Genomic DNA, 230686 nt, shown 5'->3' with positions numbered 1-230686 from the left:
CGAAATGATAGGAATCCCAAATCCAATATCAGACGTCAGGAGCGCGTCGGTTGACTCGAGGCTCCAGCTGACCGAACGGCCAAAGGTCCGCGCGTGACTGAATATTCGGCGCTATCGTTTCGGACAGAAGTATCGCTCCAATCCGCTATCATATTGGGAACGAGAGCCATGCCATGAGGATACATTCCAACCCTAAGTCCAAAGCAGAAACCGATCGAGCGTTCAGATCTTGCCGCCTCCAGCGGCGCTGATGTCCAGAGGAACGACGCTCGTCACTTTCGGCAAGCACATCGCCGTCGGCCCATCAATTGGAGGCAGATCTGCTTGCGCAAGCGGACGATGCCCGTGTGGGCAAACCGGATCTCGTTCCTCAATTTCCCAACGATGAACTCTGCTCTCTTGTTGAAGCGTTTGCCCCGAGAGATCGCGTGCGAATCTTTGTCCATCCAAGCCCGTGTGCATCCTTTTCGCATCTTCGAACAGCGTTATGTACCAATAGGCCGCTCAAGCCGTTGCGGCAAACACGCGGCGCGTCCTGCGGCCTACTCGCCCTGCATCAAGAACATTATGGCCCCGCTGCGGGGCTGGGTATGAGGCAGACGCCCGGAGCCCTATACTGCTGCTGTTGCGCGATCTGCGGACGCCCGATTGCCTGACGGCCGAAATCGGGCATGTCGATATCCTGCCCCGCCTCGATGATCGAACTGCGGATGGCGCGCGTGCGGGTAAAGAGGCCGAACAGCTTGTCAGCTTCGCTCCAGCGAATCGCCCTCTGCAGGGATGCGAGATCCTCCGAAAAGCGCCCCAGCATTTCGAGGATCGCGTCGCGGTTGTGCAGGCATACGTCGCGCCACATTGTGGGGTCGGAAGCGGCGAGGCGAGTGAAATCGCGGAAACCCGAGGCCGAATATTTGATGACCTTGCTTTGTGCGACCGTCTCCACGTCATTTGCCGTGCCGACGATGCTGTAGGCGATGATGTGGGGCAGGTGCGAGACGATCGCCAGTGTCATGTCGTGGTGCTGCGGGTCCATCGTGTCGATGTTGGAGCCGCAGCGGCGCCAGAATTCGGAGAGCTTCTCCAGCGCGGCGGGGTCGGTGTCTTCCAGCGGCGTGAAGATGCACCAGCGGTTCTCGAACAGTTCGGCAAAACCCGCATCAGGGCCTGACTTCTCCGTGCCGGCCAGCGGATGGCCGGGAATGAAATGTACGCCCTCCGGCACGAAGGGCTGCATCTGAGCGATCACGGAGGTTTTAGTGGATCCGACATCGGTGAGGATAGCGCCCTTCTTAAGCGCTGGTGCGATCTCCTCAGCCACGGCGCCGGAAGCACCGACGGGCACTGAGACGATGACGAAGTCGGCCCCGCGCACCGCTCCCTTCGCGTCGGTCGTGTAGCCATCGCCGAGTTTCAACTCCTCGGCGCGCTTTAGGGTCTCGGCGCTACGAGTTGCAATGGCTATATGGCCGGCTAGCCCCTCGCGGCGTATGACGCGCGCCAGCGAAGAGCCGATCAAGCCGATGCCGACCAAGGCGATCTTTTCAAACAAGGGTTTCGACATGAGTAGCTCTTCAGGAAACTCGCTGAGTACGGCGATTAGCCGCGATTGGCTTCTTCGGCTTCGACCATCATCCGCAGCGCATTAGGACAATCGCAGCCTGCAACGCGCCAGAGAATATAGCCGCGCACCGGAGGATAATCGTCTACGGCCTGCGTGCCTGCGGCTTGGATCTTGCCCGAGCTGACGATCCCGTCAAAACACCCGCCCTTTACTGCTCTCGGTTGAACCGTTATTCGGCGATGTCATCCCCTACCAGGCGCCGCGTGCACTTGGTAAGGGCTCGTGGACCGGAGATTGTTCCTGTTCGCCTGGAGTCGGAAATGGCGTGATTGACCAATTGATCAAGTCGACGGCACGCTGAAGTATCGCCGCGGTCCGGGCACGGCTAGGTGAAGCGGCCATGACGTGTCCTATAGAGTCTCGGTAATCTCCTTTCCTGACGATCGGCATCTTGGGTTTAACAAACAGTTTGACCTCGGTGACACCTGGCACAGCAGCGGCCCGACCGTCGCCATCAATCCAATCGAGGACGCCATCGCGATCAGGGATTAGGGAGCGCCAAGCCGCAGTGTGCGAATGCTTTCGGCGCAAATCCGTTTCGTCGCCGATGACAAGCTTGATGTGCTCGGTGACGAGATCAATACCGTAAGCCGCCTGAATCGAGTGAGGACCTCCAGAAATACGCGGATTGACTTCAATGACGACTGGGCCACGCTTCGTCCACCGGAGTTCAATGTTCGTTGGCCCCCAACCAAGATCGAGAGCTCGCAAACAGTTCAGCGAAACATCGGCGATGCGCGCATGCTCGTCATCAGTCAGCGGGGCTGGGAAGATGCCCTCACGGAACACGAAATGCGGCGGGGGGCCGAAGCTGGCGGCGGCAATCGCAATTAACTCATCTCCCATTATATGGGCGCAATAATAGCGGCCTTGTGCGAATTCTTCGACCAGTATCCTTGGCGAGGACCGCCATGTATGCTTCCCGCCCAGCAGATAGGCCGTGTGTTGGGCTAACTCATCGATGTTGCGGCACAATCGGACACCGCTGCTGCCGCGGCCTACGGCTGGCTTAAGAATTACCGGTAGGCCGATATCTGCGGCAGCGCTTTCTACGTCCGTAGCATTCGCCGCCAAGTGATAAGCAGGTATTGGAACGCCTACCTCCGCGAGGATCTGACGTTGAGCGAATTTGTCGCAGCATCGCTCAATCGACGCGGGATTTGGTCCCGGTAGATCGAAATGCCGACAGAGCGCGCCAACTGTCGCATAGACTGTTTCCTCGGCGCTCGTAATACCGGCAACGTCACGGGTCGCACGTAGCCGGGCGCATTCGCGGATCAGCGCATCTTGATTGTCTGTATCGACATGGATTGCCTCGTTGCATTCTGCCGCAAGATAGTCGTACTGAGCTGGATCCGCAGACAGGGTAATTGGATGAAGACCAAGACGCTGGGCCGCTTGGACGTATCGGAGACCGTTGCTCCTTGTGCCTTCAAGCAGGATGAGCGTTCTTCTTGCCATTGGCTGTTAACTCCGATCTTGCATGGTTTACTGAGCCCGAGCGCACATCAGCATCAACTTTTCAGCCGTGCCTGACCTCAGACTCTGCGATTAGGTTGCCATCAAATTTTCCGGGGAGCGTACCAATATCAGCGACTCACTCGGGTTAGTAGTGGTTCTGTAGCTACGCTGAGAAAGTGCTGGTCGCCCGCTCTCGACTGGCGGCAGGACCACGCTTTTCGGCTATCGAATCGTATTCTACGAATTTGAACAGTCCGAACGCCAGTTGTGGGGTGGTGCCGTGAGTTAAGAAAATCTGCTGGCACTTCCGTGATACTCCTCAAAGGTGTTGCTGGAGACCGCACTTGCGTCCAATTTCATCTGCCGCCCGAAAGTAATTCGAGACCGTCAGCGTCGTTACGTTGCTCTGCATGCCGTTCGCTGAAAAAGACTTCTACAGCTCACGGGCAAGCAGCAATACTGCGGCATCTGGTAGGTGACGCATCCGCACATGGCCAAGGAAGCGCCCTGCATCGAATCCATGCGAGCGGCAGAACGAGAGCCTAACATGCTGCTAATTCGGAGCACTTGCGTCGCGAGTCGACGCGCGTTCCGACTGGGGGGCGCCGACCCCGAAATATCGCGTATGGGCCACATCGAGGATGCGATTGATCAAGCTCGAGAAGCTATATCCGGCGGCGCTCGCGGCCTGAACATAAATGCCGCGCAGCGCCGGTATCGAGTTGATCTCCAGTACAAATGGTTGGCCAGAGCGGTCGATCCGAATGTCGACGCGGGCATAGTCGCGACACTGGCACGCACGGAACGTCGCGACCGACATATCCCGCAGCATTGTCGCAAGCCTGCTATCGACTTGTGCCGGGCAAATAGGCGCGAGCGCCATGCGCTCTTTGTCGTCGTTAGTAAAGATGCGCATTTCGCGGTCGCCGAAATCCTGCTCTACCAGCGGCAGGGTTTCGGGCTCCCCGTTTCCCAACAGGCCAACATAAATTTCCCGCCCCTCGATGTATTCTTCGACAAGCGCATCCTGCGCATACTGCGTCACGATCGCTTCTACTGCCTGCCTCAGCTGAGCGGGCTCATGTGCGATCTGCAATCCGAAGCTGGTGGACTCGGAACGGGGCTTTACCACCACGGGGAATCGCAAATCGCAGGTTGTTTCGGTGCTGCGGCGCATGACACGAAAGTTCGGTGTCGGCACGCCGCGATCGCGCATCAGCGTCTTGGTGATCACCTTGTCGAGCGCCAGCGCGTTCCCAAGCGGTCCCGCACCAGTGTAGGGCACTCCCGCCAACTCGAGCATGGCCGGAACGTGGGACAACCGGCACTCCCCCTGAATTCCGTTCGCCAAATTGAAGACGATGCCGGCGGGCGGAGCTTGCGGATCAGGTGGCATAAACCGTTCGAGCGTGGCGAGTAGTCCCTTGTCGGCTTCACAGAGCAATGTTTCGTGGCCGCCTTCCTGCAGGGCCGCTACTATTCGGTCGACCGCGTTGCGATCGTACTCCTCACGACAAGATTGACCGAATCGGTTGATCACACCCATGTGATCATTATTCCGCGCGATGGCTACTCGCATGAGCGACTCCCTGGATGATTGCCCGCTATCACGTTCATGCGCTCGGATTTCGCCAATCAAGAGCAATAGCGTATCTAGACCCGAAGCGCTTCCATTCCCTGCAATCGGCGCGCCACCAAAGCGGTCGCGACGAGCAAAGACGGAAAGGATGTGGTTTGGGCCGCGCCGATGAAGTGCGTAGATCCAATTATGTCGGCTTGCGAACATAGGGGTCTTCAATCGGACACCGCGAGAACATGGAAGGTTGGATGCCGACGATCCCCGCTTATCCGACTTCGCCAATCTGCCGCGGGATATCCGTGCGTAGCGTGACGGCTTTAAGCTCCTCCCGAGTGCTGCCATCAGCCTTGTACCATTCGGAACTCCATCTTCGAATCGACTAAACCGCACTGCGGTCACGACCCCCTAAGATGCGCCTGGCCATGAGAGCAGCAGAGCGCTTCGCCTGGCGGTGCAGAGATGTAGCAGGATGCGTAGACATAGCCGGTCGTGCGCTCTAAGCGATCCTCTATGCCGCGTTTGGCCATGGCGTTCAGGATTGTCTCACGTTCCGCTGGCGTGGAGAAGCGTCGCTGGCGTTGTCTAAACCGGTCGATGAGGTTGGTTTCCAACCCGAAATCCCGAAGGACTGCGGCTATGCCGTCATAACTGAAGGGATGCATTGCAAAGGTGATGACCCAGGGGCGTGAAATCGCCGAAGCATGATACACACGTGCAAAGGTTAGCTCGGTGGCGTAGCCCACACAGCCTGTGCTGATGAGAATGTCCGCATCCGCGAGAGCGCCATATTCCTCGACGGTCAAGTCACGGGTTTCCAGATCAGCCGTGATGCCAGCTTCCAAAAGGCCCAGGTTCTGCGCATAACGAACAGCCCGGAACGATGGATCTACGCCGACGAACCGGATGTCGTTGCGGAGACCACGATTGCGAAAGAAATTGGCATGCTCGATCTCCTGTCGGCCAGAGAGAGAGCCGCTGGGTTCCAGATAGGCGGCATAAAGTTCATCGAGATCGAGATCGGTGCGCAGTAGAGCAGCGTTCACGCCATAGGAGCAACCGACATCGATAATCTTCAGCCTGGTTTTGCGTCGAACACGTCGATAATCGGCGAAGATCCTTTCGAAGATGGGCTTGGCCCGATCTGGAATCACATAGTCCAGGGCTAGATGGGCGCGAAAATAGGAGTGGGGCCAGCGACAATTATAGACAGATGTGAAATCGTGCTTCGTTCCTTGAAGGCTGCTGCGCACCGCACTTGCTCCTCACTGCCGCTTGGCCTTGAGTTCGGAGCCGTCGATCAGAATGGTTCTGGCTGAATTCGACAGGAGCGGCGAGGATGCCGTGGGAGTTTCGGAGTTGCCAAGATGTCCCTTTCCACGGAATGCGATCTGACACGGATCTGACATGCTCTTTTCTCTCCTTCGTTTTCTAGGTCGCGACGCGAACCACAACATGAATATCGGTCGAACTCATGCCACCTCGCAACGAGGGACTCTCAAAATGCGTGCCAACTACGCAGGAACAGCCAGATGTTAATACATCTGCGAGGTGCCCTCGGATTCGAGCGCCGACCTCAGATGCCCTTGACAAGGAGACATTCAACGCAAAAATCTGAGGTCGAGGTCAGACACGGCCGAAAATGGCGTATTAGCGATTTGGGCCTCGGACCAACGAAGCGCGCCTACAGTTGGGGGTTAATTGCGAATGGTAGGACGAGCACGCAACCTCCCTGAAGGTCCAAATGGAAAAGATCTACTGCACGCCCAATGCGCTGGGCATCTTCGTTTTGATCCGAGTCTATTCTCGCCTGGGTCGGCCGAGTACCGCTATCTCGCGACGCAAAGCATCCACACGATCTGTATCGATGCTGACGATCCGGAAGCGCTCATGTGGGAACATCTTCAGCCGCGTGCGACGACTGGCACTAGCAAGTTCACGGGCCTCGATGGCTCTGTCTATGCGACAGCTGGCACGGTCTACCAATATTTCGATTTAACGAAGCGTACCCGGCCCTTTGTTTGCCCGCAGAGATACAAAGATCTGCCGCGGGTATCCCATCTGCCGCGGATTGTACCCACATGCAACGGTAGCAGCGACTTTCGTTTGCAGAGGCTTGAGCCAAGTCGCGCCTGGTGCCGTAGCGCAAACATCAGACTCATTTTATGACTAATTTGACCTCAATCAAGGCTATCGCGGCCGCACTCGAGGACGGCAGCCTGTCCGCGGTCGAAATTGTTGAGAACTGCATTGCTGCGGCGGAGCGGACCAATCCCTCGCTGCGGAGCTTTATTACGGTGGCAACGGACCACGCGCTGCTCCAGGCGAGGAAAGCTGATGCGCGGCGAAGGGCAAGCCGCGCCCTGGGCCCGCTTGATGGAATTCCTTATGCCGTGAAGGACATGTTCGAAACCCGCGGCATCCGAACCACCGGTGGCAGCAAGGTGCTAGAGAACAATGTACCGAGCACGTCGGCGGCGGCGATTTGCATGCTCGACGCAGCCGGGGCCGTCCTCATCGGCAAGACCAATCTCCACGAATTCGCCTATGGCGCGACCGGCGAGAACGGCTGGGCCGGAACGGTCGTCAACCCGCATGACGGGACAAGGCTGGCCGGGGGCTCAAGCAGTGGCTCCGCAGCAGCGGTCGCGGCTGGCATCGTGCCATTCGCGCTTGGCACGGACACAGGCGGCTCGTGTCGCGTTCCGGCTGCGCTCTGCGGCATTGCCGGGTACAAGCCGAGCTATAGCCTGATCAGTCTCGACGGCGTTATCCCCTATTGCTGGTCGCTGGACCATGCCGGCGTACTGGCGACCTCAGTTGAGGACCTGGAGCTTGTCGTGAGGCAGATCACAAAACTCTCGCCAGCGACGTATTCCGCCGCGTCGCTGAGAGTTGCCTTAGTCGAGGGCTTCGAGCAGAAATGCGAGGCGCCGGTGCGCGACGCGCTCCTCTTAACCAAGGAGCAGATGCGGCGGTCGGGGGCCACTTTCGGTGCGATCGAAGTCCCAGACCAGTCGGAGGCACGTACAGTTTCATTGATAATTCAATTGGCCGAAGCCGTTGCCTACCACGGCGCCAATCTCGCCAGCGCGAGCGACCGATTCGGTGCCGATATGCGCGGCGCCATGATACTGGGGCAGTTGCTGCCTGCAGAAAAGTATATCCAGTGTATGCGCTTGGTAGGAACTTACAGGCGAGCCTTTGCGCAGAACATGCAGAATTTCGACGTCCTGCTGACACCTGCCTGCCCGATTACGGCGCCGCAAGTCGGGACTGTCGAGGTGAACATTGCCGGGGAGACTTTTCCGATTGGAAATGCGCTGACGCTGTTTACTTCATTTTTCAATCTGGTAGGCGCGCCTGCGCTAGTCCTGCCGGTCGGCTTGCCGAGCCGCGGCCTGCCCGTCGCTGTGCAGATTGTTGGCGCACCCGGATCCGATGCTCAGCTCTTCGAGACCGCCCGTATGATTGAAAACCTACTGACAACCACAAAGCAGTCCGCACCTACACTATGAGCCGGCCTAACGACCACTTTGTAGATTTTCGAATTTCTGTCCCTCGCGAATGGGGCGCCTGAGCTTACGACTCACAACGCTCGTTGTAAAAACCGTTTTTCCCTTCGTCGTATGCGGCCCCTTACAATCTATAAGCGCGCCGAATCCATGACGAAAGTCGACGAGATCCCGTGTTCTCAGATGCGACCAAGTGCAGACGCTGCTTCGCGATCGGAATGGAACTCAAGAACGGGGTCATCTGGATGTTTGGCATCGGAGAAGACGGCGTCAAGGCGTTTACAGACTTCGGTATCGAAAACCTAAATCAAGTTCATCAAGTTCTACAAAAACAACACTGCGCTGCTCAGGCCGTGACCGTGCTACCTGCGGCCCACGCCGAAATAGATACAGCACCCGACTTGTGTCGCGTCTTCGGCGCCGTCATCGAAATCATCTGGGCTTCGCTGCATTACTGCGTCAGCAGCTTCCGCATCGACCAGATCGACGGCCAAGTGGTCACGCCAACCCACTGGTTGATAACGGACGTCGCCCGCGCGTGCTGCTCTCTTGGCTCGTGCCCGAACTTAAGCCGATGGTTCAAGTTTGCGGGTTTGAGATGTCGAATATCGATTGTCCGGTGGCGACAGGGCAGCTAGAAGGGGCGGAAAACCTTTGGTGTCAAGGCTAGCGAGCGCCGAGAGGATCTCGTCCTGCCACCGCGGGTGAATGTTCGCTCTCGAGATGTTCTTGAATTTCGCCACGATCTGATCGGTAGACAATGGGTTTGCAACGTCTCCCAAGGGATGCAAGACGACCATCTCTTCCGGCCCTTTGCCCTGATCCATGACGACTCGGGCCGGCGTTCCCACTGGAAACGCGGTAGCAAAATCGGGCGACGGCTCAAGTTCGATACGCGCAGCCAAGTCGAGTACACGTGCGTCAGTAAGACGTTCAACTTGAACAGGCTGTAGCGCCTCCCAACCATATAAAGCGGCCAGTGCACAATTAAAGTAGAAGCTGTATTGCCCCCCTTCCAGGGTGCTCGGGGCGCGCTCGTTTGCGAGGCGCATCGATTGTTGGAACGTCTCAATCCGCAGCCTCCGGATCTTTTCCCCTTCCTGACGCATGGCAAGGATCGCATCGATAGCTGCATGCATATAGCGGCAACATGCATATGGCTTCAAATAGCAATTTTGAACTTCCCACGAAGAGCCAAGATTGCCTATTAGGACATCGCGAGTGAAACGATCATTGTCATCAAGAAGATTAAGGGGGCCGGTTGCGCCTGACCGCGCGCGATAAGCGGCGGTGACACCTGCAACCACAGCAGGAGGAATTCCCTCCTTGATCGTGCTGCCCTCGAACTTGGGGGTTGAGCCCAAGAATACGATCGGTGCTTCCGACCCAGCAATCGCCAACGCGTGAGCAGTTTGCGTTGCATTCAAGCCCAAGAGACGGCAGGTTGCGGCGGCACCTCCATAGCCGACCCAGCGTCCGCTCGCGAGCGTATCGATTGTCTTAGCAGGACGAGAGCTCGCGATTCGGAGGGCGATTTCGTATCCAAGCGCGATCGCTGCCATCGTTTCGGAAACTGAGGCGTCAATAGCCTGAGCCACTGCCAAGGCTGCCGGAATAACACCTGCACCGGCGTGGCCCCCCGCGGCGCGATGACCATCATCGATGTCCAGTGCGCTCGCCGCAGCGCTATTCGCCATCGCGGCTCCGACGACGCCAGACCGTTTGTCTGTCAACCAAATGTTTATGTGGCCTTCGCCGTAAGATTCCAGTGCCGAGTTTCTGGCCGCATCAGCTAGCGGCGATCGCAGACCCGCAGCGGCAGCACCGATGAGGTCTAGCGTGAGCAATGAGATTGTCCGCCGAGTACCCGTTGGCAATGCGTTCGCTGCGTAGCTGCTACTGAAATTAGCGAGTTCAGTTATGACTGGCACTAGAACGCTCCCAATAGATCACGTTGTTGGCAAATAAAACGGGGTACAGGCCGGCTGTCTGCTCCAATCGCAAACACTGATAATGAGATCGTCGCGATAGCCACGACCATTAGGAACGAACAAAGGTGCTGGTCCGACGAACACCGATACACCAAATTTGATAGCAAAGCTTGGCCGTCCGTTGCCTCCCTAAGATATTGGGTAGCCTGCCGCAGTGACACGGAACCTAGTCGAGCTATATGTCGAAGGCGCGTGCTACGCCTGCGCAGAGTACTTTTATGGCCATGTACGGATCCGTCACCTACCAAATGCCGTAGTATCGCTGCTTGCCCGTGAACTGTAGAAGCCATGTTGTTTCACCGAATTGGACCAGCGTGTTTCGACATGCAGACCAACGTAACTACCAGTCACGAACTACCATTCTTGCAGCATGAATTTGTGTTGGAGACGGCTTCGCGCTCGCTCGCCATCGCCCCCTTCTTGAACCATGGTGATGTTTGCTGCTTGATCAGCGCCGCGAGGGATTGCGCGTTCAAGATCGCGCACGCGAGGGTGGCGAAGGCCGTGCGGGCTCTCTTTGGATCCAGTCGCAAGCTTTGGCAAAGTTATCAATCAATCGACGACAAGCGGGCTCACTTTCGTACATACATTCTGGGTGCCACTGTACGCCGATTACAAAAGGTCGGTCGGGCCGCTCGATTGCTTCAATAATTCCGTCGGCGGCGCGTGCGGAAATCACGAAGTCTGGAGCAAGCCGCTTGATGGCTTGATGGTGTAGGCTGTTTACTCGGAAGGACGACGATTGCTCGCCACAGAGCCTCCATAACTGCGTGTCGCGCTCCAAGTGGACCTCGTGAACGGTTTGATCCAATGGTGTACCGTCGCGGTGATCGATTGCGTGTGTCAGCTCATCGAGGGTATGAGGATAAATGGTACCTCCAGCTACAACGTTCAAAATCTGCATTCCCCGGCAAATACCGAGAATAGGTATGCTCCGATCGAGCGCTGAACGGGCAAGCGCGAATTCGAAGTTGTCGCGCTCTGGAATGATTCGTTGAACTGCCGGGTGAGGAGATGCGCCATAGAATTCGGTCGGAAAATCTCCACCGCCAGTAAGCACGAGGCCGGTAATCTGGTCGAGTACCGCAGCCACTTCAGCTGCTTTGACATAAGGCAATATGATCGGAAGCGCGCCGGTTGCCTCGATTGCGCGCACATAATGGACAGGACAGAAGTAGCCATCCTTCTCCACGTCGAAATTACTGACGATACCTATTACCGAGCGCGCGAGCTTAGCCATCTGGGATGATCCTCAAAGACGCGAGAAGAGCTTGCGCTCCATTCCGGTTAGGCGTTCCGGTCCTTGATCCGTAACCAGCACCGTCTCACTGAAGCCCATGCCGGCTGCCATCATCAGCATGTGGAACACCATCCCAGGTTCTATTACCCATTCCACACCTGGAACAAACTCCCGGATGAACTCGCCGGCGGAGGGGCGATAATTCAGACCAAGCGAATAGCCAGCGCGGTTCGTGTATGTTTCGCGAAGGCCAGAGGCCAGGAGCGGCTTGCGGCAAGCTCTGTCGACTACGTCGGCCGATGTGCCGGGCCGCATTAGCGCTATTGCTTCATCTTGGATGCGGATGATTGTCTCAGCGATGCGCCGCTGCTCGCCGGTTGGCTCACCCACGACCGCCGTGCGCATTAAGCGAGCCCAATACTTTTGATAGATCCCCTGGAGCTCGAAATAGACTGTGTCGCCCTGTTCTAGGCGTCGATCGGAGTAGTCTCCGTGAAGCAGATCCGTTCGGTTGCCGGACGTGATGATGCCGCTCAGGGGCAATCCCGATCCGGCGCTCACGAGCGCATTGAAAACGGCTCCGGCGACCACTCGCTCCGTCACGCCGGGGCCGATTGCCTCGATCCCAGCGCGCATGCCGACTTCAACTTGGCGGGCGGCGCTGCGCAAGTAGTCTATCTCCCGCGGCGATTTGATCAGCCGAAGGTGATCGACAATTCGCGGCTCTCTGACGAGAGTTGCTTTAGGTAGGAACGCCTGCAACATCTTCCACCGTTCCACCGTCAAGAACCATGAGTGCTCATCCACCCCAACGTGTCCGCCTGCTAAGCCGAGACCGTCGACCGCTCTTCGCGCCGCTTCGAGCCAAACGGGGACCGGATCGGCGGCGTCTGCATAGATCGTGTGGCATTTTACCCATGACGTGCTGCGCGCGGCCGGGACTTCCATATCGCGCAAGATCAGCACCGGGTCGCCGCGGCTCGGGACGGCTAAAGCATGATAAGAGAAATAGCCAGTCGTGTAGAATCCTGTCAGATACAGGATGTTTTCTGGTTGATGCAGCAGTAGTACGGGAAGATTATGCTTGGCCATCTCTTCTTGCGTACGCTGCAGGCGTGCCCGATATTCTGCGTAAGGGAAATCCATCCTGCTGTTCTCAGGTCTACTCACCGACGTTGGCTCCTTCACTGTCAGCTCGCTTATTTGCCCCGCCGCTCACCCACTTGGCGCATTGCCTCAACGCCGGCGTATATGAGGACTGTGAACGCTATCAGTAGGCTTGAAACCGCTGCAATCGTGGGTGTGATCTCTTCGCGAATTCCCGACCACATTTGGACCGGCAAAGTTTTGGTATTCGGTCCGCTTACGAAGAGCGACAATACCACCTCGTCGAATGATGCCAGGAAAGCAAAGAACCCGGCGACTACTAGTGCAGGACGGATGGGTGGGAGCACGATTCGCCAGATTGTAACGATGCGCGAGGCCCCGAGACTCGCGGCAGCGTGCTCAAGCCGTACGTTCTGGGCCTGCAGGCTCGCGGCGACGATCAGCACCACCAACGGAACGGCACCGATGCTGTGCGCTATCACCAACGCGAGAGACGTATTGACGAGTTGCAGTCGCGCAAAGAGGAAGTAGAGCGCCACCGCACTGATGATCACCGGAACGATCAGGGGTGCGAGCAAGAGCTGGTACCCGATACGGCGCATTCGCGGACTGCCGCGCACGAGTGCTATCGCAGCTGCTGAACCGACGGCAAGACTTACAAGCGCGGTAGCGATCCCGACGACCAAGCTCTGAACGGTGGCGGAGACCCAAGCTTCGCTTTTGAAATAGGCCTCGTACCACTGTAGTGAGAGGCTAGGAGGCGGAAAATCAAGGAACCGTGAAGAGCTGAACGAGATCGGAATAATAATCAGGATGGGACTGACGAGGAACGCAATAAGAATCAAGCTCATCCCTCGCAATAGCTTACCACCAAGCGCGGCACGCTCCCAATTTCTGGTGACGCCAGTCGGAAAGCGGATGTGATTTCCGACGGTGCGCGCTAGAGCCGTAGCGAGATCAATGAGCCGCACATAACCGCTGGTTGAATGACGAACGGTAGAGATTGTTGATTGGGCAGCGCCCTGCCGAGAGCTCAACAGGCGTTCGCTATCGACGAAATAGTTAGAAACTGAATAGAACACGAGTGTGACTGCGAGGAGCACGGTAGCAGCGGTGGCGGCAAGCGGCCAATTAAGAGTTCCATTCACATAAGTGTCGATCTGCATCGGCAGTACGATCGTATTCGGACCGCCGAGCAGCGCCGGCGTGATATAGAACCCAAGCGCGAATACGAAAACGAGCAGCCCGGCCGCGATCACGCCCGGTGCGCTCAAAGGAAAGAATACGCGCCAGAAGTTCTGGACCGGAGAGGCTCCGAGCGAGGCAGCAGCGCGAGTCAGACCGAATGGAATCCCTCTCATTACGCTCGTGAGCACCAGCACCGTGTACGGCATGAGGATGTAGACCATCGCTACAAGCACGCTGAACTGATTGTAGATGAGGTCGAGGGGCCGTTCGGTAAGGCCGAGCGCCATCAATAACTGGTTGATAACGCCAAAGCGTCCGAGGAGCACCATCCATGCATATGTACGCACGAGGTAGCTCGTGAAGAACGACAACACAACCGCAAGCAATAGCGCGGCGGCAACCCAGGTGCGCGCCGAGACGATCCAGAAGGCGAGTGGATATCCCAATAGAAGGCAGATCAGCGTAACCTTCGTTGCCAGCGCGAAGGTGCGGGCAAGTATGATCCAGTTCGTTGGGTTACCCAAGAACTCTTGGTAATGCGCGAAGGTCGGACCGGGATCGAGTAGGCTGAGAGAGAGAAGACCAGCGAGTGGGATGAAGAAGAAGATCCCGAGCAGGAGCGCAGCCGGAGCAAGCAAGAGCGAGGGTTCGCGATTGTGGACCGACCACGCGATGGCCGATCTCAAGGCATGGAGTGAGGTGGCCATCAGCTGGCCACCCACTTAATCCAGCGCTCGACGAGCACTTCGATATTCGACTTGCCAGAGGACGATTGAGCACCCCAATATGCCAGATCACGGAAGAATTGTCTGTCAATATTCTCGGGTGCCGTGGGTAGCTTGGCTGTGATCTTGGGCTCTATGTATTTAAAGGCGGCGCGATTTAACGGACCATAAAAAATGAGATTGTTAAGTCGAGCTTGCGCTTGCGCGGTGGCTTGGTAGGCCACAAACCGCATGGCCGCATCCCGGTTTTTCGTGCCCTTCAGCACGACCCAGTGAAGCGCGCTAAGCTCCCCTTCGTCCCACTGGTAATCAACGGCGGCACCCTGGGCCTTAAGGTACTCTATATTGCCATTGAATGCTGAGGCCATCCCGACCTGACGATCCGACAGGAGCTGGTTCGCGGCGGCTCCATCGGTCCAGAATTTCGTAATGTGCGGCTTGATGCGATCGAGGGACGTAAATGCCTTGTCGAAGTCGATTGGATACAGCTTGTCCCTGGGAAACCCGGACGCCAGCAACGCAAATTCGACAGTGGTCGGATCTCCGTTCGCACATGACCTGAGGGAGCGTGGCCCCGGAAACTTGCTGGTGTCCCAAAACTCGGCCCATGAGTGTGGGCGTGGCTTGTCGGCCGGGTATTCGGCCGTTGAGAATCCCATGACTGTGCTGAAGACGTATGAGCCTACGGCGTATTTTGCCTTTGCTTCAGGCAGAAGGTTTTCCAGCGTTTCTTTATCGAACGCCCCATAGTCGATTTCCTCGAGGTATTTGGACGCATCCGGTCGAAAAGCGGGCCGGGATAACTCCACCACATCCCATTGCACATTGTTGCTATCGACCTGCGCCTTGATTTTCGCTTCTTCGGCCGGAGACACATAGGTCACCTTGATGCCCGTCTCACGCTGGAAAGGATCAATCACTGCTTTGCGGATCGCCTCCTCATACACTCCGCCGCCGGAGACCACGACAAGTGCCGATGCTTGCGCCCGGAGAATGCCCGGGGCGCCAATCGCGAGCGCCGCTCCGCTCGCCGCGGCACCGAACCCCTTTAACGCCTCACGTCGGGTCGGCCGCCCGGAGTTGATAATCTCGTACGACATGAACTCTCTCCTAACGGAAATCATGAAGGCAGGATTGCCATGCGATTTACATCCGTGGTGGAAAACAATGCCGACCAGGCCTCGTGATTCTCGACACCTTTGGTTGTGCGTTTCGCCTCCCCAGTAAGAAGTCGTGCATCCCGTGCATCCCAACCAATTCTCACCTGTTCGGAGATCTGGAATCGAGGGGAGCAGGCGTGGCGCGGAGCCGCCACAGTGACAAACACCGGAGGCGTAATGCGCAACTGGACGCGGTATTTAACGACATTTCCGCAGTAGACGACCTCTTGGATTACGCCTTCGAATTCGTTGTCGGCGCGCGAACCGGCAACAAGAGGAATGATCTTCTCGGGTCGAATCATGAGGGTCACGGGTCCCGTCTGGCGCTCGAACCCCTGCCAGGTCGATCGAACCTGCAAGCCACCAACATCGAGCAGGAGGCCCTGATCTGTTCTTTCGTTAAGATGAGCGTCGAGGAAATTAGATTCACCAATGAAGCTAGCAACAAAGCGCGTTCGCGGAGTCTCGTATATCTCTTCCGGCGTTCCGATCTGCTCGACTTTTCCCTCATTCATCACAACAATCCGATCAGACATTGTGAGTGCTTCACCCTGGTCGTGCGTGACGAAGACTACGGTTGTCTCCAGAGATCTCTGTAGACGCTTCAATTCGAGTTGCATGTGCTCTCGGAGCTGCTTGTCGAGCGCTCCGAGCGGTTCATCCATGAGGATTACGCTTGGGCGGAACACAAGCGCGCGCGCCAATGCAACTCGCTGCTGCTGACCACCGGACAGCTCGTGAGGCATACGCCCCTCGTAGCCACCGAGCTGAACAAGATTGAGCGTTTCGGCGACGCCCGCTCGAAGCTCAGAGCCCGATACTCCGCGCATCTTCAGTGCAAATGCCACGTTCTCGAAAACGGAGAGATGGGGAAACAGCGCGTAGTTCTGAAACACTACCCCAATGTTTCGCCTGTGCACTGGCAGCCCAGTAACCGGTCGAGCTCCAATGAAGATCTGGCCAGCGGTAGGTGTTTCGAATCCCGCAACCATCATCAACGTCGTTGTTTTACCGGATCCGCTTGGCCCGAGAAACGACACAAACTCGCCAGCCTTGATCTGGACCGAGACATCATGAACCGCTTGCACGCCGCCATACTGTTTACAAAGTCGCTCTAAGCGCAGCGGTTCACCGCCAGACATTCACACCTCCCTTTTGGTGTTGCAAATAATGCAATTATGTTGCACAAAGTGACAGGCCCATGACGAACTGTCAAGTGCAGCTGAGGTTATTTCGATGAGTTTTGGCAAACGTCTCCCAAGCGACCGAGCCGGCGGTGAGGTTACGACCGTGCAACGCGCATTAAATTTGCTGAGAGTTCTCGGCGCGAGTGAAAGGCCGATCGGTGTAAACGAGATTGCGCGACGGCTAGGAAAGCATGTAAGCGCAGTTTCGAGGACTCTGGCGACCCTCGAACACAACGGATTTGTCGAACGCGAGGCCGAAACTGGACGGTTTGTCCTCGGGGTTGAGCTTATCGCGCTGGCGAGCAGGCTTCTTGCTGATCTCGATGTAGTCAGTGTGGCGCGACCCTATCTCGAAGAACTTGCCCAGAGTTCGAGGGAAACGGCCTCGCTCAGCCTTTGGAACAAGACGGAGGCCATCAACATCGAGCATGTTCTTGGCCCTGGTTCGATTAAGCATGTCGCTGCACCGGGTCGCCGCAACCCAGCGCATTGCACTGCTACTGGAAAGGCCATGCTGTCGCAAATGCCCGTCCCGACCCTGGAAGAGGTTCTGGCACTCGGCCTCGTATCCTACACGGAACGGACGATCACTGATGCGAGCGTACTTGAACGTGAACTCTGCCGCATTCGGGAGCGAGGATATGCGCTAAATGTGGGAGAGTTCATTCCAGAGATCGCCTCTATCGCAGCCGTCATCCACGATCGAAGGGGGCGAGTTGCGGCCGCAATTGCCGTCACAATGCCGGTTTTTCATTTTACTCCGCAAAGCGAACTGCAATTGGCGCCTCTTGTGGTGAATGCGGCGACGACTATCTCTCGGCGTTTAGGATACGCAGCGCCCCACCCTCGACATCACGATCAAGACGTGCCCGGCTGACCTGCGATGCGCGGAAGGTTTGCTGTGGTGCTCGCCGAAGCGGCTCTCGTCCGATGGATCTTCAGAATACCTCGGGGGCGAGTCCTCACGCACAATCGCTTTCGAACTGAACAGCGAAGGTGTACCTGGACCGCAAGGCGCTGAATGGGGTCCATCGACCATTCACGGCAATCCAAAACGCGGCATTGGCATTCTCAACAACGAGCTCTATGTCGGCCGTCTCGTCTGGAACCGCCTCCGCTATCTCAAAGACCCGGATACCGGAAAGCGCGTTTCTCGCCTGAATCCTGAATCCGAATGGGTGATCCAAGAAGTCCCCGAGCTGCGTATTGTTGATCAGGAAACATGGGATGCGGTTAAGGCGCGTCAGCAGGCGCTCGCCTGCGAGCCGTCAGCGCCTGGCGAGAACAAACTTAATGAGCGCCGCCGGCCCAAATACCTTTTAGCCGGCCTCGCGAAGTGCGGATTCTGCGGCGGCGGGTACACGATGGTTTCGAAGGACTTGCTCGGCTGCGCAACGGCGCGCAACAAGGGAATTTGCAATAACCGATTGAACATCCGGCGCGACGCGCTGGAGGCGTCCGTGTTGAGGGGCCTCCAGACGCATCTCATGGAGCCCGAACTGTTCAAGGAATTCTGACAAGAATTTACCCGGGAGGTAAATCGGCTAATCGGCTGAGGATCGAGCGCGGAACAGATGTCGAGGCGCAGCGGCGCGAGTTCGAGCGGACTGAGCGCGAACCCGACAAAGCGATTCAAGCTATCCTTGAGGGCGTGCCGGGAGCGAAGTTGAAGGACAAGATTGGCGCTCTGGAAGCGCGAAAGGCCGAGTTGATCGACCTCCTCGCGAACGCGGAGGAGCCGCCGCCCTTCCTCCACCCGAATATGGCGGGGATCTACCATCAACGCGTGGCGGCCCTGTACGAGAGCCTGCAAAGCGAAGGCGAGACAGCCGAAGCGGCCGAGGTTTTCCGAACGTTGGTCGATCAGGTGACACTCGTCCGCAATGGCGAAGAGCTAGCTGTCGTATTGCGGGGTGACCTGGCCGCGATCCTGCGCTTTGCGGCGGGCAAGAAAAACCCCGACTTCCTTTCGCAAGCCGGGGCTCTGGATGGCTTGCTATCGCAAGCATCGGTGGTTGCGGGGAGGCGCAACATCCGATTATCGCGATTGATTGAACAAGATGCTCCAAGGTTTGTTGCATGAGAGAACGCTGACAGGGCCATTGATTAAGAGTGAGCCTCGACCTGAGTACATCAATAACTTACCGGTCACACTACAGGCTTACCCTACCCAAAGTGGCGCATTCGTCGGATCATCGGCGGACCAAAGCATCGAGAACAGACGTAGCGTCGCCATCAGCCTCGCCATCGATCCGGATGCGGTGCCCGGTACCAAGATCAATCTCAATGATGCCCTGTCCTTCGTCGACGCGCCGCCGTGGTCGTCAATGGCGCTTCGGGCACTTCCGGCGGCGGCACAGACGCCCCAATCTCGACCGCCACGAACGGCGCTATCTACTCGCTTCAGTGTGCTTGCAAAGCTCCTTGCGCGACCTACACAGCTGGCTCACATGAAGGCCGGCCATGCGAGCCGCCTCGGAAGCAATGGCGCCGAGCTCCAGCGATGCTGCAACAAGCCGCTCCTTCTCATCCAGCGACCACCGCGCCGCCGCTCTACCGATGTGATCACCTCCGCCCTCGAAAGTCATGGCGCTTCTCCTAGGATCACCCCTGGGGCCTGCAGCAATCGCGTTCGTCCAACAAGGCGGCCTCTCGCGGAGGTATACGATGTTCGGCGTACGGTCCCGCGTCCCCGCGCTGAGAGAGAAAGATGCCGTTGGCCAGCGCTCAGTCGCCGCCCTCGCGTTTCGTCCACAGCATGCCATCGCACCACACGTGGTCAACGCGGTCCCACTGGCAGGCAGATGCCGCATTCGGGAAAAACCCGCGTCCATTGTGATTGGCGCTGGTATTGCACAGTAGCGGAATCCCCGTCAGGCCTTCGTATTCGACGAGAAGTTCGGCGATTTTGTGCTGAGAGGTCCTGCAAATAGTCTGCAATCGCGCAGAGCCGTCCAGATGCACAACAGCGGGGATCTTATCCCGCCACTCCGCTCGTGTTAGGTGCTCGAAAAGCATGTAAGGGTCTGGCGTTCCAGGACTAAAAATATCAGGCGCACGATCCTCCAGGCATATTGGCGCTACAGGCCGGAAGCGCTCGCGAAGTTTGACGTCGTTGAGATGGTCCTTCATTCGCGGCGATGTCGCCGCGGCGAGTATGCTTCTGCTACCCAAAGCCCGAGGTCCAACCTCCGCGCGGCCGGCAAGGAAAATGACGGGCTTGTTGCTGGCGAGAATGGTTGCAAGTTCACGCATGCTACATGGTGAGCCGCCCCATCCGGGCGGCACGTCGCCTCGTTCCACGGCTGGACCACTATAGACGGACCATTCTAATGGTACAAAGCCTTGGTCCGCCGCCAATGCCGAGCAAGCGGCACCTATTGCCGAGCCACTGTCGTTCGGAAAGGGTGGCACCCAGATAGCATCGAACAAGCCGGCAGCTCGCAGTGCGCTATTCCATTTTATGTTGAGACCGCAGCCGCCGGCTATGCACAGATTGCGCGCGGGAAGCCTCGAATGTCTCTGTATAGCACTCGCGAGTTTGCTAACGAGCAGACGCTCTTGGAAGCAATGAAAGGATGCAAGCACATCTTCAGGGGCTTTGGCTTTGAACCGTAGCGCGCTGGCATCGAAGAACTCATGGACAGGCTCAAGCGCGGCGTCCTCGCTGCAACGACCGACTGGCTCCGTAAACGAGATAAAGTGCTTTTCGTAGAGCTCCTGGAACACCTCGACGATGCTTTCATCGACCGAACCGAGCGCGATATAGGCCATCAACTTGCCCGCAACACCGAGGTCCCACTTGGTCCGGTTCGACTGCTTGTATGGTCCGAAGTGATAGCCTGCGGCAGCATAGGCATGCCCGATCAGGGGGAAGAGGCACTCGAGGGACCTGGCTGCGCGGCGTTCTACATGGTAGAGACGTGGAAAGGAGGCGCCGTCCCACACCAGACAAAACGCGGGCTGCCCGGCCTTGGCGAAAGGGCTAGTACAAAAAGCGGAAGCCACATGGGCTGTGACATGCGGATAGCTTTGATAAGGGAAGGCGCTCCCGTTGAGCATCAGCCCAGAGCCGTCGTGCGCTGTGAGGAGGCCTTCGGCCTCGCCCTCAACATACGGTGCCCCTTTAAGGGTAATGGGTGCAGTCCCACTGAAAACCTCAAATTGTGACTCAACCTCGCCCCACCATCCGTCGATGACGAACCGATCAACGTCCCGCGGACCTAAACCGTGCTCTGCCAAGGCGACAACAACCGCATCGAGATTGTTGATTTTTTTATATCGCGGATTGTTGTCCAGCTTCTCCTGCTCGACACAAAAGACAAGCCGTCCGTCCTCGACAAGGGCGACTGCTCCGTCATGAGTCAGTTTGATACCGCAGATGCGCATACTGTCTCCGAACCTAATTTCGGTGATCCACTCGATTTGAAGGCGCCGCAACTGTTGCTCATGTCGCGAGGCTCCGATGGGGCTCCCGTCTGCCACGATGCACGCTCTGGGCCAGTTCCAATCAAAGGAAACGCTGGCGATTGTCTGATCAAAGTCGGAGTTGGAAGCGGCTTGACCGATTCGTGACACCGGACGCGTTCGGTTTCGGACCAAGCACTCCCGCCTACCGCGACAACTTGCGTGCGTGCGACTGCGCCCCTTGTGTCTTCTCCGACGTCGAGCGAACGAGTGCAGCAGAGCTTACCGGGTAGTGAGATCGTTAACCGATCCTTCTATTCCAGACCAGATCAGGAGACGTGACCTCCAGAGGCGGGGGACCCATCGCGGTCTTTGATGTCACTGTTCAACCGATGCTCGCCGTTAACGGACATAGGAGCTGCTTATATTGCGAAGTGCCAGTCATCAGCTTAAGCGCAGATATTCATAACCATGCCTTTCATCTGGGACCGGACCGGCGGCTATCTGATCCTAAGGCAATTTAGCGCCTGGACGATGCGTTTCAGTCCGATCGCCGATGCCGCCGGTGGGACGCCGAATGAGAGTCGCAGGCCGTTGACGTCGCCAAACGCGCCTCCCGCAACGCAAGCCACATTGGTTTGCTTCAGGAGCCAGCTTGCAACATCATCCGTCACTCCAACGCGACCTTCGTCCTGCAAAGCAGATGCAAGCCTGTTCAGATCAAGATAGAAGAAGAACGCCCCGTCGGCACGAGCTGGGGTTACATCACGTAGATTAGAAAGGATGTTAAGACCCATGTCGCGAGCGCCGAAAAGCCGTTGGTATGTCTCCCGCTCAATGTGGCCGCCGTCGAGCTGAAAGTGGCTCGAGGGTCCGGTGCCTATAAGTCCATTCGTTACTCTGTCGCGCAGACTGACGGGCGCACTTCGGCTGTCCAGGACCCGGCTCGCGGTATCAGCATCGCGCGATGAACTCGCTCTGCATCATCTGCCGACTCTTACTAGCAAAACACGAAAATACCAAAGCGCCGCTAACCAAGCCTGCTTAGAGCCTTTTCTAATGCTGATCGTCCGTAAGGACCCGCTTTGGTGCTTACCGCAGACTGGAAGGCATGAGTGGAAGATCAGCAGGCTTTCACCGACTTCAAGCGCTCGTACCTTCTCGCTCCGGTGTGGCGCTTTTCGCACACAGTCGTAGCATTTTGAACACCGTGTGAGAGCCTGAACGACGCACAGCACTCACTGAGTGGCTAGACGGCTCGTCTTCCAATTCTGCTCGCTCTAGAAGTGCCAGCCAGTATTTTCAAAGGAGTGGTACGACGCTTGCTTAAGGATGAAGCGAACTTCCGCCTTCATAGGCATATTAGCCATGCGAGGCGCCCCGCCAGATCGGCTCCTTAACAAGTGGGTGACTATATGTCCGGTGTCGCCGGTGCGTTTATCTGCGCTTCAAGCGAACCATCGTCGCGTGTTGTTGATCAGCTGAAGAAAATGATTCCGACACTTGCACTCCGTGGGCAAGCAGGTGTCGTCGTCTCTGCTTTCATGCAAGAGCGTGGGATCCGATACGGAACGGCGTTTCAATCGAACGATAACTCAGTGCGCATTGACTGCATCGAACAGGAGCCGCGCTTTCGGCCTCATGTTGCCATCGCGCAGATCCGTAGCGGATCCTGTGGAACTAGGGGTGACGGCGATGCGCACTCCATTCCTAGCCGCCATTTTGCAATTTCTCTGGACGGCGCCTTGGCGAACGCTCGTGAACTCAGGAGCGAATTACGCGCTCAGGGCCAACTGATAGGTACCAACACAGACACCGAGCTCTTGCTGAGGTGGATTGAACGATCTTGCGAACGAGAATATTGGCGTCACGGCTTGCCCGCAGACTACGAAGCTATCTTTCGCGAGCTTGATGACCGTATCGATGGTGCCATTACCGCGCTGTTGCTAGATAAGAACGGAGATCTTGTTGCATACCGCAATCGAAGCGGTTTGCGACCATTGGAGACTATGCGGACAGATGATGGATTGTTGCTCTTTGCTTCTGAAACTTGTGCCTTCGCTGGCTTGGAAGGTGAGATCCAGCAGCTCTTGCCTGGGAGCATACAGCGCGTGGACGCTAAGACGGGCGGCAGCGTTGACCATACTCTGAACCGCCGACGATATAAGGCCAAACTCTGCGCCTACGAAACTCTCTATTTGGGAAGTCCGAACACGTCGGTCGAGGGCCATTCACATCGCCAAACCCGTTACAACATCGGGCTCGCCTTGGGGAGAATTGTTGCGGAGCGAGTTCAAGCAGAGCCACTCTTGCTGCCGCCAATCGTGTCCTCCATGCCAAATACTGGGGGGCCGTACGCCGATGGTCTGTTTGACTCTCTCGCCGAACAGGGCGTGCCCGCCGAACGTACTGACGTAGTGGCAACGCAATTTCCTGAGCGAACGCTCCTGGGCAAATCCAGGGCCCGGCAATCTCGCATTGCTCAGAAGTATCGCGTGTCGGAACCTGCCGTCGCTAATCGGACTATAATAGTTGCCGACGAGGCCCTCATTCGAGGCGACACCAGCCAAGCCGTCACAGCGATGCTCCTTGCCGCTGGAGCCAAGGCCGTGCATTGGGCGATTGGTTCGCCGCCTATAGTTGCTCCAAACTACTACGGCATGGGCATTGATACGCTAGATGAGCTCGCATTCTGGCAGGCATTTAAGCGACTGCCGCCCGAACTGCGCGCCCAGTGCCTTCGCTTTCACAGGATGGACCCGCGAGCCCTTAGACTGCTTGAAAGCAACATTGCGACGGCGATCCAAGCAGCAACAATAACTTATCTGCCCTTCCGCGCCCTTTTATCCATATTGGCCAACAGGTTAGAGGGCATCGATTTGTCACCCTTCACGTTGGAGATGCCGACCCCCGCTGGACGGCAGCGCGCGGACAGAAACTTGGAAGTGTTGCTGGCCGCTCTTCCTGTCAATCCCCGTCTGAGGTCAGGATCATGAAACCCGCGCTCGTATTTGACTGGAACGGAACACTGCTCGATGACACGTACGCGCTGCTCGAAACGACCAACGTTATTTTGGACCGCTTTGGTCGTCCGCGCATCGATATAAACACCCTTCGAGAGCATTGTGATGTTCCTCTCTCTCGTTTCTACCACAGCCTCGGAATGTCGCAGCAGGAGGTTGAGGCACTGGAGCGTGACGATGGCGCACTATTTCACGACACATACGAGCCTCTTGCGGATAAAGCCGATTTACGTGAGGGGGCGCGCAGAGTGCTCGAGTTAGCGCGACGACAATCCGCTCTACTCATCATCCTCAGCAACCACATAGTCGCGCCTCTACAGTTCCAGCTGAGGAGACTTGGAGTGGATGACCACGTCACCGATGTGCTCGCCTTTGAAAGCCGCGCCACGCAATACAAATCGATGAGCAAAGGAGAGCGGCTTCGCCTTTATATGGACAGGCACAACCTGAAGCCCTCATCAACCTTCATCATCGGCGACATGCCCGTCGAGACTGATATTGCACGCAATCTCGGGCTGACAAGCATATCCATTACCGGAGGATTTGTTTCGACCTCGCGCCTGCAAGCCGCGCGTCCAGATTACACGATCAACAACCATCACGAGCTGTTGCCCATCCTACAAAGCCATGGCTTCTTTTCGGAATGCTAAGTCATGAGCAAGGGATCATCAGCGAACGCGGCTCCCAAACCGATCAAGCAGAGCATAGGGCTTATCGGAGCGGGACGCATGGGAACGGGTATAGGCATCAGCCTGCTGCGTCAGCAAAGCGAGCTCCACATCAAAGTCAACAAGAACCGGTTCGGTGCTGATCGCCTGACGGGTGCAGGGGCCCGCGAGCATACGTCGATCGCTGAGTTGGCGCGGCATGTAAGTGTGGTGGTGTTGTCCTTACCGTCCAGCCGCGAAGTTGAGACTGTGTGCCTCGACCAGGATGGACTGTTTGTTCACATGCGCCAAGGAGGTTTGATAATTGATTGCACGACCTCGTATCCTGCCTCGACCATTGCATTGGCGAAAACGGCGCAAAGTCGAGGTCTAAGCTTTATTGATGCTCCAGTAACACGAAGCCCCGAGCAAGCAGAGCTCGGCCTTCTCAATGCGATGGTTGGATCGGATCCAACACTCTTTCCCGTCGCTGAACGCATTCTTGCTGCGTTTTGCGAGACCGTTATGCATGTTGGAGATGTCGGACACGGCCACAAGCTCAAGCTTGTTTACAACAGCATGACTATGGGCATAGCTGCGGTCGCCGCTGAGGTCTGCCAATTCGCGGATAGTCTTCAGATAGATCTTGTAACACTACGCTCTTTGGTCAGTCGGGGCTCTACGAACAGTGGAATATTCCAAGCCTTCGCCGCCTTTTTGTTGGGAGAGAAACCAGATGCACTGGCAATCTCGATTGCAAATGCTGCAAAGGACATCGAGTGTGCTGTGCGCCTAGCGCGCGAGAGTGCCGTTTCCGTGCCGGTCCTGGATGCTGCCGCGCAGGAACTCAACCTCTCAGTTGTCGCTGGCAAAGGTGAACTGACCCTACCACATTTGGCCCGATCGTAAACGCTTGGTATGGCTCCAAGCGGGCCATTTTTCCACGAGTCCGTGGTGCCCCCTCGACTCCCTCGGCATCGAGAACGATGATTAGGACGAGATGGTCCGCATCTTCAAAGAAGTCAGCGGCGTTTCATATAACGATGGGGTGGAGTTCGATCCAAACAGCGTCAAGGTCAATCGCATTCGCGAGGAAACCGAGTTATGGCGGCCTGCGTATCACCGCCGACGCATTGGTCGATACCGCCAAGACCTGTATCGTTCTCGCCATCGCCTTCGGTGATGCGGTCGAACCGGGTCTACTGGAAATGGACCTGTCGGTTCTCCACGATCTTCCTGCTCCGCATCTGCGCGCTTATGCGCGTGAGATGGTCATCGCCGAGAAATTCCAGGCGATGGTCATGCTGGGCCGCGCCAATATTCGTGGTGCTCGCGGGCTATCATTGGCGCGGATATTTGAGGGCTTTGGCACACGCAGTGTTATCCGTCCGCGCTGATTTGCCGGACAAAGTATCTCATTTCTGCTCCCGCCTGGATGAACAAGAAGGTGTCAGTCCAGCAAAGAAAAGGACCGCTGCCGGATTTCTCCGACAGCGGCTCAAGTCTGGGGAGAAGGCAGACGTACCGGTCTGCCAGCGGAGAAGAGCGGAGCGCTTGAGGCGATCCGGCGGCACTGTCGAGCAAATCGTTCTGCTCCGGTTTGGCACCTGGTATTCCGGTTCTAGCTCGCCTGGCTCACAAATTTGGTGTCGAGATAGCCCTCGATTGCCTCAAGGCCACCTTCCGAACCGAAGCCGGACTCCTTCGTTCCTCCGAAAGGCACTTCGGGAAGCCCAAGCCCATGATGATTGATCGACACCATCCCGCATTGAAGATCGGCCCCGATCGCGGCCATCGTTGCGGCCGATCGCGTGTAGGCGTAGGCGGCGAGCCCGAAAGGCAGTCGATTGGCCTCGGCGACGACCTCGTCATAGGTTTTAAACCGCGCAATCGGCGCGACAGGGCCGAACGGCTCTTCATTCATGATGCGCGCTTGAGGTGGAACATCGGTCAGGACCGTCGGCTCGAAGAAGTACCCCGCATTGCCGATACGCTTGCCGCCGGTGCGCAACTGGGCGCCGCAATCGAGAGCGTCCGCGACAAAGCTCTCCATTGCATCGAGCCGCCGCGCATTGGCGAGCGGCCCCATGCGGCTATCTCTTTCAAGACCATTGCCAACCTTGATCGCGCTGGCCTCGGCAACAAACCTCTTGACGAAATCTTCATAGATACTCTCATGCACCAGAAACCGCGTCGGCGACACGCAGACTTGGCCCGCATTGCGGAACTTGTTCGCCGACAAGATTCTTGCGGCTTTCTCGACGTCGGCATCTGGGAAGACGATGGCAGGCGCGTGCCCGCCGAGCTCCATGGTGGCGCGCTTCATGTGGGCGCCGGCAAGGGCTGCGAGATGCTTTCCGACTACGGTCGAACCGGTGAAGGAGACTTTCCGGACGACAGGATGGCGTATGAGATGATCTGAAACTTCGGATGGCACCCCGAAGACGAGATTGATCACGCCCGCCGGCAAGCCCGCATCCGCGAAACTACGCACCAGCTCCATGCAGCTCGCTGGCGTTTCTTCAGGTCCCTTGACGATGATGGAACAGCCCGCTGCAAGGCTCGCCGAGATCTTCCGTACGGCCTGGTTGATCGGAAAATTCCAGGGCGTAAATGCCGCAACCGGCCCGACAGGCTCCTTGGTCACGAGCTGGGCGACATTGCCAAAGCGCGCCGGCACGATCCGGCCATAAGCGCGCCGCCCTTCCTCGGCGAGCCAGTCGATGATATCGGCAGCAAGGAGCGTTTCAGCACTCGACTCGCTCAGCGGCTTACCCTGTTCGAGGGTCATGATTGCTGCGATGTCGGCTGCGCGCGAGCGTATGAGATCGGCGGCCTTGCGCATCGTCCTGTACCGGTCAAAGGCCGGAACCTTTCGCCAAATCTCAAAGCCCTCCTTAGCGGCCATGATCGCACGATCGAGATCGCCGCGGGACGCATAAGGAGTTTCGCCAATTGGCTGTCCGGTCGCGGGGTTGAGGATCTTTTCCGAGCGATCCGACCCCCCTTCCGTCCATTGGCCCGCGATGAACATCCTAATTTCGGGGTACACAGGTTCTGCCTGCACCGCTTGTTCCGGATTGTTCATGCCTCAATGCCCCCAACGAAGAGCCAGCGGGTTGAGCTCGTGCGCAAGCTCGATCAATCCAGCTCTCGTCGCCGGATGGAGCCCATCGAGCGGATGCCGCACGGCTTCGCATTTGATCACGCCACCTTCAGCCATCACGCTCTTGGCAGCGCGCAGGCCGCACTGGCGGTTCTCGAAATTGATGAGCGGCAGCACCTTTGCATAGGCAAGAGCGGCTTCCTGCCTGCGTCCCGCTTTGTGGTGATCGAGCACGGGGCGGAGCAGATCGGGCAGCAGCGCGCTTGACATTGTTCCGATCGCACCGGCATCGAGGTCTGCCATCATGGTGATGGCTTCCTCCCCGTCAAAAGGACCAATGATGACCTCGCCGCCGAGCTCGATCAGACTGCGCAGCTTGGCAGCCGCAAACGGCACCTCGATCTTGAAATATCTGGCGAGCGGCACCTCGCAAGCGAGCCGGACGAGAAACGGGACCGTCAATGTCACGCCGGAGAGCGGCGCGTCCTGGACCATGATTGGAATCCCGGCTGCGTCTGCGACACGGCCGAAATGCCCGATCATGGCGCCTTCATCCGCCTTCAGGCTTGCACCATGATAAGGCGGCATCAGCATGAGGAGGCTTGCGCCACGTTCGGCCGCATAGCGGGCGCGCTGCACCGCAATCTGGGTGCTGAAATGGCTGCAGGTCACCATGACTGGCTTGCGGCCCGCGACATGCGAAAGACAGAGCTCGACCAGAATATCGCGTTCCTGATCAGACAGCAGGAACTGCTCGGAGTAGTTGGCCAGAATGCAGATTCCGTCCACGCCTTGATCAATCATGCAATCGAGAACGCGCCGCTGCCCCTCGAGATCGAGATCTCCAGAGTCCGTAAACGGCGTCGGAGCGACCGGGAACAAGCCTCGATAGATGGGAGTTTTCGCATTTCTCATGTAAGGGATTCCAGACAGGAGGCATTCAGTTGCTGTCGAACTCGATCATGCCATCGCAAACATCTAAGGAGTGGAGCCGATGCCGTCGAAGTTTTTGGACAGATTGACTGGCGTGGCGTCACAAACAAGATTGGTTTGAGGCTTTGCTCGCGTTGGAAGCCTTTCGCGCCTCCTCATTAGATCCAGCCAGGCGGCACCAGATCCGTCAGGATGGCAAGGCATTCAAACAGGAAGTAGCTTCCGAAGATCAGCTCGACGTTCTGGGCCGCATCGATATCGCGCACGATCGCCTTTCGGGTGAAGCAGCCGCCGGTGAGCATTCCAGGCGGGCGCGGGTCATCGGGAGCAGTCGGTGTCAGGTATTTCGAGCTCAGCTGAGTAACTGTGCGCTCCGCAAATGATCGATATTTGGCGCCCCGCTCAGGACCAAGTGCGGATGCGAGGCGCAGCGCCGCGGCAGCAGCGATAGCAGTGGCCGCAGTATCCCTGCTGGTGTTGGGGATCGCCGGATCGTCGAAATCCCAGAAGGCAATGAGATCCGCAGGGACATGGTCGATCCACCAGTCAAGAAGGCGCACGGCGTAGTCGCGCCATAGCGGTTCGTCCGGGCGGACCATGGCGGCGTGCGCGGTGTAGAGCATCGCCCATCCCTGCGCCCGGCCCCAGGTGCTGATATCGCTATATCCTTTGTGCGTGTGCGTTCTGAGCACCTTGCCGGTGTGTGGATCAAGGGTGGAAGACTGGATAACTGAATTGTCCTGCCGCACGTGGATCTCGAGGACCCGCCGCATATGTGCATTGGCGACCTCCTCGATCCGCGCATCGGAAAGCTCGTCCGCGGCCCAATAGAGCAGGCCTGTCGCCTGCAGCGAATCGATGCTGCTCTCGGAGGCTCCGACTGCGCTCGCCTCTTCGGCATCCCTGCCCAACGGTATCAGTCCGAGGTGTGGATCGAACATATCACGAAGCGAGCTTGCTGCTGTCAGAGCCACCGCGCGCGCGTTTTCTTCCTTGAACAGGATGCTGCCGAGGGCGCCAGCATGATAGAAGCCGAAGCCCTTGAAGGCCGTAAGCCGCTCGGCACGCGGCAACATTCGGCTTAGCGCAGCACGCGCGTCTTCGATCAGGAACTGCCTGGGATCAGCAAGATGCGCGAGCCAAAGCTCACCGACAAATGCCCCGCCGGTCCAATCACCATCGGGCGTAAACGTCCATTTTCCGTCGGCGGCACTCGCCCAATGTGGCAAGCCCGAGCGTGCAGTGTCCCGGGTCTCGGCAATGCGCTTCAGCATACGCTCGCGCGCGGGCAGATATTGGCTTTCCGACATGGCTTCTGGTCCAACATAAAACTCGCCGCGCGGCTTTGGCCTGGCGGCAACTTAAAGCTCTTTACCAACAGATCCTGGACTGGCGTGAACGGTTAATGTTCACGAGGCTTCCAAGCGTGCTTGGTTGCATCGCTGCCGAGGAGCAAACCTCGCCAGCAGCACCGGAAGGAAAGCCGCGCGCAAGTTTATGCCGATCACCATGCCCTCCTGACCTAAGCGTGCTACTTTCGAGAAGTCTCTTTTGTTCGTTTCGTGATGCTAGCCCGCAGTGCCGATGGCGCCCGTATCGTAAAGATGCTTCAATTTCCTGGCGTCATAGCCCAGCTCCTTCAGAATCTCTTCCGTTTGCGCACCGAGCTTTTGCGGCGGCAAACGCACGTCCGGCTGCTCGCCGTCATAGCGCACGGGATGGCTGACAAGGGTGATGGGAGTTCCGGTTGCGCCGGTCACGACCTGAAAATTCCTGTTGTGCGCGATCTGCGGATCCGCAACGACGTCGGCATAATCGTTCACCGCGGCGTGCCAAATTCCACGCGCCTCGAACAAGACGATGCATTCGGTGGTTGTGCGTTTGGCGACACTGGCCGCAATCATGGCTGAGGCCTCGTCCCGCCGGCGATACGCCTCCTCGTCAGGAATTCGCTGGTCGGCCGGAAGGCCAAGCGCGTCTGAGAGCGCCTCCAGCGATCCCAAAGAGATCGCAATGTGTCCATCGCGTGTCGCATAGATGCCGTAAGGCGCGCCGTAGTACCAGCCGGCCACCGGTCCCGGCTGACGGACGTCCTCAGGCCTTTGGCCGTTCAGGTAGCAGGTAAAGGATTCCATCTGCAGGTCGAGCGCAGCCGACAGTAGGCTAACATCGACGCGGCAGCCCTGCCCCGTGCGCGCTTTCCTCACCAGGGCAGCTAGGATCCCCGCCGCGAACAAGGCAGCGCCGTGATGATCGATGGCGGAAACGCCGACAGCCCGCGGCCCTTGCTCGCGACTTCCGGTGATCATCGCAAGTCCTGATAGCGCCTGGATCAAGAGATCCTGGCCTGGGCGATCGACGTAGGGCCCGTCAGGACCGTAGCCGGAGGCAGCGGCATAGATGATCTGCGGATTGATCTTCTTTGCATCCTCGTAGCCGAGACCAAGCTTGTCGAGCACACCCGGGCGGAAGTTCTCTGCGATCACATCCGATTTCGCGATCAGTTGCCTGGCGATGACCACGGCTTCGGGTTTTTTCAGATCGAGCGTGAGGCTGCGCTTGTTGCGGTTTCCCGTCAGAAGCAACATCGACTGGCCATCAACCCGCTTGTCCGCCCCGCCCCATTTCCTCTGAAAGGCCCCTCCGGGCGGTTCCACGGCGATCACGTCCGCACCGAGGTCGGCGAGAAACTGCACGCCGACCGGACCCATCAGAAAGTGATTGAGGCTGAGGACACGAATGCCTTTCAAGAGATCGACCATGCATCCTTGCTTTCGGTTTTACCTGAAATCGAGTTGCTTGGCTCCTCGATTTCTGAAATCGATTTCAGACTTAGGCTGTGCAAGAACCGGAGTCAAGCGAATCAACCACCTTTCGAATGAGATTCGCTTTGTCCCGCTCCATCTGCGCATGAGAGGGCCAGAAAATAGCGCCGATGGCCCGCATACAGGACTTGAGAAGGTGGCGGTCGTGATGGTTTAACTCTTTGAGCGGAGACCCTCTCCTTCTCCTGGTTGACCAACGCTAATGGACAAGAAACCTGTAATCGCGCCAAAAGGCCGCCAGCAGCCACGCGTGAAGATCGAGGACGTTGCCCGGAAGGCGAATGTGTCGCCGGCGACGGTGTCGCGGGTTCTCAATCACCCCGATATCGTACGGCCGGAGCTTCGCGACAGAGTCATGCGGCATATCAATGACCTCGCCTACACGCGCGATAGCGCAGCCAGAGCATTGAAATCGGGACGCATGCGGACCGTCGGCGTCATCGTTCCGACGCTGGCGCTCGGCATCTTTGCAGAAGGGGTGGAAGCACTCCAGAACCGCCTCAGCGAAAGCGGCTACACGCTGTTCATTGCGAATTCGCAATATGACCAGCGGCGTGAACTTCAGGAACTGCAAAGTCTCATTGAACGTGGCATCGATGGAATCGTGCTGGTCGGAGCTTCCCACGGACGGGAGCTGAGGAGCCTGATCGAACAGGCAGGCGTGCCCGTCATCACCACCTATGTTGCCAAGGCCGGCGGCGGCATCCCCGCGATCGGAATCGACAACGAAAGCGCCACCCGCGAGATGACGGAGTATCTGCTAAGGCTTGGACACGTCCGTTTCGGCGCGATTGCCAACGTTGTTGCCGCGTCCAATGACAGATCCCGCGCCAGGCTCGAGGGAATTCAGCGCGCGCTCTCGGACGCCGGCCTCCCGCTCAAGCCAACCCAGATCGTCAAGGCCGATTATTCGCTTGCCCAAGGCCGTAGTGCTCTTCGTCAACTCCTCACCGATCACCCGGACACGACAGCAGTCATCTGCACCACCGACACGCTTGCCATCGGTGCAATGGCAGAGGCTCGCAAGATGGGTCTGGCCGTACCGGCCACGCTTTCCATCACAGGATTTGACGATGTGGAGCTGGCGGCGCAAATGGACCCGCCGCTCACAACAGTCAGTGTGCCGGCGGCAGAAATCGGCCGGGGAGCCGCCGATTATCTCATCAATGCCATTGCGGGAAGTCCTGTCCCGAGAAGTGTCGTGTTGCCGTACCGGCTCGTCATGCGCTCATCGAGCGCCCCGCCGCGGTCCAGCGTCCGTCCCGCCCGTCGCGGGCGCAGTCGAGATCATTGATCGGGTCACGGTCCTGATAACTATTTCAGAACCGTAGCCTGGCCTTCGCGTCCCAACATCCAGTGACTCAAGCAGCTCGCCCCATTTCACTAATCGCCCGTAAGTAGAGGTGGCTGCGCTTGCGAGGCGCTGCCTGCGCGATCGTCAATGGCACAAAAGGTTTCTCAATGCTCGCGTTCAACGTGAACGGAGTGAACGGGCGCATGGTGGTGGCTGGCGCCCATTTCGTGCAATCTATGATGCAGGCGATGATGCGCAAGTTCCAGGGCAGCTCGCAACCGCGAGTGTCGCGCTTCGTCGGACTTGGGAGCGAGCGTGTCCATATAGGCGATCGATCCCTCGATTTGTGCAAGGACCGACACTGCATCCGCGGTGGCAAAGATGGGCATTCCGCCTACTTTGACATATACCGCACTGGTGTGCGCCGCAATGTCGGCCTCGCGTCCGGCGACACTGCCCCGAACGCGCAGCGCGATCCAACATGACTCGCTGATGGGCAGGGAGAGCTGCCCCTTGCACGACAAGCCCCCGCATCGAACCTCCTCGAGGACCGTGCCGTTACAGATGAGCTCCACCCGCGTCGGCGGAACGCTGACCGATTCGATCCGCCACTCGATCGTGAGGGTGCCGCCTGAACGGGGAAGGACCACCGTACCTCCAGGGCGACGCCCTTCAACGGTCATCTCAACCAGAGGCCCGACAGTGATGAACGTGTCCCCGCCGCGTACGGCATCCATCCAGTTGCGATACGTGAAGTCCCGTTCGCCCAGCCGCACATAGGTCCGCGAGCCCCCGAGGAGTGCGGCCGCGTCCATCTTGTCGGAGCCGGCTACCAGCGGTAGATGGTACCCGATGTTGAGGTAGCGATACCAGTCGGCGAGACCAAATGCGCTGATCTGCGCGGTCCGCGGGTTGAACGACATCATTTCGATGGCATCGACAAGGCCGAGCACAATGTCGGCCGCCCGCTCCGCCTGCGGGTTCGGCGCGTGCGGCATTACGACCAGCCCCCCTTGCTGACGGCAGCGCTCCGCCCAGTCGGCCATGGTCGCTTCCAGAACATGGCCGATCGCAGCTTCGTTGGACCCGCCGCAAGAGAGCGGATTGATCATCTCACCTTCGTAGCCGAGCAGCGATATGTGCCCCAGAACCTGCATCCGGTTCTCCGTGCCGACCCGAACCAGGAATTCTCCGTCCCCGCCGAAATCCTTTGCCCCGATCGTCGTGCGTCCGTCGAAATCGGCAACGTTGGTGAATAGCTCGCCCCACTGAGCGGCGAGCAGATTGACGACGTTGACCCCCTCCGCCTTGCCCTCGAGCAGCGCTGTCTGCGGGCTCAGGAAATGGACGTGCGTATCAGAGCTAACCCATCCCTGTTCGCGCCAGCGCAGTACACGATCGAGCTCAAAGGTGAGATTGTCCGTCGTTGCAGTGATTTCGACGATGGTGCGGAGCGGGCGGACCTCAAAACCTCTGCAGATCTCTACGAACACGGGCCCGAGCGGCAGGTCCGCCTCGCAACTGTCGTCCACGTAGGCGTATTGGTTCAGCCCATTGGCAAATTCGCCCGAGAAGTCCTCGAACCTGCCGGTATTGACCTTGCGGTGATGTCCCTTAGGTGGCAGATACTCTCCGTGCGCACCATGGACATGCAGCCGCGCGGCAACACGCACGCCACTGCCCTTCTCCACGATGCGGATCTTGACGGGCCTTGTGGCCGGTTCGACTGCCGCCACATTGAGCGAGGCGCCGCCTACGTTACCGCCACCTTCCAACGATCGAAGCTCGAACATGTGCAAGCGGCCATCGTCGGAGCGCAGATAGAGCCTTGCGTCCGGATGCGCGGAGTATTCGACGATCACTTCGTTGTCGGAGCGCACGGGCTGCACATCAACTTTGGCGCCCAGCCAATCCGCTCTGGAGTACTCGAGCACTGCGCGGGCCGAGATCACCGTGCCGAGGTCCATGCCGATCTGCTCGCCTCGATCGTCGACATCGAGCTCGCCAAGCTTGTTGAGATGGACCCCGGGCGGCAGCCTCACCTTCAGCTTGCGACGGCCCTGGAGGCGCAGCGGGTGCTGGGTGAGCGCTGTCGTGGTCACCGCGAAGACAAGCGAGATTTCCTGTTCCGCGCGCAAGCTTAGCGCCGAAATCTTCTTGTCCGGATAAGGATTCGGGAGCGCGTAAAGCCACAGGTTCTCACCTTGTCGATCCATGCGTCCCGATTGGGTGCGGGCCTCGCCCTGGAAGAAGCTCGCCCCCGGCTCCCTGCCGAGTACAAAGTCCTCGCCCGTGCTTGCATGCACGATGGGGCCGCGTAGCGGCAGGGCTGCGAACGCACTCGCACTCCAGGAGATGTGGTTCTGCTGGATCGCGAAGCGGCGCAGCACAGGCACGTCGGTCTCGCTGCCGTCGGCGAAGCGGAGCCCGTATGTCGCCACCCGGTCGCCGAGTGGATTGCCTTCGACAGGCAGCGTAGCCGGGCCGATCTCTCCGAAACCCGCGGGGCTTATACTGGGGCGGTCTGCCGCCACTTGCACGAACAGCACATAGCTCGCCATTGCCCTCGGCAACGCAATTACGGCAGGAGGGGCACCGGGGCGCAGCTCCAGCACATCCGGCCCTGTTTCGCTGCCGAAGAGAAAGGGCATGCCGCGATGGGTCTGGAGCCCGCGAAGCGAATCGATCCAGCCGGTGTCACCCGGGCGGTTGGCGAAACCTTCAGGCGCATTTGCGCGCCTGGCGTTGAAATATCGCTTCAAGTCGATAGGCGTGAAGTGCGGCGATGAAGGTGTTTTCATGCTTCGGACTCCAGTTTCAGCAACTCTGGTGCCGCGCAAGCAGTCTTTGTCTTGTGAATGACTGCTCGCGCAAGGACGCTTGCGCAATCCCATGCTCATGCTCAGCATGAAGGCATACGCGCGAGCCCTTATGTTTTGCACCTGACGCGAACGCTTTGCGCCTATCGCGGACACGGCCAAGCGCAGGGGCAGAGCGTGTTCATTCACCGATGTAGAGGCGGCCGCGCTTCTTGGCGATCTGGTAGACCAGCACGCTTAGGAGCGCGATCAACGATCCGTAGACGGGAAACATCCAGGCGATGTGCTCGCGTTGCAACCAGACCAGCAGATAGGGTGACGTCCCGCCAAACAGAGAGACGCCGAGCGCATAGCCGAGCGCCACTCCGGTGGTCCGCACGGCGCGCGGCATCAGCGTGGTGGCGATGAAGTTATAGAGGGCCATGTTGAAACCCACGATGGCGCCGCCGAACACCGTGACAAAGAAGAACGTGACGATGCCTTTTTCCGAATAGAGCAGTGTCAGGAAGAAGCATGGGACGAGCAACAGGCGCAGCAGCGTGAACGCGCGCGAGGGTCGCACCTTATCCGCGAAAGCGCCGACAAGCGGCGCCGTTGACATCCAGATCAGGACCATCAGGGTCATGATCCCGTATACATACGTGCTGTTCTCCTTGAAGACCGTGTTGGCCATGTTGGGCAGACCGGTGTTCCAGGCATAGTTGGCGATCTGCACCGACCCGATCACCAGGATGACGGCGAGCAGCGAAAGGCGGACGCTCCACAGCGTTTTCCACACACCGCCAGTCGTTTGCTGAATGCGCGAAGACTCGTCTTGCCGATGCATGGCTCGATTGATCAAGGTTTCCGGCACCGTCGTACGCAGATAGATGATCAAAAGGCCGAGCACGCCACCGACCGCAAAGGGTATGCGCCAGGCCCACTCGCGCATGGCTTCCGGTGCGACCGAGGCGCTCACCAGGAAGGCAACCAGGCTGGATCCAAGGTTTCCCAACTGGATGAATGTGCCACCAATCAGACCGAGGTAGTGCCCCTCCTTTCCAGGTGGCGCCAATTCAATTGCAATGGCGTTGGCGACACCAGCCTCAGCGCCTGTGGCAAGCCCCTGAACGAGCCGCATGATCAGCAGCGCTACGGCCGCCGCGACGCCGAGGTCCTTGTAGGTGGGCAACAAGGATATCAAAAGTGAGCAAACCGCCATGGCCGTGACCGAGATCAGCATCACGCGCTTGTGGCTGATGCGATCTGCGACCGGGCCCAGCAAAGCCGCGCCCAGCGGCCGAGCGCAAAAACCCGCCCCGTACACGGCCAGTCCCGCCAGCAGCGAGGTGGTGGGATCATCGGAAGGGAAGAAATGCGGCGAGAGAAACGCTGCCATTACGCCGTAGACATTCCAGTCGTACCACTCCAGCGCCACCCCTCCTCCAAGGCCAGCGGTCATCCGCTTGTTGGCGGTTTGCTTGTCAAGCTGGATGGGTACAGCGCTGGGCTGAGCAATGATGTTCATGGGTCCTCGGGCTCTATTAATGACGTTAATGATGTTGCGGGTCGCGCGAGAACGAGCAGCCGCTCGCCGGCTCAACTGCGCCCGCCGCGGCGGGTCTACGAGAGCGGCGGCCTTGAGCAGACCGGACCGCGGAAGCGCAGGCGCAAAAGGTGCCCGGGATGCCGGCGGAAAGCCCGCCTCGCTTCACGTATTTGCGGGCCTCGCCTCAGGAGCGGCCATTGCACGACCCTAATGGCGCAGGACGCCTCCATCGTTGCCTCCGACTTGCGCGGCGGCTCGCATAAAGCGCGCGCGACATTCCGTGCCATTCCCATGGCTAGCCTTCCTCCTGTTGCTCTAAGCGCGCCTCTGAAGAAGCCGATGTTCTTGTTGGACAGCGCGGCGTCAAAAGACGTCGCAGCGTCAATGAGATCCCTCAGATGCGGCCCTCTCTCGCCGGCCGCGTGCTTCCGGTTTCCCGCAGGATCGGGCAGTTTTACGTCGATTTCTGAAATCGATTTCAAGACCAATAAGAATTCGGAACTGTGGAGTCAAGCCATTTTTCAGGGGTAGGGCCGGCATCATGGGTCAGCGTCGCCCGCGTTGAGCGATGGGCGCCAGCGCTGCGGGGCTGATTCAGCCAAAAATAGGCTTCAACATGCTTCGTTGCTAAGAAATCGATTTCAGTCTAAGGGCTGGTTCTCATATTCCTTCAGGAGAACCGCTCCATGACCAAGACGTCCGATCTCATCCTGTCGACATCTGTCGCGCCCCACGTGCGCCTTTTGACGCTGAACAGGAAATCGAAACGAAACGCCTTGAGCAACGACATGATTGTGGATCTAGGCGCCACCTTGCGCGATGCCGCAATCGACGAAGATGTCCGCTGTGTCGTGCTTTGTGGCAGCGATGCGTTCTTCTCTGCCGGAGCCGACATCAAGGAGATGCGAGAGCGCGGCTTTGAGGCAATCGACAATTGCGCGCGACGTTCTGCCTGGAGGGATGTCGCCAATTTCCCCAAGCCTCTCATTGCCGCAGTCGAGGGCATTTGCTTCGGCGGCGGCCACGAATTGGCACTGCTCGCGGATATCGTGATAGCAGGCGAAGGGGCGGTATTTGGGCAGCCTGAGATTAACATCGGGATATTGCCGGGCGACGGCGCGACGCAAAGGCTGACGCGCGTGGCTGGCAAATCGCTGGCCATGCTGATGATCCTGAGCGGCCAATCCATCACGGCGCGGATTGCGATGCAGGCCGGCCTTGTGGCGGAAATTGTCGAAAGCGGCAGGGCGCAGATTCGTGCGCTCGAAGTAGCCGATCTGATTGCGCAAAAGCCTCCCCGTTCGGCTGAACTTGCCAAAGCTGCAGTTCTCGCCGCGTTTCAGACCACGCTGGACACAGGGCTCGAGTTTGAGCGCCAAGCGATCCGGTTTGCGTTCAGCACAGCTGACCAGCAGGAAGGCATGAACGCCTTCTTCGAGAAGAGGCCGCCGAACTATCGCGGGAGCTAGCTACCGCGATCTGCTCGCATGCGGCGCCAGCGAAGCTGGCCCGCGTAACATGGGGCATTCAACATTCCTTCGGGTCGACCAGGCCGGCGCTACGGGCGACGATCTCGTATTGGCCGGCCGTTGCCACACCAACGTACATGTTCATCCTACAGTGGCGCTTGCCCGGCACCATCTCCGCCGGCCCGCCAGGCCCTTCCGCAAGCTTTGCGTGGTCGAGCGCGGCGGCGACCGCGTCGCGGTCAATGGTACCGGCTTCCTTGACTGCGGCTTCCCACAGCTTCAATCCTCGATAAGTGCCGGTCGCGGCGCTGCCTGCTGAGAACCGGAACTTGCCAGGAAACTGCTTTTCGTAGGCCCACTGAATTTTGGCGCTCACCGGATCTTCCACCGCCAGTGCCTTGTAATAGTCGAGGCTGCTGGCGAGGCCCTCGATCTCGTGAGCCTGATTCATTTCGAGCGTGTTCTCGTCATAGTAGACGCAGCCCAGCTGTCCCCCATTCCTGGAAAAGCCCGCTTCATAAAGCTGTTTGAAGAAGGAGCCGACGCCCGGGGGGATGACGCTATTGAATACCACGTCTACTTTGTTGGCCGTGATGCGGCTCACAGTCGATGAAAAATCGATCTGGTCGAGCGGGTAGTACTCCTCGAACACCACCTCCCCGCCGCTGCTCTCGATCACCTTACGCGCATAGGCGTTGATTGCTTGTGGCCAGACGTAGTTGGAGCCAGGCAGCGCGAAGCGTCTGCCACCTTTCTTGACCAACCAGGGGATGAACCGATCGCAATTCTGTGCCGGTACCGGGCCGGTGCAGAACAGATAGGGCGTGCACTCCCTGCCTTCGTAGGCCTGCGGATAGATGTAGAGCGTCTTGCCACGAGAGATGATGATGTCCTTGATGGCGTTGCGCATCGAGCTCGCAATGCCGCCGAGCACCAGGTCGACCTTGTCTCGCTGAACAAGCTTGCGGACATTGCCAACAGCGACGGACTCGTTGGATGCGGTGTCCTCGATCAGGAGCTCGATGGGGCGCCCCAGCAGACCACCAGTCTCGTTGATCTCGTTGACCACCATGCGAGCGACATTGGCGTCCGTATTCCCGGCAAAGCCGAGTGCCCCCGTAAGGTCGGTGGCAATGCCTATCCTGATCGGACCTTCGGCGGCGTTGGCCCAGTCAGGACGGATCACCCAGCTGCCCGGGCCGGCCGCGATGGCCGCAGACGCAAAGGCGAAATTGCCGAGAAGGCGGCGGCGGCTGAGTTGTCGGTGATCATTCAACATCGAACTGACCTCCCCTTAGCTCATGGCCTTAAATTCACGTGCCCTGCTCTTTCCGGGGGCGCGGCAGCCTGCAAGCTATCCGTCATTTTGGGTTTCAAGCAGCCTCTTCCGCTCGCGTTTGGGTAAAATCGCGTAACAAAGTGCAGCGTTCAGGACAGTCTGAAAAACTCCTTCGCGTTCTCACCAAGGATTCTGATCGCCAAGCGCTCTGCGTCTTGCGACCGAAAGTAACCGTTCGCGACTTTTTCGTTCAGAACCTCGCCGATCAACCGGCGCGCGCCCTGTATCGCGGCAAACGTCTCCTCAAGGTGAAGACAATCTCCTCCAATCATCATTCGCGATTCATCCGGCAGGACTTCAATAGCCTCGTGCAGGGCGAGCTTGAAATGTGACGGGCTCAACAGAAAAGACCAGCACAAATCAAGCCAGACATTTCGATACACAAAGGCCATTCCCAACAAATCCCGGCTCCAGGGATAGGCCAAATGCATCAGCAGAAAGCGGGTCCGAGGATGACGCTCAATCAACCCGGTCATTCGTAGCGGGTGGGAGCCGCTTATGATTGCCGTTCCAAGGTGAGTTTGGACTGGCAGGTCGGCCTCGCCTGCGAGTTGGCAAAACAAGTCGACGGCATAGTCGCAGAACGCCTTGCGCGCCGCAGGGGATGGAGACCTTTGTCCCCAAGCCTGCCGAGCCAGTTCCTCATTCGGTTCGTCAAAGCTTAGGTCCCGGTCATAGGCGAGTGCGTTCTTGAGTGCAATGTGATTGCGCCGGGAGCAGCCGGCTACGAGCTCCCGGATTGCGTTGCAATAATCATCGAAGGTTTTCACCTCCATGCCGAGGCGCCGCAGCAACGTATGGCCGCAATTTCCATTATGATCGCGAGATTCGGGGTGCCAGCCGAGGGCGAATGCGTTAATCCGCAGGACCGCATCGTAACTTTGTCCAAGGACCGGCCGCGGATCCATCAACGGATCGAGAAAAGGGTCCGTTACGATCCTTCCGATGGCGGCCCGCCCAATCACTTCACTTGGCCATGTCGCCTCCTTGTGGCGCAAGCGCACTGACGCGTCTACCGCCTCCCAGTTGTCGCGAGTGATTCCAGTGTCGGCGACGCCGTAAAGCTCGGCGACTCCGCGGACGAGGTTACGGACGAATGCGTTCGATCCGCTCCTCTCGAGGAACGGAGCAAGGGCCTCCCAGGTGGTCGGCTCGGTAGGGCTAGATATCATTTCGGTCGTTGCCTTGGGCTCGGATGGCAGCACGTGGCTCGTCCAAGCCGCATAGCTCTGTTGGAACAGTTTCAACAGATTTACGTCCGGGCTGTGTGCGACCTCGGGCATGTGATGTTCATGGACATCGACGACTTGGCACGCATTCACAAAATCGCTCATAGTTTCGGACATAGCCCCTCTCTGTTCAGCCATCGCAAGGAACTCGAATGCGCCACCTGCGGCCAGGAGATGGCCGCAGGCGAACGCCTCTACGGCGCCAGATACGTCAACAGCCGCGGGTCGTTGCGCAGCTGCTGCGACAGGCCCGAAAGCGCGACCCGGCCGCGATCGAGCACATAAGCGTGCTCCGCAACACGCATTGCGAGGTCGAGATGTTGCTCGACGATGATGATGGCGATCTCTCGGGCTAGCTCGACCAAGCGCTCGGTGATCTCCTCGATGACGCCGATCCAGACACCCTCGGTCGGCTCATCCAGCAGGAGGAGTTTCGGGTTTCCGAGGATAGCGCGCGCGATTGCGAGCATCTTGCGCTCGCCACCGGAGAGCGTTCCGGCCGGCTGATCGAGGCGCTGGCCGAGTTTCGGAAACATCTTCATCACCCGGTCCACTGCCGATCCATCGGGGTGCAAAAGCGATCCGACGGCGAGATTGTCACGCACGGAGAGGCGCGCGAACACTGAATGCTCTTGCGGCACATATCCAATGCCGGCCCGCACCCGCACTTCGGTCCGCCGGCCATCGATGTCTTGGCCGTTGAACTGCACGCCGCCCTTCCATGCCGGCAGTTCGCCCACAATCGCTTTCATGAGCGTGCTCTTTCCGGCGCCGTTGCGGCCGAGGACGGCGACCCCGCCACGCGGCGGGATGGCCATATTGACGCCGAACAAGACCTGACTGCGTCCATAGCCGGCATCGAGATGCTTGATATTGAGGAATTCAGGCACGGCGCAGATAAATCTCCTGGACGCTTCTGTTGGCCTGGATCTCGGCAACCGTTCCTGACGCCAGCACCTTGCCCTGATCGAGCACGGTCAGGCGGTCGCAGATGTCGCGGATGAAATCCAGGTCGTGCTCCACGATGACGAGCGAGCAATGCTGTTTGATCGGCTGCAGCAATTCGCCGGTGACGCGGCGCTCCTCCAGGCTCATGCCGCCTGTGGGCTCGTCCAGCAGCAGCAGGCGCGGTCGACATGCGAGCGCCATCGCGATCTCCAACCATTGCTGCTGCCCGTGAGATAGGGTCGCCGCAGCATCAAAGGCGCGATCGGCGAGCCGGAACTGGAGCAGCATCGTCATGACCTCCTCGTGCAGTCGTCCTCGAGTGCGCGAGAACGCCAGGTCCAGCAGTGAGGACCGGGCCTGCAGCGCGAGCAGGATGTTGTCGTAAAGCGTGAGGGTCGGTAGCACGGCGGTGATCTGGAATTTCAGGCTCATGCCGGCTCGCGCGCGCTCTGGCGGCGTAAACGATGTGACGTCAGTATTGATGAACGTCACCTTGCCTCGGGTTGGCACGAGCGCACCTGCAAGACACTTCATCAGCGTGCTCTTGCCCGAGCCGTTCGGCCCGATGAGGCCATGAAACTCTCTCTCCCCGACCGTGAGCGCCGCTCCGTCCAGCGCGGTGAGCTTGCCAAAGACCTTGGAGATGCCGGCGGCTTCAAGGAGCGGCATTGCGCTTCTCCGTCAGGCTCGGGCCGAAACTACCGACACGTTCCCGCTCGCCCAGCACGAGGCTGATCAAGCCGAGGGGCCGGAACAAAATGACGAGCAACAGCAGAACGCCGAGAAGGATCGGCCAGATATCGCGATAGTTGTCGGAGAGCCAGAAGCTGAGTCCCTCGACAATCGCGGTGCCGACGACCGCACCGATCAATGTCCCGGAGCCGCCGAACAAGACGTAGAGCACGACCTGGGTCGACATGACCACGCCCAGCATGCTCGTCCAGACGAACCCCTCGTGAAACGCATAAAGGCTACCGGCAGTACCTGCAATCGCGCCGCTGATTGCGAATATGATCGCCTTCAAATGTTGCACTTTGTACCCGAAGAAGGCGATCCGCTGTTCGTTCTCTCGCAATCCCGCCAGCGCCAGGCCGAACTGGGATCGCAACAGAAACCGCGACAGAAGATAGATCAGAACTAGAATGGCGAGCACCAGGTAGTAAAAACCTGGTCCCTCGCTCAATTCGTGCGAGCCGATTGTCATCGGTTGGATCGAAGGGATACCGTTCTGACCGCCAAGATAATGTGAACCTCTCGCCAGCCGGTCAGCTGCGTAAGCTCCGGTCATAGTACCAAGCGAAACGAAGACCACACTGGAGGGGTGACGGCCGAGCAGCAGGAAGCCTGCCAGCAACAATGCCGCCACAAAGCCTATCAGGGTTCCGGCCGGAAGAACGGCAAAAATCGATCCGACACCGAAATCGCGTGAAAGCAGCGCCACACCGTAGCCAGCCATGCCGAAGAACAACGACTGCCCCAAGCTCAAGATGCCCGCATAGCCCCACACCAGGTCGAACGACAACGCGAAGAGGCACAGAATGAGCACTCGTGTCGCATAGACGGTGATGTAATCCCGCAGCACGAGAGGTGCGATCGAAGCGGCAATCAGCAATGCTAGCTCGAGAATCGGAAGCACCTTCTTTCGCCGTGCGAAGGCAGATGCCAGGACGGGCGAATGAGCAGCTTCAATGACCCGTGGCGGGGGCTGTATGCCAGTGCCGGTCGATGACATCAGCACTCCTTCGGATCGACCAGGCCGGCGCTACGCGAGACAATCTCGTACTGGCCGCCTTTCGCCACTCCAATGTACATGTTCATCCTGCAGTGGCGCTTGCCGGGCGCCATCTCGGCAGGCCCGCCCGGCCCTTCCGCAATCTTCGCGTGGTCGAGGGCGGCGGCTACCGCGTCGCGGTCAATTGTACCGGCCTCCTTTACTGCAGCCTCCCACAGTCTCAGTCCACGATAGGTGCCGGTCGCGGCGCTGCCTGCCGAGAACCGGAACTTGGCAGGGAATTGTTTGTCATAAGCCGATTGAATCCTGGCGCTCACTGGATCCTCCACCGCGAGCACCTTGTAGTAGTCGAGGCTGCTCGCAAGCCCTTCAATCTCGTGAGCCTCGTTCATTTCCAGGAAGTTTTCGTCGTAATAGACGCAGCCTAGCCGCCCGCCGTTTTTGGAGAAGCCGGCTTGGTAGAGCTGCTTGAAGAACGGGCTAACGCCGGGCGGGACAATGGCGTTGAAAACCACGTCTACTTTGTTGGATATGATGCGGTTTACCGTAGAGGAAAAGTCGATCTGATCGAGCGGGTAGTATTCTTCAAATATGACCTCACCACCGCTGCTCTCGATCACCTTGCGCGCATAGGCGTTGATTGTTTGCGGCCAAACATAATTGGAGCCAGGCAGCGCGAAGCGTTTGCCACCATTTTTGATCAACCAGGGAATGAACTGATCGCAATTCTGAGCCGGTACCGGCCCGGTGCAGAACAGATAAGGAGTGCACTCTTTACCTTCGTAACCTTCCGGATAGATATAGAGCGTCTTGCCGCGAGAGATAATGACGTCCTTGATCGCATTGCGCATCGAGCTCGAGATACCGCCGAGCACCAAGTCGACCTTGTCTCGCTGAATCAGCTTGCGCACATTTCCCACGGCGACGGATTCGTCTGAGGCAGTATCCTCAATCAGGAGTTCGATGGGGCGTCCCAACAGGCCGCCGGAATCGTTGATTTCCTTGACCAGCATGCGAGCGACATTGGCGTCGGTGTTGCCGGCGAAGCCGAGCGACCCCGTAAGATCGGTAGCAATGCCGAGCCTGATCGGGCCTTCTGCAGCATTTGCCCAGTCCGGGCGGATCAGCCAGCTGCCCGGGCCCGCCGCGATTGCTGCCGAAGCGAGGGCAAAATTACCAAGAAAGCGGCGGCGGCTTGGTTGACGGCTGGCGTTGATCATCGGTTGACCCCTCTTCCCGAAACTAGGCCTTCCGGCCGGAACTTGATAAAAATGATGGCGAGCACGAACACCAGAACGTCGGCGATGACCGGTGACATCAGCCAAGGCAGCGAGGCACTGAACGTGCCGATGACGCTGGCGCCAGCGACCGGGCCCGCAAAGGACCCGACGCCGCCGACCATCACGGCAACAAAACCCTGGATAAGAAAGCGGATGCCGAGATCGGCGAACAGTGAAAAGACTGGCACGATCAGCGCGCCCGCGAGGCCCGCGAGCGCCGCACCAAACGCAAAGGTGAGGCTGTAGATCATGCCCGTGGAGATGCCCGAGGCACGCGCCAGCGACGGGTTCTCCAGCGAGGCGCGGACTCGCAGCCCGAACGAGGTGTAGGCAAGCAGTACATGGCTCGCGGCCATCACCAGCAAAGTGACGATGACGATGACGCCGCGCCAGGTGGCGAAGTGCAGACTTCCGATCGTGATGGAGCCACCGATTGGCTCCGGCACCGAGAGATAGAGTCCGCCGATCAGGCCGCGCACGACTTCGCGAATGATCAGCCCGAGCGCATAGGTGCCAAGCATCGCGACGATTGGAGCGGCATAGAACCGTCGCACCACGAGCTTTTCCAGGATGAAACCAAGCGCGCCGACGACGACGGGCGCGGCAAGCATCCCGAGCGGGACCGGCAAACCGACGCTGTGCACGAGATAAGTGACGTAGGCGCCAAGCAGGACAAACTCGCCCTGGGCGAAGTTGAAGATACCCATCATGCTGGCAATGATCCCGAGGCCGAGCACGACCAGCACAACGATCGCGCCGAAGCTCAAGATTTCGAAGATGGCGATAGGTAGCGTGTCCATGCTGCTGCGTCACATTCCCGGCGATTGCGAGCACATCCTCTTCACGCCGACCGCTTGACGGCGTGGGCTACTCGTTGGAATGCGAAGGGCTTCTGCCACGAGAGCGCTCCTAGAAGGTCATCCCGGCAATGGGAGTTGCAGGCGAACGTGAGCTTCTTGGGCGGCTCGCCTGTCGACACTTCATTCACGACACCCAGCGCGAGATTTCCTAGAGAAACGCAGGGGAGATCTGAGTAATGTTGAGTAATGTTCGCTGGGCAACCGACATTGCACCCGCGGCCGAACACCTGCCTTGCCAATCAGCGGAAATGTAGATTCAATTCCCTTGCACACGTGTTTTACAAGGTTTGAAGCAACTCGTCGGACGCCGGAGGCGTGTCATTATACTCTTCTAGCCGCCTGATGACGGCGCATGACAACCCGCTTCGGTCGGCGAACTCCTTCACCGACCAGTTCAGCATCACCGGAGGCTCGCAACTGCCTCCCGGTGAGCTTTGATGCGGGCCGACGGTTGCGACGATCTTGGCGTTGCGTGAGCGGCGCATCGTGCCCCTCCAAATCATGAGATCATAGTTGCATGAAACCCGGCAGGGCTGTTCATAAGATGTTCAAAGCGGTGCTGGTTGGACCATCCACACCCTTGACTTTACCCCCGGTCCGTCGTCGCAGGGGAACAGGAGAGAACATTCGGCTTACGTTCCCGATGCCGCCGCGAGCTGCTCCTGTCGCGCCGACCGCACGATGCTGTCGACTGCGCGGTAGGCGAACACAATCGCCGGGCCGATCGTAATGCCTGCCCCTGGGTAGATTCCACGCATCGGCGAGGTCATGTCATTGCCGCAGGCATAAAGACCTGCGATCGGCGCGCCATTTCCATTCAGGACCTGTCCCTCTGCATCGGTTGAGAGGCCGGTGGCCGTTCCAAGGGTTGCCGGGACAATTGGGAGTGCGATGAATGGGCCGGTTTTGATAGCCCCAAGGTTCGGGTTTTTCTTTCCGACCGCCGGATCTCCCAGCGTACGGTTGAAAGCCGATTCACCGCGGTTGAAGAGCGGATCGCGTCCTTCAGCTGCGTGGGCATTGTGTTCTTCAACGGTTTTTTCGAGCTCGTTGGGGTCGAGGCCCAATTCCGCCGCAAGCTCCGCAATAGTCCGGCCAATCTCGACGTAGCCCAACCGAGCATACTTCTTGATGCTCAATGTCCATGGCCAGGGGAGCAGGTATCCCATGCCCCTGAGGCGGACGAATTCCTTGTCGCAGATGAAATAGAACCGCTTGTCCGCCGGATAACCGTTGTTGAACATGGCAAGGCAGATATCATGATACGAATTGGATTCATTGACGAAGCGCTTGGCATTTGGCCCCACCGCGATGACGCCTGGACGGCCACGATCAAGCCAGCCGTACGGGACCACTTGCAAGGAGCGGCCGTTCCTGAGGATCGAGACGGGCGTCCAGAAGCCGCTCGATGCCACGTCATTATCGATCGCAGCTCCGAGCTTGCCTGCGAGCGCAATGCCATCGCCAGTGACGTCGCTGTGGGCGAGCGTATCATTGTGCTGGTGGGCTCCGCTGAGCTGGGCTCGCAATTTTCCGTTGCGCGCAAAGCCGCCGGTTGCCAGGATCACTCCGTGCGAGGCGCGGACCGGGAGATCGGCGCCATCCCGCTTGACGATTGCGCCAGTAACTCTCCCGCCTTCCCTCGTGAGTTCGATCGCCGGGCAACGTGGCCAGATTTCAACGCCATATCTACGAAGGCTTACCAATAACCGCGCGATCAGCGCATTGCCGCCACTGAGTTCAGTGCCCCTCCTGTAGCGCAGCCGGTCGCCTGCGTAGCGGCTCACCCGGCCGAGGACGTGTTTGAACGAGGCAACCGACTGGAAGGGGTTGAGGAAGCTTCTGACCTCGCCGGACGAAATCATCATACCGCCGAGCACGACGCGAATCGGATCACCTATCAGGTCGAAATCCTTGCCAAGAAGCCGTCCGTCGTAAGGTACTGGGCTCAGCGCCCGGCCCTTGTCGACCCCGCCGATTTGGCTCGAATGATAATCCGGAGCGGAGGCCAGTGTGAACTTGACTTCACTCCCATTCTCCAAGCTGGCGAGCGCCGTTGGGCCGTCTTCAAGATAGGCGTTCACGAACTCCGGGCGATAGTAGTTGCCAAGTTCGTGTTGCAGATAGGTCTTCGCTTTCGTAATCGAATCATCGATTTTCGCGGCTCGGGCCTGCATTGAGCATGGAACCCAGATCATGCCGTTCGAGAGCGCGGTCGTGCCGCCAAGCCGGTTAGACTTCTCGCAAACCGTGACGCGAAGTCCGGCCTTTGCCGCATAGAGCGCTGCGGACAGTCCGGCGGCGCCGCTGCCGATCACGAGCACGTCGGTCTCCCAATCGGGCATTGGCTTGCTCGCTTTGGAGAAGGAAGCTGCATTGTTCAATTCGGTGATCGGGCTATTCATTCGTGCCTCGGTGCGGAGTCTGCAGTGAATGCTGACGCTCTCGCGGGAGCGGAACGGCTTTGAATTCTTCGGCTGCAGCCTTCACCGCCCGCTCGATCGGGATCCGTTCGATGGAGGAGGCGCCAACGAAGCCGACACATCCGGTCGATCGGTAGACTTCCGAGGTATCCTGGGGCTCAGCGATTGCGCCGCCGTGGCAGAGAAGGGTGACGTCCGGGCGGACGGCCTGAGCTGCAGCATTGATGTCGTTGATGCGCCTGATGGCCTCTTCAATCGACTGTCCCTCCTCATGCCCCACAAGCCCGCCGCGGGTTGCGCCGACATGTGGGACGATGCAGTCGGCTCCCGCCGTTACCATCGCTTTGGCGTCGTGCGGGCTTGCGACATAGGCGAGCGAGAAGATGTTCTTCTTGCGGGCCGCCGCGATCATCTCAACTTCACGCTCAAAGCCGAGCCCGACGCGGTCTCGACGCTCACGCCATTTCTCACCCATTGTTGAAATGGTCGGGTAGTTGATCACGCCGGAGAAGCCGGCAGCCCAGAACTTGTCCAGAAGGTCATCCAGGTCGAGCCGGAGGGGATCCCAGGCCTCGACACCGCCTATAACAGGAACGGAGGAGACGACATTGCGGATCTCCGCCGCTAGCTCAAGCGTCCGCGCATTGGAATCGCCGATCCGGCTCGTCGGCAGCCCCATCAGCCGCGATAACCCAGTACTGTAGACCACGAGCATATCAGCCCCGCCGAGAGCTGCGCATTTTGCGACGAGCCCGCAACTGCTCGCCGCGGCAAGCACTGCCTTTCCCGCCGCAACTTGAACCGTGATCTTTGCGAGTATTTCGGCCCGATCAAACATCCGCACGCGAGGACCCTCCTGGTGTCAATCGTTCGACGATCCACGATGCGGCCGCGTCTGCAAATTCCGGATCGTTGATGTGACAATCCAGCTCGCGGGCGATAATCGAGGGCGGTAGGTTTTGCCTGACAGCGTCGAACCAGGCTCTATCGGCTTCAGGGTTTCGAAAGATTCCACCGTCTCGGTCATAGTCAGACACCCCCTTGGCCGGCCACAACACGAGGGCAGGCGCCTTTGCTTGCGAAAGGCGCTCTGCTGTGAGCCTGCCTATGCGCTCGTTCTCCGAGACGGTCGTGCGCATGAGCGTCGTGAAGGGAGTATGCGAATAGAATTGGCGCCCCTTGAACTCGGCAGGCACGCTCGAGGGAGGGCCAAAATTCACCATGTCGACAGCTCCCGGCGCGATAAGCTGAGGTATCAACCGGTGAGAAGCTGCTTTGAGCCGATCGGGACCTGCACTGGCGGTGCCGCCGACGAGCTCGTCAGCGAGCTCGGTTGTGGTCAAATCGATCACCGCATCGAACTCACCGGCGGACACGAGCTGCTCCATCTTGCGGCCCCCGGCGCCATTGGCCGGAAAGACAATCGCGTCGACGCCTGCCTCTGCCAGCCGCGCTACACAGCGATTTGCCGCCGGGGTCGTCACGCCAAAGGCCGTGATCGCTACAGTCTTTGTCTTCCGCCGCTCTCGAGCAGGCACATAGCGCATCGCCGCAATGGCCCGCCCTGCGTTGTCGAGAACGCGCTCGGTGAACGCGTTGATTCCGAAGAGATCGACCAGGGTCGGATAGAGGATGATGTCATTGTGGAGGGCGAGTTCGGCCAGGAGGGCTGGCCTCGCGCTGCTCACCAGCAGCTTTGGGAATCCATATGGCAAATCCGATACAACTTCACCGAAGACTGCGCTGCCTTTGCCGCCCGCCACTCCGACGACTGCGTCGATCGCACCTGATCGCAGGAGCTCCTTGACTTCTTCACGCGCGCTTGCAGCTATTTCCCGTAAGAGCTCGGCGGGTGCAGCCACCCGTGCATCGCTGCTATCCGCCTCGCTTCTGCACCTTCTGTTTGATGTGCCTACATCGATCGTAAGAGTCTTGCGGCCCCACTGTTCGATGACGCGCGCGAGATAAGTGCTTTCGCGGCCCTTTGTGTCCAAGGTTGCGATAATCGCGACCTTGCCCGCAAGATCGGAGGCGTGACCATCCCGGACCGACCTCTGGTCGCCCGCGCAATGGTGAGACACGATCTTCCTCCTGGACGTTTCTGGACATTTGGAGGTCTAGATCGAAGTAAAATGGCTCATAAGGCCGGATACGAGCGCGACTGGGTAAAATTGGGTAGGTGCCAACCGGCGCGTTGCGGACGCGCGATCTCAAGCGGGTGACGGTGGACACTACCGTGCAGCCCAAGGCCATCACCTTCCCGACCGATGCCAAGCTGGTCCATGCGGCGATCAGGGGGTTCAACCGGCTGGCCCGCGCGCATGGCCTTGAGCTGCGGCAATCCTATCGGCGCATCGCCAAGCAGGCGGCGATGATGGCGGGTCGTTATGCCCATGCCAAACAGTTCAAGCGCCATCGTCGGCAATTGCGCCTGCTGCGGTCGCGGCTCGGCCGCCTGATCCGAGACATCCGCCGCAAGATCGCCGGCCAGCCAGAACTCGAAGCTGCGTTCGAGCAACCGCTTTCGCGCGCAGGCCAGATCCGCTCCCAGGAGCAGCGGCAGCGCGGATACAAGCTTTACTCCTTCCACGCACCCGAGGTCGAATGCATCGGTAAGGGCAAGGCCTCAGCGCCTTATGAGTTCGGCGTCAAGGCTTCGATCGTCATCAGCAATGCCCGCGCCCCGGGCGGCCAGTTCGTGCTGCACGCCAAGGCGCTGCCGGGTAACCCCTATGACGGGCACACGCTCGGCGAGGTCATCAACAGCACCGAGACGCTCACTGGCTGCGGAATCGAGCGCGCCTATGTCGACAAGGGCTATCGCGGTCACGAAACGGAAAACCCGCGCCGCGTCTTCATCTCCTGCCAGAAGCGTGGCGTCTTCGGGGTGATCAAACGCGAACTCAGGCGCCGCTCCGCCATCGAGCCCGTGATCTGTCATATGAAGACCGACGGACACCTCGGCCGCTGCCATCTCAAGGGCCGCGACGGCGATGCGGCCAATGTCGTCCTGACCGCCGTCGGCCACAATCTTCGCCTCGTCCTCGCCTGGCTGAAGCTTCTGCTGCACCTAATCTTGAACGCTTTGATGCAGCTGCTCCCTCTTACACCTGCGCTCAAACCAGATTCTTAACGGACGACTATGAGGCGTTTCGAACAGCCAGAAGCAAGCTACCGATCCTGGCGCAGTTAGTCCGACGCGTCGAAAAAGCTGGCCGCTATTCAGATATTATCGGGCATCTGCGGCGTTCCTCCGGCCACGCTCAGGACTAGCGACCTAGATGTCTTGTCCACCGTCGGTTGGCGCCTTGTGGCGGCCGCCTGTGAGCGCGCGATCATCGCGCTTCGGCAGATTTCCCGTTCGTTTTAACGCGGACGGGTCGTTGGCAGCTCTTCGGCGTCGTCGGTTGCGATCGTCGGATCCGCCAAATCGTAACCGAAGCCTTCGTAAACGAACGCGCTACGGATCAATTCGCAGTCACGCTCGCTGACGCCAACCTGTCGGCAGACCCTATACCAGGACTCCCCAATGGTCGCTTTCATGCCGTCTACGATTGCCGTTGCCTCTTCTTTTGATAAGAGGAAACGTTCGCTCTGCGAGAGCAAATTGAGCCGGTTGGCGTAACGCCCCCAGTTGCCAAACGCCATCGCCAGGTCCCGGCGCTCCAAGGCAATCATCGGGTTCGGGGTGAGGTCGTATGCCGGTGATAGAGACCACGCTTGGTCCTTTGCCAAGATGGCGTGGTTACGTGGATGATCGTCGGTATTGGAGATGAGAGCGTTAAAGCACACCCGCCGAAACAGCTCTGGCAGATCTTTCGACTGAGTTCCGGATGCGGCTCGCCGAATTTCGTCAGCCAGCAGGAGATATGACCATCTTCGACGCTTATCGACAGTATCAGGCGTGTCATCGGCATCGAGCAGCGTCAAGGCGCTCACCATCCTGCTGCGGTGGTAACCCTTCTCCGCCTTATTCCGATCGAACCGTTTAATCAGGACGACATCTTTATCGCCGATCGTGGTCATCTGGCTCTCTGCGCACGAGATCCCGCACCCGCGAGCAAGGGTCAGCATGGCGTGCTCGACCCGAGGGTTATTCCATCGATCGTCGCGGTGGGGGAATTTCGCGAGCCAAAGCGCACCCTCGTCCTCGACAGTAGCCTTCGGCCGCGCGCCCCCCATCGAAGTGCCCGCGCGCATCAACGCCTCTGCCTGTTCAGCGTCAGCACCTGCTGGTGCTGCTGCTGCTGGATCCTTCTCGGCGGCAACGATCTGGTCGGCTACTTCGATTAAACGCGCCAAGTCCAGCGTCTTGTTGAACGTACGAACAGGTGCCGGCGGTTGCACGTTGAGACCAAAACCCAAAGCGCCGGCGCGATCGTCGGGTGAATTGAGCAGATATTGAATTTCGCTCGGCGACGGATTGCCCAGACGAGTTTCGATCAGCTTGCGTCCCCAGGCGTCCGGAGAGCTGTCGCGCAACGCGCCAAAATTGCCCCGCAGCTTCGTTGTCCGGAATGGCGGAACTTGAATCTTGAGCTCGACCGGATCGAACTCGACGCGATCCTTTCGCTCGAGGTAGCTGCGGCCATAGACGAATTGTCCAACGGCGGCACCTTGGCGTGTCGTGTCGAGCTGATACCGCCCGGCCGTAACCGGTTCTGTCTGGCCTGGCAGCGTGATATAGACGAAACATTCCTCAGAAGGCATTGCTTGGTCCCCCCCCCTGTCGCGCACGCTCGCGCTCATCGAGGCCGCTTAGAGCGAGCCCCTCCTCATCGTTCTTCGGGTTGGCAACGTCGGCAAGAGACGGGAGAAGATTCATTGCCCACAGCATGCCGAGATACACGCCGGCACTGGTGCTCAATTTCCCGTTCTCAGCATCGGCGATGACGTGCCGATCTACGCCCAGCTTAGTTGCCAGCTCTGTATGGCTCAGGTTGCGGCGCAGGCGCGCGGTCCGGAGATTGTTGCCCAAGCGCTTGATCGCTTCCTGAACGGCAGAGGGTGGTGCGCTGATAAACTGACTGCGAGGAGGCATGGCGTCTTAAGGCTCCCTTAAAAGGCTTATTGGCGCCTTATGGCACCGAGAAATATAACACTCCTCTCGGCTATGTCAACTAGTTGGCGCCTTAAGCTACCGCAAAGTCGCATATTGGCGCCTTAACACGCCAAGACTTCCCTAAAAAGGCTGAGAATTACCCGTGTGCACCTTGCGCCTCAACATGGGCCCGCTCATCCGATCCCGACATGCATCAGATGGGAAACCAATTGACGGCGGCCTCGCGAGTACATAACAGGAACATCGAAGACTGCCCTTTCAACCTCGCTCAATGCGGCAAAGCCAGTTCTTTGCCAAAGAGCGGGCGATTTCTGCCCGGCTCAAAAGTGCGGATTGCGTGGAAAAGGGCGGCGACCGGCAAACAGCATGTAGACATCGCCGCCGCAGACGGCCCAATCGCACTTGGATGATTTTCAATCGGGACCGGTCGGAATGGGGAAGTTCATGAACTTTAAAGCAATCGCAGCCGGCGCTTCAACTGAACCGACCTTGCAATGCCCCAACTGCAATCACGAGATCCACCTGACGGAATCATTGGCTGCTCCGCTGCTCGCGGAAACGCGTCAGCGCTTTCAGGAACAGCTGGCGAGCAAGGACGCCGAGTTGGCTCGAAAAGTCGAGGCGCTGCGGCTGGAACGCGAGCAACTTACGAGGGAACGCGAGCAACTTGAAGACCGGGTCGCACAACGATTGGCGATAGAGAGGGCGCAACTTGCCTCTAGCGAGGGAAGGAAGGCGCGCGAGGCGGCTGCCGCTGAGCTACAAGCGAAGGAAGCGGAGGCTGCAGAGCTAAGGGCCAGCTTGGCCAACAACAACCTCAAGCTGGCCGAGGCCCAGAAGCAACAAGCCGAGTTGATGCGACAACAACGAGCGCTCGAAGAGGAAAAGCGGGAGCTCGACTTAACCATAGAAAAACGCGTGCACGCATCCATCGGGGAAATCCAGACTAAGGCAAGGCAGGATGCCGACGAAGCCGCGCGCTTGCGCGTTGCGGAAAAGGACCAAACAATCGAATCCATGGCCCGCACGATCGAAGAGTTGAAGCGCAAGGCCGAGCAAGGTTCGCAACAGTCGCAAGGTGAGGTTCTCGAACTTGAGCTGGAGGAGTTGCTCCGGGGAAGGTTTCCCACAGATCTGATTGAGCCTGTCGGCAAGGGTGAGCTCGGTGCCGACGTGATGCAGCAGGTGAACGGCTCGATCAGTCAACCCGCCGGCATCATCCTATGGGAGTCGAAGCGGACTAAGGCATGGAGCGACGGCTGGCTTGCAAAACTTCGCGATGATCAACGCCGCTGTGGCGCGGACGTGGCGCTTATCGTCTCACTGGCTCTACCAAAGCATGTAGAGCATTTCGATCTCATCGACGGCATCTGGGTTGCTCATCCGCGATGTGCGCTCCCGGTTGCAGTGGCTCTCCGCCAGGGACTTATCGACGTCAACAGTTCGCGCATGGTTCAACAGGGACAGCAGACCAAGATGGAGCAGGTCTACCAATACCTGACCGGCACAAAATTCCGCCAACGGGTGGATGCCGTGGTCGAGAAGTTTAACGAAATGCGCGAGGATTTGGATAAGGAGCGCAAATTTTTGGGAAGGCAGTGGGCCAAGCGCGAAACGCAAATATTGGCCGTGATCGAATCGACCGTCGGCATGGTTGGTGACCTGCAAGCGATTGCCGGCAAGGCGATGCCGGAGATTCCCAGTCTAGAGGTCCCAATGTTGGAAGCCGCAGGCGAACGTGACTGGAAAGTAGGATAAGCGCATATCGATTCCCGCCATTCGCCTTAGTCGAACGGAGAGTTGGGCGTGCCCCAAAACAACCGCATGAACAGGTACCACATTGCTTTAACACCCGAAGAACAAGAGCTTCTGAGTAAGATTGATCTTCGGGATGACTTGCCCGTTGCGATCGATCCACACGCAGTCTACCAAAGCAATCGCGCACCGATTTTGGCGCTGATGAAATCTCTCATCGATCGTGGGGCGATACCTCAGCATCGCGTCAGTTTTTTCACGGATCCCAAGTACAAGCCAGGCCACCTGAAGGGGTCTCGGCAAAGCCTTTTCGAAAGAAACGGCACCAGAGGTGAAGAGATCTTCGAGCACCCTCACTTCAAGCCGTATCTTAGATATTTTCTGCACGGATGCGAATTACCGACCGGGGTAATTTCCGAATTCGAACGGGAAGTCGACAACCCCGAGTGGGTCAGCGGGAGCGATGGGATCGATCTTGCGAAGAAGGCGATCGCAATTTGCCGACGGCACCGCATTCCCAAGCACGAAGCCGTCGAACAATTTTTCAAGCTCGCGCTGGATATGGGAATAAGTTTCTCTCATGCGAACACGATACAGGGCATAATCAGCCGATCCAGCTTGAAATGAAGCGGCTATTCGGATTTGCTTTTCAGCCTCAGAGGCCGATCGGCGCGGGCGTGGTGTTGAAACGAATTCGACCGTGAGCAGAAATCTACGTACGGCATAGCCGCCGGTCCAGGCCTCCGAAATCGAGAGAATGATCCACTTCAGACTGGCGAGGGGTGCCTCTTTGCGTTCGGCGAGATTCGGAAACATCTCTTGGAACGTCTCTTCAGAGCCGCCGGATCCAATCCGAGCATCCCGAACCGCTTCAGCCCAAACTGGGCCGCTGGCACCGACCTCCAGGTGCGGATCTTAGGCGAACACCCCCAGGCTATGGCTAGGATATCTGGTCTTGCCAGAAACAAGTTTGCTCATAGCCCCAGCCTACCTGCTCTTGCGTTAGCTTTCCACGATCTTCATGGCTTCGGCGTTCTTAAGGTCAAGAGAACCGGTCCAATCGGGAGCAGCCTCCAGGAAGAAAGCTTTACCGAACGGCATGAGTTCCGCTTCAAGCCGCGATGGAATGTGCTCGCTAGGGACCTCAATCTCAATTGAGGCCAGTACGCGCACCATCTCCGGTCCGCCCATGAATATTCGGGTCATCAACTCCCGTGTTAATGGTCGGCTCCAGGCGGGACTGATGTTTAACGACAAATTCCAGGGCGTCTTCCGATTCGCATCGTCGTTTGGATCAGACGCTCCGAGCGATGTCCGGAATCGCATCAATATCCGCGACATTCTGCCGAACCCACAGGCTTTTCGCCAATTCGCCCGGCACCTGATCTTTGAATTTCCCCGCGGCGATGTTTTGGACTGCCCCGGCTACGCGGGCAGCGTCCGAAGCGACGTCCGCCAAACTCGCGAGCGTGGATCGCGCCGTCTCAACGGTTGTTTCGGAAAGGGTCAGGCCCAAGTCATGCACATGGCCCGGAAGGCCCACCATGGCGGCTGCAGCTCCAAATACAGCCGTGACTTGCGATCCGCGCCACAGGAAGACGTGGACGTCCTTCTCCTCCTGAAGCACGTTCGTCTTCTCAAGCTCGAGGCTCCGAAAAGCCTCCCGTCCCTCTGCCAGTAGAACCCGCGCCCGTTCGTCAAGATAAGCCGGTTCGTCCGATGCGAGATAGACAGCCCTCATTTCCGCAGCCAAGCGATCGTGCAGTCGTTCTCCATCCGCTCGCTCAAACCGTGGCACGACGCCCCCGGGGTGAGGCGCGACGAAAAGCGTGTTGGTCTTTTCGTCCAGATCTTGAACGATCCATCGCTGCCCGGCAAAAACGACTAGGCTATCCTTATGGACCGGGAACGATATCGGCAATGTCCCCAGGGTTCTCCCCGAGACAGTAAGTCGCCACTCCTCCGCTGACTCGAATACGGCAAAGAAGTTGCGCGATTGAACGATTGCCTCTCCTTGCTCAGCTAGCATAATCGTGCCATCGGGGGCTTGCTCGACAAACCGGATTTCGTCGGACCCAAGGTGCTTCAGCAGAAGCGCGAATTCCGGAACAGAAATCATCGCGAAGGGACCAGGACCGCATAGCAACTCGTATAACGGGCGAGCCCGAATTCCGCCGCGCTCGGCGATCACCGAGAGTATCTGGTGGATCAGCGTGGAGGCGACTTCGGGTACATGTCCTGCCGGCTCGACGAATTTCTCCAGCAAAAGTCGGATGATGGCCACCGATCGAATCGTATTCGAACGCAGTCGGTCGATGACGCCCGTCTCCTGATCGATGTTTGGTTCACGAACGTAAATTCTTAGGACCGACGGAGTGCCCCTCCTGCGCCCCGTTCGTCCAAGTCGTTGACGTAGAGAGGACAGCGATCTTGGCGCGCCTATTTGGGCGACCGACTTCACCGATCCGATGTCGACGCCCAGTTCGAGGGTAGACGTACAAATGCCGGTCGTGGGTAGCTTTCCATCTTTGAGACGGTTCTCCAGCTCCTCGCGGATGGTCTTCGAAAGGCTCCCGTGATGGGGGTAAAATTCGTTGGGCACTTTCGCCTTTTCAGAGCGCCTCCTGAGCCGATCCGCGGTCGATTCCACTGTCCGACGCGAACCGCAGAAGACAAGATTGTTGGTTCCTCTGAGCGTCGAATAGAGATGGTCCGCAATGTCGTCCAGAGCGATGCGCCGAACTATCGCCTCTTCGGGGATGCCGCTCGCGCCTTCAGCGTGATCTGGGTCGTCTAGCTGCGGAGGCTCAACATAGCCCCTTACCTGAAGTCTAAGTTCAGGTGAATCGGACTTGGCTTCCAGGATTTCGACGAGCTGAGGCGTCGTGGGTCGTAGCCAAGCGGCGGCCTGACCAAGGTCGCCTATCGTTGCGGAAAGCCCGATACGTCGCGGCGGCCGGGACGATAGAGCATCGATGCGCCGTAAAAGACTAGCCACATGGAGACCGCGAGGCCCCTGAAGAAATGAATGCAACTCGTCCACGACGATAAAGTCCGCCGAGCATAACAACCGCTTCGCATCCCCCGGACGGCGTACGAACATCGCCTCTATGGATTCGGGAGTGATCAGCGAGATCCCTCGCGGGTCGGCCATTGCCCGTTTCTTCGCGGTCTGTGGGGCATCTCCGTGCCACTTCACGACCGGAATGGCCATGTTTTCGCAGAGTTCGTCCAGCCGCTTGAATTGATCGTTGATTAATGCCTTCAACGGGCTGATGTAGAGCACCGAGAACCCAGCGAGCGCCCGATCGGCAACGCTCGTGAGCACTGGCAGAAAAGCCGCTTCAGTCTTCCCTGCTGCGGTGGAGGCTGCGATCAGGATGTCGCGGTCGCCATCCAAGACCGAGATGATGGTACGCGCTTGAATTTCCCTGAGCTCGTCCCATCCCTGATCGCGAATCCACCGGCGGATCGTAGGGTGCAGCTTGTCGTAGGCCCCCTCAAGATTTGAGGCGGAGGCTGGTGAGCTCATCGTCGTCCCCGCTGTCAGTCGGTGCTTCCGCTACGTCGTCCGGAGCGTCCGGAGCGATCGGTACCTGTTCAAGAAGATCCTGCCATCTCGTGTCAGGGTTTTGCTCCAGTACCGACAGCATTTGAACAAACGACCTCACCGTCGAGCGCGGCGTACGGAAGTATGCGGCCCCGATCTTTCGATCACAGTATTCCATGAAAGCAGTAAGGGCATCGTCGGGAACCAGATACTTCGCTGGATCCCCGCCCGCAAATACCATCCTAATGTTTCCTAGGAGCACGAGCAGATCCTCAGGCGTCAGGCTCTGCAGCCTGATCACGGGTCCTGACATATCAACCAGACCGCCCGCAGCGAAAGAATTTTCGGCTAGCCGTGACTGAAGCGCTTCATAACTAAACATGCCCCTGCGCGTATCCAGGAGGAACTCTGGCGTACCACACATGACGAAGCCGATGCCTGATGTATTTCCCTGAAGCGCGTCATTTACAATGTTGAGCACCTGCTCGTAGTTCTGCTTTCGCCCTTGAGCGCTTTGGAGTTTGTAGATGTTGGCCATCTCATCGATCATGACGAACAGCCCCGCGTAGCCCGCGACTCTGACCAGGCATGCGAGCGATTTAAGACTATCGTAGAGATTCTCATCATCGATGATGGTCCGTACACCGAGATCTCTCTTCGCATCGGTCCGGGTCGAATACTCACCACGAAGCCACCGAATAGCGTTTTGCTTGAGGGGCTCGTTCGATTCGTCGCTGCCGCGCCAGAATGCCTTCAGCACAGTCGCGAAATCGTACCCGCCCGCGAACTGCGCAATCGCTCCGAGCTTTTCGTCGATCACCTTCTCGACAGATATGCCCGTCGCCGTGGCCTCCTTTGCGGCGTCAGTCACTAGGCGCTCGACGACACTCTGGAGAGCTCCCCCTTCAGGCTTGTTTCGCGTTGCCATATTATTGACGGCCTCAGAGTAGAGTGCCCGCGCCTGACCGCCGGTTGCCTGAATACGCCGATTGGGCGAGAGGTCGGCATGTATTGTCACGCATTTTCGCTCCAGCGCGATGAGCCTGACAACGCTGGCAAAGAAGGTCTTTCCTGCGCCGTATTCGCCGATCACGAACCTGATCGTAGCGCCCGCGTCGGCAATGCGATCGATGTCCCGAAGCATCGCGGCGATCTCTTTTGCCCGCCCGACCTGGATGTGCGGCAGTCCGACGCGCGGCACAACGCCAGCGGAGAGAGCTTGGATGATAGTATCTCGTTCGCGGGGGCGGATCGTCTTGGCTTGCTTGCTCATGCGGCCTTGGCCTTCATCTCGGCGATGCGTTCTCTCAGGTGCGCCGCTATTACAATTTCGTCTCCCTCTTCGATCAGCGGCTCGTCGAAGTGGTCGAAGGACCAGTCGTTGATGCGCTCAATTGCGCCATCCGGTAACAGGCGAACGTCCTTGGCGTGTCGTTCGAATTCCGCACGCGACATTGATCCACGAACCTCAAGCAACTCGACCAATTCGCCGTGAGGGCCGTCCAATCCTTCCAAGGATCGATCGGTTAGGAGGGGAGAGGCTTGGACAGGATCCTGGGCATCGTCGGTAAAAATGTCGGCGAGCAACGCGGACACGGCTTCCGTATCCTTTCGGGTCCTCTCTAAGCGGGCTGCATCAATCCTGATGCCCGCCGAGGGAGGAGCCGGTAGCGCCTGCTTTGGAATGGGAATGCCCGCGGCACGCGCCTCCTCCGTCATCGCTACTGGCACGTCCGCCTCAGCGGCAGCTCGGTGCAGACCGACATACACACGCTCCGACGGCAAACCTAACGACTTGTGCAGTCGCTCAAGGAACTTGACCTCTCCGGCGTCGATATTCTGATTCGCGCCGATAACCGCGACCGCAGCTTCGGCTATTGCTTGCCGCTCGCTTTCACTGGTTTCCGCAAGCTTGCGCATGACCCTGTCGCGCTTCGGCGGATTGTTGAATGTGATGACAGCGAACGCGATCAGTCGAGCTTGTTCGACCCCCGATAGGTTGCCTTCCGCTCTGATCCTGGCGATGGTGCGCTGCAGTTCCTCGTACGATGCATCCCCGTCAGCCGCGGCGGCCAGCACGGCGACTTCGATCTGCGCGCGCATCGCTCGAAACTGTGCGCGGCCTGGATCCACCGGGCCGCCATCAGCCGCCCGAAACACGAACACTTGGTCGTCCGCCCGAGGCGCGCCGCTCCCGTATCGGCGATCGGGCTCTATTGCGATCCCAACGACATCCAAGGCACCGCTCAGCGTATCCAGAGCGGCACTTGGTATTTTGCCTCCTTCCGGGATTTCGATCCCGGCCATCTCCAGGAGCACCTGTGCGGTCGTACTGCCACGACCTTGGCTTCCTACCAGAGAATCGATCTGCCGCCTGAACTCTTCCACGGCGCCCACCTCAGCCGCCCGTTGAAGATCGATAGGAAGAAGCGCCGCAGCCGCCATCGAATGCCTCGCGGCCGGTTTCCGACCGACCAGCCGGCTGAAGCTGTCGAGCTCGTTCATGCAATCGTCGAGCAAAGTCCTCAAAATCTCTATGTCCCGCACGAGGAGGCTCGCATCAGGCTGGCGCTGATGTTGTCCTGGAACGTCGATTTCGAACGCACCGCTCGCAGCACGATAAACCAGCGAGACGTTGCCCCTGGAATTCACGGCAAAACCCTTCGGGAAGCGTGTGCCGAAGCGAAGCTTCCACAATGCGACGAATTCTTCGAAGCACCTCACGGCCGGGGTTCTAAGATAGGTTTCCGGCATCGCCATAACCCAATAGAGCGCGTCCTCGGCCGAAACGCTTGGAGACGCTGCGAGCCGCTCGGCCAGATACAGACGCGTGGCGAGATCCATCTCCGAACCGACGTTCCGTTCGGCAGTAAGGGGTGGCAACGCCAGGCGGATGCCGCGCGATATCCGAGCAACGTTGAGGAATTTCGTGGCGTAGTTCTGGAAGGAATTGTTGGCGCCGTAGATCGAAAGCAATCTTTCGACCTCTTGAATAACCGCAGGGGCGTCTGCCCCTTGATCTATGAACACGCGGTGCTCAAGGCCATAGAAAAAGAGAAACACATATCCGATGCCGTAGTTCGAATCTCGCCGTCCAGTACGCATCCAGTCCAAAAAGGTGCGTCGCGCAGCCGGCGAGATTTGCTCGTACGATGGCCAATAAGGCATCGACTGACCATCGACATCGGGCTGACGCGAGTGCGCCGGAAGAGCAGGATTTATCGCATACTGCCTGGTTTCACCGTTCGGCCCAGCCATCCAGGCGCCGTAGTAGAACATGCCCCCAGAAATTTCTGCCTTGCCGAAGGCCGCCCCTTCGCCTGCCGCCAACCATACTGCTGGCGGCACACTCGAACGAAGCTTGCTTATCGCTGGTGGCGGGCTTTGACCGGAATTCGGAAGCTCGGAATGCCGCTCTGAAGGAGATACGTTCTGCGACCTGCCCCTCAAAGTGAGATAGAGGAGCCAAACAACCCCGGCTGCCAGAACACACGATCCTATCGCGGCTGCGTGTTCCACAACGAACCGATAGATGGCCATAATAGCCACCACCAATCCGCCAATCAGGACCAGAAAGATGGTCCCGGCGTCAGATGATTTACCCCGTCGTCGCCCCATGGATGGTAGTCTCTAGCCCGCGCTCTGTAGCCTTCCTTCGGGCGACTCTTGCACGACGCACAACTCGCGGCAACGGCGTGGCTAAAGTCAGTCACAATGAGGGAAAAGCACTATACAACAAGGCTCTGTACCCCCTTATTCGACCACCGACCTGGTTCCGTGCCGCTATAGGAAATCGGCGCGGCCGCATCAGCGCCCGTACACAGTAAGGATTTCCCTAGGTGCGGGCAGCCCACCATGGGATCGCAAAAGCCCTACCGGGCACCTAAGGCGATCTCACATCACCGGGCGAGAATCGGATAGATTGACCGAGCCGTCACCGGCGACTCCGTTGTCACAGTCGAAAGGCTGGCTCCAAGGCGCGGGCTTGCGAGTTAGCAAGCCGAGCGGCGGGCTCTATCCCGCCTGACAGCGGAGGCCTTCGCCATGGCAACTCGTGGCAAAGGACCCAAAGACGTGTTTGTGAAGCGATACTCGCGATGGAAGGCGGGCAAGCGCGAGCAGGTGCGCGATGCGCACCGTGCTGCGGCTTACCGTCTAAGCTTGCGAAGATCGAAAGATCAGCTGGTGTTTGGGTTCTACCAATCAGGCCCGGCCTGAGAGGGAGCCGGTGACGGTAGCTTTGGGCGGGACCAGGGGCAGGCGAACGACCTTCTTCGCTCCCGTGATGGCCTCTTCCGCCACGCGCCATCCAATGGACCCGTGCAGCTTCCACAACCGCGCCCACGTGCGAGGCAATTGACTGAGATTGTCGGAATCATCCTTGAAATCCGCTGCCGCGTCGGAAAAATCCGGGTTCACCGCGCCGAGGAACCCATCGAAATAGGGCACCAACGCTATTTCGAGCCCCCGCTCGATCAGGAGATCATAGTTGGTTGAGAAGATTTCGACTGGTTTTGCCCGCTGGACGGAGCTCAACCAAGCCGCGAACTCAGCATGAAGCTGAAACCCCTTGGTCGGATCAACACTTACTCTCTGATAGATTGCCTTGCAGATCGCTCGGTCCAACTCTGTCGCAGCAACGCCAGTGAAGCCACCGGCCGCCGCAGTTTTGCTGTCGCCGATCATCTCGCGACAGAGCCTTACGCGGTTTAATACGTGCTCAATGTGCGCCCCCGCCCCGACTTCGGACAAGACGCGATCATACTCAGGTTGCATCTTGGCGTCGAGTTGACTCCGAACGTTTGAGGTCAGCTGGACTACACCATCCAAACCAACTGCTTGCGATGTGCCCGCACCAAAGAAAAACAATTAGCCTCCGGCGGTCAGACGCCAGCTGTTCTCGGAGCTCCTCGCCCTCGCGCAAAGGATCGAACGTCGTCACGCCGGCGCCTCCACCTATCAATCTTTAACTGTGTTTCGTATCGGGCCAGACTGACACATTGATGCAAGTCGGATACCGAATTTCCCGATCGCGATGGTCCAATCGCCAAGGCGCTCTCGCCGTCGGTCCCGGCTTGGCTCGCCGGTCGGCATGTGAGGTCCGAGAATTTGAGCTAATCATTAGACCAACATCACAATCTGAATAGACATTCAATTGGGGAATTCCCTAGGGCGCGCGCGCCGCGGGTCAAATGAATCGTCACACGCCGACATGCCGCCGCCGATCCAGCGCGTCTGGTACTTCACGGCCATCTCTGCTTCACCATGCTCACCATCCTTGTCATAGACCTTCGAGACCATGACAATGGTCTCATCGTTGCCGTGGTTGGTCACAGGATCACCTACGCGCGTCATTTCTTTTTCGGCACCAGGTTGAGACTGACCGTGCCGCAGCTGCAGCGGAGCACCTCCTTGTCGCCCTTGATAGGTGAAACGCAGAGGAACTCACCGCAATCGGTGTTGGGGCATTGCATCAGTCGAAGCAATTCCTGAAACGAACTCGCGACCGCAACGAATTCCTTCGGTTGCAGATCCGCCCAGGCGTTGTAATGGACGGCCTTGTTGATCATCCATTCTTCCGACTTCGTTGCGGCGACACGTTTCTTGGATTCGACCTGGAGCGTTTCGGCCTCCTGGATATTCTTGCCCCATGAGGCCGCCGAATCGCGCGCCTCCTGGAGGCGGGCTTTCCAGGCGGCCAACACGTTGGGCCAGAGATCACCGAGATCGTATTGTCCGTTACCGTGATATTCGATGCGAGCACGCAGGTTGTCAGCCAGGATCGTCGAGGTGAATTCGAGGTAGCGGCGCAACGTTCCCGCCGCCTGCGGGACATTGCCCTTAGCCAGGTATTCGTCGATCTGCGTCCAGACGTCGCCTTCGGTCCAGACCTGTGGGCCGCCGTCAACCGTCCAGCCGCCAAAGCTGAGCGTGCTCTGGACCAGCTTTTCGCTCTGCATGAACTTGAGCCACACCCCGTCGTGGGTGGTCAGGATAAACTGCGTGTTGGGAAACTTCTGCTTCAGGAGCGCACAGACCTCACGCCGATGGCCGGCATCGACAGACATCAGCACATCGTCCAAGACGGCGAGCGTGAACCCGTCGCCGAGCGTATGCTTCACCAGTGCAAGATAGAGGCACAGACCCATACCATCTTGATGGCCCTCGCTATGGTAGGCGCCAGGCGGAAACTTGCCCCGGCCGTAGAAGTCAACATCGAAAGCGAGCCTGCCGAACGACGGCGAGAGCTTACCCTCGAACTTGTCTTCATCGTCACGGTTGATGAAGCTGTAATATTCGGTGAAATCCTTTTGCACCTTGTCGTAGATGCCCTCCAGGATGGCGGTGCTGACCGCGCCGTAGTGGCTCAGCACGGCCGACGCTGTCTCGGCCTGCTGCGCCGACACGCTCAGCGCGCGCTGGGTCACGCGGCATTGATCGTATTTTTCCTGCGCCACGATCAAGAATTCCTTCGCCACTTCCTCCGTTGAAGGATCTGGCAACGTGTCGATATGAGCCGCAAGACCGTCTGTGGCTTGAAGCAGCTCGGCCGCGATGGGCGAGCCCAATCGGCCGAGTGCTTGCAGGGCTTCAGCAATGACCGCCGGGTCGCCAACGACCTTATCGAGGATGACGCGGTCGCCGTCGAGCGCCTTGGCCTGAGCGCCGAGCGCCGAAGCATCTATCGGAGGGTTGGCCTTCTCGCACCATTGGGCCACCTTGCCGGCGTCCCGGACCACCGCCTGCAGGTGCGCCGTAAGAGGAGCAATTGCCGCTGCAAGCTGCTTCAGAACAGCAGACGCGGCATCGGCTTTTGCAATCTTCTCCTGAAGATGGGCAACCAGCGCTGCCATTTCCCAGGCGTTGTCACAGAGCGGGCAAGCATCTTCCTCAAGAAGGTCGAGCCCCCGCTCGAGCAGCGCGCGTTGCTTGACCACCTTCAACAATGCCGGGTCATCGGTGAGCTTGGTGAGCGCGGCAACAGCCGCAGCCCTGTCACCGGTTATTCCCGCCTGCTGCGAGGCAGCGAGACGATCCAGATAGGCTGCAAGGTCGCTCTTGGCACCAAGCTTGGAAAAGGGTTGCAGCGTCTTCTCTTTGACCTCTGTATTGACGCCTTCCTTCAGGGCATTTGCCGGTGCGAGGTCCGTGACCGGGTCGAGCTTCAGAACGGCACGCCGGGCATTTACCGCAGTAAGCAGCTCATTCTTTTTGGGAGCCGCGATGCCGAGGTGCCGGAAGAAATCGGATTTGGTACGCTGATCTTCCGCCTGAGCCCGGGTGTGGTCGCGCTTTGCCTCATTGGCAACGCGCTGGAACGAGGTCCGCAGCTTTTCGAGTTGATCGAGGCGCAGAAGCTCCTGGACGTATTGCGACCGCTTCCCCGCCGGGACGAGGATGTATTTGATGATCTCGCGACGAGACAGTGCAAACTCAGGATGGGTTTCGAGCTGTGCGAGAATGGACTTGGCCTCGGTGTCGTTCGGCTCCAGCGTCGCGGTCGTTGCGTTCTTGACGCTCCGTTCGATCGTGAAGCTTTTCTTCAGGGCAGGCGCATAGACCTTGAGGCGAACCAGCGCGTTCTCGGGCTTCTTGCTCGAATCTACGTGCGGGGCGTGCGCCTTGACGCTCAGTTCAGCCGTACCCGTGCCACCGAGCCGGGTGATGTTTCCGGTGAGGGCGAACTCGATGGCATCCACGATGCCGCTCTTGCCGGTACCGTTCGGTCCCGCGACGCCGAGGCTCCTGCGCCCGAGCGAACGCTTCAGATGACGGATGCCGCGGAATTCGACGATCTCGATTTCCTCAATCTGGATCATCGTTCTGCTCCGCAGGGGTGAAGATCGCCTCCCGCAGGCTGTCTGCGTCAAGCTTGTGTTCCGTGAGCGCCTGTCGCAACGCGGTGAGCGATGCCGACGGCAAAGTCTTATGGTCCTCAAGCCTTTTCATGAAAGCGTCGATCACGGACGAGACCGTCGACGAAAAGGGCGGGTCACTCTGAGCAGCCATCTATGTCCTTCCCGTCCGCCGTACCGTCGCGGCCGCTGCCGCTGCCGCTGCCGCTGCCGCGCGTCGCTCGCTGATTCGTGCTATCTAAGGGTGCGCCACGGAAAATCGAGCGCGGAGCTTGTAGCAGATTAGTATATGTGCCGTATAAATGATTGCGCTTGCGCAAGCTAGATGCGATGCGACGAATCCTATGGCGATGGTTTTTTGTCGGGTGCGCAAGGATTCGATTGCACGGCGAAGGTCGGTTAACCCATTGAACTAACACACATGGTAGGCTCATTGGGGGATATTAGCGTCCGAGGTCCTTAGCCAGCCAAGAGCGTGCCGGGGCCTGCCGCATCATCGAAAGGATCCCTCGCGATGGAGCGACCTGACGGGGCCCTCTGCGTTTCGATGAAGGCGCCCGATGAGGTACAGCAGTTCCGAAACGAGGTGATTGAGCGCCACCGTGTGGATTGGAAGCCGCCTCCCATGAACCGACCGGGGCAAGCGTAACTGGCGGATCTTTGATGGATTAAGCCGCCCGCATGATCGCAAGGACGTCCAATTCCGCGACACCAGTTCCCGAGCGCGCGGCGAGGCGCGCTCCGAGTCAAAAAGATGCCGCTGCCGGAGTTTCCAGCAGCGGCGCCAGTCAGGGAGGAAGCAGACGAGTCGGTCTGCTAGCGGATCCGTAGGGCGCAGATAGCTCGCCCGAATTTTTTTACCCGAGACGCTTTACGGGCCCTCTTTCTGAGCGAGCGGAGCTCGCTCAGTACCCTGCAGCAAATCGCATCCGACACTCAGGACGGCGAGAGCCCAGTTAAGCAGCCAGGAGGAAACGGCGCCGACGACCATCCCTGCCTAGCCGAACCTGGCTCCTGCGCCAAAGAAGGACAGGACGTTGCTCCGGTAACGATCGACGTCGTGGTCTAGACCTGGATGAAGCGGCGTGTAAGATCGGCGGAAGCATCAATTGGGTAGGGTTGGGTAGAAACCGTGAGAGCCAATGTCTTAGGTCGCCTTGCCGCAAGCCTCTCCTCGTCTCGCGGTGATCAGATGACGATCTATGCGCCGTCACTGCGGACCCTTCCACAGAACGCCATGCTGGTCATGGCCACGCTTCCCGTCATCGACTGGAACGACTGTCTCCTGCGGGACTTGCAAGCGGGCCCCAAAGTGCCCCCTTCCTGCTATGCGGCGATCGTCATGATCGACCCGTTTGCATGCTGGGAAGATCTTGGTGATTTGTTGGAAGATGCAAGGATGACCGGAGTGACGAACTTTCCGCCTGCCTCCATGATTGAACGGACACCGGCAGGAGTGCCGCTCGATCGCGGTCAGGAGCTCGAGCTTCGCCGTATGGAGTGGTTTGCAAGCCGAGGGTTCAAAGTCCTGTTTGTCGCGGCGGACGAGGCAAAGATGACAGCAGCGGAGCAACGGCTAGGTTCGCAGCTGGATGGGTCCGTCTATCTGCGACCCGAGGCGCTTGCGCTGCCGATTGGATCGGACATCGGGCTCGTAAGCCTTGGCTCTCATGGATCGTCGTCGGTACCGAAGTTCTCCCTGGAGCATGCCGCCACGGCCAAGCAGCCCCTCCGACGGGCATGAGGCCTTATTCGAGGATCCGCAGTTTCTTGATTTTGTTGTAGAGGGTTTTGCGCGAAAGCCCGAGAGAGCGAGCAGTCTTGCCGCGGTGAAGCCGGTTTCTCTTTAGGCCCTCGATAATCCAGTCTCGCTCGGACAGCGAGGCCGCGGGCCGTGCGCCTGAAGGTGGCTCCAACAACGGCTTTAGCACCTCACTGGTAATGTGACTTGATGGCAGGGTCACGAGCTGGTTCACGACCTGCCGCAACTCGCGCAAATTGCCTGGCCAATCGTGCCCGGCGAGCGCAAGGAATGCAGAGTTTTCTATCGTGAGCGTCTGGGCGCTGGAATCTCCTTTGGCTTCGACCGTGAAGTGTTGAACGAGTTGCGGCAGATCTTCAAGCCTGTCGGGTAGCGAAGGTAACTGGACATCCAGCCCGGTAAAAAGGTCGAGAAGCCGCGCGCACAGAACCGTTTCAAGGCCGGCGCCTCGGGCCACCGTCGCGGTCGCAATGATCCGGGCGTGGGAACGCATGACAGTTACCCCGTTCAGAGGGGTAAACCCGCCTGTCTCCAGGTAATCGGCGAGGCGCTCCTGGCCTTCGCGCGAAAGCTGGTCAACATGCAGCAGCAAGACGGCGCCGTCGCTCGACGCCTCCAGGAGCGACAATTGGCGTCTGCCACTCTCAAGGCGCTCGGCGCCGAACAACGGGCCGAGTGTATCCATCGCCGGGCCGGATCGGCAATGAAACAGCGTCGCCTTGGCGTGCCTGCGGTCGCTGAACGCGTGCACCAGGCTTGCTATTCTACGCTTGCCGGAGCCGACCTCTCCCCAGATGAGGACTGGGCTTGGGGTTGCCGCAACGCGTTTGGTCATCTCAAGGACGCGCTTCATTGCCGAGGACTGCGCGATCACGCCGTGCCTGAAGCCACTCAACTGCAGCTTCCTTTCGAGCAGATCCACCTTCTCTCGCAACAGGTGGATGGTCTTGAAGCCCGACGTCACCTCGAGGACCGACATCTCCAGAGGCACGCGGTCAAGCGAAGAGCCTCCGATGAACCCCTGGATTCCGGTTTCGCGGCAGATGTCCAGGAGCTCGTCCGGCTTTGTGATCGGGCCGCCCCCAAGCAAGCAGATGGTGCTCTTGTTGACGGATTGAGCAACGCGCGCAACGGCATTCGTACGCGCTGCAAGTTCAGACAGGCTGATCGACGGATCGGACCCGCTTTCAACCGCGCGGTTCAGATTGAAGTTGATGCAAATGGCCTCGACGCCGGCTTCGACCATTCGACGCGCTTCAGATTGAGTGCGAGTATAGGCAATCGTCATCAGGCCGCGTTTTGCCGCCTTCACAAGAAGCTCGATCTCCCGGGAATAGCCAAGGCCGGACTTCTCGAGCAACGACCTGCGGTCATCATCGATGTGTATGACCGAAGGGAAGTTGGTCACGCCAGCAAATCCCCATTTGATGATCCGGTCGAGCCATCGATCCAGATCAAGCTCGGGGTCGAATGTACAGGTGCCGAAGAAGACCGGCAGTTTCGTGTTTGGCAGGATCTCGGTCCGTCCGAACCCCGCTACGAACTCGTTACTATTGCGGATTGGAAGAATGGAGGCGGGCGAGGCCCCGCCCATGGCACGAAAACGGCCAGCATTGAGTGCGAGCACGAAATCGGCGCCCGCCCGCTCCGCGGCCCTGGCCGTCATGCCCGATCCGATCCCCGCACCAAGGACAAACGAACGGGAATTCCGGAAGAACTGCCTGATGCCGGCTCCCTTCACCTCAGTGGTCCGCGTGTCGATCGGGAGCCGGCATCATCGCGCGGCTCGACGTCAAGACTAGCTCCAAGTCGCAGGCGCTTGCAACCGCCGAACCGCCTTTCCATTGCTCATGAACAAGTGGCAATCGGCTGGAGCGGCGGTCAGGGTGAGCTTTCCGGCGCCTTTGCGCGAGCCGGATTTTGGCGCCCTGGCGACAACCGTTTCGTCTCCAGCGAAACCGTAGATGTACGTGACGCTACCGAGATGCTCAACGAAATCCACCTCGAGTCCAATGGAGATCTCCTGCTGGTTGGGTGCCGGCGAGGAGAAGTCATCCGGGCGGATTCCGACAGTGACCGGCTTGCCAACTAGCATTTGGTCCGGCTGGACCGGAACGGAGATTGTAGAACCGGCCTCCAGTCGGACGTCCAGGCCATGCTCGTGAGCTGCCTCGACCTTGCCGCCCAGGAAGTTCATCTTCGGCGAGCCGATGAATCCTGCCACAAAACGCGAGGCCGGATTGTGATATAGATCGTGGGGGCTGCCGACCTGTTCGATTTTGCCGTCCTTGAGGACGACGATCTTATCGGCCATGGTCATCGCCTCGACCTGGTCATGCGTCACATAGATCATGGTATTTCCGAGCTGCTTGTGGAGCTTGGCGATCTGAACCCGCATTTGCACGCGCAACTCGGTGTCCAGGTTGGACAGGGGCTCATCGAACAGGAACACTTTTGGTTCTCGCATGATGGCGCGCCCGATTGCGACGCGCTGGCGTTGCCCGCCTGACAGCTGTCGAGGCTTGCGATCCAATAGATGGTCGATCTGCAATAGCGACGCTATTGTGGCTATCTTGGCGGCGATCTCGGCTTTCGAGGCTTTGGCCATGCGCAGGGGAAAGGCCAAGTTCTCTCTCACCGTCATATGCGGATAGAGAGCGTAACTCTGAAAGACCATGCCGAGGTTGCGATCGGCCGCATCGATGTCGTTGACGAGCTCATTGTCGATGAGGAGCCGCCCACCGCTGATGGGCTCGAGCCCGCCAATCATGCGCAGAAGCGTGGATTTGCCTGACCCGGACGGACCAACGAAGACGACAAATTCGCCGTGATCGATGGTCAGGTCGAGATTTCGCAAGATCTCGATAGTCCCATAGGCCTTCTTTAGGCCCTCCAAGCGAACATTGGCCATTATGCCCTCCTCTGTCGCACCTCGGCCGCGCGAGCAGCACTTACCTCGATTTCGCGCAAGCTCGATACGATGAAGTCCGGGGCCATCAAGGACGGATCCTGGCGCGTCGGCACGCCGGTTGTAACAAGCACCGTGGCAAGACCCGCCCTCTTTCCGGCTTGAATATCCGTAGAAACTTGGTCTCCGATCATAATGGTCGAACCGCGGTTCGTACCAAGGCGTGAGAGCGCTGTCTCGATCATCGGCACTTGCGGCTTTCCGACGATCGAAGGCTGCACTTGCGTAGCGGCTGCCACAGCTGCAATCGTCGCACCAGCCCCAGGCTCGAAGCCGCTGGCCGTCGGCAGCAGAAGATCGGGATTGGTTCCGATGAAGACAGCGCCATTGAGGATCGCCTCAACGGCAATTCGCATCTTCTCGTGCGTGATATCCCGGTCAAGCCCCATCACAACGGCTTCGGGCGTTCGGTCAGTGACCTCCAGCCCAACATCGCGCATGGCTGTGACAAGCGAGGGAGCGCCGATGACATAGATTCGCGTCAACTGCGGATAATTCGCTCGAATGAGTTCTGCGGCGGTGATAGCACTTGTAACGACCTCTGACGGTGCGATCGGAAGACCAAATCCTCTCAGCTTGCGGACGACGTCCTCCGGGGTATGCGTGGAATTGTTCGTCACAAAACAGAACGGCACGCCGGCTTCCCGCCATCGCGTAAATGCTTCTATCGCATCCGCGATTGCGGTGCTGCCACGATAGACGACGCCATCCAGGTCCGAGATGATCCCTTCTATTGGCGGCCAGTTCACGTTTGAGCCGGTGCTAACCATTCATCAGCATCCCGCCATTCACATGGACGATCTGCCCGGTCATGTAGGAGGCCGCGGGGCTGGCCAGGAACACCGCGAGGCCTGCGATATCCTCCGGCAATCCGACCCTGCCCAGCGGAATTCGGCCACTGTGGCGCGCTTCGGTCTCCTCTCGCGGACGCCCGTGCATGGGTGTATCAATGATCCCGGGTGCAATCGCGTTGACGTTGATCTTGAGTGGAGCACATTCATAAGCGAGCAGCTTGGTCACGTCGTGCACGATGGCCTTTGACAAGCAATAGTCGGCGCCGCCAGCCTGGTAGTTGAAAACCGCGCCTTGAGAGGACAACGAGGACCCGACATTGACGATGCGGCCCCCCTTGCTCTTCATGAAGCGCTCGATCGCTAGCTTGGCACAGCGAAGCACAGCGACGGAGTTGATCTGTATGGTTTTTTCGATTCTATCGGCATTGCCGGTTAGAAGCGCCTGAGCCGATTTTATTCCGGCGTTGTTGATCAGGACATCGAGCCTGCCGAAGCGCTTGGCGATCTCATCAAGCACTCTGCCGACATCATCTTCTCGTGACACATCCATGCTCATAGGCAGGATGCCATTGCCGTGCGGCAAGCGCGTCAGAATGTCCCGGAGGTTTTCCACATTTACGTCGGTTGCCAGGACGTTCGCACCGCCTTGACGGAAAGCATTGGCGATGGCTGAGCCAATGCCCCCACCCGCACCGGTCACGAGCACGGTCCTGTCTGCAACTGAGAACTGTTCGGTCATTCCAACTCCAAGATCGTTTGAGAATTTAAGAATTCGTCGACGGCTCCACTGCTGGGCATCGAGCTTTGGGCGCCGCGTCGCGTCACACATAAGGCGGCAACCGCGAGCGCCTTTTTGATCGCTTCTCGTATCGGCAACCGGTGGGCGAGAGAGGCTGCGAAGGCTCCATTAAAGGCATCGCCCGCCGCGGTCGTATCAACGACCTTCACAGGAAATGCCCTGAGCGCAAAAGACGCGCTGGCATCGGCGTAGTAGGCCCCCTGCGCACCAAGCGTGATCAGGGCAGCTCTTGGCCCGAGATCGAGAAGCTTTCCGGCCGCATGAGCTGCGCTGTCGAAGTCGTGCACCTCGACACCGGTGAGCTCGAAAGCTTCCGTCTGGTTTGGAGTGACGAAATCGACACTCCTCCACGCCGCCGCGGACAGGCCCGCCCTCACGGGGGCCGGATTGAAAATGAGATCGAATCCCTTGACGCTCTTCATTGCAAAGAGATGATTGAGCGCGGGGACCGGCATGCCCATCTCGGCAACGACGATTGCATCCCGCTCAATGAATTCGGCCGCCTTTTCGACCATGCTTGGTGTGACATTTGCATTGGCTCCCGGGTCTATGACAATGATGTTGGAGCCGTCGTCGCCGACCAGGACGAGAGCAGAACCCGATATCTCCCCTGGGCACAGGGCAATGGCATCGAGACGGACACCTGCCTCACGCAGCGCTTGCAGCAACGATCGACCGGCGTCGTCATCGCCAAGCCGGGTGTAGAAGCTCGGCCGAAGGCCCAATCGAGCGGCGGCGACCGCCTGATTGGCGCCCTTACCTCCCGCATTCCGCTTCAAGCTTCCCATCAGGCTTTCACCCGGCGTTGGAAGCCGCTCGACGTTGAAGCAGAGGTCGAGATTGGTCGTTCCGAAGAACATCAATGGTCTGGGGCTCATTTCACGGCCCCGAAGGTAAGACCACGTTCGAGATGACGCTGGCCAAGGATGATCAGGACGACCGGCACAATCATGGTCACCACCAGACCCGCAGCCATGACCGGATAGAACTGAACGCCCGGATTGAGCAGCTTGAGCAAGGCGACGGTGACTGGTGCTTTCGTCGAACTGAGGATCAGGCCGAGCGCGAAGTTGTGCCACGCAAGCAGGAAGATAAGCAAAGAAGCGCCTATCAAGCCGGGCTTTAGAAGCGGAAGAACGATGTGCCAAACAACCCGGAATGGCTTTGCGCCATCCATAGCGGCCGCCTCCTCAATATCCTTTGGGATGTCCTCGATATATGAACGGCTCAGCCAAATGATCATTGGCAGCGTGACGACCTGATAGACCCAGATCATACCGAAATAGGTGTCATAAAGGCCGACTGTCTGGAACACGCTGAACAGCGGTATGACGACAAGGAGCGCCGGCGCGAAGCGGAACCCCAGAATGAAGAATGCGATGTCCTCCTTCATAGGGATATCACGCCTCGCCAGGACGTAGCCTGCCGGTACCCCTGCGACGAGCGATACGAGCACCGCACCAAGCGAGATCACGACGCTATTGGTGACCGGGGTCAGGAAATCAACCTTGATGGTGCCGTAACTTGTTGCCCCGGCGTGGGCGGCATCGAACAAAACGCGGAAGTTCTCAAATGTTGGAGTGAAGATAAAGCGAGGCGGCCAGGTCATGACCTCAGCTTGCTGCTTCAGCGACATCATCACGATCCAGACCAACGGAAATGTCAGGATCAGCGTACAAGCAACAATCAGCAGATTAAGGAACAAGCTTGCAGGCGTTGAGCGATTGAAACGCATGTCAGCCTCCTCTAGCTTACGCGGTGCCGGACCAACCGCCACAATCTCACCATGGCAAAGGCCCCGAGAAGCACGATCATCCAATTGACAACCATGAGCGCGGCACCACGCCCGAAAGCGAGATTTTGAAAGGCCGTGATGTAGGCCCGAACCGAGAGCACGGAAGTACTGCCGCCCGGGCCGCCCTGGGTCGTTCCGAAGATGATATCAAACTGGTTGAGCGATTCGATCAGCCGAAATACCGCGGCGATCAGAATGTACGGCGAGATGAGGGGAAGCTCGATATGGAGGAACGTTGCCCAACCACGCGCGCCATTGACCCGCGCGGCTTCTCTGACCTCATCGTTGATGCCCTGCAAGCCGGCGAAGATGATGAGCGCAAAAAATGGTGTGTAAGTCCATATGTCGATGAGAACCAGCGAGAACATCGCCGTACTGGCGTCCGAAATCCATGCGAACCGACCGATCCCAACGAGCGAAAGCAAATAGTTCAGGATCCCATTCTGCGGATCCATCATTGTGGTCCACATCAAGGCGACGCTCATTGGCGGCAGCACCAGGGGAAGGAGAATGACGGGCCGCATCAGCCGGGCCAGGAACACCCCACTTGCGAACAATTTGGCGAGCGCAAGCCCAAAGAACGCTTCGGCGAGCACGGCGGAGCAGGCATACGCCATAGTCGCCCGCACGCTATTCCAGAAATCTTGGGTCTTGATTGCCACTTCATAGTTGGTGAATCCAATGAAGCGAACCACGGGACGGCCAAACCTGAGATCGGTCAGTGATTGAAAGACCCCATAGAAAAACAGAAAAAGAAATCCAAGCAGGATGATGATTGCGGGAGCAATCGCAGCAAGGCTCCACCAATCAAGAGCATTCTGCTCGGCCTTTTGTACCTGCTCGTTTTTGGACGAGGCCAGCTGGTCTGCCGATGATTGTAGCGTCACGATTGCGTCGATGCCTTGAAGGTCCATCGCTCACTTCTCAAAAAATACTCGGGCGTGGTGGAGGCGGCAAACCCTTATGCCACCCCCAACCGCCTTACATGGAGGAGCGGATCTCGGAGGCGAGGTCGGTCAAAGTCGCCTTCACGTCCGCGCCGTTGACCATTTTCTGCATGGCGACTGCCCAGGCGTTCATTGCCTCGGCAAATCCTGCGCGCGGCGTAAAGGCCAATGCAGCCCTGTCCTGCACGCTTTTGAAGGTATCCACGAAATTCGTGAATTCCGGTTTCGCCGCATAGTCGAGCCACACCTTGTCGCTCCAGGTCGAGGCGCGCGGAGAATTGACGAGCTTCCCGGCGACGGCACCGTTGAGCTCGACCTGCTTTGACGTCGCCCACTGAATGAACAGCCAGGCTGCGCTCTTTTTCTGAGAAGCCGCATTCATGGCCAGGGACCAGATCCAGATGTTCGATTCGAAATTCTGACCGTTCGGAGCGCGCAGAGGAGGAGCGAATGCAATTTTGCCCGAAGCGGGTTTGCCGGCAACATCGTTCCAGAACCCAAACATGTTGGAATCGATCGCCATCGCTGTCCGACCCGAATTGATCCCATCGACCACCTGATACCAGTTGTCGTTGGCAAAGGATGGAGCAGCGCACTTCTTGATCATCTCCACATAGTCCTTGTGGAAGGCGACCGACTCGGGCGAATCGAGACCAGTCTCTAACTTGCCGTCCTTGACGACGAAGTCGTGCACACCGTAGGATTTGGCGATCGAGATTGCGGCCGTGTGGATGCTGCTCCAAAAGCGAACTCCCCGCACGCCCAGAGGTGTGATCGTCGGATCCGCAGATTTCAGCTTCTCGCAAGCCGCGGACATTTCCGGCGGGGTTGTCGGAACCTTGATACCGTGCTTGTCCAGAATGTCCTTCCGGTAGAACAATTGGATGTTTTCGAACCCGTGCGGGATAGCCCACACTTGACCCTGGCCTGCTTCGATTTGCCCGCCATTGACTTGCCAAGTCAGCGCGTCCCGCAATGCGGGGAAGAAGTCCTTGTAGTCATAGCTTGCCGAGGTGAGCTTGGGGTCGTTCAGATAGCCGTCGAGCGGCTCGAGCAGTTGACCGGGCGCGAGATCCCAGGCCGGCTGAATCCCCGTGCCGACGACGTCCCACGAGGGCGACTTTGTGCTCAGCTGGATAGTCAGCTTATTCCAGTAGGCGTCGTCCGGATAGAGCTCGGGCGTCACCTTGATGCCTGTCAACTTCTCGAACTCAGGCAGCTGTGCTGCAACGGCGTCAGCATACGGATGGATGTCGTAAGCCCATACGATCGAAGAGCCCTCGAACTGGCGCCAGTTGATATCCTCCGCTTTCGTCTGGACGGGAAATGCGGCCGCACTCGCCAAGAGAGTTGAGCAAGTCAGAGCGGTTTTGACAAAATGAGCCGAATGGCCGCGCAAAGCGGCTAGCGTCCTTGGCATTAGTCCCTCCTCTGGGCTCATTGGCCCGCAATTCACGTGCCCCTGCTCTTCCAGGGCCGCGAGTGTTAGGAACGCTAACCGCCATTTTCCGCCCATATGCACCCATTCAGATCGAAGTTGGGTAACATTGGGTAAGTCAAGAAAGCAGCATCACAGGAGCGCCGTCGTGGGAGATGATCAATGCAGGCGCATGTTCAGGCCCCGCGAAGCCAGCTCCGCAAAGAAGGGGCGACCTGGCCAACTGCTTGCGCTTTTGCATCAGTAGCTGGTTTAAATGCTCCATTGATCGCGCCGCTCGTCACAGACGCGGCGATCTTGTTCTTGAGTGGCTGCCTCAAGACAGACGACAACTCGCTCCAGAATAACGACACATTGTCGCAATCTTTCGCAATCTCTCATCGCGCCGAGGATCTGGTCTCTCAACTGGCCATACGGCGCTGCGATTAGCGTTGGACCCGCAGCTCGGGGAAGTGCCTGATCTGCTTGCCAACAGGTCAAGACCGCTCGGGCCTAGACATCAAGAATATCGAGGAGCTTGAGCAGGAGCCGTCTCCTCGTCTTCTGCCGGTTCGTCATCCACATCGTTCTTGATGTTCGAGAGTAGCCGCGCGCGAGCACAAGCTGATCTAGCAGAAATACGACGGATCATGCCCGTCAAACGCCGCGGAACGTCCTGGTTGCAATGTTAACATCCCTCGCGGATCGGCTGGAGGAACAAGCATGGTTAAAACATTTCGCAATACCGCCATGGGACTCACTTTTGTCGTCGTCGCCGGCAGTAACATAATTTGGAGTTTGCTGGATGACTACGTCGCCTGCGGCCTAGCGGTAGCCGCTTCAGTCACCGCCGGCTTTTGCGTCGAGCGCGCCTTCATCAAACGGTCCCATCGCGAAATGATCCGTCAACACGGCGCAGACTCGCGGGCTGGTCGCGAGCGCATAGCGTCTGGCGGACCAACTAGGACGGTAAAGGCAGAGAAATGACAATCAATCGGAATATCCTCGAGAGCGGCGCGAAGCGGGAGCCGCCCAAGCTGGAGGTGCTCGATTGCCAACCCCCGTCGCGACAGTTGCGAGCCCATGCATCGGCGATCGAGGCATTGCGCGCCTGGTACGCCATGCAGTCAACCGTCAATACCGTCGCGCTCTACGACGCCGCAGCAGCGCTGTTCGGCTCGGATTTCGACCGGGCCGAATACCACGAGATCGAGTGAACATATCTGATCTCGATGCGCTTGCAGTTGGGAAAGCGCGAGCCGAAGTCCAGATTATCTTAGGTCGACAGTACGGGTGAAAGTCTCTAATTCGGTTCCCTCCGTTACGTCGCGAGGCGGCCACCATAAGTCTCTGCCTCACAATAGGCATGGGTCCCAAGAGACAGGCGATCAGTCTGCAATCATTTTATGGCGCCCTTTATGGGACACCGCTCGATCGAGACAACACTCTGTCCGCTCGACAATCGGCGTTTCGATAAATAGTCACCAGGATCGCGCGGGCGCGTTCGTTCGGCCACGCAATCCGACATCTGCTGAATGCCGCCACCCAGTGCGGCATGTCGATGAGCGGTCCCAAGACCTTTATGCCTTTGATTGAAAGAGTCTTTTCGCGATCACATCCATCGCCGTGTTGTGGTCGTCCGATTTGAACAGATGGCAGTTGCGGTCCTTGACTGCTATGGCCGGCAAAGGTCTGAACTGCTTTTAGTTCAGGTCGGCCTCGATCCATCAGGACACCGCGAAATGCCGCAAGGGCGTGCCACTTGATGCGCAACCCGGCATCTTGCGCGTTTTTCGAGCGAAGTGTGGCGATCGGGCAGGCTCATTTGGCTCACCGAATTCTCTGAGTGCGTCAGCTTGTCGACAGCTGATCCTAATAGAGCGAGAGCGACACACTCGAACCGAGGGGGGGACATGGACCCTTTTAACAGCATCAACCCATTCGACCCAGAGTTCGCTGCTTACAACGCCGCGGCGCCGCAAGCACAACAGCAGCAAGCGGAGTTTGAACCGTACTTGGAAGAAGTGCCGCAAGTTGGCACCTCTGCGGTCGCAGAGGATCCTGTTTCTGCTAATCCCTACTATCCTCATCTGTCTGAAGAAGGCCTTAGACTCGCCGAGATCTTGGGACTTGAGCACCAGAGGGCCGACGGTTCTCACCCTGAACACGCAGTCACCGGACGCGAGGACGCCCCTGCCCTGATGGGTGAGGACTACACCGGCCAGTTGAGGCCTGCGAAGAGGCAGAGGACACTAAGCCAGACGCAAGCCGATGCCATTGAGCACCAGCCCAGCGAGCCTAGCAATTCAGCCGCTCACGAGCTGATTGAAGAGGCTGGCACACCGTTTCGGGCCAGCGGTCCGTTGATCCTTCCTGCCGAAGACTACGCTCAGGATCTGCTGTGGGCGATGCTGGAAAACGCCGGCTCATCGTCGTCTCTCGAGACCACCGAGCGTCATGACCACGCCGTGGATTCAGGAGCGGCCGTTCGTTCCTTCAACTCGCGGCAGGACGACCAGCGCACGTCAGGCGCGCATGAGGGTAGCAGCGTCCCGCCGAGCCAGGACACCCCACCCGCTCCTTTCATAGTTCACAACGACCGCTTCACGGCGCTGTTCGTGCCCGCGGCGGCGATGAGGGGCAGCTCTCCACTCAATCTGTCAGGCGCAACCATTCATTTCGGATCTCGACCGGAAAGCGTTTCGCAGCCGAGCGCACAGCCGGCGAATCGGCCCTCGCCAGCACTGCTTGCACAGACGATGGAGCAAGCCGCTCCGGCGTCCGCCAGAGCTGAGACGACGCCGCCCGCGGCCCGCGAGATTTACGCCGCATCATTCGCCGTTCCTGAGGGCTTTTCGCACGGGACCCAACCCGCCCCAATCACGATGATCTCGAAGCTCGGCCGCTGGGGCCTCTTGCCGGACGCGGCGCAGCCGGAAAAGAACTACGACATTCGCGGCGAGCGCTACACCGCCCTCTTGGGGCCGGGAGGGCCCAACGACGTTCGGCTCATCCATCATCCACGAATGTAGATGCCGAGAAACACTCCCGACGCTAAAGGATCACAGCTTGGCCGAGAAGCTGTCCAAGGAACGGGCCGGACAAGTAAGGCAGGCACTGGTGGATGGCTCGATTAACTGTTGGCTATGATCCCTTGAGGTGATCCTTCGATTCAGGGAAATGAACGTCTACCTTGCGTTCAGCTCCGCTCTGGGGTCTCGACGCGGAGAACATAGCCGTTTCGTTCATGCGCCGCCCCAGCCGAGCCTGGTGTGGCGTCAGACAAAACGCATAGGCCTGTCCTTGCTTACTGGGCAGCATCAGCCGTTTTGCAAAGCCCCTGTCCGTCGACCGCTAAGCACCACACGAGATGCTGGACCGTCGAGTCCAGCCGCGCCGTGCGCCGCGCGGATGACGCCAATATCCCGTCGGCGAAACGCTCAGTGAAGGTCTGGCGTCCGCACAGGACGGCGTCGCGGCGAAAAGCGGTGGACGATCACCAGGAGCTCTACGAGCCGCGCGGCCAGCGGCGGTCACGCGTCGCCGCATCGTTTTTGGATACCTGGGCAAATTGCCCCGGAACGTTACCGGGAAACCCACTTTCTTGCCGGCTCTTTCCAGCACCTCCAGGACGTCGGTGCCGCGGAAGGCGAACCGTGGTCAGTCCTGCAGCATCTCCTCATCGAGCGATAGCCGAGATCCTGATCCGTAGCAGCCGCTGCCGAAACGAATGCAGAGATCGAAGAAAAACCGAGATTGTGACGGCGATACGATTAAACAATCCTACCAATTTTTGCAGGAGATTGCACGGCTCACGTTAGTTAGCTTGCTGGTGTTAGTGACTTTGGGAGATATGTCAGTGTTGATTGTTGAAACTATTTTGAAGCCAGACCAGTTTGGCGGTATTGGACTTTTCGCTGCTACTCTTTTGCCTAAAGGTGCACTAATTTGGATTCACAACCCACTCGTTGACATTGCCGTGACACCTGAACAGTACGAAAGTTTACCTCGGACATTTCAAGCTTTACTCGACAAGCATGCCTATCCGAGAGACCTCGACGTTGATGATGGTGTTCTAGAGTACAATGCTGACAACGCCCGTTTCATGAATCACAGCAGTCAACCAAACACGTACCAAGACGATCATTGCCGAATTTTCACAGCCCGTGACGTTCAACCGGGTGAAGAACTGACTTGCGATTACTTGTCTTTCGATCCAAGGTGCGACTTATCGTGGGTTAAAGTGCTATCGCCGAATGTTGGTGCCGGAGCGGGCTAGGCGGCATGGATTCAAGATTGAGTTGGGTCTGCGACTTCGATTCCGTTGGCGAATTTACGCAGGGAGAGTTTTTCGGCAACTGGACCTGGAGGCGCGGGTGCGGCGTGATCATCCGCTGCGAGCGATCCGGACGATCGTGAACGAGGCGCTGTCGGCGCTGGAGCGCGAGTTTGCCGCGCTCTATTCGCCAATTGGGCGGCCGTCGATCCCGCCGGAGAAGCTGCTGCGGGCGATGCTGTTGCAGGCGTTTTACTCGATCCGCTCGGAGCGGCTTCTGATGGAGCGGCTGGAAGACGACCTGCTGTTCCGCTGGTCCGTAGGAATCGGCGTCGACGACGCGGCCTGGGACCATTCGGTGTTCTCGAAGAACCGCGACCGACTGCTGGAAGGCGACATCGCGGCCAAGTTCCTGGCGGCGGTGCTGGCGCAGCCCAAGGTGACGAAGCTTCTGTCGAGCGATCACTTCTCGGTCGATGGCACGCTGATCGAGGCCGGGCCTCGATGAAGAGTGTCAAGCCGAAGGACGGCTCTGGCGAGCCGCCGGCGCGAGGCGGTGGGCGCAATGCCGAAGCGGACTTCCATGGCCAGAAGCGCTCGAACGACACCCATGCTTCGACCACCGATCCCGATGCCAGGCTCTACCGCAAGAGTAAGGGCAAGGAAACGAAGCTGTGCTTCATCGGGCATGGGCTGATGGAGAACCGCCACGGCCTGTTGGTCGACGCCTGCCTGACGCAGGCCGACGGGCATGCCGAGCGGGTGGCCGCGCTGCACATGATCGTGTCTCGTGCCGACCGGCCGGGTTCGGCGCGGCGTCGATGGCCCTGCTTCGTTCCGGCCCGGCCATAGAGCTTCTCCTCCAGGATCGTATCAGTCGCATTATCCGGCAGCGGCCAGGAGAAGCCGGCAGCGCCGACGCGCTCCAATGTCAGCCGCACGGTCGAAGGTGCGATCCCCCGGCTCCGGGCGATCGCCTTGTGCGACAACCCCACGCCGAGCTTGAGCCGCAAAATCTCCCGCACCTTCCGCATCGCTACCTCTGCGCCGGCATGAAGCCCCCTTGCTTTCAGGCAAAAGGAGGCACTCTACGCGCTACCAGCGGCCCCGCCGGATCCTTCACCAAAGGGGCGACATCATCTCGGAACGGGGGCGACTTCCCTCGGAATCACCAGGTTGCCCTGAAGACAATCGCGGCCGAGCGGGTGTGCATGTCGCTCGGATCAAGCCCGGCGTAACCAAGTTGCGGCGGACCACACAGTCCGACCTAAGCGCTTCGTTCACGGCATCAAAGCTGCGGATCGGTATCTTGAACACAATCGGCGCAAGTATTGACGCAGCCGGACTACGGGCCAGTACGTTTAGGCTCACCCCAGGCGGGAGCACGAAGCTCACTGTCCGGAACGCTTTCTTGGTGCACGCAAACCGGGGCACCTTCGTGGCTATCCGTCGCAGCAAGGATCGATACTCAGGCATGGGCTATATTCCGAAATGCCGAACACAGCCATTTCGCAACCAGATGCTGCCGCACGCAAGGCATGGCAGACCGAGGCGGAGAAGCAACTCGCCGAGCGCATGCCGCAAGAAATCCAGAAGCAGCTATCGGTTGAGAGGCTGCCCTACACGGCGCCGCCAGATAACGGGGACTGAGGACCAAATGACTGACAAGCAATACACGCGGGTGAATCTAGAAGCCGTCGCGATATGGCATGATGAGCGTGCCGCTGCGGCCCACCACAAGCGCGCGTTCTCAGTATCGCGTAGGCACGCATCTATCACAGCAAAGCTCCGACGCGATCACCTCCTACCCGCTCGGCAATTGCCAAGTAAAACGCCAAGCGAATTCAACTGAATTAGTCCTGCACTAGGAATGACGCACGCTACGCGGTCGGACATGTCGCGTTGTGGTGAGGGATGTGCGTCAACCGGAGTGCAGGCAGCACGGAAGCGCAGAAGGCAGGCTCTCGCGCACGCGCTTATGTGCACCAATCATGAGGCGGCAAGCGGCCCACACGGGCTGCTTTTCGTTTGTGAATTGCCGCGCAGTTTCGTCAGCTTTCGGTAAGCTAGCTCCGATACCCAATCGTTGGGTTTAACGGGGGCGTGGCAGTGACAGCGCATGTGCTGAAGGACCACCATGCGCCGAGTCACGCTTCCGCTAAGCTCATCGGCAGTGCGGATGCGGCAGGATAATGCCTCATCATGCCCCCCTAGGCCGTCAGGCGCCAAGCCGCGTCCGCACTGCTTCCAGCTCACGGGCTAAGCCCCGTTATGATGGTTATGCTCGTTCTGCGAGCGATACGCTCCCGGTCAGCTTCTTTCGCTACTTTGAGGCTGGCTGGTGGGGAGTTAGCGGTGCGTGGCAGGGACAGCGCTTCCCAAGGGTAAGCGCGGGGGCTTCCAAGCGCCGAGTCACGTTGCCGCTAACTTCAATGGCAGTGCGGGCGGGGCAGGGACAGCGTCCGCTCCAGCGCAACCGAACGGCGCCGAGTCGCGCCCGCACTGCTTCCGACACGGGATTGGTAATTATCACGGACACTCAGGAGGGAAAGGAGATTGTCCGGTTGAATTCCGTCCGCTGTTGTCTTGATGTACTTGTGTCCGCCGTGCGTGGCGACGATGACGCTGACGGAGTGGCCCGATGCTTCGACGTAGTACTCCCATTCGCGGCGTTCGAGGTCTCGGATGGTCTTTCAACGGATAGCTTCCATCGCGTTCCGTCTGAATTTACCCCGCCAACATTCTTGATTCTCTCATGTGCGTTCGACCTGTCGATCTTGTTTATGCAACGAATGCGCCCGTGGTTGGGCATGCTGGTGTCTCCAAATTCTTCAGGGCAGAGAACCAGCTTAGACCACAGCCGTGGATTAGGCGGCCACCAAACCGGGTAGGTGGCCTCCGGTACTTTTCGAAGATACTACTTAGTGGCACCTCGAGAAGTTGAGCCTCTCGGGAGCAAAGGTGGTCAGCTTTGCTTTCATGCAGGGGTAAGGCTGGCCACCGAAGTTTGCGGCGCCCGCACTACCTGCGATCCGAGGCTGATCGCCGAGCCACGTGAGGCAGCAATCAGTGCTGGTAGTTCTGCCGCGGCTTTTTCCGATGGATGGTAAGGGTAGCTCTGCCGCCCTTTTGATTGACGCTTGACGTCTATTTGAGCCGCGTAGCGCGACGCCGCGGCTTCCAAATTCCGGACAATGCGTTGACGGCGGCCTCGAGCGTCTTCCGGTCGACGACGTTGGGATCGAACTGTTCGGGCCCCCAGAGGCGCATATTTTCATGTTCTGGATGAGTAGGGTCGCCGATGGCATCGAGGTAGTCGGCATAGCCTGGCGCACCGCCGACGTCCTCCGGATGACAACGACCGGTGGCCTCGAGCAGGAGGGGAAGTCTTTCTATCGTCGTGTTGTCGAACCATTTTTCGAGCTTGATCACATGGTCCCAGCTGTCGCCGAAGTCATAGAGATAATGGATCGTCTTGGCGCCTGCCTCTTGAACGATATCGGAGAGCCGCGCCTTGCGGGCATCGATCGGCTGGGGGGCAAAATCACCGTCGGGATCAGGGATGCCCCAACGCCCTTCGCCAGCTAGGAACTCGAAGAGGTGGCTGTTCGTCCAGCCAATCGCCGCCTGAAGCGTCAGATGCAGTCGATCAAGGCGCAGGGTGACGGGTACGACAAGGCAACGCATCACCTCCGGCTTCACGTCCTTGAGCGTTACCCTGATCCGGACGGCGGTCGTGTTCAGGCTCATGCTGCCAGCCTCGGACCAACTCTTCCATGGCATAGCCTTCATCGCCGAAGCGCTTGCGGCCGAACTCGCGATTCAGGCGGCTCTCGTGGCGGTATGTAGTGTCCAACGCCACTCATTGCGCGCGTCGCGGCAGAAATGGAAGCACGTGGCCCTCAGCTTTTCAGGTGGTGTACCGACCTTCGCCAGAGTACCTGCGAAGCTTGTCGAGATAGCCACCGCGATCGGTCGGAGCGAGATGTAAAACAGTGCGGGTGCGGCTCGGTCCTAACCCACCCGGGGCTGAAGCCAGGCCAACTAGTCCCTACCACATCCGCACTGCCGTTGAGACTAGCGGAAAGGTGACTCGGCGCTGATCGATCTGGAGCAATAGCGCTGTCCCTGCCACATCCCGCTAACCCCAAAGGGCTCTGTATCTGTGATAGCTTACCGCAAGCTGACAGGTCTTTGCGCAGTCGGTCAATGGTGCGTGTGGGTTATCAATATCCGCTCAATCTGCCACGGAAATTCCTGCAACCACTCAGACATGCTCTCAGTCAAGGCGCTATCCCTATCCGCATCCGCACTGCCAATGAAGTTAGCCTCGGAATCAAGAGGCTAACGCACCGGCTTTGCCCCTGAGGGCTGTTCACACGGAAGGCCTCGTGGGTATTAACGAGAAATCGGCCTTGAGTGACCTACCCGGACTGATAGGCGAGAGTGAGGGCGTAGCTGATCGCTCGGATTCATCCCCAGGGCGATACCATAGTCTGCGGAGAATGAGCAAAGACGGGCTTGCTGACGCCGCTGCCGATAACGTCGTCCGCCAATCGTCATCATTGAAGTAGATCTTAGTCCTCGACCTCACTCATCGACAAGCCGCCGGGATGCATAAGTATATTCTAAAGAGATCCGGCGTGCCTGTTCAATGAGGTTGGCGGCGGCGCTATGCCCCCCGTCGGTATTCTCATAGTAGAGGTACGGTTGGCCCAACGCAGCGAGCCTCGCCGCTGCCTTGCGGCCATGCGCTGGATGCACGCGGTCGTCCTTTGTGGACGTGAGAATGAAGGGGGCCGGGTAGGTCTTGCCTGGCACCAACCTCTGATAGGGCGAGTAGGCCTCGAGCCACTTGCGCTGTTCGGGAATGGTGGGATCGCCATACTCGCCGATCCAGGAGGCTCCGGCGCCCAGCTTGGTGAACCGAACCATGTCGAACAGCGGAACCTGTAAGATGGCCGCATTGAAGAGCTCGGGTCGTTGGGTGATTGCGGTCCCTACCAGGAGGCCTCCTTGGCTACCGCCGACTACGCCCAGCCGGCGGGGAGAAGTGATTTTGCGCCGGATCAAGTCCTCCGCGACGGCGATAAAATCATCCCATGTGCGCTGCTTCGTTGCTCCTTGGGCAGTCTGGTGCCATTGGGGCCCGAACTCACCCCCGCCGCGCAGGTTCGCCACAACATACGCGTTGCCCTGCTCGAGCCAGAGTCGTCCGGTGAGGCCCACGTAAGAGGGGACGAGCGGAGTCTGAAACCCACCATAGCCATAGAGAAGCGTTGGAGTTGATCCGTCAAACCTTGCGCTCTTGGGTCGTAGCAGAAAGTAAGGAATGCGGGTGCCATCGCGCGAGATTGCCTCGAATTGTTCGACGACAAGTCTCGAGGCGTCGAACCTAGGAGGTGTCGCCTTCAGTGTCTCAAGGCGTTCGGTTGCAGCGTCGAAGTACCAGAGCATCGTCGGGCTAAGAAAGCTGGAGACCGTGAACATCGCCTCGTCCGTTTCATGCGATGCTGCAGCCAGACCGACACTCGCATTCTCTGGAAGCGGGATCGGCGTGGCCCGCCAAGCGCCCTGATGGTACTTGTAGACGAACGCCTTACTCTGAACATTGTCGAGAATCGTCAGGATCAACAAGTTTCTTGTGGCGGTGAATCTGCTGAGCGCTTGTCGAGGCCCAGGCTTGAAAACGAGCGTGGGTCTGGCGCGCAGCGGATCCTGCTTCCATTCGGCCAGGTCATACGAGATGATCGAGCCGGCTGAGAAGGGGGTGTCTCCGGACGGTGGCATCCAGTCTTCGTTGAGCGTCACCAGCAGGCGACCACTGGCGATGCCGCCGATGGCTGCCTTCTTTGGCAGATTGAGCTTAATCGGCTCGGGCCCAAAGAGCACATACTCATGCTCGAACGAACTGATGTCGCGCACGGCGCCGGTCGCATGGATCCTGCCTTCACTGTCGCGCAGCACGAATGGAGTGGCCCCGACATCGGTCGCCTCGCCACGGAAGACCTCGCGCGCTTCCGCGAGCGACTGAGCGCGCTTGAGCTCCTTCACAACGAAAGGGTAACCGGCTTGTGTCATGGTCCCTTCGCCCCAATCTCGTGCAATTAGGACCGTGTCGCTGTTTACCCAAGTGACCTCCTGTTTTCCTTCGGGAAGTTCGAAGCCGTTCGTGACGAAGGTTTTGGCAACTGCGTCGAACTCACGGACGAACACAGCGTCTTTTCCGCCCTCGGACAGGTTGAGCAAGCATAGGCGCTCTTCGGGCGGAAGGCAGCTCACCCCTTTAAGGACCCAGTTCTTCTTGTCCGCGTCAGCGAGAGCATCCACGTCGAGGATGGTCTCCCATCGCGGGCTCTGGGTGCGATAGCTTTCAAGCGTCGTGCGCCGCAAGACGCCGCGCACCTGGTTCTCGTCCTGCCAGAAATTATCGAGACCGCGCCGTCCCAATGAGACGTACGGAATCCGGTCCTTGGCCTGAAGAACGTGGAGCGCCTCCCCGTAAAAGCGCTGGTAACGTGGATCGGATTGGAGCGCGCTGAGTGTCTTGTCGTTCTCGGTGTGAGCCCAAGCCAATGCGCGCGGCCCTTCGATCTCCTCAAGCCAAAGAAAAGGATCCTCAGCGCCTGTCGCAGGCGCTAGCGTCTGGGACAGTCCCGCGGCCATCAAACAGCTCATGGATAGTGACGCGGCGAGAAAAAGCGAATTTTTCATGGGAGTGTCCTGAAGTTAGCCAGCCGGACTTGAGCGTCTTGCTAGGTGAGTGGAAGCATTCGGAAGATGCATACTCGGCTTCAAAGCGCGGGCATGCGGGAATTGCGTCCGCTGGCTTTCGATGGAGCAAGCAGCGTGCCGCTTGAAAATTGAAGGTTCTCCAGGCGTTTCCGACCCATGTAAGTGTCGACTTTTGGACGTCCGGCTCAAACCTGACAATCTCAAACCTGACAATCGGTTCTTAGTAAGGACGGCATGTTGCGCAGCGGCCGCCTTGCTCATCGTCGCAGTACGTAGATCCTCGACGATCGCTTGCGCCACCGTTCGGCCACTCACAACTCGGCTGTGGGCAGGATCATCCGTCGACCGGTTTCAAGTTGTGGTGTGAAGTGCGAGCACAGGTTCGAACTTCGCAGCCTGCTGGTCGCGTTTGCCGGCACCATCAGCGCCCCTGCGCAGGCCGCCGGTACTCGATGTGATTTGCCGCTTTGTTGGCTGGGGAGAGACTCGAGGCGATTAGCGTTGAGCAACGCTTTTGTCCGCCAGCCAAACGCGTAACCTGCGGTAGGTTCGGTGGCCGAGCCTTATGGAAGGCGCTCGACGCCACGATTCCTAAATTCCGCAGCGGGATCTCTTCTGAGCAACCGTGACCGCGACGAGCCCCAACATCACGTCGCGGGTGAACCCGAAATGGAGACGATAGAGCCACCAGATTGCGCAGCACCGGTCGAGATCGTACATGGCGAGCGCGCGCCTTCTTGCTACAGCCATCCGCGCCATCGGCTTCATTCCTCGTATCATCTGGAAACCTCGATGTCTCGGGGCCAGCGCTCTCCATTTAAGGACTATTTGGTCGGTGATGGCTCGCTGTCCGCCGCGTGCACCTGCAATAGACGGGGAGCTGAGATTGATGTTAGTCATAGCGCTCTTTTCCGCGGTTCGAAGCTGTTTGCACACGCCTATGTGCATGCGATTTTGCTGTGATCCTACGGAGGAGGCAGTGCTTGCAAAACGCCCAGATCTGGTAGTGCCATTTGACAGGATTCCCATCCGATACGCTCGCGCAATCTCACTGCTACGCAAAGCGACTGCGCCACTCGCGACGATCGTTGCAGCTACGTGACCTTTGCTGCGACCTCCTTGAGAATACCTCCGCGCCCGCCAAGACCATGTAGGCTCGCACCGGCACCGCCTACGCCGCTCCCGCGTATGCCTTGCACGGTCACCGGTTTCGCTGCCCAATTTGCGCGAGCCCAGCCGACATCGAGCGCTGGTTGGTGGCCGAGTAGCCCCGTCTGAGCGCGCTGGCAAGTCTCCGCCTCGCTGAGCAACACCGGACAGCTCGGCCCACCGCAAGCACACCATCGTGCAGCGCTTGTTGAGATCGCTCAGAGGCAAAGCAGCCGAGAGGATCATCCGGCGCGCGGCTAAATGTGCGGCGCTGGCCGCGTGTAATAGGCATTCCGCGGCGTCTCCAGTCCTCCGATCCTGCGTGCTATGGTGCAACCTCGGACTGGCCGACAGCCGGAGCTACATCGGTCAAGCGAAAGTAACATCCTCAGGTGAGGCAATACGGGGGGCAATATTGCAGCCCGGATGACGGGTCCCGCACCACCCAGACGAAATGGCCAGGATGACCGTGCATCTCGTGCGCTGCCAGCGGGTCCGATGATGCGTACCCACTGGCGGCGCGAGCAATCCACTGCTAAGCGGTGAATTGTCTATCCGGGTAAGGCCAACCAAAGTGACCGCAGCGGCGCGATCGCTTCACCGTCGGATTTCGTCTCATACCCGCGTAAGCTTAACGAACCCTCCTTCGGCTAATTCGGCTTTGTAGGCCCGTCCGTTAAGCTGGATTGTTGTCGGGTTATTTTCGGTCGGCATGAAACCTTCTTCGCGCAGCTTGTCCATCAGGGCAGGTGTGGCCCATTGCTGTGGTAGCGGCGTTCCGAAGCGCCGGTGCTCCGTCCAGAAAGCTCCGAATTCCGGTAGCCCCGCCCGGCCGGCCCCAACCACTTGGTCCTCCGCAGGGTTATGAAAAAGAAGAACGCGATTGGACCCATCCAAACCGGCCGTGTAGCGGTGACCTCGGATTTCATAGGTCATCGTCGGCTGGTCCGAGTCCGGCAAGAGACCCTGGTGGAACAGCCTTTCGACCATGAAGTCAGGCGCGATTTGCGAACCGTGTGAAAATCTCTGGGGAGCGGCGAATGAGACATCTACCGCTTCCTCAGGTGCAGCAGATGATGATGGTCCAGCTTCATTCATGATCTGACTGAACAAATCATGATCTTCCTGTGTCCAGACGTGCGCCGTTGGTGATTCTGGTGAACGGGCATTGTTGATCGGGTTCGGATCCATAAAGCTCTCCTTTCTATTATGAGAACAAAGGCCTCTTGAAGATCTCCCCAGGGAGTGAGCTGAAGTTCGTTACGAATTCAGACATGGGCGGCTTCGTCATCGAGAGGCCAAGTTCGAATGTTAAAGAGGCTGGCTTTCGAGAAGCTGACAAAGGTCGAAGAAGGGAGACAAACCCGCGGCCGCATCTGCCACGTCTGTTGCGATCATCTCCGAGCCAAATCTCGTTCCGCCTGAACCGTAGCCGCGCCAGCGCGAAAACAGACGAGAGCGCGACCTACGTGAGGGTCCGGCAACCGCGGAGCGAACTGCTCGCCTGATTGGATGAAGAACGATCGCTCAGACGCAAAGCAGCCGAGACGATCATTCAGGCGCGGCGGTGCCGCTGATCCCGGAGCTGCGGCTGCCACTGCGTGTAATGGCCACTCCGCGACGTCTCCAGTGCCTCCGATCCTGCGCGCCATGATGCAACCTCCGACTGACAGCCGGAGCTACATCGGTCAAGCGGAATGTTACATCCTCAGGTGAGGCAATACGAACGGCCAACCTTGTCCCGGCTGCTATTGACGCTCAGCGTCATGCAGATGGCGGCCGTGTCAGGGCGCGCTTAGACGAAGCGGACATTTCAGCGGCGACTTCAACACCGCGTGTACGAATTACGATAATTTCCTTATTCAGGACACGAGTGAATTCTCATTCCAACGGTCCGTTGGCGAAGAAACGTAGACCGCATTCGTGCTCGCCCGTCCGGGCACACGAACGGTAGCTCCTACGTGAGGCGTCACTGATTTGCGTTAACAGCTCCCCAAGTGGCTGACCAAGATGTACGACCTTGAAACTTTGCAGCGCTCACCGAACAACATGAGATCGGCATCGTCGGCACGGGGCCGAATACGCCGCGCCTTGTCCCCGTCGCGGGGTCCCCCTCGCGCCGGAGATAGCCGAGATGCACGGCGAGCGGCGCCGAACGCACGGATGACGGACGGTCTGGGTCTTTATTGTCGCCAGATGCGAGCGACCCGTGAGCGGCCGTAAGTGAAGCACCTATAAATGGTGATGTTGCACGCGCGCGAGAAACCGCCGCAGGCGCCCTGAGTGGGGGCAAGCGCCTGGCGGTGAAGGGCGTGGCCCACTGCTCCTTAAGGTGTGGACGCAACCAGGCGACGCTGAAATGGCTCGAGTCGTGGAGACTCGTGTTCGGCGCCCGCCAATTTGTCGCAAACTCGCCACAGCCGCTCAATGTCTGCGGCGCCCGACAACTGCAGCAAGTCCGCATATTTGTCCTGCCGGCCAGGCCCACCATCAGATCAAGGGCTAAATGGTGGCGCGGAGACAGGCATTTTTATTGCAGACGTTACGGTGAGCTTCGTCGTAACACGCTTCAGCCCACATGTTGACTGGCGCAATGGCCGTGAGGGACGAGTTCGGCGAGTGGAATGCAACAGTACGACCTCCCTAGCCAAAATGTTTGGGTGAGGGAGCGCGCTTCAGATTAGGTCGAGGATGTCGAGGCAATCTACTCGAGAGAGGCTGGAGCCGGTCCTCGATCCCGCAGACGAACGCTTGACGAGCCGCGCCGTGTTGGGCGCAACCATCGGCAATATTCTCGAATTCTACGACTTCGGGACCTACAGCTTTTTCGCGATACAGATCGGTCAGGCGTTCTTCCCGGCAACCGACTCGTTCGCTAGCCTGATGCTGTCACTCGCAACCTTCGGCGCAGGTTTTGTGACCAGACCGCTCGGGGCCATCGTGCTCGGCTCGTATTCGGATCGGGCCGGCCGACGCCCCGCGATGACCGCCAGCTTCACCATGATGAGTGCCGCGGTCCTATTGTTAGCTATCACGCCATCGTATGAGACAATAGGACTTGCCGCTCCGTCGCTGGTCGTGTTCGCACGCTTGCTGCAAGGCTTTGCTCTCGGAGGTGAAGTGGGTCCGACGACCGCCTACTTGATGGAAGCGGCCCCCGCTGACGCGCGCGGTCTTGCTGTCTCTTTTCAGCCCGCGAGCCAACAGATAGCTGCGACGGCCGGAGCGTTGGTTGGAGAAATACTGTCGCTCACCATGACAAGCGAAGCTCTAAATGCGTACGGATGGCGGATCGCGCTGTTGCTCGGCGCCGCTACGTTGCCGTTTGGACTTTGGTTGCGGAGCGTCCTGCCCGAAACGTTGCACCGGCCCGAGGCGCCTGTTCTGGTCTCCGAGCCTGGAGGCCAATCGCGTGCCGATCGCCGCATCATGTGCTTGGGATTTGTCATCTTGGCCAGCTGCACGATCACTACTTATGTTACCGGATATATGACCACCTACGCGATGAACACTCTCCACGTTTCCGCGCCGGTCGCCTTTGGTACCACGCTCATCAGCAATGCGGTCGGAATTGCTGCAGCACCGCTGGGCGGCCTGCTCGCCGACCGCGCAGGCCGTCGTCGCATCATGATATGGCCGCAGGTTACTGCATTGCTGATGACCTATCCGGTATTCTTGTGGATTGCAGAGAGCCGCAGTGCCTTCGCACTTCTAGGAGGTCTCGGCGCCCTCACCCTGATCGGAACGATTCCGTATAGCGCCTTCTACGTGAGCATGGCCGAAGGTTTGCCCAGAAACATTCGTGGTGGCGCCTTCGCGACGATTTACGCTTTTGCGATAGCGATTTTCGGAGGCACAGCTCAACCAATCGTCACCTGGCTGATCCACCTTACCGGGAGCGCACTCGTGCCCGCATGGTACATGCTTTTCGCGAGCGCGGCCGGGCTCTTTGCCATGCTCATGATGCCGGAGACGGCGCCACTGAATTTTAGACCCAACCAAAAACGATCCTTCCTGACGCCACGACGGCTACCCTAGGCATAGCGGGAAGAATGGACATCCATGACGTCCGAAATGCGAACCATCGAACCGAAGAGCCATGTGCGCGGCATGGAAAAGCAATAGATGCTTATGATTTGATCAGTTTTGGATCGAGCACGGGCTCGCAGCGGAACACAGCGTGGCGCTCTAAGCCGGCTTTTCCCGTCTACCCAACCTTCGCCGATGCGGCGGTTGCGCGGTAGCCACCGACTGGCTGAAAGTGAGCGATCACTTTGAATAAGATGGCGCTGCCTGCACCATCTGCCATTGTAACTGTACGGCATGAGGGCGCGGCCGCTGTTGGAGCAAGCGGCCGCACGAGGCTCGATCCTCATTCTCTGCTTGAGTTGTTTTCCGTTCTCAGTGTCGCACGCACGAGGGATCGGTCAAACAAAAAAACAGGTCGCAGATACCATCCAACGGGTCGTCCGCGCACTGAGGATACGAAGTATCGGCCAAATGCACCCTGGCGGCGACCGGTTGCGCGGCAACTGTTGCGGCAAAAGGAGGCACCGCCGCCGTTGCAAGCGCGAGGGCGCTCGCTGTCACTAACACAGACTTTTTCATCCGAGAAATCGCTTCCCTAGGTTGGCCCCAACCCTCCTCGCGTCTATATGAGGACGCTGTAAGCGGTAAAATTGATTTTCTTGATCAGATCTATCTAGGGAATGGATAAGTCCGGACATCACCGTACGGCTCGATGTTAGCCCGCTCGGAACCTGCAATCTGCTTGATCGAACGCTGGAGGAGCCTCGGAGTGGTCGATGCATGTCTGGGAGCACTCGAGTTAAGCGTTTCTTGAATCCGACTGTATCGTCCGAGCAAGGCGACAGTCGGCTTGCATGGTCCCGCACATGCGGCGCCGCGAGGGGAGAGCCGGGTTGACCCGCGAGCGTGTTCCCGAAGATCATGCAGCAATTGAGGAGCAGCTCGTCGACGCGATGGAGGACGAGTTTCACGCTCGGCTGAACCAACGGCTCGCCGAAGCAGGCCTAACGGGCGATGCCGATGCCGAGCGAACGGTCGGACCTCAAATTGTCAACGAGATCGCTCGCGAGATCAAAGGCGCGGCGATGCACCGGGTGCTTAGGGCGCATGGCATCGAGCTAAAAAAGACGGTCAGACCTATGTACGGGTTGCTATCGTGAGCTCGGGCCTTAACTCAATGGACCGCCTCCGCCAAGCTGATCGGGCGGTGGAAGCTGCTGTTCGGGCGATGCCGCCGTCGGTCGCTCGTGACGGCGACTGAACAAGCAGCGACATGACAGACCATACGCCCATATATTGGGATCGTCGGGGCGGCTCGGCGCGCCATTGCAGTTGAAGCGAAGCAGCTCCGACGCCACTTGGCTAGAGACGCTCGAGGAAGAACGACAGCCCCAGCATCTTTGGGGGCCAAGGAGGCTTGATGCTGGGGCCGTCGTAGCCTTATGCAAGAGTAGCAAACAGGCCGCGTTGTTGTGCACCGCCCGATCCGATTCGTCAAAGCGGCCGTGATGCTCAGCTCCCGTGCCACCGAACCGTCCGCGATCCGTTGAAGCTCCGCCGAGGGTTTGCGCGCCAGCTTGCAGCGGGCAAACAGGCGAAAGCACTGTTACATCCGAGCGGATCGCCGCCGGCATCAGGTACATGTTTTCGGTCTGCAATGCTCAGCGGCCTAGCTTCTCGCCCGAGCGCCGATGTTTGCCACACCTCGGAATGGCAGCTTGCTTGTGGACAATCCTCCGGGATCGCCGTCTGCTACCCCTCGCGTGAGGTGCATTCTCTCCCAGTTCCATCTTTTTGTAAGATGGGCCCAAGAGGGCTCGGCGCTGCTCAGGCAATCCACCGAGCCGATCCGAAGGCATGAAGGCTGCCACCGAACGGCTCACCGCAAGACAGCCCACTCACTAGATCCCCAGTCGAGCCATGTGCGCTGAAACGTGCCCGGGATCGGGAAGGGGCTGCCACGGCTGGCCAGCGGCGGTGCTCAACAAGGACCTACAGAACGCAGGCGTCAGCTTGCCGCGGTGGATCACGACGTTCTCGTGGCCCTCGGCGGCTCGAGCGTTCTGCCAATGCTGATTGTATCCGCGCTGTTCGTCGGACTTCACGTGGCATGCGGCGAATGCGCGATCGCCCAACGTTGCCAATTGCCAAGCATAAACCGGCCGCTCGGTATGGATGTGCACCCACATCGGCCTTGGCATTGCGCCGCCGCCAAGCGCCTTGGGCTGCAGCTTGATCTCGAATAGCTTACCTGGCTCTCCCTTCAACGCTTGCGGTGGACCCACTGACTCCAGTTCCCCCGCCGCGCGCAACTGCTCGAGATACTCTTGCGAAGGAAACGGGTAGGTCTTCATGCAATCGCTCGTGATCGCTGCCTTCCGCGCTTTCAATGATTTTGCCTGCCCCTGCAGCTCGGACCCCATCCCGTTGAGCCGGACTATTTTATCGTGCACTTCGGGAAGTTGCGAAGGCGTGAGCAAGCCACGTCGGCGAGGCTCCTGCAGCGCGGCCACACAGGCCTCAATCTCGGCGGCCTGCGTCTGCAAGTGCGTGATAACCCGATCCAAGACGTGTTCGGCGTCCTCGGGCTTCATCTGGCGCGTCTGCGAGACCGCCCTCTGCTGAGCCGGCAGATCGAACTGCAGCAGCTTGTCCAATCGCTCAAGTAATCCCGCCAAAGCTTCCTTGGACGGCGGCGCCTGCCACATCTGGAGGTGATCGGTTGCAGCGGATGAGGCACGTGCTTCCTCGGTGGTAGCGAGCTTCTTGGTACCGAGATCTGAGCGCACGATAACCTTGCGCGCCGGGGCCGTAGCGCCATCGGGCCGTTGCGACTCGGATGAGCTGGCCGTTGAACTCCCCTCGCCGGCAGCCGCTGCGCGCCTTCCTTTCTCTTTTCCTTTTCCTTTTCTGCGACCTGGAGTGCCTTGGCTCACCCCGGCAGTATTTTCCGGCAGCACGGCCCAAGCGGGCGGTTCGATTGTAGCTGGCGTACTTGGCTGCAATGCCAGCAGCCGCATAACCTCGTTCGCGGTCACCCACGCCCCTTCCACGATCTCGTCTAGCAACTGCAGGGGAACTTCAGCTCCCGTTCCGATCTGCCTCAGGCTGGCAACGATGCCGCTCAGCCCGGATGCAAATTCCGAAAGCCGCTCCATGACTCCTTCCAGAACGGCGCGATGCTCCGCGTCAAGCACTGCTCCATCGCGGTACAGAACGGCGTCGCACGTGGAGACGAATGCCGGAAAAACATCCTCGACGAAGGTCCCGAGCAGACGCGCCCGCCCGCTCTCCTCCATCAAGGCATCGCGCACGTCTGGGTCGAGCGTGCTCGCTCGCGAGTCAATCAAGAGCTCCGCGAGAGCGATCCGCGCTTGCAGATACATGCACTTCGTATTGAGAGCCCAGCCGGTATGCAGTCTTAGTGCGGCCTCTTCGGCCTTGCGCATCTCGGGCGTGCTGCTTGGCAAGTTGGCAGTAGCCGCGCAGACAGACTGCATCCGCTCCGAGCGCAACACCTTCTTCCCCCACCATTCCATGCAGGCTGCATAGCGTTTCGCCACGCTTTTAAACGCGCCGGCCACCTGGGCGGGCGTACCGGTGTCTTGGATCTTCGGGAGCCAGCCTAATGCTTCCTTTCTTTTGTCCTCCAGCTCGTAAATAATCCGGGTGGCCACTGCGTTACATTCTTCGGCCGCGTTCAGCGTGTCATCGCGGAGCCGGCGAGCCCGATCGTCGGGCAGAATGCGACGCGCCAAATTGGCAGGCAAATCCGCGTAGTACTCCAGAACTGTTGAGCCTGCTTTGACGACTTGATCGATCAGCTCTTGCGCCTCTTGGAAGGTCTGGGCGTGCGGGGCCGCTCGACGGCTAGCTTCAAGCTCCTCAAACAGGCCGCCCATTTTTCGCCTTGCTGCCTTTATCTCGTCTCGGGTGGGCGCTGCCACCTCCGAACTTGAGTTGTCAAGCGCCGCGGTCCTGTCTTGAGGCCCAGAGCGCATCCGCTCGATGATGACATCGAAAGATTGACTGCGTCCTCCCGGGAACAGGCTGGGCTCCACGCTCGAACCGCTCACATCTCCGGTATTGCCAGCTCCTGCGGCCCCAACTTCCGATGCGCCGGCTCGGCCAATGCCTGTCATGCTTCGTCTCCGATAAAAGTCGCGAATGTGCAGCCCGTCTGGATAGACCATGTGACTGACGACTAGCTGACCAAAACGCGTTCTTTCGAATGCACAAGAAAGCCAATGTCACCTGAAGTTCCATTCCATCGGACCTCCAATGTCGCTGAAGAGAGCGATGCGGGTAAGTGCGTCCGTGTAAGCAGCCGCGACGTAATCGCGGCTGAGGTGCCCTGGCCTCGACGCGCTCCGCTACGCGCGTCGCCCTCTGCCGTTAGCTCCGTCCACACCGACTGAGTCAAGTCGTCCCCAAACGTTGGTAGCCGGGAGAACAGTCGAGGCTAATCGGCGAATTTTGGTCAAGCAGAAATGGCCAGCTTATAGATTGGCAGACCTACGCTCGCCACACGCGTCCTGCTAACGGTAAGTGGACTTTGACATAAGAGCTTAACAATCTAGCGGCCACACACCGATGACGACGAGAAGCTGAAGGTCGATCAGCATCGATATTTTTCCTCGTACCAACCGGCTGAATCGACCTTCCGCAGATCCTCAGGCTGCATTTCGCAAAAGTGCGGCGCTCATCCGGGCCTGGTGAAATCACCTTCACAGAACTATGGCAGCGAGCACACCAAACGCACCGAGAACCAGCCCAATCAGCGAACCGGCGGTCGGCACGTCTCTGAAGAGCAGAACCGCGAGTATCGGCTCTACGACCAGGATAGCTCCCACCGATATCGCGACAATGATCCAGATATTCTTCAGATGCATGTAGCCCAGTGCGTATCCGAAAACGAGGAGGATGCCACCCGAGCATACCAGGAGAAACATCGGCCAAAGCATCGCCAGATCGCCACCGGTCTTTGCGAATTGCCTTGAGGCAATCAACTCGGCGCATATCGAAAGCGCTTCTCCAAGGAAAATGGCTGCCATAGCTGCAATTTTCAACATCAAGGTCATCGACCTCTATGGTTCCGGCTATTCAAGGCAGCCCAGAGACCTGCATCGGAGTAGCAGTTGAGCTTCAATTTTCGGCATGCCAAGCGCGAGTCGAGACGCGCGCCTCACCTATCGCTTCTCGCAGGTCCTTCCAAGCGTCTGCCGGGCCGGCAATTGGCTTCCTACATGCAGCATTGTTTCCCGTCGATCACCCCAGCTGCGCTGCTTGCAGAAACCAAAGATGGTTCAGGACAAGCCCGCTCCGCCGCCTGCGTGAGCCGAACAATTTGGGCCTAGGCTGCAATCCGCACGGGGAGAGCGGAATAGCCGTGCACGAAGTTAGATGCAATCCGCTCGGGTTCGCCGACAATCTCGAACCACAATTCCGCAGACAAAATCTCTTCCCAGAGGACTCTCAACTGCAGCTGCGCAAGATGTCGACCAAGACAGCGATGGATGCCGAATCCAAACGAGAGATGCTGCCTCACATTCTTGCGATCTATCACGAAATTGTTGGCATTCTCAATGATCTCTTCGTCCCTGTTACCGGAGATGTACCACATGACGACCTTGTCGCCTTTCCTGATCTGTTTTCCGCCTACGATGCTGTCGATCGCGGCGGTACGGCGCATATGTGCAATTGGCGTCTGGTACCGAATGATCTCGTGCACGGCGCTTGAGATCAGCTTGGGATTGTCAATTAGCTTTCGCAGCTCGGAGGGGTACTGACTCATGAACAGGAGGCCGCCGGTAATTGAGTTGCGCGTGGTGTCGTTTCCCCCAACGATCAGCAGAATCAGATTTCCGAGAAACTCGCTCGGCTCCATCTGCCGTGTGGCGGGCGAATGCGCCATCAGGGAAATCAGGTCGAGGCGCGGCTCGGCTTTGATGCGCTCGTTCCAAAGCCGGGTGAAATAGTCCAGGCACTCGGACAAGATGGTGCTTCGCTTGTCCCAGCTGTCGATTGCATGGCCTGCTTTCGGAGCTGTAACAGCGACGTCTGACCAATAGGTCAGCAGTCGCCGATCCTCAAATGGGAAGTCGAACAGCGTGGCGAGCATTTGCGTCGTCAACTCTATGGACACCATGTCCACCCAGTTGAAGGCCTCATTGCGCGGCAAGCCCGCGAGAATCGCCCTGACCCGAGACCGGATCAAGCTTTCGAGCTTCGTCAAGCTTTCCGGTCCGACGATCGGGCTCACGGTATTGCGCTGCTCGGCGTGCTTTGGAGGCCCCATCTTGATGAAACTCGGGGTCCAGTGCTCGCCAGGCACGTCGACAATAGTGACACCTTCTTCTGACGAGAACGCTTTGTGGTTTGTGTCTACGGCTACGATATCCCGGTATTTCGTTACGGACCAATATGGACCATGAGCGCTGTCTTGACAGTAGTGAACGGGATCTTCCTTTCGCAACCGCTCAAAGCAAGCCCAGATGCTGTCGTCTTGAAAGCGCTTGCCCTCGCTTACATCCAGCTTGCTCAGCGGGATAACACACGAATCCTCAGCCCTATAATCTTCCGATCGCCTTGTCATGATCATCTCTGCAGATTCTGCTCTCGCGAGTTTACGGTGTGGCGCGATTCATCGCTTCAAGCTGCCGCAGCGCTTGGCTGCGACGGGCCGCTCGACCAGGCTACCTCACAGTGCAGCTAGCCTCGCCCTACCATGTCGGGCAGTAAGGATCGCATTGACTTTCCAAGTCGATCTACTCAGGGATCAGTGAGAGCTCTCAGCGCTGGTTAGAGATGGCTATGCGCTGGAGGCAACATCAAGCCGAGTACACCTTCATACGGTAACCCTCGCCTTGGGATACGGCCGGAACGGATAGCTTTCTCAAGGTCATGGATGATTAATCGTCTGGCTAGGACTGTTCAGGCAGATCGATCCAGATATCCGAAGGACCCTTCACGAGAGTATCCTGATCTGGAACGTAGATATTATCGAAGATCCTGAGACCATGAGCCGTTGCCGCTCCAAAAATGATGAAAGGGAGCTTGACTTGCTCCAGGTCTTCGAAGTTGTCAGCGCCGACGATTCGAACAAAATCGAGCTTAAAGTGTCGGAACTTGATCTGAGATGTAGCCGACGCGACCAGATCCTTGACGGTAGATAACCCTTGGGCGATCTCTTTCCTCGAATGGTTGAGTGCTGTGAAAAGACACGACAGCTCATCAAGCTCGGAACGGCTAAATCGCCTCAAGCGCGACGAAATGGGCACTCCATTCTTGTATCTCACCGTCGGCACAAACCTTATCTCGCAATCCAGAAGGAGGTCTGCGACGGCGCGCTTCACCAGGATCGCCTGACCGATATCTTTCAGGCCGAAGTAGCTGCGAGTTGGCCTAGCATAGCAGATCCAGCGGACTGCCCCGGTAACGGCTTCCTTCAAATACGCATCACGGCCCCCTAAACGCAAATCACAGTCGCCTTGCGATACAAAGGTTCGATAGCCAGGCGGGAACATTTCGGTGTCGTTGGAGGAAATTACGGCAGTTGCTCCCGAACGCAATGCAAGTCCAATGTCCTCGTCCAAATTGAAATCGTAGCTCCCACCTGGTCTAAGCTGGATCTTGTTCGGGTAGACTGTGACGATCGCGACGTCATTCTCCGATGCCGCCCTTCTGATCAGTTCTGCATGCCCAAGATGCAGGGCGCCGAGAGTATGTACCGTCCCGATCGTCTGCCCTGTTCTCGCCACCTCCGGATGAACGCTTTACCTGCGGAAAGACATGCCAGATGCATTTTCCTACTCCAGTCTCTTTGAACGCCAAAAGAGCGATCTGATCGGTCGTATCGCGCAGAAGGTCTGCCCTGCCTCTCGTATCCGCCGGCAATGCCAACGAGCCCCATAGCGCTTTAGCGCTCGCTCACAGCTCGGACGACCGCCCAGACCTGTCCTAAGCTCACCGACACTGCATTCCCTTCTATTTTGCAGTCTCCGAAGCAGTCAGGTGGACCCTTCTCGCCCCCGTCTGATCAACGATGAGAATTCAGTTAGATAGCTTGATGGCTCGCGTGGCTCATCCCCCTTCAGAGCGGCCTGTAGGCCCGGGCATCGGTCTGCAAAGAACGGTGGCTCGAATGTGGTTATCTTAGCGCCCGAAAAGTCCGCCTTTACGAAGCTGGCCTGGAACGGCGACATCCCACTCAGGTTCGCCTCGCGCAAGGACGATTGGTTCATGCGAACGTACGCGGCCCGCGTTGCCTCCAGATTGGTTCTCGTCATTCCTGCGGCGAGATATGCCTGAACGAGATTCGATCCTTCGAGATTTGCCTCATGCAGTGCCATTGATTGCGGGGGATCACCGGTGATCATCGACCTGTAGAGGTAAGCCTGGGATAAGTCCGCATGCTCGAGGTCGCAGTCGCGCACAAAGGCACAGCGGCCACGAAAGCCCGATAATTTGGCTGCTCGCATGGTGCTCTCTGTTATCGAAATGCATTCGCCTGATGCCAGAGACAGGTTCGCTCCATCGAGCTGGCAGGAATGAATGGATGCACCGTTGAGCACGGCACCGACGAGGTTTGCGTTGGACAAGCTTACGGACAAAAGCCGCGCCTCGGTCAGGTCTACCTGCTCAAGCTCCGCATTTGGAAGATTTGACAAGTGAATATCAGCATATGGTGCGCTCATGGCTCTCGCTGCAATGCGGCCGCTTACCTTTGAGAGTCTCAGATACGGAAGATGAGCGCCTTCCAGGACAAGACCATCGACCGAGGTGGGACGCACAATCGATAAACAGTTCCCCTTTGACTGGAAGAACGAGCAAGACGCCAGATGTGCTTTCGTGATCGTGAGTTGGCTCAGCTTGGCAAAGCGGAAGGAAGCGGAAGGAAGGAAACATTCATTGATGGTCGAACCCTGTAGCTCCGCGCCATCGAATACAGCACCACTCGCGTCGCATTGGTAAGCGAGAAGCCCGCTGAGCATGGCGTTATCAAAGCGTGTCCTTTTCATGCTGCAACCGTGAAACAGGCTGCCTGTTGCATCAATTACATTGCGCAGACTGGCATCATCGAAGTTGCAGACCTGCGCTGCAATCGCATGCATATACGCAAAATCGAGCTTGGCCCCGCGGAAACTTGCCCTTTCTAGCCCCGGACAGATAAGATTCGCCCCAGAAAGGTCTGCCCGATCCAACTTTGCTCCGTAGAGCTGCGCACGATTGAGAGTACAGCGTCGCAACGGGAAATCTGACAGGTCGTGACCGTTAAAGTTCTCGGAGGATAGCTGCAAGCCAATCCCGGTCCTTCTGATCGCCTCTTCGGTTCGCCTCCCGACGGCGGCCACCGCGCGCAGCCGATCGGCAGCTCGGCTCCAGTACCGAACAAAGTCGCCATCTGATAAAAGATTGTGTTTCGGATCTGACCAGTGCTCTGCCCCTTCATTCGCGGTGCACTTGCTATCAGCGCCGATCGTTTGCGACATGACGACGATTCCGTATTGCCCGGATTACGGGGGGCCTGTTATTGACCTCTTTTTGCTCCGCCTTGGAGGTACGCTATGCGACCTGTGGCGAACTCGTCGGCGAAATGGCGACACGATGCGTCGATGAGGCGCCTATTGAGTCGGTGACCTTCGCAGCTGGCACAGTTGAGCACGTCAGCCGAATTCTAGTCATGCGCCCCCCAGTGCCGCTCGCTGAGATTGTTCACCGAGCCCCGCAACTCTGACAACGCAACGGTCGTTTGACAGTACCGATATGTCCAGAAGTTGCGGTTTGTCTCGTCGGCTCTTATAGGCAAATCCAAATCGCTCTCCATCAAACCGAGCGCGAAAATTTCAAGGTCTTGCTCCTTTTTCAGAATGGACCCACGGCTTCCGGGCGGAAAAGTGATCGTTCACAGGGCTGAAGTCAGCCCCTACTCGGCGTTACCTCATTTCCGATAGCAATGACCGTGCCAGCCGCATCAGTCGCAATTAAGGGCTGAATAGGCGTCATGAAATCGATATTGACGCCGAATGTTTTGAACCTGACAAACACGCTCTCGTTGTCAGGGACCGCACCATGATCGCAAGGCTATCGTGAAAGCGAAGATTGCGAGCTCGTTTGCAGGAGCGCAAGAGCCGCCCCTCCTTGCGGGCACGCAATCGATGGCAATCCGACATTTGCGGATCGCCGACCTCAGGGTTAGCGAGTGTTCGAACTCGGCTAAAGCATGATCCGGAAAAGTGCGAAGCGGTTTTCCGAAAAGATCATGCTTAAACAACAACCTAAAGCGCGATGACGATTCATTCCAATCTCATCGCGCTTTAGCCCTGCTCCGCGCGCCGACCGGTCCATCTAGTGGGAACCCGTGCCAGAGACTGTCCAGGCTCGAGCGATGAACGAGCCCGCAATCGTGACCAACTCGGTGCGCAAAGGCGAATGCCCCCGCGATCGGAGATAGACAATTTTATGATAAAGCATCGAATTCGAAGGCATTCATGCGATGCCTTCTTCGAGGATCGTAGCTGAATGATCTATCTGGTGGTCGCGCACAAGACGCGGCATGGCGGCGATAAGGCTCTTGGTATATTCAGACTGTGGATTGCGAAATATCTCTTCAGTGGCGCCACTATCGACGATTCTCCCCCGGCGCATAACTATGACGCGATCGCTGATGTGACGAACAACACTGAGATCATGCGAGATGAAGAGATAACTTACGCCGAGGTGGTCCTTCAGATAGCAGAGCAGGTCCAAGACCTGGGCCTGGATCGATACGTCGAGCGCCGAAACCGGCTCATCGCAGACGATTACCGCAGGATTTGGTGCGATCGCGCGGGCGATCGCAACGCGCTGGCGCTGGCCGCCGGAGAGCTCGAGCGGTCGTCGGTCGAGCAAGGCCTGGGATAGCCCAACCAGATCGAGCAGCTCAATTACACGCTCCTGCCGCTTGCGCCGTGTCTCAACGTCGCTCGAAAGGCTGTCCGATATGATGCGTCCGACCGTCCAACGTGGATCAAACGAGCCAAGAGGATCCTGGTAAATGATCGATAGCGACCGCCGCCGAGCTCGCCGTTCGCGCTCGGCGAGCGTGGTCCAAGGCCGGCCTGCAAACTGAACGGCTCCCTCATCAGGCTCCTCGAGCGCCAGGACCATGCGCGCCATCGTTGACTTTCCTGATCCGGACTCACCTACGATGCCCAAAGTCTCGCCGGATCGCAGTTCGAAGGAGACGCCGTCCACAGCCGCCCGTAAAGTGCCATCCGGGCCCTTGAAGCGCTTCACCAGACTTGTCGCTTCGAGCAGGATGGGACAAGATTTCGGCGGCGATTGCACGGCTGGCTGCGTTTGCCGGGCAGGCGAACGCACAATAGTCGATGGTGAGAGGCGTGAGCCGCGCGGCCGGCCTGATGGCACGGCGTCCAGCAGCTGCTTAGTATAGGGGTGCCCCGGATCTTTGAATATCTGGACGGCGTTACCGCGTTCGACGACCTCGCCTCCTCGCATGACGAGGATCTCATCCGCTACGCGGGAGACCACCGCCAGATCGTGACTGATCAGGATCAGAGCCTTGCCCCTCGTTTTGGTCTCCTCAAGGAGTGACAGCACATGAGCTTGCACCGTCACATCGAGAGCGGTCGTCGGCTCGTCGGCGATCAGGATGCGGGGATCGAGCGCAAGTGCCGACGCGATGAGAGCCCGTTGACGCTGGCCGCCGGATAATTGATGCGGCAGCTGCTCGGCCTTGGTCTCGGGGTCAGGGACACCGACGAGCTTAAGGAGAGCAATGACGCGCTGCGCGAGCTCCTCGCGTGATGATACCGCGCCGTGGAGGAGCAAGCCTTCACCAATCTCTTTGCCGATCCGGCGAAGCGGGTCAAGTGAGACGAGTGCATCCTGAAATACAAAGCCAATCTCGTTGCCGCGGATGCGCCGCCAGGCACGATCGTTAAGACCCATCAGGTCCGTCCCGTCGAAGCTTAGCTGGCGTGCATGAACATTGGCGTAGCGACCAGCGAGGCCTATGAGAGCCCGCGCAGTCACGCTCTTGCCCGAGCCGGATTCACCGACAATCGCAAGACACCGTCCCGGTTGGAGGGAGAAGGATATACTGCGCACAACCGCTTTCTCGTCGATGCCGCGACCGAAGGAAACACGCAGCGAATCGACCGTGAGGAGGTCCGGCTGCTGCGGGACAGGCTGGAGGCGACCCTGCGACATTCACGTTTTTCCTTCCAGATGGTCCTGTAGATGGCGCCCGATGATGGTGAGGCTGAGGGCAAACGCCGTAACTGCCAGACCGGGGATGATCTCCAGCCACCAGGCGTAGATTACATAATTGCGCCCGGCATTGAGCAGCGCGCCCCATTCAGGCGCCGGGGGAGCGACGCCGAGTCCCAGAAAAGCAAGACCGGAGGCCCATATAATCGCCTGACCTACGCCGATCGTCACCATTGCCGTCAGCGGGTTCATGGCGTTGGGAAGAATATGCCTCCAGACAATACGGGGAAATGGATGGCCCAGCACCTTAGCGGCCTCCACATACCCTGTCCCCTTGATGGCAAGCATCTGGCCCCTGATCATGCGCGCATAGCCTGGCGCTGTGCCGATTCCGACAGCTATGACCTCAGTCAGTACCGACGGCCCAAAAACGGTCACGAACACAAGGGCGAGCAGGAGCGTGGGAATTGCGAAGAGCACGTCGACAACCCGGCTCAGGATGCTGTCGCATACGCCACCATAAAGTGCGGCGGTGACGCCGAAAACGATCGCAATGGACATGCTCAGCGCCGTTGCGCCTAGTCCAATAGCCAGGGATTGGCCTGCCCCCTCGACTACTCGAGAGTAAAGATCTCGACCCAATTGATCAGTTCCCAACCAATGGGCGATCGACGGAGACTGCAATGACGATCTCAAATCAATAGCGAGCGGATCGTGCGTCTGCAGCACCTTTGGCGCCACAGCCGCGAGGGCAAAGAGGCCAATGATGATAAGACAGGCGGCAACTCGGAACGGAACATGGCGGACGATTGCCAGGACTTCTTTGAGCGGCCGAGACACGGTGGCTTCGGCGAACATGCTCATATCAACTTGATCCTGGGATCGACGACCCGGTAAGTCAGATCGACAATCAAACTGACAAGAACGAACAGGCCCGCAGAAATCAAAACAGCTCCCGAGACAATCGGAACGTCTCGCGAGGACGTCGCAGCAACAAGGACTCCACCTAGGCCTTGACGGGCGAAAACCACCTCGATCAAAATCGCGCCCGAAAGAAGTTTGCCGAGCGCCCAACCTGATAAAGTAATGCCAGGCAATGCGGCATGGCGGAGGACATGGCGAAGCCTGACGCCGAAATCACTCATGCCTCGGGCGCGCGCGGACGTAACGAAGGGCTGCTCGAGCACGCGCGTGAACTCGTTCTGAACGACTTGTCCGAAAAAGCCCGATAATTCAAGAGCCAACGCAAGTGTCGGCAGAATGAGCCCGGTCGGAGAACTTCCACCGATGACCGGGAAAATGCGCAGCTTTACCGCAAAAACGACCAGCAGAATTGTGGCCAGCCAATAGGGCGGTGCGGTTGCAAAAAAGACCTGCGTGTCATTGAGCAACTTCGCCCATATGTTGTCTCTGCCGGCGATGAACAAGGTCGTCAGGATTGCGATAATCCATGCGAACAGCAGCGCGGTGACCGCCAGAATAATGGTAGGGCCAATCTGTTCCGCGATGATCCCTGCGACAGGCCGATGCTGCTGGTATGACTCGCCAAGGTCTCCATGAAGGATTCGCAGTATGTATTTTCCGTATTGAATCGCGAGCGGTTGGTCAAATCCGTATTTCGCATTGATCGCCGCAAGTTCTGCCGAGGACGCGAGTCCGACGTTGCCACTTGTCGCATTGATGATGATCTGGGCGCGGTCGCCAGGGAGCACACATTGAATCAAGAACGCAAAGGTTGCGGCCGCCCACACCACGACCACGCCGGAGAATATCCGGCGCGCGAACCAAACAATAGGATGATGGGCTACTATCTTCACGGCGTCACTTCCCATCATCGAAATGAGCGTCATAGAAAACGGGTTCGCCAACCGAGCCGCGGTCAAGCCAAACGTCTTTGAGGTTCGGCTTGGTCGCCAACGTTACGTCTAGCACCGTGAGGCCAATCACAGGGGCCTCATCCACGATCTTCCGTTCCGCCTGCTGATAGAGGGCGGTACGTTGCGCCCCATTGAGTTCCTGCTCCGCCTTTTGAATGACGTCCCAAAGCGTCAGATCTTGATAGCGTGAGGGATTGAAGCGATTGGTCTCGCCCTTCTGATCGGGCTTCCACGAGATCCGGAATATCTCCGCGCCGGGGGCAACCCAATAGAGGAGAACAATCTCATAATCATCGGGTCCGAGGTTTCTTCCGGCGAAGAAATCAGCTGGATTGGTAGGCTGAAGACGTACGTCAAAACCGGCCGCTCTTGCCTGCTGCTGGATAACTTGCAAGGCTTGCTCGCCATCTGGCTTCAGAAAAGCGTTCGAATAGGACACGCGCACGATGAGCGGGTTGCCATTCTTAACACGAACGCCGCTAGGATTACGCTCGGTCCAACCCGCCTGATCAAGCAATTGATTGGCTTTCCGAATATCGTACGTATACGACTGCCCGAGCTCGCGCAGGTATTCCGGCGAGCTCTGACTCAGCGCACCGTTGCCTTCAAATGGCAAAGAGCCAAGGAATGATGTGTCGACTGCGGCCTTTCGGTCAGTAGAATAGGCAAACGCCTTGCGGACGAGCACATCGTCAAATGGGGGCCGGGCCGTATACAACGCCAGGCGCAGAGGGGTACCGCCGGTAATGTGCCGCAATACTGGAAAACGGGAATTGGCCTCCTTCCATGCGATAGCTGGGATATCGTATATGGCATCGGTCTCGCCCGCGATGAATGAGCCGTACCGGACGGTCTGATCTGGCAGGAACTTCCAGCTGATTCCGTCAATGTAAGCCGGCCCTTGATGTTTGGCGGTGGCCGGCGCCGAGTTGTAGTCGGGATTACGGCGGAAGGTGACCTCCCGTCCATGACGCCATTTGTCGACAATGAATGGACCTGAGCCGACTGGGTTCTCGCAGTTCACCGCAAGTCCGCGTTTGAGCGCGGATGGTGAGAGAATGCCTTGTGAGGATTGAGCAAACACATTCAGCAAGGGTTGAAATGGCACCTTCAAGGTTACCTGTAACCTCAAAGGAGCGATTGCGCTTGCCGATTCGAAGCTATCGCTAAGATACGGAGCAGCAGTCGGATTACGCAGATCAGGGTCGTTGCTGAGCCATCCGTTGATATTGTCCGCGATGGCCTGCGCATCCAGAGAAGTGCCGTCCGTGAACTTCACATTCGGCTTTATCTCGAATGTGTATATCTTCTTGTCATCGGAAATTGTCCATGACTCGGCCAGCCATGGCACAATCTTGCCATCCTCGCTGCGGGCGACCAGATTATCGCTGTACTGGCGTTGCAGATACCATTGCTGCACCCATCCTCCGAAGAGGCACGCCGGCTCTTGAAAATGCCCGTAACGAATAATGCCTCCTCGCTTTACGCTACCGGCTGACCCTTCTTGAGCATGAATGCTTGACGGCAGTTGCGACAGGCCCAAGAGCACGAGGAGGGTAGCCTTCACGGTTCTTGCTGGATAGTTCGGCTTTCCAGTGAAGCGCCTCGTCGACCTCGCATTTGATGAATGCATATCCCGTCTCCAAATCATTTGATGTTGAGGAAGCGTCATAACGGTGAGCTAGCTGTGGCTCGTGCCGGCTCGAAAGGAATGGAAAGCCCGAAATGCTCTCGCAGCGTCTGCCCCCGATATTCTTTGCGAAAGAGCCCGCGCTTCTGCAGGATGGGCACCACATTGTCGACAAACGCTGAAGTGCCATCTTTCAGCACGTCCGGAATGATGTTGAAACCATCAACCGCGCCAGCGCGGAACCATGCTTCAATCGAGTCCGCGATCTGCTCGGGTGCACCCACGAGCAAGCGGTGGCCAAACGCTTGAACGCTGCTAATGATTTCGCGAACCGTCCGACCTTGACGCGCCAGAGTCTCAATCGTGCGATGGTGACCGACAGAAAACGGAACATCATCTGCAGTAGGCAAAATCTCCTCCGGGATTGGCCTTTCGAGGCTGAGCTTCTCGACCGCCACGCCCATGCTTCGTGCAAGAGCGACGATGGCGCGCTCCAGATCGAGCAGTCCGTCAAGGTTTTCCTTGCGACGAGCCGCTTCCTCCTCGGTGCCCCCGATACAGGTGACAAGGCCTGGCAGGATGAGCGGAGCCGCAGGGCGGCCGAATTGCCGAGAGAGCGCGCGCAAGCGCTCTGCCTCCTGCAGAGCCGTTGACAAGTCCCCGGCTGCCGCAAACACGACATCTGCACTGCGGGCGCCAAGCCGTAGTCCGGGATCCGAACCGCCCGCCTGAACAATGACTGGGTGGCCTTGGAGCGAGGCGGGATGCGTAAGTGGGCCTCGGATGCCGAAACTATTGGTAGCGGGATCGAGCAGGCGGAACTGACTCTGATCTGCGTAAACACCCGCAGCCTGATCGGCGATGACCATCTCGGCGCTCCAGCTCAGCCAGAGAGCACGGACCGTTTCAACGAAGTCCTCCGCACGTCTGTAGCGATCCGCTCGCCCGATCTCTCGACCGCCAAAGTTTGCAACCGTCGCCGGACTCGACGTCGTGACCGCGTTCCACGCAACGCGGCCGCGGCTGATGACGTCGAGCGATTGGAAGCGCCGGGCAAGATTGTATGGCTCGTTGTAGGTAGTTGACGCCGTCGCAATCAGGCCAATTCGCTCCGTTTCTCGTGCAATCACAGCGAGAACCAGCGTCGGTTCGAGCCCATTAAGCGGCGGCTGGTGCGTAATATCGGAACTTATCGCGGGGGTATCGGCGAGGAATACAGCATCCAGCAAACCATGCTCCGCGATCTTCGCAGCGCGGACGTAGTGCTCGATGTCGAAAAAGGCGCTTGGATTTGTGCCCGGCCAGCGCCACGCGGCGGAATGACCACCAGCACCATGAAGATTTAAGCCAAGATGAAGCATGGAGTTAACCGAAGACATCACAGCCCCTCATGCGGCGGCCTCTGAGCCGCTTGGCGGGCCTTGCACGCAGGTTGCCGACGTGACCGCTGTTTCCAGCGGCCGGTTGATTCCACACGAGTACACTCACATCGGTTCTCCAGAATTCATCAAGAAGCCAGCTCTTTTTCAGGAACATGTTTTGGATGGCATTCGCGATCGGAACGTTTGGACTCCCGACCGGGCGAGCAATGGATGATCAAGGTAGAGGATCTTTAGAGGTCCAGACCATGCAAACGCAATAGTTGAGTATTTCAATCTACTATCGTCCGCTGGCATCCTCTTCTATTGCGATGTCTAAGTTTCCATCGCTTAACCCAAACGTTCTCTGATCAGGCTCACCGAACACGCGTTGCGAAATTGCAGCGACTACAATTGGCAGCGCCGGCGCGGAGCGAAAGAGATGACTCGATGGGTTCGAGAACACACGACAGTTTTGGCGCGACATTATTGGTCAACCGCTTGCTGCCCCGCTGCAAAGCGACATCCGATCAATAAGGCGTCGCCAAGCCCACCATCTAATAATGCGATGAAACATTTTAGATTGTAGATGCCTCGTTACGGCAACGCTTGGAAGCTGCACTTTCTTCTGCACCACGCCCGCGGCCTTGCTGCATTCGAGGATGCTGGAGCGTCGGTTAGTTATCGCGCGGGCGGCGCATGTCCTCGCCCTCCATGGGTATGATGACGGACCGCCAATTTGCAAGAACGCCCGTCTTCACGGCCCCTTTTCGGAGCGCGAGCTTCTCATCCTTATCTGAACACGCGTTACTCTGACAACGGCACTGAGGCCCTCGCGCCTGCTGTTTGGATAACCGATGAACGCTGGCCTTGGCGCGTCCCGATCATCACGCGCCAGAGTCGCTGGCTACATATGCTCGTGCGTCGATATCGTCATCAAACGCAAGTTGTGCTGCGGGAACGTTCGACCGAGGCCGCGCCCTCGCACCGAGTTGCCGGTCGATCGAATCCTAGCGGAGACAGGTGGCGCTTCACTTAGATTGACGGACGCCCCAGCGAGCCTGCCGATGTGAGAGCCACCGTAATCGCGATTGCGAACGTCCAAATTGTCCAAGTCGCGCCGTCGCGGCGGCGGTACAATTATGGCGCCCAAGGGAAACGGACGCCCACGCCCTTTATCGAGCGGCTCGTTGGTGTGGCACGGGAAGGCAAGACACTTGAAATCTCGATGATGCCCTGGCGTCTTCCGCCGACGCGCCGACGCCGTCGTCAATGGCGCTTCGGCCGCATCCCGCGGCGGCACAGACGGCCCAATCTCGACCGGCACTAACGGCGCCATACTGGTATTGCCTTGCTTGCAAAGCTCTTTGCGCCACCTGAACAGCTGGCTCACATGAAGGCCGGCCATGCGAGCCACCTCGGAAGCGGTGGCTCCGGGCTCTAGCGATGCTGCAACCAGCCGTTCCTTCTCATCCTGCGACCACCGCCGCCGCCGCTCGACCGATGTGATCACTTCTGCCCGCGAAATCGTCATAGCGCTTCTCCTAGGATTACCCCTAGGACCCGCAGCGCTCGCGTCCGTCAAACAATTCGTGCAGACGCGATGCGGGAAGATCGGCGATACGGGCGAGGACGTCAGCGAGCCAGGCTTTGGGATCGACCTCGTTGACCTGTCCACGACCGGGTTTCTCGTCGACGATATAGCGTCGCAACTCCCCTCATTGGAGGGATACACCATACACAACATTCTCGCCAGCGAACTCTGCGTGGGACGGATGACCTACAATGTCACGACGAAGAGATTGCAGGGCCGCGCGATAAAGAATCCGGAATCGGCTTGGGCGCGTTTTCAGGCATTCGAACCGATTGTGCCGCCGGCACAAATCCGCAAGGCACAGGAGCGTCTGGCTGTCGGCAATCGCCCTTGGGACAAAGAGAAGATTGTCGCCTCACTGAAGAGACTGCTTGATAGAAACGAGCACCTATACCAACGGCTACTCAACAGCACAAAGGGTGCTCCGTCTGCGGACACCGTCGATCGCCACTTTGGCTCGCTTTGTGCTGCCTACGCCGCTGCGGGCTACGATCCCACGACCAGGATGTTTTTTGGAAACAACGGACTGGACGGAGGCTGCGGTCATCATGGGGCTGCAGCAGCTTCATGCTGCGAAGGCCGGATCTCGAACCGGCTTATCGAACGCTGCCCGGACCTGCCATGTCCCAGACATATCCGCCATCGCTTCGGATCTCTCGCGAATGCACTGCGCAAGGCGTGCCTGCCCCGCACCAAACCATTGCGAGATACAGCGCGACGGATGGAAACGCAGGGAAGACGGCGGCGGCGACGAATATATCCTTGGCGTCCGCTGGAGCGACGCGGAGTGACTTTCGGTGACCCGGTCAGCCGCGTCGTAATCCTGTTTGACCGCCATGTGCAGCTTATGCTCTAGCCATTCCGAAAATCCGGTCGCCCACGGACACGAGGTTATCGATCTCCCCAGCGGGGGTCCGGATCATCCGCGGTATGGCCAACTCCATGTCGATGCGCGCTGCCGTACAGTCAGCTTTGAGTCGGATCGTTTCCGATGCACTGACGATGCTGTTCCCCCGGCGACCACCAGAGCTGGGCATCTCAACCGTAGCCCTCACGCGCCGGGATTTCATCGTCTGCGCCGCGCAATCTCGTCAGCGACTGTGCTTGTGGCACGTACGAGCCCTTCATGCAGGGTCTCGAACATGTCGATAATCTCTTCATTTGGTACATTCCTGCCCTCTTCGAGAGTTTCGGTAACCAGTTCGTCGAGAGGCGTTTCCTTCAATTGACCCTTCTCGAGAAGGTGTTCAAATAGCCCGTCGCTAATGGGCTGCGGTTGGATGCGGCCGTCGGAGTTGCACCAAACCCCGAATGTCTGATGCCCCATAACGGCTTGCTCGACCGTCTCCGCCTCCGGCGGGATCAGCTGCGAGCCGGCGATGGACTGGAACACAACGTCGACAGACGCGTTCGCCGCGATGGCGTTCAAGGCCATCGTCACATGGCCCAGACAGCAGGTTTGCGTCGGGATCGACAGGGGGCTGCGCAATTCGTCCAGCAGAGAAACCATCCGGATATAGTCATCCACCGTATCGGTAGCTGGATTGACCCCGATCACCGCGTCGCCGATCCCATCAAGAGCCCATCGATGGCCGACGCGGCGATGCCATAGGCATCATCGGTCGGGTGGTTCGGCTGATTGCGCGTCGAAAGCCGTCCCTTGAGCCCGATCGTCGAGCGGAATGTCGTGACCACTTCCCGCTTCGACGCCACCGAGATCAGATCCTGTAACCGTATGATCTTCGAGACCGCAGCGACCATTTCAGGTGTCAGGCCGGGCGCCACCTCCTCAAGCTACCGTTGGCCGGTTTCCGGCTTCAACAGCCATTTGCGGAGATGTAGCAATCGCCGCCGAATCGGCGCATCCGCGCAACTCGCGACAGCCGCTCGAATGGCTCCATCTCGCCTTTGCGGAACATGTCAGGCGATGTGGTGTAGAAGCGCGCGTCGGCGACGCTCTCGCATGCGCTGGTCCGAGCCAATCCATCGCCAAACCGCGCCACGCTGGGCTTCGCCATCCACCGCTCGCCCGTAAAGGGGATGTCGATCAGGCCGCAGAACGGCTGCTGCTGATAGGTCAACGCGATCAGCGTGCCGAACAAGGGAAAGCCGCTGATAAAGCTCTTGGTGCCGTCGATCGGGTCAACGATCCAGGTGAACGCTCCGCCGGGCTTGGCTCCGATCTCCTCGCCGATGATGCCGTGCTCCGGAAAGCGCGCCTCGATCCTTTCCCTAAGACGCAACTCGACGGCTCGATCGGCGATCGTCACCGGGCTGGCATCGGACTTGGCAACGACATCCAGCGGCGTGCGGAAATAGGACAGCGCGATGGGCCTGACCGAATCCGCGAGCTCGGCGGCGAATGACAGATAGACATCGGCATCGTCTGCCGTGACGGCGTATTGGGCCATTACAGCGCTTTCAGGGAACAGCGGCCATCGCGGATGATGGAGCGCGTCCGCATGTGTTTCCAGATGCCGTATTTGTGACGCACCAATATAGGCTCAAGTAATCCGCTTAGGCGGCTCCAAGCTCCTGCAAACGTCCTGCGTCTGCCACCAGGATTTTAAGTGTCGTTTCGCGACAGCGATGGGATCATCGTCGTTGCCAAGGGCGGCCTGATACGCAACACCACTATCTTTGAACTTGTTAAGCAGTACGTATCCATCCTCGACCTTGTGTTGTCCTTCCGCTATCTCGCCGGTATCGTCCTTCGCGCCCGACGGGGACCGAACGATAACACTAAGGCTGCGATATTCATGCCGCATTTGGACACCTAGATATGTGATTTGTCATTAACGCGTTGCCGACCAAACGTCGCGCGCGAGGTGCAATACGTGTTCGTCAAACGCTACGACATTGCCCCTCCCTCCACCTGATCGAGCATGACCGGTGAAGGAACTTCGTGGGGCTGCCCAGGCACCTTTCGGGCAGCGACTGACTAACCCCGTGCCCTGACCAAAAGCTGACGGTCGCGATCAATTCCTCGAATTCGGGAACTTGCGGGGCGCGACGCACCCCAGTCAACTTAGAACAGCGATGCTACAAGCCTCAAACTTGTCAGAGTTCTCCAGCCGCGTAGGCAGTCTTCGTCTTTGTCAAGGTCCCCACCAATCGTGGCGACTTGATGAAACTTGCCGCCATCAGGCCACGTCAGCGACTGCGGGTTCAAGGCTGCTGAAGTGCTGACCGTCAAAAACAAAGGCAACTTCGTCATCCTCGATTCGCTTTGACGATCTCAGCCTCGGAGGTTGATTGCGTGGTCGGCCCCTACGGCATCGGCGTGCCAGAATGAGGTCGTGCGCAAAGCGGTGATAGCAGAAGCCTGCAGATCCACGCTGAAGGTCCAGTGAACGTCGAGCGTGTCGGTGTGGGAATCATCGATAAACGGATCTGTGAAACGAGCATCGACGCAAATTTCGGCGCGGCGGCGATGCATCAAGAGAGTGAGAAAGTCCCTGCCCCATCTCACCCCGACGCGGCCGCTTGCGGTAATCGAAGCGAAGAACAGAGCCAGATTGCCGGTCTGGAAACCGAGCTTCGTCCAGCCCAATTCTGCCCAGCTGGCGGTCGGAACCGGAAGCTCGGGGAGCTCGATGAAGAGTGCTTCGATCTGAGCGGTGTCATAGGCGAAGCGCCGCCCTTCCTTCTTGCGCCACGCGATTAGTACCTGGTTCGTCCCAGACTCCAGAGCGAGCGCCGCTCGTTCAGCCGGATCGATCGGTATGAGGCGGCAACCGGAGTACAATTGGGATCGAATGTTTCCGACGGCATTCCATGGCAGATTCATGAGCGGCTGACCCTTTCAGCGAACCGGCCGTAGCTATCGGCGTTGGTTATGTGTTGGGTTGTCGATAGCTGACCGAATCTCGGTTCGTGCTCGTAGGCATGGTCGTCGGTGCCCAACAACAGATGTGTTGCCTCGTGCACGACGGTTGAGGATCGGAAGCGATCGGAGTAGGCGAAGTGCCCTTCATGCAGATTGATCCCGCTCTCGGAAGTCAAGCGCCTGAGTTTATTTACCCCATAAGACCCGCCGATCAATGACGTGGCAAATCCGCCGAACAACACCGCACCTAGCGCCGCAGCACGCTCTACGTACCGTTCCTCAACTGACCTGCCGCCACGGAGCGTCGCAACACCGCGTTGGTAGGCACTCACTCCCGCCAGAAACAGCCCCAAACCCGACCATCCCGAGCTAACCGAACGGGACCGCAGTGACCGCGGAACGATACGCCAATCCGGCCAGTGGATGGGGCCGCCCCTGACGTAAGCCAACGTGCCATTGGATTTCGGCCGGATCCGATAAAGAGGAAAATCGACAAACCACGCCTTAAGACGCTGCGCTCGCGTTAGTGGCTCGTCGCGATTGAGATAGCTGTGCACCTTCCTGTAGTTCGCGAGGATTTCTCGGATGTCGGCGACGTCCTGTTTGCTCGTGCCCGCGATACCAAAATATCGGCCCAGTGCCGCTCTCACGTCTTGCTCCACGTCTTCACGCGTGACGGGATCCAGGTAGGCTTCCAGCTTCTGGATGGTGAAGCGAACAAAGCCCTTCGCCCGTTCATGGTCTCTCGCAACAATGTCTTCGTAGTTGTGCAATTGTTGAGGCGTTCCGCGTATCTCGACCCCATTGAGGCCTGAAGAATTGATCAGCGACGACAAGTTATAATTGATATAGCTGTCGATGTTGATGATCCGGGCGTCGTCGAGATAAGTATCCATTCTTCGGCGCCCCATCATGAGGGGCCTGGGCCCAACCGATTGGAGTTCCTGCCCGTCAGACGTGAGGCTCCTGAGGTGAGGCAGCGCCGGCTTGAGAGAGTGACGAACGTCCCCATCGACTGTCATGTACTCCATATCGTAGGCCGGCGACCTTGGGGGGCGGTCAGTCCGTCGAGTAGCTATCGAATCCTTGTCTTCTGTTGGAAGCAAATGATCACGTCCCCTAACACCGCCCAAAATGGTGTCATGTACGCGGGGCAATAACGTGTCGGCTTGGCGGACGATGATCTCGTCTGGTCTGCCTATTAGGCGGAACATGGCCGTGTAGTTCACGTGGCCGATCGTGAAATTTGTTTCCGGCCGAGACGCGCTCGGCAGTACTCCATTGGAGAGCATTGCGGCCCTGAGCTCGGGTGACGCGGGTTTGTCGCCGTGCTGCCAAGCTCGTACGTACATTGCTAAATTTGGAGCCGCAGGCGCGCGTACACTTTGCTCAGCCATATAGGTGGGCCACGGCGCCCTCTGGAGAGGGCTAGGTGTATTCCAATTGCGGCCTGGCAACTGGTTAACTAAGTCCACTCCCAACCGAAACTCCGTCGAAAGCGGCAACCGCGTGGGTTCATCAGCCACTCCCAAATCTCCCCTTCGTGTCGCTGACTTGAAGACCCTGAAGGGTCCCACATCCTATGAATACATCTGCAAATGCTGAACTTCCCAGCCCGAACGATTCTAACTCAATCCACCCCAGCAAATGCCGGGCCTAAACATCGGGGAGTGTTCAGAGGATCGCGATTGTTGACGAAAAGCTCCTGCGAACTGAAAATCAGAGAAGTCAATTAGCTTGCGCTCTGGCTCCCAAGGATCGTTGTAGTACAATGTGTTTGCTTCCAGACCAGTCAGTACGAATACATGCGGATCCACTGACGGCAGATGCAGCGCAGCCCAGATCGACCCTCGTGTCTCCAATGTCTCAACGACAAAATCGCGCGTAAATCCGTCAGGTGGCTCTACGAGCCTCTCTAATCCTTCGCAGAGAGCCACCAGTCAAACTCGCGAACGTTGAGGCCTAAGTCGGGCCGCCGAAGCGTAGGCAAACCCCAGGCGAGGGCTCTGGGCGAAAGTAGTATGACACCATACGAGCGGAGGCATACCAACAAGCGTTAATCCCGTGCGGCCGGATGTTTGCGCAATAATCTGGTCGCATGTTCAATTGACCATCATAGCCATGCTGTTGGCCGGCAAGCGGAGCATTCACGTATATCTCGCACTTTACAGCATTCGCTAAATTGACGGGCTCAAAGCTACGCAAATAGCGTGCCGTCCGGCTAAGCGCAGCCGCAGACGATCCGGGACTGGTGGTGCCTCGAGGAGCGGTTCGGCGCGATCTACGAGGACAGGCCGGCCGGCCGCCGCTGCCGATGGCGGGATTAGCGATCCTCAAGCACAGCGACGACCTTTCCGGTGAGCTGTTTGTGAGCGCTGGATGGAGACCCCCTGTTACGATTGACTAAGCACCGACGCAGGTTAACCCCAGACGGCCGGGAAATATTCGCGCTATTCGCGCACCCACCTTCGCTCGCGGGAGTTTCGTTTTCACTCGCGCCGGCAAACTGGACAAGCAATAGCCTCACCCGATGTTACCATCAGATGAAGCTTTCCAAGCAAGGGCATGCTGGCGCCGTGCTGAGAACCAGCGCACAGCAACGTTACTGGACCAACTGACACAGACCTGACGGCGGGAGCTCAATCATAGTAATCAGCGAAGAAATTAACCGACCCGACGTTCAAAGTGATCGCGGGCCACCGCGAGGTGTCAAAGGACTACGATGACGCTGGCGCCATATAAGCGAAATTTATCCTAGGGCCCGAAAATGAGACCGTCGGGTGATCCTCACTTCTCAGGAACGCGTCGCAGCCCGTTCGCCGTTTCCCATGCAGTCGGCCATGGTCCTCGATTTCAGCCACTAGGGTGGTACGTGAGATAATAGCGATCACCTTTCAACTCGGCCGCGTAGAGGTGACGGTGAATTTGGAAAATCGTAACTTCTTCGCCGCGCGCGGTCGGCAGCCGCCCTCGTTCACGTAGTGCATCCTCCAGGTGCGCCGGAACCTGTTTCTTACCGTCGTGCCAGTCGCTGTGGGTCCAGTTATCGCCGACCACATCTCCGAAATCCGGCAGTTGCTCCTCCTCCCCGGGCCCTGCCATGGCAGACGACGATGCCCCTCGCGCGGATGCCAGTGAGGCTGTGACGCCTGTGCTTGACGACCAGTAGGGCTCCGCTCCAACTGGAACGGTAAGAGCAATGGTAGTGCCCGACGGATTGGTCAAAGTTGCCTCCCTTCTCGTTGCCGGCGACACCGCCGCATAGGCCCGGCCATGGACGTAAAGATGTGACGGCTGCGAACTCCTCGGCGGGCTACCGGGGGTGACCAATTCGTCTCTCACGGAATCCGGTACCGAAACCGATCGCACGCCGTGATCGAAGCCCAAGGGAACCCAAGGGCTAAGATCTATCGCCGACATCCGAGGTTGGGGGCCCTGCTGTCCACCTAAGCCGACGAGTGGTTCGAAATCCTCATCTAATATTCTAGCCCGCACACCGAATGCGGGGAATGTCCATTGCCGCGGCAGGTCAAAATGGCTTCCGCCTCCGGCCAATCTCCCCTCGACCTTTCGTTTCGAACTGCTGGACTCCCCCACATCCCGCGGGCTCTGCCTTGCGAGTTTCTCGGTCCGAATTTTCTCCAGCTCGCAGATAAAGTGCGCCGACCATTTCTGGATGGGATACGCTCGAAGCTTCGCCATCATCTTCTCCCAGCGGCAGATGCGCTCGGGCAGTGACATTGAAAGTGCGATCGAAATCTTCTCTGCTATGTCTTCGATGTCGTTGGGATCGATGAGCAGCGCGCCGTCGAGTTCCTTGGCCGCGCCGACAAATTTCGACAAAACGAGCACGCCGGGTTTGCTGGGGTCTTGCGCGGCAACATATTCTTTCGCTACGAGATTCATCCCGTCACGCAACGATGTTACCACGCCGACACGTGCGGCGCGGTACAGACCCGCGAGCACCGGCTGACTCTGAGGCTTCGTTTCGTGACGGATCGGCACCCAGCCATCCGCGCCGTGGCGAACATTGACATCGTCGACAAGACGCGCGACATCCTGCTGATAGTCATCGTAGCTTTTGATGCCGGATCGTGAGAAGGTCGCGATCTGCAAAAGGGAGATGCTGCGCGGGTCTTTGTTCAAAGCGTGATTGATAGCCCGAACGCGATTGTCGAGACCCTTGGTGTAGTCGAGCCGGTCGACGCCGACGGCAAGCTTCTCACGATCGAGACCTTCCAGTAGCGACGAGACATCGGCATTCGAACTCGCGTCTGCAGCATATTTTGCAAATTTTTCTGTATCTATGCCGATCGGAAATACTTGGCATCTTGTGATGCCACCACGGTGTGAAATCACAACACTGTCTTCGCTGGGTGTGAGGTCGAGATCGGCACGGACGCAGGCAAGGAAATTCTGCCGGTCCTCGTCGGTCTGAAAGCCTACCAAATCATACGCAAGCATCGATTCGATCAGTTCGCGGTGATGCGGTACCAACTGCACGTCGGGCGCCGGCCATGGCGTATGCAGGAAGAAGCCGATCGGTCGCTCGACGCCCCGATTACGCAACTCAGCGCCGAGCGTGAAGAAATGATAATCATGCACCCAGAACGCGTCCCGGTCTCTGTACTCGAGCAGCGCGTCCGCCATGAGGGCGTTGATTTTGCGATAGCTATTATAACCACCTGCCGAGGAGGAGACCCGTTCCGTCAGCGAATGTAACGCCGGCCATAGTTCCGAATTCGAAAAGCCCTCATAATAGTTGCGATAATCCTCGGCAGGCAGATCCACCCTCACGAGCTTACCTACGCCGAGCGGCATTACTGGCGGTTCAGCCTCCGACGGGCGCCTCGGCCCCACCCAAATCGCTCCGGATTGTTGCACCACGGGAACCAGCGCGGCCTCAAGCCCGCCTGTCCTTGGTTCAAGGGCGTTGCTGCCGGCAACCCGGTTCGAGACGACGACGAGATTCACAAGTCATCCTTTCCCGTCTGGATCTGCGTTTGCCGGGCGTTCGATCAATTTGCCACGCCTGATCGCTGGTTTTTACGGTCTGACACCCGCCCTCCTTCGACGATTTCATGCGGGCTCGTCGGCTGCTAATGAATATAGCGCGCGGCTTCGAATAACGGGCGTACCACGTAGGCCCTCCCCGCAAGGCGAACGTGATCATTCCGGCGCCGAATGCGCCAACGGCTTCGTCGCGCGGAGGCAGCTTTCGCAAGCCAACGAAGCATCGGTTTTCTGCAGACAGAACGGCCTGTACTTTTCGGCGAGGCGCACTCTCGTCTCTATCTGGCCGTTCGAGCGGCCTTGACGGGCCGATGATTCCGCAGGAGCAAATCGCGGCTACCTCGACCATCAAACCGTCGCGGTGCGGAGCGACCATTTATGCAACACGGTGCTGAATGGCCGCCTACCTAACTTGGTATGTGGCACAAAGACGCGGTTGGATGTTGGGGCCGAAAGTCCGTCACGATCGAGAAATATTGGTAAAAAAACCAAAATCGTCTCGGCCGGCTTCATGCCCATTCTTGTAAAGCCCCGCACGCTAGGTCTGTTGACCAAATGCGAGCCTTGTCGTCCAGGGGCGAGCCTCATCATTTCGGTCTTCGCGATGTTCGACCTCGCGAACCCGGGCGCCGATCGTCTGCAGAGCGAGCAGGAGCTTTGGGTGATGGCCGCGAAGGAGCTTCCGCTCGGCACCCCTCTCGACATCGGCATGCCCAAGCCGCAAGCCGAGCTGCTCATCGGCGGACATGCGGCGGCGCCTGAGGAACGGACGACCGAGCGGATGATGTTGGGCTGGACACTCGGACCGATCCAGAAGCACGTTCTGGTGACGGGCGACCGTTATTGGCAGATGACCACCTCCGGCTGGCGACCGACAGCCGTGCAACCGTTCCAGCAAATGCCGCTCACGCGCCAACGCGCGTTTGGCGGGCCCGGCTACGCGGCGAACCGGGTCGGCGCGGGCCATGAGGCTCTCCGCCGCAGCATGGCCGGCGAACTGGTGGCCCTGCCCAACGTCGAAAGCCCCGAGCATGCGATTCAGTTCATTGACACGATCGCACCGCCGGCAACCTTCGGACCAATCGCGATTGATGATCAGGAGCGCCTACAATACGCGGGAACCTATGACGCCACGTGGCTGCAATCAGTTGCCCCCGCTCTGGCGAGCGATGCCGATCCGCGCCTTTTTCTGTTCGCGCCACCAGACCAGCGCTTGAGCGGCTTCATCTGCGGCGGAGAACCCTACGCGCTGCAGAACTTCTCCGCCGAGCATCCGTTGATCGAAGGCCGCCTGCCGACCTTTCGCGTGCGCTGCTTCATCGGCTGGCGCGATGCGATGCGTGGCGTCACGGAACTGCAGACGCACATCGATACCCTGTGGCTGTTCGCGGGAGCCCGCCGCGGCGTCATGATCTATCGCACCGCGATTGCGGTGCAGGAATTGGACGGCAGCGACGTTGGCGACGTTATCGTCGCTTACGAGCAACAAAGCGAGCCGCCGCGGCCGTTCGATCATTATCTGAATGTCCGGCGGCTGCGGCTCGACCCGGCGAGTGCCTCACGCTATGCATTTTCGGAACATCAACTTGCCCCTGAGATTTCGGCTGTCGAACGCGCACGCCGCGTCGCGCGGCGTCGCCATTTGGCCGAAGAGCGCTCAGCGCGGCAGCTGGCCTCCATGCGCTTGGCGCTCGATCAGGAGTTCGCGCGTATAGAGCTTCCGCCTTCGCTGCGTCCGACGATCGAGATACCGTCGATCGAACCGTCAAGCATTCCGGAATTGTTGCCGGAGGAACTCGAGAGTGGCGAGATAGAATTGGACGAGATCCTCGACGCCTTGGACACGGTCCAGGCCAAGGCAGAATCTGATGTCGACAAGCTTGACGCTCAATATGAACCAATCCGAGCGGCGTATGAAAAGATTGCCAGTGGCAATGCCGAATCGAGCGATATCGACGCGTTGCTTGCCGCAATCTCGTCCACGGACGCCGCGCAGTCGATCGACGCAAGCTTTGCGCAAGCTCCGCCGTTCGCTGAGCTTCCGGACGCTGATCCGGGCTTCATGGGCGATATTAAAGACAAGCTCGCGCGAGCGAAAAACTGGCGTGACGAAATCCTTGATACGGCAAGGCCATCGCTCGACGAGCAAAAGCAATTCGAACTCGCGCATGCTCGGTTTTTTAACTTGGCAGCTGGACGACCGCTCGAGCCGATACGCAGCGCCGTATCGGACGATACTTTTTCTCTTCCCGATGTTCCCGCACTGGTCCTGCCGGAAGAAGCGCGGAGCGTTAAACCCGAGGCGCCGACGCGCCTGACCATTGACGAGATACTGGCGCAGATCGAAGCCTCCGATCCACCGCCTGACGCCGCCCAACGCGCGCGTACGGCACTCACCGATGCTGAAGCGGCGCTCAGAAGGGGCCTTCCTGCGTTACCGTCCGATGATGGCGCGCCGTTTGGCGCCTTGAGTGCTCCGCATCGAACCGCAAGCGCTGACGAGCCCGCAGCTGGGATCGCCGCAGCGAAGACGCAATCTACGAAAGCGTTGACTGACCTACGGACCGAGATCGACAAAGCGGAAGGGCAGTTGGCAGCTGGCATAGCCGCGGCAAGGCTTGCCTCACCCAAGCCGCTCAAGCCTGACACGATGCTGGCACCGGCTGTCGCACGCGCGCTGGGTGATCTGGTGGAAGAGGAGTTCCGACGCGGCGGCCCGGTTGCTGGTCGGGATCTCGCCGCCGCCGACCTCTCCGGGCGAAGGTTCGCGAACGCGGACTTCTCCGGCGCCTTCCTTGAACGCGCGAAGCTGAACGGGACCAACCTGGCCGGTGCGAAACTGATGAAAGCCGCGCTGACCGGCGCAACGCTCATCAACGCTGATTTAAGCGCCACCGATCTCACCGAAGCCAATCTCGGTGAAGCCGACTGCCGCGGAACGCGTTTCGCGGGCAGCCAGCTTGTCCGCACCAATCTTCTCGGTGCGCGCATGGTGGGCGCATGCTTTGACCAAGCGCATCTTGGCGAGCTCCAAGTTTTGCGAGTGCCGATGATCGGGGCAACCCTCCGCTCTGCGCAAATACGTCAATGCTCCTTCATCAAAGCCGTCCTCGATAACACGGATTGGGGGGACGCCGTCCTCGAGCGCGGACAATTCATAGATTTATCGCTGTCTGGTGCGAGCTTTGCTGGCGCGCGACTTGAGCAAACCTGCTTTCTCAAGGTGGCAGCGGCCCAACTCGATCTCTCGAACGCGCAATTTGACCAAGTCAGCTTCGTCGGCGACATCGATCTGCGCGATGCCCGGTTCGGCCGTAGCAGCGCCGAGGCGCTCTCCTTTCAGACGGCCAACCTCAGTGGCGCAGACTTCACCATGGCTCGACTGAACGGTGCCTATTTCGGCAAGTCGACGCTGGCGTGCGCCACCTTCCGAATGACCTCGCTGAAACGCGCGGTCTTCACCGCCAACGATCTGCGCGGCAGCGACTTCTATGCGGCCAACCTGCTCGAGGCGCATCTCAACCAGGCCAACCTAGCCGGCGCCAGCCTGCGCCATGCAAATCTCTATGGCGCAGACCTGATGGATGCTTCCTTGGTCGCGACGGATTTGAGTAACGCAAATATCGACCGCACGGTCCTGATGGTCACGCGCCATGTCAATTGATCTCTTATTGCAGTCGATCGACCATCAGTTCCCCGTACGCAAAGCTAACCTCGATGGCGAGACACTATCTGGACTACGCCTGAACGATGGCGTTGTGCTGAGTTCCTCTTTTCGCGGCAGCCAGTTCACGCGTGCCCGCCTGACCGGCATGACGTTTCAGGACTGCGATTTCAGGGGCGCTTCCTTCGCCGATGCTTACCTTGACAAGTGCACATTTGTGGATTGCCACGCTGGCGGATCCGACTGGCGGCGGGCGCGCTTGACCCAGTCGACGTTCATGACATCAGATTTCGGCCAGAGCGACTTCGGCGAAACGCGGCTCAGCCAGACGACAGCGATGCGTTGCGTGTTGGCCCGGACGATCCTGAGCAAGGCCACCCTATCTCAAAGCGCTCTCATGGATTGTGACCTCGCCAATGTCGTGCTCGACAACGCCACGCTGACGAACGCCGCCATAACGCAGGCTGATTTGCGTAGTGCGCAGCTCACGGGACTGCGCTGCGACACGGTCCATTTCTCCGAATGCGATCTGTCGGAGCGGAATCTCTCCGGGCTGATGCTCGCGCGAGCGAATCTGAGCGGTGCCAAGCTGAGAGGCGCAAACCTGTCCGGAACAGACCTGTCCGGCTCCGTGTTGACGGGCGCGAGCCTCGTGGGCGCCGATCTCTCCGGCGCGACCGCCCCGAACACACTGTTCGTCAGGGCTGACCTGCAAGCCGCCAGGCTGCGCAATGCCGATTTGACGTATTGCATCTTCGTAGAAGCGCGCCTCGACGGCTGCGATCTTTCCGGCACTCAATTGGGAACAGCCGTTTTCACACGTGCATCGGCCAGGCGCGCCTCGTTTGCCTGCGCCGACATGTCGTATGCGCTGATGCACCACGCCATGGTCGACGGCAGCGATTTTTCCGGCTCGCGATTTCTGCGAACTGACTTTCACTGCGCGTCGACCGAAGGCAGTCGGTTCGCGACCCAGCATGGGAGTGTCTTAAACACTGTGCCGGAACGCGCCGTCGCCGAACTCTATGATGCAAGCCGCGTCATCCCTCTCTATGGAGTGAGCTAAACAAATGACTTTTGTCAATTCAAGTGGCCCGATGTCGGCGCAGGATCAAGCGTTTCCCGACGTCTGCAACACACCAGCCGGACTCGCCGTTGTGCCTACCCCCTATCCAAACGTCGCTATGAACACGACGGCTATTCCTACGCAGTCTCGGTGCCTGATCATGTGTATGCCTGCACACAACATGACGACCGAGCGCGCGACATCGACGGGTGATAGCGCAGGTGTGGCCCTCGGCGTCATCTCTGGCCTTGTCATGGGTCCAGGCCGCGCCAAAGCGGGATCGGACAATTTGTCAATCGGCGGGTCACCGGCAAGCAAAACGGGGATGCCGACGAAGCAGAACGGCGCCAACCCGAACGCGTTCGGACTTTCGATATCACCCTCTCAGACCCGTTTGACGGCGCAGCGCTAATGTGCCGACAGCCATCCGATTAGGATATCCGCCATGCCAAATGCTTATACGCGACTGGTCGTTCCAGACAGCCTGACCTCTCCCCTGACGAAGTCAACTTATCTGCGCCTGGGCTCTTATTCGGGCGAAGAAGAAAAACTTGTCACTGGTCTCACAACGACTATTGGCGAAGGTCCAGCTACGATCGGCAAACATGAAAGCGACAATGCCGGCTTACTTGCCTTCACCAATAAGGACTTCCAGGCCAACATTGAAGGCGCTGCGCTGCTCAAAATCGGTCGCGGTCAGACCACGGAGGTCACGAACGGCAACTCCCAACATCAGGTCTCGAAAGGCACTTATGAGATCTCCGCCGAGAATGGCGTGTCAATCAGTGCTGGCGCTAATGGGACGCCCGCGGACATCATCCTGACGGCCTCGAACCGAGTCAAGCTCATCAACAACGGCCATAAGCTGGAAACGACCGTTGGCAACTCGGAAAAGCAGACGATGGGCGACACCAAGGAATTGTTTCAAGGCACTAAATTCACCTGCATGAGAGGCGCAGCTACCACGCTGACGATGGCCAAGAACGTCAGCATGTTCTTTGGAGAAGCGTTCACCTTCAAGATCTCGCGAGAATGTTCGGTCAATCTCAGTGATATGAACTCTATGACGACCGGCAACAAACTTGACATCGTCGAGGGACACGACGTCAAGCAAGTGATTGGAAATTCGACCAAGTGTGTTTTTGGACCCGATTTCAAGTCGGCTGACAGCGACACCAAGATTCTCAGGACAAGCGATTTCAAACTCGCTCCTGTCGAAGACTTCAAGTCGGTCGGTCGCGACATCAAATTCTGCAAGACCAGCGTATCCAAATCAGAAGAAGAATTGAGAAAGGGACAGTCGAACACGGAAGAGTACAAGCTTGTGAGCCGAAAAGCTGAGATCACGTCCAGTTCCGGTAATGAGGAAGTCATACAAAAGAAGTCGATAAATTTCATGTAGCGAGCTGGAGAACAAGGATGACGATGCCGATCCGTGCCACAAGCAACGACATATTGGCGATGGCCGAGCGCTTGCTTGAGCCTGGGCATCACACCGCCCGTGTCGTGTCGGTCAGCGAGGATGGCTCTGCGGTCGTAGTCGAGGTCGCTGGCGCCCGTCACACGGCGACGGTCGCCCTTGGCTGCCTGGTTCGGCCCATGCCACAAGACGCGGTGCTGCTCTTCACCAACGTGGAGCAAGTCTTTATCGTCACTGTGCTGGAGCGGACGGCTCCCAATGGTGGGATGGTCTCCCTGCCCGGGGAGCGCAGTATGTCGATTGAGGGCGAGACCATCACGATCGCCGCACGCCAGCGCCTGTCCTTGCGTGCCGGCAGTATCGATTTGCAGACTAAGCTGCTCGCTGTGCTCGCGGACAAAGGCACCTGGATCGGCAAGCTCTACACGTTGATCGCGGACCGTTTCCGATGCTCAGCCCGGATCCAGGAAGCGAGCGCCGAGCAATTTACGGTAAAAGCGGTCGAGCGTGTCGCGGTGATCGAGCGTATCGACACATTGCAGACCGAAACCCAGGCCATTAGGGTCACCGGCATTGCCTCCGAGATGGCGCACAGCAAGGTCATCGCGGTGAGCGAGGATCTCCGCCTCGATGGCAAGCGCGTCACGGTTGCATAGCGCAGATGCTATCCACTGGCATGTCGGCTCCGACCTGGCAGGAGAGGGTTAGAACCGCCCAGGAGTTTATCTCCGCCGGCCGTCTGGAGGAGGCGGAGGTGCTGCTGGAGGAGGTCACCACCACAAGTGATCCCGATACGCTCAATGCGAGGGCCACACTGGCGCTTGCGCGCCGGCGGATCGAGTTTGCCTTCGACATGCTGTCTGAAGCTGCGACCATCTACCCCGAACACGCCGGTCTCACCACCAATCTCGGCATCGCCCACGGATTGCTCGGCCGCGCTGAGGCGGCGGTGATTTGCCTCGAACGCGCGGCGGCTCTCGCACCGCGCAACGAGGAAATCAAGCTGGCGCTCGCTCAGGCCTTGCTGAGCCGCGGCGAGGTTGCGGAAGCCCGTGCGGTGACGGAGACCGTCGTCCACCACGAGCCCAGGAATGCGCGTGCGCTGCTTCAACTTGGCGCCATCGAGTTCGCCTTGGGCCACAGCTCGGCGGCTGAAGCCGCCCTGGTTCGTGCGCTTGAGATTGCTCCGGACGATCCCGATGCGCTGGGCAATTTATCGGTGCTCAAGCTTGAACGCGGGCGCCTCGACGAGGCGCTCAGCCTTGCCGCGCGCGCGCATCTGCGCGCCCCGCTCGATACAGCTGGGCTCTTGCACCTGGCTTATTGCCGCGCCGCAACTGGACTCTGGTCGCAAGCTGAGGCCACCTGCAAGAAACTGCTCGCCTATGCGCCCGCGAATGTTGGTGCGCGCGAAATCTTGGCCCGCGTTACGATTGCCAAGGGTGAGGTGGACCGCGGCATTGCGCAACTGACGGAATTCGTGCGCTCTCGCAAATCGGATCCTGTCGCCGCGCTTGCTCTGGCGCGTGTCCTACAGCTCGTTGGCCGGCTCGACGAATCCCTCACACTTGTCGCTCACGTCATGCACATGCGACCTGAGAACGACGCAGCGAAGTCTTTGCAGACGACGCTTGAACTGACGCTCGGCCGCTTCCCGACGCCCGAGCCGTCCGCCTTGGCACCTGTGAGGCGGATAGTCGTGCCGCCGACGATGGGCGCCCTTGAGTTGATCGCACTCGCTCGTCTCTTGCGTCGGCTGCCAAGCCCGCAAGACGTGCATGTGGTCGCGCAGCCACGTCATCAGGCTCTTCTTACCAACCTCGCCGAGCAGGTGATTTTGGACGAACCGAGCCCCGCGATCTCGGCTATGCCGCTGCAATCATTATTACGCGTTCTGCCGACCGACGCCCGCAACATTGCCGATGGCATTCCCTACCTGCGCCCCGAGGCCGCACTGCTCACCAAATGGCGGGATGCATTGGCTGCGTTCGCAAGGCCTTTGGTGGGCATCGTGTGGGAGGGTGGCGCGCTCGGCCTATCGATGGAGCAAGTCGCAGCTGCGACTCCAAACTCCGTCACGCCTGTCAGTTTGACGAGTGGCGCGCAACGGCATGACATGAAGCGATGGAGTCGTCCGATCGATGCTGGCGTGCACATCGAGAGCCCTGCGGAAATGATCGCAGCGATTGCCAATCTCGACGCAGTGGTCGGGCCCGACAGCTTCGCTGTCCATATCGCCGGAGCGCTCGGCGTTTCCGGCGTGGTTTTCGTGCCGCGCGGTTATCCGTGGTATTGGGCTCAGGCTGGCGGAAAGCCACTGTGGTATCCTTCATTCGAAGTTGTCATGCAGGAACGGTTCGGGCATTGGTCCGGCGCGATCGACGAAGGTCGGCGCCACCTCGAGACCCTGCTACGCAAACAACCGATTGACCAAGCGGCGCGCGCCCACAGCATCGCGGTGAGCGCAAGTCGCTGATTGCTGAAGCTGCGATTGGTGCTTCCTCGCGGACGAGTCCGATCGGCGGGAGGACGGCAATAGCCAAGAGGCTCGAACCCATCGTGCACGTGATCAAGCGGCTTGAACGCAATGAAAGTGTCACGTTCAAGGCAATAATGTTGCTCGTCCGCTTTTGGATGCGCATAATGCGGTGTGGCTGTTCATGCGCCGCGAGGGGCTGCGGTTCAAAAAAAACGCTGTTCGCTCTTGAACAAGGCCGCGTTGATGTGGCCCGCCGACGGCGACGCTGGCGATCGTGGCAGGCTGGCCTTGATCCTCAGCGCCTCGTCTTCATCGACGAAACCTGGATCAAGACCAACATGGCTCCGTTGCGCGGATGGGCACCGAAAGGAGCTCGCCTTCGCGGCTTCGCGCCACATGGCCACTGGCGCACGATGACCTTCCTGGGCGCGCTGCGTTACGACCGCCTCGCGGCTCCCTGCCTATTCGACGGGCCGATCAACGGGGAATGCCTCCGCGCCTATGTCGAGCAGATCCTGCTGCCATCGTTGAAGCCTGGTGACGTCGTCATCATGGACAATCTCGGCAGCCACAAATCGACTGCGCTCCGCCGCATCCTCAGGGCAGCCGGAGCCAGACTTTGGTATCTGCCGCCGTACTCACCTGACCTCAATCCGATCGAGCAGGCCTTCGCCAAGGTCAAGCACTGGATGCGCGCCGCCCAAAAACGCACCATCGACGAGATCAGCCGACACCTTGGCGAACTCATCCAAACCATCCAGCCAGACGAATGCAAAAACTACTTCGCAAACGCTAGGTACGCTTCAATTAAAACGTGAAACGCTCTAGGAGTCACCGTTTGACCTGGTCGGATCTAGAACGAGGAGCGTGACGAAACCCGTTCACAACATCAACCACGGCGACGGCCGCAGATGTTGTGCGGACGTACGACGTCTCACTAACTGCTCGGCCGCGGTCCTTGATCGCCTGCTTCATCAATCGTCGGTGATCACCAATTCGTGGTGATAGCGATCGAGTTGGAGACGAGTCGTCGCGCATTTGCTTGCTTGAGAAGGCATTGATGAACACAGAACAAGCCCAGCGGGGCGCTGGCAGGGCTTGCGAAACTCCCGAACAAGGGGATCAGAGAGGTTGGAGCGCGCGGAGCAGAAGGGCAAGGCCTTGACAGAGCCGCGGGCGTCAGCCGCCGACGATCCGATGAACTACTTCGAGGCTCCGGCTCCAGGCGAATCGTCGCAAGACCAGATCCTTGAGGCCTGGGCGGCCGAAGCGGTGCAGGGCGACCATGAGAATCGGCAAGAGGCGGTAAGACGAACGAAAGCTTGGCAGGAAGCAGCGCCCCATGAGCCGCCGTGGCCGGATCTTTCCTTGCTGTCCCTGACCACCTTGCCTGCGGCCCTCCCGGCGGGGCTCCAACACCTGAATATCGACGGCAATCAGCTGACGAGCGTGCCCGATATCCTTCCGAGCGGTCTGCAAACCCTCCACGCCAGAAACAATTGGCTCGCCAACCTGCCCACCAATCTCCCGGCCAGCGTCGAATGCCTTCGCGCCAGCGGCAACCGGCTGACCAGGCTGCCCGCAACCCCTTCCCGTCGGGCTCCAGCGCCTGTATGTCCCAAACAATCAGCTGACCAGCCTCCCCGAAACGCTTCCAGCGGGCCTCACGCTGCTCAGCGCCAGCGGGAACCGACTGACCAGCCTGCCCGCGACTCTCCCGGCAGGACCCCGTCAACTGCACGTCGATAACAATCGGTTGACCAGCCTACCCAAGCCCCTGCTAACGCAGCTCGGCTCTGGCTGCCTCGTTGATCTGAATGATAACCCGCTGCCTGCGCGGGTGCGGACCAACCTGATGGCGGCCACGAAGGCTGAGAGTTATGCTGGCCCGAACGTGTTCTTCTCGGATCCCGACGAAACAGCACAAGATCGGGAGCGGCTCCTGGCCGAGGCAGTCGCGGATTGGGTCGACGAGCCGGACGCGGCGGCATCTGGCGGAGCTTCGCCGACGAGCCGGGAGCCGAGGAATATTCACGCTTCCTCGACAGGCTGCGGGACACCGTGAACTATGACGCATTCCGGCAGGCGGTGGCCGAAGACCTGCGGCAGGCAGCGGGAAGCCCGACATTGCGCGAGCAGTTCCTCCAGGCGGCCGTCGCAGCTAGCGAGAGCTGCGAGGATCGCATCAAGTTGAACTGGAATGGCATGCAAAACGCACGCGTGAACGCTGATGTTCTGGACGGAGCTTATAATGAGCATCTCGACAAGCTCCTTCAGCAGGGCCACATTATATATTCCGCTTGGTCGCGCTCGAGGGGATCGCGCGCGAAAAGGTCACCTCGCCTTCGTGGACGACGCATCGCGCCGGACATGCGCTTCGTGGGGTCTTCTAGGTCACCGAGGGCGATCTTGCCGCGGCTAAGACGTCCGTGCGCAACCAGGAGGCGGCGGAGTTCGCCGATTTCCTGGCAACCCTCCGGCAGCCCAGGGACACGCTGGTGAACCGCATCGCACCCGACGCTTATGCTGCGATGGAAGACCGGATGGGCGAGGAGTTTGAGAGCCGATTGGCGCAATGGCTGGCTGATCATCAGCGGACCAGCGACGCCGAGCCGCCCCTCCGAGCCCGAATCCGCGACGAAATTTTCCGCGAGATCAAGGGTGAGCTCATGCAGAAGGTGCTCGCAGAGCACGGCCTGCAAAGGCTATTGTTACCGGACAACGACGTCACGGGGTGAGTCCTCTAGTCTGCTATCCCGCCTAACGCGCGATCGGCGATCCGCTGAACTGCCGAACTGGGGCGTCGTCTGAGCTCCCTATTGCAGATCGCGCGCGGCGGCATTGAAGCCCGTCGCGATCTGCAGAAAGATGTCGCCCGCCTCGCTGAGCGCGGTCACCGAACTCGGAGTCTCGGCCTGTCCGCGACGACTGGCCAAACCTGGGAGCGAAGCGCAGCAAGTGAATGGTCCGCTTGATGAGGCGCACTGAGGATACCTGCCCTTGGCCAACGATCCGGCAAACGTGGGAACGTAGAGAAGCAATGGAATTGCCCATTTCGTGGAGCGCGGTCATCGAGCTAAGCTGTCAGGCGGTCCACGAACGATCCGCCGGTTGAGTGCCGACTCCCAAGTCACATCTCATGCTCGTCAATCACGGCCATGATGCAGGATCAACAGCGCGATTGCGGCCCCTCGTGCCGTGCGCGACATTTCGGTCCGAAGACGATCGACTTCATGCACCGCGATATCCTAAAGCCACCAAATGAATTGATGGATTTTTGCCGCGTGTCTACGTTGTGCGTCGGACAATTCGTTCGAGCTGCAAGCATGTGAGCCCGGCTTGCTCAAACCACCTGGTCTCACCGCACCCATTGGCAATAGGAGCCAATGCTGCAAGGCTTATCCAACATTCTGTTAAGCAAGGCTGGACCGATCTACCCACTCTTCGTTGTGTCTAAACACTGCGATGAGGCAGACCCGGCATGACCACTTCGAAGGCCCGGACGCGTCGATGTGTGCAATATATCCACCATTGCCCTCTCGGCGCCTCGGACCAAGTCATCGTCGTTGGCTTTGCAGACCTGGCGGGGTTGTCACCATTTATCCTCGCCGCTGGTGCTGCCGGGAACGTGCTCCCATTTCACTTCTTTGTAGGTGAACAACCAGTCTTCCATGTTTTGAAAGAAATTGTTCTTCGGATTGATTGTCAGCGGTACATAAGCCTTGCCTTTGACTAACGTCGCGTTCTTCCAGCTTATTTTGAAGAAGTTCTGCGGCTGCGGCATGCCCCCGGGGTCGGTGCGATAGAACTCGCAAACCACATCTTCGAGCACCTCGTTCGTTGCCAGCGCCTGCCATAGCAACGGCGAGGCACGATCGAAGAACTTGGTGAAGAGCACCGGCCGGTGGTTGCGAGCGCCCGTGGCTACACCGCTCGTCGCGTCGCGTGGAACGATGATGCCGCTGGTGAAGGCGACGACGGTGATCTTCCCTTGCTTACCCGAGTCACCCTTGGCCACCTGCCCGATGCTGTCCGGCTTGGAAGCATCCTTGGAGATGTCACCCTGCTTCTTTCCCTTTATCTTCAAGTAGGCTTCAAGCGACACTTTCCTCTCCTGTTTTCTGACCTACGCCGGCACGCACCGGCGCGATGGAATATCGCAAAATCCATGCCAAGAGCGCCGCGTATCCGCTACTAACTCTCGCGAGCCTTCTCGATCTGACGGCACAGCGCTGCGCGGTCGTCCAGATACCGGCACCATCAAGCGACGACATCGTTTCGCGATCGTGACAACGAGCTGTCAGGGCGTAACGTGGCCAACCTGCTTCAATTGACACGAGACATCGAGAAATGCACGCGTGGCAACGTCGAGGATGGCCCGCCCGGCCACACCGTAGCCCATGCTGTTATCGATAATGACATTGCCCTTCAGGGCGTAGACGAGCACCGCGCGAGGTCCGCGTTGCTCCTGCCCGAGGCAGTGCGTAGATAATTTGAGGCGCAGTTCTCGTCCATCACGAAGCCGTTGCGACCGAATGCCATCGGCCGATGGCGGCGGTATGTTGATCCACGCTGTCGGCAAGATGGTTGCGCGTGCCGTATTGGCGACCGCTTCCAATAGCGGGTCGATCTCACGAGCCGCTGGACGCCAGGCGGTCATAGGGCGAAGGTGATGCAGGTCCGTCGAAGATTTCGATTCTGGAACCAGATTGCGATTTGAGGCGATTGAACAAGTGCGTGTCCGAAGTCACGCCTCCCTTCATATCTGGGTTGTGGACCGCGCCGATCACAACGGGTCGGTCAATGTCACCGTTCAAGTAGCCGACCAGAACTTCCGTTCCAGGTACCAACGGGCAATGCAAGCCGGTTTGATTCGGACCTACATAAGGTTCGAGCTTGCGCACATAGTCGCTGCCAGCGCCTTTTGCCAGTTCCTCGGCGAATGTAAACTGCAGCCGGTAGCGTCCCTGGTCGTCAATCTCGGCCCGCCCATTCCAGGCTTCTCCATCGACCGTGGCGCTGTGGAGGCCAACGCCCAGAGGCACGGGCGTCATCGCAACCGGTCGATAAGGTACGTCCGAGCGGATGCAATGGACCATGTTTTGGTAGGCTCGCCCATTTTGCGTGGATGCATGGAATCCAATCGGGGCCGGGCAATAGGCCGAGTGATCCGCGGCGATAACGAGATACTTGCCATCGAAGCGGGGATGGCCCTCGAGTTCGAAGATGACGCCCGCTCGTAGCTCCGGCGCGTCGCTGTGAGCGATGTACATTGTCTGGCCGGCGCAGATCTGTTCGGCCCGGATCCGGGCCAGCGCGGTCGCTTCGGCTTCGTCCGCAAAATGCCCGCCGAAGCGTGAGGCCTTGCCCACGAAACCGCTGCCTTGCCCGACCTGCTGATCGACGGAGACGACGGAAGGCACCGTTTCATTGTAATCGCGGAGCGCGATCGTCTTTGTCGAGAGAACCCGGCGCTGCCGGAACGAACGAACGGCGCTTTCGTCGACGCTTCGCGGTGCCCGCCGTTCGTGCGGGCGCGCGTAAAGAATCCTCGACTTATCGCCGAACTTGACGTTGGGAAAGGCCAGATTCTTGTCGCCAAAAACGACGGTTTCACCGTCGTCTTCTTGCTTGAAGAAGTAGAAAATTCCATTCCGTTCGCAAAGACGCGAGATGAACGTCAGATCACTTTCGTTGTATTGCACATTAAAATTTCGCTTCGGATAGCGATCAAGATTGTATTCGCTGGGAATTGCGATGCTCAACTTGCCCAACTGCAATTTGATGATGTCGTCGACACCCATGGGTTGGTCAGGGCCATAAATGCGGCTCGCAACGGAGAGTTCGGCGACCGCAAAGCGCGGTCGCAGGACAAATTGGAGCACCCGCAGGTCGGTCACCGTAGGATCGAGTTCCTCGATTTGGGCGCACAGGCCCGAGGCAAGCCATCGCCCACATGCGGTTTTGACAACCAGCGTGGCGCGCTCGCCAATCAAAGAGCTGGTATCGACATCGCTCGATGTCGTGGCGTAAATCACGTAGCTAAACGGCAAGGAAATACACTCTGTGCCCTCGAACCCTTGGACGTTGAGCTCAATGCTGCGCTTGCTGCGAATGTTTAGGTCAATGCTGAGATTGGATTTGTTGGACATCGGCGCACCAAATCAACTGCGGCAGAGCTAACAACGTTTGTCACGGTGCCGCGGATAAGGAGCAAGCACCTAGCGTAAACGATATTTCGCGTTCCGACCCGTTTTACGACGACAGCAAACGCCGACAGCAGAGGCAGACCCGGGATGATCGAGGCGCGAGGCGAACTCGCCGATAGGCTCGATACGGTCGCGTCGGTGCCCGAAGGAGCCCGCCGTTCCACTGGCGAAATGGTAGGCGACCAGCCAGCCCAACGTCAGTTTCTCGTTGCCGTGAATGTTGCCATGAATAGAAAATTGCAAATAGCTGGCGCCGCATGGTGCACGCCCCAACCGTGCATCTGGCGCCCTTGATTGTGAAGAGTTCATCGCCTCTCCAATGCTCCGAGTGCAAGACGCATCTTGCGATGAGCCTTGTCCCTCAGCAAGGGACCGACAGCCGGGTGGTGATGCATTTCGAATTGGCTGAGGCACTAGCATTGGCCACCTCTGTTGCGCCATTGTTGTGAGCCCAATCGACTGGCCCATGCACCTGTTGCGTGTGGTCTCAGGTACGCTAGGGATATGTCGGGTTTCCTTCTCGAAACGACGCGCGTGGGTTCAAGGGAAAGCGCTCGTCATTCGTCCAGCGGTTCGTGTACTCTGCGCATCGGTGTTTCTGCATCTCAATAGCAACAGTTGTGCCAATGGCATTTCCTCTTTGAGCTGCTGATCAGGTTTTGAAAAGCTGCGGTTTGCCAGTTAGTGTTCTCAAGCTGACAGAGGCGGCGCGACTGTCAGATACCCCACAAGGCGTCAAGCTGGCCCGAACCCTGAGGTCCTTTTGCCGGATCACATGATTTGTCGATCGAGAAGGATCGATACTTTTAAATGGCCGACATCCAGATGGACGGCCCGAGATGATCGGCGAACGAAGTACGGCGCTGGAAGATAAGTCTTCGACGGGTGCTGAGATACCAGATTGGAAATCGCACTTCGGGTCTAAGAATTGCCCGGCAGAAGGGTCTGTCGATAATTTGTAACCGAACAGACGGTGCAGGCTGATCTGTTTCACTTCCCGGCATCGCGCTCGGATTGGATATCTTCTCCTAGCCTAAGCATCTCAGAAAGGCGCGAGCGCCTTACGCTCGCAAGAGGGGAGCGTTATGATCAGTTCAGGCGCGGCCGAAGATTGCGGCTTCTATCTTCGAACCGCTTTGGATGCAAGGCCGAGATAACTCCGGAGCTACCGAGGGCGCGGACATTACGACGCGAGAGGACGGCCACGGACTCCAAGCCGCAGAGCGTGGGCGGCAGATGAGCCGCCCGCGTGAGCTTCTCGTCTCTCAGGCTTGACTGCCGCCGATCGATTCGCTGTTGCTCCCATGAAATTGCTTTCTATGAGAGAACGGGAGAACGAGTATCAAGGAGCCAAGATGATTGTGGTCGTCAGAGTTCTCGTGGTCATCGCGGCATATATGGCGCTGCCTAACGAGCAAGTATGGGCTGCGGGAAGATTGATCGCGAAGAAGCGACGGTAAATCGCGCTGCTTCTCAATTTTAAGGCATCGGGCCCAACCGAACTCACGTAACATCGCCCATCGGATCGAGCGAGCATGCCTCGACGCTGCAATTGCATCTTTCGCCGGAGGTTCGCGTGAGTGACAGCAGCACCGGCTCCAGTCAGTGGCCGCGCCCCTATCGGGTGGATACACAGCTTTATGACTATTTCTGGAACTGGCTTGCGGCGAAGCTTCCGCGCCGCCGCTCCTACGGTGCCGCGGTTGCTGCAGGCGATGTATATGACTTCCTTGCATGGATCCGCGAGACCAACAGACCCCCAATGGCCAACCGGATTGCACAGTCGTCGTTAGACGCCGACGTGCAAGCCTATGCAGCTGAGTATATAGGGCGCGATCTACCGCTGATTGGTGGGTTTCGTGACCGCTTGCTGAACTTGCGAGATATGCTTCGGGACCTTCAATTTGAGAACTGGGCTCGTCAAAGGCATTTGATGTTTGAGGGCTTTGAAGGAGCCAGGCCGTCGTTATCGGGCAGCAGTAGCAGCCATACCACCAATAGCGGTAGCACCCATACCACAGACAGTAGCGTCTCCAATCGGGGACCCGGCGCTTATGACGTGGACTTGCGCCTCTATGAGGAGTTTTGGAATTGGCTTACTGAGAAGCTCCCGAGCAGCCGCTCCCGCGGCGCCAATCATGCCGCAGACGATATGAGCGATTTCCTCGAGTGGATCCGCGAAACCAACAGACCCCCAATGGCTGATCGGATTGCGCTGCCGTCGCTGGATACGGACATACAAGCCTATGTACGCGACTATATAGGGCGCGACGCACCCACGATTGGCGGATTTCGCAACCGTCTGCTCAATTTGCGAGATATGCTTCGGGATTTCCACCGCGCCCAGTTCGAGAACTGGGCACATGCGAGGGGGGCGATGTTTCAAGCCTTCGAAATTGCCGGGCCATCGTCAGCACCAGTGGCACCCACAATGCCTTCGGATGGACCGATGCTTGCAGCCGGCGCAGAGGCTAACTCGGCACGGCGTGACTTCGGAGCTTATGTCCTCCCCGGTTGGAGGGGCGGCGTTGCCCCGGACCCGCTGATCGCCGAATTGCGAGAAAGCGGCCTCCTTCCAGCGTCGTTGCGGCCACAAAGTGTGCTGATCAACGGTATGCGCTATGCTGCGGTATTGTGGCCAGGCCGGGCACCCGTGACCCCAAATAATCCGCAAGGCGAAAATTTTATTCTCACGCCTGGATACAGCGAATTGGGGCTGCCGCCTCACCCTCGAGTTGACCCGATAAACCAAATCGGGCCATTGCCCGATATCGGAGAGAGGGTCGGGCGTGACTGGATCCACGGCCCGCGCGTGGCCGACCGCTTCCTGACCAGCGTACTGAGAGAGTTCGGACTTCTGCCGACCCATCAGGTCCCAATGACGCTGTTCCACATCCACCGCGAGCGATACACAGCCGAATCAGGACCAGACGGCCGCATCCTTGTCATCCATCGCCCCTAAGCTTGCTAAGGCAACCGCGATTGCTAACCGCACCATCGATAGAACCAGCGCGGGCGGGCAAGACGCTGGACGAACTCACCGACGGTGTCGATCCGGTCACGGCGGTTGAGGGCAAGGCCCGAAGCGAGCACCCGCCACTGCGCCGACGAAATAGTCGGCGGCGGCGCCGGTGTGAGATTTGCGTTAAGTGCCTCGTCGGCTGGCCGCTCGGCATACGGGTGGTTGCCGGTCAGGGTCAGATAGGCGACCACCGCGAGAGAATAGACATCGTCGCTTTCTGCCCGTGACTTACCCATCAGCATCTCTGGCGACGCATAAGCCGGCGTCAATAGTCCAATGTCGTCGAGCAGAGCGGTGGCCCTGTCGCCTTGCGGCGGAAGGTCAAGCATGAGGGCTGTCCCAAAGTCCACAATTTTGATCTCGCCGGTCGAGGTCATGTATATGTTTCCCGGTTTGAGGTCACCATGGACGATCCCTAGACTATGCATGTGAACGAGGCCCTGCCCGGCGGCGCGTACGATCTGAAGGGACACGGAGGGCGAAAGCGCCCGTCCCTGACGATCCGCCAGGACCTGCGCCAGCGAGCGGCCCTTTAAGAACTCCATGACCAGGTAATGGTACTTGCCATCGTAGTCGGAATCGTAGATCCGCACCAAATTCCGGTGTACGCAATCGCGCAAAAGACGCGCCTCGCGGTGCAATAACTCGACTAATTTCTGGCGCATCTTCGCATGTGGTTGGATGACCTTCACTGCGACTTCTGGATTTTGCTCACGCGCCCACAGGCCGATCCGATCAATCGCACGATAGACGGTGCTGGTGCCGCCCTCGCTAATAATCTCTGCCAGGTCGAAGCGGCCGCCGAGCACGTATCCCAAGGGAGCCTCACTCACAGCACAGCCTCAAGTAGGCATTCTATGATCGCATTCATGTCGCTGGTCGCATGTTGCGCAAAAGCGCAAGGAAGGCCCCTGCCCGTCGGAACGTCCGACCGCCAATAATCCGTTGGACTCATGATACGGTGTTGCCGTTACGATCTAATCGGGGTCTGCCTGGAACGTGTCGCGTCGCTTACTCATCGCCACCAGGGGCGGCTACCAGCGTTGCGGCCGACCCCACCGCTCGCGCCAAGGTGCCGTCAGCGGCAAGTGCCCTCCTCCTCCCTAAAAGCCAAGAAGAACTCTCACGGCGCTCCTATCATAGGTGATCCGGACATCGGAACGAACGAAGGACACCCGAGCTGAACGGATTGCTTACACTTTCTGCCCGCAGTTCATAGGTCACGTCGGGCCGGTCAGGTCGACCGATCGTGATCGTGAAACGGTCGGGAGCGCCACGCGAGGTGGGCCGCGAAGCATCGATGAGACGGAACAGAGCCCAAGGGCCTGAGCGCTCAATCCTCTCCTCGGTTCCGTCCAGGGAAACAAGGGCGACGGAAGCCATGCTTGCATCGGTTCGACTCGGCCATTCAAGGTCGTAGGCTCGGGGCGCCTCGTGACGATAGACGATCTCCTTGCCATCCATGACAAAAGTCGCGCGCAGAAGTTTAGAGGCGAGATAGGCCGGTCTGATGCTGAACTTCACGGCTGGAGTGGAGCCCGAGCCGCTAAAAAAGGACTTGCGAATCTCTCGCGCGCGTTGAAATTGAGTCAGGGCATCGGCATGGATCGGCGCCGCCGCGCCGTCGATAGTTGCCGGCCCAAGGCCGGTTCTGACCTCGGTGACGAATGGCGACAGGTACTTCTGAAAAAAATCATCGAGAATGCCGCCGGGGCGAAAGAGATCGCTGAAGTCCTTTAAAGTTACGTCCTCGGTCGCGGTCGCAAACAATGGATAACGCTGGTAGATGCCAGCTTGGCAGATCGGCGCCACCTCCCGTGTCCAAACGGCATTGACATGACCGTGTGCCTGTCGAAGCAAGACGCTCCATGTCGAGAGCGCGATGTCGTTCATGATGGTACGGACCAGTTCGGGCCGTAGCGCCGAGTCAGCGCGCAAGGCGCCAAAGGCATCGTTGCTCGGATCCCTGACGCGTCGCTGAAAGAGCTGAAATGCAGCCTGGCCGGGATCGGGCGAGGTCGCGATATTGGCCATCGTTGCATACAGGCCGCCGAAAAGATCGCGGATGTGGTCCATGCTGGCCGCCTGTCCGGAGGCTCCGCCTATGCCCAGTTGAACCAGAGGCCGGAAGGCTTCGGTGATCCGTGTTCCCGGCCAGGGGGCGTCGCCGAATGCCGCCGAGAATACGGCGGCCGCTGTCTCCCTGGCCTTGACCGCGGTCTGCTCTCCGGGCGGCGGCAGGTTCGTATTGTCGCGTACGAGGGAAATGATCTGCTGCAGTGCGCTTTCCGGGCCGGCCAGCCCGCGCAGGATCGCCGAGGCACGCTGCATATCGTCGAATTTGACGACGCGAACGCTGCTCAGCGCGCTTGTCCAAATGCGAATGTAATCGGCAACATAGCGATCGACGACCTTGCGCACGAGCTGTTGTGTGTCCGCCACATCGAACGAGCTGCCAGCAAGCACCCAGTCGCCGCTTTGCTCGTCCTGGACGATGAGTGGAAGGTGCGGCAGCAGGAAATCGATCAAACCATCCCGTGTGAAGATGCCCGGGATGATCGCAGTGCCGCCCGAAGAAGGGAGCTCCTGCTGGCCAATTGTGGGGAAAACAGCCTGGGGCTTTATCTCCAGCTGGCCGGCTCCCAGCAGACTAACGAGGTCGATTGGCCGGAGCTGCGTGTTCTCAGCGGCTTCGCGCAAAAGCCGGGCGTAGACCTGCTCGACGAGAGGACGTTCCATCAGCCGCAAGCCTACCGCAATCACGAACTTCCGGTCGCTCGTGATGGGTCTCGGCAGCAACTCAATAAGACGTGAAAAATGCTCCTGCAGTTCGCCAGCTGATGTCGTCTCGAGCGCAAACGTAAGCGCCACTTCACTTCGCATAGCCTGTTCGATTTTGCCGCGATCGAAATGCCTCGGATCGCCCAGCATCAAATAGATGCGGAACATTTCCTTGGCCTGGTCCAGCAGAGTATCGTTGCCCGACCGCAATACCGTATCAATCCGAACGGCAAGCCTTCCAGCAAAAACCGGCAGCAGGCGGTCGACCAGAATCTGGTCATAGGTTCGTTGCGCAGCCGGCGCGAGCACCGGGGTCGCCGAAATCCCGAGGCCACCGAGCCATGCAACCCAAGTGTTCTCGCCGGCTGCCAGACGCAGCCGGCGCGCGGCGTTGAGGGTCGGCAGGAGCCTAGTCAGATCCAGCGGCTCGCGTGGTTCGTTCAGGCGCGCTTGCATTGTCTGTGCGGCCATTTTGGTTTCAGCGATGCGTGCTTCGCTGCGGGCGAAGGCGCCATACCACTGCGTCAGTGCGGCGACCGCCAGTATGACTGCCACGAGATAGCCGCCACAGTGCACCATCGCGAGCTTACGTTCGAGTTTGAGATTGCGGCCGACCAGTCCCTGCTCAGCGAAGATCACGTCGGTCAGCAACTTCTTGATGAAGAATGTTTTTCCTGGTCCGATGGACGGCGTGGGTGGGCTTGCGTGCAGACCGAAATTCCTCCTGATCGCACCGCTCATCCTCTCGATCGGCCCTCCTTCCTGGGCAGCGCTAGTCAAGTAGACCCCGCGCAGCATCGGTTGCACTTCGAATCGGCTCGGCCGGAAGACCTCGCTAACGAAGGCGCTGACCGCGGTCCCGATGCTCCACAATTCTTTCGGGAACATATACATCATTGCACGACGGTCATGATTGCGTTCGTCATGCATGCGGAACGCCAAGTTGCCCTCGAGCCGCTCGGCAAGTTGCTGAATCTCGAGGGTTACGGCGCCGTCGATCTGATCGCCTGGTCCCTCTAGAGGAAAGGTCCTGCCCCAGACCTGGGCACGACCATCAAGGTCGAGATCGTCGAAATACTCGGTGAAGCCAACTACCAGATCGCATTTGGTTACCAGAACATAGACCGGAATACGCATACTAAAGGTCTTGGCGAGCTCCTGTATCCGCGAACGAATCGACTGGACGAGCCTGCGCCGGTTGTCATCGCCCGATAAGAGATCGCGCAGGCTGATCGCAACCAAGATCCCGTTGATCGGTCGCCGGCGCCGATGCACGGTAAGAAGATCGAGAAAGCCATGCCAGGCCGCGCGATCGACCTCGGCATCCGTATCCTGTGTCGTATAACGGCTTGCCGTGTCGATAAACACTGCCTCTTCGGTAAACCACCAGTCGCAGTTTCGCGTGCCGCCGACACCGGCCACCGGATCGACGCCGAGCCGTTCGGCCAACGGAAACTCGAGCCCCGAGTTGCGCAGGATCGTTGTCTTTCCGGCCCCTGATGGTCCAATGATGATGTACCAGGGCAACTCGAACAGATAGCTCGGTCCGCGCTTGCCGGCGAACACCGTATCGCGCAGGACCTTCAGCGCGCCCTCGAAGCGTCCTCGGATGAGATCGATCTCCTCCTCGCCACGATTTTTGGAGGTCGTGACGAGGCCCTCGCTCGCCATCAATGACTTGATAACACGTCGGTTAGCACGGCGCGCCAGCCAGTAACGGACAAGGATGGTGACGACGACCGTCAGGGAGAGGCAGCCGATTGTGGCCGCGCGAACCGTCATCGAAACCAGCGGATGCTGATCGAACAGGTCAAGGTGGGGGCCGCCGAACCAGATCAACGCGTCGACCAGCAACAAGGTGACCAGCGTGATGATGCCTCGAACCGAAAAGAGGGCCGCGAATCGAGCGCCAAACACCTGCACCTCCCTTTTATCGTGGTCCAGACTGGCCGATCATGACGAGCAGTTGCTCAACGGGCGCGAGTTCGTCCGATAGGCGCCAATGAAAGACACCATAGCCGATCAGCCCAATGACGGCCGCAGCGGCGAAGATGATCCATAACGGTACGTAGCGACGCATCCGTGTACGTACTTTAACGCCGCGCCATCGGATCGATAGTTCGGCCGGTGGTTCGCTCGTATAGTCCCGCAACAGACGCCGAACGTCGGAACGCAGGTCTTCAAGCCGCTCGCGGCCTCCTTCCACCACGCGATATTTGCCCTCAAACCCCATCAACAAGCAGATGTTGATGAGCTTGAGCAAGGCGAGGTATTTAGCCGGCTTTGCCTGCACGCGTTCGAGTATCTGGAAAACCCTCTCGCCACCCCACGTCTCGTTATGGAACTGGTTAAGCAGGCTGTTGTCACTCCAGGCGCTCTCACTGCCCCAGCGCGTGGTCATCACCGCTTCGTCCAGCAACGCGCATATCACGTAACGGGCGGCTGTGACATCGCTGCCGCTCGCCTGATCTTTGGCCGCACGCACCTCGAAGCGGTGGATTTCCTCGACCATCTCACGTCGCAGCACGCTGATATCGGCGTTGTTGACGACGCGAAGCTGTGCGACGACCAAAAGGATCGGCGTCGCGGCCGCGACCAAGGCGTCCTCCATTGCCTTTGGCTCGAACAGGCCTTGCATGACCATCTCGGCATGGTTAGCTGGCCACACCTCGTCGGATTCAGATACAGGCGACGGCAGAGCGCCCGTCGGAAAGGTGATCTTCGGCGCAACGCAAGCGGAGGATTGCCCGACTTGAGTGTTACGGGTCGGACCGACTGGCCTGCGTCCGATGACTGTCGGTTCATCCATGTGTTTCGGGCCCGTCACGTACGTTGCCCACGGATGGCCCAGAACTCGAGATGGAGATCCGAGTAGTCACCGCTGACGTGGAACGCAAAGGCCGCCGAGCGCGGCAGGATCCGCCACAGCTCCACCGACTGGTCCAGCTCGAAATAGACGGCATTCTGGATGTAGGGCAACTCGCGCGGCGCCACGGCGAGCGCGTGAATCGGAACACCCGGGAGCTGAAGATTGACGAGATTGCGAATCTGCTCGACCGAGCCGACCTTCATCTGCGCCGGAAGCTGGTTGCGCAACGCCTCGCCCGGTACGCTTGCCACGGCGATGAGAACGAACCGAGAGTTCTGGAACAAGGTGCGATCGGTGATCAGGCCGGTTAGAATGCCGTAGCCTCGGTCCTGCAACGGAAGCGATATTGCGGCGCTTTCGATCACAACAGCCAGCAGCCCACGCAGAATATCAGCCAACGGCGTGAAGCAGCTTTCGAGGTCCTCATGCCGATAGGAAGGCACCTCTTGCGGCTTCCGGCGGTCGCCAACGAAGCTCGATAGCTGTCCGGTAAGGCTCAGCAATGCGCGGAAGAGGGTTTCAGGATGATGCCCACGTGTTGCTGCGAAGTGGTCGAATACGGCTTCTGCGCCATTAACGATCGATAAAGTGACAAGATCAATCAGTCCGGCTCCGTCCGCCGTCGCGCGCGAGGGATCCGCGCGCGCAGCAAGCGCCTCTGCGCGTGTCCGCAGCAGCGACCTGACCTCGTTCAACAGCGCGACCAGCGACTTGGCTGCGTGGATGTCGATGGCAGGCGGAACGTAGGTGTCGGATAACGTAATCGCGCGAGCCGGATCGATATCACGGATGCGACAGATAGGCAGCGCGATCAGATCACCCTGCTCCTCGCCGTCAAAGATAAGATGTGTTGATAGCGACGCAACCTTGATATCGACCGGAGCCTTTTCAGGCGCGCTCGCTTTGCGGATCTGCAAGACTTCCTGATCGTAGCGGTGCGCGAGTGCATTCCCGGAACAGACGTCGCTGCCGGCCTGCCGGCGCGTACCCACCGCGATCTTGACCAGCAGATCTTTCGCAGCCGGTGGAGGGATTCGTCCGGTCGGAAGGCGGACATGCTCCGGCGCATGAAGGGCCGTGCCGTCGGGCATAATGGCTTCAAGTTCGGTAAGTGCGACTTGGCCAAGCGCCAGAAGATTACGATCAAAGGCAATTTTTCGAATGCCCCAGCCGTAGCCGAGCAGACCAGCAACGCGGTTTTCGACTAGTTGTTCGACCCAGCGGTCATATTGCTGAAAGTGCTGCGGCCGCACCAACATGCCTTCGGACCAGATCGGTTTGCTTGTCGCAGACACCAGTTCAGTCGCCTCTTCGCTGACTTTCCAAAAGGTGCATGTGCCCCCGGCGGCTGCTAGTGGTCACGACGAACCGGTCATAGGATTTTCCACCAGTTTCGGCTGGCTTCGTGCTCAATGCTGACAGCTTCAGCAGTCAATTTTACCGAGATTCTGTTGTCACGATCGGGCTTGATTTCGGCAGTTGAGCGCCATTGGGCATCGTTGCCCGTGCGGAAGCCCGCGATCACGCCGATATTTCGGGTCTCGATCGGCGTATCGCGCTCGAAGTCCATCTTATCGCCAGGCGCCAGCTCGACTTCGCGCTTGGCCACCAGATCCGGCCCAAGTCGTTTGGTGTCATCGTCGAACAGCTCGAAAAACTGCGCCTGGGTGAAGGTGGTCGTCGACTTCAGTTCATAAATGCGGACGACGACCGGCGACGGCTTGCCGTGCGCGTTCGGATTGACGAATTCATCGGCCTCGATCACGAACTTTATCGGCGTCGTCTTGGCGGTCTTGTCAGTCGAACAATTGGTGGCTGCAGCGGCCATCAGCAACGCACCGCCAACCACGGACAACCGATGGGCTGTATTCGGCGGCGCCATTAGGCCGTCTTCCCTTCATTGCGGCCAGATTCTGAGCGTCGCGTTTCGTAGCTTCGAGCAAACTCTTCTGCGACAAAGGAGCGAGCGGTTCGATCAATGTCATTGACCATCGATGCGTGCAGTTCCACAAATCTGTCCCACAACTTGGCCTTATTGATGCGAGCGCCGAAAAGCCCGCTGATTGCACCGTCGCTCTCGATACGCTGGGGGCTCATGTGCGTGAGCACATTGCTGACCGCGCCTCTCATTGCCGCCATTGCCGCGACCTCATGGGCCTTGATGTCATCGAAGCCTGCGCGCACCGACCGGGAGAGCAACCGGAATCCGTGATCCTTTGCGAGCGCCTCGCGGAGGACGTGACTGCTGTTGGTGAACTGTACTGCGTTGTCATTCCCGGCGCGTGTCTGCGTGGGCCTGATTTGGCACTCATTCTTGAGCATAGCCCACGCCGCCAGTATCGAATGCAGCCCGTTCGTCATCTCGGCGACCGCATGGCCGAGTTCGGCAAAAAACTCTCGACGCTGTGCTGGCGGCACAAGATCCGGATTGAAACCAAGCGCATCCCAGAACGCCTGCAATTCGTCTGTGTCGGAAGGAGGGTTCGTAGGCAACAGCGGAGCACCGCTCCTTGTCGAGCTTCTTGTCTCAGGAGTGCCGACCACGCGCGGCGGAGCAGTTTCCTTTAGTCTCAGCAGCAGCCGATCGAGCTCCCGCTCATCGGGCGGCGGCGTCCTTGAACCAGAATTCGGCAATTTCCCGAAGTGATTCGTCGGAGAAGAGGCGGTCGGCTTAGGCGCGATCCGGAGCTCGTTCCGCTCATTGAGGCGCGCTTTTGTTCGCTGCGATGACACCGACGGCGTGCAGCACGAGACCGGCCCCGGCAATAGATCGCCAAGATCGAGATCCTCAGGGATGATTGGCGCAGGGTGGCCATTCGGCAGTACATTCCTGCCATTGAAAGGGGCAGAGGGCAGCGGTTGGGATGGCTTGACAAATGGCGTGTCGACCGATGACAACAGAATTGATCCGACATTTCCCGATTGCGCGTGCGAGGATGGCCTCTGGGTCGTGGTAGCGCTCGACGGTCGCCGAGGAAGATCCGCCAGTGTCGGATCCACAGCCTCGATGTCGCTGCTGAGCGGCTTGCCTCCAGGCAAGGATGGCGGATGAGGTGCCTGCGGCTCGCATTGTGCCGCTGAATAGAAGATCTGGCGCGGGCCGGTCACTCTTGAGGGTTCGGGCGGAAGATACGCATCGTTTACCGACGGTCCGGCAGTCGGAACGGCTGCAGTTGCGGACTTTTGGGTGAATGCAGGAGACGGCAACGTCGGCGTTGTACGGCCGACACGCACCGCTTTCGACCCCGTCAAGCCTAGCAGTTGACGTTCCTCGACAGGATCGTCCTCGATCATTACCGAGAGGATGTAATGCGCCAAGTATAGCGTATCGCCATCAGCTAGCGGCGTGGTATTGCCGCGTCCCAGCGGTGCGTCCACCGTGTTGATGTACACACCATTGGTGCTTGTATCGGTAATCGTGAAACCGATGCCATTGAATGCGATCAACGCGTGGTGTCCTGACAGCGTGTTGGTTGGATCTGGAAGCCGCCAGTAGCAACCGCGCCCGCGACCGATGGAGCCCCCTTCCGGTCCAAACGCCTGCCTTGCGTTGCGGCCCAAGGGCTCGGCGTTCTCCCCGAGGACTCCGAGTGTGAGATGCATCCTGCACCTTCAGGCTTGCTCGCCGGCGCACGTGGTCATCCGAGACCCCCCATTGGAATTGCCGTGGCGGCAGCATGCTTTCTACTGACCAGCATTGTTGCTGGGCCGATCGATTGTCTCATGCGCCGGTTGCGCAAGGCGAAAAGGAAGGTCTCTTCGTGCGCTTAGCTGCACCGGACGTCGCGCGGGGCTTTCTCTCTCAGAAACAAGGCATGCGAACGCAAGCAAAGAAGCGCGGTAGTCTTACGCATCTACGTGCACTCCGCCAATTAATGTTGCCAGATTTCGGTAGCAACGGTCGTGCCAATGGCGCCCCAATCTAAGCCACTGATTGGACGTAAGATTCTTTGGTCCGGCGAATGACGCCGCTGTTCTCAAACTGACAGAGGCTCGTGCAGCCGTCAGACACCGGACAAGGTGACCCCCTCAGGCAACTTTTTTGACTACAACCGGCCCAATGTCATCTCGCTATCCTTGACCAAACGGACAGCGGCAGCTTGTCGAGCCAATATGGCGTCGACTTGGGACCCCGGAGATGCGTCGCTGCTTACGGCAGGCAGTGTATTCGACGACCCGGCAGTGCTTGCGTCTTGAAACGAGCGGGCAGAAGTCCGTTATCCCGGCAAGTTATTGCGGACGCGATGCCGCACCGAATTCTACCCCGGACCTCGCATATTGGAGTTCGATATTGACGGCATCGACATAGGCGACTTTTTTTACCGCGGGCAGATTTAGTTTGTTGCTATCCAGAAAGAATGCAGATGCGGTGCGAGTGTAGAGCCCGGTCGGCTTCTGCTTCACGAGGTTCGCATTCTCGTCCTCTTTCACGGCGAGGCAAAGCCGCTTTAGGACGGCAAGGTCTAGGCGTCGCGGAGTGCACGACGCCGCGATATAGGGAACGGCGCCGAACGCAGAAAAGTGGCGCGGAGGGCTGAAAAGATCGCGCGCACGTGTTGAGCGAGGCCTTGGCTGTCTCGCCGGGCGTCACGGCCAAGCAACCAAGCCATCACACGCACAGCAACCGGCTTGCCGACAATCCTATGCGATGAAGGGAGGCAAAAGCAGCGCGCTTTCACGCCATGCCCGGCCAACCACTCGCGCCCTCGGCGGCGGCTTCTGGCCTTACATGTCGCCGATCGGATACGAAAGCAGGAGGAGGTGTCTTCGCTCGGGCGTTCGCAGTCGGAAGGCCTTGCGGTCCAGAAGGGGGATTTCACAGCCAGTCGCGATTCTTGACAAAAAGGTCGTCGAACAAGAGACCATCGAAGTAGATCACTCCACGCGCTGGATAAGACGGATCATTGTAGCACAACATGTCTTCTATCAGACCAGTCAGCACTATTATATGCCCGTCCCATGGTGGTTCGTTCCCAGAGATTGACGGCAGACGCAGCGCAGCCCAGATTGGCCCTCGTGCGATCAACGTTTCTTCAATAAAATCACGCGTTAATCCGTCATCTGGCTGCTTGAGCCTCTCTAATCCTTCGGTGCGCGCCAACCAGTCAAACTGGTAGCCGTTGATGCCTATGTCGGCCCGCCAAACAGAAGGTAGACCCAACCGAGGGCCTGGGCGAAAGTAGTACGACAGCATACAAGCGCAAGCATACCAACAATTGTGGTTCCCATGCGGTCGTACATTTCCGGCATAGTCTCGTCGCATGTTTAATTGGCCGTCATAGCCATGTTGTTGGCCGACAAGCGGGACATCCAGCTTTACGTTTAGCACCCTACTGCTCCCCCAATTTTACCAGCGAGCTGGGCAAATAGCGTGCCGAACGGCATTAGCGCCAACCGCCGGTGGCCATGCCTACTCACATACTTGGCGCGAACGAGATGGCTCTCATGTGCCCGGCGGGCGCGCACCGGCTCGTGGCTCGGATCGATGCGCAACATGATCTTCGCGACCTCGCGCCAGTCCGCGCTCTCTGCATCCGCATCCAAGGGGCGCATGCAAGTGACGGCGTGCTACCGGTCGTAAGGACTCGACTCGGTGCACTGGCATAGCAGTCTCTCGGTCATGGAAGCCATTGGACCGCAGCCAGCACGCTATGGCAACGTCTAGCCACGTTGACTGCGACTCCGGCCCGTGATCCGTGACGGCGATGATGGTCCAGTATCCCGTCATCGCGAGTGATCTTCACCCGAACAACTCGAAAACGTTCACAATAGAACAAGGCTTCCGGTTCCATTGGGCGGGTCGATCCATGTCGTCCAGCCTAATTCTCCTTCGCCCAGAGTCCATTCTGGCGTCTGCCCGAGCGCTAATTCTAGCTGGAGATCCCATGCCAAGGGCTCGCGCAGAATAACGTTGACGAGACGGCAAACGATGGCATGGCTCTCGCAACCAGGCAGCAGCGACCGAAACTGCTGCTGGTTGAGCGGGCCGAGGCAAAGCCGGAATTTGCCTACGATGTCCGGCATGGTTTCACCGGCAAGGGTATCGACACCGAGCTCAAGACCAGCCCGGCCAAGGTGCCACTGCGCCTGCCGTGGAATGTCGATCTCGCGCCAGATGAATTCCTCGACCCGCGCTGAAATGTTCAGATGGCTGGAAATCAAGCCGGCCACAAGCTTGGCGGACCGGCTGCACAACGCAAGGACGCCGGCATGCGGCAGCAGCCGCGCCCGCCATTCCCGTTCGTCTGCGGTGCCTTCCCGGGGCACGAGTCCAAAGAGCGTGCCAATCAGCACCGAGATCGCGTCGGTTGCGCCCTCCTCGAACCGCAAATGGTGACGGTAATACCGCCAGATCCGCAACAGCAGGCTGATCAGACGGTGATTGAAAAAATCAAAAAAATCGCGGAGCGATCCCATGCGCTCTGCATGCATGACCCGTTCGGCGTAGAAGGGCGGCAGCGGCGAGGAGGGACCATGCAGCCCGAGGAAATTGACGTTGACCTCCACGCGCTCGGTGCCGGCCTTGACCTGTCTGACTTCCGCAATCTCTTCGGCAGGAAAGCCAAGCGTCGGCGCCGCGCGGAAGCGCACTGCCTCCCGCGCGGGATCATCGGTGGAGCCGATCGGGGGAGCGGCGCTGAAGCGCCGCTCGAGATGCGCAACGAGCGAGAAGAACCCGAATGCCGAAAGCTCATCGCGTTCGTCGGGCGCGGTCAGAGTGCCGTGATCGATCCGCTTCTCGCTGGCCATAGGTAGTGTGCGTTGCTTTCCGTGCCACGAACCGAAAACCGGTGCAGCATATTGATGCCGGCAAACGTCGCGAAAAAGGCGTCGAGTACCGCTCCCAACAGGAACAATTCGCTCTCGCCACCGATCTTGCTGTCGATCACGGCTAGTTCGATATTTCGCATTCGGACCGGAGCGCCGCGCACCACGTGATCGGTGTCCGTGGTCGCGAACTGATCTAGGCCTTCGAGCAACAACTCCAGGCGGCGACGCGCCTGAACGTCATAGACTGCACGGAACTCGTAGCTGGCAAGCACGGTCCGCAACGTACCTATGTTGGCCACCACGCCGTAGTTGCGCGCCAGATTGGCCGTCAACCGCCGCAATAAGCCATCACTGACCGGTGGGGGCACCTCTGCAACGACCGCTGTGATATTGGAGAAGGTCACGGAGCGAGGCGTGTCAGAGGTCGGCAGATCCACGCTACCGACAGGCAACCGGTCGGCAATGGGTCCGTTCGAGCAGGTCAATTGCAGGGATGCGACGTCGATCGGCGGATGTTGGCCGATGTCGAGCCGGTCAACGAAAGTCACGTAGTGATCGACGCTCCGGCCGACCACCGCAGGCTGGATACGCTCGCGAAAGTAGGCGCGGTTGCGCTCGGCGCCCGGCAGATCGTGGCGCAACAGGTCGAATGGCTCGAACTCGATGCGTTCGGGACGGCCTTGCAAATAGCCGGTCACACCATCGACGGACCGGATCGAAAAGTTCGGCCCTCCCGAGGCAAGTACGCGGTATTCGGTCTTGGTCCGATTTAGCCGAATTGGCGAGGCCTCATGGCTGAAGACATTGATTGCCGGCGTGCAGTTCAAGCAAATCTGGCCTTTGCCGACGCGCAACCGGGCCGGGAACGGGCGCCGAAACTCGAAGGTGAGGCTGCACTCAGTCTCCGTGTGGGCTGCGAGCGGCTCGAGGCCAGACAATTCGACGTAGAGAAATTTCGAAGGATAACAGAGATACTCCTGAATGATCCGGAATCCTGAGAAGGCGTTGCGCGGCCAGGGCAAAACCGCCTCGTCATCACGGAAGCCGACTGGCGCGATCTGTGCTGAGCCGATTGCGGCCACCTGTCGATCGGCCACCGTAACAGTCCCCGCCGAGGCGTGACGGCACAGCCAAGCCAACAGGCAGCGCCCCACTTGCGGCTCCCGCTCGGTCGAGAAGAAGAGGCGAAGCCGACCATTCTTAAGACATGACAGGTTTTGCTGACCGGTTGCTTTGATACGCAGGATTAGCCGGGCCGCGCTCGTCCGGTTCTCCAGCTGAACGTCATTGATCTTCAGCGGCAGCACCTCGATTGCGTAGCAGGTGACGAACGTGCAGTTCGTTCCGTCGATCGGCCGCGAGCGAACGCTGGTCCCGGCCGGCAGGTTCAGGCTCGCGGCGCTCGCCGATGATTTCAAGGCAAAAGACAGGGTCGTGATGGGCGGCAGAGCTTGAAGATATTGCGGCCACACCATCCGCAACAGGCCGTGGACGAATTCGGGAAATTCGTCGTCGAGCTTTTGGCGCAGCCGCGCGACAAGGAAGGCGAATCCTTCGAGCAACCGCTCGACGTCGGGATCGGTGGCATCCTGCCCGAGAAATGGCGCAAGCTTCGGATTGGCCAACGCGAAGTCGGCGCCGAGCTCGCGCAAATAGGAGAGTTCGTCTTCGTAATAGGGATTAAGGGCCACCGCCGCCTCAGCCCCTTATCCGAACGTGCTTATCGCAGATCGCATCGAAGGAAATTGGCTCCATCTGGTCGTCATAATCGAGCGTCGCGTTGACGTGAAAGCTCAGCTGCAGCGGGTTGTCGGGATCGGCATGAAAGCGGATCGAAACATTCTTCAAGCGGGGCTCAAATGTCTCGATCTGCTGCTTGAGCGAACGGGCGAGCGAGCGTACTGCGTCGGCTCCCTGCCCGACCGTCTCGTTAAGGTCGGGCATGCCGAGGTCCGGCCGTGTTTCGCAGCAGCCCTGGCGTGAGTTTAGAACCCGACGTAGGTTGTCCAGAACGCTTGCCCGGAAGCGTTCGAATGACACCCGATGGGTCGCCGACCCGTCCTCCAAGCGCTCCATAAGGCTGCGGTCGAACATCGCCTGTCACCTTCAGTGCTTGTCGAGCCTACCCTTGAGCGTCAAAGCAAAGTCTGCACCCATGTACTTCAAATGTGGAACGACAGCGATGCCGACGCGATACCAGCCCGGCTCACCTTCGACGTCCTCGACGATGATCTCCGCCTTTCGCAAAGGCCGCCGCGAGCGCACCTCTGCCGACGGATTCTCTTGATCGGCGACATACTGATGAATCCAGTTGTTCAGCTCGCCTTGCAGCTCTTGGCTGCTCTTCCAGGAGCCGATGTTCTCGCGTTGCAGCACTTTGATGTAGTGGGCGAAACGATTGATGATGAACATATAGGGCAGCTGGCTGCCGAGCTTGTAGTTGAGCTCGGCCACCTTACCTTCCTGGCTGTTCCCGAAATATTTCGGTTTCTGCGCGGAATTGGCCGAGAAGAAAGCGGCATTGTCAGCTCCCTTGCGCATGGTCAGCGCGATGAAGCCCTGCTCGGCTAGTTCGAACTCGCGCCGGTCCGAGATGAGCACCTCAGTCGGGACCTTGGTCTGCAATTGTCCCATTGCCTCATAGGTATGCAGATTGAGATCCTCAACCGCGCCGCCAGACTGGGGGCCGATGATGTTCGGGCACCAGCGATACTTGGCGAAGCTTTCGGCTAAGCGCGTCGCAAAGGCAAAGGCAGCGTTGCCCCAGAGGTAGTTGTCGGTTTCGCCGTCCGAGGCCTCCTGGTAATTAAAGTCCTTCACGGGAACCGTCTCTGGACCATAGGGCAAGCGCAGCAGGAAGCGCGGCAGCGTCAGGCCGAAATAACGAGCGTCATCGCTTTCGCGGAACGAGTTCCACTTGGCATATTTTGGTCCCTCGAACACCGATTGCAGGTCCTTCAGACCCGCGATCTCCTCGTAACGTTCGACGCCGAACATGTCCGGTGCAGCAGAAGCTATGACTGGTGCATGCGACATGGCGGCCACCGCGCTCATGTACCGCATCAGCTTAACATCCTGGCTGCCACTGCCAAACTCGTAGGCCGATATCATGGCCGCGACGGGCTGGCCGCCGAACTGGCCATATTCTGCGGTGTAGACGTGCTTGTACAGGCCCGACTTGACGATCTCCGGGCTGTCCTCGAAGTCGGTGAGCAATTCGTCCTTGCTGACGCTAAGGATTTCTATCTTGATGTTCTGACGGAAATCGGTGCGGTCGACCATGAACTTAAGCCCGCGCCAAGCCGACTCGAGCCGTTGGAACTGGTCTGTGTGCAGCACGTCGTCGAGCTGAGTCGAGATTTTGCGATCGATCTCCGCGATCATCTGATCGACGAGCGCATTGTTGACCTGCTCGTCGGCCCGGTTCGGTTTGATGAGCTCGGCGACGAAAGCTGCGACGCCCCGGCGGGCGAGGTCGTAACCCTCGTCGCGCGGGGTCATCCTGGTTTGGACGAGGACCTGATCCAGCAACGAAAGGTCAGTGGTCGGGGTGGCGACTTCGGCCGGCTGCTGCGCACTTGTGTCGGTCATAGCGCTCGCCCCTCAAGGAATCTCGCTGATCTGCTCACTCGCTCTTGCCGGTGAGCTCGCTCAGGAGCCGCGGCCGCGCGCCGTGGTCTTCGAGCAGATTCTGGATGGCCTTGCGGAAACCCGGCACGTTGCCGAGCGGGCTCTTCAGAGCGATCAGGGCCGCGCGTAGTTCGGTCAAAGCGCGCAGTTCGGGGATTTGCTGCACGATACGCTCGGGTTCGAAGTCCTTGAGGCTCTGAAACTGCAGCGACACCGACAGCTTGCCAGCCTCAGGCTGATCGTCGAGCTTATTCTCGGCGGAGATATGAAGAGTCAGTTCCTGGCTTTTGACAACCTCGTTAAAATTGTCCTTGTCGATATTGACGAGCTCGCGCTGTTCAATCGGTCGGTCATCGGCCTGTCCGGTGAAGTCGCCCAGAACCAGCAATTTGAGCGGCAGCTCAACATCCTCCTTGAGGTTGCCGGCTGCCGGCCTGAAGCGGATATTGATGCGCTCCTTTGGAGCAACCGAGCTTTCCTGTGCCATATCAGCTCCTGTTTAAGACTCTGCCCTGATAAAGTCAGCTAGCGGCCAAGCTGGCTCTCCCGTGCGATATCGATGCCAGCGACCCTCTTTCGGATTTGCTCGAGCACGGCGCAACGGCGCGGCTCATCAATCAATTGCTGAGAGTCGGAATGAGTCATCGCGCGAAAGCGCAATTCGGCGACGTCGAGCGCAAGCCGAGGCTCCCAGCGTTCGAGATTGCGCTCGGCGATCACCTCTTCCATGTGCTCGAGCAGCGGGACGGCGGTCGTCACGAAGCCGGTTTCGATGCAGAAACGTGCTTGCGCAAGCTGGCCCACGAACCGCGCTCGTTCTCCGCTCGCGCCATCCAGCGCACGTGACAGCTTCTCGAGGGCAGCCTGAGGGTGCCCATCGCCAATCAGCTTATGTGCCTCAACAACCGCTTCGTCGGCAGGATCACGGCCCGGCGACACGTCCGCACCACCGACGGCGGCCCACGCGCGCGTTTCCTCATCCGCGAACGCCCGTCCGTCATTGAACTGAAACGTCAAGATCCGCGGATAGCGTGTGACCAGCAGGGCTAGGCTTGCGCGCACTGCCGCGGCCGCCGGCTCAAAGAGCGGCCCCATTTGCTCCAATGCTTTCGCAGCATGCCGGTGAACGTCGAGCCAGAACGGTGACATCCAGACGATCTCTTCGGCCAAATTCAAGACATCGGCGTGCTGACCGGCCGTTATTTTGGTTTCCAACGCTGCGATATTGTCCGCAGGCGCAAATATCGTTGTGCGGCCGCCCGTATCCGGCGGCAGGGCGTCAAAGCGCATCCAGGAGCCGACACGATTGAGCAGATAGACCGTCGGGTCTGTGGGGGACGTAACGCGCCGGGCGGCCGAAGCTAGACGCAGCATATCAGGCAAGCCGGCCCAGTCGCCATCGGCGCCAGCCGGTCGTGCCACCTCAACCGGCGGAGGGGATTCCGCCGGGGCGACGCCGGCCTCCTCGACAGCTCGGGCCGCCTCCGCCGCACGTTCCGGGGGCACGGCGCTTGCGCGCTTGGCTTTTTCGTAGTGCGGCCGCAGAGCCCTCAACAACTCGCCCAAAGAGGCTTGCTCATTGACCAGCTTGTCGCGCAGCTGGCGGTCGAGATCGTCAAGCGCCTCATAGGCGGCGAGCACTGCCGGATATTCAGTTTCGATCGGCACATTCTCGGCCACCTCCGGCCCAACGCGACCAACGAGCCAATCGATTGCTCCGACCCGCGCCCGTTCCCGCTTGATCGGCGGAAAGAGCCCCTCCCAATGCGCATCCACCGTGCCGCGCAAAATGCCTAGGCCGACCGCAAGGCCCTGGTATCCTCCGGTCCGGAACAGACCATAGGTGGCCCAACAGACAACCAAAAGGTCCTTTGACTGGTTCGACAGGATATGGAGCGACAGCGTGCTGACTTTGCTCCAATCAACCGCGGTCGGTCCGTCGGCGTCCATGCGCCGGACCTCGGTTTCGAGCTGTTCAAATTCGGCCGCACCACGGACATCGATGCCGGCGGGCACGGGGCCCGGCACAGGCGCGGCACCGTGCTGCGCACGCGCATCGATGTCGTCTCGAACCGCCGCCCAGTGATCAATCACCGTGATAAAACCATACGCGAACACGCATTGCGACGGATCGCGGAAAGTCAACGTCGTACCCGCCGCATACAATAAGCCGAGAGGCGACACCCTTGTAAGCCATCACTACCGTCCTTGCGCAAGCGCTACTGGATGACGTCCGCCTTCCGCCTTCACCTCCTTCAAGCCCTATGCCAATTGCAATGGCTTGATTAGTAAAAGCGATTTTCTCAATCGGCGTCACGGCCCCGACAGCATGTTGCAAACCCGACATCAGAGGTGGTGGCTGTCGGCTCAGTCATTGGCCCGAAGGAGCCTTTGGCTCAGGCAAACTGCGCCGCGCGCGCCCGCGTCGGGACACTTTGACAGAAGATGAGGCGAGGATTTTCAACTCGGTACGTCGATGGATCGTCGTTGGAACATCTCATGTCGTACACGACTTTGAGATCACAACAACATCGGCTTGCGCATCACCGACAGGAGGACCCGTAGACGGCGGCGCTGGCGGCTCCCACAAACCGTGCGATCTCGGATTGCCGTGCATCGGACGAACTCGTCATCAATGACATCGACCTACACATGATTGAGCTGTCACAGAATCAACTGCAAGATTGTACGCGCGGTCTTACGCGTTATTGGGTCGCTGGACGCAATAAAGCCATTGGCCAACCTCCGGGCTCTCATAAATTCACTTAATCCGGTCGGCGGCATCCTTTGAGCAATTTGAGACAATCAAGCGATCATACATATGTTTGGCAAGAACACTCCGATTTGGCGAGCCGGCGGCTGTCGCGTCCAACCCTGTCGCGGATGCTCGCCTATGCCCCGTCGGCAGATCGCACAACGGGCACCCGAGCAGTCGGCCCATTCCTTCAATTCACCCGAGCTTGAGGCGATAGCAAGGGGTTTGACCAGAAGTCGGGGTTGGGAGGGCTTCGCCGCCCGAAGAGCCTTCACCGAGCCGTGAGTTCCCAGATGATACGGATATGTCCTCCTTCGATCGATGGCCGGAAGACATGCATGTTTCTAACACGCAGCTTACTCTCATCGATCAAGTTCACGACGCGCCCAACATCTCCCTGATCGGAAAAGACGACATACATCAGGCCATTGGCAGTGAGCCAGTTATGAGCTCTCCCCAGAGCTGAGGCCATGGTGCTGTGATCTTCGTCAAAGCAGGAGCGCTCCAGGTCGTCGTTTGCCTTTCGGTTCCAGTACGGGGCGGCAAACAGAATAAGGTCGAACCTTTCTTGAGGCTGCAGCGCAGAATAAACGTCACTGAGGCGCACTTCTGCCTGATCGGCATAACCTAACCGCTCGATGTTCGTCTTTGTGGTAAGAACGGCTTGTGGATTAATGTCGAGAGCCACCAGGCGTTCTGCCCCAGCGCGGAGTGCCGCCAGGCCCAGCACGCCTGATCCGCATCCCAGATCCAATACTGTCGCTCCAGATTGGATGCGCCACTTCGATACCAAGGCATCGGGAGCGTGACTTAGGCGTGGCGATAGAACACCAGGCAAAATGTGCAAGAGCATACCGCATACCTCTACATCATGCGGGTGTTCGCACGACCGGAGATCAGCGATCATTGCGTCTACATCGGTCGTTTGGCGTCGCGCCGATATGGCTTTGGGGACTGTCATTTTAACTTTCCAATTCACTCGCGAGCGCGCTGCCTCATCGCCGTCCCATCCGATCAACGGATCGCCTGTTGAGCGAGTACGGTAGATGTCGCACGCTCGGTGCTCTGTACGGGGTCCGTTTTAAGGAAGTTGCGAGCAAGTTTGTCCCATCGTGTCTGAATGCGCTTCGCGCCGTCACTGACTCGTCGCCTCCAAAGCAACGGCCGTGCCATCAGCATTTAGAGCGCGCTCGGCTTCTGATGTTCCCTAGAGAACGGCTGCCGGCAGGCGCTCGGATGTTCTGTCGCCCCAGCGAGCGTGTCGGCGCCAGTGTCGCAAACCCAACACCTTTAACCGGGTTGGTGTATGAATTGACTTCGTGTCGCTATTCTCACGGCGGGATTGACCAGTCGTCAGAAGTTGCGACCTCTATCGAAAACTGACGTGCCGACGAAAGCTCGTCGGGAAACGCACAAGACTTCGTGCAATTCACGATTTTGATGCCGCCCCAAATACCTATCTACTAGCTGATCTAAGGAAGCGATATTTTACCTACGCTGGCCTGCAACGATCAAAAACTCGTCGATCATACCGGTCGCCCCAGTCATAGCGCCGATCGCCGCAACTGAGATCTGAAAAGACGATCATTAATGGAGCGGCATACTCCTCTTGCAACTCAACTCCTCAACCGTCCCCCTTTTTTCACAAATCTTTCTTTGCGCCTCGACTCACGCTGCAACGCCTTAGAGCAGGCACTTTCAGGACCTCGTTCATTTTTACCTGACCGGCGGTCACGTCGGGTTTTGGAAAGCTAACATGAGTAGCGAGGAGCCAGAGAGCTATGCTGGCGGACGAGATCATGGACCGATTGAACACTATCAACCAGGCCGATCATGATTCGGCCGCATCCAATCGGTTTAAAGGAGGCTAAAGTCCGCGGCCGGAAGCTGGGCGCGATTCTTCCATCCTACCACCTGCGGCACCCACGCTGGGTCCACATCAGAACGATGTTCTTGATGGGTTTGCAGGCACGTGTCGATCCACCGCTCAGACAGACCGGCCGCGCGGAGAGGTTCGCTTTTAAGTCGGTCGCTCGGTGTCGAAGCGTCCGATGGGCGGTCGATCACAGACCGACTACCACGATCCGATGCAGGGCGGGGTCGTGTGCAAGCCGCCCAGTCGTTCACGCGCCTGGTACCCGGCCAAGGTTCTGGTGCCGGCAAGAGGCGCGCCAGCCAGCTCCATCAGCCCAAACGCATCAGCGAGTTGGGCGTCGCGAATCCACACGACCGCTCAGTCGATCCTGGAGTGCCCGCCGATCGGCGACGAGGTTGTCGAGGTGAAGCGGCTCGTCATCAGGCCGCTCTCCTTGCGCCAATCGCCTCGCCAGCGCCCGTGTGCCGTCCACGACAAAGACGCCGCAATCATGACTGTTCCGCTGCTGGGTCATGCGGGCGGTCTCGAGGCGAGCGCCCAGCCTGACTGCGAGCTGTCTTGCCCCGTCGGTGTGAGAACGTTTTCGCAAGGAGTCGTAGTGATAGGCAACGATCGCTTTCGGTTCGCGGCGATCAATGAGCAGCAGCGACCAATGCGTGCCGTCGCTGCTACTGGCACCGCCAGTGTTCATAGGCACGAACAGGAAGTTGGCGGTATCGTTACCATGTCCACCATTGTTGATCTCCTGCAAGGTCTCCTGCCGGGCTTTCGCGTCGTCGGTCAAGCGCAGCAGATGAGCCTGCACCGGCTGCACAAACCGGGTGCGGGCGGCTAGATCCGGATTGTTCCTCCGCAACTCCCGCTCCAGGAGTGTGTAATCCGCCGTGATATGCTCGTCACCCAGCCACTGCGTGCGGTGGAGCGCCAGCGGAGGCTGCACTGGGATGCCGGATCCGGAGGCCTGTTCATCGGGCTCATCCAGACGGCCGGACGAGTTTTCGCGACCGCTCCCTCGGAACGCTTTGCATAGCCCGGACTTAAAACACCACCACAGTCCACAGCCTTTGCCATCCTTCACCGGCATCGCGGACGTCGTAGCCTTGGTCGATGATGATTCTTCGCCATGTCCCGGGACGCTATCGATGCCCGCCGCTACTGGCTGGTGAGATTCAAGCCCATGCCCCGGGACGAGCGTTACGCTAAGCCCACTCGGATTGTTTGGGGTCGGCTCTCTTGTTTCTTGCCCCAACTTAGGTGTGTAAGGCCGACCATGTATGTAAAAATGTGTTCGCGAATGGAGCGATGTCGCCGGTAGAAGTCCTTTTCTGCTCAGTGAACCGACCAAGGCATCGGGGGCTGATTGGCAACCATGTTCCCATCCCAAGCTGACGATATGTGTGAAGTCTCTCGTGCATGGGAAGTTCTCCGCGGGCACGCTGGCCTGCATATCAACGGCGAGGGCGGGCAACTTGGGTAGCGAATCCAAATGGGTCCAAGCTGCGCTGGATTCAGGAGGCGCTGGTCGCTCAAGGTGACCGCACGTCGGTGATGGCTCGGCCCTAGCAGTCCGCGATGGCAACATTGACGGCGTCCTCCCAAGTGTCCCATCCTGATTGGTCGGAAAATTGAAGTCATTATAGTCTCTGCGGTAAATAACCTCGAACATCTGACGCTGCACCGGCAGATCGGAGACCACACCATGCCGAGCACTATCCGCGTCATTGACCTCGATCAAATGGCGGGCATCGGGCTTGGCAAGTCGTTCGAATTCATTTCCACAAAAGGGACCATGACTACTCGCCCATCTCGCACAACTTCCCTCTGCTCATGAGGTATGAGCGTGGCAGCGCGAATGCCGCGACTTCCGCCGCTCAGGCGCGAAGCATCAGTTCAGCGGCGGATTGCGCGGGTGTACCCGCCCGACTTGTCACTTGATGAAGATCTCCGCCACATACGAATGCCGGATCGGTTCGCCGACTCGTCGGGCAAGAGAATTCTGCTCGGACACATAGGCGACGTCCTCCCAATGTCCAAGCGACTCCGGCACTTGCTCGAGAGGGTCGGCGACCGCTTGGCAAAAAACTGACAGGTCGGCCTAGTGCGAGTCGCAGTCTTGATCCGCTTGGTTTACATTCGTCAGTGACCTTCATGATGACAACGGCGGTTTCCAGGAGCATCACTTCGGAGGCGCCTACCTAAATTGACGACTGAAAAGACGGCATTGATGGTCCGAGGAGAGTGCCAGCCGAGTGTTGGTAATACGTCTCACTTTTCCGAACGAGATCGACGGCAAGACTGCCTATGCGGTCTCACCGGGTTGGTGATCAGGTTCGTCGAGTTAAACTGGGGCGCGGGAGGCCGCCGACGATGAACCGTGAGACTCCGGCTGATGGCGAAGCGCCGCAGGACCAGGCTCTTGCGGCCTGGGCTGCCGAAGAGGTGCTGAGCCGACGCGAAAATCGGCTAGACGCGGCAAGAAGAATAAGAGCTTGGGAGATGGCCGCAACCACTGTGCAGCTAAACCTTGCATCGCTGTCCCTGACGGTCTTGCCACCCGGCTTCCCGGCGTTGCTCCAGCGCCTAGACGTCTCCGACAATCAGCTGACCTATCTGCCGGAATCTCTTCCGACTAGTCTTCAGGAACTCTACGCCAGGTCGAATCGGCTGACTAGCCTGCCCGTTCTCCCGCCCGGGCTCCGGCGCATGGATGTTGCCGACAATCGGCTGACCAGCCTGTCCGGCCTCCCCCCTGGACTCCAACGCCTGGATGTTCCCGACAATCGGCTGACCAGCCTGTCCGGCCTTCCCTCTGGACTCCAACGCCTGGATGTTCCCGCCAATCAGCTGACCAGCCTGCCCGACACTCTCCCGCCCAGGCTCCAGATTCTGCATGTGAACGAGAACCAGCTGACCCACCTGCCCGCCGCACTTCCGGACAATCTCTGGCGGCTCGACGTTTCCCGTAATCGACTGACTCACTTGCCCGACTCCCTCCCTGCCAGCCTCAGAACGCTCCACGCTGGTTGGAACCGACTGACGAGCTTACCCGAGACCCTGCTGACGCAGCTGAGACATGCTTCCATAGTTAGTTTAGCCTGGAAGCGAATCCTGTCGGAGCGGGTGCGGACGAACCTTGCGACAGCCCTGCATGCCGAGGGCTATGAAGGGCCTCGAGTCTCCTTCTCGATGGGAGGGAGGAACGGCGCAAGGGCCGGGACGGCCTCTGGCTGAGGCGGTCGCGGACTGGCTCATGGGCGAGCCGGAGACGCTGGCCCTCTGGCAGAGCTTCGGCGAAGAGCACGGTGCTCAGGACTACGCACGCTTTCTCGACAAGTTGCAGGAGACCGTGAACTACGGCGATGAGGCGTTCCAGCAGGCGGTGCGCGATGACCTGCGGCAGGCGGCAAGAAGGCACCGATTGCGCGAACAGTACTTCCAGTTGGCTTTCGACGCGAGCGCAACCTGCGAGGATCGCATCACGTTGACCTGGAACGGCATGCAGACCGCGCGCCTAAATGCTCAGGTCGAGGACGGGGACTTTGACGGGAATCTCAAAGGCATCTTGGAGAGAGGGCCGTATCCTGTTCCGCTTGGATGTGCTGGAGCGCATCGCTCGCGAGAAGGTCCGCTCACTGCGTTTCGTCGACGAGATCGAGGTCTATTTGGCCTATCAAGTGAAGCTGCGCGATGCACCGGAGCTGCAGCCCGTGGCCTCAAAGATGCGCTTCGAGCGCGTTTCCTTCGTTACGGAGGCCGACATCGCCCTTGCCAGACATCGGTTCGGGAGCAGGAGGCGGCAGGCTTTGCCGACTACCTGGCCACACGCTGGCAAACTTGGCAGGCGGTGTTGAAGCGTTTCGCTCGCAAAGACCATGCAGCCATGCAGGCGCGCCTTGGCGAGGCGATGGGAGAGGAGTTTTCGGCACGCCTGAATCAACGTCTCGCGGAATTTGGTTTGACGGGCAATGCCGATGCCAAGCTGCAGCTCGGCTGCCCAGGTCAAAGACGAAATCGCTCGGGAGATCATGCGACCGGTTACGGACCACTTTCTTGCGCAGCGTGGCCTCACGCTGTAAGCACAGACCTTCGGTGGGCATGGGCTCTCAATGCCTGGTTCCACGGGACCGTCGCGCCGGACCGAAGAGCGTTCGCCGATCACGTTGCAGCGTATCCCGCGGCGGTGAAGTAGTGGCTGCATTCGGTCGATGTTTGCGTCGGATTTTCACACAGCAAATCAATTGTGTCTAGCTTTTCCCAGAGCAGCGGCGAGGCACGCAGCCGTGATCAGGGAATCCTCATCATAACATGGATTGTTCGAAGTCCGTTGAGCTGATGACCCGCAACATGCAGAACTCGTTTGCCCTGCGTCGGAATCCAGTGCGAAGCGCATACTTTGAAGCGCATACTTTAATGGCTGTGAGCGGATCCCGGTGATTTCGCCTAGGCATTCCCGATTTCAAGTCGTCCAGGATTCCGATTTGATCCATTCCGACTTGATCTCACCCGGAGGAGAGAGACGTTATTCTGGCGAACCTTCCCTGGCACCATTTGCAGGGCCTGGTCAATCCCGAACCAAATCGTCTTGAGGCTCGTCAGCTTGCCCCTCTTAGACAACCTCAGACGGTGAGCTGCCCGTCACCGAGCACTCGTGGCGGTTCAGCCGCTCGTGGACTGCCCTGCTGGCCTTGAAGATCGGAAAACGCTTTTGCTCAATTTGCATGTACTCGCCCGTTTTTGGATTACGGCCTGTGCGAGCCTGCCGATGCTTGATCGAAAATACTCCGAAGCGCCGCAATTCAACCCGGTCGCCGCGCGCGAGCCCCTCGGCGATCTCATCGAGGATTGCGCTCACAATATTGTCGACGATGCCCTGATAGAGATGCGGACGCATGCCGGCGATACGTTGAACGAGTGTGGACCTGATCATCGTTGCCGCTTTCGCAAATTGGGAAGTGGCGCTTACTCGAAAGCGTTGGCCACTGTCAAGCATGACCGATGTCATGCCTGGACCGGTGAAGGAATGTCATCGCGAGATGAAGAGCCAACGCCGCTAGCGGCTTCGCAAGGGGAACGTGACGCGGTCTCGAACTACCTAACACGATGCTCCTGCAATCACCGGTTGCCTCGCTCTGTATGGACCGAACTCGATCCGCGCGATGAACCGCCTCCACGTGCGTTATCTCAATCGTCATTACCGACAATCGCACGTCCTTCGGTCATCCTAGCTTAACCACTGTTGCTGCACATCTGCAGCGAAACGCAACAATTGCGAGGCCCGGTCAACTACCAATTCTCGCAATTGATCTAGATGACATAAATATGTCACCTTCCATAGATGATCGTTGCTCGATCAACCGCACGCAGGCATCAGCATGCAGAACCAATCGCAAGCTGCTCTCGCCAAAGGGCCTAATGAGGCGGTTGATTTCTCACCTTCGCAAATGCTGCGGGCCGACGTCTGCTCTAGCAGCGCACTCTCCTTCCTCATGTAAGCGCATGACGGACTCTCGGCCGCTCTGGCTGAGGGCGCAGGTTTCAAAGCTCTCTGGGCATCGGGCCTGTCGATTGCCTGCTCTCTGGGCTACCGAGATGCCAACGAAGCGTCTTGGAGCCAGCTTGTCGACGCAGTCGAGCGGATCGTAGACTCAACGCAGCTGCCTGTGCTCGTTGACGGCGATGGCAGCTTCGGCAATTTCAACAATGCCCGTCTGCTCGCACGCAAACTCCGCCAACGTGGCGGTGCCGGCGTCGCGCTGGAGGACAGCGGTTTTCCGAAGACAAACTCGTTTGTTGGTGATCGGCATCCCCTCGCCGATGTCAACGAATTTTCAGGCCGTCTGCGCGCAGTGAAGGATACAGCTGCGGAAGACCTCGTTCTTGTTGCCCGGATCGAAGCACTGATTCGCGGCTATGGATGGACGAGGCAATTTTGCGCGCTCACGCTTATGCCGACGCCGGAGCTGATGCGATCCTCATTCACTCGCGAAAGAGCGCCGCGACGAGATTTTTGAATTTGCACGCGCCTGGCAGAACAGACTGCCGGTGGTGATCGTTCCAACGAAGTACTATCGAACACCAGTCTCTGCTTACCCCAAAGCTCGCATCTCGACGGTGATCTGGGCTAACCATGCCCTGCACGCTGCAATAAGGGCAACGCGGCAGGTCTATCATCGTATCCTCACTGAGGAGAACACAACTAGCATTGAACCGAGTATTGCGACACTCGACGAGGTGTTCGAACTCTTCAGGTACAATGAACTCGCCAGTACGGAAGCACGCTATCTTCGGCCCTCCTGACCGAGGGCGATAAGGTCTCATTTACGTTGCAACACACTCATTCTCGAAGGACCACCGCGATGCAACCGGACGCCTTTCTCTCACACTCAACCCCACTCATCAGCGCCCTCACCGGCGTCCGCGCCCCGTTGGCGGCCGATGCTCTTGACGTAAACAGGCTTGAACCATCCCGTTCTCACTACCTGCGCGATCCCACAGGCGTCGTTCCGATCGGTCTTCACCGGCATGGCTGAAAGTGCCGCCTTAACCTGGCGGGCTTCCAAACTGACGGCCGGCAGTCCCAGTTCGATTAGATTTGCGGTCAGCCATTCTGATGTCGGTCCTGCCTCGAGGCCTACCCGTTCAACTTGACCTGCCCATGGTTCGAGGTACTGCACAATCGATGGCGCGTCCGCCCTCGTCGTTCTTTCCGATCTCGTCCACCGCACATATCGCAACCGAATTCAGCGAAACATCCGGGCCGACGTAGATCATGACTTTTCCTCCTTGATGGAATGGGTCCAGATCGTCAGTCAAAACGTGCCGCGCGGCAAATAGGTCAGGCGATCGGGACCGAATACCCCATCTCTTCCGTGAACCTTGCTCGCTTCATCTGTCCATCCTTCTTCAGGCCGGACTCTAACTCCATCTGGAGATACGCAGTGGCAGGTCACAGCTATGTTCGTATGCAGGTGTCGATGCGCTTCAAGGGACTTGCCTTGAACCACGAGACGTTCCTTCGTCTCTATCGCGAAGTCCGTCCGCGTCGGATGAATACAGCCTCATTCATGTAGCCATCCGGTAAGGGCGAGTCGGGCGCCGTGCGCATAGGGAGGCACATATAGTACGGAATGTGGCCGCGGCACCGCGAACAACAAGAGGGTATTGTAAGTCGGTGGAACACATATGGGTGGATCATGATCGCTCCAGAAGCAAGTCTGTCCACCCCAGTCATTGCTCCATCGAGTTGTGAGGTTGAGAGAGTAGGCGACCTTTCGAACTCCCGGTGTTCCAGGTGGTTGCTTATCGGTATGAGTTGTTAGAAAATGTCCGGCTTCGAAGCGCGAAGCAAACCCGTCGATATGGATAAACTCGCGATGCCCGGTCGCATCCGCAACGATTCGTCGGAATTTCGCGCTAGTTAGGTATTCAGCAATTGTGCGAAGAACACCGGTGGCGCAATCGTCCCGCAGTCGTTCCACGAGCGGATAGCTCTTGAACAGATACTGGAATGATCCATTGGAACTGTACGGCTGGCGCCCGTCAGGACGAGGGCGCTCCCAATCCTTGCGGTCGAGACAGACCGGCGTTCCATCCGGGGCGATAGATACAACCGACCATGCGTCGAACAATTGGAGAGCTTCCGACACAGCCGCGGCTGCGTCAGGCGGCAGAAAATCCATTATCCTCGCGAAACCGGATGCTTGGAATGCCGCTCGAATTTCAGCTCGACGCTCTATCGTCAGATCGCAATCAGAAAGGCGCAGCACTGAGCTACTCCTCAGCTGCTACCGCCGCAAAATTGTGGCGGTAGCAGGCGGCAATGAGACATGGATACTTACGACGCATTGCTCTTCAGCGAAACGACCTTACCAAGCTTGCGATCCTCTGTCTTGTCGATCCATTCCGATACGAGAGAGCGAAGTTGGGGCCTTGAATTTCCGACATAGTCCTTCAGCGCCTTCCAATTATTCTCTGCGAGGAACTGCCGGATTCTGCCTGTCTCCTCGGAAGAAAGGGGAATGTCCATGTGGAGTTCCAAAACCGTTTCTTCTGCTGGTGTGGCGTAGTCGGTTTTGAGGATCAGGTTTGGTACTGATGAGCCCATTTGCTAGCTCCTATCTTTTCTGCGGGCCTCGTTTTGGCCATTTCGGCCATGATGAATTGTAGATGGTCTGAGCCTCGCGAGAACCTCCAAGAATGGGTAGAGCCCCATCAGTTGGGAAGGGACGGCCCAATGAAGTCAAGTCAGTTTCACGGGCCAGCAGATCATCGGGATTCTATGGGAACAGGAGGCGGTCAGACCCAAGCAGCTTAAGGCGTTGGAGGACGAGAAGACCAAGCTGAAGAAGCGCGTGACCGGGGCGATGCTCTACAACGCCATGCTCGAGGATGTTGAACGGGAATAGTGGTGGTGCCCAACGCAAGGCGAGAGGCCGTCACACTCCTGCGGACCACCTTCGATGTGAGCGAAGGCGGGCGTGCAAAGTCCGAAATCAGAGCGCCATCGCGGCGGGCGAGTTGATGAGGCAGTCGTACATACTCTCGCGCGAACTGGCGGGCGGTCCGACTACCATCGTCTTTTCTGAGATCGAACTAAGATGTGACAAGCACCAACGAGGTCACCTCAAGAACTCAAAATCATTTGATTTCGATTAACTACGAGATCTTACCCTACATTTATGATCTAAGGTCAGGTGCATGTTTGCATCCGCCACGTTTGGCGACACTAAGGGTAGAGGAATGAATATCCGCGAAGTAAGACAACTGTATGCCCGGCAGGTACTGGCGCTGGCCGGAGCAGATAGCGACAAGAGATTAGAAAAGGCATTTGCGACTGTTCCGCGAGAACACTTTCTTGGGGGCCGTCGGTGGCACGCGGTGACTCCATGGGCGCCTCATTTGCGTTTGCATGCGAACGACCCCTCACTCCTCTACCAAGATGTTGTCATCTCCCTTGATCCAAAGCGTGGCGTCAACAACGGTAGTCCGTCGCTGCACGCGTGGATGATGCACAAAGTCGGACCGCTAACGGGGGCAACCGTTGTCCACGCAGGTGCGGGAGCGGGCTATTTCAGCGCCATTCTTGCCGAACTTGTCGGCAAAAAGGGGCGAGTGTTGGCTATCGAATACGACAAGTCATTGGCAAAATTCGCAAAGGAGAACCTGAGACCTTGGAGGAACGTTGAGGTTTTGAATGCCGATGGCAAGAACTGCGCACTTCCATTGGCCGATCTCATTTACGTCAATTTTGCTGTAATCCGACCAGCCGTCACCTGGGTCGACAATCTGAAAGAGGGCGGACGCCTTTTATTTCCTCTTGGAACTCCCGAACGGGAAGCGCGGTTTGTAGGGCGACATGCGATGCATGCGGTTGCATTGCTCGTCAGACGTCGGAGAAAAGAGTTTGAAGCGCAGGCATTACGCGAAGTGTCATTTGTTTTCGCTGAGGGCAGCGATACTGCTGTCGAATCGTCCGAGGAAAGACGGTTGAGGAGGGCTCTTGCCTCCAGGGGATGGCAAAACGTTTCGACGCTCTATTGGAAGCAACGGGCAAAGGGACGATGTTGGTATGCTGCCAAGGATTGGGCGCTAGGCGTCAAGACCTGAAACCCGCGGGAGGATCTGAACACCCCTCCCCGATTTTGGCACCGCGGACGCTTTGCGCCCCCGGGCCAATTAGATGTTTGCAATTGATTGATTATCTGAAGTCAGATGGCACCTGGAAACGGTCCATGTACAGGTGCTCGACGAACTAGGATTCGTTGTGGGGCCAGCGCGTAATCGGCTCGGCATCGTTTGTCTTGTACTCTCGCCTTAAACGCGAAGGTCCGAGACATGATCGCAGAGGGAGGCACGAACCTCGGTTTAAGACCATGGCCTTGAAGAGTTGACCGCGATAGATCCAGCTCAGGATATCGGCTGCAGACTGCCGGTTTTCTCGCAGAAACTGCTTGCGATGCACTGTGTAGAATCGTCCACCAGTACTGGATTATTCGTGAGCGTCACGGGAAGCTCACCGTGCCGGGCCTTGACTCGCGCGGAATGCTCTGGATAGCGCTGTCGGGATGATTGACGCCGCAGGCACGCGGTGATGGGGTGATCCCGGTTCGGAGCGGGCAACTGGGATCAGAATGACCAGCGAGTCGCAGCTGCGCGAGAAGCTTCGGAAGATCGAGGCGTTGTTCGCGGGTACCGGAACTGCTGGTGAGCGCCTTGCGGCGGAAGCTGCGCTACAGCGGGTGCGTGCCCGGGTCGAGGAGCTCGCTCGCCACGATCCGCCGATCGAACAGCAATTCTCACTTTCCGACCAATGGTCGCGGCACCTGTTCTTGGCGCTTTGCCGCCGCTGCGGGCTGCGGCCGTTTCGTTATCACCACCAGCGACGCAACACGGTGATGATCCGTGCGTCAGGAGGCTTCGTCGGCAAAGTGCTGCTGCCGGAGTTCACCGAGGAGAGGGCGCTGCAAGATCGCCCTCGGAATTTACTTGAAGCAATGAGCCTGGTCAGCTGTTCGACAGCTAGGCCCTCTAGCATAGCAACATCTCTATCCGGACAGCGGCCCACTTGATGGCTCAAGTTCTGGAAGAGAAGGACCTGGATCCTGGGTCAGCCCCATCCGTACGCCCTCAACATACCGACCCGTTCGAGAACCATATCCGCTGCAATTTTATCGAGATTTGCGCCCGCCTCGGTTTCTGATCCTTATCGGACCAACTTTGTTCGAACGACATTGACAAGGCCACCAATGGGAGAAGGGAATGGACCCATTTGACAACGTCAACCCGTCCGCCGCTCGCATGAGTTACGTCGAGCCGCAACAGGAAGAGACCGCGCAAGCAGACTTTGAGCTGCGGCTTGGAGAGCATCGGCCAGTCCTCCCAGCACCAGCTTCAGCCGGGGCTGGATCGACCCGAACTGCAACGGATGGCAATAGGAGAGCGGACCTTATCCCGAAGAACGAACGGTGCACAGCCGCATCCTTTGTAAAAGCGCGCGCTCAGCTCGCCGCAACGCTGACCTGCGCGAACATTGCGGAACTCAGAAGAGAAATCGAACTCGCTGCGCAGACATCAACACCATGGTCAGGAGCGACTGGACCGTCGGCTGGCGGCGTGGATAGTAGCCGCGTTTACGACGACGTGGTGGCATCCTCATACTTGGAGCTGCAGCGCTTTCAAAACCACGCCAGCCATTGCAAGCCGCGCGGGTTGGCCAATCAAAGTGCGATGGCCCATTTGCGTTCCATGGCGGCTTCGCGTTTCGACGCCGCCCCCTGGAATATCTGGGGAGGCCAACGACTTGATCTGGGTCGCGCAGCGGCAGAACACATGAGGGGCGACACCAGTTCTTCGCCCTTTGTGTCACTGTCCGAGGAGGCCTCACGACTGCTCCTCTCGCCGGACGACGACAACGAGTATGGCGCCAAAGTGATCGCGGAAAATGCCAATGAGTTGCACACGTACACGGTGCCGAGGATCACCGCTTGGACGGCCGAGGAGATCGTCAGTATTCTTGAGGACGGGACTGAGGATGATGAACCCGACCTGGCCTGGGTGAGCGATACCCCAACTGAGGAGCGCGAGGTACTGTTTCTGGGCGGGAATCTGGATGACTATCGGACCGCTAGCGCATCGAATCCATACAGAAAGTCAGGGAAAGAAGATTGAGGGTGGAGGCTTAGCAAGGTAATTTGGCTGTTTCCGATGCTCGGAAAATCGAAAGCAGCCTTCGCTCCGCCTATAATGCTCCGGCCGAGCTGGCCATCGGGGGAGCTGGCCGCGTACTGCACCTGGAAAACCAGAATTTCAGCCGAAGCCTGTACCGTCTTTACGTTCGCCGCACTCGTCGTCGGGTTCGAAAAGGCACTTGCCGACCAATATTCATTCTAACTTTCCGCCCGGCCAGGTCAGGTTTTGGAAAGCTAACGTGAGTAGCGAAAGAACGAGGAAGGAAGCCAGCGGACTGCAGCATGGATCGATACAACGCGATCAACCCAGCGTATAAAGATTCCGCTGCATCAGATACCACGGTTGAACAGCCCAAAGAACCGCAAGCGGTATTCGAGCAACACTTGCGAGAGGTGCGGCAGCTCGGCCCGGTATATTCCCATAGTGGGCTTTATGACATCACCGAAGAAGACGATCGCCTCATCCGAGCAGCGTCTGGTGCTGCCCTTGACCGAGGCCCACCGCCAAAGGCGATTACCATTGAAATCTATGACCGTCGGCTTCGCAAATTGGCAGATCTGCTGAAGCAGTCTGGTCACTCGATTGCTGAGCTCGATGACGACACATTGCTCGAGCGCTCCAAGAAGCTACTGCCAGAAGACAAGGTCATCTTCTCTGCATTGTCAATGGTGAGTAGGTACCGGGAGCCAAGCGATACCGCTCCGCCCCCCACAACACATTATCGTCCGTCCAAGGAAGACGCCAACCTCATCAGAGAGGCGACCGAGGCGGGCTTTGGTCGAGCAATGGACGCAAAAACCGCCGGAAATTACGCTAGCAGTCTTCGCAAGCTAGCGACAGCACTGCGCCCCTTGTCGATTGCTAAGCTCAGCCACAAAGCGTTGCTTGGCCATGCCGATGCTTTGTTTCCGAAGGACAAGAAACTCATCTATGCGTTGAACAGGCTGAATGACTACCGCCGACTCGCGGGGCGGGACAACTCGCCGACTTACGGGAGCGCCTCGCGCCAGTCAATGCAGCCGGCCGCCGATTTGCCCGTCCAGCTTCTCGAACGTGATGAGCCTTTAGGAAACGCGGACGGCTCATTGCCGACGGGCGGTTTCAATGCTCAGCAGTTTTGGGAGGCAATGGGTTTAACCGCTCGTTCTCCGGCGCAGCTTGTCGCCCAGGATATGCTTTTCGACGCTGTGCACCAAAACGATGTGCCTCCACCTGCCAGCTTCGATGCGCCGGTACTTTGGCAGGGAATGCGTGCCGCCGCCCCCTCGCCCCTGCAGAGCTTTGCTCAGGAAGCGCTTTTCGATGCCGCGGATCGCGAGGGCCTGGCAGCGGCGTCCTTCGATGAACTCTTGCTTTGGCCAACCACGAGTTCGGTCACCCGCTCGCAGGTGCAAAGTGTCGCCCAGGAAGAGCTTTTAGATGCCGCCGATCGCGAGGGCCTGCCGCCAGTCAATGTACCGGTGCTTTGGCCGAGCATGAGTTCGGCCGCCTACTCGCCCGTGCAAGATGTCGCCCGAGAACAGCTTCTAGGTGCTGGCGATCGCGAGGGCTTGCCGACGACATCCCACGATGCACCGGTGCGTTGGCCAACCGCCGGCTCAGTCACCCATTCGCACGTGCAAAGTGTCGCCCAGCAAGAGCTTTTCGATGCTGCGGATCGAGGCCGGTTTGCGCCTGCTTTCGGTCTGGAGGCATCCAAGTTATGGACGGCAATGGAGGCGACAACCCATAGCGCCGGCGGAGCGGATCCTTTCGATGCCGTGATTTGGCAGCCCAGCTCACGGCCGCAGGGTCTCGCCTCTGAAAAAGACTTTGGACGGATGATGAATCAAGATGCGGAGACCGCCGGCGAGAACTTCGACGCCTCTTTGGCCGTTACCGAAGATTTTTCCCATGGCACCCAGCCCGCGCCGGACATGATGCGTTCCAAGCTCAGCCGCTGGGGTCAGATGCCGGATGCAGCAAAGTGGGTAAAGACTTACGACATTCACGGTGAACGCTATACGGGCGTGTTAGGACCGCGTGGGCGTAGCGATCTTCAGCTCATCCATCTGCGCTCTCCGGCTGTTGGCGATACATTTGACGTTTCATTCGCAGTGCCCAACGATTTTTCCCATCGCACCCAGCTGGCTCCCGACATGATGCTTTCCGAGCTGGGCAAGTGGGACTTCTTGCCTAATGCGGAATATCCGTTCATCAACTATGAGATTGGCGGCGAACGATATACGGCCGTGCTGGGGCCGAGAGGATCCAATGACGTTCAACTCATCCATCACCCAAGGTTCGCTTCGAGGAGTGACGCTGCGCTCGTGACGCCGACGGCTCCCCCGCATACCTACGGCCTCGCATCTGGGTTTGATCGGCCCTCCTGGTTCGAATTGCAGGCCCCAAACCTCCAACTGCCGCCCGCCGCGCCCGTCTCGGGCCATCACCCGCTCCCGCAAGTGCCTGAACTCGGAGAGTTGTTCGGCCACGACTGGAGGCACGGCCCGCAAGAAGCTTCGCCTCTCGTGATTGACATGCTCCAAAACCTGGGCCTTCTGCCGAGCCAGGGCGTCCCCATGACCTGCTTTTTGATCCACGGCGAGCCCTACACGGCTGAAAGTCTACCCGGTGGCCGCGTTCTTCTCTTCCATCGGCCGCAATTTGGCTGAACGATATGCTGTCAGCACCTCGGGCAGCCGCTCAAGCTCCCGAATCCACGTCGGATCGCTTATTTTCGTCAGAACCGCGTCGGCGGTGAGCAAACCCCTAGCGGCCATTCACAGCATGATCTTAGGCGGGATGGTTCAATCACCTTGCCGGCTGCATTCGGCAGCACGGAAGTTTCAAGTGAAAGACCCCCAAAAGACGCGGGATGAAAGATACGAGCTCATCCGAAATCACCACTTGATCGTTTGGAAATACACTCCCCAAAAGGACCGCGGACGGCGTGGGGACGTACCTTGCCCAGCTCATCTGGAGCGTTCAACTGAGAAGCCTTGGCTCGAACCCATATGATGACAGCCCGAACCGTCGATCCTCCAATCGCTGAGATCGAATGGAGATCGACGGCCCTCATGACTTACCTTGGTCGAACAGTAGCAAGTTGGCGCAACCCGATCCTTCCCAGACGAAAAGGGCGGCCAGAAAACCTCTGAGCTTCCCTGAGATCGAAAGGATCCGTGTCATACTGCGAAGGTCTCTACACGATTAAAGGATCAACTCTTCGGAGCGCCCCCTCTTCTCTGTGCTCTTCGTTACCAGATGAACTTTGCGCCATCCGGCAGTTCGCAGATGAATTCGCCCTGGTTCACGAGTTCGGTGGTTCCGACCACAAGCTTCGAGGCTCGCACCGTCAGCTTGCCTTCGCGGCTGAGGCTATGGCGGATGTACTCGGTCACGGCATGTCCAGAGCTGTCGACCGTTTGGTGAGCATTGGCGAAGCTGATTCCGTTCTGGACCGTCACCCTGAATGCATTGATAACCAGACCGGCTTGCGTCGCCGATGCAGGCTTGCCACCCTCCGCGGGGTTACAGCGGCTCATGTCCAGTATGAGCTTCACATTCTTTCCCGCCTGCAGGGCATTGAGCACCTCGGTGTATTTCGGCGAGGGCTCATCGGCTCTCGCCAGCGCGCTAACGCTCGCGACCGAAAGCAAGGACAACAGGATCGTCAGTCCTTTGCCGGTAATCTTCATATGCTCTTCTCCCTCGATAAGTACCACAGCTTACGTTTTTCAAGATGTCGTGCTCGCAAGTTGTTTGGCTTTCTTTCAGCAAACGCGCTCACGCCTGTACAAAAGCAGCCTGCCGCAATCAGGCGCAAGTGGTTGTGACGGCTATTCCGACATCACAACCTCGTAGGTCAGGTTTTCTGGGGGGCTTCGGCTCGCGGGCGTCGACTAGAACGATTCGTTTGATGGTCGGCCGTTTGGAACACAAAACGACGAGCGGTCGCGCTGGTCCACAGCAGGCCTAACGAGCGAGAAGATGCAGCCGTCACATCTGCACACGATCTACGAAAGAATCACTCGATCAGGCGCATCCGCTCGCTTGTCCTTCTTAGTCTCAAGGACTGTCTGCTCGAGGCGAGGCGTCCGCAATGAGGTGGTGGAGCGAACGCTTCGCGGCGGTCGACGCCCCCCGATCTCAACCTAATCGAATCAGCAGTGCCAGAAGCCACAAGGCAGCGCTTAAGCTAAATGGCCTCTTTCCGGTCCGTCAGCTTCTCGAAAGCTGCACCTGCAACAATCCATGCCGACAGCCGGCACTTCGAAGGGAGAGAGAGGGATGAATGTTGATCAGCGGAATGCCCCAGACGATTCCTTTGAGGTTCAGCAGCCGCACCACGTCGGTAGACAGCAGGACGAGCTTAGCGCCCAAAACAGCGCACCGACAAGTTCAGAAGCTCAAGCAAACTTTGAGCAGCAGCTGAATGACTTGGCTCGAGACGACTTGGATGCGCTTTACCCAACCTCGGAGTCAGTCTCCTTAGCAGCAGGTTCCGCGAGCACCGCGCCCTCATCTGCGCCAAACGAGGCGGCCTCGGGACCCAGTCGCTATCTAGCCGCATCATTCGTCAGTGCGCGCGCTCAACTTGCCGCAACACTGACAGGTGCAACTCTTGAAGCACTTCGGAACGAGATCGAACTTGCCGAGCAGCAAGCAGCACGTTGGTCATCGGCGACCGAAGGTGCCATTGATCGAGATCGCGTATTCGACGACGTAGCGGGGTCGTCATATGTCACACTGCGGCGCTTTCAAAATCAGGACACTGATTGCAAGCCTCACACGGAAGAGAACACGAGTGCAATATCTCATGTCCGCAACACGGCTCGGGATCATTCTTCCGTTGGAGATCCTCTGGAGCGGTATCCGATGGACCGGGCCCGCCAAGCTGGTTGGCATATGCGGGGGAAGACAACAGCCTCACCCTTCGTATCGTTAGTCGAAGATCCGTCAAAGCTCGTCGTCTCTCGCGATCCGTGGGCGCGAGCGATTGCCAACAATGCGGAAATGCTACACACCTATACTGTGCCGAAGACCGCTGTCTGGACGCCCGACGACGTGCTGAGTAGCATTGGGCTTGGAATGAACGTCGAGGATCAGGACAACATCGATAGGGATGTCGATCTGATGTGCTCGCTGGGCAGAACGCCGACCCGGGAAACCGAGCGCCTGTTCCTTGGAGGCAATTTGGAAAGCTACCGCACCAGTAGCGAAGCAAATCCCTACAAGCGCGAGAGTAATGACTAGACGGTCGATCGCGCCATTTGGCAGGTTTGTTGGCGATCAAGCATCAAAATGACCTCCGACGAAGAACTGAAAAGCGGCGCATCAGCTCCGCCTCATGCACAACAGATGAATCGTAATCGGGGGCGACCGACGGGCCGTTCAAGGCGCTGATCGAGCCGTACCGCGGTAGACGCCTACGAATGAAGGTCGGGAGGACACCGACCTTGTCCCCTCTTCCCTTTTCGCTCGTTGGGACATCGCGGCATCTTGGATGCATGTGATATTCGGCGGCAGGAATTGTTTAGCCGCCCTCAGGGGGCTGGCAGGCGGATTTGGTGAGGTAAGCTGCTGAAAGCGCAGCATCCCTCGCGTTAGCTCACTCCTTCTGAAATGATAGCGCCGTCAACCAACAGTGTTTCGGCTCTGATCGCATCATTCATTCACTCACCCGTAGCAAGCAGCGCTATTAACCTACAGCCGATCCGCAACCTGGATGCGTTCCATCAAAACAATCGATTTTGCCGAACATACCCAAAGGCCTCATAGTCGATCGCAATGTATGGAGACCGCATTCAAGATGACGTCTGGCAATCGATTCTCTCCTCAGCCCCTTGCCGAACAACTTGGCTCGCGCGATCGGCAGTCTGCATCTCGGACGTTAGGTCCTGCGCGTCACATCGACGTCCTGCCCCCGCCACGGTTTTCCCACTAAATTGCCGAGTATGAGGCGGATCGGATTGGCCGACCTTGGCGTCATAGCCGAACGACTGCCTCTTCGCGCGCTTCAAGGCGTTCTGGCGCTACGCTTGATTGGACGGACAAATGCTGACGACCTTGGACGGAGCGAGATTGACCCTCGCACAGCCCGACGGCATGGCCGCACTGTGTCATCATTGCCTCACAAGGATTCCGATGTTGATGGCACCGATACAAAGAGTCCTTAAAGACACTTGAATCTGACCCAGCGTCAGATTGTAGGATTTCCGACAGTCTCGCGACAGACTCCACTCGCGTGAACTCTTCGTGACAGGTAGCAACAAATTGCGAACGTTTCAGAACCTCAATGCTCGGCCGATGCGCCTTGTGACACTACTCGACTGCTCCGATTCAGAGCTTGCATCGTTAATCGGCTCTGTGAGCGCAGGACGAAGCGTGTTCTTCGCAGCCAGACCAGCATCCAGCGCACAAGAACAACGCGAGCGATCGCGCTACCGATCACAGGCTGAGTCCAAGCTCGAGACTAGATCGTTCTCGCGCTGTTCAGGCCGTCTGACGAAATGGAGTCGGCGTCACCAGCCCAGACAATGCGCGACAGCAATGCCAGGCTCGATTTGTCCTTCCTTGGCAGCCCTCGCTCGGCTGGCGCGGAGAAGATCTCGGAAGCGACCGAGCTTGAGGACGGTTGACGCCTTGTTTGGCCATCACCGGCTAGCGAGACAATGTCTAACCGCCGATGGGCGTGTTGATCGTTGCGTCGTATCTCGGCCTTTTACAGCCCATTGTCCGACGCATAGCGCGTGAACTATCTTCAACGCGGAAAACTTGTATCGTGGTGACTTGACGACACTACAGGCTCAACGGCCTTGCAGGACTGACCGCGGATCAAGACGATTTGGGAGTTCCAATGTCGGTTTCGCAAGTCCGTTCGGTGGCAAATACAACCGCTCTCGCCTGCGTTTTCCTTTTGCTCCGCCGATGTGGCGCGACTGCCGCTGCAGGCGTTCGCGCAATGCATGCGGCCACCGCTATGCTCGGCCCGCAGACGAATCAGCACATCGCCAGGGCCCTCAGCCTCGTGAGAGATTGCAGATCTCTTGCCGGCGTAAGGGAGATTTTGAGCCGCGCCGCGGGCTCGAACCATCCGCCGCAGGCCGCCGCCTATTCGCTGACGATGGACGTGCAGACATTGGCTGCCTGCCAACAAGCTCTTGCGTATCGCGCATGGCTTTTCGAATTCACGCCAAAGGGGCATCCTCTGGGTTCCGCCGAACCTTCTGGTCAAGCGTGACACGCTCAAGTCCTGCCGAGGATGGACGAGAGGCGGTGAATGCGAATTCTCCTGGTTGATCATCATGCGGACTTTGGCCGCGTCGTAAAGGAGGCGCTGCTGAATTGCGGGTTCGCCGTCGACGTGACGCGGACGCTGGATGAGGCGTCGGCCGCGTTGGATTGCGCGAACTACCACATGATACTGCTCGAATCCGTCTTGCCCGATGGAGATGGTTTGGACTGGTTGAAGCAGTTGCGGCGCGAAGGACGATCAATGCCGGCAATGATGATGAGCAGTCTCAATGATCTCAGCCGGCGAATCGCGACCTTCAATGCTGGCGCGGATGATTTCTTACCCAAGCCTGTGTCGATCGACGAACTCATTGCTCGCATGCGGGCCATCTTGCGACGGTCAACGCAAATGACCGCGCCGGTCGTCACATTCGGGAATCTGCATTTCGATCCGATCGCGAGACAAGTCTCTGTCGGTGGTCGAATACTGAGAATTGCGCGCCGCGAAGTGTGCATTCTTGAACATTTGCTCAACCGCGCGGGCCGTACCGTGCCCCGCACAGCGCTCGAAGAAAGCTTGTATGCATTTGACGACGAGGTCTCGACCAATGCGCTGGAAGTCGGGATTTACCGCTTACGAGCTCATTTGAACCAGGCGGGAGCAACGCTCAGGATCAAGACCGCGCGCGGTGTCGGCTACACCCTTGAACTCATCGGCGCAGCATCGGCTGCCTAGCGAACTTGAAAGCAGCACTTCCTTGAACTTCGTTAACAATGACGCCGGCGCTGATGGGCCGTCGATGGTCGCCAGCGGCTCGCATTATGCCGCTTTTCCCCGCCTCTGCTACGCCCTGTGCGCAGTCGCTCTGCTACTTCCGCTTGCTGCCGCAGCTCAGGCAAAGCGAGATGGCAAAGGAGAACCGCCACGTGCGGCGCCTGGCAGCACCACCGGCACGCTCAACCTTACCTCCTCACAGGGCAAGACAGTTCATCTGACCGGACCGGCTGCGAGCATTTTTATCGCCGACCCGGCCATTGCGGATTATCAGGCGCCGTCGAACACCACGATTTTCGTGTTTGGCAAAAAATCGGGACGGACTAGCCTGTTCGCCCTAAACGACAACGGAGAGGCTCTCGCCGAGCTGCGTGTTGTCGTCACCCAACCGATCGAGGATCTGCGGGCCGCGCTGAAGGCCGAGGTCGGCGACTATCCGATTCAGGTCAGCTATACCCCGCGCGGCGCGATCCTTAGCGGTACGGCGCCTAATGCCGAGGTCGTCGAGACCGCCAGGAAGGTCACTGAGCAGTTTCTTGGGGCTGGCGCGCTGGTTGTCAACAAGATCCAGGTCGCCGGCTCATTACAGGTGAATCTCAGCGTACGGGTGGCAGAGGTCTCCCGCACCGCCGTCAAGGATCTCAACATCAACTTCACCGCCTCGAGCCCAAACGGCGCTTTCCTTGTCACCGGCAAAGGGGGAGGGTCCGGCGCAGCCGGCGGCGGCGGCACGATCGGGATTGGGTTTAGCGCCGGCAACACCAACTTGAGCGCTGTTCTGGACGCTCTCGCAAGCGAGCACCTCGCCTCAATCCTGGCTGAGCCGAATCTGACGGCGATGTCCGGCGAAGCCGCAAGCTTCCTCGCCGGCGGCGAATTCCCCATTCCGGTGATGCAGGACAACCGGCAGGTTTCGGTCCAATTTCGTCAGTTCGGCGTGAGCCTCGAGTTCGTTCCGACGGTTCTCAACAATAATCAGATCAATGTCCGTGTGAAGCCCGAAGTCAGCGAACTGTCGAGCGAAGGCGAAGTCAAAATCAATGGCATGGCGGTCCCTGCCCTCTCGACTCGGCGGGCGAGCACCGTGGTCGAGCTCGCCAGCGGTCAGAGCTTTGCAATCGGCGGCCTCATCAGGCGCAACTTCAACACTGATATCGGCGAGTTTCCCTGGCTCGGCGATGTGCCGATCCTGGGCGCACTTTTTCGCTCCTCATCGTTTCAAAAACGTGAAACCGAGCTGGTCATTATTGTCACGCCCTACATCGTGCGGCCCGGACCGAATCCGAACCGGATGAGTGCGCCGAGCGACCGCATCTCACCGCCCTCAGACGCGGGGCGGATTTTGACGAACACGGTGGCCCGGCCGCCGCGAGAGCGCGATGCGCCTCGCGCCAGCGCACCAGGATTGACCGGCAGCGCCGGCTTTATTATCGAATGAGGATCGCCAAATGACTTTGCGACATCTGTGCTACCCGATCGTTATTGGAGCAACATTGGGGGGCTGCGCAAATACTGCCTCGATCCAGCCCGCGCCGGCCGACCAAGAGATCCAGGTCGAGCAGAAGAGTAGCGTGCTGTTCCTGCAGAGCCTTCGTGGCCCCGAACGGCATCGGCTGCGAAGCTTTATTGCAGCGACCAGTCGCGGCCGGCGGGACGCCCTCCATGTGGGTGTCATCGGCCCACCCAGACTCATTGCACAGGTGGCCCACGAGGCTCGCGCCATGGGCGTTGCCACCTACAACATCCGCCTGTCCGCTTCTCGTGTGGATTTGCCGGCTCGTTCCGGGGTGAGGATCGAAGCGATCACTTTCGAAGCTCATCCTCCGGTCTGCCCCTTGCTCTCCATCGTCGGTCCTACGGTGAACGACAATTCGTTCAATCCAACCCTTGGCTGCTCAGTCCGGAATAACCTCGCGGTCATGATCAATGATCCTGGCGACTTGTTAGGCAATCACGCTGTCATGCCGACCAGTGGTGATCGTGCAGTGCTTCCCATCACCGCACGTGGGGCAACGACGGTGGGCAATAGGAGCAATTTGGAGGATGAAACCCATAACAGGGTTGCGCCAGAAACCCAATAAGCGGCTCGTAAGACCCGAGCAGCATGAACGTCGGTTGGCATTCTGGTCCATATCAGTTTTGGAATCGGCCGACGAGCCTCCTGGAATCCAATCTTTGCTCGGTCCTTTTCTTGGGATCGTGCTGCTTGCAGATCAGGTTCTGGGACAGTTGGGTCGTTGACCACAGATTTGAGCGCATCGCTGTTTTGCGCGACGCTAAACGAGGCCGGCGGCAAAGACTGCCTTTGCAACCCTCTCGAAACACTCCATCGGAACGGCCTTGCCCATCGCACCTTTTCGGATCAACTGATGCGCCAACACATGATCCTCGACAATGCTCAGACGTTGGGCGCGGGCCTCCGCCAGTAACTGTGAAGCCGTTTCGCCCTCACCGCGGCACACCAATACCGGGACGCCGGTCTCGCCCCGAACGTAGCGCAGCCCAATCAACGTCGCTCGCCCCGTCAGTATCACTGTCGCCCGATGGACGCCAAGCGGAGACTCGTTCGCCGACTCCCGGCGGAGCCTGCGGTGTTCACCCCTGATCTGCGGATTACCATCCTGTTCCTTGGACTCGCGCTTGGCTTCGCTCTGCGTCATGCGCATGTCGCGCAAGAACAACCAACGCTGAATGAGCAGATCAGCCAAGCCGCCAATCAGAAGAGCGCCGGCAGCGATCGCGATCAGCACTTTGAGCTCTTTAAAGACAAAACCAAAGCAGCTCAAATCGCAAACGGGCAAGTATACCAGTGCCCTCCAACTTGCGAGCACAGTGAAAACGAACGTAGCGCCAAGAACCAAAACTTTGACGATAGACTTTCCAAGCTCGACAACCGACCGCTGGGAGACAATCCGCTTCAGCCCTTTGACGGGATCCAATTTCTCAAAGCTGGGTTTAAGCGGCTCAACCGAAATCGTCAGCCCGCCGCCGGCCAAGACACCGGCCAGAATCGCCGCAACCACCGCCGCACCTAGGATGGGGGCCGCGGCTGCTATAGAAAGGTCCATCAATCCGAGCAACGCCTGCCGGACCGCACTGTTGAAGGGCTGTTCCTGCAGCTTGTCGATGAGCCGCACGGCTTCGCGCCATCCGTCTTCGATCGGGCCGGCCCTGAAGCACAGGCAGCCGAAACCAGCGCAAAGGCTTGCGGCGGTCACAAAGTCGGCGCTGCGCGGGCTCTGCCCTTTCTTACGCGCGTCCCTCAGCTTCTTGTGACTTGGTGGAAGGTTTTTCTCTTCGCCCGTGTCGTTCATTTCAAGAACTTCTCGAGCCACTCCAGCACGCCGTTGAACCGAATGATCTCTGCTCCCATATATTCGATCAGGAAAACGGCGTAGCTGACCATGATGATGCCAAAGGCGGCATTCTTGATGGTCGGAGAGAGATCGTTCAGCTTGATTTGCGGCGCAAAGCGTCCGAGCAGCATGAGGGATACGTCAATCAGAAGCAGCAGAGCCAGCACGGGCCCGGCGACCACGAGGGTCGTATGCATGATATGGTCGAGGAGCCCGATAAACTCCATGGCCCCTTGCTGGGTCAGGGGCGGTAGCAGCCGATACACGGGCCAGATCAGATAGCTTCCATAGAGGCATTTGACCATGGTCTGCAGACCTCCTGATACAACGAAGATCGTAACCGCGGCAGTCCCGAGAAAGAGCCCCATCGGGGCGGTTTGACTGCGTGTCGCAGGATCGTCCACCTGGCTGGAGATGCCGCGCTGGGTATCAATGATGTCACCAACGGCCTGGATGCTCCAAAGCGGTATACTAAGCAGAAAACCGAACAGCAGGCCGATAAATATCTCCTTCAAACCGAGGAGCGAGACCGCAATCATACGGGTGCCCGGATCTAGTGTCTGCAAGCCGTTCCTGATCTGCATCAAGCAAGGCAATCCAATCACAACCGTCGCGCTTGCGCGGATAATCCCGCTAATGTGCGGTCGCGTGAATACCGGAAGAACCAGCATAATGCCGAGGGCCCGGGCCGCGCCAAGTCCGGCCGCAACGACGAACTCGACAGCAGTCTGAACCAGAGTTTGCGTCTCGGTGGGTGACAAGACATCCATTTGCGCTCAGCTCGTCGTTCGCTTCAGCCAATGCAACCGTCGCACTCGCGTCGACATGATGTGAGACGTCAAGAACTCTGCAGATCAGCGACCCTCGTGTCCCAGCGGTTGCAGAGCGACACGCATCCCACAAGCTAGATGACTTCGGCTTCAACCATCCATATAGCTAGAGCCATCCGGCGCAGAGGTATAACCATTCGATGAGAGCACCGGCCAAATCGCGCCGCTGCGCGGCCTACAAGCCAAGCTTTTTCGGCTCTCACCGGCCGCAGCGCGGTTTGGTGATCTGAGGGCCTCGAAGCTTCCATCAATTTCTCAGTCTATGGAGATCGGTCTCGAGCGGCACCTTCATTCGCAGGCTCATTCACCAGAACGCCAGAATCGTGGGGCCGCTTGCAATCAAAGCGGTTCGCCCGTTCACTTGCGTCGACAACTCGCCAGGCTGTGCATCGAGGACCGGGTCTCAGCAGGTAATTCCATCACATCGTAAGAAAAACCTGAATCGAACGGATAGAAATTCCAAATGGGGTCATTCTTCCTCCGAATACGGCAGGCTCATAGAGCCGAACAGGACAGTTCGGATGTCTATCCGTCTCATAATAGTGAGGCGAGCTTTCGATAAGCTGACGAACTCGCCCTTTTGTGGTTCACAATCAAGGCCAACAAACGCGACGCTATAGCTGAAACTTAGACAGGCTTGCGTTCCGCGCGCACTAATACCTCGCTGTGAGCGCGGGGAACTCAGTGAAGATATGCTGGGCTTGCTCGATCAGCGGCGCGCTCAGGACCGGGGCAAACAGAACGAGCACGGCGACGACGACGAGGAGCTTCACGGTAAGCGGCAAGGTTTGATCCTGGAGCTGGGTTGCTGCCTGCACGATGCCAATACCCAATCCGGCCACGAGGGCTGCCAGGAGCGGCGGTAGAACCCAGATCATGAACAGGACTAATGATCGGCTCAGGTGGGTAAGGATGCTGGCCTCGTCCATCTCACCCCCCCGGGGATGCGTAGCTTAAGACCAATCCGTGCATGAGCCGCGACCAGCCGTCGATTGTGACGAACAGAAAGAGCTTGAAAGGAACGGATATCATTGTTGGTGATACCATTGACATGCCCATGGCCATCAGAATTGTCGTCACAATCAGGTCGATCGTGATGAACGGAAGATAGAGAAGGAAACCGATTTCAAACGCACGCTTAAGCTCCGAGATCAAAAAAGACGGCACGAGGATCGCAAAATCATCGGCTGTTGCGTTGGCGCGCATCTCCTCCGACCAGATATGTTCAGTCGACGACAGGAAGAACGTGCGCTGCTCCTCAGTGGTGAACTTTTTGAGATGGGCGCGCAGCGGCTCGCTGCCCTCCTTGGCGGCGGTCAACCAGTCATCGGCGGTTTGGTAACGAAGTTGCGTATCGGTCAGGCGGTTGTAGGTTTGCTCGAATACTGGGGCGCCTATGAACACGGTAAGGATCAATGCAGCACCATACAGAACGATGTTAGGTGGTATGGACTGAGTGCCGAGCGCGTTGCGGATCAGGAAGAGAACGACGGAAACCTTGATGAACGCCGTTGTTGTGACAACTGCGAACGCCAGCAGGCCAAGGCCGGCGGTCGCCGCAACAAGCGCAAGGATGCTCGGTTGAATGTCAACCATTGACCGCCAACTTGCCACGTAACCGGATGCCCAACGCTTCACCGACACGTACGATGTCGCCGCGGCCGATCAATTGACCATTGGCAACAATATCGACCGGACCGTCCACCGGCCGGCCAAGCTCGAACACATGCCCCTCGTTGATGCTTCTCAACGTACCCAGCGGGATGGGCCAGCGGCCGCATTCGAACACAAGCGTGATCTCAACACTGTCGATGTCGGCTTCCGAGGGCGGGATTGCTTGTTCAGCTTGGGGGCGTATCGTCATATTTGCATACCTTAGAGGATGGGACTGCAGGCGGAATGGTCCCCGAAGGATAAGTCTGTCGCCCGCGACCTGCGCCGGCGCCCACAACTTGTCCGCAGCGAGGATGAGCTGGCCATGGGCAAAGGGAATGACGTCGGGCAGCAGTGCGTCGCCGGGCTGTGCTTGGCGAAGACGCTTGATGGGCGCGCGCAGCGAGCCGATCTCTGTCGCAATTACGACCGGCAATTCCGAAGAAATCTTGCCTAAATCTCGCGGTAATTGGCCGATCAACTCGCCTAAGACACGAAACGCAGACGGAACCAGACCGTCAAGAGGCGCGAACAAGAACAGGCGGGCCTTGGCCGCCAGCGGCCCGAAAGTAACGTCGAACTCCAAATAGGGGTCTTTGGCCGTTGCGTCTTCGACGCAGATCAGCTGCAAATTCCGCGCGAGCACGATCTCTAATGGAGCGAGCCAAGGTTCCAGTGCAAGTTCGAGAAGAAGCGAGCGGGTTGGGTCGGAAGGTAAAGTAAGGCCATCCTGGACCGTTGAAATCAGTGCCTCGACGAGAAGGCGGGGCAAGGACAACACAGCGGTCTCGCCTCCGGCGCAAAATACGCAGTCGAGCATCGATATGGCATATGGCTCGGCCTGCCAAACAAGCCGGCTCATACGGATCGATAGCGGCTTATCGCCAATGCGGCTCTGCAGAACCGTGCGCGGTGCGGCGATCTCGTTGAGCCAGGAGACCACTTTATGCGACAGCTTTGCCGCTGGCTGAAATAGTGCGGGTTCACCCATGGCATTTATCGACAGGTTCCGCGGGCGCAGCTCGCGACGTGATAAGAGAACCAGCCATTAGTTTGAGCCACCGACCGCCTGGCTGCGCGAACCAGCCTGATATCGGAGCAAAACCTCATCGTCGGCATCGATTTCGGCTGCAAACTCCGAACGGACAGCGCTAGTGCGCTGGACATCGCCCTCAATCTCCTGCCATTTCTGGCTCGCCGCCGAACGCTTGGCCCATATGGTCCGCGCTTCATTCACTGCCCGCTGGGCCTGCTCATGCGCGATGCGCGCCTGCTCACGCGCCTGGCGTGCCGATTCGATCTCTGCCGCCAGCCGCCCAAGGACGAGTTGACAGCGACGATCGAGCTCGGTCACGGACACCATCTCGAGCGACGCCAGCTCCTGATAAAGTTCAGCTTCGGCCTTGGCGCGACGATTCTCCGCGCCTTTGAGATTCTCAGACGCTCGCTGCAGCGCTGCGACCGCAATTTGGCGCCTGTCTTCCATGTTCGACAACTCACGAAGCGCGCTTCGCTCTCTCATGTCTTTCACCAGCCGCAATTTTGACGCTTGCACGAGATTCAGGCCGTCAGACGCGACATCCATGAAACGGTCTCCTCAAAGCTACACGGCTCGTCCTGTCCCTGGCGCAAGAATGCGCGCAGTTCCTCGATTGACTCGATTGCCCGATCAGTCAGTGGATCGCTGCCCGCCTTGTATTCACCGACCTTGATCAGGAACTCAGCCTCATTGTAGCGCGAGAGCAGATCGCGGAAGGCGGATGCCGCCTTGCGATGTGGACCAGAGGCGACCGCATCCATGACACGACTTCGGCTCGACAGCACGTCGATGGCGGGAAAATGCTCTCGCGAGGCCAGCGCGCGCGAAAGAATGATATGACCATCGAGAATGCCGCGCGACTCTTCGGCGATCGGATCGCCCGTGCCGTCACCTTCGACAAGCACGGTATAGAATGCCGTGATCGAGCCCCGCTCGCCCATACCGGCTCGCTCCAACAGACCAGGAAGCAGCGCAAAGACGGAAGGAGGAAAGCCGCGCCGGGTGGGAGGTTCTCCGGCGGCCAGGCCGATTTCGCGCATCGCACGGCTAAAGCGCGTCAGCGAATCCATCATCAGAACGACCTGCAGCCCTTGATCACGAAAATACTCGGCGAGTGCGGTCGCCATATGAGCGCATTGCGCCCGCTCCATTGCCGATCGATCGGATGTCTCAACGACAACGATCGTGCGAGCGAGGGCATCTCCAATATGACGTTCGATGAATTCACGCACCTCGCGTCCACGCTCCCCTATGAGCGCAACCACGGTGACATCGGCAGCCGCGCCTTTTACAATTTGCGACATCAGCGTCGACTTACCGCAACCGGCATCTCCATAGATTCCGATTCGCTGACCTTCGCCACACGTCAGAAGTCCGTCCAGCACGCGAACGCCGAGCGGAAACGGCTGCTCGATGCCACGCCGCCTCATCGGGTTGGGCGCCTTGCCGCGGAGCGGACAAGTGTGGACCGTCTTTATCGGCCCCTTGCCATCGAGTGGACGGCCGAAGCTATCGATCACGCGGCCGAGCAGGTCGGGCCCGACTGACACTTCCTGCATGCGCCCGGTCGGGAGCACTTCCGCGCGGTGGGACAAGCCTATCATATCGCCAATGGGCGTCAGCAACACCCCGTCCGGCAGCAAACCGATGACTTCCGCCTCAAGTGACCATCCGGAAGCGTGATCCTGCAACAGGCAAAGTTCTCCAACACGGGCCCCTGGCAACACGGCATGGAGCAAGGTGCCGATCGCACGCGTGATCCGTCCCCGCACGGCACGCGTATCGACATCCTTTGCTGCGAATCTCAGAGATGCTATCGCCGCATGCACATCTCCTTCTCCGCCCGCTTGATCATGGCCTGATCGTTGCGTCGTCACGGATAGCTTTCCTGAGAAGATGGATTAAGGCCGAGACGCAATGTGCGGAGCTGCGCGGCAAGTCCTAAATCGACACTGCCGAACTCACTCCACAGAACGCACTGGTCCGGCCCCACGGCAGGGTCCGGATCAATTCTGACTTTCGGCCGACCATTCGTTCCATCGAACGCCAGGAATTCATGTCTTAGTGCATCAGCGTTCACGGGAGACACGTGAAGGCATACTTCTGCGCTGCCATATCTTTTCTCGACGGCGTGACGAACGGTCCTTACCAACATCTCACCCGGATCAAAGGAGCCCAACAAATCGGTCAATATCTCAATGACGAGCTGTGGTAACTCCTGTTGCAGAACGGCTTTTCGCCGGGCCACATCGGAAGCAGCTCGGGCAATCAGCTGTGCCATTTCGTCCGAGCCTGACCTTAGACCCTCGCAGTGCCCGCGCTCCCGCTCCTGCTGATAGGCCTTCCTTGCCCAACTGCGAACCTGCCGCAGGTATCGCTCGGCTAGCGCGCGCGTCTGCACCGCATCGTACCAGATGCCAAGTTCCGCGGCTGGTATGAGCGGACCAAGCGGCCGTATCCGCGGGCTATCTGGCAAGACTGTTTCGTTGGCCGTCATGCCGCTGGCTCCTCCGTGGCCAAGTGGGCCACCACCAAAGACAGTAACTGACCCGCTGAGTTGTGGTGTTCGGCTGCTGGGGATTCGGCGGTGGTCCCCACAGGTAAGCGGAAAAGAACGCGCACACGGTCAAGCTCTGATGCGTCCTTGAGCCAAGCGCCAAGGCAGGCACATCCGTCATGTTCAATCTGGCTCGCCAGCTTCTGCGGATCGTCAATCGATGTGGTTGCGACGGCGCTGGATAAGTGCCGGATTGCGAAAGCATGTGCTTCGGCACCAATATTTTCGATCAGAATCGCTACATCATGCCTTGACACAAGCTTCAGCACCGAACGGGCATGCCAGATACTGCCAGCGAGCAGCGCCGCCCGACGCGGATCATGCCCGAGCAGAACGTCCCTGCCCCAGTCGGTTCCGTTCGAAACCAGCTCACTACCTAGCAGCAATTCGACCAGTCTTTGCTGCAGTCTCGGAGACTTCTGCAACTGCAGCACTGTGGCGGCCGACAGGAGCCCATCAAGATGGCCGGCAAACCGGCTGGGATGGATCAAAGCGGCAAGCTCGCGCAGGCGATCGGAAGGCGGGTTGAGTGAATAACTTGGGTTAGTGGATGCCATCGATACGGGCCTGCTGCCGCTATTTCGGATCGGAGGAGAGCTTTTTGCCGGCGGACTGGACCGCTGGCTTGCTGGCATCTCTGCCGAAACTTGTCACTTTGCGCCAGGATTGACGAAGCTGTCGCCCACGTGTGCTCAGCAGCACGTAAGATAGAATGCCCAACGCGGCGAGCCCACCTCCTGCACCGATCGCAATGTGGGTTGCAATGAACTTGGTTGGTTCGGCGGAAGCTGCCGCTGGCCCAACGGAGACCTCATGCTGAGCCCGCTCAACCGGCACGAACACGACCGCCACCTTGTCGTATGATAGACCTTCGATGCTGTTGGCGACGAGCATCTTGATCTGCGGCAGCAAGGCTGAGAGCTTCGCGTTCGAGGCGTATCGAATGAACACCGACGCCGAAGACGGGGTTGCATCCTGTCGCAAAAGATCATTCTTCGGCAGAACGACATGAACACGGGCGGAGAGAACCCCATCGATATCGTTGATCGTGCGCGACAATTCTTCACTGAGAGCATAGACGTAGCGGGCTCGCTCCTCAACCGGAGAGGCAACGAGGCCCGCCCCCTTGAACACCTCACCAAGGCTCTTGAAGGGTTGGCGCGGCAAGCCCTGGTCATTCAGAAGCTCGATTGAGTAGGCTAGCTGCTTTTCTTCCACCTGAATTGTGCTGGTCCCATCCTTACCGACAACACGGATGGCATCGACACCCTTGCTCAGGAGCAGCCCAAGCATCTCGTTGGCTTCGCGCTCTTGAACTTTGGTATACAGATCAGCTTTGCAACCGGCGAGGGTCAGCAAAAGCGGCAACAGGACGAGAGCATGAAGCCGCTTTCTTGCGGGACAGCCGTTACAGATCTTGTCTTTCGTCAAGACAGCCAACGGCCCGCTCAGCCCGCCGATAGAAGCTTGTTCAGAGATGAACTGACAGCACCTGTCCCCTTGGAAAGGAGCGAAACCTGGATGACGCCGTTGTAAACATCCCGCAGATTCGCCAGCGCCGAGTCGAAATGATCCGCACCTTCCGGTTTGCCCGCTGGATGTACCTCGACTTGCTGTACACGCAAGACTGGTTGCGCTGCCGGCCCAAGCTGGAGACTCTTGGTAGGATCAGGCTCGCCGACGAGCGTCGGCGAAACTGCACCCGACGGAATTGGTTTGCCCTGATGGATAGCAGAAATGCTCTGAAGGACGCGATCGCCGAGCGGGCTCGCCGACATGACTGCGCGCTGTACTTCCGGCAGCAATGGAGCTGGCGCGCGCTCGGTCACAGAAGAGGCGGCATCTTGGTTCGAGGCCGCCTGCGCAAGACTCTCATCAAACTGGGCGTGTGCCGGCGAACAGCCGTTGGAGGCACACTCGACGGAGTTGGCAGGGATCGACGTAATGCCAAACAACATGGAGGAAATCATTTCTGTCACGTAGTGAGGTGAGCCCGTCAGTTCACACGAACGGGCTGGCACCTTAGAGAAGCAAGCTGACCAAAAACTGACGAGCAGCTGCCATCTAATGATCACGGTCAGCTTCCAATTTACGACGAAGCAGCGGCTTCCAAATTTTGGGACGAATTCCGGTGCTTGTTCTCAAGCGTAAAAATAGCAGGAATGCTCATTCCATCCACAAGGCGGCACATCTTGAAGAAACTTCTCTATGTTGGTGTTTTCATTTGCTTGGGCGTCGTCGAGGCGCTCGGCGCTCCGCTGGCGCTGCCATCGACGCCTTATAGTTACACAGTTCTGGATCAGGACCTCGCGGCCGCACTGCAGGAATTCGGCAACAACCTAAATATCAGAATCAATGTCAGCACCGGGGTGAAGGGGCGGATTCGCGGGCGAATGCCCGATCTCCCACCGCGAGAGTTCCTCGAACGGTTGATCAATCTCTACAATCTTCAATGGTACTACGATGGGCTGGTGCTCTATGTATCCGACGCGCATGAGGCGCAAAGCCGCCTTTTGGTCTTGAGTCCAATCAGCTTTGATGCGCTCAAGGCGGCACTCGATGCGCTCAACATCTCCGACGAGCGTTACATCGTGAGAGCCGTCCCGGGAGATGGCCTCGTCTTCGCCTCTGGTCCACCCCGCTTTGTCGCGCTTGTGGAGCAAACACTCAAAGGACTTGCGGCGGAGGCACAGGCACGGCGAAACCCGAGCGGTGGCGAAAAGCCACCGCACGAGTCGGTTTTGATGCTGTTTCGGGGATCCTCCAGCGTGGTCATTCGCGAAGGACGACCGAATGACGCTCCTCCGCCGGAGGCACCACGTCATGACGGCATGGTCCACCTACCCGATGCAGGTGAGAAATGACCTGATGACAACAGATCGCCTACGAAGAGGTGTAATGCGTCTGTTTATGCCCTCTGTCAGCTTTTCGAAAGCTACTGCTGCCATTGTCAGAGCGCGGATATGTAGATGGCCGATGCCGCAGGGCGGCGCAATAAACGTCCTGGCCGGAGCCACGGATGCGAACCAGAGTCCTGGCCAGCAGCATCGGCGACCGTGCTTTGCCGCTTTAGCGCCTCGTGCGACCTTTGCGAGCTTTTGAACAACTCTACGAACTCTGCCATGCAAATGAGCTTCGTCCCAAAAGAATGAAAGCCCCTCCGTTGTCCAAAAGGAGGAACAGGATGGACTTCAACGCGCTAAGCCCCGCGGACAACAGCCCAGCGTCCCACTCGTCCTCGTCGCCCGCCGGTCCGAGAGAGTCGCATTGCATAAAATACCCGAATACAGCCAGGACCTAATTTGGCAGGAACTCGGAGGCAGATCATCGCGTGTCGAGCCATCATTGAGCGGCGGCGAGCGGACCAATTCCCAACAGCCCCGCTCAGCATCGCGTGGACGCCTCCGATTTCGGCCACGACCTTGTTTGGCAAGATCCGGGTCACCTCACGCTGGACCGTCTCAAGCGGAGCTCGTGTTGCCCGCACGGGTTGCTCCGCCGGAACTTGGAGATTTCGCCATGGCGAACGGCGTCGCGCCAGGGACGAGTGGGTCTTCACTGGCCAAATCGCTACGCCTGCTCAGATCGAAATGCTAAAAAGCCGCGATCTCATACCGACCAGGGCTGCCCGGACAACCACGTTCACCAACCTGGGTGTGCCTCACGGGCGGAATGGCGAGAAGGAGGTTTTATTCGTCTCAAACGATCGCTAGACTCTGACCTTTGGCCTGTAGGTTCGAGCGAACACTCGCCAAGCGGATAAGCATGATGACATAAAGAATGCCAGGCGCAGCTGAGCTTCGATCCGCTCGGGGCAACATGGTCCGCACAATACCGTCGGACTCTTTCGAGCATCTACGCCAGTCAATCTGATACGATCATTCTGTATCTGGCTCATCGGGCAGACGCCAACACTCTCGTTGGGCGCAGGCGCGAGGTCGCTAGGCGTGGGTGATTTCACCATAAGAGGCTGCGGAGACCTGCGACGTTGATGCAGGAATCAGCGCACGTGACCATCCGCAGAGCGGCAGATTCGGGTTCATTAATTCGACCTAGTTGGCGTGGAGGCGAGCGGTCGAAACAAAACAGGCAAGCCGATTCCGATATCAAGAACCATGACCGCCTTTCACACTGCCATTTCGCGTCTCGTTATGAAACCTCTGAATGCCGTCAGCTTTTGGAAAGCTAATCGAACCTACCATAGGGCGTGAACATCTAGACGGCGATGTGCCTATAGATTGTAGCGGAACTGAGCGCTGGGACGCACTGAGCAATCGGAAGCAAGTGGTAGGTGCCATCGATCCTATCAACATTTATTGCTCATTGTTCGTCGCGATTCTCGGGCTGCGCCACATGACCGGCTTGTGGTGCGATCTCAAATCAGAGGACGTATAATGTCAGTCAACAACCTGTCGCTAATCGCCAGCTCCACTTTGTCCGGGCTGGCGCCCGGGCCTTCATCGGCGCGGGATCTTTCAAATTTCGAGGCCATGCTGGCTAGTTTCTCGTTGAAAGACAAAGTCGATGACCATTCCGCACCGCAGGATCCGGCGGCTGCAGACTCAGCCAAGCAGCTGACGGAGGAACTCACGCAGGAGGTGCGGAACATCCTCCCGCCGGAGGTCAAGGCCGCACTGGACGCATGTCAGCAGGCGCCAGAGCCATCCTCCACTGAGTCCTCCTCCGCTGCGAGCGCACCGAAGATTGCAGAGGCACCCGTACAAAGCTCCAGGATCACGTGGAACAGCGGCACGTTGACTCATGCCGAGCTGCAGATTGTGTCGGTGCTGAACCGACACAAAGACAAATGCCCGCTGGATTGGAAATCTCTTGGAGATTTGGCCAACGATCCCTCCACACCACCGGATCTAAAAGCCGCGATCGAGGCTCTGCAACAGGACCCAGAGCTCTTCTATGCGATAGGCTCGCAAGGTGACGGCCGCTGCGGCGGGAAGATTAAAGCAGGTGATCTCTCCGGCTTCTCCGATCACCACCCTCAGGTTGGTGCGTTCCAGGAGCAGCGGGCAAAGAGCTATACGCAAAACTACATCCCTTCCGACGGCACCGGCAATGGCGAGCCATCGGTTATGACCCAGACCGATGCATTGCGCGAGCTCTATCGGTATTCCGACAACCTGCCTAAGAACCTGAGCCTTGCGGATTTCAAGCGGATCGTCGACGGCGAAGCCAAAACCGGCAAATGCCCGCCACAGGTCCTCGCGGCCGCTCAATACTTCCTCGATCACCCGGATGAATGGAAGCAGTTGTATGGTGGCTCGATAGACAAGGTCCACAAAGAGGACTTCCTGCAGATTGCTTCATCATCGATGAATCTCACGCAAGCCGAGCTCGATACGCTCAATACGATCAACAAGAACCAAAACGCTTTCTTCGGGAACGGTGATCTGACCCGGGAAAAGCTGGCGAGCATGGTCGATGATAAGAGCCTCACGCCCGAGGTGCGAAAGGCGGCCTCCCAGCTGCTCTCCGATCCTGTGTTGTTCGGGTTGATGAACAACGCGATTACGGGCTACAAAACCCACCATAAGTTCTTCGACTTCGGCGGCGGGCATACGGTCGATTCCGGCAACATCAGCAGCAGCGACTTCAACCAGTTCTTCAACAACATGTCGGGTGCGAACCGCACCGTCCACCAAGTGAAGACGCATGCCGTCCGAACGCCTGCCGAGCAGGACGCGGTCGCGGACATGACGATGGGCGTGGCAGACCAGCCCGACATCAAGTCTGCCAAAAAGAACGGTGGCGCCTTCATGCACGCACTTAATGACGTGCTCAAAGTTGGCTCTAAGGTATTCGACTGGGCCGCGACAGCAGTCGGTGTCCTTGGCTTCATTCCAGGTTTGGGTGAATTGGCCGATCTGGCGTCAATGGTGCTCGAAGCCGAGGCGCAAGCTGCAAATCTTCTTCACACTGCCATCAGTGGCGGCAACATAAAGCAAGCGCTGGAAGAAGCCGGGCTGAGCCTTGCAGCACAGGCGGTGGGCTGCATCGCCGGACCTGAAGTCAAATTAGCAATGCGAGAAGGCTTGGTGAAGCAGGCAATTCAAGAAGCCGCGACGGCCGGCATCAACCTGCCGGTTTCGGTGGCCCAGTCCTACGCGGAGGATTATTTGAATAACCTCAAGGCTCGCATCGAGTCCGAGCGCTTGCAAGCTGCAGGCGCTTACGCCTAGTCGGAGCGACGCTATCTTCTCAGGATCACGCTGGAAACTGAGCTTGCGCGACCTCCGCGCGGTTGGGCTCTCTGCCGAGCAGTAGGTCGCGCAAGCTCCACCAGCATACTTGAGACCGCCCCCGAATCCGAGGAACTTATTTCGGCCCGTCGCTGCGCACAAACTATTTTGGCCGCACTCGATCGTTCGAATCCGACCTCAAGCCCGGTCTGCCGCTGTGAAGTTCCATTGACTGCATACGCCGCCTGTCAACATCGCGATGCATTAACAATACCCGATAGACGGCCACAGCCGCGGAGCCAGCCGATTGCGCAAGGATCGAGAGCACATTGGTCCAAAGCGGTAGAGCCGAAGGGCTCTTTCTCGAGCAGCGGGCTCCTGATCGGTCTCCCTGAAATGGGTCGCGATTGACGGATCGCCATGGGCCAGCCAGGGCCGATGGACCGCTCTGGCCGCTGAATCGGCCGTCACTCTGGCTTTCAGCCTCGCTCCCGACGAGGTCAAGCTCCGTGCCGCATCGCCTGACCGCAAGCAAATTGTCGAAAGAGCTCGGAGGCATCGCAAGAGACATGAGCCCGAGATTGCAGCACGTCGAGCCCAAAGCGCTTTTATTAGTGGCGGCTTTGATATTTCGCCAATTGAACGCTTTCGAAGCGATGAGCAACGTGCTCACCCGATCAAGCTCCACAAACGATTGTTTGTCTTAACCATCTGATCTCCAGCTTTCGCCGGCAGCCTTTCAAATACGGTCTGCTGGTGAAACGTTTAATGACGATCCACCATCGGCTCATTGTATTTTCTACGACTCGTCAGCTTGTCGAAAGCTAATACCTGCAGAGTGGAGGGTGGAAACTGCCTCGATTGGCACATTGAATTGACATAGGAGAACCCGATGCGCGTTACGAGCTCTGGCGCCGCTGGGCACGTTGATGCTGACCTCCATGCGGCTGGCGGCAAAAGCGGCGGCAAAAAAGCATCTCACAAGCCTGGCGAGCGCGACGATCATGGCCGATCGCCTGATGCAAACATTCCCGTAAACGGCGGCGCGTCCACTCCGGGCGGTAGCTCGCATGAAGCCGCTATGCAGCAAGCGTTCAGCGTCGCTCTTGGAGCCGTTGCTCTCCAATTTGCGAATAGTGCAATGAGCCGTTTCGACGATGTCATGGCCGAGACAGAGGAGGATTCCTGACGTCGCATGTTGCGACGTTAGGAAATAGGAGCCGCACGTGGCGGCGAAATCGAGCAAACAGGAGAATAGTATGGGTAAAGGAGTTGGTGCGTCTGGTACCTCGACTGCAGGTGGGGCAGCCGGCACCGCTACTGCTGCAGCAGCTTCCACGGCTGCTGAAGTTGCTGGAGAGGCGGCATTCCAAAAGCAAATCGCCGCTCTGACTGCGACCAGCACAAAGGCTGCTGAGAGGGATGTGGAACTTCGCGTTGTCTCGACTGAGCTTTCGACTATCAAAAAAGCGGCCGATGAGCGGGTGCAGTAAGGGATGAGATGGGGCGGCGTCGCCGCCCCACTTTCCCCGGCTGCTTAGTCTGTGAAGTCGCAACGGGCCGTACGGTTTTGCCGTACGGTCCCGTTCGCTATTCAGGAAACTGACCGTGAATGAACCAAATTGCTTGCATTTCGAAGTGCTGTCGGGGGGTTATTCTGGGCTGACAAGTAAAGTGGGGATCGGATCGTGTCTGATTGGCAGCAGCCTCGATGCAGACTTAATCTTCGTCGAACAAGGCCTCGAACCGCACCATCTCCGTGTCACCCCGCATTCCAATTCAATCGAGATCGAGGCCCTTGCGAGGGACGTCAGGATCGAGGGGCACGAGACTGTTTTAGCGAATGAGCCCATTGTTGTCCCTCTTCCTGTCGTTTTGCATGCCGGGGCGATGTCCATTCGCTGGACGATCGAGGACTACAAACAAGCTGGCTCCGTCGACCGCCGGCGTATATCGCTCGCCGTTCTCACTTTTGTCCTGATCAGCTCTGCCGCGGTTGGCGCAGTCTCATCCAGTTTTGTCCAGACCGACACCACCGTGGCGTCAAGCCGGTCGTCCCCTGCTACGACCATTGCACCCACGCTGGCGCTCAGCGCTCCTGATGCTTTGGCCACCAATGCAGCTGCCGAGCGGCTGCAAGAGGAAGTTGACAGAGCGGGCCTTGTCGGCATCAAGGTCGGCTCTGGGGCGGGCGTTGTCACCGCCGACGGCACCGTTACGCCCGCCTCGCTCGCCACATGGCGAGACGTCCAGCAGCGGTTTGATCAAAATAGCAATGGCGCTTATACGCTTGTCAATGCGGTCGCCATCAAGGTTGAGAAGACGCCCCCAGCAATTGAGGTCCAAGCTGTTTGGCGCGGGAGCGAACCCTATATTGTCGTTGCTGGTCAAAAGTATTTCGTCGGCGCGCTCTTGAGCAATGGATGGACCGTCTGCGGGATTGAGGAAGGGCGTGTTTTGCTGAGCCGGGATGGTCGGCTTGCCACCCTACCCTATTAGCGTTTTAGGCCGCAGGTAAGGAAGCAAAGTGCCATGACTAGGCTGCCCCCGAATCCCGTCAAGCCTGGCACCTCTTTTCAGGAGCCAAACGTCGATCATCATGCATCTGCCATCACGCCCGTTAGTTCTCGAGGCAAGTCCATCGGGATTGATCGGACGCGTGGCAATGATAACAAGAGCCACACCTCAATTTCTCGTCACAGCGACGTGCTGGATCCGTTGGTGGACGCCACGATCGAGAGCGCGCTCGAGCTCAGTTCGATCGATGCAGTTTCGCGCGTCAATCTCGACGAGGCGCGCGCCCCGCCAGGTCAGGTCGAGCCAGGCTCGGAACTCGCTTGGCTTAATGAGCCCAATCTCGCGCACGGTCTGCTCTCCTTCGTGACGCCGCGCTTACGTCATTCGCATGTTCTGCGTCCAGAGCAACACGGCCTTCTTCTGGAGCGTTTGGCTGATACGCTATCAGCCGCGCCAGAGGATTTGGTGTCACGTGAAGGGGCCGCGCTTCTGCAACTGGAGCTGCAGCAATTAATCCTGCTCCGGCAGAGTCACAACGGCTTGATCAAAGGCTAGCGATGGCCGGGCCAGACAAAGTGCAACACTTCACATCTACACAGCGCGTTTCCGAAGCCGGCGCTGTCGAGCTGATCTCCGGGCCGGAGCGAGATTTGCTCTGCGTGCTTTCTTATGTCTACCTTGCGTGCGGACAGAGCGCCAAGAGCCTGGCTCTGTTGCGGCTGGTCGCTCACGAACAGTCCCAAGACATCGGCCTGCTCCGCATCCTGGCCTACGCTCTCATCTCGGAGCGTCGCGGTGACGAAGCACTGTCGGTATTGGACAAGCTTGATAAACTGGATGACGAGCCATCTTCGTGTCTGCCCTTGATGCTGATGCGCAGCCACGCCCTGCGTCACGCTGGCCGCATGACCGAAGCGCAAGCCGTCTTCAAACGCTATGTTTTGTTGCGGGGCAGCACAGCTGCAATCGAACAACAATAAGGCTTCTCATGGCCAACCTTCTACGAAATCTCATCACGCGCGCGCCGGCTCACCCGGATTTGATGGTCGCGTTGATGCTTCTTCTGGCGATCGGAATGATGATCATGCCGATCCCGATCATCGTGATCGATATGCTGATCGGCTTCAATCTGGGGTTTGCCATATTGCTGTTGATGGTAGCCCTGTATCTCAACACGCCGCTCGACTTTTCGTCCCTGCCGGGCGTCATCCTGATCTCCACCGTCTTTCGTCTCGCTCTTACCGTTGCAACGACGCGACTGATCCTAGCCGAGGGCGATGCCGGCAGCATCATCCATACGTTCGGCGATTTCGTCATATCCGGCAACATCGCCGTCGGCATTGTCATATTCCTGATCGTGACCATGGTGCAGTTCATGGTTCTCGCCAAGGGCGCCGAACGGGTGGCGGAGGTATCGGCGCGCTTCACGCTCGATGCGCTGCCGGGCAAGCAGATGGCGATCGACGCGGAGCTGCGCAACGGCCATATCGATCAGCACGAAGCCCGCAGCCGGCGCGGCGCGCTGGAGCGAGAAAGCCAACTGCACGGGGCGATGGACGGCGCCATGAAATTCGTGAAGGGCGATGCCATAGCCGGACTCATAGTCATCTGCATCAACATGCTGGGTGGCATCACGATCGGATCACTCTCCAAGGGCATGTCCCTCGAGGAGGCGATGCATCAATACACCATCCTGACGATCGGTGATGCGCTCATTTCGCAGATTCCGGCCCTGCTGCTGTCAATTACCGCAGCAACCATTGTTACTCGTGTCAACGGTCCTTCCAAACTCAATCTCGGCGCCGATATCGTCAACCAACTTACGGCCAGCACACAAGCGCTACGCTTGGCCTCCTGTGTCTTGCTTGTGATGGGGCTCGTTCCTGGCTTCCCTTTGCCCCCCTTTGTCATACTGGCCGCGCTCTTCTCCGCCGCCAGCTTTCTCAAGGTTGGCGTGCAAGAGGGCAAGACCGCTCCCAAAGCCGGCGCCGGTCCCACCGGTTCGGCTCCCGCTTCCGCACAGGGTCAGAAGCAAGCCGTGCCCGCGGAGGCACTTCCAATTACGCTGTTGCTAGCGCCGAGCCTGATGCAGGCAATCGACGTAGGGGAACTCGAGCAGTGCGTCGCTCGGGTTTCGGCACTGGTTTCAGCTGATCTTGGCATCACAATTCCACGCATTCCCGCCCAAAGCGCAAAGCACCTGGCCCAATCGCAATTCCGGGTGGATGTCGAAGGAGTGCCCGTGGAAGAGGGCGCCATTGACCCTACACAACTCTTACTTAACGACGACGTGGCGAACATTGATTTGAGCGGGATCCCCTTTTGGCACGACCCAGACACGAATCGGATCTGGATCAAACAAGTCCATGCGCCTGCTCTCAAAGCTGCCGGAATAGGGCACCACCGTCCGAGCGAAATCATCGCCCTGCGCGTCCAGTTAACGTTGACGCGCTATGCACAGCGCCTGGTGGGCATTCAGGAAACGCGTCAGTTGCTTGGCCGGATGGAGCAGGAATATGCCGATCTGGTGAAAGAGGTGCTGCGCACGACACCGATCCCTCGCATCGCGGATGTCCTACGTCGCTTGCTGGACGAGGGCATCCCGATCCGGAACACCCGTTTGGTTTTGGAGGCGCTTGCAGAATGGAGCGAACGGGAACAAAATGCCGTACTGCTCACCGAATATGTGCGCTCCGCTCTGAAGCGGCAGATCTGTCACCGCTACGCCAACGCCCATCGTGTTGTGGCGGCTTTTATCGTCGAGCGCGAGACCGAGGATATCGTGCGCAGTGCGGTGCGCGAGACCGCTGTCGGTCCCTATCTCGTTTTGGAGGATCGGCAAAGCGAGATGCTGCTTTCACAATTTCGCCAGATCCATTCGAGCATCGCACGCAGTCAGAACCAGCCAGTTATCCTGGGCTCGATGGATATCCGGCGCTTCGTCCGCGGCTTTCTCACCCGCAATGGAATAGACCTACCTGTTCTCTCCTATCAGGATCTCGCCTCGGATTTCACCGTCCAGCCGATTGGCTCCGTCAAACTTGCGCCCGGCAAGGACAAGACTCCTACAGGCGGGCATCGTGACCTCCTCCCTGCGGCCGGCTGACGAGCACACGTTTGGGGTCGTGAGGACGCTTATGAATTCATGTAAGATTAACGTTCTGCGGCGCTGGCGTAATTTTCGTCGCCATTCGTGCTCGGCCTTTCTCCCCATGCTTGCCATTGTGCTGCTCGCGGGTTGCGTTAACTCGCACAAGTCGGGTCTTTCACAGCAGCCGACGTCTACGGCAGAACTGGTCGGGGCCAAGGAGGTCGATCCAGCTATGCGCGAGCGCATCGCTCACGCCCTCGGTCGGGATGCTGACGAGGAGGCTTTGCGCGATGCACTGAAGCAACGACCGGACAATGTTGATGCCGCGATTCCTCTTGCGCGGGCTTTGCTGGCACGCAAATGCCCGAATGATGCGCTTGAGGTGCTCGACGGGATCTTATTGGCAGCCCCTGGCGACCTGCGCGCATTGAATGCCAAAGCAGTTGTTCTCGATCACGAGGGCCGACATCTGGAGGCCCAAGAACTCTACCGCCAAGCTCTCGCAGCGGAACCCGCAAACCCGATGCTGCGCAATAACTTCAAACTGTCCCTCGCCCTTGAAGGTAAGACGGAGGCCGGCGGCGCCAACCCAGCACCGCAGGCGGACGGCCGGCACTTCGCGGCGCTATCTCGAACGAGCCAATGCGGGAGCGGATCGGAATGGTGACGTCTTGATGCTAAGCTGTCAGCATACCGACAGCTAGGCTTACCATCAATGCGGAACACTCAATCGGCGGCAGCCCTCGCGACCTCGTCGATACAAATGGGAGGCTTCATGTTTCAGCGCACCAGCAATTTATCCGATACCAAATGCGCTTCCGAGGCCGATGAAATGAGAACGAGCGCGACTAATGACCGGTACTACGCGCATCGCCAAAGATTCGCCGGATATACTCTCCTTCCTGAATTCGGCGCCATCGAGTTTCTCCTCTGATTCATTTTCGGCTGCAGTCCCGCCATACGCGCTGGTTGACGAGCCACCGGTGGTTGAGATCTCAAGATCTTCATTCGAGAACAAGCTGACGGAGTTTTATGGCGGAGACATAGAGCATATTGCTGCGAATCCCCAGCGATACCCTAGCTCGGGTGTCCCGAAAGGCTCAACGAACAGCGGACGTTGCGTTTTGCTTCGGCACGAAGTCTGGTTCGGAGAAAGCGCGATATTTCAGCTATCAGCTCGAGAACAAGAGCGCCGGGCCCTGAGAACGGAAGCCGGAGGTCGCCCGAGTGAGCTGTTCAAGCGCAAAAATGATTGGCGCGAACAATTTCCTGGGTGAGATGAACTCACCTCAATAATAGATTTCCGGGCTACTCATCCGCTTGTCGATAACGCGGGCGATATCTTGCTTGAACATCAGCTCCGGATCGACGGCAACGAACCGCTCGTCCTCTCTCACTCTTTCAATCCGGAAGCGAAAGCCCGCGCAGCAGCGTTTGGCTTGTTGAGGTAAGTGACTCGATGATGGTGCTTGATCCCACCAAGCACGAGGACAAATGGAAAAAGGATGCAAATGGCAACGAGCGGGTAAACCGCCTTTGTATCTTGCCGCAACTGAAGACAATAGCGGCAATGCCAGGTGTACCGAGAGTGCGGCAAAGCCCGCGAACGATCCGTATGATGATGAATATGACTTTATGTAGAGCGTACAGGCTCTACACGAAGATAACCCACGTCATTGGCCAGATCGACTTTGGCGAGTCAGCCTCGCATCTCATGCCCTTCGCCATATAACTCTTGATCAATGATTTCTGCATCCGCAGGAGATGGCGGAATTGCGCTTTTGATAAGCCGGAGTTTCCATTTTCCTTGCGTGGCGCAACATCGGATCTTCCGGCTGGCCAGCGCGCGCCGACATTCATCAGGCGATCATACACGAGCTCCTGGCGGCTAGCAGATTTACTCGGCATGCCCCTCTTACGGTCGGCTTTAGGGCTTAATGTTTGCACGGCACCGCGACGAACGGTGCCGAACCAAGGAGTTCTTCTTGCCGAATGCGAACGCATCATCCCTCCGGGCAACGTAACGGCGCCCTTGGCACAGCGTCGGCGAGGGCGGAAGCAATCCACAGAGCTGAGCTATCCCGTGGCTGGACGAGGGCCCGGGATGTGCTGGCGGAGATGATGAAGCTGTTTGAGCGTTCTATTCGAAGCTCCCGCCGATGAATTCCCAGCGCGGCCGCTTGCGCGACTGGATCGTTTGGCCAGCATTGCCTTTCATGATCCGACCTATTGGCCAGATGGTGGATTCTTTTCATCGTCGAGCGCAATCAAGCAGGACGTGCAGCAGAACAACTGAAGTATCTCTCGATCTCCGCGATCGCGCGTTCCTCCCACTCTGCAGCTTGCGCTAGCAATGAGTCCCGTTGGATTGGCCGAAATGCGGCGGACTGACGGCACAACGAAGCTATCGCGCGATAGCGGCGCACGTTTTCCATAACGGCCGGTCCGGTCATGTGTGGATCTCCTCCCCTGCTATCCCGGGCAAGAACTTGCTCGAAAACCGTTTTCGATCCGTTAGCGGTCGGAGTGGAAGCCGTGAATGGTTGGCAGAACCTTGCCGGCATGACAGAGGCCGATAATGAATGTCTTCCACAAGGAGCACATCCACATAAAACCCGGCTCGGCAGTGCTCCATCCGGGCGCTTCTGCACCCCGTTGGCTCAGTTTATTGGTTGGATAGCGGAGTTAGCAATAGCTAGCGCGAGCGAGGCACGTTTCGGCTTGCAATCTCAATCAGGATGACTGTGAACTGGCCTGTCGTTGGAATCCTCACTAACTAATTTGAGCAATCCGTTTATTGGTGATTTGAAAGACAGAGAGCCGGCGCTTTGTCGCCATCCTTTTGCCTCCATAAACAGCAAACGGCACGCAACTGTGACTTCCTCCGTCTCATCGAAGCTAGCGAGATTGAGCAGTTGTTTACCTCGCCGGTCGACAACCGAAATGCTGCTTAGCGACGGATCCTCTCAATCGCGCAACCCTAGGCAATCTACCAGGTCGCGTAAGCTTATCGCATAAGCTTCTGATTCTCTTCCGTCGCTCCGTTTACTTGATTTAGCGGTGCGCTTGCGCGGCGGGAGTGCACAGGGATTTCACCGAGAATTTAGCGGAATCGAAGAAGGCCAGAGAGATACTCATCGATACTCATGATGAGGTGTTTCATCCGTGCACTCCCTTTCAAGGAAGTCGTATCGCCGCAACTGCCGAAAATTAAAGGGCTATGGGAACGAGGCTAACGTTCGGATCCACTGGGACGCAGACTACCACCATTGGTCCACACCCGATTGATGCCGGGGACTCCCATCGGATGCCACGTGTGCCGCTAATTGTGCTTCAAAACGTGCCGCAGTCCTACCCCTCAATATGCGGCGTCGTGGATCTGCTGAAACTATCGTGCCTGTCAGCATGGCGGCCCGCCAGAGCGCCCCTCGCGAGGTCAAGTGAGGCCGTTTTAGACCCGCAACTAGCAATGACAAGTGTCCCTGGTTTTGCGGCCGTGTGGATCACAAAAGGCTACTGCGCCATTCAAGGGGACACTGCAGCCAGCCGAAAGACCTCTGGCCATCAGCCTACCAAAACAAGGAGACGACGGCCTCTTGTTTGTAGCATATGCTCTGCGAGCGTACGGATGACACGAGCGTACGGATGACAACAATTGTGCGCCGGCGCGCTCGCATCCTACGCGTTTAGGGGCACTCGGATGATCACGCCGTTTCGACGGAACTGGAGTCCAAAAGAATTATTCAATACTCTTACGCCAGCGATGTTCGCCGCCGAGCCGTCGGCTGTCCGCGCACGTTGGGACAAATTGTGGCCTGATCTGTACACCGAATATGACGCCCGGTACTTGAAACAAGAATTAGTGGCGAGAAATCTTATCGCTTCCGATGAAGCTGCCGCATTCTTCAACGCCTGGGCGATTGACGAAGAGCGCCACACCGACGGATTCATCCGGATCATTGAACTTGTCGCTAATGGATCCGAAAAGAATCTTCGGGAGAGATTGGAGGCTCGATCTCATGATTTTGGTCCGATCGTTGAACACCTGAAGGACGAATTTTCCCTAATGGTTATGATCGCATTTGATGAGATGTGCACTTGTCGCGCCTATGCAGCAGAAAAGCCGTTTTACGACACACTTGGGAACAGCATGTTCCATCATTGGCTGAGGGAGGTAATTGCCGACGAGGCGGTCCACTCGATGAACGCCGTTAACGTTATCCGCGCGCGCTATCGCGACCGCATTAGCCAAGTCGGCACAATTCTCGATAACCTAATCCGCGCGGCCGATAATCTACGCTATTCTGGCACCTTCGTCCTCGACTACTTCGGCGCAGTGTACTCCAAGGAGCTGCTCGCCGACTCCCGCCTCGCGACCATGAGAAATATTGCCAAGCCATTCATCGTGTAGAGCGAGATGTGTAACCGCGAGCCTGCGGAAAGTTGCACCGACGTCATACCGCCGCTCAATCCACCCCTTCTGCAAGTTTTCCATTCTGCCAGTTGACGCCAAGTCATCCTGACGCGTCGTGCGTAAATGTCGTGTTCACGACACGTCGACGGTTCACCTTTTGCCAGGATGGTACGCGCCAGTTCTATTTTGTGTCCAGTTGGCGTGCGCGCGGCCGTGAGTACGCCCCTCCGGCAATTGGTCCGGTCTTTGCTCTGGTGTTTGGCAAACGACGCGCGGCTCCCCGCTTTGTCGGATTTGTCCACCATGAACGTGGATCAGTATGGAAGATGCCATGAAGAATGGGATTTCGGTCACCGCCAAGGCAGGAGGTACTGCCGCTAATGCCTCTGGCTCGACGACGCTCACCGCGCTGGCGGTCGAGCACAGAATGGATGATAGCACTGACTTATATCTTCCTGAAGGGGAGAGCGTCTTTGCCGACACGGTCAGATCGGATCGACCAGCTAGCTTCACGCTTCAGAACGGCCTCCAGGTGGTCGTGATCCCGGATCATCGCACACCCGTTGTGACTCAGATGATCTGGTATAAGGTCGGTTCCGCCGACGAGCCGCCTGGCAAATCGGGGCTTGCGCATTTCCTCGAACACCTGATGTTCAAGGGCACCTCGAAACATCCGGCGAATGAATTCTCCAAGGCCGTCCTGCGCGCCGGCGGAAATCAGAACGCCTTCACCGGGCTCGACTACACCAGCTACTTCCAGCACGTGCGGCGCGAGCACCTCGGCAAGATGATGGAATTTGAAGCCGACCGCATGACCGGTCTCATTCTCAAAGATGAGGACGTGCTTTGCGAGCGCGACGTCGTGCTGGAGGAATTCAATATGAGCGTCGCCAACAATCCAGGTGAACGTCTCGCCGAGCAGATGATGGCGGCGCTTTACCTCAACCACCCCTACGGTCGCCCCATTATCGGGTGGCGCCAGGAAATCGAAAAGCTTACCCGAGAGGACGCGCTTACCTTCTACAAGCGCTTCTATGCACCGAACAACGCGATCCTGATTGTCGCCGGCGACGTCGCCCCCAAGGAAATCCGCTCGATGGTGACGGACACATTTGGCGGCATCCCCGCGCAAGCATCGATTCCCGTGGAACGCCTGCGGCCGCAGGAGCCGACGCCGGCCGCGCCGCGCACAGTGACGTTGGCCGATGCCCGCGTCGAGCAGCCCGCCCTGCACCGCTATTATCTTGTACCATCGGCTCGCACCGCGGCCGCCGGCGAGGGTCCAGTGCTTGACGTGCTCGAGCAGTTGATGGGCGGCGGCGTCAACTCATATCTCTATCGCTCGCTGGTGGTCGAAAAGCAGCTCGCGGTCACTGCCGGAGCGACCTACCACTCTGCCGCGCTCGATCCCTCGCTATTCGCGATTTCTGCCGTACCAAAACCCGGCGTCAAACTCAGCCAGATCGAGCGCTCCATCGACGAGGTAATAGCGGACATTGCGGGTAATCCCGCGAGCACCGAAGATCTCGAGAGGGTCAAGACGCGGCTGATCGCGCGGGTAACCTACGCCCAGGACAATCAGGAAATGCTCGCGCGCTGGTATGGCCGCGGCCTGACAACGGGATTATGCATCGACGATATTCGGGGCTGGCCGGACGGTATCCGCGCGGTCGGTGCACAGCAGGTGCACGAGGCCGTGCGGAAATGGCTCGACAAGAAACGGTCTGTGACCGGCTATCTGATCAAAGATTCCACCCCAAAACACGGGGAGAAGCTCTAATGATCCATCCCTGCACACGACGTGAGATCCTCCTCGGGGGAGCCTCGCTCTCAATCGCGATGCTCGCTTCGCCAAATTCGCTCGGCGCCACGAGGACGCTTGCCCGGACCAGGATCAAGCGCCTGGTTTCGTCTTGCGGTATAGAAGCCTGGTTCGTACAGGATTCCACTGTCCCGTTGATCGCGATGGAATTTGCCTTCACCGGCGGCGCGACTCAGGACCCCGCTCAAAAACCTGGCGTAAGCCACATGGTTGCTGGCCTGCTCAAGGAAGGTTCCGCCGGGCTTGACTTCAAGACCTTTCATGAGCGGCTCGACCATCGTGCCATTGATCTGCATTTTCAGTCGACCCATGATCACTTCCGCGGTTCCTTGCGCACGCTCGAGGACAGCGCAGACGAAGCCTTCGACCTTTTACGGATGGCGCTAACCTCGCCCCGTTTCGATGCGGCCGATGTCGAACGGATCCGTGCCACTGTGCTTGCGCGCCTTCGGCACGACTCGACCGACCCTTCGTCTCTGGCCCATCACAAGTTCCTCGAAGTCGCCTTTAGCGATCATGCTTATGCTCGCCCAGCCGGCGGCTCGCTGGAAAGCGTGCCGAAAATCGAGGTCGCGGATCTCAAGGGCTATGTCCGACGCGTGATCGCAAAAGACACGCTCACAATCGCGGTGGTCGGCGACGTCGATCCAGGGGTCCTCTGCAAACTGCTCGACAAGACCTTTGGCAACCTGCCGACCAAGGCGGAAGCGACGCCGGTTCCCGAAGTCGTCGCAGCAAAGCCGCCGCAGCGAGTCTTTATTCCGCTCGACGTGCCGCAGACAGTTGTGACTTTTGGCGGTCCAGCCGTCCGTCGCAGCGAGCCCGATTTCATGGCCGCCTATGTCGTCAACCACATCCTCGGCGGCGCCGGCCTGACGTCGCGCCTGTTCCGCGAAGTCCGCGAGAAGCGCGGACTGGCCTATTCGGTTCGTGAGAACCTGGTCTGGTTGGATCATTCAGCCGTGTTTCTCGGCAATAGCGGCACCTGCGCCGATCGTGCCCACCAAACGGTCGAAGAAATCGAGAAGCAGGTCCGCCACATCGCCGAGGAAGGACCGACTCAGCAGGAACTCAATGATGCAAAGTCCTACCTGAAGGGCTCGCAAATGCTGGCTCTCAACACATCATCAAAGCTTGCGCGAACGCTGTTGCAGCATCAGCTTGACAAGCTGCCCATGGACTATTTCGAAAAGCACGACGCCGTGATCGATGCTGTGACGTTGGAGGACGCCAAGAGAGCAGCGCAGCGGCTGTGGGGCGAGGGTCTGCTCACAATTATCGTCGGCCGCTCCCCAAAGGACGCAGCGCAGCCGACCACCATGCCGTCGGCGACCACACCCCCGCCAGGCGCCCAGCAGCCAGACGCCGCCCCGACGGCGCCACCGAATTGACTTTCTAGCAGCCCAGGCGCTTAACAAGCGCCTGGCTGTTGCGCGCAGAGTGCGTCCAGCCACCCGCCTTTAGCTCGGGGAGATATTCGCTCGCCGACAGTTACCATGCGGCCTGAGCGCCGTTTTTGTTCAAACGCGTTGCCAAACAAGCAGTCCGGGTTGAACTCTTCAGGGTAACCAAATGCAAGATAGAAAACGGCCGCAGCGAACACTAAGTTGAGGCGCTGTCGTCGTGCCAATGGGCAATAGCTCAGACGTAGAGATAACCGCTTACCAAATGGCTTGCCCCTAATTCTTTTCATTTCCAGCCTAACCAGCGATGCCCGGATCGGAGCTCTTCGCAGCGCCAGAGGATCGCTACTTTCGGCGGCCTTCGGCGGCAGCTATGAGGTCGACGCTTCCTGTTTTCCACGCTTCCCTCCATTGTTGCAGTAGGTATCCGCCTTAGTCGCGTTCAGTTGTGCTCGGGCCGCGTTACGGGGTGGCGTTATGTACCGTGGCGCCAGCGGGATCGATGCCCCTCAAGCGCAAACTCTAGGGGAGCGTCTGGCAACGATTCGGTGGTTGCCCCATATGAAGGCAAGCATGGCGTAGCTTTACGCCGAGGCCGACTATGCCGACCAACTATCTAAAGCGCGACCGACCAGAAGAAACGAGAACTGGACGCGCACCTCGCATCCCATTTCAGGGCGGGCTTGCCTAGTAAACGAAAGGGTGGTCAGAGTGGACGGTTTAAAACGGTAATGTACACCGTCCGCCGCACTCAAGGAAGCGGCCCAGCGAGAGCGCACGCGCGCCAGGCCATCGTTCATTCCCTGCAGATTCTTCTCGACCCGCACCACGTAGCGTCATCGGCGAAATCTGTGCCCAAGAGAAAGATCGCCGGTCGCATTCGCTCGACGCCGGCTTCTTTTGACGGAGCGTCCTCGCTGTCGCTTCGCCACCGATGTTGCTCCGTCGGGCTTCGTCCCGCTCACCCTTCGATCTCGTTCTCCATGACACGATAATCTCGCCTCAGCTTGAACAGATGCATGCTTGCCATTTGCGTCAGCAACCCGTTTCAACGCTCGCATATCTCAATATTCTTCAGCAGAGCGAGAGATCGGTCGTTCAGGCACATCTCTCAGTACTTGTCCGCCGAACAGACAACGATCTGATCCAGCAGACGTTTGATGATTTGCCAAGCCATAGTCGGACCGCTTAGCACCGGCTCGATTGTGCTTCGCCGAGCTCGCAATCTGACGCTACGTAAGAATCGGTCGCTTCATGCCAATCTAGATAGCGGCGCAATAGATATGGCAATCGTAACGATCACCACAGGCAGACCGTTGGTTCTTGGCGGCGCGCATTCCAGCCGCCTACAAACCTCACGTAGATCACCAGCACAAGTGATTTACTCCCCACCTCGGCCTGCATCGTCGTTGCGTGCTCATTCGCTTGATGTTGAAAACGTTCATCGGTTGCACAGCTCTCGCATCGAAGGTTCATTGCCCCTTCTTTCTGCCATGTTCGCACCCAAAGCAGTGACGCGCCGGTTGCGCAGTTTGCGCGCGGCAATAGCGAGTGTCTCAGGAGATTTCCATGGTGAAGCCAGTTGTAATTGTGGTAGGTGCGGACAAGGGAGGAGTCGGCAAAACGACCGTATCACGAACGCTACTGGACTACTTCAGCGTCAACAACGTGCAAACACGCGCATTCGACACGGAGTCGCCGCGGGGAACGCTGAAGCGCTTTTATCCCGAGATCACCGAGATCGTTGACATGACGACGACAGCGGACCAGATGAAGATCTTCGATACCCTGAACTCAGGGCTGTCCGTCACTGTCATTGATGCTCGCGCAGGCTTACTGTCCTCTGCCCTGGCTTCCTTGCGCGACATCGGATTTCTGGACACGGCGCGGTCTGGCCAGATAACATTCGCCGTGTTCCATATCCTGGGATCATCCATCGCTTCGCTAGACGAGATCGCGGAGACCGCGACCTTCATGAGCGGCGCAAAGTACTACCTAGTCAAGAACTTCATCAACGACACTCAATTCTTCCAGTGGGATCAAGCGACCTATAATTCCTATTTTCACCGCATCAAACATGCGACTGAGTTGGTCATACCGAAGCTTAACGAGATGGCTTATGAGCAGGTGGAAGTCGCATCCGTCCCATTCATAGACTTCGTTGCAAACAAGGGGCGGAACGATGAACCCGCGAACAACTCCTTCGTGCTGCGCGGCTATGTCCGGCACTGGCTGGCAAATGTCTGGAGCGAATTTGATCGCATCAACTTGACGGAATTGGCCGGCGCCAAGTCCGCCACCCGAGCCGGCGAGAAGTAGTCGCATATTCGGCGAGCCCAGGTCGGGCCCACGTACGAAACGAAATTGATCTGCTGGCTATGTTAGCAACCCCCATCTACATCATTTGCTCTCCTAGCCCGCAGGTCGGTAAAACTCTCATCGCTCGGGCCATGAGCGAGTTCTTGTTGCTGAAAAACGGCACAGCACTGTCGTTTGACGTCAACTTGAAAGAGCCGTCGTTGCTCGACTACCTCCCCAACATCACGGAGACCGCGGATGTGATCGACACTTATGGCAAGATGCAGCTGATGGACCCTCTTATTATCCACGACCGGGTAGCCAAGGTGATCGATCTCGGCTTTCACGCCTTCGACGAATTCTTCAGGATGTGCGAAGAGATCGGCTTCATGAAGGAGACGGCGCGCTGCTATGTCGCCCCCATCATCCTCTTCGTCGCGGGCGCTGACCGCATCTCCTTTCGCGGTTATGAAATGCTGCGGCGGCGAATTCCACCGGCGTCGCTGGTCACCGTCCACAATGAATTCGTGCTGCGTGGCGGATTACCTGAAGCGATGGATGGCGAGCGGGTGCTTCGAATTCCCGCACTTCCGCTGTTCCTCAAGAGATATATAGACCGGGTTAGCTTTTCGTTCACTGGATATCTGCGCAACGAGAAGGACTGGTCCACCGAGCTGCATCAATGGATCCGACGGAATTACAGCATGTTTCGCGACCTGGATTCGAGTGTGATGCTGCGAAAGTCCTATCGATCTCGAGGGACGGATATCGACAGTCTACGTTGCACAAGGGCTACTTGAGATTCCGATAGGCTCGCCATCTGTTCGTCCGGCCTATGAGTAGTCTTCAATGGCGTTCTCAACGAGACGCGAACGCATGAATTGCGGTATACGACTCTTCAGTGGATTGCGCATCTTTACCGTGATCGTCCGCACGAACAACGCGACCGGCAATTGACGGCAGCTCATTCGCCGAATGGCTCATGCAGGCACGCCCGTCCTCGAAAGGATCGATGACTGTCTTCACCTTGTGAGCGGCAGGCGGATCGACGATCCCTTCCATCAGAGAGCGCTCATAGATCAAGGCCGAGTTTCCCGAGCACCTGGTGCATGACCGCGCATTCGATCTCGCGGGCGATCTCGTTTCGAGATCTGGGCACCCGCTCGGCATCGGTATCGGCGTCGCCTGTCAAACCTTGCTGGGCCAGTCGGAGATTCAGACGGGTTTGAGACTCTTCGCCCATCGCGTCGACGAGCCACTCCTGCATGGCAGCATAATCTTCGGGCGCGATGCGCCTCGTCACGCTTTCCCACGGTTGCCAGCGCGTTGCCAGATAGTCCGGAAATTCCACCGCTTGCTGATTCCGCACCGATGCCTCAGCGCTGGCCACATCGTCCTTGGTCACGTGAGAGACATTCATGAACCGCATGTCCGGAGCGATGTGCCGCAGCTCGAGCGGCTCGCGCAGCTGGGTCTGGTAGGCAAGGTAGACTTCGATTTCATCGACGTCCGCGTCGGGATCGGCACGACGAAGCGAGTTGCCCCTCTCGCGCGCGATCCCCTCCAGCGCTTCCAAGCGAAACATGACGCGGCCGTGCTGGAGCAGTTCGCCCAGTCGCCCGTCATAGAAGCCGTCCTCGACATCAGCGTTTAGGCGTGCGGTCTGCATGCCGTTCCAGACCAAAGTAATGCGATCTTCGCAGCTCGCGTTCGCTCCCGAAGCCAACCCGAAATATTGCTCGCGCACACGCGGCCTGACGGCTGCCTGCCTAGTTCACGGTGCCCCGGAGCCTGTCGAGGAAGCGTGCATAGTCCGCGGCCCCCGCTTCATGGGCGAAGTGCTGCCAAGTGATGGCATCGAGCCGGCGCAGGCCAGGTGGAAGCTCGGGTAGGCTGGTGAGCCGATTGCTAGCGTAGAGCCGTTGGATGCTGACCGGAATGGTCTCGGGCAGGCTGTTGAGCTGATTGTCGTCGACATTCAGGCGTCGCAACCCGACCAGAATGGACGCCGACAAGGCGGTCAAGGACAGAGACGACAGATCTAGCGGCTCATTGAGATCGCCCGTGCCCCGCCAAGCCCTCGTTCGACTTACCGCCTGTTGCCGATCCTCATGTTGCCCCTGCCCGTCTTCGGCAGCCCAGTCCGTCAACACCTCGTCCTGCGAGGCAGCCGCCTCGGCAGCGGACGCCTGCACGTCCGTCAAGGCCTCTCCCCACGCGATACGGCCGGAGAGCCCGGTTCGGAGCTTTCCGAATCGGAAGTTGCGGAAGGCGTACCAGTGCCGAGCTGTTCTGTATTCATCGATGTCGTCTCTTCCTTAGCAAAATGAAGCGAACGCGCCGGGGCGGAACCGGTAATCCCCCACCATGGATGACGCTCCACCCGCTAACTGCAATGAGGTGACACAGCGGGGCCGTCACGCACGGCTGGCGCGAATACGCTGCTGCGAGTGCTACCGAGTAACTTCAGACGGTGCAGCGAATCCAGGCGAAGTCTCGCTGGTGGATCGGTTGATATTGGAGTCTATCCCGGTGTCCCCTGCCAGATCTGCGCCCGTTGAGCCGGGCCTGCCAGCGAGTATCGGTGATAGGAGAGCCAGCTGTCGATAAGCTGACGGACCGCGGAGCGACGAAACTGGACGGCCCCAATCAATTTCTCAATCTTAGGCTCAGCGCTCCGCAGACGAATCACTTCGAGCTGGGCCGACTGGTGCCGGGTGCCGGCACGCCGGCAGCGGGACGCTTAGGCCGGCAACTTTGCTGTCGCTTGCGGCGAGGCGGCCTCACTTCCCCCTGCGTTCAAGCGCTCATGTAAATAGCTGAGCTAAAAAGTGTACAGCCCATCGCGCCTAACGCCGCTCGGCCTTATCTACGAGAAGGCGCGCACCCGACGTTAACACGGGTTCGCTAAATTTCTCCGATGACGAGTTCTCAGCCATTTTGACATCCGCCACGAAGACCGGCCCTCCCCCTCGGCTCTCACCGTCGCAGATCTCGACGGGCAAGCGCTGATGAGGCGGCACTTAATCCTTACGCGTTCGACTGAATGATCAAACAGCCGCATCCGCACTGGTGCGACACAGAGTTTCTGTATGTCGACCTCAATGTAGTTGATCTGCACCGCGACCAATGAACTCGAGCATCGACTGCGCCTCGTTGATCTCGCGTGAAACACGTTTCAATATTCGTATTGCTATCTCCTCCGTCGCGATCAGTCCCGCTCTCTCGCAGGCTAACCCAAAATGATGCATCACCTGCTCGTCAGAGGGCGCGATACGATTCTGCAACAAGCTGGTCGTCAATGACGAGAGCATGTGCTCGACGACGTCATTCTCCGCCTGGCTCAAGACATAGTCCTTCTGACTTTTTGTTCAGTTCTGTAATTTTTGGCCGCCACATCGCGAGAGTGTCGCTGCGAAGGATAGTCATCTTCGACACTGCAGCTTCATGCCCGTTGAAAGCTGCTATCGAGAGATTTATTTGGTCGGTTACCTCACAGCTCAGACCGCTTCTCCTCAGCACAGGCGTACGGCTTCAGAAAGCGTGAGTTGCGCGATTGTGATAGCTCCACAGCGGCATTCCGCTCTTTTGGAGTGCCGACCGAATGATGCTGCAAATATGGAAAGGCCTTAATTCCGACCTTCCCAATCAGAACGTCGTCAAGTTGCGACACACGAGAAGCTATTCTCTCGCAAACGTCCCGGCCGGCGTCCAGCCTTTCGACTCAACGCGTTGCATGTCGTGGCGTAGCCCCACGATCTTCCGGCGCGGATGCTTTCCTCGAACCTCGGCAGAAATCTAGATTGAAACTCAACCGCCGCCTTTTGCTGGAACACCGAATGATCGACGTTGCGCAGTTGCTTGTCGCGCGTGACCACCACTGTTGAGAATTCAACGATGTCGCTGGCGCGATCGATTTCGCCTGGCGCCCTCGTGAGGCTGGTTTGAAAGGACATAAAACCTTCCGAGCTTTCACCGCAGCGCTCTGTGCGGCCATCAGTGCTGCCGGTCATCGCCTCTGGCCAGATAATGAACCGTCTATTCCGTTGGAGTACTTGCTTGCGAGCGCGGGCTGTTCACCCAGCGCGCTTTCGCTGGACCGCTAAAAACCCGATTACAGGTGGGGTCAGCCATATTCTGCTGCCTGTATCATTCCATCATCCATGCCATCTCGCGGCTCCAACTGGTCAGTGTACTTGACAATGGCTGGCCCGGCGCCCCGTGCCGACGATGCAAATGGCTTTCCTGGCCATCGCCCGCAAGCGAAAAAAGTGGCAATCAGCAGGCCACCCCCCTCGATCTCCATTTGCGACGCGCCATCAACGCCTGCCAAGCGGGCCTTTATCTTTTACTCATCAGCAAGCCTACAACCTGTCGCAGCGTGAGATTCAAGCCATTAAATCGGTCTTCTGAGGCCGAGTGTGCACAGAGGATGTCGATAGCAATGATTGTCCGTGGAATGCTCATTTGGCGCGACGCTGCGTCTAGCCGACATTTGCGTCGGATTGCCAAGATCCCAATCCCGGCGATTGGGTAGCGCGTGCCGGGGATCGCAGTCAGGCTGGCTCGCCTTCCTCAAACAATCGCCCCCATGGCTTTCCCATGTCGTTGATGAGGTCCACCTCGCCTATAAATTATTTTTTGGGTAAGCGATTGCGAATGCCCGGTAGCAGCGCGGGACTGATCAGGATCAGAGAGGAGGCGATTGCATGAAGCCGCCACCGCTTTCCGCCGCTTGGGCCGCTAGAGCTCGACATCGCTACGTTTCGAGTCGCGAGCTGTGGCCCAAGTCAGGTCCAGCGCCTGAACAGGCAACAAAACCGTCAAACGCTTGCAATTCCACTGCCATCGAGCATGGGGATATGCGTTGAGCGTCCTGCTTGAGCCGTCTGCGTGTCCGGACATGGATTTAACCGCTCTCCGGTTCTCGGTTTTTGTTCGCGCACCAATCAATCCTGTGGAGCGCAGGAATTGTGCAAGGCACACGATCGCAGCGCCGTGAAAACGCGAGGATCTACCGCGATTTCTCGTCACACGCGCGGTGTAGGGTGATATTGATGATAAGGGTTGAGTTGCATACATCGAACGACTCGCCGAAAGAACGGGCGGGAAGTCGCAAGTCCTCGGATGCAATTATTCAGCAGGAATGCGGAGCGAAGGAATGGCTGCTCGATGACGATCGCCATGCTTGATACTCCAGGGACGAAGTGAACTACATCTGTGATGACTTCAATTGATGATACATTAAGTGAGATCAGATGGCTGCGGAGTGAAATCTGGCGCTGCCGTCGATTACTTAGAAGGGACCTACCTGGCGCGGAGCGCAAGGCCGTTGAGAAGCGTCTGCTTGAACAGCTTTCTGCCTTTGAACGGCTCTTGTCGACGGCGTTTCCTTTGACCTTGAGCCCTAAAGTGTATTCGACCAAGAGCACCACGATCGGGCGAAGCGACCCCCCTGAAGCGCCCATCGAGAACGCCGCAATGGCATCGAGCGGTTCCTTCGGGAAGTTGATGGACGGCTAACGGAGGTTTCCTAGCTCTATCGGTAGCTTGAGCCCGGCAGTCGAGACCAAGCTAATCCCCAGCTGAGAAATCTGAGGAAGACCGCGATCGAACACACCTCCAACGCTAACATTCCGGCGATCTTTGCCAGATATAGCCGAGTTAGCCACCTGCCGGAAAATACTTGGTTGCCGACCACAACGCTATAGATTGATGGGCAGCACGGATTCCTGCATATGTCCGGCCCTAACCACCACAGTTTACGCAGATTGTCCTCCCGACCAGTTACAGCGAGCCGATGGCAATCTCACGACGGCCTCAAAGTCGGCGAATGGCTGCAGCGCTGAATAGAGCGCAACTGCTGCAGTACGAAATCGACGTTCAGAGCGCATTACAGCCTCGTAACACGCGTGGGCGCACTGTCGATCGGTGATCGAGGCCAATCGATTCACGGAGCTCAGCCCCCCTGATAGATGAACTGCGGCTCGGCTGGCTGATACTTCCAGCCCAATCGACTTTCGGCCACCAAGCTGGTCAAACTTCGGCGCCCGTCGGTCTGAACACCTCACTGTCGCTCGATTTCTGCAACTGCCGCTCGGACGCCTCACTCTCGATGGAGGACGACCGGAAGCCTGTTGAGACGTCGTCTCGGTCCGTCGCTTCTCTCCGCCGCGGTTGGCATCATGCGGCGGCATTCGCCGCGCAAGTTCTTGAAATTGTCCCTAAGACAAAACATGGCTACGTCCACATCGCCACGCCCTGTAAAGCGGTCACAGAAGCGCATCACGTCTGGTCTGCACGACGTCAAAACTTGCTCGGCCCGCCGATCTCGCGCACGAGCGTGTCCTGCGCACCACGTGGCTGCGATCGCGATCACGATCACAGCGAGAGCGGCTGCACAGCGATGCGTATTGCAAACCCGGCTCATTCGCCGCTCTTGATTCACCAAACCTGTCTTAAGCCGCATATCCTTCACTATAATTCTTTGCCCCGCGAGCGTAATCTGTTTACCGGATTGGGTCGGCAGCCGCGGTCGCGCTGTTGCGGGGCAGCCGCAATGATTACGGTCCCCAGAATCATCGTCGTGCCACGCGCAACACGCTCCTTGCGAAGACCTAGATACAACAGAGATCCGCCGTTTAGCGCTTGTGTGGCGATGCTGGTTCCCAATATGGTGTTCAGCTTCGCAATGCCTACAACCTGACGCTACGGTCGATTCAAGCACTTTGAGCGTCCGGCATGTATGAATACGTCCTGAGACGGGCATACCCACATTGGGGGCAGTAGGACGCACTCCCGACAACTGCACGCCTGACCAACTACCCGCGGGTAGGAACGTCACCGATGTTGGTGGATGACGGTCAACCTAGTGTGGGGCTTGAAGGCTCAAAGGGCAGGCATCGAGACGATCAGCGACAAGCCGCGTCGGCGCAGCTCGCTTTGTTCGCGGTCCCAACCGGCTGACCTGCAGAGTCAAAGTTCGGTACGATGGGTTTACGAGAAGCACAGAGGTTTGGACCGACAGGCCAGGATACCGTGGCTGGACGGTGATTGTTGCAATTGTCACGTACCGCGATTCGACAGCGTCAAGCCGCCTGCTGCTATTCACGGTGCGCAATTGCTTGAAACCAGCTCAGCAGCTTCGACCTTGAGCCTCGCTGGCACGCCGGTTGCTACTAACACCGGCAGAGCGTCAGGCTGGGTGCAGCCTAGCCGAAACACGGAAGACACCATTCGTCGTTGACTGCTGCAGGTCTTTCTGCGGACGGACGCGGACCGCGCGCTATGTTCGCGACTCCACGGTCTAGGAGAAAAACCGAGACTTCACATGAGGAAATTAGCGGTACGCGAGCTTTCCATGGCCGGCAGGTTAAGTGTTGTGGCCACAGCGATTCTGGTTTCGCCAGCAGCAGGCGCCAATGAGGATTTGATGCGCGCCGCCAAGCGGATTTTCAAGCCGATTCCCTCAGTCGTTCCAGCGGTGAAGGACAATCCTATCACCCATGAAAAGGTCACACTTGGCAAATCCTTGTTTTTCGATCCGAGGCTATCGGCGAGCGGGGTTATTAGCTGCAACACGTGTCATAACCTTGGGACGGGCGGGGTAGATGCCGGCCCGACGTCGATTGGTCATCGCTGGCAGCTGGGGTCACGTCGTGCGCCAACAGTCTATAACGCGGTCTTCAACGTAGCGCAGTTCTGGGATGGGCGGGCGGCGGATCTTAAGGCGCAGGCCGCAGGCCCTGTCCAGGCCAGCGTCGAAATGAATGCGACGCCCGATCGCGTGCTCAGAACATTGAATTCAATGACCGATTATGTGGTTATGTTCCGTAAGGCTTTTCCCAACGATGCGGCGCCCGTTACCTTTGAAAATTTCGCCAAGGCCCTCGAGGCTTTCGAGGCGACCTTGATTACTCCCGCCGCCCCCTTCGATCAGTACCTCGATGGCGATGAATATGCTCTCAGCGATCAGCAGAAAGCCGGGCTAAAGCTATTCATCGAAAAGGGATGCTCCTCTTGCCACAACGGAATCAACGTCGGTGGACAGGATTACTTCCCGTTCGGCATGATTGAAAAGCCAGCCGAAAGCCTGCTTCCGAGGGAGGACAAGGGTCGTTTTGCCGTCACCAAGGATCTCGGCGACGAGTATGTTTTCCGCTCGGCGCCGCTGCGCAACGTCGCATTGCGCCCGCCCTATTTCCATTCTGGTCAGGTTTGGAGTCTTAAGCAAGCGGTTGGCGTGATGAGTGAGGTTCAGCTTGGCGCAAAGCTCAGCGATGAAGAAGCTGACGAAATTGTCGCCTTTCTGAATTCGCTCACCGGGCAGCTGCCAAAGATCGATTACCCGATACTGCCCACGCGCACCACTGCAACCCCAAAGCCCTCCTTAGACAAATAGGCCTTCACGATAGCGACACGCTACGTTGTGATTAGCGAGGAAGATAGCACTGCCGCAACGAAATCAGGCGATGTCGCCGTCCAAGCTGGATCATTCAGCAGGGCCAAATCGCGAGCTTCGCTCAACCCGTCCGTCGCTGACGCAAGAATTCCTTAGGGACCTTCAAATTATCCATCTTTGGCAGCTCAATCCTTGGTCACCTGGCATTGCAACGAAGGTCCGCGCGCGCGCCCTGAAATCCGCCCGCAACCGGTGCTGCTAGGAAGACGCTCTGCCGTAGCTCACGGGCACCGCATATCATCTCACATCAGCCCTTTTTCCAAGCGCCCGGCCGCCGACCTTCTCCTCCGCGCAGATCGGAAGGTGCGGCAAATCGGATGGCATGGAGTTGTGCATTATTGACGAGTTTTACGGCCGCATATTCGCCAAAGCACCATCTCCAATGCGAGAGGCGATGGATCATCCTCGGTTTCCATCTCGTAACTTTCGCATGTGCGATTGGTGACGCGAGCGTCCAAAGCCATACAATAAGATGCCCTGATTTAAGACGCCGGGTGAAGACCCATACAAAGTCTCCGTTGCCGCTAGCCGCGCGGATATTCCTTGAAGCGGCACGCGGATTGCTGGGTAAGGTTGACCCAGTTGCCGCGAAGGAAGCGGTCGCGGCGGAGCCGGAGGTCCAATGAGGCTTATTCGATTCATCCTGATCGATCTGGCTTTGATGCTGCTCGCACCGGAGAATGCAGAGGCGATGGCGACCGGCGCAAACTTCAAATCGGCTACCAAAGCTTTGGGATCGTTGATGAGGATTTCCGGCTCCGAGCCAGTATTCAGCTCTGGCGTAAGCCGACATGTTTACCGCCAAACCTCTCAAGCCGCGCGATTTGGACATTCAGCAGAAGCCCTCGGCCCGGCCAAGCAGGCTGAGAACCTCCCGCTGCTGGACAGGCACTTTGCCTCTCATTGGCAAGCGCACTGGGCAGCGTCCGATTGTCACAATCCTCGCGGCGCAGGGATACTCAATAAGCCTCTGGTCTTAACACCGATTCCGCCGCCGCAGCTGATGCCCTCACGCCAGCAGAGACGCCGTGCTGGAGCGGCACAGACTGGATTGTCGCAGGCATGGCCATCATCTGCATTGCAGCGATTGTGCTCGTGACTTGGACGGGACGATACAGCACAGGCGCAGGTTCATGAGAGAAGCAAAAACGGGCTATATTGAGGTTGCCTTCAATGGCTCTCTCGCAAACATTCCGCTAGATGCGCAATTCAGCCTGCCGGCCAAAGGCGTCACAGCAATTTTTGGTCCGCCCGGGTGCGGCAAGACCACACTCGCGCGCTGCATCGCTGGCGTGCAGCATGTGCCGACTGGATTTTGTGCGGTCGATGGAGAGATTTGGCAGGATGAGACGACGTTTCGACCGCCTCATCTGCGTCCCGTCGCATATGTATTCCGACCACCAATTCCTCTTTCTCATTGGTCTGTACGGCACACCCTCCTATACAAGGCGTCAAAATCGACACCAGCACTAATCGATTTTGATGGAGTGGTCGAATTGCTCGCCTTGTCGCCGCTGCTCGAGCGTTCGCCATCACATCTTTCCGCGGCCGAGCGACAGCGACTTGCCCTTGGCAGCGCGCTGTTGGGCCAACCTCAGCTACTTTTGCTGGACGATCCACTCATTGTGCTCGACCGCTCCGCCAAATGCGAGATCCTGCCATTTCTCGAGCGCATGCGGGAAAAGCTCCCATTGCCGATGATCTACATCACCCATGATATCGCTGATATCGAGCGTTTTGCCGATCATCTTGTCATGATGAAAGATGGCGTCGTGACTGCGGCCGGGCCGCTTAATGTCGTTCAGAGCGATCCGGCGCTTGCCAGGCGCGGCGAAGCGGCAGTCTGCCTTGATACCTTGGTCGGCGGCTATGATGGACGCTATGGGCTGATCATGCTCCGCCTCAACGGGGCGCGCCTTCTGATACCTGGAGTGCCGCTTAGACCGGGCGCGCAACTGCGGCTGCGCATCGCAGCCGGCGATGTCAGCATCGCGTGCGAGCCCCCACGGGCAAGCTCTATCCTCAATGTATTTCCGGCACGCATCAAAGCCTCTCTGCCGTTCGACGAGGCGGAGGTCACCTTGGTTCTGGCTCTTGAAACTGGCCGTTCTAGCGTGCCGCTTTTGGCGCGCATCACGCGCCGCTCCTTTGACGCGCTACGGCTCAGCAATGGAGCGAACGTTTTTGCGGAGGTCGCGCGCGCCGTTCCGCTCGCGGCTGCCGAGCGGTGCTTGCAACGCCTGCCACGATCCGCATGAGAGCGTTCGACAGCTATGCCCCGATACGAGAAACACATCAACAGGAACCCGGGCCATGATCGATAATCTGGATGAGATAGATCCGAATAGTGTGGGGGCTATTCTCTACCGTCCAAAAGATGATGTGGATAGGCTACTCGCCGATTTCGCGCAGGACATCGCGCAGCAAGGCGTACGCATCGGCGGCATCGTGCAGCGACACGCGAGGTGCGCAAACGGCACGCACGTCATGCTCGCAATCGACGTTGCGACAGGACAAGAGATCTTGATTTCCCAGCCACTCGGCAGCGGAGCTATGTCCTGTAATCTCGATACAAATGGGCTTGCCGAGGCCGCAGCTGTCGTTTCCCAGGCACTTCGCAACAAGATCGATCTTCTTGTGATCAACAAATTCGCCAAACAAGAAGCCGCTGGCCGGGGCCTGCGCGCCGAATTCGTTGACGCGATCACCCGAGGCGTACCAGTCCTGACAGCCGTTCCGAAAAAATGCCTTGCCGACTGGCGAACCTTCACCGCGGGCGTTGGCACGCTGCTGCCTTGTGATCGTCAATCCTTGGAGCAGTGGTGGTGCGAGATCTCAACGCGCCTGGCGCGCAGCGGGGCCTTCAGCCCCAGCTGCGGTTATTTGGGGACGACGATACCGGATCGCTTGATGACGACAGTGAGACTGTCGACCACGTCGTCTCCGAAATCGCCCGTCGGGCTCTTTCGCCGCCTCCGAAAACAGCCTTAGCCCTTGCGCCCGCTCCCACGCTCTGCGCCACCGCGATGCCTTGCGAACGTGCCGATTGCGGACCTTCTATGGCGAGAGTTCAACCAGCTGCCGGTTCCGCCGATATCAACCCCTCAGTCGGTTCTGCAGTGCCTGCCGGTCGACGACGAGATTACTTAGGTTCAGGTCTGGCGGACGTCTTCCCGCTAACCGCCTGGCCAGCGCCCGCGTACCGTCGAGCACAAAGACACCGCAATCGTAGCCGTTCCTCTGCTGGCGTATGGGGGCGTTTTGTAGGTTGTCTCCGGCTCCCACCCGCGCTGCGAGCATTGCTGCGGGTCTGTCATTGCGTCCCCGGGCGGAGTCGTAGTGGTAGGCGACCGGATTGTTGCGATCGCGGCGGTCCACCAGCAGCAACGACCAATGGGACCCGCGGTCATCGAGGTCCATGGTGCTGGCGTCATTCACCGGCAAGAACAGAAAGTCGGCTGTGTCGTTACCATTGGGATCATCGACAATCTGATGGAATGCGGATAGCGCGTCGGCGTTGGTACCCTGGCCCACCCGAAAGGCCATGAGAGGGTCTACAAACCGGGTCCGGGCGGCAAGATTTGGATTGCTCGCCCACAACTCGTGCGCCAGGAGTTCGTAGTCCCGCTGGATATGCTCGTCGCCCAGCCAGTCCCTGGCTCCGAGCACCCGCCCGCTGCGGTCGCCGGCAGAGGCGCTCGCAGCCGAACCGCCGACCCTGGCCTTAGGAGCCGAGGATGGGCCAGCATGATGGATCAGCTGAGCGTCGCGGCGTCCTCGCGGACCCAACGTGATGGAGTAGGCCTCCCCGTTGATGGAGACCGGCTGGGGAGCCATTCGCGAACTCGGCAACAGCATTTTATTGTCCAGTACATCGAGCAGAAAATCCGGCACCGGCTGTGAGCCATGCTGCCAATCCTCGCCGACGAGATATCCGATATCCTCCAGCTCTTGAGGTACGCCTGATGGCCCGATGAAGAACGGAGGTCTGCCGGCAGGGCTCTGCACCGGCCCTGACTGAGCATCGTCACGCATGTCCTGCGGTGTGGACGGCAGGCCAACCAAAGAACCGAGACCCCGATAGATGTCTGAGGACCGAGCTGGCTCACCCTTCGGCGTTGGAAAGTCGAAATAGGTCGGCAGTTGTGGGGACCAAGTCGAGCTCGACCCAGCCGGCTCCTGCAAGCCGGCCTGACCCAACGGGCCTAACACCGGCGGCCACTCACTTTCGGACGGCGGCGTCGGCAAATCTCGCATCCAGGTCGGGATGGAGGTTGAATCCGAGCCTGCTCTTTGCTGAGGAGAGGGTACACCCAGCGCTCTGTTTGCCTCGACGACTTGCGCATACTGCCTGAGCTTCTTGAGAGTCACGCCAGATTTCCCTTTGGCTTCGGCGTAAGCCCGGTAGTCTGCATCCAGCGAGCGTTGCTGCTCATTGTTGCCGTTGATTCGGCTCGCGATGCTCTCCCTACCCTCTGTGCGGAGCCAGTCGCTGAACTTGCGTTGCGCCGAGGCAGTACCTTGAATGGTTTTTCTTCTGTGCTGGGAACTCGGGTCGAGCTTGCTCAGCTCTTCGTTGGCGAGGCCCGCGATGAGGCGGGCGTCGTCGTCGTAAGGGCGAAATCCTTGTTGGGGCTCGAGACCTAGGTATTCTCTAAATGGATCGAGTGGGGCCGTCCGCTTTGTGGCTTTACTGAACGCCGCATAATCTGCGTTCAATGACGATTGCTGCGCAGGATTGCCGCCGATTCGGTCCATGATGCTCGGCATGCCCTCCCTTTGAAGCCAATCACTAAAAGAGCGTAGCCGGGAAACCATCGTCGAAACGGCGGCTTTCTCTTTCTTGGTCGCGTCAGATCCAAGCTTGGACAGAGCGTCGGTCAAAAAGTCATCGATCGTGGAGATGTCCTCCGGATGAGCCGACAATGTTTCGCGCCCCATCAGGCGGGCCCCGGCACCGACAGCTTGGAGCCCGTCAGCCCCGATCCTGCGCAGGTGAGACAGTGCCGCGCTGAGGCGGTCACGATCATCGCCACCAGCTTCGATGTATTCGTCGATGTCGGCGGCTAGCGACCTTGGTTCATTGAACGCCCGAAGAGCCAATGGCCCCTTATTCTGGGCTCGGAGCCAACGAGCGAACGTGTTGAGCGCCTGCACATTGGACTTGATCGTAGCAGCCGGGACCTTTCCAGTCCCGCGGCCTCTGGTACCATCGGGAGTAATTCTGTAGTCTTTGACGTTTTCCACGAACTGGCGGATCATCCGCTCGTCCTGGGGATGCATCGGTTGCTCTCGCGTATTCACAAAAGCTGGGGCCGGAATGGGATTTCCAGCCAGGAAATTCTGGAGTGTTTCCAATGCTCCACCCACATAGTTCCTGCTATTGGCGCTGGCCACCTTCATGAATTCATCTTTATAGGCGGCTAGCCGATCAGCGTTGCCAAGCAGGTTCTTTAGCGTGATGCCTTTGGGTCGGACGAACTCGCTGAACATTCGAAGCGCCGTCACGTAGTTCTCGATGGTCTTGGTCTTACGGTTCGCGCTACCCAATGCCGTCTTGAACTCTTCAATCAGCTCCAGGTCCTCTTCGGACGGTCGACTGCGCTTTGCGAAATCCATGCGGAGCTCTGAATAGACGGCGTCGGAGGACGAGCCCCCGGACGACTTCTCCCGGCGACTTCCTCCAAAGACCTTGCCGAGCCCTGATTTGACCCGCGAGAACAGTCCACGGGACTTGCTCTCCTTGGTCCGCGCCTCCGGTTGTACTTCCGACGGCGCTGTGTAGCGCATGCTGCTGAATGGCCTGTCCCGCAAGTCAGATTGGTAATCGGTTGCGGCCGAGCCAAGATGAGCATGCGGAACATCGACGCTATAACGCGTGCTGCTGAAGGAACTGTCCCGCAGGTTGGACCTGGGCGGCATCCGCATCGAACCACCAATATCCGTACGGTGGATATTTTCATGCGACCGGGCGGCTGGAGCCTCGGGGGAACTCGCCTCAGGCGAACTCTCCTCAGAAGAGTGGAGTTGCAGCTCGTCCAACTGCTGCTCGAAGCCAGCTTGATCTGCAGGCTCGGCAGCGGCCTCTTGCCGCGCTCGCTGCAGCTCTTGTTGCTCGGCATACCAGCGCATCCAATAGTTCGGATCGTTATAACCCGGCTCCACACCACTCTCCCTAGATGACGTAACTCTTCATAGCCGACCCAGAGTCACACTCCGGTGCGCCGACCATGTAGACTCCCGCTCAAAAAAGCCGGCCGACGAGATCGATGCCTGAACAAAAGAGACCCCATCGCACGCCGCTCCGAGCTCGTGCATTACTCACACCGGCCCAACCTTGCCAACTGCAGCAGAGCGCCCGCTCCTGAGTGGCATCGCTAAAACCGAAAACAGTCCAAGAGAAACGAAAGCCAACTTGCCTCATCGGAAGAGCAACGGCCCTTCGCGTACTACTCCCCCCCGGCAAGGTCGCGTGCGGCACATCGGGATCGAAATTGGGCTGATCCATTGCCATTGGAAGACCTACCGGCATTTGATACTTGCGACTGAAAGTTTTGCTTCTCAGTCAATTCTTCGCCAATGCCCTCACATCCGCGACAAATTGGGTCGTGCCTGCACAGCCACATACCTAACGCACCTAAGATCTTGAGACATTGAGGTCTCTCCTTCTGATCATGGAGCTTCAGAGTGATCGCCGCATGTATGATCCAGACTGTACAACCTGACGCTACGTAGAGTTCAAGCCCCAATCGCCGCCGACGGCGAGCCTGCTTGACTTTCAAACGTTCAGGATCCGGCAAACCCTCGAGCATGGTGATCTACCGCCGCTTCAAGCGCCTTAATGCGCAAAGCGCCGTAGCCTATGATCACTCGCACCTTGTTTGGCAGCCGCGAGCATCTGGCCTTACTAGCGCAATCTGTTGTCGCGGCGATACAGCCGCTCTTGTTTGCGCTAGATGCTACGAACCTCGCGCTTCGTCAGGTTCGGTACTTCCATTCGATGTCGGCAGGCCGACAGTCATTCATCACATTGATGGCGAGATGATGCAGTTTGCTATTGAGGGACGCAGAACGGGCTTTGACCAGACGCTTGCAGGCGAACATCTCCGGCGGTCGCGCAAAGCAAGACTGTTTTCATGAGTTTTGGCAAGGAAGGGCTTGGCTACAGATTTTTCGCCGATAGACGCTCCAAGCGCCCGGGTTTGCCTGCAGCCGCTCGAATCCACTCCTGAGAACGGATGGCATATAGCTTGCTTCAACAGTGAAGTCACCTTCTACGGAAAGCAAATTTGTGAGGACAGCATGCTCGGAATTGGAAGTCAGTTGCCGCCGTTCGAAATCACAGGCGTGAAGCCCGGTTTTCAAGCGCACGAAGAAGGAGGACAGAGTGCATTCGAGACGCTGACCGAAGCGAGCTTTCCAGAAAAATGGAAGATCATCTTCTTCTATCCCAAGGATTTTACCTTCGTCTGCCCGACAGAGATCGCTGAGTTTGCCCGGCTTTCCAACGAATTCGCCGACCGCGATGCAGTTGTACTGGGTGGTTCGACTGACAATGAGTTCTGCAAGCTCGCTTGGCGGCGCTCACATGTCGACCTGCACAATCTGCCAATCTGGCAGTTTGCCGACACAAAGGGAACGCTCGTCGATGGTCTTGGCGTGCGTTCACCCGAAGGGGTTGCCTATCGTTACACCTTTATTGTTGACCCCCAAAATACGATCCAGCACATCTATGCGACCAATCTCAGTGTCGGGCGCAGTCCTAAGGACACTCTCCGCGTTCTGGACGCGCTGCAAACCGACGAGCTCTGTCCTTGCAACCGCGAAATCGGCGGCGAAACCTTGAAGGTTGCTTGAGGCAGCATGTCGTCGATCGAACAACTAAGCGACAGGATTCCCGATTTCGCGAAGGATGTCAGGCTTAACTTGACCTCCTTGGTGGCCGATGAGACGCTTTCGCCGCAACGAAAATACGGGCTGCTGCTGGCGAGCGCGATTGCCACCCGCAATGCAGCCCTGATTGCCGCGATGGAATCGGCTGCGTCCGCTATGATGACATCTGTGGCGGTTGCCGCAGCGAAAGCCGCAGCCTCCCTGATGGCAATGAACAACGTCTACTACCGCTTCGCTCACCTCGTTTCCAACCCGGAATACAAGACGATGCCGCCACGGCTGCGTATGAACGTGATCGGCAATCCCGGCGTGGACAAGTCCGATTTCGAGCTGTGGTCGCTTGCGGTCTCCGCGATAAACGGCTGCGGTGCGTGCATCGATGCCCATGAGAAGACACTGAGAGCCGCGGGCGTCAATTCCGAAGCGATCCAGACCGCCGTGCGCTTTGCCGCTATCATGCAGTCAGTGGCGATAGCAATCGAGGCCGCTGGGCCCAACCCCTCTCAGGCGAGAGGCTGATCCTTCCTCTGCCATCCGATCGACTGCGTTGTGGCGCCACTCAGTGGCGCCACAGCCAGTCCTTCGCGGCCCTCGAACGAGCGGGACATCTGCAAGTCATGTCTTGCGCAGCGTCCCCATGAAGAGTGTCTTGCTCGAATTCCAGGCGCCGTGGAAGTGACGCGGAATGCGCCACAGATGCGGTGAGACCCTGTCGCCTAACGTCGGTCGCACCGCGGCCCTTCGTTCCACGATCACCCAAACTTGAACAGCACTCCATATCCGCCGCGCGGATGGCTCCATTCGATGTCGCCGGTGGGCTCGGCAATCACGCGGCAGGTACCGCACTCGATGCAGCCGTCAACGGTTATCTCGACCTGGCCGTCGTCGTTGAGCTCGTAGCATCGTGCGGGGCAGGCTTTCAAGAGTGCAAGTAGCTGCGGCGACGGCGTCGTGTGCGCACGGATCTTGACGTGAGGGTGACCGATGTCGACAAGATAGCGGTTGTAATACAGCTTGTCTTCGACGCGCACTGGGGGTTCGACATTCATGCTTTGACCTTCCATTGTTGGGCTTCACACTGTCGCGGTCAGCGCCAGGCCCTGGCAAAACGACAAGCATCGCCGAACAGACCTGTCCATGACCGCGCCTTGACAAAGGATTTCAGGGTCGCCTTCTCCTTCTCAACCTTGGGCGTACCATCGACGCGCACAAAGTTTTGCATCGCCTTGGAGATGAGCTGCGGATAGGTGAGAAAGAAGTTTTGTGACTGGGTATGCATTAGGGGCGGCAAATCCTTGTACTTCTTTAGATCTTTGATGACGAAGGACTCGTCTAGCATCTTCTTGTAGATCGACAGATTTGCTGCACTCATCGGCTCGCCGCGCGATTTCACCAGACCTATCGCTTCGGCGGCGATGCGGCCGGAAGTCATCGCGAGATTGGAACCCTCACGATGAACGGCATTGTTGAGTTGGGCCGCATCGCCCACTACGACCCAGCCTTCCCCATAAAGCTGCGGGATCGACTTGTACCCGCCTTCAGGAATGAGATGGGCCGAATATTCCTTGACTTCGGACCCTGCTATCAGGGGCGCCACAGAGGGATGCCTCTTGAATTGATCGAGCAGGCCGTAGGGCGTCTGGCCCGTGCGCTGGAAGTCGGCGACGAGACAACCGATGCCGAGCGAAATGCACTCTTTGTTGGCGTAGATGAAACCCATCCCGGTCATGCCGCGGGAAATGGTACCGGCCGCCTCGATCACGACGCCTTCATCGCCCTTGAGATTGAAGCGCGCCTCGATAGTGTCGCGAGGCAAGAAGTGCATCTCTTTCACCGCGAGCGCGACGTTGTCGGGTGTCGGCCGCGCGCGCAGGCCCGCGCGGGTCCCGAGCAGACCATTGACCCCCTCGGCCAGCACGACGACATCGGCATGTATTTCTCCGTCTCGGCGATCTGTACGAACACCGACGATCCTTTCACGCTCGTCCCGTACGAGCTCGGTGACGGTCGTCTCGCACAGCAAGGTCGCGCCAGCCTCGCGCACCTTGGAAGAGAACCATTTGTCAAACTGGGCGCGTATAATCGTGTACCGGTTCGGCCGTTCCTCGTTGAAGTCGTCTGAACGGTAATGCATGCCGACATGGGAACGATCGTCCATCATCCAGAACCGCTGCTCAATCAGGTGACGTTCGAGCGGCGCCTCCTCTCGAAACTCGGGGATCAGCTTTTCCATCATGTCGGCATAGAGGATGGCGCCCTGCACATTCTTCGATCCTGGATATTCGCCCCGCTCGAGCTGCAGCACCTTCATGCCGCGCTTGGCCATGGTCAATGCCGCCGCGTTGCCGGCCATACCGGCTCCGACCACGATCGCATCGAATCTCTCTTCAATCATCATCATCTCCTCTAGACCGCGATCCGGGCGCGCGAATTCGGCAAAAGCCGGGCGCGAAATGCGGCCGTCAGCGCCGGTAGCAGTTGGATGGCGTCGCTGACGATCGCGAGATGGGCAAAGTCGAAGATCGGAGCGTTCTTGTCAGTATTGACGGCGACGATCAGATCCGCGCCCTCCACGCCAACCCGGTGCTGGATCGCGCCGGAAATGCCGGCGGCAATATAGAGCTTTGGCCGGATGGTTTTCCCCGTCTGACCGATTTGCCGGTCAGACGTAACCCACCCTTTTTGTACCAGAGGACGCGAGCAGCCATATTCAGCGCCAAGCAGAGTTGCGAGCTCGCGCACCAACCGAAAGTTCTCAGGCGATCCCAGTCCCAGGCCGCCCGCAACTACGACATCGGCATAGGCCAGATTGGAGGTTTCTGCATCGCGGTCGGGTAGGAACGACAATACTTTTGTGACAATATCATCTTCGAGAAGGCCGAGCGGATGGACGATGATACGAGCGGCATCGCGTACGACGCGCTCAGGCATCGGCATGACCCGCGGGCGGACGGTTGCCATCTGCGGACGATAATTCAAGGTATAGATCGTGCAGAGCAGCGAGCCGCCAAAGGTCGGACGCGTCGCCGCAAGCGAACCATCGGCGTCGACGTCCAGCGCGGTGCAGTCGGCAGTGAGCCCTGTCGACAGAGTCGTCGCCACGGAACCTGCGAGATCGCGACCGAGCGTCGTCGCCCCCAACAGCAGGATCTCGGGCTTGTAGGTGTTGACGAGTTCGGTTAGCGCTTTGGTATAGGATTCGTTGCGGTAATCCGACAAAACATTGTCGCTCACGAGATAGGCCAGATCGGCGCCATAGCAAAAGGCGTCAAGCGCGGCGTTACGTGTGTGCTGCCCCTCCGGACCAATAACGACAGCGGCAAGATTCACCTTTAGCCTGTCGGCAAGCCTGCGCCCCGCACCCATGAGCTCCCATGAAACCGGATGCACCTGGCCGCGCTCCAGCTCGACGAAGACCCAGACGTGCTTGTACGCCTTAAAGTGCTCCGGCAGTTCTTTTTTGGCTGCTGCGCGGCCGGCCGCCGTCGGCATGGCCGTTCTGGTGACATTGCTCATACTCTAAAATCCCCTCAAAGATAGGCGCGCCCGCGCCACAGTTTTTGCTTTTTAGCTTCGTTAACTGAAGATCACTTTTGGTCAGCAAGGGGCCGGCTGCTCTGCCCCGTCTGCTTAGTCCGACCGGCCGCACAACAAGACGCGTCGTCGCGATAGACGTACCGGTCTGGCCGGATTTGGAGAGGTCTTCCAAACTGGACCCTTGCGCGCCAGGTTCGACGAGCGCTACCGCGGCGGCCAGGGCGCCGCGGTGATTCTGACCGGTTGCTGCCATGCCTGAGTTGGCGAGTCCGTTCGCTGCGCAATACCTGCGCCTCACTTTCGGCCCAGCGGCTCCACATTGACGGTGACGACGAGAGCGATCCCGGCAACGCACCT

The 230686-nt window shown here is 58.5% G+C and carries 180 protein-coding genes and 10 pseudogenes; 71 read left to right on the top strand and 119 right to left on the bottom strand.

Annotated elements, in window-relative coordinates; all coding sequences use genetic code 11:
- Positions 1-565 precede the first annotated feature (565 nt).
- The 4 genes from MTR72_RS22480 to MTR72_RS22460 all read right to left on the bottom strand — a co-directional run bounded on the left by MTR72_RS22480 (position 566) and on the right by MTR72_RS22460 (position 5911).
- Positions 566-1561, bottom strand: coding sequence for a prephenate/arogenate dehydrogenase family protein (locus MTR72_RS22480; RefSeq protein WP_280968823.1), 996 nt, complete (start codon positions 1559-1561; stop codon positions 566-568).
- A gap of 249 nt (positions 1562-1810) precedes the next feature.
- The gene (locus tag MTR72_RS22470) at positions 1811-3082 is read right to left on the bottom strand and encodes an ATP-grasp domain-containing protein (RefSeq protein ID WP_280968822.1); all 1272 of its coding nucleotides are present in this window, start codon (positions 3080-3082) and stop codon (positions 1811-1813) included.
- Between the two features lie 553 nt (positions 3083-3635).
- Positions 3636-4661 (bottom strand): D-alanine--D-alanine ligase family protein, encoded by a 1026-nt coding sequence (locus MTR72_RS22465; protein WP_280968821.1) that lies wholly within the window; start codon positions 4659-4661, stop codon positions 3636-3638.
- A 395-nt stretch (positions 4662-5056) separates the two neighbouring features.
- Entirely contained in the window at positions 5057-5911 is an 855-nt protein-coding gene (locus tag MTR72_RS22460) for a hypothetical protein (RefSeq protein WP_341511010.1), read from the bottom strand.
- Positions 5912-6823: 912 nt separating this feature from the next.
- Between MTR72_RS22460 and MTR72_RS22455 the strand changes: the two genes are divergently transcribed.
- Both MTR72_RS22455 and MTR72_RS22450 read left to right on the top strand, forming a co-directional pair.
- Positions 6824-8176, top strand: coding sequence for an amidase (locus tag MTR72_RS22455; RefSeq protein WP_341511009.1), 1353 nt, complete (start codon positions 6824-6826; stop codon positions 8174-8176).
- Positions 8177-8391: 215 nt separating this feature from the next.
- Positions 8392-8811 (top strand): hypothetical protein, encoded by a 420-nt coding sequence (locus tag MTR72_RS22450; RefSeq protein ID WP_341511008.1) that lies wholly within the window; start codon positions 8392-8394, stop codon positions 8809-8811.
- On the opposite strand, the gene MTR72_RS22445 is transcribed toward MTR72_RS22450, so the two are convergent.
- The 6 genes from MTR72_RS22445 to MTR72_RS22420 form a co-directional block, all read right to left on the bottom strand.
- Complete coding sequence (locus tag MTR72_RS22445; protein WP_341511007.1) at positions 8740-10104, bottom strand: MmgE/PrpD family protein; 1365 nt, start codon at positions 10102-10104, stop codon at positions 8740-8742. The genes MTR72_RS22450 and MTR72_RS22445 overlap by 72 nt on opposite strands.
- Positions 10105-10636: 532 nt before the next feature.
- Positions 10637-11404 carry a gamma-glutamyl-gamma-aminobutyrate hydrolase family protein gene (locus MTR72_RS22440; RefSeq protein WP_280968816.1) on the bottom strand — a complete coding sequence of 256 codons (768 nt, stop codon included), beginning with the start codon at positions 11402-11404 and terminating at the stop codon, positions 10637-10639.
- A 12-nt stretch (positions 11405-11416) separates the two neighbouring features.
- Positions 11417-12550 (bottom strand): M24 family metallopeptidase, encoded by a 1134-nt coding sequence (locus MTR72_RS22435; protein WP_280968815.1) that lies wholly within the window; start codon positions 12548-12550, stop codon positions 11417-11419.
- A 53-nt stretch (positions 12551-12603) separates the two neighbouring features.
- Positions 12604-14406: an ABC transporter permease subunit gene (locus MTR72_RS22430; protein ID WP_341511006.1), complete on the bottom strand. Its 1803-nt coding sequence runs from the start codon at positions 14404-14406 to the stop codon at positions 12604-12606.
- Complete coding sequence (locus MTR72_RS22425; RefSeq protein ID WP_280968813.1) at positions 14406-15524, bottom strand: ABC transporter substrate-binding protein; 1119 nt, start codon at positions 15522-15524, stop codon at positions 14406-14408. The genes MTR72_RS22430 and MTR72_RS22425 overlap by 1 nt, the downstream gene beginning before the upstream one ends.
- 20 nt (positions 15525-15544) lie before the next feature.
- Positions 15545-16726, bottom strand: a complete 1182-nt coding sequence (locus MTR72_RS22420; RefSeq protein ID WP_341511005.1) for an ABC transporter ATP-binding protein — start codon at positions 16724-16726, stop codon at positions 15545-15547.
- A 94-nt stretch (positions 16727-16820) separates the two neighbouring features.
- Here MTR72_RS22420 and MTR72_RS22415 point away from each other — a divergent pair, with 94 nt between their 5' ends.
- From MTR72_RS22415 to MTR72_RS22405, 3 genes are all read left to right on the top strand, one after another.
- Positions 16821-17648, top strand: a complete 828-nt coding sequence (locus tag MTR72_RS22415; RefSeq protein ID WP_280968811.1) for an IclR family transcriptional regulator — start codon at positions 16821-16823, stop codon at positions 17646-17648.
- A 19-nt stretch (positions 17649-17667) separates the two neighbouring features.
- Entirely contained in the window at positions 17668-18288 is a 621-nt protein-coding gene (locus tag MTR72_RS22410) for a recombinase family protein (protein ID WP_341511004.1), read from the top strand.
- A 149-nt stretch (positions 18289-18437) separates the two neighbouring features.
- The gene (locus MTR72_RS22405) at positions 18438-18854 is read left to right on the top strand and encodes a hypothetical protein (RefSeq protein WP_280968809.1); all 417 of its coding nucleotides are present in this window, start codon (positions 18438-18440) and stop codon (positions 18852-18854) included.
- 307 nt (positions 18855-19161) lie between these two features.
- Here the strand turns inward: MTR72_RS22405 and MTR72_RS22400 are convergent, their stop codons facing one another.
- The 3 genes from MTR72_RS22400 to MTR72_RS22390 all read right to left on the bottom strand — a co-directional run bounded on the left by MTR72_RS22400 (position 19162) and on the right by MTR72_RS22390 (position 21975).
- Complete coding sequence (locus tag MTR72_RS22400; RefSeq protein WP_341511003.1) at positions 19162-19359, bottom strand: hypothetical protein; 198 nt, start codon at positions 19357-19359, stop codon at positions 19162-19164.
- A gap of 139 nt (positions 19360-19498) precedes the next feature.
- Entirely contained in the window at positions 19499-21160 is a 1662-nt protein-coding gene (gene nodU, locus MTR72_RS22395; RefSeq protein ID WP_341511002.1) for a nodulation protein NodU, read from the bottom strand.
- A 518-nt stretch (positions 21161-21678) separates the two neighbouring features.
- Positions 21679-21975: a hypothetical protein gene (locus MTR72_RS22390; protein ID WP_341511001.1), complete on the bottom strand. Its 297-nt coding sequence runs from the start codon at positions 21973-21975 to the stop codon at positions 21679-21681.
- 618 nt (positions 21976-22593) lie between these two features.
- Between MTR72_RS22390 and MTR72_RS22385 the strand changes: the two genes are divergently transcribed.
- The 4 genes from MTR72_RS22385 (at position 22594) to MTR72_RS22370 (ending at position 26245) form a co-directional block, all read left to right on the top strand.
- Complete coding sequence (locus tag MTR72_RS22385) at positions 22594-24174, top strand: hypothetical protein (protein ID WP_341511000.1); 1581 nt, start codon at positions 22594-22596, stop codon at positions 24172-24174.
- Entirely contained in the window at positions 24171-24851 is a 681-nt protein-coding gene (locus MTR72_RS22380) for an HAD family hydrolase (RefSeq protein ID WP_341510999.1), read from the top strand. Before MTR72_RS22385 ends, MTR72_RS22380 begins: the two co-directional genes overlap by 4 nt.
- 3 nt (positions 24852-24854) lie before the next feature.
- Positions 24855-25757, top strand: a complete 903-nt coding sequence (locus MTR72_RS22375) for an NAD(P)-dependent oxidoreductase (protein ID WP_341510998.1) — start codon at positions 24855-24857, stop codon at positions 25755-25757.
- A gap of 224 nt (positions 25758-25981) precedes the next feature.
- Positions 25982-26245 carry a nucleotidyl transferase AbiEii/AbiGii toxin family protein gene (locus MTR72_RS22370; protein ID WP_341510997.1) on the top strand — a complete coding sequence of 88 codons (264 nt, stop codon included), beginning with the start codon at positions 25982-25984 and terminating at the stop codon, positions 26243-26245.
- 224 nt (positions 26246-26469) lie between these two features.
- Here the strand turns inward: MTR72_RS22370 and MTR72_RS22365 are convergent, their stop codons facing one another.
- The 4 genes from MTR72_RS22365 to MTR72_RS22350 form a co-directional block, all read right to left on the bottom strand.
- Complete coding sequence (locus MTR72_RS22365; RefSeq protein ID WP_341510996.1) at positions 26470-27882, bottom strand: NAD-dependent succinate-semialdehyde dehydrogenase; 1413 nt, start codon at positions 27880-27882, stop codon at positions 26470-26472.
- Between the two features lie 57 nt (positions 27883-27939).
- Positions 27940-28869, bottom strand: a complete 930-nt coding sequence (locus MTR72_RS22360) for a dihydrodipicolinate synthase family protein (RefSeq protein ID WP_341510995.1) — start codon at positions 28867-28869, stop codon at positions 27940-27942.
- Positions 28870-29045: 176 nt separating this feature from the next.
- Positions 29046-30197 carry a hypothetical protein gene (locus MTR72_RS22355; protein ID WP_341510994.1) on the bottom strand — a complete coding sequence of 384 codons (1152 nt, stop codon included), beginning with the start codon at positions 30195-30197 and terminating at the stop codon, positions 29046-29048.
- Between the two features lie 258 nt (positions 30198-30455).
- Complete coding sequence (locus MTR72_RS22350; protein WP_341510993.1) at positions 30456-31649, bottom strand: CaiB/BaiF CoA transferase family protein; 1194 nt, start codon at positions 31647-31649, stop codon at positions 30456-30458.
- 265 nt (positions 31650-31914) lie between these two features.
- Between MTR72_RS22350 and MTR72_RS22345 the strand changes: the two genes are divergently transcribed.
- Positions 31915-33006 (top strand): LacI family DNA-binding transcriptional regulator, encoded by a 1092-nt coding sequence (locus MTR72_RS22345; protein ID WP_092219738.1) that lies wholly within the window; start codon positions 31915-31917, stop codon positions 33004-33006.
- A gap of 164 nt (positions 33007-33170) precedes the next feature.
- Here MTR72_RS22345 and MTR72_RS22340 read toward each other — a convergent pair whose 3' ends face one another.
- On the bottom strand, positions 33171-35807 hold the full coding sequence (locus MTR72_RS22340) for a CehA/McbA family metallohydrolase (RefSeq protein WP_341510992.1): 2637 nt from the start codon (positions 35805-35807) through the stop codon (positions 33171-33173).
- A 199-nt stretch (positions 35808-36006) separates the two neighbouring features.
- A complete protein-coding gene (locus MTR72_RS22335) occupies positions 36007-37332 on the bottom strand; it encodes an MFS transporter (RefSeq protein WP_341510991.1) in 1326 nt (441 codons plus the stop codon).
- A gap of 707 nt (positions 37333-38039) precedes the next feature.
- Here MTR72_RS22335 and MTR72_RS22330 point away from each other — a divergent pair.
- Positions 38040-38822, top strand: coding sequence for an enoyl-CoA hydratase-related protein (locus MTR72_RS22330; RefSeq protein WP_341510990.1), 783 nt, complete (start codon positions 38040-38042; stop codon positions 38820-38822).
- A gap of 58 nt (positions 38823-38880) precedes the next feature.
- Here the strand turns inward: MTR72_RS22330 and MTR72_RS22325 are convergent, their stop codons facing one another.
- From MTR72_RS22325 to MTR72_RS22275, 11 genes are all read right to left on the bottom strand, one after another.
- Positions 38881-40101 carry a substrate-binding protein gene (locus MTR72_RS22325; RefSeq protein WP_341510989.1) on the bottom strand — a complete coding sequence of 407 codons (1221 nt, stop codon included), beginning with the start codon at positions 40099-40101 and terminating at the stop codon, positions 38881-38883.
- 149 nt (positions 40102-40250) lie between these two features.
- Positions 40251-41507 (bottom strand): amidohydrolase family protein, encoded by a 1257-nt coding sequence (locus tag MTR72_RS22320; protein ID WP_341510988.1) that lies wholly within the window; start codon positions 41505-41507, stop codon positions 40251-40253.
- Positions 41508-41584: 77 nt separating this feature from the next.
- Positions 41585-42280 (bottom strand): ABC transporter ATP-binding protein, encoded by a 696-nt coding sequence (locus tag MTR72_RS22315; protein ID WP_341510987.1) that lies wholly within the window; start codon positions 42278-42280, stop codon positions 41585-41587.
- Positions 42273-43007, bottom strand: coding sequence for an ABC transporter ATP-binding protein (locus MTR72_RS22310; protein ID WP_282525441.1), 735 nt, complete (start codon positions 43005-43007; stop codon positions 42273-42275). The genes MTR72_RS22315 and MTR72_RS22310 overlap by 8 nt, the downstream gene beginning before the upstream one ends.
- Positions 42994-44004 carry a branched-chain amino acid ABC transporter permease gene (locus MTR72_RS22305; RefSeq protein ID WP_341511025.1) on the bottom strand — a complete coding sequence of 337 codons (1011 nt, stop codon included), beginning with the start codon at positions 44002-44004 and terminating at the stop codon, positions 42994-42996. Before MTR72_RS22305 ends, MTR72_RS22310 begins: the two co-directional genes overlap by 14 nt.
- A gap of 65 nt (positions 44005-44069) precedes the next feature.
- Complete coding sequence (locus MTR72_RS22300) at positions 44070-45290, bottom strand: substrate-binding protein (protein WP_341510986.1); 1221 nt, start codon at positions 45288-45290, stop codon at positions 44070-44072.
- On the bottom strand, positions 45287-46150 hold the full coding sequence (locus tag MTR72_RS22295) for a branched-chain amino acid ABC transporter permease (RefSeq protein WP_341510985.1): 864 nt from the start codon (positions 46148-46150) through the stop codon (positions 45287-45289). The genes MTR72_RS22300 and MTR72_RS22295 overlap by 4 nt, the downstream gene beginning before the upstream one ends.
- A gap of 338 nt (positions 46151-46488) precedes the next feature.
- Complete coding sequence (locus MTR72_RS22290; RefSeq protein WP_341510984.1) at positions 46489-46695, bottom strand: hypothetical protein; 207 nt, start codon at positions 46693-46695, stop codon at positions 46489-46491.
- A gap of 147 nt (positions 46696-46842) precedes the next feature.
- Complete coding sequence (locus MTR72_RS22285) at positions 46843-48615, bottom strand: FAD-dependent oxidoreductase (protein WP_341510983.1); 1773 nt, start codon at positions 48613-48615, stop codon at positions 46843-46845.
- The gene (locus MTR72_RS22280) at positions 48608-49471 is read right to left on the bottom strand and encodes a phosphoenolpyruvate hydrolase family protein (RefSeq protein ID WP_280970876.1); all 864 of its coding nucleotides are present in this window, start codon (positions 49469-49471) and stop codon (positions 48608-48610) included. The genes MTR72_RS22285 and MTR72_RS22280 overlap by 8 nt, the downstream gene beginning before the upstream one ends.
- Positions 49464-50714, bottom strand: a complete 1251-nt coding sequence (locus MTR72_RS22275) for a Tm-1-like ATP-binding domain-containing protein (protein WP_280968774.1) — start codon at positions 50712-50714, stop codon at positions 49464-49466. The genes MTR72_RS22280 and MTR72_RS22275 overlap by 8 nt, the downstream gene beginning before the upstream one ends.
- Positions 50715-50818: 104 nt before the next feature.
- On the opposite strand from MTR72_RS22275, the pseudogene MTR72_RS22270 reads away from it, so the two are divergent.
- A pseudogene (locus MTR72_RS22270) lies at positions 50819-51766 on the top strand (IS5 family transposase); the annotation flags it as partial.
- A 233-nt stretch (positions 51767-51999) separates the two neighbouring features.
- Here the strand turns inward: MTR72_RS22270 and MTR72_RS22265 are convergent.
- Together MTR72_RS22265 and MTR72_RS22260 are read right to left on the bottom strand one after the other, a co-directional pair.
- Positions 52000-53343: a type II toxin-antitoxin system HipA family toxin gene (locus tag MTR72_RS22265; protein WP_341510982.1), complete on the bottom strand. Its 1344-nt coding sequence runs from the start codon at positions 53341-53343 to the stop codon at positions 52000-52002.
- A complete protein-coding gene (locus MTR72_RS22260; protein ID WP_091963993.1) occupies positions 53333-53674 on the bottom strand; it encodes a helix-turn-helix transcriptional regulator in 342 nt (113 codons plus the stop codon). The genes MTR72_RS22265 and MTR72_RS22260 overlap by 11 nt, the downstream gene beginning before the upstream one ends.
- 465 nt (positions 53675-54139) lie before the next feature.
- Here MTR72_RS22260 and MTR72_RS22255 point away from each other — a divergent pair, with 465 nt between their 5' ends.
- The gene (locus tag MTR72_RS22255; RefSeq protein WP_280968772.1) at positions 54140-55453 is read left to right on the top strand and encodes a DUF2130 domain-containing protein; all 1314 of its coding nucleotides are present in this window, start codon (positions 54140-54142) and stop codon (positions 55451-55453) included.
- A gap of 48 nt (positions 55454-55501) precedes the next feature.
- Complete coding sequence (locus MTR72_RS22250) at positions 55502-56077, top strand: hypothetical protein (protein ID WP_341510981.1); 576 nt, start codon at positions 55502-55504, stop codon at positions 56075-56077.
- A 375-nt stretch (positions 56078-56452) separates the two neighbouring features.
- Here the strand turns inward: MTR72_RS22250 and MTR72_RS22245 are convergent, their stop codons facing one another.
- From MTR72_RS22245 to MTR72_RS22210, 8 genes are all read right to left on the bottom strand, one after another.
- Positions 56453-56656, bottom strand: coding sequence for a hypothetical protein (locus tag MTR72_RS22245; RefSeq protein ID WP_341510980.1), 204 nt, complete (start codon positions 56654-56656; stop codon positions 56453-56455).
- Positions 56657-56744: 88 nt separating this feature from the next.
- The gene (locus tag MTR72_RS22240) at positions 56745-58982 is read right to left on the bottom strand and encodes a DEAD/DEAH box helicase (protein WP_341510979.1); all 2238 of its coding nucleotides are present in this window, start codon (positions 58980-58982) and stop codon (positions 56745-56747) included.
- On the bottom strand, positions 58951-60273 hold the full coding sequence (locus MTR72_RS22235) for an ATP-binding protein (RefSeq protein ID WP_341510978.1): 1323 nt from the start codon (positions 60271-60273) through the stop codon (positions 58951-58953). The genes MTR72_RS22240 and MTR72_RS22235 overlap by 32 nt, the downstream gene beginning before the upstream one ends.
- Positions 60270-62330 (bottom strand): tellurite resistance TerB family protein, encoded by a 2061-nt coding sequence (locus tag MTR72_RS22230; protein WP_341510977.1) that lies wholly within the window; start codon positions 62328-62330, stop codon positions 60270-60272. The genes MTR72_RS22235 and MTR72_RS22230 overlap by 4 nt, the downstream gene beginning before the upstream one ends.
- An 873-nt stretch (positions 62331-63203) precedes the next feature.
- Complete coding sequence (locus tag MTR72_RS22225; protein WP_341510976.1) at positions 63204-63869, bottom strand: SIR2 family protein; 666 nt, start codon at positions 63867-63869, stop codon at positions 63204-63206.
- A 282-nt stretch (positions 63870-64151) separates the two neighbouring features.
- Positions 64152-64334, bottom strand: coding sequence for a hypothetical protein (locus MTR72_RS22220; RefSeq protein ID WP_092219769.1), 183 nt, complete (start codon positions 64332-64334; stop codon positions 64152-64154).
- Between the two features lie 17 nt (positions 64335-64351).
- Positions 64352-66871, bottom strand: coding sequence for an AAA family ATPase (locus MTR72_RS22215; protein ID WP_341510975.1), 2520 nt, complete (start codon positions 66869-66871; stop codon positions 64352-64354).
- A complete protein-coding gene (locus tag MTR72_RS22210; RefSeq protein ID WP_194389660.1) occupies positions 66807-67010 on the bottom strand; it encodes a hypothetical protein in 204 nt (67 codons plus the stop codon). The genes MTR72_RS22215 and MTR72_RS22210 overlap by 65 nt, the downstream gene beginning before the upstream one ends.
- A gap of 1038 nt (positions 67011-68048) precedes the next feature.
- Here MTR72_RS22210 and MTR72_RS22205 point away from each other — a divergent pair.
- Entirely contained in the window at positions 68049-68600 is a 552-nt protein-coding gene (locus MTR72_RS22205) for a hypothetical protein (RefSeq protein ID WP_280968769.1), read from the top strand.
- Positions 68601-68604: 4 nt separating this feature from the next.
- Here MTR72_RS22205 and MTR72_RS22200 read toward each other — a convergent pair whose 3' ends face one another.
- From MTR72_RS22200 to MTR72_RS22165, 8 genes are all read right to left on the bottom strand, one after another.
- Entirely contained in the window at positions 68605-70359 is a 1755-nt protein-coding gene (locus tag MTR72_RS22200; RefSeq protein WP_341510974.1) for a phosphoenolpyruvate hydrolase family protein, read from the bottom strand.
- A gap of 57 nt (positions 70360-70416) precedes the next feature.
- The gene (locus MTR72_RS22195; protein WP_341510973.1) at positions 70417-71529 is read right to left on the bottom strand and encodes an ABC transporter ATP-binding protein; all 1113 of its coding nucleotides are present in this window, start codon (positions 71527-71529) and stop codon (positions 70417-70419) included.
- Entirely contained in the window at positions 71529-72356 is an 828-nt protein-coding gene (locus MTR72_RS22190) for an HAD-IIA family hydrolase (protein ID WP_280968765.1), read from the bottom strand. Before MTR72_RS22190 ends, MTR72_RS22195 begins: the two co-directional genes overlap by 1 nt.
- Complete coding sequence (locus tag MTR72_RS22185) at positions 72349-73119, bottom strand: SDR family NAD(P)-dependent oxidoreductase (RefSeq protein ID WP_341510972.1); 771 nt, start codon at positions 73117-73119, stop codon at positions 72349-72351. The genes MTR72_RS22190 and MTR72_RS22185 overlap by 8 nt, the downstream gene beginning before the upstream one ends.
- The gene (locus tag MTR72_RS22180; RefSeq protein ID WP_341510971.1) at positions 73116-74039 is read right to left on the bottom strand and encodes a ribokinase; all 924 of its coding nucleotides are present in this window, start codon (positions 74037-74039) and stop codon (positions 73116-73118) included. Before MTR72_RS22180 ends, MTR72_RS22185 begins: the two co-directional genes overlap by 4 nt.
- Positions 74040-74053: 14 nt before the next feature.
- Positions 74054-74914, bottom strand: coding sequence for a carbohydrate ABC transporter permease (locus MTR72_RS22175; RefSeq protein WP_341510970.1), 861 nt, complete (start codon positions 74912-74914; stop codon positions 74054-74056).
- An 11-nt stretch (positions 74915-74925) separates the two neighbouring features.
- Entirely contained in the window at positions 74926-75888 is a 963-nt protein-coding gene (locus tag MTR72_RS22170; protein WP_341510969.1) for a carbohydrate ABC transporter permease, read from the bottom strand.
- Positions 75889-75955: 67 nt separating this feature from the next.
- Positions 75956-77320, bottom strand: a complete 1365-nt coding sequence (locus tag MTR72_RS22165) for an ABC transporter substrate-binding protein (RefSeq protein WP_341510968.1) — start codon at positions 77318-77320, stop codon at positions 75956-75958.
- Positions 77321-77521: 201 nt separating this feature from the next.
- Here MTR72_RS22165 and MTR72_RS22160 point away from each other — a divergent pair, with 201 nt between their 5' ends.
- Both MTR72_RS22160 and MTR72_RS22155 read left to right on the top strand, forming a co-directional pair.
- Positions 77522-77788, top strand: a complete 267-nt coding sequence (locus MTR72_RS22160; protein ID WP_341510967.1) for a hypothetical protein — start codon at positions 77522-77524, stop codon at positions 77786-77788.
- A 533-nt stretch (positions 77789-78321) separates the two neighbouring features.
- Positions 78322-78555 (top strand): hypothetical protein, encoded by a 234-nt coding sequence (locus tag MTR72_RS22155; protein ID WP_280968759.1) that lies wholly within the window; start codon positions 78322-78324, stop codon positions 78553-78555.
- Here MTR72_RS22155 and MTR72_RS40530 read toward each other — a convergent pair.
- Positions 78473-78682 carry a DUF1589 domain-containing protein gene (locus MTR72_RS40530; protein WP_445819620.1) on the bottom strand — a complete coding sequence of 70 codons (210 nt, stop codon included), beginning with the start codon at positions 78680-78682 and terminating at the stop codon, positions 78473-78475. The two genes, MTR72_RS22155 and MTR72_RS40530, sit on opposite strands and share 83 nt — an antisense overlap.
- A gap of 569 nt (positions 78683-79251) precedes the next feature.
- Here MTR72_RS40530 and MTR72_RS22150 point away from each other — a divergent pair.
- From MTR72_RS22150 to MTR72_RS22135, 4 genes and pseudogenes are all read left to right on the top strand, one after another.
- Entirely contained in the window at positions 79252-80370 is a 1119-nt protein-coding gene (locus MTR72_RS22150) for a hypothetical protein (protein ID WP_341510966.1), read from the top strand.
- A 698-nt stretch (positions 80371-81068) separates the two neighbouring features.
- Positions 81069-81617, top strand: a complete 549-nt coding sequence (locus MTR72_RS22145) for an SET domain-containing protein (RefSeq protein ID WP_341510965.1) — start codon at positions 81069-81071, stop codon at positions 81615-81617.
- Between the two features lie 52 nt (positions 81618-81669).
- Positions 81670-82415, top strand: a pseudogene (locus MTR72_RS22140) (IS5 family transposase); the annotation flags it as partial.
- Positions 82416-83105: 690 nt separating this feature from the next.
- Positions 83106-83264 (top strand): hypothetical protein, encoded by a 159-nt coding sequence (locus tag MTR72_RS22135; RefSeq protein WP_341510964.1) that lies wholly within the window; start codon positions 83106-83108, stop codon positions 83262-83264.
- A 779-nt stretch (positions 83265-84043) separates the two neighbouring features.
- Here the strand turns inward: MTR72_RS22135 and MTR72_RS22130 are convergent.
- From MTR72_RS22130 to MTR72_RS22115, 4 genes are all read right to left on the bottom strand, one after another.
- Entirely contained in the window at positions 84044-84301 is a 258-nt protein-coding gene (locus tag MTR72_RS22130; protein ID WP_445819621.1) for a DUF3892 domain-containing protein, read from the bottom strand.
- 460 nt (positions 84302-84761) lie between these two features.
- Positions 84762-85364, bottom strand: coding sequence for a plasmid pRiA4b ORF-3 family protein (locus tag MTR72_RS22125; protein WP_341510963.1), 603 nt, complete (start codon positions 85362-85364; stop codon positions 84762-84764).
- Positions 85365-86204: 840 nt separating this feature from the next.
- On the bottom strand, positions 86205-88328 hold the full coding sequence (locus MTR72_RS22120; RefSeq protein WP_280968754.1) for a prolyl oligopeptidase family serine peptidase: 2124 nt from the start codon (positions 88326-88328) through the stop codon (positions 86205-86207).
- A 1785-nt stretch (positions 88329-90113) separates the two neighbouring features.
- Positions 90114-90689 carry a hypothetical protein gene (locus MTR72_RS22115; RefSeq protein WP_280968753.1) on the bottom strand — a complete coding sequence of 192 codons (576 nt, stop codon included), beginning with the start codon at positions 90687-90689 and terminating at the stop codon, positions 90114-90116.
- A 1500-nt stretch (positions 90690-92189) separates the two neighbouring features.
- On the opposite strand from MTR72_RS22115, the gene MTR72_RS22110 reads away from it, so the two are divergent.
- The gene (locus tag MTR72_RS22110) at positions 92190-93536 is read left to right on the top strand and encodes a citrate-proton symporter (protein WP_280968752.1); all 1347 of its coding nucleotides are present in this window, start codon (positions 92190-92192) and stop codon (positions 93534-93536) included.
- A gap of 884 nt (positions 93537-94420) precedes the next feature.
- The gene (locus MTR72_RS22105; protein WP_280968751.1) at positions 94421-94687 is read left to right on the top strand and encodes a hypothetical protein; all 267 of its coding nucleotides are present in this window, start codon (positions 94421-94423) and stop codon (positions 94685-94687) included.
- 741 nt (positions 94688-95428) lie between these two features.
- Here MTR72_RS22105 and MTR72_RS22100 read toward each other — a convergent pair.
- The 10 genes from MTR72_RS22100 to MTR72_RS22055 all read right to left on the bottom strand — a co-directional run bounded on the left by MTR72_RS22100 (position 95429) and on the right by MTR72_RS22055 (position 110626).
- A complete protein-coding gene (locus MTR72_RS22100) occupies positions 95429-97669 on the bottom strand; it encodes a hypothetical protein (RefSeq protein WP_341510962.1) in 2241 nt (746 codons plus the stop codon).
- A 585-nt stretch (positions 97670-98254) separates the two neighbouring features.
- On the bottom strand, positions 98255-98608 hold the full coding sequence (locus MTR72_RS22095) for a hypothetical protein (RefSeq protein WP_280968749.1): 354 nt from the start codon (positions 98606-98608) through the stop codon (positions 98255-98257).
- A gap of 272 nt (positions 98609-98880) precedes the next feature.
- Positions 98881-100122 (bottom strand): cytochrome P450, encoded by a 1242-nt coding sequence (locus MTR72_RS22090; RefSeq protein ID WP_280968748.1) that lies wholly within the window; start codon positions 100120-100122, stop codon positions 98881-98883.
- Between the two features lie 328 nt (positions 100123-100450).
- Positions 100451-101287: a pantoate--beta-alanine ligase gene (locus tag MTR72_RS22085; RefSeq protein WP_341510961.1), complete on the bottom strand. Its 837-nt coding sequence runs from the start codon at positions 101285-101287 to the stop codon at positions 100451-100453.
- A gap of 249 nt (positions 101288-101536) precedes the next feature.
- Positions 101537-103018 (bottom strand): pentapeptide repeat-containing protein, encoded by a 1482-nt coding sequence (locus tag MTR72_RS22080; RefSeq protein ID WP_341510960.1) that lies wholly within the window; start codon positions 103016-103018, stop codon positions 101537-101539.
- Between the two features lie 997 nt (positions 103019-104015).
- Entirely contained in the window at positions 104016-105740 is a 1725-nt protein-coding gene (locus tag MTR72_RS22075) for a dipeptide ABC transporter ATP-binding protein (RefSeq protein ID WP_280968743.1), read from the bottom strand.
- Positions 105741-106604 (bottom strand): ABC transporter permease, encoded by an 864-nt coding sequence (locus MTR72_RS22070; RefSeq protein WP_280968742.1) that lies wholly within the window; start codon positions 106602-106604, stop codon positions 105741-105743. It lies immediately after the preceding gene.
- Positions 106601-107590 carry an ABC transporter permease gene (locus tag MTR72_RS22065; protein WP_341510959.1) on the bottom strand — a complete coding sequence of 330 codons (990 nt, stop codon included), beginning with the start codon at positions 107588-107590 and terminating at the stop codon, positions 106601-106603. The genes MTR72_RS22070 and MTR72_RS22065 overlap by 4 nt, the downstream gene beginning before the upstream one ends.
- The gene (locus tag MTR72_RS22060) at positions 107562-109184 is read right to left on the bottom strand and encodes an ABC transporter substrate-binding protein (RefSeq protein ID WP_280968740.1); all 1623 of its coding nucleotides are present in this window, start codon (positions 109182-109184) and stop codon (positions 107562-107564) included. The genes MTR72_RS22065 and MTR72_RS22060 overlap by 29 nt, the downstream gene beginning before the upstream one ends.
- Positions 109185-109285: 101 nt before the next feature.
- Positions 109286-110626: an NtaA/DmoA family FMN-dependent monooxygenase gene (locus MTR72_RS22055; RefSeq protein WP_280970875.1), complete on the bottom strand. Its 1341-nt coding sequence runs from the start codon at positions 110624-110626 to the stop codon at positions 109286-109288.
- On the opposite strand from MTR72_RS22055, the gene MTR72_RS22050 reads away from it, so the two are divergent.
- Positions 110607-110843 (top strand): hypothetical protein, encoded by a 237-nt coding sequence (locus MTR72_RS22050; protein ID WP_341511027.1) that lies wholly within the window; start codon positions 110607-110609, stop codon positions 110841-110843. The genes MTR72_RS22055 and MTR72_RS22050 overlap by 20 nt on opposite strands.
- 669 nt (positions 110844-111512) lie before the next feature.
- Here MTR72_RS22050 and MTR72_RS40525 read toward each other — a convergent pair.
- Both MTR72_RS40525 and MTR72_RS22045 read right to left on the bottom strand, forming a co-directional pair.
- A complete protein-coding gene (locus MTR72_RS40525) occupies positions 111513-112139 on the bottom strand; it encodes a transposase (protein ID WP_445819619.1) in 627 nt (208 codons plus the stop codon).
- Positions 112140-112161: 22 nt separating this feature from the next.
- A pseudogene (locus MTR72_RS22045) lies at positions 112162-112278 on the bottom strand (transposase domain-containing protein); the annotation flags it as partial.
- Between the two features lie 102 nt (positions 112279-112380).
- On the opposite strand from MTR72_RS22045, the gene MTR72_RS22040 reads away from it, so the two are divergent.
- Positions 112381-113055: a hypothetical protein gene (locus MTR72_RS22040; RefSeq protein ID WP_341510958.1), complete on the top strand. Its 675-nt coding sequence runs from the start codon at positions 112381-112383 to the stop codon at positions 113053-113055.
- Between the two features lie 510 nt (positions 113056-113565).
- Here MTR72_RS22040 and eutB read toward each other — a convergent pair.
- Positions 113566-114032 (bottom strand): annotated as a pseudogene (gene eutB / locus MTR72_RS22035) (ethanolamine ammonia-lyase subunit EutB); the annotation flags it as partial.
- Between the two features lie 2 nt (positions 114033-114034).
- A pseudogene (locus tag MTR72_RS22030) lies at positions 114035-114610 on the bottom strand (inositol monophosphatase family protein); the annotation flags it as partial.
- Between the two features lie 159 nt (positions 114611-114769).
- On the opposite strand from MTR72_RS22030, the gene MTR72_RS22025 reads away from it, so the two are divergent.
- Positions 114770-114979 carry a hypothetical protein gene (locus MTR72_RS22025; RefSeq protein WP_341510957.1) on the top strand — a complete coding sequence of 70 codons (210 nt, stop codon included), beginning with the start codon at positions 114770-114772 and terminating at the stop codon, positions 114977-114979.
- 458 nt (positions 114980-115437) lie between these two features.
- Here the strand turns inward: MTR72_RS22025 and MTR72_RS22020 are convergent, their stop codons facing one another.
- From MTR72_RS22020 to MTR72_RS40520, 3 genes are all read right to left on the bottom strand, one after another.
- Positions 115438-115989 carry a hypothetical protein gene (locus MTR72_RS22020; RefSeq protein WP_280968736.1) on the bottom strand — a complete coding sequence of 184 codons (552 nt, stop codon included), beginning with the start codon at positions 115987-115989 and terminating at the stop codon, positions 115438-115440.
- A complete protein-coding gene (locus MTR72_RS22015) occupies positions 115986-116924 on the bottom strand; it encodes a M35 family metallo-endopeptidase (RefSeq protein ID WP_341510956.1) in 939 nt (312 codons plus the stop codon). Before MTR72_RS22015 ends, MTR72_RS22020 begins: the two co-directional genes overlap by 4 nt.
- A gap of 729 nt (positions 116925-117653) precedes the next feature.
- Complete coding sequence (locus MTR72_RS40520) at positions 117654-117965, bottom strand: papain-like cysteine protease family protein (RefSeq protein ID WP_445819618.1); 312 nt, start codon at positions 117963-117965, stop codon at positions 117654-117656.
- 309 nt (positions 117966-118274) lie between these two features.
- On the opposite strand from MTR72_RS40520, the pseudogene MTR72_RS40515 reads away from it, so the two are divergent.
- Positions 118275-118425 (top strand): annotated as a pseudogene (locus MTR72_RS40515) (IS5/IS1182 family transposase); the annotation flags it as partial.
- Between the two features lie 1203 nt (positions 118426-119628).
- Here MTR72_RS40515 and MTR72_RS40510 read toward each other — a convergent pair.
- Positions 119629-121002: pseudogene (locus MTR72_RS40510) on the bottom strand (alpha,alpha-trehalose-phosphate synthase (UDP-forming)); the annotation flags it as partial.
- A 550-nt stretch (positions 121003-121552) separates the two neighbouring features.
- Between MTR72_RS40510 and MTR72_RS22005 the strand changes: the two are divergent.
- The 9 genes and pseudogenes from MTR72_RS22005 (at position 121553) to MTR72_RS21970 (ending at position 132408) form a co-directional block, all read left to right on the top strand.
- A complete protein-coding gene (locus MTR72_RS22005) occupies positions 121553-124705 on the top strand; it encodes a DUF2169 family type VI secretion system accessory protein (RefSeq protein ID WP_341510955.1) in 3153 nt (1050 codons plus the stop codon).
- Entirely contained in the window at positions 124695-125771 is a 1077-nt protein-coding gene (locus MTR72_RS22000; RefSeq protein ID WP_341510954.1) for a pentapeptide repeat-containing protein, read from the top strand. Before MTR72_RS22005 ends, MTR72_RS22000 begins: the two co-directional genes overlap by 11 nt.
- Positions 125772-125775: 4 nt before the next feature.
- Positions 125776-126183 carry a DUF4150 domain-containing protein gene (locus MTR72_RS40505; protein ID WP_445819617.1) on the top strand — a complete coding sequence of 136 codons (408 nt, stop codon included), beginning with the start codon at positions 125776-125778 and terminating at the stop codon, positions 126181-126183.
- A gap of 33 nt (positions 126184-126216) precedes the next feature.
- Positions 126217-127173 carry a hypothetical protein gene (locus MTR72_RS21995; RefSeq protein WP_280968731.1) on the top strand — a complete coding sequence of 319 codons (957 nt, stop codon included), beginning with the start codon at positions 126217-126219 and terminating at the stop codon, positions 127171-127173.
- A gap of 17 nt (positions 127174-127190) precedes the next feature.
- Positions 127191-127847: a DUF3540 domain-containing protein gene (locus MTR72_RS21990; protein WP_341510953.1), complete on the top strand. Its 657-nt coding sequence runs from the start codon at positions 127191-127193 to the stop codon at positions 127845-127847.
- 98 nt (positions 127848-127945) lie between these two features.
- Positions 127946-129667: a tetratricopeptide repeat protein gene (locus MTR72_RS21985; RefSeq protein WP_280968728.1), complete on the top strand. Its 1722-nt coding sequence runs from the start codon at positions 127946-127948 to the stop codon at positions 129665-129667.
- A 163-nt stretch (positions 129668-129830) separates the two neighbouring features.
- Positions 129831-130488 (top strand): annotated as a pseudogene (locus MTR72_RS21980) (IS630 family transposase); the annotation flags it as partial.
- Positions 130489-131632: 1144 nt separating this feature from the next.
- Positions 131633-132172, top strand: coding sequence for an NEL-type E3 ubiquitin ligase domain-containing protein (locus MTR72_RS21975; protein ID WP_341510952.1), 540 nt, complete (start codon positions 131633-131635; stop codon positions 132170-132172).
- Positions 132100-132408, top strand: coding sequence for a hypothetical protein (locus tag MTR72_RS21970; RefSeq protein ID WP_280968726.1), 309 nt, complete (start codon positions 132100-132102; stop codon positions 132406-132408). The genes MTR72_RS21975 and MTR72_RS21970 overlap by 73 nt, the downstream gene beginning before the upstream one ends.
- A gap of 854 nt (positions 132409-133262) precedes the next feature.
- Here the strand turns inward: MTR72_RS21970 and MTR72_RS21965 are convergent.
- The 4 genes from MTR72_RS21965 to MTR72_RS21950 form a co-directional block, all read right to left on the bottom strand.
- On the bottom strand, positions 133263-133775 hold the full coding sequence (locus MTR72_RS21965) for an Hcp family type VI secretion system effector (protein ID WP_280968725.1): 513 nt from the start codon (positions 133773-133775) through the stop codon (positions 133263-133265).
- Between the two features lie 195 nt (positions 133776-133970).
- Positions 133971-134288, bottom strand: a complete 318-nt coding sequence (locus MTR72_RS21960; RefSeq protein WP_280968724.1) for a hypothetical protein — start codon at positions 134286-134288, stop codon at positions 133971-133973.
- 13 nt (positions 134289-134301) lie between these two features.
- Positions 134302-135822 carry a type VI secretion system Vgr family protein gene (locus MTR72_RS21955; protein WP_280968723.1) on the bottom strand — a complete coding sequence of 507 codons (1521 nt, stop codon included), beginning with the start codon at positions 135820-135822 and terminating at the stop codon, positions 134302-134304.
- A gap of 69 nt (positions 135823-135891) precedes the next feature.
- On the bottom strand, positions 135892-136188 hold the full coding sequence (locus MTR72_RS21950; RefSeq protein ID WP_341510951.1) for a hypothetical protein: 297 nt from the start codon (positions 136186-136188) through the stop codon (positions 135892-135894).
- Between the two features lie 1267 nt (positions 136189-137455).
- Here MTR72_RS21950 and MTR72_RS21945 point away from each other — a divergent pair.
- Positions 137456-138841, top strand: coding sequence for a hypothetical protein (locus MTR72_RS21945; RefSeq protein ID WP_280968721.1), 1386 nt, complete (start codon positions 137456-137458; stop codon positions 138839-138841).
- Between the two features lie 23 nt (positions 138842-138864).
- Here the strand turns inward: MTR72_RS21945 and MTR72_RS21940 are convergent, their stop codons facing one another.
- The 17 genes and pseudogenes from MTR72_RS21940 to MTR72_RS21860 form a co-directional block, all read right to left on the bottom strand.
- Complete coding sequence (locus MTR72_RS21940; protein WP_280970874.1) at positions 138865-139710, bottom strand: serine/threonine-protein kinase; 846 nt, start codon at positions 139708-139710, stop codon at positions 138865-138867.
- A gap of 328 nt (positions 139711-140038) precedes the next feature.
- On the bottom strand, positions 140039-143605 hold the full coding sequence (tssM, locus tag MTR72_RS21935; protein ID WP_280968720.1) for a type VI secretion system membrane subunit TssM: 3567 nt from the start codon (positions 143603-143605) through the stop codon (positions 140039-140041).
- A gap of 7 nt (positions 143606-143612) precedes the next feature.
- Positions 143613-144320, bottom strand: a complete 708-nt coding sequence (gene icmH / locus MTR72_RS21930; RefSeq protein WP_280968719.1) for a type IVB secretion system protein IcmH/DotU — start codon at positions 144318-144320, stop codon at positions 143613-143615.
- Positions 144321-144505: 185 nt separating this feature from the next.
- Positions 144506-145846: a type VI secretion system baseplate subunit TssK gene (gene tssK / locus MTR72_RS21925; RefSeq protein WP_341510950.1), complete on the bottom strand. Its 1341-nt coding sequence runs from the start codon at positions 145844-145846 to the stop codon at positions 144506-144508.
- Positions 145847-145923: 77 nt separating this feature from the next.
- A complete protein-coding gene (tssJ, locus tag MTR72_RS21920) occupies positions 145924-146433 on the bottom strand; it encodes a type VI secretion system lipoprotein TssJ (protein ID WP_280968717.1) in 510 nt (169 codons plus the stop codon).
- Positions 146433-148154 (bottom strand): type VI secretion system-associated FHA domain protein TagH, encoded by a 1722-nt coding sequence (gene tagH / locus MTR72_RS21915; protein WP_341510949.1) that lies wholly within the window; start codon positions 148152-148154, stop codon positions 146433-146435. The genes tssJ and tagH overlap by 1 nt, the downstream gene beginning before the upstream one ends.
- Positions 148155-148781: 627 nt before the next feature.
- Positions 148782-148955: a hypothetical protein gene (locus tag MTR72_RS21910; protein WP_280968715.1), complete on the bottom strand. Its 174-nt coding sequence runs from the start codon at positions 148953-148955 to the stop codon at positions 148782-148784.
- 412 nt (positions 148956-149367) lie between these two features.
- On the bottom strand, positions 149368-149880 hold the full coding sequence (locus tag MTR72_RS21905; RefSeq protein WP_280968714.1) for a papain-like cysteine protease family protein: 513 nt from the start codon (positions 149878-149880) through the stop codon (positions 149368-149370).
- Between the two features lie 434 nt (positions 149881-150314).
- Complete coding sequence (gene tssG / locus MTR72_RS21900; protein WP_341510948.1) at positions 150315-151301, bottom strand: type VI secretion system baseplate subunit TssG; 987 nt, start codon at positions 151299-151301, stop codon at positions 150315-150317.
- A complete protein-coding gene (tssF, locus tag MTR72_RS21895) occupies positions 151265-153013 on the bottom strand; it encodes a type VI secretion system baseplate subunit TssF (RefSeq protein ID WP_341510947.1) in 1749 nt (582 codons plus the stop codon). Before tssF ends, tssG begins: the two co-directional genes overlap by 37 nt.
- Before the next feature lie 7 nt (positions 153014-153020).
- The gene (gene tssE / locus MTR72_RS21890) at positions 153021-153416 is read right to left on the bottom strand and encodes a type VI secretion system baseplate subunit TssE (protein WP_280968711.1); all 396 of its coding nucleotides are present in this window, start codon (positions 153414-153416) and stop codon (positions 153021-153023) included.
- Positions 153417-153428: 12 nt separating this feature from the next.
- A complete protein-coding gene (tssC, locus tag MTR72_RS21885; protein ID WP_341510946.1) occupies positions 153429-154913 on the bottom strand; it encodes a type VI secretion system contractile sheath large subunit in 1485 nt (494 codons plus the stop codon).
- Between the two features lie 34 nt (positions 154914-154947).
- Complete coding sequence (gene tssB, locus MTR72_RS21880; protein ID WP_280968710.1) at positions 154948-155439, bottom strand: type VI secretion system contractile sheath small subunit; 492 nt, start codon at positions 155437-155439, stop codon at positions 154948-154950.
- 38 nt (positions 155440-155477) lie between these two features.
- Positions 155478-157097 (bottom strand): type VI secretion system protein TssA, encoded by a 1620-nt coding sequence (gene tssA, locus MTR72_RS21875; protein ID WP_280968709.1) that lies wholly within the window; start codon positions 157095-157097, stop codon positions 155478-155480.
- Between the two features lie 881 nt (positions 157098-157978).
- Positions 157979-158668: a 50S ribosomal protein L11 methyltransferase gene (locus MTR72_RS21870; RefSeq protein ID WP_341510945.1), complete on the bottom strand. Its 690-nt coding sequence runs from the start codon at positions 158666-158668 to the stop codon at positions 157979-157981.
- Positions 158669-159905: 1237 nt separating this feature from the next.
- Positions 159906-160667, bottom strand: a complete 762-nt coding sequence (locus tag MTR72_RS21865) for a Ulp1 family isopeptidase (RefSeq protein ID WP_341510944.1) — start codon at positions 160665-160667, stop codon at positions 159906-159908.
- Between the two features lie 801 nt (positions 160668-161468).
- Positions 161469-161606 (bottom strand): annotated as a pseudogene (locus tag MTR72_RS21860) (heat shock protein HspQ); the annotation flags it as partial.
- A gap of 344 nt (positions 161607-161950) precedes the next feature.
- On the opposite strand from MTR72_RS21860, the gene MTR72_RS21855 reads away from it, so the two are divergent.
- Both MTR72_RS21855 and MTR72_RS40500 read left to right on the top strand, forming a co-directional pair.
- Positions 161951-162814, top strand: coding sequence for a hypothetical protein (locus MTR72_RS21855; RefSeq protein ID WP_280968707.1), 864 nt, complete (start codon positions 161951-161953; stop codon positions 162812-162814).
- 19 nt (positions 162815-162833) lie between these two features.
- Positions 162834-163772 carry an NEL-type E3 ubiquitin ligase domain-containing protein gene (locus MTR72_RS40500; protein WP_445819616.1) on the top strand — a complete coding sequence of 313 codons (939 nt, stop codon included), beginning with the start codon at positions 162834-162836 and terminating at the stop codon, positions 163770-163772.
- A gap of 417 nt (positions 163773-164189) precedes the next feature.
- Here the strand turns inward: MTR72_RS40500 and MTR72_RS21840 are convergent, their stop codons facing one another.
- On the bottom strand, positions 164190-164573 hold the full coding sequence (locus MTR72_RS21840; RefSeq protein WP_280971325.1) for an HU family DNA-binding protein: 384 nt from the start codon (positions 164571-164573) through the stop codon (positions 164190-164192).
- Between the two features lie 451 nt (positions 164574-165024).
- On the opposite strand from MTR72_RS21840, the pseudogene MTR72_RS21835 reads away from it, so the two are divergent.
- A pseudogene (locus MTR72_RS21835) lies at positions 165025-165880 on the top strand (isocitrate lyase/phosphoenolpyruvate mutase family protein).
- Positions 165881-166222: 342 nt separating this feature from the next.
- Here the strand turns inward: MTR72_RS21835 and MTR72_RS21830 are convergent.
- From MTR72_RS21830 to MTR72_RS21820, 3 genes are all read right to left on the bottom strand, one after another.
- Entirely contained in the window at positions 166223-166354 is a 132-nt protein-coding gene (locus MTR72_RS21830) for a hypothetical protein (RefSeq protein WP_280968706.1), read from the bottom strand.
- 287 nt (positions 166355-166641) lie between these two features.
- Positions 166642-167349 (bottom strand): 2OG-Fe(II) oxygenase, encoded by a 708-nt coding sequence (locus MTR72_RS21825; protein WP_280968705.1) that lies wholly within the window; start codon positions 167347-167349, stop codon positions 166642-166644.
- A gap of 68 nt (positions 167350-167417) precedes the next feature.
- Positions 167418-167687: a hypothetical protein gene (locus MTR72_RS21820; protein ID WP_280968704.1), complete on the bottom strand. Its 270-nt coding sequence runs from the start codon at positions 167685-167687 to the stop codon at positions 167418-167420.
- A 593-nt stretch (positions 167688-168280) separates the two neighbouring features.
- On the opposite strand from MTR72_RS21820, the gene MTR72_RS21815 reads away from it, so the two are divergent.
- The 4 genes from MTR72_RS21815 to MTR72_RS21800 all read left to right on the top strand — a co-directional run bounded on the left by MTR72_RS21815 (position 168281) and on the right by MTR72_RS21800 (position 173925).
- Positions 168281-169189 carry a protein-L-isoaspartate O-methyltransferase family protein gene (locus tag MTR72_RS21815; protein WP_280968703.1) on the top strand — a complete coding sequence of 303 codons (909 nt, stop codon included), beginning with the start codon at positions 168281-168283 and terminating at the stop codon, positions 169187-169189.
- A 524-nt stretch (positions 169190-169713) separates the two neighbouring features.
- On the top strand, positions 169714-170151 hold the full coding sequence (locus tag MTR72_RS21810; protein ID WP_280968702.1) for a hypothetical protein: 438 nt from the start codon (positions 169714-169716) through the stop codon (positions 170149-170151).
- 190 nt (positions 170152-170341) lie between these two features.
- A complete protein-coding gene (locus tag MTR72_RS21805; RefSeq protein WP_280968701.1) occupies positions 170342-171250 on the top strand; it encodes a hypothetical protein in 909 nt (302 codons plus the stop codon).
- 302 nt (positions 171251-171552) lie between these two features.
- Positions 171553-173925 carry a hypothetical protein gene (locus MTR72_RS21800; protein ID WP_341510943.1) on the top strand — a complete coding sequence of 791 codons (2373 nt, stop codon included), beginning with the start codon at positions 171553-171555 and terminating at the stop codon, positions 173923-173925.
- Positions 173926-174510: 585 nt separating this feature from the next.
- On the opposite strand, the gene MTR72_RS21795 is transcribed toward MTR72_RS21800, so the two are convergent.
- Positions 174511-174951, bottom strand: coding sequence for a VirK family protein (locus MTR72_RS21795; protein WP_280968699.1), 441 nt, complete (start codon positions 174949-174951; stop codon positions 174511-174513).
- Positions 174952-175543: 592 nt separating this feature from the next.
- On the opposite strand from MTR72_RS21795, the gene MTR72_RS21790 reads away from it, so the two are divergent.
- The 5 genes from MTR72_RS21790 (at position 175544) to MTR72_RS21770 (ending at position 181345) form a co-directional block, all read left to right on the top strand.
- On the top strand, positions 175544-176509 hold the full coding sequence (locus MTR72_RS21790) for a hypothetical protein (protein WP_280968698.1): 966 nt from the start codon (positions 175544-175546) through the stop codon (positions 176507-176509).
- Between the two features lie 1708 nt (positions 176510-178217).
- On the top strand, positions 178218-178496 hold the full coding sequence (locus MTR72_RS21785) for a hypothetical protein (RefSeq protein ID WP_280968697.1): 279 nt from the start codon (positions 178218-178220) through the stop codon (positions 178494-178496).
- Positions 178497-178535: 39 nt separating this feature from the next.
- Entirely contained in the window at positions 178536-179225 is a 690-nt protein-coding gene (locus tag MTR72_RS21780) for a response regulator (protein ID WP_280968696.1), read from the top strand.
- A 64-nt stretch (positions 179226-179289) separates the two neighbouring features.
- Positions 179290-180702 (top strand): type II and III secretion system protein family protein, encoded by a 1413-nt coding sequence (locus MTR72_RS21775; RefSeq protein WP_280970869.1) that lies wholly within the window; start codon positions 179290-179292, stop codon positions 180700-180702.
- A 10-nt stretch (positions 180703-180712) separates the two neighbouring features.
- Positions 180713-181345 carry a CpaD family pilus assembly lipoprotein gene (locus tag MTR72_RS21770; RefSeq protein ID WP_341510942.1) on the top strand — a complete coding sequence of 211 codons (633 nt, stop codon included), beginning with the start codon at positions 180713-180715 and terminating at the stop codon, positions 181343-181345.
- A gap of 195 nt (positions 181346-181540) precedes the next feature.
- Here MTR72_RS21770 and MTR72_RS21765 read toward each other — a convergent pair whose 3' ends face one another.
- The 11 genes from MTR72_RS21765 to MTR72_RS21715 form a co-directional block, all read right to left on the bottom strand.
- A complete protein-coding gene (locus MTR72_RS21765) occupies positions 181541-182578 on the bottom strand; it encodes an EscU/YscU/HrcU family type III secretion system export apparatus switch protein (RefSeq protein ID WP_280968694.1) in 1038 nt (345 codons plus the stop codon).
- A complete protein-coding gene (gene sctT / locus MTR72_RS21760; protein WP_341510941.1) occupies positions 182575-183390 on the bottom strand; it encodes a type III secretion system export apparatus subunit SctT in 816 nt (271 codons plus the stop codon). Before sctT ends, MTR72_RS21765 begins: the two co-directional genes overlap by 4 nt.
- Before the next feature lie 713 nt (positions 183391-184103).
- A complete protein-coding gene (locus MTR72_RS21755) occupies positions 184104-184379 on the bottom strand; it encodes an EscS/YscS/HrcS family type III secretion system export apparatus protein (protein ID WP_025038819.1) in 276 nt (91 codons plus the stop codon).
- Between the two features lies 1 nt (position 184380).
- Positions 184381-185046, bottom strand: a complete 666-nt coding sequence (sctR, locus tag MTR72_RS21750) for a type III secretion system export apparatus subunit SctR (protein ID WP_341510940.1) — start codon at positions 185044-185046, stop codon at positions 184381-184383.
- Positions 185039-186094 carry a type III secretion system cytoplasmic ring protein SctQ gene (gene sctQ / locus MTR72_RS21745; protein WP_341510939.1) on the bottom strand — a complete coding sequence of 352 codons (1056 nt, stop codon included), beginning with the start codon at positions 186092-186094 and terminating at the stop codon, positions 185039-185041. The genes sctR and sctQ overlap by 8 nt, the downstream gene beginning before the upstream one ends.
- Before the next feature lie 57 nt (positions 186095-186151).
- Positions 186152-186688, bottom strand: coding sequence for a hypothetical protein (locus MTR72_RS21740; protein ID WP_280968691.1), 537 nt, complete (start codon positions 186686-186688; stop codon positions 186152-186154).
- Entirely contained in the window at positions 186664-188019 is a 1356-nt protein-coding gene (gene sctN, locus MTR72_RS21735; RefSeq protein WP_341510938.1) for a type III secretion system ATPase SctN, read from the bottom strand. Before sctN ends, MTR72_RS21740 begins: the two co-directional genes overlap by 25 nt.
- A complete protein-coding gene (sctL, locus tag MTR72_RS21730; RefSeq protein WP_341510937.1) occupies positions 188016-188639 on the bottom strand; it encodes a type III secretion system stator protein SctL in 624 nt (207 codons plus the stop codon). The genes sctN and sctL overlap by 4 nt, the downstream gene beginning before the upstream one ends.
- Positions 188636-189256 (bottom strand): nodulation protein NolU, encoded by a 621-nt coding sequence (locus tag MTR72_RS21725; RefSeq protein WP_341510936.1) that lies wholly within the window; start codon positions 189254-189256, stop codon positions 188636-188638. Before MTR72_RS21725 ends, sctL begins: the two co-directional genes overlap by 4 nt.
- A 19-nt stretch (positions 189257-189275) precedes the next feature.
- Positions 189276-190115 (bottom strand): type III secretion system inner membrane ring lipoprotein SctJ, encoded by an 840-nt coding sequence (sctJ, locus tag MTR72_RS21720; protein ID WP_280970868.1) that lies wholly within the window; start codon positions 190113-190115, stop codon positions 189276-189278.
- Positions 190116-190147: 32 nt separating this feature from the next.
- Positions 190148-190669 carry a nodulation protein NolB gene (locus MTR72_RS21715; RefSeq protein WP_341510935.1) on the bottom strand — a complete coding sequence of 174 codons (522 nt, stop codon included), beginning with the start codon at positions 190667-190669 and terminating at the stop codon, positions 190148-190150.
- Between the two features lie 192 nt (positions 190670-190861).
- Here MTR72_RS21715 and MTR72_RS21710 point away from each other — a divergent pair, with 192 nt between their 5' ends.
- The 10 genes from MTR72_RS21710 to MTR72_RS21665 all read left to right on the top strand — a co-directional run bounded on the left by MTR72_RS21710 (position 190862) and on the right by MTR72_RS21665 (position 201778).
- Positions 190862-191563 (top strand): secretin N-terminal domain-containing protein, encoded by a 702-nt coding sequence (locus tag MTR72_RS21710; protein WP_341510934.1) that lies wholly within the window; start codon positions 190862-190864, stop codon positions 191561-191563.
- Positions 191564-193093: 1530 nt separating this feature from the next.
- Positions 193094-194893, top strand: a complete 1800-nt coding sequence (locus tag MTR72_RS21705) for an HrpF/NolX family T3SS translocon protein (RefSeq protein ID WP_280968686.1) — start codon at positions 193094-193096, stop codon at positions 194891-194893.
- 892 nt (positions 194894-195785) lie between these two features.
- Entirely contained in the window at positions 195786-196082 is a 297-nt protein-coding gene (locus tag MTR72_RS21700) for a hypothetical protein (protein ID WP_341510933.1), read from the top strand.
- A gap of 37 nt (positions 196083-196119) precedes the next feature.
- Entirely contained in the window at positions 196120-196386 is a 267-nt protein-coding gene (locus tag MTR72_RS21695) for a nodulation protein NopA (protein WP_280968683.1), read from the top strand.
- 115 nt (positions 196387-196501) lie between these two features.
- Positions 196502-197392: a SctD/MshK family protein gene (locus MTR72_RS21690; protein WP_341510932.1), complete on the top strand. Its 891-nt coding sequence runs from the start codon at positions 196502-196504 to the stop codon at positions 197390-197392.
- Between the two features lie 33 nt (positions 197393-197425).
- Complete coding sequence (locus MTR72_RS21685) at positions 197426-197965, top strand: hypothetical protein (protein ID WP_341510931.1); 540 nt, start codon at positions 197426-197428, stop codon at positions 197963-197965.
- A 2-nt stretch (positions 197966-197967) separates the two neighbouring features.
- Positions 197968-198390 (top strand): histidine kinase, encoded by a 423-nt coding sequence (locus MTR72_RS21680; protein WP_122405455.1) that lies wholly within the window; start codon positions 197968-197970, stop codon positions 198388-198390.
- A gap of 8 nt (positions 198391-198398) precedes the next feature.
- A complete protein-coding gene (gene sctV, locus MTR72_RS21675) occupies positions 198399-200516 on the top strand; it encodes a type III secretion system export apparatus subunit SctV (RefSeq protein ID WP_280968680.1) in 2118 nt (705 codons plus the stop codon).
- Between the two features lie 31 nt (positions 200517-200547).
- Complete coding sequence (locus MTR72_RS21670; protein WP_341510930.1) at positions 200548-201168, top strand: tetratricopeptide repeat protein; 621 nt, start codon at positions 200548-200550, stop codon at positions 201166-201168.
- 184 nt (positions 201169-201352) lie between these two features.
- Complete coding sequence (locus MTR72_RS21665) at positions 201353-201778, top strand: hypothetical protein (RefSeq protein ID WP_341510929.1); 426 nt, start codon at positions 201353-201355, stop codon at positions 201776-201778.
- Positions 201779-202154: 376 nt separating this feature from the next.
- Here the strand turns inward: MTR72_RS21665 and MTR72_RS21660 are convergent, their stop codons facing one another.
- Positions 202155-202505, bottom strand: coding sequence for a hypothetical protein (locus tag MTR72_RS21660; RefSeq protein WP_280968678.1), 351 nt, complete (start codon positions 202503-202505; stop codon positions 202155-202157).
- A gap of 127 nt (positions 202506-202632) precedes the next feature.
- Between MTR72_RS21660 and MTR72_RS21655 the strand changes: the two genes are divergently transcribed.
- Positions 202633-202797, top strand: coding sequence for a hypothetical protein (locus tag MTR72_RS21655; protein ID WP_280971194.1), 165 nt, complete (start codon positions 202633-202635; stop codon positions 202795-202797).
- On the opposite strand, the gene MTR72_RS21650 is transcribed toward MTR72_RS21655, so the two are convergent.
- A complete protein-coding gene (locus tag MTR72_RS21650; protein WP_122405457.1) occupies positions 202769-202954 on the bottom strand; it encodes a hypothetical protein in 186 nt (61 codons plus the stop codon). The genes MTR72_RS21655 and MTR72_RS21650 overlap by 29 nt on opposite strands.
- Positions 202955-204201: 1247 nt before the next feature.
- On the opposite strand from MTR72_RS21650, the gene MTR72_RS21645 reads away from it, so the two are divergent.
- The 5 genes from MTR72_RS21645 to MTR72_RS21625 all read left to right on the top strand — a co-directional run bounded on the left by MTR72_RS21645 (position 204202) and on the right by MTR72_RS21625 (position 211238).
- Positions 204202-204912, top strand: coding sequence for a hypothetical protein (locus MTR72_RS21645; protein WP_341510928.1), 711 nt, complete (start codon positions 204202-204204; stop codon positions 204910-204912).
- Between the two features lie 430 nt (positions 204913-205342).
- Positions 205343-206695 (top strand): M16 family metallopeptidase, encoded by a 1353-nt coding sequence (locus tag MTR72_RS21640; RefSeq protein ID WP_341511022.1) that lies wholly within the window; start codon positions 205343-205345, stop codon positions 206693-206695.
- 59 nt (positions 206696-206754) lie between these two features.
- Positions 206755-208128 carry a M16 family metallopeptidase gene (locus MTR72_RS21635; protein ID WP_280970865.1) on the top strand — a complete coding sequence of 458 codons (1374 nt, stop codon included), beginning with the start codon at positions 206755-206757 and terminating at the stop codon, positions 208126-208128.
- 1581 nt (positions 208129-209709) lie between these two features.
- Complete coding sequence (locus MTR72_RS21630; protein ID WP_280968676.1) at positions 209710-210459, top strand: hypothetical protein; 750 nt, start codon at positions 209710-209712, stop codon at positions 210457-210459.
- A 59-nt stretch (positions 210460-210518) separates the two neighbouring features.
- Positions 210519-211238 carry a hypothetical protein gene (locus MTR72_RS21625; protein ID WP_280968675.1) on the top strand — a complete coding sequence of 240 codons (720 nt, stop codon included), beginning with the start codon at positions 210519-210521 and terminating at the stop codon, positions 211236-211238.
- Between the two features lie 58 nt (positions 211239-211296).
- Here MTR72_RS21625 and MTR72_RS21620 read toward each other — a convergent pair whose 3' ends face one another.
- The 5 genes from MTR72_RS21620 to MTR72_RS21600 form a co-directional block, all read right to left on the bottom strand.
- Positions 211297-211500 (bottom strand): hypothetical protein, encoded by a 204-nt coding sequence (locus MTR72_RS21620; protein WP_280968674.1) that lies wholly within the window; start codon positions 211498-211500, stop codon positions 211297-211299.
- Between the two features lie 10 nt (positions 211501-211510).
- On the bottom strand, positions 211511-212185 hold the full coding sequence (locus MTR72_RS21615; protein WP_280968673.1) for an NEL-type E3 ubiquitin ligase domain-containing protein: 675 nt from the start codon (positions 212183-212185) through the stop codon (positions 211511-211513).
- Positions 212186-212207: 22 nt separating this feature from the next.
- Positions 212208-212642 (bottom strand): hypothetical protein, encoded by a 435-nt coding sequence (locus tag MTR72_RS21610; RefSeq protein ID WP_280968672.1) that lies wholly within the window; start codon positions 212640-212642, stop codon positions 212208-212210.
- A gap of 897 nt (positions 212643-213539) precedes the next feature.
- A complete protein-coding gene (locus MTR72_RS21605; protein ID WP_280968671.1) occupies positions 213540-213785 on the bottom strand; it encodes a hypothetical protein in 246 nt (81 codons plus the stop codon).
- A gap of 312 nt (positions 213786-214097) precedes the next feature.
- On the bottom strand, positions 214098-214451 hold the full coding sequence (locus MTR72_RS21600) for a hypothetical protein (RefSeq protein WP_280968670.1): 354 nt from the start codon (positions 214449-214451) through the stop codon (positions 214098-214100).
- A 3317-nt stretch (positions 214452-217768) separates the two neighbouring features.
- Here MTR72_RS21600 and MTR72_RS21595 point away from each other — a divergent pair.
- From MTR72_RS21595 to MTR72_RS21580, 4 genes are all read left to right on the top strand, one after another.
- Positions 217769-218839, top strand: coding sequence for a cytochrome-c peroxidase (locus MTR72_RS21595; protein WP_280968669.1), 1071 nt, complete (start codon positions 217769-217771; stop codon positions 218837-218839).
- A gap of 682 nt (positions 218840-219521) precedes the next feature.
- Positions 219522-219998, top strand: a complete 477-nt coding sequence (locus MTR72_RS21590; RefSeq protein ID WP_280968668.1) for a hypothetical protein — start codon at positions 219522-219524, stop codon at positions 219996-219998.
- Between the two features lie 34 nt (positions 219999-220032).
- A complete protein-coding gene (modC, locus tag MTR72_RS21585; protein WP_280968667.1) occupies positions 220033-221157 on the top strand; it encodes a molybdenum ABC transporter ATP-binding protein in 1125 nt (374 codons plus the stop codon).
- A 55-nt stretch (positions 221158-221212) separates the two neighbouring features.
- Entirely contained in the window at positions 221213-221890 is a 678-nt protein-coding gene (locus MTR72_RS21580) for a DUF2478 domain-containing protein (protein WP_341510927.1), read from the top strand.
- Between the two features lie 105 nt (positions 221891-221995).
- Here the strand turns inward: MTR72_RS21580 and MTR72_RS21575 are convergent, their stop codons facing one another.
- Positions 221996-225064: a Ulp1 family isopeptidase gene (locus MTR72_RS21575; protein WP_341510926.1), complete on the bottom strand. Its 3069-nt coding sequence runs from the start codon at positions 225062-225064 to the stop codon at positions 221996-221998.
- A gap of 1137 nt (positions 225065-226201) precedes the next feature.
- Here MTR72_RS21575 and MTR72_RS21570 point away from each other — a divergent pair.
- Positions 226202-226756 carry a peroxiredoxin gene (locus MTR72_RS21570; RefSeq protein ID WP_341511021.1) on the top strand — a complete coding sequence of 185 codons (555 nt, stop codon included), beginning with the start codon at positions 226202-226204 and terminating at the stop codon, positions 226754-226756.
- 6 nt (positions 226757-226762) lie between these two features.
- The gene (locus MTR72_RS21565; RefSeq protein ID WP_280968664.1) at positions 226763-227311 is read left to right on the top strand and encodes a carboxymuconolactone decarboxylase family protein; all 549 of its coding nucleotides are present in this window, start codon (positions 226763-226765) and stop codon (positions 227309-227311) included.
- 233 nt (positions 227312-227544) lie between these two features.
- Here the strand turns inward: MTR72_RS21565 and MTR72_RS21560 are convergent, their stop codons facing one another.
- Genes MTR72_RS21560 through MTR72_RS21550 form a run of 3 tightly spaced genes read right to left on the bottom strand, consistent with a single transcriptional unit; the run spans position 227545 to position 230308 of the window.
- Entirely contained in the window at positions 227545-227841 is a 297-nt protein-coding gene (locus MTR72_RS21560; protein ID WP_341510925.1) for a ferredoxin family protein, read from the bottom strand.
- A gap of 38 nt (positions 227842-227879) precedes the next feature.
- Positions 227880-229187 carry an FAD-dependent oxidoreductase gene (locus MTR72_RS21555; protein ID WP_341511020.1) on the bottom strand — a complete coding sequence of 436 codons (1308 nt, stop codon included), beginning with the start codon at positions 229185-229187 and terminating at the stop codon, positions 227880-227882.
- A gap of 11 nt (positions 229188-229198) precedes the next feature.
- A complete protein-coding gene (locus MTR72_RS21550) occupies positions 229199-230308 on the bottom strand; it encodes an electron transfer flavoprotein subunit alpha/FixB family protein (protein ID WP_280968662.1) in 1110 nt (369 codons plus the stop codon).
- Positions 230309-230686 lie beyond the last annotated feature (378 nt).

Source organism: Bradyrhizobium sp. ISRA442 (genome assembly GCF_038085055.1).
GTDB lineage: Bacteria > Pseudomonadota > Alphaproteobacteria > Rhizobiales > Xanthobacteraceae > Bradyrhizobium.
The sequence above is the reverse complement of the archived record's forward strand: the minus strand, read 5'-3'. Positions and strand labels throughout refer to the sequence as shown.

Coding starts and splice junctions, on each gene's coding strand:
- MTR72_RS22420 (WP_341511005.1), bottom strand. CDS start 16,726: ATGTCTGGCGGTGAACCGCTGCGCTTAGAGCGACTTTGTAAACAGTAT.
- MTR72_RS40500 (WP_445819616.1), top strand. CDS start 162,834: ATGGGCGAGCCGGAGACGCTGGCCCTCTGGCAGAGCTTCGGCGAAGAG.
- MTR72_RS22355 (WP_341510994.1), bottom strand. CDS start 30,197: ATGTCGGAAAGCCAATATCTGCCCGCGCGCGAGCGTATGCTGAAGCGC.
- MTR72_RS21560 (WP_341510925.1), bottom strand. CDS start 227,841: ATGAATGTCGAACCCCCAGTGCGCGTCGAAGACAAGCTGTATTACAAC.
- MTR72_RS40505 (WP_445819617.1), top strand. CDS start 125,776: ATGACTTTTGTCAATTCAAGTGGCCCGATGTCGGCGCAGGATCAAGCG.
- MTR72_RS22245 (WP_341510980.1), bottom strand. CDS start 56,656: ATGACCCGAATATTCATGGGCGGACCGGAGATGGTGCGCGTACTGGCC.
- MTR72_RS21770 (WP_341510942.1), top strand. CDS start 180,713: ATGACTTTGCGACATCTGTGCTACCCGATCGTTATTGGAGCAACATTG.
- MTR72_RS22350 (WP_341510993.1), bottom strand. CDS start 31,649: ATGGTCGATCTCTTGAAAGGCATTCGTGTCCTCAGCCTCAATCACTTT.
- MTR72_RS22425 (WP_280968813.1), bottom strand. CDS start 15,524: ATGTCGTACGAGATTATCAACTCCGGGCGGCCGACCCGACGTGAGGCG.
- MTR72_RS22440 (WP_280968816.1), bottom strand. CDS start 11,404: ATGGCTAAGCTCGCGCGCTCGGTAATAGGTATCGTCAGTAATTTCGAC.
- MTR72_RS21705 (WP_280968686.1), top strand. CDS start 193,094: ATGTCAGTCAACAACCTGTCGCTAATCGCCAGCTCCACTTTGTCCGGG.
- MTR72_RS21625 (WP_280968675.1), top strand. CDS start 210,519: ATGTTAGCAACCCCCATCTACATCATTTGCTCTCCTAGCCCGCAGGTC.
- MTR72_RS21840 (WP_280971325.1), bottom strand. CDS start 164,573: ATGCTTGACAGTGGCCAACGCTTTCGAGTAAGCGCCACTTCCCAATTT.
- sctT (WP_341510941.1), bottom strand. CDS start 183,390: ATGGATGTCTTGTCACCCACCGAGACGCAAACTCTGGTTCAGACTGCT.
- MTR72_RS21990 (WP_341510953.1), top strand. CDS start 127,191: ATGACGATGCCGATCCGTGCCACAAGCAACGACATATTGGCGATGGCC.
- MTR72_RS21805 (WP_280968701.1), top strand. CDS start 170,342: ATGGACCCATTTGACAACGTCAACCCGTCCGCCGCTCGCATGAGTTAC.
- MTR72_RS21870 (WP_341510945.1), bottom strand. CDS start 158,668: ATGACAGTCCCCAAAGCCATATCGGCGCGACGCCAAACGACCGATGTA.
- MTR72_RS22385 (WP_341511000.1), top strand. CDS start 22,594: ATGTCCGGTGTCGCCGGTGCGTTTATCTGCGCTTCAAGCGAACCATCG.
- MTR72_RS22455 (WP_341511009.1), top strand. CDS start 6,824: ATGACTAATTTGACCTCAATCAAGGCTATCGCGGCCGCACTCGAGGAC.
- sctL (WP_341510937.1), bottom strand. CDS start 188,639: ATGACGGCCAACGAAACAGTCTTGCCAGATAGCCCGCGGATACGGCCG.
- MTR72_RS22115 (WP_280968753.1), bottom strand. CDS start 90,689: ATGGATCCGAACCCGATCAACAATGCCCGTTCACCAGAATCACCAACG.
- MTR72_RS22180 (WP_341510971.1), bottom strand. CDS start 74,039: ATGTTCTTCGGAACGACCAATCTCGACCTCTGCTTCAACGTCGAGCGG.
- MTR72_RS22320 (WP_341510988.1), bottom strand. CDS start 41,507: ATGTCCGAAACTATGAGCGATTTTGTGAATGCGTGCCAAGTCGTCGAT.
- MTR72_RS21700 (WP_341510933.1), top strand. CDS start 195,786: ATGCGCGTTACGAGCTCTGGCGCCGCTGGGCACGTTGATGCTGACCTC.
- MTR72_RS21800 (WP_341510943.1), top strand. CDS start 171,553: ATGGATCGATACAACGCGATCAACCCAGCGTATAAAGATTCCGCTGCA.
- modC (WP_280968667.1), top strand. CDS start 220,033: ATGAGAGAAGCAAAAACGGGCTATATTGAGGTTGCCTTCAATGGCTCT.
- MTR72_RS22435 (WP_280968815.1), bottom strand. CDS start 12,550: ATGGATTTCCCTTACGCAGAATATCGGGCACGCCTGCAGCGTACGCAA.
- MTR72_RS21595 (WP_280968669.1), top strand. CDS start 217,769: ATGAGGAAATTAGCGGTACGCGAGCTTTCCATGGCCGGCAGGTTAAGT.
- MTR72_RS21620 (WP_280968674.1), bottom strand. CDS start 211,500: ATGGAAGGGATCGTCGATCCGCCTGCCGCTCACAAGGTGAAGACAGTC.
- MTR72_RS21775 (WP_280970869.1), top strand. CDS start 179,290: ATGGTCGCCAGCGGCTCGCATTATGCCGCTTTTCCCCGCCTCTGCTAC.
- MTR72_RS21765 (WP_280968694.1), bottom strand. CDS start 182,578: ATGAACGACACGGGCGAAGAGAAAAACCTTCCACCAAGTCACAAGAAG.
- sctV (WP_280968680.1), top strand. CDS start 198,399: ATGGCCAACCTTCTACGAAATCTCATCACGCGCGCGCCGGCTCACCCG.
- MTR72_RS21580 (WP_341510927.1), top strand. CDS start 221,213: ATGATCGATAATCTGGATGAGATAGATCCGAATAGTGTGGGGGCTATT.
- MTR72_RS22470 (WP_280968822.1), bottom strand. CDS start 3,082: ATGGCAAGAAGAACGCTCATCCTGCTTGAAGGCACAAGGAGCAACGGT.
- MTR72_RS21820 (WP_280968704.1), bottom strand. CDS start 167,687: ATGGGCTCATCAGTACCAAACCTGATCCTCAAAACCGACTACGCCACA.
- MTR72_RS22015 (WP_341510956.1), bottom strand. CDS start 116,924: ATGGATACTTATCTCGACGACGCCCGGATCATCAACATCGACAGCTAT.
- MTR72_RS22190 (WP_280968765.1), bottom strand. CDS start 72,356: ATGGTTAGCACCGGCTCAAACGTGAACTGGCCGCCAATAGAAGGGATC.
- MTR72_RS22000 (WP_341510954.1), top strand. CDS start 124,695: ATGTCAATTGATCTCTTATTGCAGTCGATCGACCATCAGTTCCCCGTA.
- MTR72_RS22265 (WP_341510982.1), bottom strand. CDS start 53,343: ATGCCTTCTGAGGAATGTTTCGTCTATATCACGCTGCCAGGCCAGACA.
- MTR72_RS22110 (WP_280968752.1), top strand. CDS start 92,190: ATGTCGAGGCAATCTACTCGAGAGAGGCTGGAGCCGGTCCTCGATCCC.
- MTR72_RS22340 (WP_341510992.1), bottom strand. CDS start 35,807: ATGAAAACACCTTCATCGCCGCACTTCACGCCTATCGACTTGAAGCGA.
- MTR72_RS21650 (WP_122405457.1), bottom strand. CDS start 202,954: ATGACCGGACCGGCCGTTATGGAAAACGTGCGCCGCTATCGCGCGATA.
- MTR72_RS21665 (WP_341510929.1), top strand. CDS start 201,353: ATGACCGGTACTACGCGCATCGCCAAAGATTCGCCGGATATACTCTCC.
- MTR72_RS22095 (WP_280968749.1), bottom strand. CDS start 98,608: ATGACCTTGATGTTGAAAATTGCAGCTATGGCAGCCATTTTCCTTGGA.
- MTR72_RS22365 (WP_341510996.1), bottom strand. CDS start 27,882: ATGTTCATCGCGGGCCAATGGACGGAAGGGGGGTCGGATCGCTCGGAA.
- MTR72_RS22255 (WP_280968772.1), top strand. CDS start 54,140: ATGAACTTTAAAGCAATCGCAGCCGGCGCTTCAACTGAACCGACCTTG.
- nodU (WP_341511002.1), bottom strand. CDS start 21,160: ATGCGCATCTGCGGTATCAAACTGACTCATGACGGAGCAGTCGCCCTT.
- MTR72_RS22345 (WP_092219738.1), top strand. CDS start 31,915: ATGGACAAGAAACCTGTAATCGCGCCAAAAGGCCGCCAGCAGCCACGC.
- MTR72_RS22310 (WP_282525441.1), bottom strand. CDS start 43,007: ATGCCGCTCCTTGAAGCCGCCGGCATCTCCAAGGTCTTTGGCAAGCTC.
- MTR72_RS22125 (WP_341510963.1), bottom strand. CDS start 85,364: ATGAGCCTGAACACGACCGCCGTCCGGATCAGGGTAACGCTCAAGGAC.
- MTR72_RS22300 (WP_341510986.1), bottom strand. CDS start 45,290: ATGATCAACGCCAGCCGTCAACCAAGCCGCCGCCGCTTTCTTGGTAAT.
- MTR72_RS21645 (WP_341510928.1), top strand. CDS start 204,202: ATGATCACGCCGTTTCGACGGAACTGGAGTCCAAAAGAATTATTCAAT.
- MTR72_RS22480 (WP_280968823.1), bottom strand. CDS start 1,561: ATGTCGAAACCCTTGTTTGAAAAGATCGCCTTGGTCGGCATCGGCTTG.
- MTR72_RS22325 (WP_341510989.1), bottom strand. CDS start 40,101: ATGTTGAATGATCACCGACAACTCAGCCGCCGCCGCCTTCTCGGCAAT.
- MTR72_RS21685 (WP_341510931.1), top strand. CDS start 197,426: ATGACTAGGCTGCCCCCGAATCCCGTCAAGCCTGGCACCTCTTTTCAG.
- MTR72_RS21680 (WP_122405455.1), top strand. CDS start 197,968: ATGGCCGGGCCAGACAAAGTGCAACACTTCACATCTACACAGCGCGTT.
- MTR72_RS22155 (WP_280968759.1), top strand. CDS start 78,322: ATGACAATCAATCGGAATATCCTCGAGAGCGGCGCGAAGCGGGAGCCG.
- MTR72_RS22040 (WP_341510958.1), top strand. CDS start 112,381: ATGACCTACAATGTCACGACGAAGAGATTGCAGGGCCGCGCGATAAAG.
- MTR72_RS22390 (WP_341511001.1), bottom strand. CDS start 21,975: ATGGGTCTTAACATCCTTTCTAATCTACGTGATGTAACCCCAGCTCGT.
- MTR72_RS22465 (WP_280968821.1), bottom strand. CDS start 4,661: ATGCGAGTAGCCATCGCGCGGAATAATGATCACATGGGTGTGATCAAC.
- tssB (WP_280968710.1), bottom strand. CDS start 155,439: ATGGCACAGGAAAGCTCGGTTGCTCCAAAGGAGCGCATCAATATCCGC.
- MTR72_RS21670 (WP_341510930.1), top strand. CDS start 200,548: ATGAATTCATGTAAGATTAACGTTCTGCGGCGCTGGCGTAATTTTCGT.
- MTR72_RS21810 (WP_280968702.1), top strand. CDS start 169,714: ATGACCAGCGAGTCGCAGCTGCGCGAGAAGCTTCGGAAGATCGAGGCG.
- MTR72_RS21555 (WP_341511020.1), bottom strand. CDS start 229,187: ATGATTGAAGAGAGATTCGATGCGATCGTGGTCGGAGCCGGTATGGCC.
- MTR72_RS22005 (WP_341510955.1), top strand. CDS start 121,553: ATGCCCATTCTTGTAAAGCCCCGCACGCTAGGTCTGTTGACCAAATGC.
- MTR72_RS21590 (WP_280968668.1), top strand. CDS start 219,522: ATGAGGCTTATTCGATTCATCCTGATCGATCTGGCTTTGATGCTGCTC.
- MTR72_RS22400 (WP_341511003.1), bottom strand. CDS start 19,359: ATGACTTTCGAGGGCGGAGGTGATCACATCGGTAGAGCGGCGGCGCGG.
- MTR72_RS22430 (WP_341511006.1), bottom strand. CDS start 14,406: ATGGCCACCTCACTCCATGCCTTGAGATCGGCCATCGCGTGGTCGGTC.
- MTR72_RS21780 (WP_280968696.1), top strand. CDS start 178,536: ATGCGAATTCTCCTGGTTGATCATCATGCGGACTTTGGCCGCGTCGTA.
- MTR72_RS21570 (WP_341511021.1), top strand. CDS start 226,202: ATGCTCGGAATTGGAAGTCAGTTGCCGCCGTTCGAAATCACAGGCGTG.
- MTR72_RS21855 (WP_280968707.1), top strand. CDS start 161,951: ATGAACCGTGAGACTCCGGCTGATGGCGAAGCGCCGCAGGACCAGGCT.
- MTR72_RS21660 (WP_280968678.1), bottom strand. CDS start 202,505: ATGCGTTCGCATTCGGCAAGAAGAACTCCTTGGTTCGGCACCGTTCGT.
- MTR72_RS22145 (WP_341510965.1), top strand. CDS start 81,069: ATGCAGAGATCGAAGAAAAACCGAGATTGTGACGGCGATACGATTAAA.
- MTR72_RS22450 (WP_341511008.1), top strand. CDS start 8,392: ATGGAACTCAAGAACGGGGTCATCTGGATGTTTGGCATCGGAGAAGAC.
- MTR72_RS22260 (WP_091963993.1), bottom strand. CDS start 53,674: ATGCCTCCTCGCAGTCAGTTTATCAGCGCACCACCCTCTGCCGTTCAG.
- MTR72_RS22065 (WP_341510959.1), bottom strand. CDS start 107,590: ATGACGCTCATTTCGATGATGGGAAGTGACGCCGTGAAGATAGTAGCC.
- MTR72_RS22335 (WP_341510991.1), bottom strand. CDS start 37,332: ATGAACATCATTGCTCAGCCCAGCGCTGTACCCATCCAGCTTGACAAG.
- MTR72_RS22195 (WP_341510973.1), bottom strand. CDS start 71,529: ATGGCCAATGTTCGCTTGGAGGGCCTAAAGAAGGCCTATGGGACTATC.
- MTR72_RS21815 (WP_280968703.1), top strand. CDS start 168,281: ATGTTTGCATCCGCCACGTTTGGCGACACTAAGGGTAGAGGAATGAAT.
- MTR72_RS22080 (WP_341510960.1), bottom strand. CDS start 103,018: ATGTCGCAAACGATCGGCGCTGATAGCAAGTGCACCGCGAATGAAGGG.
- MTR72_RS22160 (WP_341510967.1), top strand. CDS start 77,522: ATGCAGGCGCATGTTCAGGCCCCGCGAAGCCAGCTCCGCAAAGAAGGG.
- MTR72_RS22360 (WP_341510995.1), bottom strand. CDS start 28,869: ATGAGAAATGCGAAAACTCCCATCTATCGAGGCTTGTTCCCGGTCGCT.
- MTR72_RS22090 (WP_280968748.1), bottom strand. CDS start 100,122: ATGACAAGGCGATCGGAAGATTATAGGGCTGAGGATTCGTGTGTTATC.
- MTR72_RS22290 (WP_341510984.1), bottom strand. CDS start 46,695: ATGCGCCGCTCACGCAACGCCAAGATCGTCGCAACCGTCGGCCCGCAT.
- MTR72_RS22175 (WP_341510970.1), bottom strand. CDS start 74,914: ATGCGTTTCAATCGCTCAACGCCTGCAAGCTTGTTCCTTAATCTGCTG.
- MTR72_RS22170 (WP_341510969.1), bottom strand. CDS start 75,888: ATGGACCTTCAAGGCATCGACGCAATCGTGACGCTACAATCATCGGCA.
- MTR72_RS22285 (WP_341510983.1), bottom strand. CDS start 48,615: ATGAATAGCCCGATCACCGAATTGAACAATGCAGCTTCCTTCTCCAAA.
- MTR72_RS21725 (WP_341510936.1), bottom strand. CDS start 189,256: ATGGCATCCACTAACCCAAGTTATTCACTCAACCCGCCTTCCGATCGC.
- MTR72_RS22280 (WP_280970876.1), bottom strand. CDS start 49,471: ATGTTTGATCGGGCCGAAATACTCGCAAAGATCACGGTTCAAGTTGCG.
- MTR72_RS21715 (WP_341510935.1), bottom strand. CDS start 190,669: ATGATTTCCTCCATGTTGTTTGGCATTACGTCGATCCCTGCCAACTCC.
- MTR72_RS21635 (WP_280970865.1), top strand. CDS start 206,755: ATGCTCGCTTCGCCAAATTCGCTCGGCGCCACGAGGACGCTTGCCCGG.
- tssE (WP_280968711.1), bottom strand. CDS start 153,416: ATGTTCGACCGCAGCCTTATGGAGCGCTTGGAGGACGGGTCGGCGACC.
- MTR72_RS22295 (WP_341510985.1), bottom strand. CDS start 46,150: ATGGACACGCTACCTATCGCCATCTTCGAAATCTTGAGCTTCGGCGCG.
- MTR72_RS22150 (WP_341510966.1), top strand. CDS start 79,252: ATGGACCCTTTTAACAGCATCAACCCATTCGACCCAGAGTTCGCTGCT.
- MTR72_RS22120 (WP_280968754.1), bottom strand. CDS start 88,328: ATGAAAAATTCGCTTTTTCTCGCCGCGTCACTATCCATGAGCTGTTTG.
- MTR72_RS21790 (WP_280968698.1), top strand. CDS start 175,544: ATGAATGTTGATCAGCGGAATGCCCCAGACGATTCCTTTGAGGTTCAG.
- MTR72_RS22205 (WP_280968769.1), top strand. CDS start 68,049: ATGACGATCTATGCGCCGTCACTGCGGACCCTTCCACAGAACGCCATG.
- MTR72_RS22240 (WP_341510979.1), bottom strand. CDS start 58,982: ATGAGCTCACCAGCCTCCGCCTCAAATCTTGAGGGGGCCTACGACAAG.
- MTR72_RS22380 (WP_341510999.1), top strand. CDS start 24,171: ATGAAACCCGCGCTCGTATTTGACTGGAACGGAACACTGCTCGATGAC.
- icmH (WP_280968719.1), bottom strand. CDS start 144,320: ATGCAAGGCCTGTTCGAGCCAAAGGCAATGGAGGACGCCTTGGTCGCG.
- MTR72_RS21795 (WP_280968699.1), bottom strand. CDS start 174,951: ATGAAGATTACCGGCAAAGGACTGACGATCCTGTTGTCCTTGCTTTCG.
- MTR72_RS21550 (WP_280968662.1), bottom strand. CDS start 230,308: ATGAGCAATGTCACCAGAACGGCCATGCCGACGGCGGCCGGCCGCGCA.
- MTR72_RS21630 (WP_280968676.1), top strand. CDS start 209,710: ATGGTGAAGCCAGTTGTAATTGTGGTAGGTGCGGACAAGGGAGGAGTC.
- tagH (WP_341510949.1), bottom strand. CDS start 148,154: ATGCATCTCACACTCGGAGTCCTCGGGGAGAACGCCGAGCCCTTGGGC.
- tssC (WP_341510946.1), bottom strand. CDS start 154,913: ATGACCGACACAAGTGCGCAGCAGCCGGCCGAAGTCGCCACCCCGACC.
- MTR72_RS22050 (WP_341511027.1), top strand. CDS start 110,607: ATGGAGTTAACCGAAGACATCACAGCCCCTCATGCGGCGGCCTCTGAG.
- MTR72_RS21995 (WP_280968731.1), top strand. CDS start 126,217: ATGCCAAATGCTTATACGCGACTGGTCGTTCCAGACAGCCTGACCTCT.
- MTR72_RS21950 (WP_341510951.1), bottom strand. CDS start 136,188: ATGAACTCTTCACAATCAAGGGCGCCAGATGCACGGTTGGGGCGTGCA.
- MTR72_RS21755 (WP_025038819.1), bottom strand. CDS start 184,379: ATGGACGAGGCCAGCATCCTTACCCACCTGAGCCGATCATTAGTCCTG.
- MTR72_RS22070 (WP_280968742.1), bottom strand. CDS start 106,604: ATGAGCATGTTCGCCGAAGCCACCGTGTCTCGGCCGCTCAAAGAAGTC.
- MTR72_RS22055 (WP_280970875.1), bottom strand. CDS start 110,626: ATGTCTTCGGTTAACTCCATGCTTCATCTTGGCTTAAATCTTCATGGT.
- MTR72_RS22210 (WP_194389660.1), bottom strand. CDS start 67,010: ATGGCTGCTCAGAGTGACCCGCCCTTTTCGTCGACGGTCTCGTCCGTG.
- MTR72_RS40530 (WP_445819620.1), bottom strand. CDS start 78,682: ATGGTGGCCGCCTCGCGACGTAACGGAGGGAACCGAATTAGAGACTTT.
- MTR72_RS22415 (WP_280968811.1), top strand. CDS start 16,821: ATGAGTTTTGGCAAACGTCTCCCAAGCGACCGAGCCGGCGGTGAGGTT.
- MTR72_RS22020 (WP_280968736.1), bottom strand. CDS start 115,989: ATGAATCTGCCATGGAATGCCGTCGGAAACATTCGATCCCAATTGTAC.
- tssJ (WP_280968717.1), bottom strand. CDS start 146,433: ATGGCGCCGCCGAATACAGCCCATCGGTTGTCCGTGGTTGGCGGTGCG.
- MTR72_RS21955 (WP_280968723.1), bottom strand. CDS start 135,822: ATGTCCAACAAATCCAATCTCAGCATTGACCTAAACATTCGCAGCAAG.
- sctR (WP_341510940.1), bottom strand. CDS start 185,046: ATGGTTGACATTCAACCGAGCATCCTTGCGCTTGTTGCGGCGACCGCC.
- MTR72_RS21865 (WP_341510944.1), bottom strand. CDS start 160,667: ATGCCGGTGAAGGATGGCAAAGGCTGTGGACTGTGGTGGTGTTTTAAG.
- MTR72_RS22185 (WP_341510972.1), bottom strand. CDS start 73,119: ATGACCGAACAGTTCTCAGTTGCAGACAGGACCGTGCTCGTGACCGGT.
- MTR72_RS21565 (WP_280968664.1), top strand. CDS start 226,763: ATGTCGTCGATCGAACAACTAAGCGACAGGATTCCCGATTTCGCGAAG.
- MTR72_RS22330 (WP_341510990.1), top strand. CDS start 38,040: ATGACCAAGACGTCCGATCTCATCCTGTCGACATCTGTCGCGCCCCAC.
- MTR72_RS22135 (WP_341510964.1), top strand. CDS start 83,106: ATGCCGAACACAGCCATTTCGCAACCAGATGCTGCCGCACGCAAGGCA.
- MTR72_RS22375 (WP_341510998.1), top strand. CDS start 24,855: ATGAGCAAGGGATCATCAGCGAACGCGGCTCCCAAACCGATCAAGCAG.
- MTR72_RS21710 (WP_341510934.1), top strand. CDS start 190,862: ATGCTCATTCCATCCACAAGGCGGCACATCTTGAAGAAACTTCTCTAT.
- MTR72_RS21740 (WP_280968691.1), bottom strand. CDS start 186,688: ATGGATGTCGCGTCTGACGGCCTGAATCTCGTGCAAGCGTCAAAATTG.
- MTR72_RS21640 (WP_341511022.1), top strand. CDS start 205,343: ATGGATGATAGCACTGACTTATATCTTCCTGAAGGGGAGAGCGTCTTT.
- tssG (WP_341510948.1), bottom strand. CDS start 151,301: ATGGCCAGCGAGAAGCGGATCGATCACGGCACTCTGACCGCGCCCGAC.
- MTR72_RS22235 (WP_341510978.1), bottom strand. CDS start 60,273: ATGAGCAAGCAAGCCAAGACGATCCGCCCCCGCGAACGAGATACTATC.
- MTR72_RS21600 (WP_280968670.1), bottom strand. CDS start 214,451: ATGACCGGCAGCACTGATGGCCGCACAGAGCGCTGCGGTGAAAGCTCG.
- MTR72_RS22100 (WP_341510962.1), bottom strand. CDS start 97,669: ATGACAGGCATTGGCCGAGCCGGCGCATCGGAAGTTGGGGCCGCAGGA.
- MTR72_RS40525 (WP_445819619.1), bottom strand. CDS start 112,139: ATGACGATTTCGCGGGCAGAAGTGATCACATCGGTCGAGCGGCGGCGG.
- MTR72_RS21785 (WP_280968697.1), top strand. CDS start 178,218: ATGCATGCGGCCACCGCTATGCTCGGCCCGCAGACGAATCAGCACATC.
- MTR72_RS22075 (WP_280968743.1), bottom strand. CDS start 105,740: ATGTCGCAGGGTCGCCTCCAGCCTGTCCCGCAGCAGCCGGACCTCCTC.
- MTR72_RS21830 (WP_280968706.1), bottom strand. CDS start 166,354: ATGATCTACGTCGGCCCGGATGTTTCGCTGAATTCGGTTGCGATATGT.
- sctQ (WP_341510939.1), bottom strand. CDS start 186,094: ATGGGTGAACCCGCACTATTTCAGCCAGCGGCAAAGCTGTCGCATAAA.